Source organism: Vibrio sp. YT-19(2023), assembly GCF_033337395.1.
On sequence record NZ_JAWOQN010000006.1, the window covers coordinates 1 to 182327 of the forward strand.

A 182327-nucleotide genomic window follows, 5' to 3' on the forward strand; every position below is an offset into this window, starting at 1 on the left:
GCTCGACTTGCATGTGTTAGGCCTGCCGCCAGCGTTCAATCTGAGCCATGATCAAACTCTTCAATTTAAGATTTTGTCGGCTCAATGAATACTGAACATTCCTTTCGCTAATAAATAGCAGAAGTAATGTTTGAATTGACTGTGCTGAATCTTTCGATTCAATGGTCACTTCGTTTCATTGAAACCTAATTTGATACCGAAGTATCTAATTGGATTATCATCAACGAGTGCCCACACAGATTGATAGGTCTATATTTTTAAAGAGCACACTTCGAAGTTCTCTTCAAAGTGGACGGCTATTTTAGCTAGATAACTTATCGTGTCAAACACTTTTTTAAGTTATTTATCTGCGAGTTAATTTTAACTCACTAACCGTAGTTGTTTAGGTTCCGCTTCACTTGCTTTCCCGTGACAACGGAGGCGCATTATAGGGAGTTCATTAAAGAACACAAGTGCATTTTTTAAAAAAACTCACCTTTTTAGTTTATTCGTATAGAAAACAGACAAAAGACTCTAAAAAACTATAGAAAAGGGGCCAAACGGCCCCTTTAGTGTGATTTTTATCTCAATTTTACTGTATCCATACAATTATTGATGAGCACAAATTTGGTCATTAGTAACAATTAGCTGCACTGTCTTGTCTGGAACGATTTCACCAGAAAGAATTGATTTGGCTAACGGGTTCTCGACATTCTGCTGAATTGCACGTTTTAAAGGACGCGCACCATACACAGGATCGAAACCAACTTGAGCAATCAAATCGAGCGCTTTGTCGGAAACTTCTAGTTGATAGCCTTTCTCCTCTAGTCGTTTCGCCAAACGTTCCAATTGAATAGAAGCAATGGACTTAATGTGTTCTTGACCAAGTGGATGGAACACCACGATTTCGTCAACACGGTTCAAGAACTCTGGGCGGAAGTGTTTGCTAACCACATCCATCACTTCACTCTTGATACCTTGATAGTCTAATGTTGCGAAATTCTCTTGGATACGAGATGAACCCAAGTTAGATGTCATGATCACAACCGTATTACGGAAGTCAACAGTACGACCTTGACCATCCGTTAAACGCCCATCATCGAGAACTTGCAGCAGAATGTTAAATACATCCGGATGCGCTTTCTCTACTTCGTCTAACAAAATTACCGAATACGGCTTGCGACGAACCGCTTCAGTTAAGTAACCACCCTCTTCATACCCGACATAGCCTGGAGGTGCACCAACCAACCTTGCCACTGAGTGTTTCTCCATGAACTCAGACATATCGATACGGACCATCGCATCTTCACTGTCGAACATAAAGCTCGCAAGTGTCTTACAAAGCTCTGTTTTACCCACACCAGTTGGACCTAAGAATAAGAAGGAGCCAATTGGTCGGTTTGGATCAGAAAGCCCAGCTCGACTACGACGAATGGCATTCGATACAACAGAGACCGCTTCGCTTTGACCTACCACACGATTATGCAGCACGTCTTCCATGCGAAGTAGTTTCTCTTTTTCCGCTTCTAGCATCTTGGATACCGGAATACCGGTTTGCTTAGAAAGTACTTCTGCAATCTCGTTGTCGGTTACTTTATTACGCAATAGCGTCATTTCCTGCATTTCAGCTTGGGTTGCAAGATCTAACTGCTTCTCAAGTTCAGGAATACGACCATATTGAAGCTCCGACATGCGGTTTAGATCACCAGCTCGGCGAGCAAACTCCATGTCCATACGAGCTTGTTCAAGCTCAGACTTAATATGTTGAGTACCAGAAAGAGCTGCTTTTTCTGTATTCCAAACCTCTTCTAGTTCAGCGTACTCACGTTCTTTTTCATTGAGTTCTTCATTAAGCGCTTTCAAACGCTTTTCACTCGCTTCATCGTGCTCGTTACTTAGTGCTTGCTGCTCAATTTTGAGTTGGATGATTTTACGCTCAAGCTTATCCAAGGACTCCGGCTTAGAGTCAATTTGTAAACGAATGCTTGAAGCCGCTTCGTCGATTAAGTCGATCGCTTTATCCGGCAACTGACGGTCGGAGACATAGCGATGTGACAAACTCGCCGCAGCAACAATCGCTGGGTCGGTAATTTCGACGTGATGATGAAGCTCATAACGCTCCTTCAAGCCACGTAAAATCGCAACGGTATCCTCAACGGTCGGCTCATCCACCAGCACTTTTTGGAAACGACGTTCTAATGCTGCATCTTTTTCGATGTACTGACGATATTCATCCAATGTTGTTGCGCCAACACAGTGCAGCTCACCACGAGCTAATGCCGGTTTTAGCATGTTGCCCGCATCCATTGAGCCTTCACCTTTACCAGCACCGACCATAGTGTGTAGTTCATCAATGAAGAGGATGACATTGCCTTCTTCTTTAGCAAGTTCATTCAATACTGATTTTAAACGCTCTTCAAATTCCCCACGGTATTTCGCGCCAGCAACCAGTGCGCCCATATCCAGTGATAGCACACGGCGACCACGCAGACCTTCAGGTACTTCATTGTTAACTATGCGCTGCGCTAAGCCTTCAACAATTGCTGTCTTACCTACGCCTGGTTCACCGATAATCACAGGGTTGTTTTTAGTACGACGCTGCAATACCTGGATAGTACGACGGATTTCATCATCACGGCCGATAACCGGATCCAATTTACCTTGCTCTGCACGTTCGGTAAGGTCTATGGTGAACTTTTCCAATGCTTGACGAAGCTCTTCTGCATTCGGATCATTGACCTTTTGACCACCTCTGATCTTTTCGATTGCCTGGCTGACTTTTTGCTCTGTTAAGCCGATCTCTTTGAGCAATTGCCCCAATGGTCCGCGATCTTCTAAAGCGGCAAGCAGGAAGACTTCAGACGAGATATAGGAGTCTTGACGCTTTTGCGCCACTTTGTCACACAGGTTAAACAATGTGCCCATCGAGCTAGAGAGCTGAACATCCCCACCGATGCCACTGACTTTTGGTAATCGATCTAACATTTCACTCAATTTAGAGCGTAAATGCGTTACGTCCACATCCAGCATAGTAAGCAATGGACGAATTGGACTGCCATTTTGATCAAGCAAAGCCACCATGAGGTGAACTGGCTCGATATATTGATGATCGCGCCCTAACGCTAGTGATTGAGCATCAGAGATAGCGATTTGAAACTTACTTGTGAATCGATCAAGACGCATATCTACCTTCCTAACCTCAACTAAAGGAAATTCTTTTGACAGTTAGAAAGATGGATACTCGGGTGGGGAATTTCAAGGGAGTGAATGAATAAAGATAGCTTTGCAAAAATAGTAGTATGCATCTTAGCACTTTGGTGCTTATAGCTAGTCTTCGATCCAAATAAAGGTTGCTTGTCGACCAGTCTTACCATCACGGCGATAAGAGTAAAAAGAGGCTTTATCTTGGTAAGTACAAAGTCCAGAATCAAACACTTGTGTCACACCAGTCCGGTTTAGACGTTGCGTTGCCAGCACCGACATGTCAGCAAACCATTTACCGTCGATATCGCGTGGAGCAAATGCTTGATTCGCCTGTGAATCAAAATCAACAAAAGCTTGCAGAACATCTTCACCCACTTCGAAGGCTTGAGGGCCAATGGCGGGGCCAAGCCACGCTATCACTTCACCAGAAAACAACGCTAACGCATTTTCGACAATGCCATTTGCTAAGCCGCGCCAACCTGCGTGAACAGCGGCTACTTGCGTACCTTGTGTATTAGTCAATAATACAGGTAAACAATCGGCGGTCATCGCTGAACAAACAACATGGCTTGAAGAAGTAAATACACCATCCGCATCAAGCACCTGTGTTGTTGGTTCATTTGCTTGAGCCACAACGGTTGAATGCGTTTGGTTTAACCAGATTGGCGCATTTGGCATGCTTGCCTGTTGCGCCAACCAAGCTCGGTTCTTCTCTACTAAAGACAAATCATCCCCAACGTGAGTACCTAAATTTAGCCCTTGGTAAGGGCCTGTCGAAAATCCGCCTATGCGTGTTGAGGCGAAAGCTTTGACATTTTTAGGCGCTGGCCAGTTCGGAATGATCGTCTTCATATTAGAATTCTTCCGGTAAGCCGTGCTCTTCTGTATCTTGACGAAGCGCTTCAGTCATCACAACCATGTCATCAGGCACTGGAGCATGAAACTCAAGAACTTCGCCCGTAATTGGGTGCTCAAAGCGCAGCATTACTGCGTGCAATGCTTGGCGATCGAAGCCCCGGATCATTGCCGTTAGCTCTTCAGACGCACCTGTCGGGATGCGAGCACGTCCACCATATGCAATATCACCGAGCAGCGGATGCTGAAGATAAGACATGTGCACACGAATCTGGTGCGTACGACCCGTTTCTAGACGCAAACGAATACGCGTGTGTTCGCGGAAGCGTTCAGCAACACGGTAGTGCGTTACTGCTGGTTTGCCCATTGGTGCCACCGCCATAAGCGTGCGCTTAGTAGAGTGACGACCAATAGGTTGATCCACTTTACCGCCCGCAGTCATACGACCAATAGCGATCGCTTCGTACTCACGAGTAATATTACGTTTTTGCAGTGCGCGAACCAGACGAGTTTGTGCAGGAACGGTTTTCGCCACCACCATCAAACCCGTGGTGTCTTTATCCAAACGGTGCACGATACCTGCACGAGGTACTTCTGCAATATCAGGGTAATGATGCAACAACGCATTAAGCACAGTGCCATCAGGCGTACCAGCGCCCGGATGAACCACAAAGTCACGAGGTTTGTTGATAACGATAATATCTTCATCTTCATAGACGATATCTAGCGGGATATCTTGCGCTTCCCAGCGTTCTTCATCTTCTAACTCGGCTTGCAATGTAATTTCCTCGCCACCCATTACTTTGGTACGAGGTTTAGTGACAACTTCACCATCAACTTGAACTTTCCCATCAAGCAGCCACTCTTTTAGGCGCGAGCGAGAGAAGTCCGCGAATAATTCGGCGATAGCTTGGTCTAAACGTTGACCTAACTGGCTATCTTTTACGGTATTTGTTAATACAATCTGCTGAGCCATATCGAACTTTTTTAAAAACTGTGAGACTAATGCTCACGACTGTGAAAAAATAGACTATTACGTCATTGTATCTGTTACTGGAAAGAAAGTAACGACAGCTTAAGAAATATTTAGATTCAAGGAACAGACTCCTGATATGAAACGTCAGACTTTAACAGGCCTTTTAGCGGTATCCCTTCTGTTTGGATGTGCAAGCAAAGAAGAAATCGTTCCTGATGTGCCGCCTTCGGAACTGTATGCAGACGCACAGATTTCTCTTCAAAGTGGTAATTGGCTTTCTGCAATTGAGAAACTGGAAGCATTAGACTCACGTTACCCATTCGGTGCCTACTCAGAACAGGTGCAGCTTGACCTAATCTATGCGTACTACAAAAACGACGACCTTGCTTTGGGCTTGGCAACCATTTCTCGCTTTATGCGTTTAAACCCAACCCATGAAAAGATGGATTGGGTGCTGTACATGCGAGGTCTAAGCCACATGGCGCAAGATCGTAACTTTATGCATGATTTATTCAGCGTAGATCGAAGCGATCGCGATCCTGAACCGGTAAAAAAAGCGTTTGATGACTTCAAAAAACTGCTTCAACGCTACCCGAATAGCCCATATGCAGAAGATTCACAAAAACGTATGGTCGCGCTGAAAAACCGTCTAGCGAACTATGATTTAGCGACTGCTGACTTCTACCTTCGCCGTGAAGCTTGGGTCGCTGCTATTAATCGTAGCCAAGAGCTACAAAAAGCGTATCCAGACACAGAAGCTGCACGTAAGTCACTGACTATCCAGTTAGAGGCCTACAAGCAACTTGGTTTGGAAGACGCCGTAGCAAGAACTGAAAAGCTTATCGAGCTCAACCCTGTGAAGTAATTGAACTTGCTTTAAACTGAACCGCCACCGTTTTTACCGTGGCGGTTTTTTATTACTCTCAATAGTGTATTCAGCCCTTTCTTGATGATCTTCCTAGCTCCACATATGCTTAAAGTTCTCCTCCCCCCTTTATAAAAAGGATGTGAACGTGACGATATCTAAGCTTTGCGCAGTTATGCTGCTCCTATTGTCTGCTTCCGTTTGCGCACTGCAAATCTCGCCGCTCAAACAGCCTCCTTATACCGGAGACCTCGATGTCATCAAGGAGAAGAATGTACTGCGCGTCTTAGTTTCTGCTGATTTAGGCTTTTACTACATTGAGGGCGGCACACCAAAAGGCATAGGCGCGGAATTGCTGGCGCATTTCGAAAAAGACCTTCGTAAACTCAAACCAAAGCTTAACGTACAAATTATTCCTGTTGCCCGCGACCAGCTACTGCCAGCCTTAGAAAACGGTTCAGGTGACTTAGTTGTCGCCAACCTGACTATTACCGACACGCGCAAACAGAAAGTGGAGTTCAGTTCACCCATCCTCACTGGTATTCAAGAGTGGGTAGTGACAAACAAAAGCACACCAACGATGACGAAAATCGAACAACTGAGCGGCAAAGAGATTTGGGTGCGCGCCAGTTCTAGCTACTTTGAAAGCATTCAGACACTAAATAAGAAACTAAACAAAAAAGGCTTACCGCCTGTTATCGTGCACTTTATTGAAGAAACACTTCAAGATTATGAGCTGGTCGGAATGCTCAACAATGGTTACGTCAAAGCCATTGTTCTCGATAGCCATAAAGCCAAGCTTTGGCTGAAAGTGATGGATGATATTCGGGTTCACAAAAAAATCCCTATCCGCAAAAATGGCAAAATTGCTTGGGCAATGCGAGAAAATAGTCCCAAATTAAAAGCCGTCGTGAATAAGTTCATCCAGAAGTCTCGCTCTGGGACACTACTCGGTAACGTTATTTACGGTAAATACATCGATAATACGGGATGGTTGAACAGAGCTCTTAACCCTAAGAAAATTGCTCAACTAGAAAAACTCACGGCGCTATTTTCACGCTATGGTGAGAAATACGATATCGACTATTTACTGATCGCTGCAATCGCTTACAAGGAATCAGGATTTAATAACGACCTAGTTGGAAGTCGAGGTGCCGTTGGCATAATGCAAGTCCTACCTAGCACTGCTCAAGATCCGAATATCAATATCAAAAATGTTCGACAATTAGAAAACAACATTCATGCTGGAGTGAAATACTTAGCTTTTTTGCGTAAGCAGTACTTCAGTGATCCTGATATTACTGCACAAAATAAACTCTACTTTACATTGGCGGCTTACAATGCGGGCCCCGGCAATGTAGAGCGTATTCGTAAGCGTGCAGCCCAACAAGGTTACGATCCTAATGTTTGGTTTAATAACGTGGAAATCGTTATGCGGAAAAGTTTAAGCTCAACGGTTGGGTACGTCACAAGCATTAATCGCTACTACATAATATACAAACAACTAGAAAGCTTGGACCAAGTCAAAAGTCTAGAAAGGGTTTCACTAGCCCCAAAAGACCCCATTTTCATGATACCGCTACGAAAAGTCAGCCAAATGCCAGACAGTAAAAAGCCGCTTGTACAGTAAGCGGCTTTTTAAATGGATTCATTGGAAAGACTCAGTGATCGTCATCACACGTTACGTGCAGTTAAATTTTAACCACCTCAAATATTAGGCCGTAAAACTTCCCTAAAAACGAGGCCGTTTTCAGCTGAGTACTCTATCCAATCTACGGATTTACTAACCGATAACAAGCAATTTCACGATAAATCTCAGAAGTTCTTGAGTGAGATCACATTCATTTTTCATCATAAAAAACCCGAGCAAAATAATGATCTGAATCACATTTTTTTATGCTTAAAGCGGTAATCTGAACTCAACCCATGAGGGATGCAACAGAGGAAAAACACTTATGACAATGAATATCACTGGCAAAAACATCGAAATCACCTCTGCAATCCGAGCTCATATTGAGAGCAAATTTAAAAAACTGGAGAAATGGCAAGTAGACCTAATTGGTTGCCAAGCAACTTTCAGTGAGGAACCAAACAAACAGAAGAAATTCGAAGCGGTTATCAAAGTTCCTAAAGGCCAGCTCATTGCCTCAGCAACTCACGAAGATCTTTACGCAGCTATCAACGAAGTGGAGCAAAAACTAGAACGACAATTGAACAAGCTGACCCACAAACCTGAAGCTCGACGTGCAAGTAAGCCTGAGCTAGTGGAAGAAGAAGAGTAAACTGAACAGATTGAGGAAATAGCGCCGAAAGGCGCTATTTTTTTGCTTGACGCTCTCCCCAGCCTTGCTTATTGTGTTTAAACACTCATAAATTAAGCACTATTTATGCATTTAACCTCACTGTTTATTTTTGACTTCTTTTTCCTCCCATAGTTGGAGGGGCGAACTCGTTTGTGAAAGAAAAGTCAAAAACAAACAGAAAGCCTCCCAAATCGGGAGGCTTTTTTATAAGGAAAGAATTGATGACTGACCAACCTATTTCCCTCGAAGAAATTCGTTTACGCTTGAATGAGTTGGATGACCAACTTCTCAGCTTATTGTCTGAGCGCCGTAAACTCAGCATTGAAGTAGCCAAAAGCAAAGTACAAACCTCAAAGCCTGTTCGCGACGCCGTCCGTGAACAGCAATTATTGGTCAAGCTGATTTCTAATGGCCAAGATAAATACGAACTTGACGCGCAGTACATCACCAAACTTTTCCATACCATCATTGAAGACTCAGTTCTGCTTCAACAAAGTTATCTGCAAAATCTCGTTAACCCACAGCAAAGCCGTAAGCCACTTGCTCGCGTCGCTTTTTTAGGAGCCAAAGGCTCTTATTCGCACTTGGCAAGTCGCGAATACTTCAGTCGTAAAAATACGGAGCTTATCGAGCTCAACTGCGAGCACTTTAAAGAAGTGACTCAAACGGTTGAATCTGGCCATGCTGATTATGGCGTTCTGCCAATCGAAAACACCAGCTCAGGCTCTATTAATGAAGTGTATGACTTACTACAACACACGACGCTTTACATCGTTGGAGAGCTAACTCAACCAATCGAACACTGCTTGGTTGCGAAAAAAGACATTCGTCTGGAAGATATTAAAACGCTGTATTCTCACCCTCAGCCACACCAACAGTGCAGTGAGTTTTTAAGCCGTATGAAAGGGGTAAAGCTGGAGTCCTGCGCGAGCACAGCAGATGCAATGCAGAAAGTCCAAGAGATGGATCGTGATGATGTAGCTGCAATTGGTAATGCATCAAGCGGTAAGCTATATGGCTTGCAAGCAATTCAAGGCAACATCGCAAACCAAACCGAAAATCATACTCGCTTTATCGTGGTTGCTCGTAAACCGGTTGAAGTTTCTACTCAGATTCCAGCAAAAACCACATTGATCATGTCGACCTCCCAAGAGGCAGGCTCATTGGTTGAAACACTATTAGTGCTGCAACGTTACGGCATCAATATGACCAAGCTAGAATCACGCCCAATTATGGGGAACCCGTGGGAGGAGATGTTCTACGTAGACTTGACATCACATCTTGCTTCGACAGAAATGCAACAGGCACTTGAAGAGCTAACAAAAATCACTAAGCACTTGAAAGTATTAGGCTGTTACCCGAGTGAGAACGTAAAGCCTACGCAAGTAAAATTGAGTTAATAGACACCAGTGAGTAAAAAGATCATGGCAACCCAAAAAGTCGTAATCGCATCGCTAAACCCAGCCAAAATTAATGCAGTTCAAAGTGCATTTCGTAATGCATTTCCGCATCAAGAGTTCAACTTCGTTGGCATCAGTGTACCGAGTGAGGTCGCAGATCAGCCCATGACGAATGAAGAAACTCATCGTGGTGCGCTAAACCGCGTTAAAAACGCAAAAGTAGAGATGCCAAACGCGGATTACTATGTCGGTCTCGAAGCGGGAATTGAAGCAAACGTGACGTTTGCTTGGATGGTGGTTGAGTCAGAGACTCACCGCGGTGAATCTCGTTCTGCAAGCTTAATGTTGCCGCCAAAAGTCTTGGAAAAACTCAAGGATGCGAATGAGTTGGGAGATGTAATGGACAAAGTGTTTGGTACTGATAACATCAAACAGAAAGGTGGCGCTATTAGCCTACTAACCCAAAACCAGCTAACTCGAAGCTCGGTCTATCACCAAGCCTTGATTCTGGCTTTGATTCCATTCACAAACCCTGAGCACTTTCCTTCAAATTTATAACACTCAGCCTATTCTCTAGATACGCAAAAGGGCGGATATTTCCGCCCTTTGTAATACGTTATCTTAGTCAATTGTAACACCAAGGCCTAAAAGCAAATTGGATATACTGTCTACTTAGATACCGCAACTTGTTCTAACAAGACTTTCAACTTGTCTTTTTCTTCATCAGATTTCGACTTTAGTTCGTTAGAACCACGAGTAATGGTGGCAATGCCCACACCAAGCATCTGACTGATCTGACGTTGAGATAATTCTCCTTTAAGAAGTTCGTTAATTATATTAACGCGTGATATTAATGACTCTCTCTCATCACGTGACATCAGCATTGTTAACAGCATGTCATCTTGCTGGGTGCCCATACTTGTTCGAATTAGCTCAATAATCTGTTGCCAGTTTTTGTACTCGGGTTCGTGCGACATCAAGTTACCTCACTCAATACTTGGTATTGATCTCATGTTGATTCAAGAACGCGCCATCGATACCCAAAAGATCACGATAGTATGTTTCAAACATCAAGATGTTTTGTACATAACCGCGCGTCTCTTTAAATGGAATTGCCTCAATAAAGGCATAAGCATCCACTTTTCCTTGGGTACGCTCTCGCCACGTTTTTACTCTGTTAGGACCTGCATTATAAGCAGCAAGAGCAAAAATACGATTATTATCGTAATCCTCTAATAAACCTTGCAAATAATGGCTACCAATTTCGATATTTTTTCCTACATTGTAGAGATCCTGCGTACCTTGATAACTCAACTTATATTTACGTGCCGTGTACTTCGCCGTCGCAGGCATGATCTGCATAAGACCACGAGCGCCAACTGGAGAGCGGGCTTCAACATCTAACGCACTTTCCTGTCGAGCGAGAGACATCATCGTGACGGGATCAATGTTGTGCTTTTTCGCATAAAAGTTAAACCACCAGCGGTGTGCTATTGGGAACCTAAGTTCGATATTATCCCACATCTGCGCTTGAATACTCGCGGTCACCGTTAGGTGATGCCAACGTTTAAATGATGCATAAGCCGCCAACATCGCCTTTTCATCTTTCCCTACGCGGCGCAGTAAGTGTGCCCATTCACTCTTCGCTGCTGCGATTTTATCCGTCGCGATCAACTCTTCGATACGAGCTAGCGAGTCTTGATAGGGTTGAACAACTTTCTTGTCCAACTTAACCGTATGCGTTGGGTATTTGATTGATTGCCCGATTGCATTGGCGGCAGCCACACTGTAGAAGTTTCGTTGCCCAAGCAGAGTTGCTAAACGCTGTTTCCCCGCGATGTCATCACCTAACGCTATTTCACTTCTTCCAAGCCAATATTGCCAGCGTAGCGTGGCTTGTTCTTCTTTATTTAGAACAGCAATCCACTCTTGTACGCCTTTCCAATCTGCATTTTGAATCGCTAAGCGGATGCGCGTTTCAATCAACGGTAAGTACTGACTGGTTTTCGTTTTATCATCGCGCCATTTAGCTAATGACTCAGACTCCGTACGAGTCAATCGAAATGCAATATAGTCGGCAAGTTCTTGCGCTTTTTCTGGAGAAAACTTCTGTCCTTTAATGACGGCATCGTACGCACCTTGTGCTTGGCTAGTGTTCATGCGAGCCAACTTTTCTAACGCATATTCACTTTGCGCTCGATTAAAATCATTCGCAGGTTTTTTCTTCGCGAATTCCCCAACACTTGAAGGATTATCAAACAACGCTTTCATTTCTTTGGCTTGTTGCTTTGCCTGCGCTGATTTAGGCAGTTTGAGCAAGTAACTCATCAAACCGCCATTACGAGCATCAAACGCCAGTAACATACGCTGTAGAATCAGTTCATCGGTACGCTCACCCGCCTTGTCCCATGCTTCAAATAATGGGTCACACTCATCAGCAATGCTGATGCCACGTAACCACATATGTTCAGCCCCTTTAAACGCCGCGACTTTCTTGCCTTGCTTTAATTGAGCTACGTAGAAAATACATTGGTAACGCTCACCACTAGGAATGACTTTTTGAAACTCAGTAATGGTTTTCCAATCTTTTTGCTTATAAAGATGATTGAGGTATGGAGCGCGAACTCGACGAGAAAATGGAAAAGACTCGTGCTCAGAAATAAACTCGTTCACCTGTTGTGGTGACTTTTCCGGTAACTGTCTAATAAAAGTGCGGTAATCCACATAAGGCGTTAGTGGATAGTCAGAAATTTTAGGACGAATCGAAAGGTATCCGTCGATGTCATTTTTATCTAATAAATCTTGAGCTTGCTCATATACTTCGCGCTGCTTTTCCAAACTCAGCGCGGCATTAGCACTCAAACTCATAGCACACAACGCGGCGGCGCAGCATACGTTTTTAGCCAATTCAGATACGTTGAATCTCATTTGTGTCATTTTCCCCAGACATATACTGCCCTAAAGCCTAGTTTTGTTAGAGTTCATGTGATGTTAAGGCAATTTTCACACATGCATCTATTTACACAGAATGCAGATGTCCATGTAAAGCAACTTAGTGTATTAAAAATTGTACTCGTCAAACTTTTAAGACGATGGAGACAAAGCGTTTCTAACTCGCATAGAAAACACTTCGTCATTCTTAACGAATAACAAAAGTGTATACCCTAACCGTGTAAGTTTCCGGTCAGCTCAAAATAAGAAATCCATTCGTTAGGGAAATTCTTGCAATGCGGTAACAAAAACAAAGCACTTGGTATAAAATGATGGGTTTGAATGACAGTTAATTTAGGAACGATCGGCAATGGCTGAATACGTATATACCATGTCGCGGGTGAGCAAAATTGTGCCACCTAAGCGTCAAATTCTTAAAGACATCTCTCTGAGCTTCTTCCCTGGTGCGAAAATCGGTGTTTTAGGTCTGAACGGTGCAGGTAAATCCACACTGCTACGTATCATGGCAGGTATCGACACGGATATCGACGGTGAAGCGCGTCCACAACCTGGTCTAAACGTAGGTTACCTACCTCAGGAACCAGTATTAGACGAATCAAAAACCGTTCGTGAAGTTGTTGAAGAAGCGGTTGCTGACGTTGCTGACGCTCTGAAACGTTTGGACGCAGTCTACGCAGCATACGCTGAACCAGATGCAGACTTCGACGCACTTGCAAAAGAGCAAGGCGAGCTAGAAGCCCTTATCCAAGCGAAAGATGGTCATAACCTAGAAAATGCGCTTGAGCGTGCGGCAAACGCACTTCGTTTACCTGAATGGGACCAAAAAATTGCGCACCTATCAGGTGGTGAACGCCGCCGTGTGGCTATTTGTCGCTTGCTACTTTCTAAGCCAGACATGCTATTGCTTGATGAACCTACCAACCACCTAGATGCAGAATCAGTGGCTTGGCTAGAGCGCTTCTTAGTGGATTACACAGGTACCGTAGTAGCCATCACCCACGACCGTTACTTCCTAGATAACGCTGCGGGCTGGATCTTAGAACTGGACCGTGGTGAAGGTATCCCATGGGAAGGCAACTACACCTCATGGCTGGAGCAAAAAGACGCTCGTCTACAACAAGAAGCCTCCCAAGAGAGTGCTCGCCAAAAGACTATCGAGAAAGAGCTTGAGTGGGTACGTAAAAACCCTAAAGGTCGTCAAGCGAAGTCAAAAGCACGTATGGCTCGCTTTGAAGAACTGCAAAGCTCTGATCACCAAAAACGTAATGAAACCAATGAACTGTTTATCCCACCTGGTGAGCGTCTAGGTGATAAGGTTATTGAAGTGAAGAACCTGACTAAGTCATTTGACGGTCGTGTTCTGATTGATGACCTGTCATTCAGCATCCCTAAAGGTGCGATTGTTGGTATCATCGGTGCGAACGGCGCAGGTAAATCGACGCTATTCAAGATGTTAAGTGGTACTGAACAACCAGACTCGGGCACAATTGAGATGGGCGATACAGTAAAACTAGCATCTGTCGATCAGTTCCGTGACAGCATGGACGATTCTAAAACCGTATTCCAAGAGATCTCTGAAGGTGCTGATATCATTAAGATCAACAACTTCGAAATCCCAGCTCGTGCATACTGTTCACGCTTTAACTTTAAAGGCAGTGACCAACAAAAGATTATTGGTGAACTATCGGGTGGTGAGCGTAACCGAGTCCACCTTGCGAAGCTTCTTAAAGCGGGCGGCAACGTGTTGCTACTCGACGAACCAACCAACGACCTTGACGTTGAAACACTGCGTGCTCTAGAAGAAGCATTACTAGAGTTCCCTGGTTGTGCAATGGTTATCTCGCACGACCGTTGGTTCCTTGACCGTATCGCGACCCACATCATTGACTACCGTGACGAAGGCCAAGTTAACTTCTACGAAGGTAACTACACAGAGTACATGGATTGGTTGAAGAAAACATTGGGTCCTGAAGCCGCAGAACCACACCGTATCAAATACAAGCGTATTGCGAAGTAATCGCAACCCACAAAGTTTGATTGTAATTTGTACAAAGGCCGCTATCATAGCGGCCTTTGTTTTCTTTGTTATAAAAAGAGCTCATTAGCCCGTCTCGTTCGTTAAGAACATGACGTTGCACTTACGTCACTCTGTAGCGACCTCGACACTTTTCAAACAACAATCGAACACTTTTTGTTCGTATTGATATACTATTCAATTCTGTTTGACGACCTGACGAGAATATTCATATGACAGAGAGACGACGCTTTTCACGTATTCTCCATCAAGCTCCAGCTAAGATAGAACAACGTGATTTGGCAATTGAAGCTAGGATTCAAGATCTTTCCTTGCATGGTTTACTCATGAAAGTGGAAGAGACTGAGGCTTTGGATCCAACCCTTCCAGTCCATGTGACTTTTTCATTTGATCAATCCGAACAAGTGATTACGTTAAAAGCGCAAATTGTGAATGTTTCTAAGTGTGAGATTAGGTTGAAGATCGCTAAGGTAGACATCGAAAGCATTAGCCAACTAAAACGATTTATAGAATTGAATGTAGGCAATAACGACCTTCTGAATCGAGAGTTAGAGCACCTCTCTGGTTTTTAGGAGAAAAATAAATGAACGCCTATTTAAGTAACAATAACTATGTCTAAAAAAATCATCATGCAGATCCCGACGAAAGACGGCGATCAGCAGTTCTATTTGGGCCGCAGTTCGGTCCTAGCAGTATTTGCTTCAGTATTGGCATTACCCGCCGTCGTTGGTGGCGCGTGGTACCTTAATCAGCAGCAGATGCACAATAAAGACGAACTAACACAAATCATCGCCAAACTGGAAAGTGAAAAGGCCGAAGTGACGGCTCTTTACGAAGAACAGCTTGATACCAATCATTCGCTTTCCCAGTCTTTGACGGACAAAAACAATCAAATTCAGCTATTGGGCAAACGGGTATTCGACGTTGAATCGGTTTTAGGTCTCGCAGACGAAGAGTTGATGATCGATGAGAACAGCATGGGGTTAGAGGAGCGAATTGACGCAGCCGCTATCGATTCTGCTGTTCGAGCGACGATGTTCCGTTTGATACCAAATGACAGTCCAGTCACATACCAACGTATTTCTTCTTCTTACGGCAGTCGTATTAATCCGATTTCAGGTAAGAGGCATGTTCATACTGGTATCGATCTGACTTGTAAAAGAGGAGAAGAGATCCTGGCACCGGCTGACGGTGTGGTGGAAACCGTTCGCCCGAGCAATCGTGGTTATGGTAACTATGTCACCATTCGTCACTCATTTGGCTTTATGAGCTCCTTTGCTCATCTACAACGCTTCAAAGTGAAAAGCGGTCAGTTTGTTAGTAAAGGCGACATCATTGCTCAATGCGGTAACTCTGGCAACTCCACAGGGCCACACTTGCACTATGAAGTACGCTTCCTCGGACGAGCACTCAACCCTCAATACTTAATGGAGTGGACGCCAGAAAACTTCAATGACGTCTTTGAAAAAGAGAAAAAAGTGAAATGGGGACCTTTGGTTCAATTGATTGATAACGTTGTACGTCTACAAGTCAATTTAACCAATTCACCCTATCGCGATACCAGTATCAACACAGTATCAAGTGAAGATACGAGTAATACTGCGACGAACTGATTTGTCCATCAACACGAAAAAGAGCAGCTTACGCTGCTCTTTTTGTTTCGGACTCTGCACGGCTAAATGACCCGTGATTAGCCGCGATGAATATTATCATTCGCCTGTTTGAGTAAGTTTTGGCTCTCATTCATAAATTGTTGAGAATAAGTACCAAACCAATCACTCACCTGCTTAAAGCTTTCGATGAATCGCGCTTTGTCTCTGCTATCCAGAATCGCTACCGCATCACCTAAACGCTGATGGAATCGCTTGATCATATCGATATTCTCTTGAGAAGAGAAAATGATATCACCGTACAAGTTCGGATCCTGACCAAACAGTCGTCCCACCATCGCCAATTCAAGGCGGTAGATTGGCGAGCTTAACTTCAACAACTGATCGATGTTCGGATTCTCTTTGCTAAGGTGCATACCGTAAGCAAACGACGTGAAGTGGCGCAGCGCCTGAATCAACGTCATGCCATGATCGTGCTCTTGTGCATCGATTTGGCACAAGCTTGCGCCCCAAATCCCAAACTGTTGCAATAGCCATTGGTAATGCTCGTGACCACGGCCATCACAGTACACAATAACCTGCTTGGCAAGGCTCGGAACATCTGGGCCAAACATTGGGTGCAAACCAACCACAGGACCTTGGTGCACATTCAACATTGCTTGCAGAGGCTTCGACTTGATAGAAGTCAGGTCACACAGAATGCAGTCTTGCGGCAAGTTCCCCAGTTTTTCGATCACCCCTTCCGTTAGATGAATCGGCACCGTGACCACGACTAAACCCGCGTTGTCTAGAATCTCATCCGCATGATCCCAGTCTTTACTGCCGAGAACTTTGACCTGGTAGCCCGACAATTTGAACATACGCCCAAACAGGCCACCCAATTGACCATTACCACCAATAATAACAACTGAGCGTAAATCAGGGTTCAAACACTTAAAACCGGAATCTTTCTCGCTGGCATAAGACTCACGCATTGTTCGACGCAGAATATCTTCAATAAGCTGTGGAGGAATTCCCATTTTTTCAGCTTCAGCGCGACGAGAAGCTAACATCGCCGCTTCGCGGTCTGGAGCATAAATTGGCAAACCATGTTCGCTTTTTACTTCCCCAACTTTCTCTACGAGCGCTAAACGCTGAGCCAATAGCTCCAACATTTGCTTGTCGACTGCATCAATCTGATCGCGTAATGCGTTAAGTTCAACTGCCATTGATGTTCCTTAAATCCTGTATTAATTAGCCTTTAGACGATTTTCTAAGAAAGGCACTAGCTCTTCATGTGCATGACGTAATAGTGCCTCAGTTGAATCCCAATTGATACATGCGTCAGTGATAGATACACCGTATTTCATCTCTTCAAGAGCTAAGTCAGAAGATTGATTTCCTTCATTGATATGGCTTTCAATCATAAGACCGATAATAGATTTATTGCCTTCACGGATTTGATGAATCACATCCTCCGCGACTAATGGCTGGCGACGGTAATCTTTACGTGAGTTGGCGTGACTGCAATCCACCATTAATGAAGCATCAAGACCAGATTTCGCCATCTCTTGCTCACACTCAGTGACTGATACCGAATCGTAGTTAGTTTGCTTGCCGCCACGTAAGATCACATGTCCATTAGCATTGCCCTGGGTGGTCAACAGTGCGACTTGTCCCTCACGGTTAATTCCCATAAAACGGTGGCTAGAGGACGCAGCTTGCATCGCGTTAATTGCGGTTGCCAAACTGCCATCGGTGCCATTCTTAAAACCGATTGGCATAGACAGGCCGCTTGCCATTTCACGGTGAGTTTGTGACTCCGTCGTACGAGCACCGATGGCTGCCCAGCTAAAAGTATCCGCCAAGTATTGTGGGCTAATTGGGTCTAGAGCCTCAGTCGCGAGCGGGATTTCCATCTCTGCCAACTCCACCAGAAGTTCGCGTCCAACATGCAGACCGTGTTCAATATCGAAACTGCCGTCTAGGTGTGGGTCATTGATCAGGCCTTTCCAGCCGACCGTGGTGCGCGGCTTCTCAAAGTAAACACGCATAACAATATACAGTTGGTCACTTAGTTGCTCAGAGAGTGCTTTAAGTCGCTTTGCGTAATCCTTCGCCGCTTCTACGTCGTGGATAGAACATGGACCGCATACAACAAGCAGGCGGTGATCCTTCTTGTGAATAATATTAGCGATAGTTTGACGAGACTCTTGAATAAAGCGACGTGCTTTTTCACTCAAAGGAAGCTTGGTTTTTAGTTCCTCCGGAGTAATAAGAACCTGTTCTTCGATAATATTAATATTGCTCAACTCACTTTTCTGCATAACTCTAACCTGTATATTTATTTTTACACCCAACCAAACCTTTGGTGAGACAACTAAGCTTTAACGACAAGATAACAGGCTAAAAAAGAAAAACAAGCGTACAGAATAAAAAACATTTAGTGTAAACCTAGATTTACAGTTAAATAAAAAGCCAAAGTATAATTAACTTTGGCTTCTCATCGCTGTTTTGAATCTTTTACAAGAGGTTTAGCTAGTCAAGCGTTTCATCGCTTCACTCGCCGCTTTCCACTCTTGAGATAGCTTAAGTTCGCTTGGAGAAAATGACTGTTTTTTCAGTAATCCATCCGCGAGTGGCACGGTTGAAACCGGTAAGTTGTCTAATACCTCAACGTGCGCTTCTCGTTTATTACACATTAACAACATATCGCAACCAGCTCTCAATGCTTGAGCACCTCGCTCGGCTGGGCTGCCCATAATCGCAGCGCCTTCCATGGTCAAGTCATCCGAAAAAACCAAACCTTTAAAACCCAATTGCTGACGCAGGACCTGTTTTAACCAGTATTCAGAACCGCTGGCTGGTTGAGCATCATAATGTGGGAAAATCACGTGAGCAGGCATCATGGCATCTAAAATACCGGCATCAATTTGCGCTTTGAAGATCGCCATATCTTGTTCAAAAATATCACTGCGCTCATCGTATGGTGTTTCTAGATGTGAGTCTGCAATCACGCCACCATGTCCAGGGAAGTGCTTGCCTGTCGTTGCCATGCCAACACTCTTCATTCCCTGCATATATGCAGTGCTATAGCGAAGAATGGTATCGGCATCTTCACCGAATGCGCGGTTACCGATCGCTTTACATTGATGGCCTTGGTCAAGTACCGGGGCAAAGCTTAAATCAATATCATGGGCAATCAGCTCTGCTGCCATTAACCAACCGCCCATACGAGCAAGCTCTTCACCATTTTGATGTTTAGCGTACTCATCAGCAGCAGGAATTAATGAGAAACCTTCACGAAAGCGCTGCACTCGGCCGCCTTCTTGATCCACACCGATCAAAAACGGGCGCTTAGCCGCCTTTCGGATGGATTGAGTAAGTGCTTGAAGCTGTTCGCTATCATGATAGTTGCGAGCAAATAGAATTAAGCCACCAACCGTAGGATGCTCCAAGATTTCTTTGTCTTCAGCGGTCAGTTCATACCCCGCAACGTCAACCCATAACGGTCCCATGTTTTCTCCTCAAAATCGGCTGAATATCTCGTATTCGATGAGGTTATTCGCTTCAGATTTGCTTTACAATAAGTGAATGAAGAATTGACGAGATCGGCTATGAAATTTAACGAACTATACATTGGTGTGATGTCTGGAACGAGTATGGATGGTGTTGATACCGCTCTAGTTGAAATAAGCGATGAGCATGTTCGCCTGATTGCGCACGACGACTACCCAATGCCCGCAGCACTAAAAGACATGCTGTTATCTGTTTGTACCGGTCAAGCAACAAATTTAAAAGCCATAGGTGAACTTGACCATCAGCTCGGCCACCTATTTGCAGATGCTGTGTTACAGCTGCTCAATAAGTCTGGTTACGTCGCAGAGCAAATTCGTGCGATTGGTAATCACGGTCAAACAGTGTTCCATCAGCCTACCGGAAACTTGCCGTTTACCACTCAATTGGGCGATGCCAACATTATCGCGGTCAAGACAGGCATTGATACGGTAGCGGATTTTCGTCGTAAAGACATGGCGCTAGGTGGACAAGGTGCCCCACTCGTCCCTGCTTTCCATAAAAGCATTTTTGCGATGCAGGATTCCACAACTGTGGTGCTTAACATTGGAGGCATTGCCAATATCTCTGTACTGCATCCAGAACAACCAGTCATTGGCTATGACACAGGCCCGGGCAATATGTTGATGGACGCATGGTGTGCGCTGCATAAAGGGCAAAGCTTCGACGAAGATGCACAATTTGCACTTAAAGGAACGGTAAACGCTACTTTGTTGACTCAATTACTCAAAGAAGCTTACCTCACCATGCCAGCCCCTAAAAGTACCGGACGAGAACTGTTCAATATTGACTGGCTGCATCAACAAATGGTCCATCACAAGTTACCAATCGAAGACGTACAACGTACACTTTGCGAGTATTCTGCAATTACCATTGCCAACGAAGTCGACAAGTTTTCTCATGGCATCACACCTCAACTATTGGTCTGTGGCGGTGGAGCAAGAAACCCGCTTTTGATGCAACGACTGGCCAAGTTATTGCCACAATGGAGCGTTGCGACAACGGCAGAAAAAGGTGTTGATGGCGATTACATGGAAGCAATGGCGTTTGCTTGGCTTGCGCAGCGCCATATTCACGGCCTCCCCAGCAACTTACCGGAAGTTACGGGGGCAAGTCGTCTCGCTTCACTGGGTGTACTCTATTCAAAAAATTAAGGGCAATAGATCCTAAACAAAAAGGCTTAATTCATTATGACGAACGATGCACTTATCGCAGCTTTATCCCATCTGGTATCTGAAGGGCGAAATCCAGACACCATGGACATCGACTTGCTGCCTTCTCTCGATATTGTTCAACGCATCAACCAACAGGACAAACTCGTTCCTCTTGCCGTTGAAAAAGTATTGCCTGAGATCGCTGAAGCCGTTGATAAGATCACGGAAGCATTTAAGGTCGGAGGTCGGTTGTTTTACATCGGTGCGGGTACCAGTGGTCGACTTGGCGTTTTGGACGCTTCAGAATGCCCACCAACTTTTGGCACAGATCCAGAGATGGTCGTTGGTATTATTGCCGGTGGAAAAGAGGCAATGTTCCGTGCAAAAGAAGGGGCGGAGGACGACCCTACATTAGGCGAGCAAGATCTTAAAGAGAATACGCTAACACAACGCGATGTCGTCGTTGGTATTGCGGCAAGTGGACGAACACCTTACGTGATTGGTGGCTTAGAGTATGCGAACGAGCTTGGTGCCACCACTGTAGCACTATCTTGTAACCCTGACTCTCCGATTGCAGATATTGCCGATATTGCGATTAGCCCCGTTGTTGGACCTGAAGCGTTAACGGGGTCCACTCGCTTAAAATCAGGGACGGCACAAAAACTCGTACTAAACATGCTCACTACCGCAAGCATGATTCGCCTGGGCAAAAGTTATCAGAACTTAATGGTAGATGTGAAAGCGACGAATGCAAAGCTAGTTGCAAGAGCGGCTCGTATTGTTATGCAAGCAACAGATTGTACTAACCAAGAGGCTAAAACGGCTCTCAAAGAAACGGACTACGACGCCAAGTTAGCTATTTTGATGATTTTAACCGGGCTGGATAAAGAAAGCGCGACTGAGCAACTGAAAGCCAAACAAGGATATTTAAGAAAAGTCGTGATCGATCAAGCGAATCAATCTTAATCAATAAAGCGCCTCACTTATTTAAAAGTCAGGCGCCTTTTATGGCTTAATTTAGTAGTTCAATCGTTCAATGTGAGTAATACCGACTTTACCTTCAAGGTCGCTGAACATATGAACCATTGCTGGGTATGGTTGTGCTCCAGGGTAGACAACTTCTGCATTACAGAAAAACGCATAGTTTTGTCCGGCTACGACTTGAGTAGCCACAACCAAAGGGGAGTATTTGACACCGACAAACCCCTCGATACCTTTAGCAAATACTTCTTTATTCTCTGCTGTGAGTTCATGAAATGGACTCCAGCCACCAGCCATTTGCGTTGACATAATGTGATTCCTTTTTTTCTGTGCTCACTATCAAGCAATGTGAACATAGTTTAATAAGGAAGATTTTGCCACATTTATGTGATGCAGACAGTGTAACAACGGCTTTATTGACTATTAATTTGAGTATTCATTCCAACCACGTTGCCATTCCATGCGGAATTTTTGCGCTTGCTCAGTACCTTCACAAACCCCTTCGTAATACTGACCAGATAACCCCATTTGATACGCAAAAGCAGGATTACAGTACTCACGTAAACCTTCTAAATAACCTTGGTCGTAGTCACTTTGCTTAACACTACCCAACTCACGAAGCTCGCTCATCGTGCGCGATGTGTGTCCGGTTATGCCATCTTGATATCCGATCTGATGCCAATCTCCCGACTTGGCAAGATCTGCTGTCGTTGCTGTGCATCCTGCAAGTAAAGCCAGTGCCAGACCTACCGTTACCTTTTTCATGGTTCTTCCTTAAGTAATTGTTTTCAAAAATAAGCTTACCACTAATTATTGGCGCTTGCCGCTGAGCTTGCAGATTTAACCACTGATGACTCAAATCAGCCGCTCAAGACTGTCATCAACCTTTCGCCATTTTTAAAAACCGCTCAAGCAGCATATCGACCACTCAGTGCTCTATTCGACCACTCATCTACTAACCGAATGCATTTAACACAAGTGACGCATAACATGCATCCTGAGATTAAAAAATTACCCTACCCAACTAAGACCAAGGACAATTGCTATGATGTGGTTTCTAACCTGTGTCGCAGCCCTAATCGGCGGATACTTCATCTACGGCGCTTTCGTCGAGAAGATTTTCGGCATCAATGAAAAACGCCAAACGCCAGCTCACACCAAATCGGACGGTGTTGACTTCGTTCCAATGTCAACAAAGAAAGTTTACCTAGTTCAACTACTTAACATCGCAGGTGTTGGTCCAATTTTTGGCCCGATCATGGGGGCACTATACGGTCCTGCGGCGATGCTTTGGATTGTAGTCGGTTGTATTTTTGCTGGTGCAGTACACGATTACTTCTCAGGCATGCTTTCAGTGCGTAACGGCGGTGCATCTGTACCTACCATTACAGGTCGCTACCTAGGTAATGGCGCAAAACACTTTATGAATATTTTTGCCATTGTCCTATTGCTTCTAGTTGGCGTAGTGTTCGTTTCAGCCCCTGCTGGCATGATTACCAACCTCATCAATGATCAAACAAGCTTGAGTGTAAGCATGACAACGATGGTTATTGCTATCTTTGCTTACTACATCATTGCGACGATTGTTCCTGTCGATAAAATCATTGGTCGTTTCTACCCACTGTTTGGCGCCCTACTTATCTTTATGTCTGTTGGCCTAATGACAGCCGTTGCTTTCTCTAGCGAACACACAGTAATGGGTGACTTCCAAGTTTCGGACATGTTCTCTAACCTCAACCCAAATGACATGCCGTTATGGCCTGCATTGTTCATCACTATCGCATGTGGCGCTATCTCTGGCTTCCACGCAACTCAGTCTCCACTGATGGCGCGTTGTATGGAAAATGAGAAAAACGGTCGCTTCGTATTCTACGGTGCAATGATTGGTGAAGGTGTTATCGCTCTAATTTGGTGTGCTATCGCTCTGTCTTTCTTCGGCTCTCTAGACGCTCTATCAGAAGCTGTGAAAAACGGTGGCCCTGGTAACGTGGTATACAGCGCATCATTTGGTCTGCTAGGTGTGTTCGGTGGTATCCTTGCGTTCCTGGGTGTGGTTATCCTACCAATTACGTCTGGCGATACAGCGTTCCGTTCAAGCCGCTTGATCCTTGCTGAATACTTCAACATGGAACAAAAAACGCTACGTAACCGTCTACTGATGGCACTTCCACTGTTCGTTATCGGCGGTATCTTAACTCAAGTAGACTTCGGCATTATCTGGCGCTACTTCGGTTTTGCAAACCAAACAACAGCGGTAATGATGCTTTGGACTGCGTCCGCTTACCTACTGCGTCACAACAAGCTGCACTGGATTACCACTATCCCAGCTATCTTCATGACCACGGTATGTGTCACGTTCATCTTAAACAACAGCTCGCTAGGTTTTGGTCTGCCAATGCAACTATCAACTATCGTAGGTATTGTGTTTGCCCTAGCTGTGACAGGTTACGTTATCAAAACCTCTAAGGGTAAAGGTGAAACTGAACTGGCTGACGAAGAGAAACCACAAGCCGTATCAGAAACAGCGTAATACTCGTCACATCTGAGTGACTAAGATAGGAGCCTGCCAATTGCAGGCTCTTTTTGTTTTATACCCAAGTCACTTTAAGACTCAGAAAGCACAGCGCAGCATCATTTACTTAGCTGTTCTTATCTATCTGAGCCAAGCATCTTGAGGTTACTTAGGTATACAATAACAACATTGATTCTAGGTTAGGTTCACTATGGAACTGGTCATCTCCCTTTTACAACAGATGTGTGTGTACTTAGTTTTGGCTTACATGCTAAGTAAAACGCCAATCATCTTACCTTTGCTGAGTATTTCTTCGCGCTTAAGCCACCGCCTAATTTGTTACGTACTCTTCTCTGGCTTTTGTATTCTCGGCACCTATTTCGGTCTGCACATCAACGATGCTATTGCCAATACTCGTGCGATCGGCGCAGTTATGGGCGGGCTGTTTGGTGGACCTGTTGTAGGTTTCGCCGTCGGATTTACTGGTGGCATCCATCGATACTCTCTTGGTGGCTTTACTGACCTAGCCTGCGCAATTTCAACCACCGCCGAGGGCGTAATTGGTGGCTTGCTCCACGTTTACCTTATCAAGCGAAATAAAGGCGCATTGCTGTTTAATCCAAGCGTCGTATTCAGCGTCACGTTTGTTGCAGAAGTGGTGCAAATGATTTTGCTGCTCGCCGTCGCGAAACCTTTTGATCAAGCCTATGAACTGGTGTCCGCTATTGCAGCGCCTATGATCATCGCGAATTCATTTGGTGCGGCGTTGTTCATGAGTATCCTGCAAGACAGAAAAGCAATCTTTGAAAAGTTTTCTGCGACGTTTTCGCGTCGAGCGCTCACCATTGCTGATCGCTCAGTGGGAATTCTAAGCAACGGCTTCAACACCGAAAACGCAGAGAAAATCGCACGTATTATTTACGAAGAAACCAAAGTGGGCGCTGTCGCGATTACTGACCAAGAAAAGATCTTGGCGTTTGTGGGCATTGGCGATGATCACCATAAACCAAACACGCCGATTTCATCGCAAAGCACATTAGACTCCATGGAGAAAAACGACATCATTTATCTTGATGGTGCGGAGCGTCCATACCAATGCTCCATTGCAAAAGATTGCAAGCTCGGATCTGCGCTGATCATCCCACTGCGTGCAGGGAAAGAGGTCATTGGTACCATAAAGCTGTATGAACCGAAGCGTAAATTGTTCTCGACGGCCAACATGTCGATGGCGGAAGGAATAGCCCAGCTTCTATCTAGCCAAATCCTTTATGGCGATTACCAACAACAACAAGCCTTACTCGCCCAAGCAGAAATAAAATTGCTTCACGCTCAGGTGAATCCACACTTTTTGTTTAATGCACTCAATACTATTAGTGCGATTACTCGTCGTGACCCTGACAAAGCGCGCGAGCTAATCCAAAATCTATCGCACTTCTTCCGCAGCAATTTAAAGCAGAACATTAATACCGTGACGCTAAAGGAAGAGCTTGCACATGTGAACTCGTACTTGAGCATCGAAAAAGCGCGTTTTACGGACCGCTTAGAGGTTGAAATCGATATTCAACCTGAATTGCTGGACATCAAATTACCAAGCTTTACACTCCAGCCTTTGGTTGAGAATGCCATTAAGCATGGCATTTCAAACATGCTTGAAGGTGGTAAAGTTCATATATACAGCGAAGCACACCCACAAGGTCACTTGATTACCGTCGAAGACAACGCAGGCAGTTTTGAGCCGCCAAAAGAAAACCACTCAGGGCTAGGTTTAGAAATTGTCGACAAGCGTCTCACTAATCAATTTGGACGTGATGCAGCGCTAAAAATTACGTGCGAGCCACATCAATTTACTAAAATGAGCTTTATCATTCCCCCAAAATCATAAAAGCACGCTGAAGCAATAAAGGTAATGTTGGATGTTAACCGCACTCGTCATTGATGATGAACAGTTTGCTCGTGAAGAGCTAGCAGAGTTACTGGATGAAACAGGCCAAGTTGAGGTCGTGGGCGATGCCTCAAACGCAATCCTCGGCCTAAAAAAAATCAATGAACTTAAGCCTGATGTGGTGTTTCTCGATATCCAAATGCCTCAAGTCACGGGGATTGAACTACTTGGGATGCTTGATCCAGAAACCATGCCTTATGTGGTTTTTGTCACGGCTTATGATCAGTATGCGATTCAAGCATTTGAAGACAATGCCTTTGATTACTTGCTCAAACCTGTCGACCCATGCCGGCTAACTAAAACGGTAAAACGACTAAACAAAGTCATTAGCCAATCCGCCCTAACGCAACAACTGTCTGCTATTACACCTGACACGTTGGATCAGATACCGTGCATCGGACACAACCGCATCGTTATCATGGCCACCGACACGGTGGAATGTGCTTACAGTGATATCAGCGGCGTGCATGTACGCTCCACCAGCCAAACCGCGAGCACCCAACTGACATTAAAAACGTTGGAAGAGAAAACCCCTCTAGTCCGCTGCCATCGTCAATACTTAGTCAGTATTAAAGCGATTAGCGAAATCAAGTTACTGGAAAATGGGTTAGCGGAAATCATCACCAAAACAGGCTTTGAGATACCAGTAAGCCGCCGCTACTTAAAGGTGCTCAAAGAGATGCTCGGCATTAGCCACTAACACAAAAACTTCACACATCATCGCTGAGTTTCCGCTAGCGTATAAATAGGACGCTCTGAAAAGACGAGGCGATGATGTATAAAGTTTTATTCATATGTAAGCACAACGCTGGACGAAGCGTCCTCGCGGAGTCAATCGCAACCAATATCCTGTCAGCGGATTTTAGTGTCACCAGTGGAGGCTCACATCCCACAGGCAAGGTGCACCCAGTGGTGCAAAAATATTTAGATGACCACCAACTCCCCATTCCGCATATCCACACACATTCATGGGAGGAGCGAACTCAGTTTCTTCCCGACATCGTTATTATTCTCTGTGATTCTTTACATCAAGAAACCGCTCCTCAGTGGCTTGCGGGGGGCGTTCGAGTAAACTGGCAAGTTGATGCTTTTCCGACCTATGGTTCTGATGAAGACATGTACGCACATTGCGAAAAGGTTGCTCAATCGCTTGAGCGAAGAATCACGAAGATGTCTGATATGATTATCGATGGTTTAGGAAAAGACCAAATTCGTGATTACCTAAATGAGTTAAGAGAGATGTAAAAAAGGCGACCCACAGGTCGCCTTTTGAATATTCGATAAATGGAGACTAATCCACTTGCTTGATTTGCAATTCTTTAGGTACTTCAAAGAACATATTCTCTTCACGGCCAAGTACTTCATCAACCGCTTCGGCACCAACGAGTTCTTTGATTCGCTCTAGAATCTGATTAACGAGCTCTTCCGGAGCAGATGCTCCCGCAGTCACGCCGACCTTTGTTTTGCCTTCGAACCACTCAGGTTTGATATCTTCCGGACAGTCGGTTAAGTAGCCAGGTGTCCCTAGCTTTTCAGCTAGCTCTTTAAGACGTGTAGAGTTTGATGAGTTTTTAGAACCCACCACAACCATCACATCTACGTCACCAGCTAATTCACGCACGGCATCTTGGCGGTTTTGTGTCGCATAACAGATATCGTCTTTACGTGGACCTTGGATATCTGGGAACACGCGGCGTAGCTCTTCGATAACATCGGCAGTTTCATCGACAGAAAGCGTCGTTTGGCTTACGTAATGAAGATCGGATGGATCTTTCACAATCGCCTTCAGTTTCTCAACATCGGCTGGAGTTTCAACCAAGTACATACCACCGGTTTCACTGGCGTATTGCCCCATCGTACCTTCGACTTCAGGGTGACCTGCGTGACCAATCAGAACCACTTCCATATTACGACGGCTCGCACGCGCCACTTCCATATGCACTTTGGTTACCAAAGGACACGTTGCGTCAAATACGGTCAAATCACGCAGCTTGGCTTCCTGACGAACCGCCTGCGATACACCATGAGCAGAAAAAATCACAATGTTGTTGTCTGGCACTTCATGCAGCTCTTCAACGAAGATAGCACCACGTTGTTTTAGCCCTTCAACCACAAAACGGTTATGCACCACTTCATGACGCACATAAATCGGTGGCTGATACATCTCTAGCGCACGCTCTACGATGCTAATCGCACGGTCTACACCAGCACAAAAGCCGCGTGGGTTAGCTAATAGGATTTTCATTTCATTGCTCATGGAAATTATCTTTATTGGGTTCGCTATTCTACTGACAAAATTTCAACTTCGAAAGTCACGTCTTGTCCCGCTAGAGGATGGTTGAAGTCCACAGTGACTGAATCGCCTGCAATCTCTGTAATAATGCCCGGGATTTCCATGCCATCAGGGCCACTGAAGGCCATGATTGTACCAACTTCCACTTCTGCATCACCTACAAATTTAGTGCGATCCATATAGTGAATATGATCAGGGTTTGGCATACCAAACGCGTCTTCTGCCTTTAGCTCAATCGCTTTTTGTGCGCCTGTTTCGAGGCCGATCAAGCATTGCTCAAAGTTTTCACTCAAGCTTCCATCACCCATAACAAACTTCGCTGGTTTACCCATGTTATGAGTACTATCTGCAACCGATCCGTCTTTCATTTTAATCGTAAAGTGAAGGGTTACTACCGATTCATTGGTTATTGTTGTCACGTTACTGCTTCCTTGTTCTTGGGTTATTACGCTGTCAGCTTGGTCTTTTTATACATTGATATGATGATTGGCGCTCCAACATAATAAAAAGCGTCGCTCGAATCAACGGGCGACGCTTAGGGTTATTCAACTTTTCGCAATATACACTGCCACTACTTAGGCTTTCGCCTCGTCTTTCTTTCGAAAGCCGTCAAGAATAATCATCGCGGCACCAATACAGATCGCCATGTCAGCAAGGTTGAATGCTGGCCAGTGGTAGTTACCCCAGAAGAAGTCTAGGTAATCAACAACAAAGCCATGAACGACGCGGTCAAACACGTTGCCCACTGCACCACCAATAATCAGTGCATAAGCAATGTTGTTCCATTTTTCTTTTGCTGGAAGCTTGCTCATCCAGTAGGTCAAAAGACCCGTCACAACAAACGCGATACCTGTAAATAACCAACGCTGCCAACCAGCTTGATCGCTCAAGAAGCTGAAAGCGGCACCGTAGTTATGAACGTAAAGTAGGTTGAAGAATGGCAACACCTCAATTCGGTTTGCCCATCCGTAGCCCATGTTGTCCATCACCACCAATTTGATGCCAATATCTGCAATAAATACCAGAATTGCTAACCACAGCCAGCGAACTCCAGATTGCTTTAACGTCAGTGCTTTTTCACTCATTACTTTACCTACAAACAGCCCCAGTAAATACTGGGGCTGTTAATTTTAAAAAAAGTTCAGTCGTTCTAGGCAATTACGCGAATTTACGTACTTCACCTTCGCCGTCTACGTTAGACACACAACGACCACAGATCTTCTCGTGACCTTCGATTGTGCCTACGTCTGGCGTGTGGTGCCAACAACGGTCACACTTCTCGCCTTCAGCTGCAGCTACTTCAACAAACAAGCCTTCGATATCCGTCGCTTGTGCTGCATCAGTCTTCTCACCCAGAGGCTTAACTTTCGCCGCAGAGGTTAGTAGAACAAAGCGCAGTTCATCTTCAAGTTTGTTGATCTTCGCCGCTAGTGCGTCATCAGCAAATAGAGTCACTTCAGCTTGTAGTGCACCACCAATGGTTTTCTCTTTACGCGCATCTTCTAGAAGTTTGTTAACCGCACCACGAACCGCTTGGATCTCAGTCCAGAATTCGTTGTTCAGCTCTTCACCTTCAGCAAGACCGAATAGACCGTCAAACCACTCACCAGTGAATACGAACTTGTCGCGCTCGCCTGGCATTTCGTTCCAAATTTCATCTGCAGTGAACGACATGATAGGAGCCATCCAACGAACAAGCGCTTCAACAATGTAGTAAAGCGCAGTCTGACAGCTACGTTGAGCGTTGCCGCCACGTTTTGCTGTGTACTGACGGTCTTTAATTACGTCTAGGTAGAAAGAGCCCATTTCGATCGAACAGAATTGCATTAGACGCTGAGTCACACCGTGTGTGTTGTACTCTTCGTATGCTTTAACGATCTCTTCTTGTGCTGCTAGTGCACGACCAACCGCCCAGCGATCTAGCGCAACCATCTCTTCAACAGGAACGATGTCTGTTTCAGGGTTGAAGCCGCTCAAGTTAGCTAGGAAGAAACGCGCTGTGTTACGGATACGACGGTACGCATCTGCGCTGCGTTTTAGGATTTCATCAGAAACCGCAACTTCACCCGTGTAGTCTGTAGAAGCAACCCATAGACGAAGAATGTCAGCACCTAGCTTGTTGGTTACGTCTTTTGGCGCAACCACGTTACCGATAGATTTAGACATCTTACGACCCTGACCATCAACCACGAAACCGTGTGTCAGTACTTGTTTGTAAGGTGCTTCGTCTTTCATCGCAATAGATGAAATTAAAGAAGATTGGAACCAACCGCGGTGTTGGTCAGAACCTTCTAGGTATAGGTCTGCACTGTTGCCGTTGTACTCTTCACGAGCATCAACAACAGAGAAGTGAGTGACACCTGAATCGAACCATACGTCTAGCGTATCTAGCACTTTTTCGTATTGGTCAGCGTCAGCACCTAGTAGTTCAGCTGCATCGACATCCCACCATGCTTGGATGCCTTTCTCTTCAACCAGCTTAGCGACTTTCTCGATCAGCTCTAGCGTGTTTGGATGAAGTTCTGCTGTTTCTTTATGAACAAACAGAGCAATTGGCACACCCCAAGTACGTTGACGAGAGATACACCACTCAGGGCGACCTTCGATCATACCTTCGATGCGGCTTTGACCCCACTCAGGCATCCACTCTACATTCTTGATTGACTCTAATGCTTTAGCACGTAGGCCAGCTTGGTCCATAGAAACGAACCATTGAGGTGTAGCACGGAAGATGATTGGAGTCTTATGACGCCAACAGTGTGGGTAGCTGTGCTCGTAAGCGTGGTGGTGTAGTAGTGCACCTTTTTCTTTTAGTACTTCTACTACTGCATCGTTCGCTTTAAATACGTGCTGACCAGCAAATAGCTCTGTATCTGGTAGGTAAACACCGTTTGAGCCAACTGGGTTTGCTACTTCTAGGTTGTACTTATTACCAACCGCGAAGTCTTCTTGACCATGACCAGGTGCAGTGTGAACAACACCAGTACCTGAATCAGTTGTAACGTGATCACCAAGGATCGCCGGTACAGTGAAATCGTAGAATGGGTGTTGGAATTGAGAAAGCTCAAGATCCGCACCTTTCGCAAAACCTAGGTTGTGGAAGTGCTCGATACCAGCACGGTCCATTACGTCTTTCGCCAGCTCAGCAGCAACGATGATACGCTCAGCGTTGTCGCCTTCTGTTTGGATAAGCACGTACTCTAGATCATCACGTAGACATACTGCGCGGTTTGCAGGCAGTGTCCAAGGTGTTGTTGTCCAGATAACGATAGATACGTCACCGTGACCTTCATGACCTTCTGTCAGTTCAAATTTAGATAGCAGTGCCGCTTCGTCAGCCGCTTTAAAACGAACGTCGATAGATGGCGATACTTTATCTTTGTATTCTACTTCCGCTTCAGCAAGAGCAGAACCACAGTCTGTACACCAGTGAACAGGTTTGAAACCTTTTAGAAGGTGACCATTGCTTGCAATCTTACCAAGAGCACGAATAATGTTCGCTTCAGTTGCGAAATCCATAGTGCGGTATGGCTTGTCCCACTCACCCATGATACCAAGGCGTTTGAAGCTCTCTTTCTGACCTTCAACCTGACCTGCTGCGTACTCACGACATTTCTCGCGGAACTCAGCTGCTGTCACTTTTTGACCTGGTTTGCCAACTTTTTTCTCTACCATCAATTCGATTGGTAGACCGTGGCAGTCCCAGCCTGGGATGTAAGGTGCGTCAAAACCTGAAAGTGTTTTGGATTTAATAATAATGTCTTTAAGAATCTTGTTTAGTGCGTGACCAATGTGAATGTCACCGTTCGCATAAGGAGGGCCATCGTGCAATACAAATGACTTTTTGCCTTTTTTAGCTTTACGGATTTCACCGTAAAGATCTTCTTTGTACCAACGCTTAAGCATTTCTGGCTCACGATTAGCCAGGTTGCCGCGCATTGGAAACCCTGTTTCAGGTAAGTTCAGGGTATCTTTATACTCACTCATCGATTCTTAATTCCGTTATATTGGGCGAAAATTAGACATTATGTTGAACGGTGGAATAAACCGCTCAACGCTTAAGCTGACGCAGCCACACCCTTGCTGCTTCAGCATCCAATACGATTTGTTGTTTAAGTGCTTCAAACGACTCAAACTTTTGCTCATCTCGAAGTTTATGCAAAAGTTCCACTTCTAGTTGCTTGCCATATAAATTGGCATGAAAGTCGAATAAGTGCACTTCTAACTGTTGGCGAACACCATTGACGGTTGGTCTTTGACCAATATTAGCAACACCACCAACTGGCTTATTTCCTAAGCCAAGCGCTTGAACAACATAGACTCCGGAAACCGGAGAAACACAGCGTTTCAAAGGAATATTTGCAGTAGGGAACCCAATGGTTCGACCTAGCTTTCTTCCGTGAGAAACACGACCGCTGATGCTGTAGTTTCTTCCCAGCATCTGTTGCGCGGAATGCAAATCGTCACGCGCCAGCGCTTGACGGATAGCCGTACTGCTGACACGTAATTGTTGTAAACAAAAGCTCTGGGTACTTACGACATCAAAGCCGTATTTTTCCCCTGCTTCCTGCAGCATTGCAAAGTTACCTGTACGGCCTTTGCCAAAGCAGAAATCATCACCAACGACAAGAAACTTAACACCCAAACGCTCGACCAACAAGTCACGGATAAACTCTTCCGCGGTTAAACTTGCAAAATGGCGATTGAAATTGACACACAGTAAGCGGTCAATATCGAGCTTACTCAATTGCACGAACTTATCGCGTAATCGCGTCAACCTTGCAGGTGCCTTGTCTTTGGCAAACAGCTCCATCGGCTGAGGTTCAAAGGTCATCACAACAGAAGGCAAGGATAGCCTGTCCGCTTGCTCAGACACTTGCTGCAATACTTGTTGATGGCCTTTATGGACACCATCGAAATTGCCAATAGTCAGCACACAACCATGATGTCGCGGGTTGATATTGTGAATGCCTCTAATCAGTTCCATTGGATACTGCTTTCTGCCTCTGTTTTACTTTACACTGTGTGAAACTGACGGATTATATACTAATCACCCTCAGTCTGTCCCAGCTTTTAGGTCTTTTAAACGCGCACCAGTTAAAAATAGAACCACTAGGTAAACCACGGCTCCTAAACCGATCAACATCCCTAGCACCGCGCTTCGGTGAGCAAAGCTCCAGCCCAGCCATACTGACATATCTTCCAGTTGCCATAAGATTGCCGCAACCATCGCCGCGCCAGCAATAGCTAAACGTATAATAAAGAAGACGGTTCGCTTAGTGATTTGGTATACCTCTGCGATGTGCAGGCCACGATACAGCAGTGCCATATTCACAAATGCCGATAGTGCTGTCGCGATAGCCAAGCCAACGTAGCCATAGAAGTACGCAAAAATTGCATTAAATACCATGTTGGTCACCATCGCAATGATGCCGTATTTCACTGGCGTTTTGGTGTCTTGACGCGAGTAATACCCCGGAGCAAGCACTTTAATCAGCATAAAGTTCAACAAGCCTGAAGCGTAAGCAAAGAGTGACAATGATGCTTGATGTACGTCTTGTGGCGAAAACTCACCTCGCATGAATAACACCATCAACATAGGTTTTGCCAGTACCATCAAACCAAGCATTGCAGGAAGGCCAAGTAAGATCACCATGCGCACCCCCCAGTCCATGGTTTGTGCGAATCCTTCATTTTGTGCGTCAACATGTTTGCGTGATAATGCTGGTAAAATCACCGTTGCAATAGCAATACCAAACAGACCTAACGGGAATTCCAACAAGCGATCTGAATAGTACAACCAACTGATCGAACCGGTTTGCAGAAAGCTGGCAATAAAAGTATCAAACAACAAGTTGATTTGGCTTACCGACACACCGAACAAAGCAGGAATCATTAAGGTTCGGATCTTCACCACGCCCGGATCGCGCCAGCCCCATTTCGGCTTAACCATAACCCCCGCTTTAATAAGGAAAGGGATTTGAAATAAGAACTGAACCAAACCACCAAGGAAAACACCGATGGCAAGACCAATCTCTGGCTGTGACATCTGCGGCGAGATAAACCATGCTGCCAAAATGATCATTACGTTGAGGAAGACGGGAGTAAACGAAGAAACCGCAAACTTACCTAGTGTATTGAGAATGGCTCCCGATAGGGCAACAAAAGTGATGAACCATAAATAAGGAAAGGTAATCTTGAGCATCACGCTAGCAAGTTCGAACTTCTCAGCCGCGGGACCACCATGCATCCAGTCTAGGAACCAACCAAAACCAAACAGTGCAGTCACCACACCGGAACCTAGAACACCTAAGATGGTAACAATTGAGACTATCACCCCCAATGTGCCCGCTGCACGAGCAATGAGCTCCCGAGTTTTATCCATGTCGCCTTGAGCATGGCTTTCCGTTAAAACAGGTACAAACGCTTGGGAAAAAGCACCTTCAGCAAACAAACGTCGTAAAAAATTAGGAATTTTATTGGCGAAGAAAAAGACGTCTGCGCTTGCTCCTGCCCCCATTAAATTTGCCACTACAACATCACGAACTAGGCCAAGAACGCGGGAAATAAATGTCATAGCACTGACGATCATGCCAGACTTGAGTAGTCGTTTACTCACTGTAACCTCGGAATATCACCATAAGACAGCTAACCCTATACTGTTTCTCTGACAGGTGCTGTAAATAGACGTCAAAAATCTATCCGCGGGTTGTAAGGAATAAGTGTGCCTTTCGCGGATAATTATTAGCATTGGTATAAAAATGCTGTTAGAATCCCCGCCATCTTAACCGCGATAACCTCTCTTACCAAAATTTGTTTTGGCTTAGATCGGTTTTTGCACAAATCATTTGACATTTAAGCGCAAATGAGGGATATTCCTCGCCCTTAAATTGTCACAGAACTAAGTTTTTGGGAGTTAGACCCTTGGCAAATAGTAAATCTGCTAAGAAGCGCGCTATCCAAGCTGAGAAACGTCGTCAGCACAATGCTAGCCGTCGCTCAATGATGCGTACTTACATGAAGAAAACTGTTGCTGCTATCGAAGCAGGCGACAAAGAAGCTGCAACTGCTGCATTCGCTGTAGTTACACCTATCCTAGACCGCATGGCAACTAAAGGCCTTATTCACAAGAATAAAGCAGCTCGCCATAAGTCTCGTTTCGCTGCACAAATCAAAGCTCTTTAATAGAGTCCTGATTTTACAGTGAAGAAAAAACCGACCTTGTGTCGGTTTTTTTATATCTACAAAATTTTCTTAATAAAAAAAGCTGGCAATGCCAGCTTTTCTTTTTCTGAATGTCCCATTTAAAGACATCAGCTTATTCATTACCCATATAACGCTCATACTAGAAAGCACTAATAAAACACTTGAGAACAAAGCAAATTGGTCGATGAGTAGTACCCTATCATCAAAAGTTTAACGCCACTCTCAAATATTCCAACAAGTTAGATTCACACTCTAAGATGAGCAGTATATTAGGACTATTTAATTAATGTTGAGCACTCTCAGCACAATAAAGACTATGCAGTGTTTTTATTAACGCTTTCACTTCATCACTCTTTAATGTGTAGTACACCGTCTGTGCTTCTTTCCTTGTCGTGACTAACTCATCACGGCGAAGCCAAGCAAGATGCTGAGATAATGCCGACTGGCTTAGCTCTAACTTTGCACACAGCTCTCCCACGGACAGCTCTTGGTTATGCAGCATACAAAGGATTTGTAGGCGTCTCTCGTTTGCCATCGCTTTGAGCAACACGACGGCTTTTGCGGAGTTCTGCTCCATTTCTTGTAGATTCATGTGTTGGACCTCTAGCTACAACTTACTTATTCCAACCCTGGCCAGCTTGTTGTGTTGCACTGATTTATATATCTAAGAAAATCAAGATACACTTCCAGAGTCTTCATTATTAGAACCTCTAATTTAGTTGTTAGTGATACACCAATATTATCCACCAAGGATTTTAATTGGTGCGCCATCAATAATTAATAGTTTTGCTCACTAAAACAAGTATCTTGCTTACTTAGATATTATTTAGAATTATATTTTTATTGATAGTAATCTATTTATTTACGCAACGATACGGGTTTACTCAAACATTTGACTGAAATCAGCATCACAAACATTTTTTACCGCGGGGTGTTGGATCATTCGTTCCGCAAAAATCACGTAGTACTCTTCTTTTAGCCCATCGACATGGCCAATTAGCTGTAAATTTCGGTCGTCTTCAATCTCCGACATGTATACGGTCGGTGCCAAGAAAATCACATCGTCGTGGTACCGAGCAAAAGCTTTCATCAACGCAACATCATCAAACTCCCCTAGCACATTGGGTTGAAGGCCTTGACGATCAAACCATTGAATAACTTTACGCCCCATAGCCGTTCGGCTCGCGGGAATCAGAAGTTTTTTTTGTTCCAAGATCTCAGGGAATCGCACATTTTCAATTTCAGAAGAAGCAAAAAAGCTCATGCTACTTTCACCCAACTTTTTGCTATAAAGGCCAGGACTTTGAGTAGAATCAACGGGACAATCCGAAAGGATCATATCTAGCTTGTGCTGAGAAAGGCGTTCAAGTAGCAGTTCGTGGGTCGATTCATAACAGCGTAAATGAATACTGTTATCTTCCGGGACGGTCGTCATCAGTACTTTACTGACCAAGCGTTTAGATAATGCATCGGCTACACCAACTTCAAATAGAATGTTCGAGTGCTGGCTGTAATTGACGATATCTAACATCTCATAGCTCAAACCGAACATCCGGTCGGCGTACTTAAACACAAGCTGACCTAACTCAGTGGGCTCAACTGTACGACCATTGCGCTTGGTTAACTTTCCTTTCATGCGCTCTTCAAGCGCTTTAATCTGTCCTGTCACGGTTTGCGGTGTCAGGAAGAGCGCGTCAGCCGCCTTAGTTACAGAGCCCTGTTTGCACACCATCCAGAAATAATAGAGATGGTTGTAGTTTAGATGTGACATGATCGAGTCCCGAAAAGAAAGTGATACTTTTTATACCAAATGTGACAGAGACAAACAATAAACTCGACAAAACCATACAATACCTTACAAAAGCATAAGTTTTACCGAAAGTATAAAGTCAATACTGTCATAAAAGTTGAACTGAGGCGCATTTTCTCTACAAAAAAAACGCAAAAACCAAACAAAACGAAACCAAAATTTAACCATTAAAATCAACAAGTTAAAAATTAATTTTCTTCCTCTTTTACGCCATTATCAAAAAGAACAATAAAAATCTCTCACAGCAAGAAATCTGTAATATTACTGAAATATTTGTTCTCTAACATCGCCCGCAGATTCAACTACAGACCGAAAAATGAACTGAAAGGTCAACGGAGAAAATTATGATGAACCAAGCTACTTCAACAGTGGCACCAATTTCGAGCACAGCTCGTTGGTTACGCTGGGCTAACTTGGCATTCATGTTATATCTGCTTCTTCTAGCAGTATCTATGGTTGGTAGTGGCTTTAAATGGGCAACTGGCGATCAAGCTAAGGTGCTATTTGAATTTGCCGCACACCCAGTTGCAGGTCTAATGATCGGCTTGGTGGCAACAGCCTTAATTCAGTCTTCAAGTACTGTAACGTCTATTATTGTAGGCTTGGTTGCAGGTGGCTTACCTGTAGAAACCGCTATCCCTATGGTGATGGGTGCTAACATTGGTACCACAGTGACCAATACGCTTGTGTCTCTTGGCCACGTGCGCTGTAAAGAAGAGTTCAAACGTGCATTTGCAAGTGCAACCATTCACGACTTCTTCAACTTGCTTGCTGTCGCTATTTTCCTTCCGTTGGAAATGATGTTCGGCATTTTAGAGAAAGTTTCTCACTGGCTTGTTTCTCCACTGCTTGCTACTGGTGATATGAGCATTAAGGGCTTCAACTTTATTAAACCAATTACAAAGCCAGTCGTAGGCGCAATTAAAGAGCCACTTTCTACCTTCGGTGATACTGTTGGCGGCGTCATGCTTATTGCTTTGGGTATTGCGACTATCTTCGTTGCAATCACAGTGATGGGTAAATTAATGAAGAGCCTAATGGTTGGTCGCGCACGTGAAATTTTGAAAAACGCCATCGGTCGTGGTCCTATTCACGGCATCGTATCAGGCTCAATCGTGACCGTTCTAGTGCAATCTTCCTCAACCACGACAAGTTTAATGGTTCCGTTGGTTGGTACTGGCGTGTTGAAAGTACGAGATATCTACCCTTTCACACTGGGTGCTAACATAGGTACTTGTATTACGGCACTACTAGCAGCGACAGCGGTATCTGGAGAGTTCGCAGTATTCGCACTACAAATCGCTCTAGTCCACTTAGTATTTAACATCATGGCGACGCTGTTTATCTTTGGAATTCCATTCCTACGTGAGATTCCGGTTAAAGGCGCTGAGATGATTTCTGAAATGGCTATTAAGAATAAAGCAGTTGTTGGTGGTTACCTAATGTCAGTATTCGTTATTCTACCAGGTGCAATTCTAGCCCTAACAACGTAACAACAACGACATACCATCGCTTATTGTTTAGGCTCCACATCGTGGAGCCTTTTTTATGATAATTAAACTGTTCAAATCGATTGTCCGGTGATAATTTGAGCCACATCAGCATGCTTATGCTGAGCTATCTCATTTGGAGTCGACAACATGATGCAGCTTAATGACGCTATTTCTGATCAGCTACTCGCAATAGACGAAAACCTAACCCAACTGGTTGCTGATATTGATATCCTAAGTAGCGTGAATCCTCTTAATTATGCTCAAGAAAGAGAACGTTTCATTAAAAACAAATATTCTCAAGAGCCTAATTTTCAATATTCAATTACTAACGTAGATACCCACAGTGCAAAGCGACGTCTATATGAGCTACCTCTAGAAAACATTCAAGACACCCAATTGCAAAGGCTGTACGCGGACGTAATTCAGTCTTATGCAGATAAACTGGATCAAGTGAATACCATCGGCACGCAAGAGTTTCTTTATAACTCCTTACGCTATTATGGGGAACCGAGCGCCAAAGATATTGCCAACGCCCATTTCATATTGCACCTTCCTACAGAAGAAGAAAAAGAACCTCAGCACGATAGCCGTGCAATAGCACGTTTCATGCAAAATTTTGCTCAACGCAATGGGTATGCATGTGAAATACAGGTGTTGGACGGGATGTTAGCAAACGCACTAGTTTCAGGGTCTCGAGTCAAAATTAACCACGCGGCGTACATCACCACTGATGAGCTGGAGGCTCTTGCACATCATGAAATGGGAGTACATCTCCTGACTACGCTTAACGGTCGTCAACAACCGCTAAAAGTCCTGAGCTTAGGTTGTCCTGCCAATACCAACACTCAAGAAGGGCTGGCTATATTATGTGAGTATCTGTCAGGACATTTCAGTATCAAGCGCCTAAGAACCTTAGCCTTACGAGTTCTGGCAGTAGAGTCGATGATCAAGGATCGCGATTTCCGCCATACGTTCATGCTATTAAAAGAACAGTATAAAGCTTCTGATCTTCAAGCATTTACAACGACTGCCCGAGTGTATCGAGGTGGAGGTTTAACGAAGGATTACTTGTATCTTAGAGGATTCCGAGAGGTGCTCAATGCCTATGATAAATTGGGCGATGACTTTTCACTATTGTTGTGCGGGAAAACGGAGCTGAAGTACTTTGAGCTTATCCGTTCATTAGTGAGTAAAGAAATATTCACTCAACCTAAGTTTATTAGCCCCGCACTGTCCAAACCGATGCAGACCAACCCAATTCACCGTTATATTGTCAGTGCACTAAAATAATACCTTCTAAGTACAAAAAAGAAAAAAGCTCCATTCGGAGCTTTTTCTATATCTTGAAGAACGATACTCGTTACACTGAGAATGGGTAACGAATAGGATCGTGATGCTCGTACCCTTCAACCCAAAAGTCATCCAGTGTGACCCATGTTTCCAAATCTTCTAGAGATTTAATCTCTGGGTTGATATGGAACGTCGGCGCTTTTAATGGCTCACGCTTCAACTGAACATCGCGCATCAGTTCAAGCTGGTCTTCATAAATGTGAGCATTCACAATCTTATGAAATGCCTGACCAGGTTTCTTGCCCGTAATTTGCGCCATAATCGCCAAGAACACGTAAACTTGAACCATATTGAAGTTTAACCCAAGCGGTACATCACACGAACGCTGAGTACTATTCAGGTAAAGCGTATCATCCAGCAATGAAAAATGGTGACTGTACATACAAGGACGCAAGCACCCCATGTGGAACTCACCCGGGTTGTAGAAGTTCAAGATTTCACCGCGGTCATCAACACCACGCGTTAAGTCATCCACTATCTTACGTAGCTGGTCAACATGACCACCATCAGGTTTCGCCCAGGCGCGCCCTTGAACCCCATAGACACGGCCCATGTCGTCTTCACCTTTACGGTATGGGTTATTCAACCAGGCATCATTTAGGTTGGCATTGGCATCCCAGGTTTTCGTGCCCAGCTTACGAAAATCTTCCGCATTATCGTAACCGCGAATGTACCCTAATAGCTCTGCAACGGCCGCTTTCCAAAAACTTTTACGTGTGGTGACCAACGGAAATTGATTGTTCGCAACATCGTAGGTTAAATCCGCGTTGATTACGGTCAGGCAGCGCTTGCCTGTACGCTCATTTTCAACCCAAACACCTTGGTCAACGATGCGTTGACACAAATCTAAATACTGTTTCACACCAATACCTTACTTCGTCTTTTGTGGTAATTCGTCTTTGTAATGACCACGTTTGTATGCCCAAACCATCATGAGGACACCGATAACCACCATTGGCAGGGATAAAATCTGTCCCATGGAAATAAAGCCACCGAATAAACCCAAATGAGCGTCTGGTTCGCGCACGTACTCAACTAAGAAGCGGAATGTACCATATCCAGCTAAAAATAGCCCTGAAACAGAACCTAGAGGACGAGGTTTCTTGATGAACCAATTCAAGATGAAGAAAAGTACGATACCTTCAAGCGCCATTTCATAAAGCTGTGATGGATGACGTGGCAGTGGACCGCCATTTGGGAAAACGATCGCCCAAGGCACATCCGTTACTCGGCCCCACAACTCGCTGTTCATGAAGTTACCTAAACGCCCCATACCCAAACCAAATGGCACAAGCGGCGCGATAAAGTCAGCAACACCGAAGAAAGTTCGCCCGTTTTTGTGTGCATACCAGAACATCGCAGTAATCACACCCAGTAAGCCCCCGTGGAAAGACATACCACCGGTCCACACTTTAAATAGATACAAAGGGTCAGCCAGGAAGAGCTCAAAATTGTAGAAAAGCACGTAGCCTACACGGCCACCAATCACCACGCCAAGGAAGCCTGCGAACAACAAATCAGAAACCTGCTCTCGTGTCCAACCACTTCCAGGCTTATCTGCACGTTGGTTCGCTAACCATAGAGCAAACATAAAGCCCACAAGGTACATCAAACCGTACCAACGAACCGAAACAGGACCAATAGAGATTAAAACCGGATCAATATTGGGAAATTCAATATATCCCTGAGACATAAATCATTCTCTTCTTATCACAACAAAATAAATATACCCAAGTAACCTCTAGATGCTTGGTTCAGCGAGAATGACTTGGGTACAAACTTAGAGCAGCATGGTCGCTGCAACAAACATTAAGAACACCGCGAATATCTTTTTTAATACCGCAGTTGGAAGGCTAGTTGCGAGCTTCGCACCCACTTTTGTTGTGAGCATCGAGGCCATAGCAATCGCTAATAAAGCGGGAAGATAAACATAGCCAATACTGTATGAAGGTAAGCCTTCCACTTTATAGCCATGTAAGATGAAGCCGATCATACCAGAAATAGCAATCACGCAACCACAAACGGAGGATGAGCCCACCGCTTTACGCATCTCTATCCCATGTTTATTTAAAAATGGTACCGACAGTGAGCCACCACCAATACCAGCAAGGCTTGATACGACACCAATTCCCGTGCCGTAAACTACAGTCACAGGGCTGCTCGGCATAGGTTTACTGCTCGTAACTTTAATGGAACGAAACATTTGTACTGACAGGCAAAGAACAATGACACCAAACACTTTCGGCAAATAGTGTGTAGGGATCCACTCAGCAATATTGGCACCAACAAAGCCACCAATGACCACACCAGGCATCAACCATTTTACGACAAACATATCGACATTGCCGAGCTTAAGGTGATTCATCGCCGATGAGCCAGACGTGACAATAATACTCGCTAACGAAGTGGCTAAGGCCATGTGCATACTCATTTCTGGAGAGATCCCAGCAAGAGGAAGCAAATACAACAAGGCAGGAACAACAATCAAACCACCACCGATACCGAGTAACCCCGCCATCACACCCACAAAAGCGCCTAGCGCCAACAATAACAAAAATAAAGAGACGGTCACGATTTCCTACTTTTTACCTGCGCGGATAAAGCCCGCAAAGCCCTGTTGAATGAAGAAGTCATGCATCATTTGATGAATGTCCTCCCCATAGGACTTTGTCATTGCTTGCTCCGCTAATTTTTCTAATTCTTCTTGTTGACTATGACGAATCAAATATTTCACCTTAGCCACGTTGGAGGTGTTCATACTCAAACTGGTATACCCTAACCCAAGTAAGAGAAGAGCGCCAAATGGATCACCCGCTAGCTCACCACAAATACACACGGGCACCTGATATTTATCACACACCTCATGGATTTGCTTAAGCGCTAACAGTACCGCAGGATGCATAGATTCATAGACATCCGCTACGCGCGAATTGTTCCTATCTACCGCTAATAAATACTGAGTTAAATCGTTTGTCCCGACAGAAACAAAATCAACACGGTGAGCAATCGTTGGCAACAGATACACCATCGATGGTACTTCAATCATGACCCCAATTTGTGGGAATTGAATTCTATCATCAAGCAAAACGGCTTCGCTGTGAGCTTGATTAATCAAGCTAATGGCATCGTCTAGCTCTTTTACCCCTGACACCATTGGCAATAAGATACTTAAGTTTCCGCTTTCTGCACTCGCTCTTAACATTGCACGCAGCTGGATCAAGAAAATGTCTGGATGATCCAATGTAAAACGAATGCCACGCCAGCCTAGAAACGGATTATCTTCTTCGATGGGCAAATACGGCAAAGGTTTGTCACCACCAATATCCAAAGTACGCATCACTACTCGTTGATTCGGATAGCTGTTAAGTATTGCTTGGTATTGATGATACTGCTCATCTTCCGAAGGAAAGTGATGCTGAAGTAAAAATGCAATCTCAGTTCGGTACAACCCAACACCATCAACACCTGTGTTGATGGCAATATTACTGTCTGCACTGAGTCCCGCATTCAGCATAATTTCGATATGGTGATTATCTTGCGTAACCGCAGGGAGTGCGAGGTCCTTGTTTACCATGGCAAACAATTCAGACTCTTCGCTTACTAAGCTGCGATACTCTCGCAACAACTGGCGGTTTGGCTCTAAGAAGATCTCACCCGTATAGCCGTCGACTATCCCGAGTTTGCCATTCACCACATCCGGATTAATGTTGGCGCCCATGACTGCAGGGACCCCAAGAGCTCGAGATAAAATGGCAGCGTGAGAGTTTGCGCCTCCCTCTAATGATACGACGGCTAACAAGAACTCTTTAGGTACAGAAGCGAGCAAGGTGGCAGTGAGTTCATTCGCCACCAAAATAATGGGACGATCAATTGCAGAATTTTCTTGCTCGCTGTTGTGCAGAAAATAGAGCAGCCTTTGCCCTAACTCTCGGATATCTTGCGCTCTTTCACGCATGTATACATCCGACATTCTGGCAAATCGATTCGAGTATGACTCTACAACTTGGCGTAACGCCCAGTCTGCCCTGTCTCCTTTTTCAATCTGCTTCTTCAAATCACCGCGAAGCATCGGATCATTCAGTAAGTGAGTAAACAGATCGAAGATCGCCAGAGCATCTTTGTTGATTTCACTGTCCAGTTTTTTCCGCATACGGCGAAAGTCATTTAACGCTCGCTCTATGGCCACCAGTAGTGTCTCGTGCTCGCGTTCCTTATCTAACGTGGACGAAGGGAAAATATCCGATAAACTCGGCTGGGTATTGTCGAACCAAAACTCTCCAATCGCGACACCAGTAGACGCAGGCAAACCTTTTAATACCGTGGGTTTAGATGCTAACTGCCAATGCCCAAGATTCTGCGCATGTGCAATGAGCACCGCTAACTGAGCGGATAAAGTAACAAGAAACGATTCTTCCATTTCACTAAACAAGCGCGGCGTTTTTTGTTGGATCACCAACACACCTAAAACTTGTTTACGATGAATGATTGGAGTAGCTAAAAAAGAGTGGTAAATCTGTTCGCCGAGTTGAGGAAAGAATTTGAACTCGGGGTGTTTTGAGGCTTCGGCAAGGTTAAGGGGTTCAGCGCTTCGTTTTACCAACCCAACCAAGCCTTCATTGAAGTTGATATGAATACTATCACCTTCAAAAATAAGGCCTTGAGTTGCCATTAACTCAAGGCGCTGCATTTCTTCATTAGCAAGATAGATAGTACAGCACTCAGTACTAAGGGCAGCACAAGTCTCTTTCACCAATATATCGAGTGCCAGATGCACATCATCGACCCTGGAGACTTTCTCAACTATTTCCCTTAGCTGACTGAGCATGATTATCCTCTACGTTGCTTTTTTCTTTTCCCTTTCGCTTTTCTCTCTCGAAAAGGCATGGCTAAGGATGCAAATTCTTTCATCGCTCGTCGATAAACATCTCGCTTGAAAGAAACAACTTGCCTAACTGGATACCAGTAACTTACCCAGCGCCAACCATCAAATTCAGGGGATTTTCCGCGTTGCATATTAATGCGAGACTCATCGCATTCTAATCTCAGCAGAAACCATTTCTGTTTTTGGCCGATACAAACAGGCTTGGAGTCCCAACGCACCAATCGCTTTGGTAGCTTATATCTTAACCAATGACGACTTGTTGCAATGATCTTAACGTCTTTTTTCGTTAAACCGACTTCTTCGTATAACTCCCTGAACATGGCTTGTTCAGGGGTTTCACCTTCGTCAATCCCACCTTGTGGAAATTGCCATGAGTGTTGCCCGTATCGTTTAGCCCAGAAGACCTGACCATGGTTATTACATATCACAATACCAACATTAAGTCGGTAACCATCGCCATCTATCACTGGCTAACCTCTATGAATAAATTTTTTATTACCGTGATTTTTCCACATATCCCCATTACTAGCAAACTTACTGATGTGATATGAGCAAGATTTATTACCTTTTCACCATTTTTGGATATCTTTTAATCAAACCATACCTTATCAACACAAGAGTGAGACATTGCCCACATTTATTCACCTTTTCTGTGAATAACTTTGTGAAGAATTCAATTCAAATGAGTAATTCAGTTCAATCCCATCAAAAGCAAAACAAATGAAGAAACAAAAAAACAAACATAAAATATTGATAAAAAAGCATTTATTTTTAAAAATAACGATAATTCGATCTTCAGTTTCTTGATGATCTTTTCACCAAACTCAGATCGGTCAAAGATCCACCAACAGGCTATTTATCCACACTCACCTGCTATTCGTTTAGATGATTACAACAAAATCAACCCCAAAAATGCATTTTAACCCCTGTTTATTCATACAGACCTCGTCAGGATCTTATCAATACCTCCTCCACCTGTGGATAAGTTATGAATTGATCGTTCTTACACCGCCTCGGTGAAATCTTAAACAGTAGATTTGGTCGGAGTTTGATAAACTATATTTTTTGTAATACCACCTTGTAACTATGAAACCAGAACCACAAACAGAAGCAGAGCTATTGGAACGAGCGCATGATATGGCAGGACTCAGTTTTGCTGAGTTGGCCGCCGAGGCGAATATGATTGTTCCTGAAAACTTAAAACGTGATAAAGGTTGGGTGGGTCAATTACTCGAATGGCACTTGGGCGCTCCAGCTGGCAGTAAACCTCAACAAGATTTCGCAAAACTAGGGATCGAGTTGAAAAGTATTCCGATCAGTTACTCTGGCAAACCTTTAGAAACAACCTTTGTTTCTGTGGCGCCCCTCACTGGCGTTCATGGTCTTACATGGGAAACAAGTCATGTTCGAAACAAGCTATCTCGTGTCCTTTGGGTACCCGTAGAAGGAGAACGAGAAATCCCACTCCCTGAAAGACGTGTGGGCAGTCCACTCATTTGGTCACCAGATGAAGAAGAAGAGCGGATTTTGCGAAATGACTGGGAAGAGTTAATGGAGATGATCGTCTTGGGAAGATTTGATCAAATTTCCGCCAGACACGGAGAAGCGCTGCATCTTCGCCCTAAAGCCGCAAATGCAAAAGCGCTCACCGAAGCATACAACTCAAATGGTAAGCCGATGAAAACTCTGCCCCGAGGCTTTTACCTTAGAACACAGTTTACTGAACAGATCTTACTCAAGCACTACATTAACACTCAACCAGAATAAAACTATATCAGCTATTTAGTGCGTCACGAGCGATAACTCAATATCGCAGTATGAGGCTGCCTCTTCAGTGCCACATTCGTCATACGCATTGCGCAGCCTTAAATACGCTTTATCGACCCCTAGCCTCAATAGTTCTTCTTTTACTAAGTCTAGAGAGCCAAAATGTATCGGGTCTTCACCGTCTTTAATCGGCTCAAGTTGATGCTTGTACTCCACAGCTAAAAGATAGTCAGAGACATCAGAACACCCAATCACAAATACTTTGGGAGTTTTATAAGTATCTTTATGTGGACCATGTAGCCACATGTCCAATTGATGCTTCTGCATAACATACCTCCTTCACACGATCATTTAAGTGTAGTTAGGCTAACTGTAGCTTTCGAGTTTGCTCTTCCTTTATACGTAAATCATTTGCGATTGCGGCTACAAATCCCCTATATTGGAGTCACTTATTTAGTCGGTAACTCTTCAAGGACGTGATATGCAATACACAAAACTACCGCACTCATCACTTGAGATCAGTAAAATCTGCCTCGGCACTATGACGTTTGGCGAGCAAAACACAGAAAAGGACGCCTTTGAACAGCTCGACTTTGCCCTCGATCATGGGGTGAACTTCATCGATACCGCAGAGATGTACCCTGTACCGCCAAACTCGGAAACACAAGGGCTCACCGAGCAATACATCGGTAATTGGTTAGCAAAAAGCGGCAAAAGAGAGAAAGTAGTACTGGCAACAAAAGTGGCAGGCCCTCGCAATGTTCCTCACATTAGAGACAACATGAGCCTTAATCGTCGCCACATCCATACAGCAATTGATGACAGCCTTAATCGTCTACAAACCGATTATGTCGATTTGTACCAACTGCATTGGCCGCAGCGTCAAACCAACTGCTTTGGTCAACTCAACTACCCATACCCTGACAAACAAGAAGAAGTCACGTTAATTGAAACGTTGGAAGCGCTTACTGAATTAGTGAATGCAGGTAAAGTGCGCTATATCGGCGTATCCAACGAGACGCCGTGGGGTGTGATGTCGCTATTGCGTTTGGCAGAAAAACACGATTTGCCAAGAATTGTCTCCATTCAAAACCCATATAACTTATTGAACCGCAGCTTCGAAGTTGGCTTGTCTGAAATCAGCCATTACGAAGGCGTTCAGTTACTTGCCTACTCTCCTTTGGCATTTGGCTGCCTGAGTGGTAAATACCTAAACGGGGCAAAACCTGAAGGCGCTCGATGCACTAAGTGGGAGCGTTTTGCGCGCTACTTCACTCCGCAAGGTGTTAAAGCGACCGAAGCTTACGTCAATTTAGCTCAAGAGCATGGTCTAAACCCTGCACAAATGGCGCTCGCGTTTGTCAATCAGCGTCCATTTGTTGCTTCTAACATTATCGGAGCAACAAACCTAGACCAATTAAAAGCCAATATCGACAGTATTGATTTGCAACTTAGCGACGAACTACTTACTGAAATTCAAGCAATAGGTACAACTTACTCGAATCCTTGCCCTTAACAGTACCACCTTCAAACGAAAACAGCTGATCTTCAAGATCAGCTGTTTATCCAATGAAGTCATACTTCATATAAAAAGTTAAGCGTGTTGAATGACTCGTTAGCAACTCAGTCAGCCCAACACGCTAACGATTACGTCATTATTCGCGACGTTAAGACTCGACGAAGGTGACGAACTCGACGTTCAACTTTTACTGCATCCGGAACATTGGCACGTGTAGAACGACCATCGCGATCTAAACCAATATCCCTCAATAGATGAACATTCGTCCATGGAATATCATGAGCAGTTCGGCGTATGGTACGCTGCCATTGCTTTTCTTCGCGTTTAAGGTCTGCTTTCAATAGCAAAGTGGCCAATTGTAAGTAAATAGAGTGACGCATAATATTTTCTCCGATTATCGATGTATTCGACTGGGAAAAATAGTGCGTAAAATGAACAGAAATATTCTGTTGATACTAAGCCGCTACTTTCCCGCAGCCTAGTAATAAATATGATAGGTTACGGATTAATTTTTATCTTGTGAGCCAGTGGTATTGGTATCATCCGATTTAAGGGTTATCGGAGCGATAGGCATACGATCAGCGCAAGCAGTGGTGTTAACAACGTAATGTTTCATCTTGCGCCTCCTAGCTAAAAATTAATCCGTTTATGAAAGGTATAACTCATTGAGTTACGGTTAAATTGTAAGCTTTGATGAATATATATCAAACATTTTTTGCCTTTTTGATTAAAAACAAATCAACACACCGCAATTTAGTTTCATATACTTTTATGTATAACATATTCACCTGAGGAATATATAAATTTACGGATTTTATAAATCAAACCAAACAAAAAATAAAAAGAGCGGCTCTGTGGCCACTCTCTTTTATTGTATTTATTCGCCTATTTGACACAGGGAAAGGCCAACTACATGGCTTGTTCGGAAATCAAGTTATGTTTATTAAGTAGTCGATACATGGTTGCACGCGAAACTCCGAGCTCTTTCGCCGCATTTGAAACTTGACCAGAATGAGATTCCAAAACAACCAGCAACGCATCACGTTCACTCTTCTCTCGGATTGATTTCAAGCTGCGCTTTGAGTCATTACGTTGAGGTAAATCTAAGTGATGCTCTTCAATCATTACGCTGTCGGACATTAATACCGCTCGCTTCACTTGGTTCATCAGCTCACGCACATTTCCAGGCCAGAAATAACGTGTCAGTGCCTTGAATGCATCCTCAGAAAAGCTTTTTGCTTGCGAGTTGTACTCTTTTGAGAACTCTTGTAAGTAGAAACGAGCCAGCAATGCGATGTCACTCGCACGTTCTTTCAAGCTAGGGACATTGATGCGCAGAACGTTGATGTAATGGTAAAGTTCTTCATTGAAGTCACCGTCAATCAAAGCTTTTTCAACATCTGACGAGTTAGCAGCAAGAATGCGTACGTTAACCGCTTTTACGCCATCTTTGGTATCAATGGTGCCTTCTTGCAAGAATCTCAGCAGATTCATTTGCTGCTCTTTTGAAATGGTAAGAATGTCATTAAACAACACGGTGCCACCATCTGCTTGTTCAAGCAGGCATGCTTCCATATCTTCATCGGCGTTAATACCAAATACTTCAGCTTGGAAACGTTGTTCATTGAGTGCGCGACAGTTAATTGCCATAAACGGTTTATGAGAGCGTGAAGAGACTTTATGGATGGCCCTAGCAACCGCCTCTTTACCAGTCCCACTTTCCCCAGAAATCAGAATGCTGACGTCCGTTGGACCAATGCGCTTCACTTGATCGCGTAAACGTTTCATCGGGATAGATTCACCGATCAGACCCATATCTAAACTGCTACCAAAACTAGGCCAAACTTTTTTCTCCAACTTAAGCATGCCAAGCTGGTGACCTATTGTGCTTAATAACTGTGCATCTGGGATCGGCGCTGTGAAAAAATCGATACAAAAGTTAACAATGAACTGGCATATGGTGTCAGTGCCAAGCTGAGATTCACGAATAAACGCTAACCAACGTACGTGTTTGTGAGAGCTGACTAAGTTCGCCAAACCATTCAAGCTGAACTCGTCATGGCTGAGATCAACAATACCGATACATGGACCAATATCTTCTAACAGCGTATTAGCTTTGCGTAAGTCACCTACTTGATGACACTTCCAGCCCACTTGCTCCAGTACCGATAACCAAGGCTCATAAGTACCGCCAACTACCACAAGCGATCCCGGGATGGAATCCATCTTAAACTGCCCAGCCATTCTCTAACCCTTTTTCATTGTTAATAGAAATTTTGTGCCACAAACTTATCTTTGCGAGCGGGTAACATTATCGAGACTCCGCCCCCTCACGTCTGTCTCAGTATTAAGACTATGCAATAGATTGAGATTTGGCGAATGTTTATCTGCATATCCCATTAAAAGGCAAGTGCAACAACTTGAATTACCTTAACTAAAAGGCAAAAAAAAACCACCCGAAGGTGGTTTTTTTACTCATCCTATCGAATTACGCTTGCGGGCGCATTGCAGGGAATAAGATCACGTCACGGATAGTGTGCGTGTTAGTCAGTAGCATAACCAAACGGTCGATACCGATACCTTGGCCTGCTGTTGGCGGTAGGCCGTGCTCTAGAGCAGTGATGTAGTCTGCATCGTAGAACATTGCTTCGTCGTCACCAGACTCTTTCGCTTCAACCTGTGCTTTAAAGCGTGCATCTTGGTCTTCAGCATCGTTAAGCTCTGAGAAACCGTTCGCTACTTCACGGCCACCGATAAAGAACTCAAAGCGGTCTGTAAAGAACGGGTTATCATCGCTACGACGAGCCAACGGAGAAATATCTGCTGGGTAACCAGTGATGAACGTAGGCTGCATTAGCTTAGGTTCTGCTGTTTCACCAAAGATCTCTTCAAGAAGCTGACCGCATGTCCAGAAAGGTTCTACTTCAACGTGAACAGATTTCGCGATAGAAACCATTAGATCACGGTTTTGTAGGTCTTCTTCTGTTAGCGCTTGGATTTGCGCGTGGTCTGGGTTGTAGTGCTTGATTGCTTCGAACATGCTCATACGAGTGTAAGTACCACCAAACTCAACCGTTTCATCACCGTAAGGCATTGACGTTGAACCTAGGACTTCTTGCGCCACTGAGCTTAGTAGTTCTTCAGTTAGGTCCATCAGATCTTTGTAGTCTGCGTACGCCATGTAGAATTCCATCATTGTGAATTCTGGGTTGTGGCGTGGAGAAAGGCCTTCGTTACGGAAGTTACGGTTGATTTCGAATACGCGATCAAAACCACCAACAACTAGACGCTTCAGGTATAGCTCTGGCGCGATACGTAGGTACATTGGCATGTCTAGTGCGTTGTGGTGCGTGATGAATGGACGCGCACTCGCACCGCCAGGGATAACGTGCATCATTGGCGTTTCAACTTCCATGAACTGCTTAGAGATCATGAAGTTGCGGATTGCAGACATTACTTTAGAACGTACTACGAACGCTTGACGAGAGTCTTCGTTAACGATCAGGTCAACGTAACGTTGGCGGTAACGCATCTCTTGGTCAGTTAGACCGTGGAACTTTTCTGGAAGTGGACGTAGTGCTTTGGTTAGCAACTCGTACTCTTCCATGTTCACGTATAGGTCCCCCTTACCAGACTTATGAAGTGCACCTTTAACACCGATGATGTCACCGATATCTAGACCTTGGTATTTTTCTTTAAGTACTTTTTGAACCGCTTTGTCAGCATAAGCTTGGATACGGCCAGAAGTTTCTTGAATTACCAAGAATGGACCACGTTTAGCCATGATACGGCCAGCGATTGCTACTACGTGGTTAAGCTCTTCTAGCTCTTCCTTCGTCTTTTCACCGAACTCTTTCTGAAGGTCGCCCGCTAGTGCGTCACGACGGAAGTCGTTTGGATGGCCGTTCGCTTTGCAGCTCTTTCGGATTGCATCCAGTTTAGCGCGGCGTTCAGCAATCAGCTTATTTTCTTCTAGTACAGTTTCGTTTTGAACAGCATCAGTCATTTTCGATGTATCCTGTTTTTGTCGGTGAAAAGCTTTATAGACCTGATTTCAGGCTAGCTTCAATAAATTTGTCCAGATCGCCATCAAGAACCGCTTGAGTATTACGGTTTTCAATGCCCGTACGGAGGTCCTTAATACGTGAGTCATCCAATACGTAAGAACGGATCTGGCTACCCCAGCCAATGTCAGACTTAGCGTCTTCATTAGCTTGTTTTTCCGCATTTTGCTTTTGCAATTCAAGCTCAAATAGCTTCGCTCGAAGCTGTTTCATTGCCTGATCTTTGTTCTTATGTTGAGAACGGTCATTCTGACACTGAACCACTGTGTTCGTAGGTACGTGCGTAATACGTACCGCAGATTCTGTGGTGTTTACGTGCTGACCACCTGCGCCTGACGCACGGTAAACGTCAATACGTAGGTCGGAAGGATTAATGTCGATGTCGATGTTTTCATCAATCTCTGGATAGATGAACGCAGAAGCAAATGACGTATGGCGACGACCGCCTGAATCGAACGGAGATTTACGAACAAGACGATGGACGCCCGTTTCAGTGCGTAACCAACCGTACGCATACTCACCAGAGATGCGAACTGTTGCCGACTTAAGACCCGCGACTTCACCTTCAGAGACTTCAATCACTTCAGCTTTGAAGCCCTTCGCTTCTGCCCAACGTAGGTACATACGCAGCAGCATGTTAGTCCAGTCTTGTGCTTCTGTACCACCAGAACCTGCTTGCAAATCGATGTAACAATCAGAGCTATCGTGGTCGCCAGAGAACATACGACGGAATTCAAGCTTTTCTAGCTTCTCTTCCAACTCAGCAAGTTCTGGTTCAATTTCGTCAAATGTTTCTTGATCTTCTTCTTCTACAGCCAGCTCAAGAAGACCTTCTACATCTTCCACACCTTGCTCTAGTTGATCAATGGTTTCAACAACCGCTTCTAGTGATGCACGCTCTTTACCCAGTGCTTGCGCACGCTCAGGTTCGTTCCATACATCTGGTTGTTCAAGTTCTGCGTTGACTTCTTCTAGACGCTCTTTCTTCGCGTCATAGTCAAAGATACCCCCTCAGGACATTTGTGCGCTGAGACACGTCCTGCAGACGGTTTTTAATTGGATTGATTTCAAACATGTTTACTCAACATTTTAGAATAGAATTTAACCGAGAAATTCTACTGAAAAATGTGACCGAGATACAGGAAAATTTCGGATGAGAAATCAGATTGCGGTGAGAGAGAGCACGGTCATAAAATTTTACGCCCACTTAGGGGCAACCGTACTCTATAAGAAAGGTTAATCTAGGTATTACTTAGCTTCGATATGGTCGATCATCAATTGCAATGATTGATTACCACGAAATTCATTCACATCCAGCTTATACGCGAGACGTACTGTTTTAACCGATGCATCTGGCCATCGGCGTAGATCAACATTGAATGCAATGCCGTCGATCATCACATTGGTAGGGTGACCTTTATAAAGCGGCTCTAACATCAATTTAAGATGCTTCTCACCCACCAGCTTTTGATGCAGTACTTTAAACTCACCATCAAAGATTGGCTCTGGGAAAGCTTGTCCAAAAGGGCCACCCGATCGCAGCTGTTCAGCAACATGCATAGAGAACTCTTCCGGCTTAAGTTCACCATCTGACATGATCACGCCTTTTAGCGCCGCTTCATCGAGTTCCTTTTTTACCACTTCATCAAACAAACGACTGAAACGCTCAAAATCCTGCTCTTTAATCGTTAAGCCTGCTGCCATGGCGTGTCCACCAAACTTGATGATCAAACCCGGGTTTTGTGTGTCGATGAAATCCAACGCATCGCGCATGTGTAGCCCCGGAATAGAACGACACGAGCCTTTAATCGTCCCTTCTCCGCCATCAGCAAATGCAATGACTGGACGGTGAAACTTCTCTTTAATGCGCGAAGCCAAAATACCAATCACACCTTGGTGCCAATCACGCTGGAATAAGGCTAAGCCATAAGGAAGCTCATTGCCTTCACCAAACTGAAGGCGCTCACAGAAAGCCATCGCTTCTTGCTTCATGCCTTCTTCAATCTCTTTACGAGTTTGGTTCAAGCCATCCAATTCACTTGCCATGCGACGAGCAGCGTGGATGTTGTTACACATCAGCAGTTCAACACCGAAAGACATGTCATCAAGACGACCTGCAGCGTTAATACGTGGACCTAAAGCAAAGCCAAAGTCAGACGCAACTAAACGACGCGCATCGCGCTTCGCGACCTCAATTAATGCTTGGATGCCGGGACGCGCTTTGCCAGCACGAATACGTTGCAAGCCTTGGTGTACAAGAATGCGGTTGTTTTCATCCAATGGAACGACGTCGGCGACGGTACCCAGTGCAACAAGGTCAATCAGTTCCATCAATTTGGGCTCTTGCATCCCCTGTTCTGCAAACCAATTGTGTTTTCGCATATGAACGCATAGTGCCATCATGAGATAAAACGCGACCCCTACCCCCGCAAGCGCTTTAGATGGAAAGCTACAGCTCTCAAGGTTTGGGTTCACCATTGCATCCACATCAGGCAACACTTGTCCTGGCAAGTGGTGATCGGTAACAAGCACAGTAATGCCATTTTCTTTTGCGTAACGCACGCCTTCGATTGATGAGACGCCGTTATCCACCGTCATGATCATCTCAGCGCCAAGCTCTAAGGCTTGGTCAACGACTTCTGGGCTTAACCCATAACCGTCTTCAAAACGATTTGGCACTAGGTAATCCACATTGTGACTACCAAGCATACGCAGCGCGAGCACTGATAATGCTGAGCTTGTCGCGCCATCAGCGTCAAAATCACCGACAACGATGATGCGTTTTTGTTCTTTTATCGCCTGAAACAAAAGATCGACAGCTTGCTCAATCCCCCCGAGTTTTTGATATGAATGCAACCCACGGGCCGACGTTTCTAATTGTGAAAGATCCGTTATCCCACGGTTGATGTAGATACGTTTAAGAATCGGAGGAATGGAATCAGGAAGAAGGGAAAGATCAGGTTCAGGACGTCGTTGAATTTCTATCATGCTTAAAAGAGCCGACAACTTTGCCGGCTCTGCTCCTAATGGATTATAGTTGCTTTAAACGTTTCAATAGCTCTGCAGGTGGTAGGTAGCCACCAACCATTTCGCCATTCGGTAAGAAGATTGCTGGCGTACCAGAAATACCCAATTGGCGACCTAGATTGTAATGCGCCTGGATGGTTTCTTTACACTGTTTCAAGTCTTTCGCAGGGTTATCAAATGTACGATTCACTTTCGCGTTGTGCATTGCCGACGCCGGATCTTCAGCACACCAAATCGTTGCCATTTGCTCCGCTACAGGGCCAGTTGCACCTTGGCGAGGGTAAGCCATGTAACGCACTGTAATACCTAGATCATTATAGCCTTGCATTTGGCTATGCAGACGCACACAGTAACCACAGGTGATATCGGTGAATACGGTCACAACGTACTTTTCATCGTCGGCTTTGTATTCGATCATGCTATCGGAGAACTGCGCAATTTTCTCGGCGTTAAGCGGCGCTTGACGCTCTGCTATGACATCTTTGTAACTGCCATCATCATTAATGGCATAAAGCGTACCGGCGATAAAATGGCTACCATCATTTGAAGCAAACAGGATCCCGCCATTGGTTTGAATTTCCAATAAGCCAGCGACGTCTGATGGTTGAATATCAACGATAGATAAACCAAGCTTTGAGAACTTAGTTTTTAATGCTGCTTCATCAAAGCCGCTTTGTGCAGCTGGCGCCACTTGTTGCGCAGGAGTCTCCGTTTGAGCCTGACTTTCTTCTGCACCACAAGCGGTAACAAAAAATGGTAAAGTCAGCAGAGTTAGTCGGCGTAATACGCTCATGAAATTCACCTTAATGTAAAATCGTTTTTCCAAGAAGACATGGATGAATCTAACCATTGTTATGCTCTTGGGTGGTGTTGACTGTGGATCTGCTTCAATCGTTCAGTCGCCACGTGAGTATAAATTTGCGTGGTCGATAAGTCACTATGTCCTAAAAGCATCTGTACGACCCTGAGATCTGCGCCATAGTTCAATAAATGCGTGGCAAAGGCATGACGCAGTACGTGCGGCGACAGCTGATCCGTGTCAATCCCTGCTATCAAAGCATAGTACTTAATACGGTGCCAAAACGTCTGACGAGTCATTTGTCTTGCGCGTTTACTAGGAAAAACAATATCAGATGATGTATCACCAAGTAACGCAGGGCGCCCTTGTTGAATGAACGTCTCGATCCAATCGACCGCGTTTTCCCCCATAGGAACCAGGCGTTCTTTACCACCTTTACCAGTCACGCGCACCACCCCTTGGCGCAAGCTAACATTTTCCATGGTCAAACTGACGAGCTCTGTCACACGCAACCCTGTCGCGTAGAGTAGCTCTAGCATCGCTTTATCGCGCAATTCTATAGGGTCATTCGGGTCTGGCGCTTCGAGCAACGCGTCCACTTGCTCTTCACTAATATCTTTGGGTAAACGTTGTGGCAGTTTAGGGCTAACCAAGAGCGCACTCGGGTCATCAGCACGCACCTTCTCACGATGCAGGTATTGAAATAAACGACGAATAGCCGACAACATACGCGCACGGGACGTCTGTTTGTAATCTAAGTCTACAAGGTGGCTTTGATATTCTTGCAAGCCAGACAAACTGATAAAATCAAGACGGTATCGATGTTTTTCCATCCACACGAGCAGCTTCATTAAATCGTTTCGGTAGGAAGCCAACGTGTTCTCTGATAGACCACGCTCCATCCACATCGCATCTAAGAATTGCTCAACAAGCGAAAAATCTTGTTGATTGACAGGCTGTTGTGCCGTCATGAATGCTTCCTTATCTGTTTATATTTACAGTATTTAGATTAAAGCACCTGCCAATCCAATACCATAAAAAATCATCCCACATAGGATATTCGCTGCAATCTTCCTCAATTTATGGTTAGAATCTTCCACAACAGCAACACAAATAACGACGAATATAATGAAAATCGGACTCTTTTACGGCTCAACGACCTGCTACACCGAAATGGCAGCAGAGAAAATTCGTACCCTTATTGGTGAAGACCTTGTCGACATTCACAATGTGAAAGAGACACCGTTATCACTAATGGCGGACTACGACTTATTACTCCTTGGCATCTCAACTTGGGATTTTGGTGAAATTCAAGAAGATTGGAACGCGATTTGGCAAGACATCGCGACCACGCCACTGAAAGGCAAAGTTGTAGCGCTGTTTGGTCTGGGTGACCAAGAAGGTTACGGAGAGTGGTATTTAGATGCGATGGGCTTACTTCACGATGAATTACAAGCCACAGGCGCAACCTTTATCGGTTACTGGCCAAATGAAGGCTACGAATTTGAAGCATCGAAAGCATTGATCGAAGATGGCAGCAAGTTTGTTGGACTTGCGTTAGATGAAGACTCACAGTACGAACTGAGTGATGAACGCATCGAAAAATGGTGTGAACAAGTTCTTGTGGAATTCCACGACACGCTTTAATAGCGCAAACACGTCATCATTAAAAAGTAAAAAGCCCGATGAAGTAATTCATCGGGCTTTTTATTATCTTGATAACGCGAAGTGATTACGCGGTTTCTTGTGCTAGTTCTGGGCGAGGTTTCGCGATAAAGAACATGCACACGATAGCCGCAAATGTTGGAAGCACCCAACCCATGCCGACTTCGAATAGTGGCAACATGTTAAACGCAGAAACATCAATACCCGATACTTTTGCCGCATCAACTAACGCAAACAGCAGAGATACAAGCAGTACTGCACGGTAAGCAAAGCGTGGATTCGGCAGTTTGCTGCGCACAAATGTTAGTGCAACCAACGCAATCGCCACAGGGTACAGCGCAAACAATACTGGCACTGACAGAGAAATCAGCTGTGCAAGACCAACGTTTGCAACCAATGCACAAACAGAACCATTAATCAGTACCCATTGCTTGTATGACAGTGGTGTTTTCGAGCTGAAGAAATCTGAACACGCAGAAATCAAGCCAATCGCGGTTGTCAGACACGCTAGCAATACGATGACAGACAGAACGATTTGACCGTATGGACCAAACAACGCTTGAACGTATTGGCTAAGCACTAGGCCACCATTATCAGCACCAGCAGCAACCGTTGCACTCGTCGCACCTAAGTAAAATAGTGAGATGTAAACAAACGCAAGACCAGCAGCAGCAATACAACCTGCATAGATCAGATATTTAGTAGTTGCAGAGCGCTCAGTAATGCCTTTACCGCGCAGTGCATCAACCATCAGCATACCAAACATCAATGACGCGAACGTATCCATTGTGTTGTAGCCTTCTAAGAAGCCTTTGGTCAGAGGCTGCGTTAGGTATTCACCGTGCGCGCCAATCATATCGCCCTGAGGATCAAGGAAGACAGCGACAGCAAGAATGATCAAACCAACGAACAATGCTGGTGTCAGTACTTTACCGATAAGATCGATCAAACGGCCTTGGAACCATGAGAACATCATCGCTGCGATAAAGAAGATCACTGAGAACGCTGTCAGATGCGTTTGTGACGCCTCAAGGAAGAAAGGTTTCACCGCCATCTCGTAAGCCACTAGGCCAGTACGAGGCGCTGCAAACGCAGGACCAATGATGATGAAAATCAGTGCAGCCATAAGAACTGCCGCTTTTTTCGGAAGATCTTGCGTCAAGTGATCCCAAGAACCACCAGCAACAGCAATAGCAACGATAGTAATAAGAGGTAGACCTACCGCTGTTAGCAAGAAACCAAACATAGCTGGCATTAAGTTTTCACCCGCTAACTGACCCGCTAGAGGTGGAAAGATAATATTGCCCGCACCTAAAAAGAACGCAAATAGCATAAAGCCTACTGCGATAATATCTGTTAGTTTTAACGTCTGCTTCACAGATAACCCTTGTCTTTTAATTAATGAATGTTGTGTATGCTTAGACCACTTTTTGTATACCTAAAGTCAATAAGTACACGTGGTTCAATCTATAAAATTTTCGCCGCATAATGACGAAAGACTCATCATTTGGCAACCTTTAAGAAAAAAACACCATATTAATTTAGTTTTCAAACTTAAAAGCAGTGGATATAACCAGATCCAAATAACAGACCAGTTCTTTATCTCGATCAATTAACAATACAATTTAATAACCAACAAAACAACAATCTATACAATTAATAAACAATAGAGCAATCTACTTAATTATTGAGCAAATATAAAACAATCATGAAGAACAAAAAACTGAAAACTAAAGGCTTCAATTTTAAGCAATTTTGTATTGAGGGCGGCGAGAGTGGTATGCCAGTCAGCACAGATGGGGTAATGCTTGGTGCTTGGATTCAAAGCCCTAACGACGCTAAAATTCTCGATATTGGCACTGGCACTGGCCTGCTTGCCCTGATGTGTGCTCAACGCTTTACAGAAGCTCAAATAACCGCGGTCGATATCGAATTAACAGCCGTTGCTGCCGCGCAAAAAAATATGGCCCAGTCTCCTTGGTCAGATCGTGTAAGTGTGCATCACACCGACATACTGCACTTTACGCCGACACATTCATTCCAACGCATCATTTGTAACCCGCCCTACTTCAACAGCGGCGAGCAATCGAAACACAGTCAACGTGCAACCGCGAGGCACACTGATACGCTAGGCCATAACGCATTGCTACAGCGTTGCTATCATTTGCTTGATGACGAAGGGAGAGCTAGTTTTGTGTTGCCAATCACCGAAGGCGAGCAGTTCATTGAGCTAGCATTAAACCAAGGTTGGTATCTATCGAGGATCTGTCGTGTGCAACCATCAGAAAAGAAACCAGTACACCGATTGTTATTTGAACTGTCAAAACGACCTTGCGATTTGCAGACGTCACATTTAATTATCCGTTCAAATGACGGCTATAGTGATGATTTCATCCAGTTAACCCGCGAGTTTTATCTTAAGATGTGAAATAACATGTGATCCTTATCACCAATCACTTTATAATGTGCGACCTTTTTGTATTCTATGCTGTTGTGGCGAACCATTAACCAAGCTTTGCTTGTGGAGAACTCATTGTGATCAGAACCTTTGCTGAACTTGATCTAGACCAAAACCTACTTGAAGCCATTGAAGAGATGGGTTACGAACGCCCAACAAAAATTCAGGCAGAAGCGATTCCACAAGCGTTGGACGGTCGTGACATTCTAGCGTCAGCGCCAACAGGAACTGGTAAAACGGCCGCCTTCGTCCTGCCAGCATTGCAATACTTGCAAGACTTCCCTCGTCGTAAGCCTGGACCTGCGCGTATTTTGATCCTAACGCCTACTCGCGAACTGGCGATGCAAATTGCCGATCAAGCACGTGCTTTGGCAAAAAATACCAAACTCAACATTTTCACCATCACTGGTGGTGTTCAGTACCAAGAGCACGCCGACATCCTTGCAACAACGCAAGACATTGTGGTTGCGACACCTGGCCGTTTAAAAGAATACATTGATGCAGAACGTTTTGATTGTCGTGCAATCGAATGGTTAATCCTTGATGAAGCAGACCGTATGCTAGATATGGGTTTTGCTCCTACTGTCGATCGCCTATCTAACGAATGTCGCTGGCGTAAGCAAACCCTTCTGTTCTCAGCAACGTTAGAAGGGAAAGGCGTAGAAGGCTTTACCGCTGATCTGTTGAATGACCCAGCAGAGATCGATGCAAAATCGCCGCTGCGTGAGCGTAAGAAAATTGCTCAGTGGTACCACCGAGCTGATGATGCTGAACACAAACTGGAATTACTAAAACACATTATTACTCAGCAAGCTGAGCGCACTATCGTCTTTTTAAAGACTCGTGAGCGTTTGGCTGAGCTACGAGCGCAGCTTGAAAGTGCACAGATTCCATGTTCTTGGATTCAAGGTGAAATGCCGCAAGATCGTCGTAATAATGCGATTTCTCGCTTCCGCGATGGTACTGTGAACGTGCTGCTCGCGACGGACGTTGCTGCGCGCGGTATCGATCTTCCGGATGTATCACACGTTATCAACTACGACATGCCACGCACGGCTGATGTTTACCTTCATCGTATCGGCCGTACTGCTCGCGCAGGTAAGAAAGGTAACGCTATCTCAATCGTAGAAGCACACGACCAACCAATGATGGATCGCGTTGCACGTTACGTGAAAGAAGACATCAAAGAGCGTTTCGTGAAAGAGATGCGTCCTAAACACAAAAAGCCTGTGTTTAAGAAGAAAAAGAAAAAAGACGACAAGAAAAAAGTAGCGAAAAAGAAAACCGCTAAGAAGAAGTAATCTTGTTGGGACCAAGTAGCTCAAGCTAGAAAATAACAAAGGGTTGGCAATGCCAACCCTTTTTTCGTTTGTGCTGATAGAGATTAACGTAGACTACGTCTCAATCAGCTTTATTTTTGCTCTTCGCGTTTAAATACTAACTCTGTTGGCGTCGATTCATCTTCCACAAAGTAGTAACCCGCCGTATCAAACTTAGCCAGGTCTGCTACGCTCTCAACACGGTTTTCAATGATGTAACGCGCCATCATACCGCGCGCTTTCTTCGCGTAAAAACTGATGACCTTGTATTGACCATTCTTACAATCTTTGAATACTGGCGTGATCACTTGCGCATCTAAATTCTTTGGCTTAACCGCTTTAAAGTATTCATTTGATGCAAGGTTGATAAGGACATTATCACCTTGAGCAGAAATCGCTTCGTTAAGCTTGTCCGTAATAACGTTGCCCCAAAACTGGTACAAGTTCGTACCCTTGTCGTTTGCAAGCTTGGTACCCATTTCAAGACGGTATGGCTGCATCAAATCAAGTGGTTTTAGTAAACCATAAAGACCCGATAGCATACGCAGATGATCTTGAGCATATTCGAAGTCCGCTTCAGATAAACTTTCGGCGTCTAGCCCTGTGTAAACGTCACCTTTAAATGCAAGAATGGCTTGTCGTGAGTTTTCCGTGGTAAACGTTTCACTCCACTCTTGGAATCGGTCCACATTTAAATCGGCAATCTTGTCGCTCACTTTCATTAAAGAGGCAACATCAGCAGGAGTCAGTTTGCGGCAAACATCGATAAGCTCTTTTGAGTATTCGACCAACTCAGGTTGAGTAAATTTTTCTGTCGCTAACGGAGACTCGTAATCAAGAGTCTTCGCTGGAGAAACTACGATAAGCATGACTTTCCCTTCTCTAATTTTGTTTTTAATAGGGTACAAAAAAAGCCATGCATTGTCTGCATGGCTTTTTACATCGTACTAATAGCTTTCAACTATGAGTGATAGCTCACTTAGTCTTTTTTATCGTTGTACCAAATGCCTTCTTCAAGCTGAGATTTCAGCTCTGGGAAATCATTCGCATCAAATGTTGGCACTTTGCCTTCACCAAGCTGGCGATTGTAATCTTTGGCCAGTTTAATCACGATGCCAGATAGCAAGATGATCGCCACCAAGTTGACTATCGCCATCAGACCCATAGAGACATCAGCAAGCGACCATACGACTGGTAACGAAGCTAGTGCACCAAACATCACCATACCAAGAACAATAACGCGGAAAATGCTTAAGCCCGCTTTATGATTGTGCTCTAGGAAGATTAAGTTCGTTTCAGCATACGAGTAGTTTGCAATGATTGAAGTAAACGCAAAGAAGAAGATTGCCACAGCAACAAAGATGCCGCCCCAATCGCCAACTTGTGAGCTCAATGCACGCTGAGTTAGCTCGATACCCGTCACTTCTGTTGCTTGACCGACATACTCACCAGACATCAGGATGATAGCCACTGTTGCAGAACAGATAACGATCGTATCCATGAACACGCCTAGCATCTGTACGTAACCTTGAGACGCTGGGTGTGGTGGGTAAGGTGTTGCTGAAGCTGCCGCGTTAGGTGCAGAACCCATACCTGCTTCATTCGAGAATAGACCGCGCTTGATACCGTTAATCATTGCCTGTGCAATTGCGTAGCCAAGACCACCTGCTGCTGCTTCTTGCAGACCAAATGCACTCTTAAAGATAAGCATCAATACATCAGGTAATTTCTCTAGGTTAGAGAACATGATGAACAGCGCTAGGGCTAGATAAAGTAGTGCCATGATCGGAACGATCATCTCAGCAACTCTTGCGATACGCTTGATGCCACCGAAAATAACAATTGCAGACAGTAAAACAACGGCAATACCGACATACAGGTTATTCCAACCAAATGCGTTGCTCATTGCATTGGCAATTGAGTTAGCTTGTACGGCGTTGAATACCAAACCAAAAGCGATGATTAGGAAAACTGAGAACAACACGCCCATCCAACGCATGCCCAGGCCTTTTTCCATGTAGTAGGCAGGGCCACCACGGTAGTTGCCATCATCATCTTTGGTTTTGTATAGCTGCGCCAGTGTGCTCTCAGCAAACGATGTTGCCATACCAAGCATTGCAATCAGCCACATCCAGAAGATCGCACCAGGACCACCCGCAGTCAATGCAACTGCAACGCCCGCCATGTTACCTGTACCAACACGTGCAGCAAGACTAGTACAAAGCGCTTGGAAAGAGGAAATACCAGCTTTGTCTGCTTTACGGCTGTTCTTAAGAACAGAGAACATGTGGCCGAAATGGCGGAACTGAATGAACCCTAATCGAACGGTGAAGTAAATACCAACACCAACAAGAAGATAAACCAGAATCGAGCCCCAGAGGAGATCGTTCATCAAATTGATTAAGTCTGTCATGTGTACCTCAAAGTGAGTTGCGCCAGTCTATGCGTCCTAGCCATCCACCAAATTGCCTGCTAAGTGTCAAAGTGTGCTTAGCTTTTTAAGTAATGTTTATGGGCAATCTAGAATCGTAAACGTCGCTTCATGCATCCATTTTACGTACCAGCGTATTTTTTGACGGGCGGATAATGCAACCTAGGAGCGCAAAAATCAATATGCAACAACATGAATAACATTGTTATTTTTCACTATAAAGTCACCAAAAAATAACATAAATAGAAGACTTAACACTCAAACTGCGCAACATTTCAATTACCAAACACCAACATAAATAATTATTCTTCATTAAATGGAATGGTAAACCGTATAAACAAGAACAAGCTAGTATTCACAAGGTGTTACATAAATTTACGCTAGTGACTTACCATCTAATTGAACACTATTTCATCAAACTGATTTTATGCAACTTTAACCTTTGCGCAGTACACCCATTCATCAAATCGAATTAACATAGAAAATCTCTCTATTTAATCGTTTTCTTGAGATCGTTTGTGCATTTTTTATCCACATCGTTGCAATAAAAAGTGTGATTTTGAGAATATTTTTGCACGAAAATGTCATGCTACCGACACAAATGCGAAATATATCATGGTTATTCTCACGGCTATTGTGGTACTTAAAAAACTCCACAAGGACTGGTTACAACAGTTTAGCTTAAGAAAGGTAAAGGTGGCTTATGGAAGGCTTTCAACTAGATGACATTTTTAATCTGGATACTACCTCAACAACCAAATCTCGTGCCAAACCAGTAAAGCGAAAGTGGCGTGAAATAGAAGAGATGAACGACAGACGCAATTTGCTTAAAGAGCTGCGCGAACTTGATGTCTGTACCGATTATAACTTGGAAGACATTAAACTCTAATTCAAACAAAAGGCACCTTACGGGTGCCTTTTGTTTTTTGTTTACAGTGACCGTAAACACCGTGAGTTTATGTACCAAGGTTTAAGTATGAATACCATTATTACTCAATGAGAATCTTCCGTACTTTTTGCCGAAAAATATGCACACGAAATTTTCGGTTGATTCCCAATAAATAAGAAATGTATCTCACAAACCCGAGATACGACTTTCGCTCGCTCAGGTTTCATCATTCAGTCTTAAACATACTCAGTATCACTTTGACGAACACGTTCGGCCAACTGCTTATAACGATCAGCAATCGTGTCACCAAATACAGGGTCATCCTCACTGACGCTCCATAAGCTCTCGACATGCTGCCAATCTTCTGTGGTAAATAACTCTTCAATGAGAGGCAAAATTTTTCGCTCTTCTAGCTCCAAGTGGCGCCTTTGCGATTCAATGAAATCTTCTAGGTGAGCGACGAACATGTCTTGTGGCACAACAGCATCCTGAAGGATCATCTCTATCACGGATGAAAACTCTCTGGTTTTACTCGCTAACTCTAGATGTTCTTTCTCTAAATTTTCCATGGTTTGTTGCTTACCATAGTGTTCAAGAAAGTGGTGATAGAGGATATCTTCTTTCGGGTGGTGTACTTTCTCCGAATGATTAGAGAGGTAATCAACAATCTCGCTTACTAACGCATAGTTGATTACACGTTCTTTTTTTATCTCATTAAGCTTATGGCGCAGTATCGCCAACAGACGAACCATATAACCATGTTCGCGTCGAATTCTTTCGATCATCATAGCGTCTCTCCTTAACACCTACTTTTAGTAAGTGTACATGAGAAATTTACTATCAGCCTCGAGCGTGCTCAAAAAAACAGCGATCATAGCATCCATGATCGCTGTCTCTTCATTTATACAGTTAATGGCAAATGCCAGTTAATTGGTGCTTTTTCTTGTGATGTAAGCAACTGGTTTGCTTGAGAGAAATGCTTACAACCGAAAAAGCCTCGATGTGCAGAAAGTGGCGATGGGTGTGGGGCAGCTAACACATGGTGCTTGTTGCGATCGATAAAGCGCCCTTTCTTCTGCGCGTGTGACCCCCACAGCAAGAACACTACACCTTCTTGATGCTGATTAATGGCTTCAATCACTCGGTCAGTAAACGTTTCCCAACCTGTCTTTGAATGTGAATGCGCTTTACCTTGCTCCACCGTTAATACCGTATTGAGTAACAATACGCCTTGTTCAGCCCAGCTTTGCAAAAAACCATGCTGAGGGATTTGGAAACCTTCAATATCTTGCGCCAGCTCTTTATACATATTAACCAGTGACGGTGGCGTTTTAATGCCAGGAAGTACAGAGAAACACAGGCCATGCGCCTGATTTGGGCCGTGGTATGGGTCTTGTCCTAGAATCACGACCTTAACGTCTTTGAACTCGGTAAAACGAAACGCGTTAAAGACATCTTTTGCGGGAGGAAAAATAGCTTTGCCTGCGGCGCGTTCGGCTTCAACAAAATTCAAGGTGTCTACAAAGTAGCTCTGCTTTTTCTCTTCGCCGATCACATCGTGCCAAGTGGGTGACTGATTCATGGAAAGTTCCTGTCCTAAATTTTGCTTCTATTCTAACGAGCGAAACTCAAACAAACAAAAACTTACCACGAACTTGAGACAAGTAATAAAAGACTAATGCTTCTGTGGCGTTCGAAAATGCCCCTGTCCGGTAATGTGACGATTAGGCATCGGTAAGCGAAGCACACGACGAGTGTAAGTATAAGGAGTAAAAGAGAATGGTCGAGACATGTTGGCATCCTTCTTTGCTAATTCAGAGATTGATGTTCAATGACTAAGAAAGAAAGGTGCCAACTTTGTGGTTACGCCATTAACTGTCAATGGCCGCTAAATGGAATTGACGCAACGTGTTGATCTCTTGCTGCCAAATATCTGGATCAATTGTTTCCAAAATCAGAGGGATACCATCAAAACGAGGGTCTTTCGCGATGTACTCAAAGCAATCCCACCCGATCTCTCCTTTACCTAGAGAATGGTGGCGATCTACTTTGCTGGCAAACTCTACTTTTGAATCATTTAGATGCATTGCTCTTAAATAGTGCATACCTACGATACGGTCGAACTCTGCAAAGGTGCGCTCGCAATCTTCTTTTGTACGTAAGTCATAACCAGCCGTAAAGGTATGGCAGGTATCAATACAAACGCCGACACGATCTTTATCTTCCACTTGCTCGATGATTTCAGCTAGGTGCTCAAACTTCCAGCCTAAGTTAGTGCCTTGACCTGCCGTATTCTCGATAACAGCGATCACATTCGGCACCGCTTTATGCGCAAGATTGATCGACTCGGCGATCGTCGCGAGACACTCCTGTTCAGAGACTTTCTTTAGGTGACTGCCCGGATGGAAGTTAAGCAAAGTCAGCCCCAACTGATTACAACGCTCCATTTCATCAATAAATGCCGCGCGGGATTTATTCAGCTTTTCTTCTTCCGGCGCACCCAAGTTAATCAGATAAGAATCATGGGGAAGAATATGCTCTGCTCCGAAACCCAGCATTTTACAGTTCGCTTTAAACGCACTGATGGTTTTTGCTTCTAAAGGCTTCGCCACCCACTGGCGTTGGTTTTTTGTAAATAGTGCGAAGGCATTCGCGCCAATTTCACGAGCTCTCAACGGAGCTTGATCGACCCCACCAGCAGCAGAGACATGTGCACCAATGAGTTTATTCCCAAGCTTGTTTTTCATGTTTGTCATTTAATCACTTTAGACTTTCAGTATTGCTACCTAAATACAGATAGTTGCGTTAACCAGTTTAAACTTTAATCTCAATTTGTAGTAAATTTACAACAAAACCAGTTATTAAATATTTTTTATATTCTCAAATAAATTGTAATTAGTTTGTTTTCAAAGGTTTTATTGATTTAACTCAATAAAATCACCTTAATAAAAATAATGTTTTTGGTTGTTTTTTGACTTAAATCAATATTAAAATAGTGGATATTAGCTATATAATACTCAGCTCAACGAAAATTCGAAAATAATCACCACGTAAGTGGTCTAGGAGATAGTGATGATCCAAGGTATCCAAATTACAAAAGCGGCAAACGACGACCTACTAAACTCTATCTGGCTATTAGATAGCGAAAAAAATGAAGCTCGCTGTGTTGCTGCAACTGCTGGCTACGAAGCAGACCAAGTTATCGCAATCAGCGACCTAGGTGAATACGAAAGCCGTGAAGTTGCAATCGAAACTGCTCCTCGTATCGAAGGCGGCCAACACCTAAACGTGAACGTGCTTAAACGCGAAACACTAGAAGATGCAGTTGCACACCCAGAGAAATACCCACAACTAACTATTCGTGTTTCTGGTTACGCAGTACGTTTTAACTCGCTAACTCCAGAGCAACAACGTGATGTAATCGCTCGTACTTTTACTGAGACTCTATAATCTCTCAGTAAACTAGCTCGCTAGAATTTAAAAAGCTTGGTCTGCAATGACCAAGCTTTTTTTGTTTCAGAATCCTTCTAAACCCTTTCTATAATGGAAAGCAACTCGCCTCTAAGGTGCATTTCTTTGCGAAGGATCTTTCTGAAACGCTTGCGCTAAAGAGGTTGGATCACGCCTATCTCTTTGCAGTGACGCCCCTTCAGCCCACCAAATCAATTGATGCATAGTGCGATTCATATAGTTATCCCACTGCGTCTGCTCCGACTCATCCTCAGCAACGCCCTGTTCATCAAACACTTCTTGCGCTTTCGGAATGTGGATCATCGCAGAGACAGGTAGACATCCAAGTTCAGATAAGAAGGTACGCATAGAAACGGCAGCTCTAACACCACCCCATTGTCCGGCAGAATAGGTCACGATAGCACTCGGCTTGTAAGAAAACAGCGAACTGCCGAAATGGTTAAGCGTGTTCGCCAGAGCAGGACTCATCGAATGGTTATATTCCGGGCTAACCATCACATACCCATCCGCATGTTTGATTTTGTCTGCCAGCTCACTTAGGTTCTGCGGAACTTTAGAGCGGTGATAAGCAAACTCGGGCTTAAACACATCATCAAAGTCGTAATTCAAAGGGTCGATGATTTCGACCGTATGTTGCGAATGTTGACTCGCGATGAGTTTTTCACACGCTTTACTGACTCGCATTCCTAAACGGGCTGGTCGTGGTGGCGTGCTGTCTCTCACTGAGCCAAGAAAAATCAAAAAATGCATGCTTCTCTTTCCATCTCATTTAGTTAAGTTCGTTTCTCAATCATAAAGAGAGTCAAAACTTACCGACAATAAAAAAGGTGAATGATTACTCATTCACCTCTCGTTATTTCTGTTTTTGATACTTACTATACTTTGAAGCTTACTGCACGCGGCGCAGTACTTGTTTCAATGCGTCAAAGTCTGCGTCGAGCTCTTCCGATAGCAGCTCCATCGCAGCGTGCTTCGCTAGTGGCGCAGGAAGCTCGATATCGGATTCTAGAATATCATCCACGACTTCTTTGAACTTCGCAGGGTGAGCAGTACATAGGAACAGACCGGTTTCACCGTCTTGCAATTGTTCTTCAAGCACTCGGTAAGCAATCGCACCATGCGGTTCGCATAGGTAGCCTAGAGCATGTAAATCTTTCACTGACTGTGCGCTTTGCTCATCAGATACTGCGCCTTTACCTAACGTCTCCAAGCCCCACTCTTTCACGCGGCACAGCTCTTCAATACGAGGCCAGTTGTTTGGTTGGCTCACGTCCATCGCGTTCGATGTTGTTGCGACTGTTGGTTTTGGCTCCCACTTACCTGTTTCTAGGTAGCGAGGAACAGTGTCATTGGCATTAGTTGCCGCGATAAAGCGTTTGATAGGCAAGCCCAGCGCTTTTGCCAGTAGACCAGCAGTTAGGTTACCAAAGTTACCACTTGGTACTGATACCACTAGGTTTTCACGCTCTTGCTTGCTCATTTGCGCAGCTGCTTCAAAGTAGTAACAGATTTGCGCCATCAAACGGCTGATGTTGATTGAGTTTGCAGAGTTCAGACCGATCTCTTCACGCAGTGCTGAATCATCAAAAGCTTGCTTAACCAGTGCCTGACACGCATCGAAGTCGCCATCGATCGCGACAGTGTGAATGTTTTTACCAAGCGTACAGAATAACTTCTCTTGCAGTGGGCTGATTTTTCCTTTCGGGTAAAGAATCACAACATTGATGTCTTCCATACCGTAGAAAGCATGCGCAACGGCTGCGCCAGTATCGCCAGACGTTGCCGTCAGAATGGTGATCTTGCCGCCGTCCGAAACCGCAGCAAGAGATTGCGCCATAAAGCGACCACCAAAGTCTTTAAACGCAAGCGTTGGACCATGGAACAGTTCCAGTGCATAAACACCGTCTTTTACTTGGTTGATAGGCGCAGGGAATTGAAACGCAGCATCAACAAGGGCATTCACTTGCTCCTCTGTAAGTTCATCTCCAATTAACGCCGATAGAATCTTAGTGCTACGAGAGACAAAGTCTTCTGCAAGCAGCGCATCGATATCTTCAAATTTTGGTAATTCCGATGGAAAAAATAGACCTTGGTTACGGCCTAACCCTTGGCGAACGGCTTGGCCAAAGGAAACTTGTTCATCATTTTCTTTTATATTGTAAAGCTTCATAGCTCACTTCCTGTTACTTTCGAACCCTGCTTATCTAGACGACAAACGTGGACGAATCCTTCTTCGTTTTGTACGTAGTTTTGTTCTAACCAGCGAGCAACTCGCTCAGCGACATCTTTCTCTTTGCAAATACTGAACAGTGTCGGACCACTGCCAGAAATACCGGTTGCCAATGCACCCGCAGACGCTGCGTATTGACGTGCATTCGCAAAACCTGGAAGCAGTTTCTCACGATACGGTTCTGCGATCACGTCTTTGATCATTTTTGCAGCAAGTTCTGGCTGACCAGAATGACACGCATGAATAAAGCCCGCAAGGTGGCGACCATGAGCAATGATATCTTGTCGGCGGTATTGAGATGGTAGGATCTCACGCGCTTCCGCCGTTGATACCTTGATACCCGGATACGCCATCACCCAGTACCAATCATCAAAGCAAGGTACTTCTTGACTGATGATACCCAACTCTTCAAGCATCAGTTGCACACCACCAAGGTAACATGGCGCAACGTTGTCGTAGTGAATACCACCAGAGATCTTGCCTTCCATCTCTCCCATCAGCGCTAGTAATTCTGTCTCGTTAAGTGGCTGTCCATGGAATCGGTTCAATGCATCTAATGCAGCAACGATAGAACATGCACTTGAGCCTAAACCAGAGCCAATTGGCATGTTCTTTTCTAGCGTCATCTCAAGTGGTTTTAGCTCAACGCCTTTTTTGTCTAACTCACGAGCAAACACAAGCCAACAGTCGTAGACGATGTTCTCTTTTGGTTCAGTTGGCAATTTCTCAACAAAATCACCCGCCGTTTTAAGGCTGAACGGGTCAGCCCCAGATTTCACCAATACACGGTCACCCAATAGTGTGCCATCCACTGGAGACACGGCAGCCCCCAGCACATCAAAGCCAACGCTTACATTACCAATTGATGCTGGGGCATAAACCACTACATCCATATCACTTGAACTCATTATTGTTATACCCCTAGTTTCCAACCTAAAGTACGCATCACGTCAGAAAATACACCCGCAGCCGTTACTTCGGTGCCTGCACCATAGCCACGTAACACTAGTGGGATTGGCTGATAGTAACGGCTGTAAAATGCCAGTGCGTTTTCACCGTCCTTGATTTTATACATTGGATCGTTTTCATCCACCGCAGCGATGCTTACTGTGCACTTGCCCTCATTAATCTCACCAACGTAGCGCAGTACTTTGCCTTCTTCCGCTGCCTTTGCAGATAATTCTTTAAAGTAGGCGTCTGCTTCAGGTAAACGCGCCATAAATTCATCAACGCTACCAGAATCATCAAAACCTGGTGGCAGTGCTTGATCAACCACAACGTCTTCTAGTTCTAGAGACATGCCTGCTTCACGAGCTAGGATCAGAAGCTTACGCGCGACATCCATACCAGAAAGGTCATCACGAGGATCCGGTTCAGTAAAACCATTTTCTTTTGCGATATTAGTTGCTTCACTTAGGCTCATACCTTCATCTAACTTACCGAAGATGTATGACAGAGAGCCAGAAAGAATACCGCTGAAGCGCTCTAGCTCATCACCCGCTGAGATTAGGTTTTGCAGGTTTTCGATTACCGGTAGACCCGCCCCCACAGTTGTTTCGTACATCAGCTTGCGACGAGAGCTGCGCGCAACATCGCGAAGCTGATGGTAGTAAGCCATGCTTGCTGTATTTGCTTTTTTATTTGGTGTAACGACATGGAAACCAGCAGCTAGGAAATCAGCGTATTGATTCGCAATATCTTCACTTGATGTACAGTCAACCAATACTGGGTTGATGATGTGGTTACGTTGAACCAAAGAAATCAAACGCGCTAGGCTGAACTCTTCTGTCGCTGCCGACATACGATCACGCCAATGATCGAGTGGCAGACCTTCACTATCAAGCAGAAGACCTTTGCTGTTTGCCAAGCCACACACGCGAATAACGATGCCTTTTTCCGCAAGCTTCGCCTGTTGACGCTCGATCTGATCCACCAGCTCACCACCAACGCCACCAATACCAACCACGAATACGTCTAAGAAGTGCTTAGAGTTGAATAGGTTTTCGTGACACGCTTTGATCGCTTCAGAGATTTTATCTTCAGGAATCACGGCTGAGATAGCACGCTCAGATGAGCCCTGTGCGATGGCTACAATGTTTACGTTCACTTCAGCAAGAGATGAGAAGAAGCGAGATGCAACACCGCGCGATGTACGCATGCCGTCACCAACCAACGTTATGATTGAAACATTATCAATAAACTCGACCGGCTCTAATAAGCTATCTTTCAGTTCCAACTCAAACGCATCGGCCAGTACTTGTTGCGCTTTTGCTTTATCTTCTGCCTCAATACAGAAGCTAATGCTGTACTCAGAAGAAGACTGAGTAATAAGAACAATAGACACACCAGCGGAAGACATTGCGCCAAATACGCGGCTTGCCATGCCAACCATACCCTTCATACCTGGGCCGGAGACGTTAACCATAGTTAGGTCGTTTAGCGTCGTGATACCTTTGATCGCCAGATTGTCTTCACCAGTGTCTTGCCCAATCAAAGTTCCTGCACCTTGTGGGTTAAAGCTGTTTTTGATCAGACATGGGATGTGGAACTGTGCGATTGGGGCGATGGTTTTCGGGTGCAGAACGGAAGCACCGAAGTAAGAAAGCTCCATCGCTTCTTGATAGCTAAGAGATTTAAGTAGGCGAGCATCTTCGACTAAGCGAGGGTCACAGTTGTACACACCATCTACGTCTGTCCAGATCTCACAGCAATCTGCGCGCAGACACGCCGCAAGAACCGCCGCCGAATAATCAGAGCCATTGCGACCAAGTGTTACCAATTCACCTTTCTCGTTACCTGCGGTAAAGCCAGGCATGATGTTCACATGACCTTGAGGAAGAGGATTCTGGCGGAAGTTCTGAGTCGAAACTTCAACATCGACCATGGCTTCAAGGTGATCACCTTTTGCGTATAGGTATTCAACTGGGTCGATAAGATGTGCAGGCTGGCCTTTGGCTTCTAACACCGCTTTCATCAATTGAATCGAAACGCGTTCGCCTTTGCTAATAATACGTGCATTAACATTGTTTGGGCACATGCCAAGAAGATTGATGCCATGAACGAATTGGCGTAATTGAGAGAGAGAAGTTTTCACTTGGTTATCGAAAGCTGAACCATCGATATTGGGTAGTACTGCTTGGACTTGAGTGAAGAGCGTTTTAAACGACTCCTCCAACTCTTTGATTTGTAGTTCTGCTTCACCATTGCGCAATGCGCCTTCAATGACCGCAACCAATTTGTTTGTTGTTTTACCAGGAGCGGAAAGAACAACCGCCACTTCTTCTTGTTGAGCGTTATTGGCAATAATGTCTGCCGCTCTCAAAAAGCGATCTGCATCAGCTAGTGATGATCCGCCAAACTTCAATACTCGCATCCCTTCCTCCGGTATATCTTCTTAAATTTGTCTAAATTCTGGATAAAAAAGCATAAAAAAAGGCCTGTATCTTGTTGGATACAGGCCTTTTTTGTGAATTTCTTTCGCTCAGCAGCCTGCCCCAACATGTGTCGTGTCGGTAATAATAATGGTCGTGGTCATTACTACTAGGCTGTTAGATGGCATAAATAAATATTCAACGTTAATTGTGTTTGCTTAACTCTACGTTTACCGAGTTTCTGATACATAGTCAACAAAAAATTGTTTGTTTTTCCATCTTTCAGAGAATTCTGCTAAGCAATGTCATTGATATTTATAGTTAATTACACATTATTGATCATTTAAAAATCTACAGTTAGTTTTTGTAAAGGACTTAACCATCATCACCAGTTCGGTTTTTTATCTAATAACTAGTCTGATCTTTGCCATAAAACGTACGATCAAATAATTCGAGAGGGTTGTGACACATAACAACAACTTAACTGTGACTTATGTTCATAGGATCGAATTATTTAGAAAATAGGTGAGCTAGCTTTCATATTCTATGCTTTAATAGTCAGAAGCTTTGGGCGCATACTAATAAAAAAGTTGACACAAGGAGTGGTGAACATGAAAAGAGGGCTTTTTCTGTTGCTGTTTTTTGTGCCTGGTGTTTGTCTAGCAAACGAGCTTCCGCCGCTTCCAGGCAAAACATCCCCTTCTCCTCATAAACTATTCATTTCCAGCGACAGTTATCAGTCTGACAGTTTTGATGTTTGGAATATCGATACGGGTTACGCTTACGAACTTTTTGATTCGGTAGACGTTTATGTCGGTGCGCGAGTCAATAACTCTCCTACCAAAAATCAAAGTGGTTTTTTGAGTGGGATCAGCTATCACTTTAATGATCGTGTCACGCTGAAAAGTACAGTTCGCTCTTACAAGAACGAAACAGCGGAAGGTATTCGCCAAGACGACAGTAGCCTCGCGGCTGAAGTATCAAGTCGCGTAAAAATTACCGATAAACTGGATCTTCACGCGACTCTTGATTACCAAGATTGGCAACAAGGCTTTGAGGTTGGTTTAGGCTTTCGTTTTTAGAAGTCCAGCTTTTGCTTAGAAATCAACACACCGTTCCAGTCCGCGTAAACGTAGTGCTTAGGTTGAACGATTTGGCTTTGCATCGTTAAGGTTACGTTTACCTCTCCTATCCCGCGTTTCTCTGTTTTAAACGGGTTAGTTCCAAGAGCTTGAACGCCAATGTCCATTTGAGATATTTGTGCTACGTCGCGTATTGCACCATAGACAATGATACCTTCCCACCCATTTTCTATTCCGAGTATCGCTAATTGATCGCCGAGTAATGCTCTCTGACACGATCCATGTCCGTCAACAATCAATACTTTACCCGTTCCATCTTCGCCCAGTACTTCACGCACTTTCGAGTTATCGTGATAGCAGCGCACCGTAACGATTTCACCGTAAAAAGCGCTACGTTGACCAAAGTTCTGCAATGGTAAAGTAAGCAAGCTCACTTGGTCTTCAAATTGGTCACAAATATCGGGTGTAATGTCTCTCATATTTCCTCCGTGAATTTTCTCACCCAAGCGGTGCTTCAGTGAGCAGTATCCTTTTCTATACCTTCTATACGAGCCGAGGTTTAATGGAGCCTAACGTATGAAAAACTTTCGGCTGCGAGCACGCAATAAGATAAAGTTGGTCATTAATGACGTAATAAATCGCGTTTTGTTGAAAGTCACTCGCCAATTCAACGGCTACCTCTGGCGACAACTCGACGGCAAAGCTTTCCTCATACCATGTAAAAGCGCTATCACCTACCGTGACAGGCGCGTAATTAACGTGCTGTAGCTGTTTTTCTAACGCGTGATTGTTTATGCTGTTCTCTTCTTTGGACCTCAAGTTACTGTATGGGTTCCAAGCGGTTATCACAGCATAGTTTGAAACACGCCACTCGGCTTCGAATCTGAAAAAAGATTCTGAATAAGCATTCCATAACGATGCGTCTATGTTCTTATTACTTTTTTCTATCATAAGTCTTAAACGATTAATAACAGTTACATTTCATCAATTGATATAAATCAACAAACTGAATGGAATTAACATTTGAGCATTGTTAGCATGCTGTTAACAATATAAAATCCGCTCAATATCTTAGGGTGTTTACGTTTCAGGCCCCACTGAAAGCAGGAAATGAAAGGTAAACAAGCCCTTTAGAATAAACGTCGCCATTGGATACTGGTGAGTTGGCAAAATTCCATGGAGGGCGGATAACTGAAAGAAGTGTTTTTTTGATCAACTTGATTTATTATCAAAATCACATTACCTGTATGTTATATTTTTGCCTAGAATTTATTCTATTAGCACAATTTTGTCACAAATTTAGGTACCGCCAATGCAAACCCCGCAGATTCTTATCGTTGAAGATGAGCAAGTAACTCGTAACACTCTTAAGAGTATTTTTGAAGCAGAGGGATACGCTGTTTTTGAAGCCAGTGACGGTGAAGAGATGCACCAAGTGTTGTCTGATAACTCAGTCAACTTGGTTATTATGGACATTAATCTTCCAGGCAAGAATGGCCTTCTACTAGCGCGTGAATTACGCGAGCAAGCGAACATTGCTTTAATGTTCCTGACAGGCCGTGACAATGAAGTAGACAAGATCCTAGGTCTTGAGATTGGTGCAGATGACTACATCACTAAACCATTCAACCCACGTGAACTAACTATTCGTGCACGTAACCTACTTAGTCGCTCAATGAGCTCTAACGCGGTGCAAGAAGAGAAGCGCTCGGTAGAAAAGTATGAATTCAACGGTTGGGTACTAGACATCAACAGCCGCTCTCTAGTAAGCCCTGCTGGTGATAGCTACAAGCTACCTCGCTCTGAGTTCCGCGCATTACTGCACTTCTGTGAGAACCCGGGTAAGATTCAAACTCGTGCAGATCTTCTTAAGAAGATGACTGGTCGTGAACTTAAGCCACACGACCGTACTGTAGACGTAACGATTCGTCGTATCCGTAAGCACTTTGAGTCTGTTTCAGGTACGCCAGAAATCATCGCCACTATCCACGGCGAAGGTTACCGCTTCTGTGGCGATCTAGAAGACTAGATTTAACCGCTAATATGCAAAGGGCTTGCTCATTGAGCAAGCCCTTTTTGTTTTAGGTCTAACGACTAATGCAACATCATTGCGGTTAATAAACCTTGTTAATCTTCACGTACTTTTCGACTAACCAACGCTGTTTACCCGCATCGTCTAGAAGCACTGCGATATCAACCGATTTTTCTGTGTTCACATCAATGTGAGACGAGAACGCCACCTCCCATCGGCTTTCACTGTGCGTTCGAGTATCTAAAGACGCACTGTCCACCAACCACTCTTTTTGCCCCTGTTTAATAATAAGAGCTTCTGCCGTTAGATTTGCAGGAAGTAACTGATCTCCTTCGAGGTAAAGTGCACCTTGAATACTTTGCTCTTCCACGTCCCCAATATTCGGCATGAGGTTCACCCATAAATTACTTTTGAGCTCAACATTAACCTCATTAATCGTAATCTGACTGTTTTGTTGCCAATTCACATTTGGAACGGAACTACAGCCTGCCATCAATGCCATGACTAACGCCAATGGTGCGATTCTTTTCATGTTATTTCCTTTGTTCCAACCAACTTTTGAGGACTTGAATATCGTTTTGGTATTCATTTTTGATCTCTTCAACCCAGTCTGAAATGTTTTCCCACCATGCAGGCATATCGGGCGATTGCGCTTTTTGCGCCACACTTTGGATACGTTTCAGGCCAATTGAACCTGCAGCACCTTTGATTTTATGCGCTTCAGAAACAATCCCATCTTGATCTTTCGCTGTCATGTTCGAATCTAAGACATCGATATAGTCTGGCATCATATCTTCAAACATTTTTATGCTGTCGTAGACAGGTTTTGCACCAACAATGTCGACGTAAGACTCTAACATATCCATATCGAGCAAATGTGTCTCAATCACAGGAGAAGGCACTGGCTCTTCCACTGTTTCGGGACCGCTCACCACTTCCTTAGGTTGTTCTAACTGGTGAGCGAAGAATTTATCAATCACTGACTGAATAGCATTCACTGCCAGCGGCTTACTGATCGCATCATCCATGCCGTTATCTAAGTATTCACGACGATCTTTCATTACATTAGCAGTTAAGGCGACCAATGGAGGAAGATTGTTATAATGCTTGCGGTAATAATTGGCGACATCAAAGCCCGTCATATCAGGCAGTTGGATATCCAACAACGCTAAGTCGTATTTTTCTGGCACAAAGTTCACTAACGCTTCTTGGCCCGTCATTGCCACGGTGACAGAGTGCCCTAGGCTCTCAAGTAACGATTTAGCCACAGTTACGTTAAGCTCGATGTCTTCGACCATAAATATGTTGAGGCGCACATTGTCGCGTTTCGCATCAATGACTGGCTCAGCTAGTTCAACAATCGGAACGTGGATCGATACAGTAAAAGTGCTACCAAAGCCTTCCTCACTGGTAACCGTAATGTCACCATCCATCATATTGATCAGTTGCTTAGATACCGCCAAACCAATACCTGTACCGACCGCATGCAGGTTGTCCTTGCCTGATTTCACTTGGTAGTACATCGCAAAGATCTTATCTAGCTCTTCGTCTGGGATACCAATACCAGTGTCTTCCACTTCCATAATAATGGTCGCAAAATCGTCTTCGACATCCGCGCTCACTGTCATCACAACGCCACCTTCTTTGGTGAACTTCATTGCGTTGCTGACCAAGTTCCAAATCACCTGACGTAGACGGGTTGCATCCACTTCAATTGCTTTTGGCAAGTCGCTTAAACGTTCTAAGTCAAAGCGTAACCCTTTTTGTTCCGCCATCAGAGCAGAGATACTCTCAATCTCTGCGACGAAGTCTTCGAAGTTAAGTGGCGCAGGTAATAGTTCTAACTTACGGCGATCAAATTTATCCATATCGATAATATCGTTGAAGATGTTACCTAGAGTAATCGCACTCACATTGATGGTCTGCATGTGTTTACGCTGCTCTTCTGTCAACGGACTATCTAGAAGCATACGACTTAAGCCTACAATGCCATTCAGCGGCGTTCGCAGCTCATGACTGATGGTTGAGATGAAGGTAGTTTTGTCGCGGCTTGCTTTCTCTAACGACTCTTCATGGCGCTTACGTTCAGTGATATCACGACCGAACCCAACGAGACCAAGGTGGCGGCCATCTTTGCTGTAAAATGGCACTTTACGCAGCTCAAAGTAATGCTTGCGACCATCTGGGTATTCGAGCCATTGCTCGTAAGTAATTGCTTGATTATCGGCAAAAACCTTTTGGTCAGTATCAACGATATGCTCGGCGATTTCTTTGCTATACACATCCCAAGGGCTTAATCCGACTAACTGGTGCTCTTTCTTGCCCGTTAGCTCTTCCATCGCGCGGTTACAGCCAGAGAAAACACCATCCGCATTGCGGTAGTAAATTAAGTCTGGTGAGGCATCAATAAATGAACGCAGTAATGCGGTACGTTCTGCCAACTCTAATTGAGTACGTTCGCGTTGGAACACCTCATTTTCGAGGTCTTGCATCGCCTCTTCACGTGCTTCTTCCGCTTTAATACGCTCTTCAATTTCTTGGTTAAGCTTTTCAATGTTTTGTTGAAGTTGGTAATTCAGCTCTTGATCTCGCGAACGCATGTCCTTCAGTTTGGACACCAGCTTAGTTAAACGCTGGCGAGACTCTTCTAGTTGATCGACAACCACAGAGAGGAAGTAAACCGCCCAAGGGGTGATCAATAGACCAAAAAACACCGAACGGACAATGTCGATATCATCTACTCGCCCTTTGAGAGCTAAAGTAATCCCTACCTGCACCACAACAGCTAATGCCACCAGCGCAAGGGCTAGCAAAATAGAGAAGCGAACAATCCCCAGTTTGACTAGCAAGTCGACATAATACTGGGCGAGGTTTTTCATGGGTTTCATTAACTACTCCATGGTGGTGGCTAGATAGCGCCATTCGATGATGAAAAACAGGTAAATGCACTCGACCTAACGCAATTTAGGTCTGTTTGATTAGTGAAAAACACACGGTGCGATCTGCGCTTGTGACACGAGATAGAAAGATAAACCAACGAGCGCACAGGCTTCTGTAAGTTTAACGTGTTTAATACGGTGATTTAAACAATCAGCTATCAACTTAGAGCAAGCGGTCACAAAGCGTTAGCAAGAACTGGGGTGAATACAGGTGCGATTACGTCCATCAGCTTTAGCTTGGTATAACGCACTGTCAGCCATAGCGATGCCCATTTCGGGTTCATCACCATGCTGAGGAATGTAAGAGACCAGACCGATACTGACGGTAAGGCGTTCAGATGCTTCTGAACTGTCGTGTTCCATATCAAGCTGTAGAATTTTCTCATGAATACGCTGTGCTACGTTGCGCGCACCTTCCGTGGTGGTATTCGGCAAGATAAAACCAAACTCCTCGCCACCATAACGCGCAACACAATCCGAAGAACGATTGATGACTTGTGTAAACACGGTAGCGACACTGACTAACGCTTCATCACCTTGTTGGTGACCGTAACAGTCGTTGTAATCTTTGAAAAAGTCGATGTCACATAACATGATGGTGAGCGGCAGCTTTTCTCGAGCGTGGTGGTACCACAATACCTGCAGTTGTTCGTCGAAACGGCGTCGGTTCGATACTTGAGTTAAGCTATCCATAAAGCTCAATTTTTCTAACTCTAGGTTGGCTTTTTCCAACTTTTGTTCTGCAAGATAACGCTCAGAAATATCACGCGCCATGATCAGCACACCATTCGTTCCTGATGCTTTATCTTTAAAAGGCGATTTCACCACATCAAACCACGTACTTTTACCATCACTACTCACGACTTTATCTATGTATCGAACTGGCTCTAACTGGCGTAATGCTTCTAAGTCACTGTCTGCTAAGCGCGCGTACATCTCTTTAGGAATCACGTCTTGGAGGCGCTTACCTATCAAATCAGAAATTTTTGAAATGCCTAACGCCTTAACAAAAGGCTGATTACACGCTTGATAGACCATGTTCTCATTGAAAATACCAATAGAGTCCGGACTGGCATCCAGAATCGTTTGTAAGATAGTATCTCTTTGCGCTAGCGCCACCTCTGTATCTTTGCGACGCTCCATTTCATCTCGCAGATTCTGTTGCATCTTGTGCCATTCAGTCACGTCATGACTAATAGACAGCGTACCGATAAGCTCACCACTCGGCGAAACAAGAGAGTTTTGATTGACTTCCAGTAAGCAACTTCGACCTTGTGGATCCGTTGTCCATTTACGTTCGCTTTTTCTGGTCATCTCACCCAAGGCCTTGGATGCGCAAGCTTCTTCCCTTCGCCCTTGCCAGAATTGATCAAATGCTCGATTGGTCGTTAATAGATTGCCTTGGCGGTCTTGGGTACAAATCAGCTCTGAAAGTGAGTCTAATGCCGAACGTGCGATGATTAATTGGGCAAGTTCTTGTTGCTGCTCTTGGTGAGTGGCTTGATATGGCTGAGCATAAAGAATCCAAACTCGATGATTGCGCAATAAACTCTTTCTGCCTGACAGCTCCACTTTAATAGATTCACTATCAGATAGTCGCCAGTCAAAAGCCTGCTGACGAAAATGACGACTAGAGAAGCGATCGAGAAACTGCTCAAGCTCATGAATATCGAATAAAGCAGGATACAAATATCCCGTTCCCAAAGAGCGAATGCCTAATAACTGCATCGCAGCCCGGTTAGATAGCAAGAGCTGAGCATGGCTAGTGTCCACCACTATGACTGGATAGGGAGAATCCGTTACTAGTTGCTTAAGTGACGTCTGAAAGTGCAAATAGATCAGTGCTAACGCGCACACGCCTGCGATTAACAACAAGACGACATAGCCATAACCGCCTTGACCACCCCAAAGCCAATTGAGTAACTGATCCATCGTTTAAACCTTCAAAGAACACTGGTTAAAATATATCAGTTATTTATTGAGCGATCTGCTATTAATTCCGGTTTAGTATAGATAAAGGTATTCCCCGTAAGACTCCCTTGAGCACCATGAGCACTGAGATCTCGACCAATTTCCGTCATCGCTAGCCAACGGTTTTCACACCACAGAGGCGATAATAACGTGGGCCTCCTGGCTGCTGATGAAACGCGATGATAAATCACATCTGGTGGTGTCATACGAATCATTTCACTGGCGATCGCAACATATTCTTCTAATTCAGGGGCTTCTAGCTTTCCAGCACGCCAAGCTTTCGCCATGGTGCTACCTTCGACAATATGCAAGCCATGTAACTTGATGCCATCCGTTCCCACGGCCAACACTTTTTGCAGCGTTTCAATATTTTCGGCGCGGGTTTCTTTGGGTAAACCCACAATTAAGTGAGTACAAACCTTGATTCCGAGTGTTCGCGCACGCTTAGTGATTTCGGCATAACACTCAAAGTCATGACCACGATTGATACGTTTTAGGGTGTCATTGTTGGCGGTTTGAAGACCTAGTTCTAGCCAAATTTCATAACCTTGCTGTACATAGCCCGACAGTAAATCCAATACCGCATCAGGGACGCAATCAGGACGCGTCCCCACACAAAGACCAACCATGTCTGCAGCCTTTAGTGCTTCCTCATACATGTTTTTGAGAACTTGTACTTCGGCATAGGTACTGGTGTAGGCCTGAAAATAAGCGAGATACTTCTTCGCTCTGTGAATTTCACCTGCGCGATCTTTTAACTGTTCGTGAATGCTTTTTATCTGGACTTCTTCATCTGCAAACGAAGCAACATTGCAAAATGTACATCCTCCCCGACCAATCGTGCCATCGCGGTTAGGGCAACTAAATCCACCGTGCAATGTTAACTTATGAACCTTTTCACCGTATCGACGCTGAAGATCTTGGCCGATTGTATTGACCAACTCATGTAACTGCATAAATTCTCACCAACAATAAATCGTAATCAATCTCACTACGATCTGTGTAAATAAATTACATCCCTGCAAGAAAAAACACACAATATTAATCAATTCAAACACCCATCATGCGGGTCAAAATCAATAAACTTGCATAATTAAAGACAAAAATCGTTCATGTTGCGTAAATGTTAAACTAAAAATGCATAATTAAACGAAAAAATTGGGTCACAACGCCGAGTTTTTCATTGCATTCTGAAGTGACAAAATTGTAGGATACTTACACAACCCCGTTATTTTTGTGACTTTTATTACAAAGCACACTGCGGGATTTGTCGGTGTTATCCCACTCCTACCTATATAAATCACTAGATAGTGATAATAAATAAAGGGATACCACCAAGGATTGTTTTTCTCGCAAAACTTTTCCTGCGAGATACGGAAAGGAATCAAGACCGGTCAACCTAGATCGGTGGCGATAATAAATATAAAGGACAAGACGTAATCAATAGTCTAGGTAGTATTTGCTGCCCGGTACTTTTGCGTCGACATTGAACTGGAAGGATGTATCTATGGTAGATAGAGAGCAAAATCCACAGGGTCTGTACACTCCGGAACTGGAGCATGACGCTTGTGGTATCGGTTTTGTTGCTCACCTTAAAAACCGTAAATCTCATGAAGTAGTGACTCAAGCATTGGATATGCTGGCTCGCATGGAACACCGTGGTGGTCAAGGTTGTGACCCATGCAGCGGTGATGGTGCGGGTATCTTGCTACAAAAACCTCATGAATTCCTATTAGAAGAAGCCGTTAAGCTAGGCATTAAACTGCCTTCGTTTGAAAAGTATGGTGTTGGTGTCGTTCTTTTCCCGAAAGACGAATACAAACGCGAGCAATGCCGTGACATTCTAGAACGTAACGCACAACGTCTAGATCTTGAAGTTATCGGCTACCGCGTATTGCCAACCGATAACTCAATGATCGGTGCAGACCCACTAAGCACAGAGCCTCAGTTTGAGCATGTGTTTATCTCTGGTGGCCCGGGCATCACACCTGAAGAGCTAGAGCGCAAACTGTACGTACTTCGTAACTATACTGTACGTGTTTGCCTAGAAAGCGTTTCGAACATTGGTGACGACTTCTACATTAACTCCATGTCTTACAAGACATTGGTGTACAAAGGTCAGTTAACTACCGAGCAAGTACCTCAGTACTTCCTTGATCTACAAAACCCGACCATGGTGACTGCACTGGCACTGGTACACTCTCGTTTCTCTACCAATACCTTCCCGAAATGGCGTCTTGCACAGCCTTTCCGTTACATTGCCCACAACGGTGAAATCAATACAGTTCGCGGTAACTTGAACTGGATGAAAGCCCGTGAAGCAATCCTAGAATCAGACCTGTTTACTCAGGCTGAAATCGACATGCTTCTTCCCATCTGTCAGGAAGGCAGCTCGGATTCATCTAACTTCGATATGGCACTTGAGCTCCTAGTTCTTTCTGGTCGCAGCCTGCCACACGCATTGATGATGATGATCCCGGAAGCATGGCAAGAAAACAAAAACATGGATCCTAAACGTCGCGCGTTCTATCAGTACCACGCGAACATCATGGAACCATGGGATGGTCCTGCTTCAGTATGTTTTACTGATGGTGTTCAAGTTGGTGCGACACTAGACCGTAACGGTTTGCGCCCTTCTCGCTACACAGTGACCAAAGACAACTTCCTAGTGATGGCATCTGAATCTGGTGTTGTGGATATAGAACCAGAAAACGTTGAGTTCCGTGGTCGCCTACAACCGGGTCGTATCTTCGTTGCAGACCTAGAACAAGGTCGAATCATCTCTGATGAAGAAGTGAAAGACACCATCGCAACAGCGCAGCCTTACGAGAAGTGGGTAGAAGAAAACCTACTGAGCTTGAAGAAGCTGCCAGATGCGAGCAACCAGTTCAGCCAACCTAAGCCAGAACACCTTCTACACCGCCAACAAGCGTTTGGCGTAAGCACTGAAGAAGTGAACGAAATCATCGTTCCAATGGCGAATGACGCGAAAGAACCATTATCAGCTATGGGTGCCGACTGGCCTCTTGCGGTTCTATCTCATCAGTCTCAACATCTTTCTAACTACTTCAAGCAGCTGTTCGCACAGGTAACCAACCCACCGATCGACCCGATCCGTGAGCGCATGGTTATGTCGCTGAACACTTACTTGGGTAAAGACCAAAACCTTCTGACTGAAACACCACTTCACTGTCAGAAAGTCGAATTAGAATCGCCGGTTCTAGCCAACTCTGAGCTTGAAAAACTGCGTGCGATCGATAACGAGCACCTACAAGCGAAAACGTTGGATATCGTATTCCAAGCTAGTGAAGATCAAGGCAAGCTTGAGCGCGCACTAAAACGTATCTGCCAATACGCAGAAGACGCGGTTATCGATGGTTACTCAATCATCCTACTCACTGACCGCGCAGTGAATTCAAACCACGCGGCGATCCCAGCAATGCTGGCAGTTGGCGCAGTGCACCACCACTTGATCCGTAAAGGTCTACGTGCGAAGTGCGACATCGTGGTTGAAACTGGTGACGCGCGTGAAACGCACCACTTTGCAACGCTACTTGGTTACGGTGCGAATGCGGTTAACCCTTACCTAGTGATTGAAACCATCATTGAACTTCAACGTACGAAGAAGTTGGATCCAGAAGCGAACCCTCGTGATCTGTTCAACAACTACCGTAAAGCGATCAATGGCGGTCTTCTGAAGATCTTCTCGAAGATGGGTATCTCAACGCTACAGTCGTACCATGGTGCGCAAATCTTCGAAGCATTGGGTATCCACAAATCCGTGGTCGACAAATACTTCACAGGGACGGTTTCTCGTATCCAAGGTCTAACCCTTGATGATATCGCCAAAGAAGTACTTATCCGTCACCGCATCGGTTACCCACAACGCGAAATCCCAATTCAAATGCTGGATGTTGGTGGTGTTTACCAATGGAAACAGCGTGGTGAGAAGCACCTATTCAACCCAGAAACCATTTCTCTACTGCAAGAGTCTACGCGCAACAAGAACTACGATCAGTTCAAGCAGTACGCGACAGCCGTAGATAAACAAGGTGACAACGCAGTAACTCTGCGTAGCCAGCTAGAATTCATTAAGAACCCAGCAGGTTCTATCTCTATCGACGAAGTCGAACCAATTGAAGGCATCGTGAAACGCTTCGCGACCGGTGCAATGTCATTCGGTTCTATTTCTTACGAAGCACACTCCACACTAGCTGTTGCGATGAACCGTCTTGGCGCGAAATCGAACTCTGGTGAAGGTGGTGAAGATCCAATGCGTTTCGAGCGCAAAGAGAACGGCGATTGGGAACGCTCTGCAATCAAACAGGTGGCTTCTGGTCGTTTCGGCGTAACCTCTTACTACCTAACTAACGCTGAAGAACTGCAAATCAAAATGGCTCAAGGTGCGAAGCCAGGTGAAGGTGGTCAGCTACCAGGCGATAAAGTAGATGACTGGATCGGTGCAACGCGTCACTCGACTCCAGGCGTAGGCCTTATCTCGCCACCGCCACACCACGATATCTACTCAATCGAAGATTTGGCTCAGCTTATCTACGACTTGAAGAACGCGAACCGCGCGGGTCGCGTAAACGTGAAGCTGGTATCAGAAGCAGGCGTAGGTACGATCGCTTCTGGTGTAGCGAAAGCGAAAGCGGACGTTGTACTAATCGCAGGTTTCGACGGTGGTACTGGTGCATCACCAATGTCTTCAATCCGTCATACCGGTCTTCCTTGGGAACTTGGTTTGGCAGAAACGCACCAAACGCTACTGAAGAACGGTCTACGTAACCGTATCGTGGTTCAAGCAGATGGTCAGATGAAGACACCTCGTGACCTTGCAGTGGCAACACTACTTGGTGCAGAAGAATGGGGCGTGGCAACCGCAGCATTAGTGGTTGAAGGTTGTATCATGATGCGTAAGTGTCATAAGAACACTTGTCCTGTTGGTATCGCAACTCAAAACAAGACGCTTCGCGAGCGCTTTGATGGTCGCGTTGAAGACGTCGTAACCTTCTTCCAATACATGGCACAAGGTCTACGTGAAATCATGGCTGAACTTGGCTTCCGCACTATCGATGAAATGGTCGGTCAAGGTCAGAAGCTGAAGATTCGCCAAGACGTTTCTCACTGGAAATACAAGAACCTAGATCTGTCTCCTGTTCTCCACGTTGAGCAACCACGTGAAGCTGATGGTGTATTCAACCAAGCTCAGCAGAACCACAACCTAGAAGAAGTGCTAGACCGCAAGCTGATTCAAGCAGCGATTCCTGCACTCGAGAAAGGCGAAGCGGTGAATGCCGAGTTCCCTATCGTCAATACGGACCGCTCTGCAGGTACCATGCTGTCGAACGAAATCTCGAAAGTGTACAAAGATGCGGGTCTACCTCAGCCAATGAATGTGAAGTTCAAAGGTTCTGCGGGTCAGTCATTCGGTGCATTCCTCGCTAAGGGCGTGAAGTTCGAAGTAGAAGGCGACGCGAACGACTACTGGGGTAAAGGCTTATCTGGCGGTACGTTAGTACTTTACCCAGATGCGAAATCAAGCATTGTCGCGGAAGACAACATCGTGGTTGGTAACGTGTGTTTCTACGGTGCAACTTCGGGTGAGTCTTTCATTCGCGGTATGGCTGGTGAACGTTTCTGTGTTCGTAACTCAGGCGCGAAAGTAGTAGTAGAAGGCGTCGGTGACCACGGTTGTGAATACATGACTGGCGGTGCAGCAATTATCCTTGGTTCAACAGGTCGTAACTTTGCCGCAGGTATGAGTGGCGGCGTGGCTTACGTATGGGATAAATCAGGTGACTTTGAGTCAAAACTGAACCCAGAGCTAGTAGACCTAGATCCAATCGAGCAAGAAGACAGAGATCTATTACTCGACATGCTAACTAAGCATGTTCAATTCACAGGAAGTGAAGTCGCTCAGTCTTTCCTAGACAACTTTGAAGCAAGCCTAGCCTCTATGGTTAAGGTAATGCCGCGTGACTACAAAGCGGTTCTTCAAAAGCGTAAAGCTGAAGCACAGTCTCAAGGAAACGAAACTCAAGTGGAGGCCGTATAATGGGTAAGCCTACTGGATTTTTAGAGCATGGTCGTGAACTACCACAGAAGATCGACCCAGCTGAACGCATCAAGAACAACAAAGAGTTCGTCCTGAACGAGGAGTTTGGTGACAAAATCAATACTCAAGCTTCTCGTTGTATGGATTGTGGTGTGCCGTTTTGTCATAACGGCTGCCCTATCGGTAACATCATCCCAGAGTTTAACGACGCGGTTTATCGTGATAGCTGGGAAGAAGCATGGAACATTCTAAGCTCAACCAATAACTTCCCAGAGTTCACTGGTCGTGTTTGCCCTGCTCCGTGTGAAAGTGCTTGTGTACTTGGTATCAACCAAGATCCAATCACTATCTGTAATATCGAGAAAACCATCGTGGAAACGGCGTATCGTGAAGGGTACGCCAAACCAAAAACACCACGCTCTCGAACTGGCAAAACCGTTGCGATCATCGGTTCGGGCCCTGCTGGCCTTGCGGCAGCAGAGCAGCTAAACAGCGCTGGCCATACTGTGACGGTATTCGAGCGAGACGAGAAAGTAGGCGGTCTGCTACGTTTTGGTATCCCAGATTTCAAACTGGGTATGGATGTGATTGATCGTAAGATCAACCTAATGGCAGAAGCGGGTATTGAATTCAAAGTTAACCAACATGTTGGTGTTGATGTGAATGCTCAGCAGCTGCGTCAAGAGTTCGATGTGGTTCTACTAACCGGTGGCTCAACGGTTCCACGTGATTTGCCCGTTCCGGGTCGTGAACTAAAAGGCGTTCACTTCGCGATGGAATTCCTAGGTCAAAACAACCGTCGCGCCAATAACATGGACCTGAAAACGGAAGAAATTCACGCTGCGGGTAAACATGTTGTGGTTATCGGTGGTGGTGATACGGGTTCAGACTGTGTGGGAACATCAAACCGTCACGGCGCAGCAAGTGTAACTCAAGTGGAAATCATGCCGATTCCACCAGAAAAGCGTCCTGCCAATATGCCTTGGCCTCAATATCCAATGATCCTGCGTACTTCGACATCTCATGAGGAAGGTGTCGATCGTCACTGGAACATCCTCACCAAAGAGTTCATCGGCAATGACAAAGGTGAAGTTACTGGTCTTCGTTTGGCTGATATCGTTTGGCAAGATGCGAAACCAGGCGAGCGTCCAGGCTTCAAAGAAGTTGAAGGCAGCGAGCGAGTGATTCCGTGTGATATGGCATTTCTAGCGATGGGCTTCCTACACCCTGAACCAACAGGCGTACTTGCTCAACTGGATATCGCACTAGACGATCGCGGTAACGTAGCAACTCAAGATTTTGCTACTAACCAAGAAGGCGTATTTGCTGCTGGTGATATGCGAACAGGCCAATCTTTGGTGGTTCGTTGTATCAATGAAGGCCGCGAATGTGCCCGTGCTATCGATGATTACCTAATGGGTGGCACAAACCTAGAAGCAAAAGCAGATTCACTGATGCTTTCTGCTTAACGAAGCAGTCATGCTTCTCTCTTTCAATTGCCTAATAGCCATCAGCAATATCGATGGCTATCGGTGAAGAAAGAAAACAATTCCTTCCAATCTTTCTATTTTGACCAGCATTTTATGCTGGTCTTTTTTATCTCCCACAGAATCAAATGTTACTTTTTTGTAACAATCAATTTTCTATCTATTTGAAATTATTAAACTATTTTAGCTTATTAAATGGTAAATCGTATATTCACGTGATGATCCACTAATAACTTGACCTTTTTTACAATAAGCTATAGCTTGTGAAGTTGATGAAAATAAAACACTCAAAAAATGTTAAATATTTCACAACTTTTACTGAATAATTATACATAAAGCTATAAAGATGACGCATAGTTAGTCATCGATATCAACGTAAGCAGTGTTGATATATCTGTCGGGATGACGGATAAGCAAAGGGAGAATTGCAATGGCTCTTTATGATCCAAGTCTTGAGAAAGACAACTGTGGATTTGGCTTGATCGCGCATATGGAAGGCGAACAAAGCCACAAGCTGGTACGTACAGCAATTTCTGCACTTGACCGCATGACTCACCGTGGTGGTATCGCCGCCGATGGTAAAACTGGTGATGGTTGTGGTCTTCTATTACAAAAGCCCGATTCCTATTTACGTCTTATTGCCGAAGAAAATGGTTTCAACCTTGGCAAGCAATACGCCGTAGGGATGATTTTCTTCAACCAAGATCCAGTCAAAGCTCAACTCGCTAAAGACATCGTCAACAAAGAACTGGCGCAAGAGACGCTAACTGTGGCTGGTTGGCGTGAAGTACCAACTAATTCAGAAGTACTCGGTCCAATTGCGGCCAACTCGCTTCCAAATATTCAGCAAGTCTTTGTCTCTGCACCGGCAGGTTGGCGCGAACGCGACATTGAACGTCGTCTCTACATCGCACGCCGTCGCATCGAGAAACAAATCACCGAAGATCCGGATTTCTACATCTGTAGCTTATCGACTCAAGTTTTGGTGTACAAAGGCCTATGCATGCCTGCGGACTTACCGCGCTTTTATCTTGATCTTGCCGATCTACGTATGGAATCTGCTATCTGTCTGTTCCACCAGCGTTTTTCTACCAACACTCAACCGCGTTGGCCATTAGCTCAACCGTTCCGCTACCTTGCTCATAATGGTGAGATCAATACCATTGAAGGTAACCGACAATGGGCACGCGCTCGTGCTTATAAGTTCTCGTCACCACTGCTGCCTGACCTACAAACTGCAGCACCGTTTGTGAACGAGACAGGCTCAGACTCATCTAGCTTAGATAATATGCTAGATCTCTTCTTAGCTGGCGGCATGGATATCTTCCGTGCCATGCGTATGCTCGTACCGCCAGCATGGCAAAACCACCCGGATATGGATCCGGATTTGCGTGCGTTTTACGATTTCAACTCCAAACACATGGAACCATGGGATGGCCCAGCAGGTATCGTACTGTCCGATGGTCGTTATGCTGCTTGTAACCTAGACCGAAACGGTCTACGTCCTGCGCGTTATGTAATTACCAAAGACAAGCTGATCACTCTGGCATCTGAGGTAGGGATTTGGAATTACGCCCCAGATGAAGTTGCCAAAAAAGGTCGTGTAGGTCCGGGGGAATTGCTCGTCATCGACACTCGTAAAGGTAAGCTTTGGCAGTCTAGCGAGATCGATAATGACCTGAAATCTCGTCACCCTTATCGCGAATGGATGGAGAACAACGTTCGCAAACTAACACCGTTCTCTCAGCTGCCTGAAGATCAAGTAGGTGAGCGCAGCTTTGATGAAGACTTGCTTAAGACTTATCAAAAGCAGTTTGCCATGAGCAATGAAGAAGTCGATCAAGTATTGCGTGTCCTCGGTGATATGGGGCAAGAAGCCGTCGGTTCGATGGGTGATGACACCCCGATGGCGGTTCTTTCTTCGAAAGAGCGCTTGGTGACTGATTACTTCCGTCAGAAGTTCGCGCAGGTCACCAACCCACCAATCGATCCGCTGCGTGAGAAACACGTCATGTCGCTAGCGACCAGCATCGGCCAGGAGATGAACGTCTTCTGTGAAACCGATGGCCACGCGCATCGTGTAACCTTTGATTCTCCAGTACTGCTCTATTCAGACATGCAGCAACTACTAGGGCTGAGTGACGATCATTACCGTAATACCATTCTCGATATCAACTACGACCCACAACAAAAAGATCTTAAACAAGCCATTAATGATCTGTGTGAGCAAGCAGAGCAAGTCGTTCGTGAAGGCACGGTTTTAGTGGTTCTTTCGGACAGAGCCTTGGTCAAAGGTAAGTTACCAATTCCGGCAGCAATGGCAGTCGGCGCCGTTCAAACTCGTCTGATTGACGCGAACTTACGTTGCGATGCCAACATTGTTGTTGAGACCGCAACAGCCCGTGATCCACACCAATTTGCCGTCTTACTTGGTTTTGGTGCCACTGCGGTTTACCCATACCTTGCTTATGAAGCGTTAGGTAAACTGATTGATGATAAAGCACTAGAGAAAGACTACCGTGATGTGATGCAAAACTACCAATACGGCATCAACAAAGGCCTGTACAAGATCATGTCGAAAATGGGGATCTCAACCATCGCCTCTTACCGCTGCTCACAACTGTTTGAAGCAGTTGGCTTGAGCCAAGATGTGGTCGATCTGTGTTTTAAAGGCGTCACAACTCGAATTGAAGGCGCGAATTTTGACGACTTCCAACAAGATCTTACAAACTTATCTCGTAAAGCATGGGCGAAACGCAAATCGATTGATCATGGCGGCTTGTTAAAGTACGTCCATGGAGGTGAGTATCATGCTTACAACCCGGATGTTGTCGGCACGCTGCAACAGGCCGTTAAATCTGGCGAAAGTAAGGACTATCAGAGCTTTGCTAAGCAGGTAAACCAACGCCCTGTTGCCATGCTGCGTGACTTAATGTCGCTGAAAAAATCAGACTCACCGCTGCCACTTGAGCAAATAGAACCACGCACTGAACTGTTCAAACGCTTTGACTCAGCGGCAATGTCCATTGGCGCACTTAGCCCAGAAGCGCATGAAGCACTTGCAACGGCGATGAACCGTCTTGGTGGTTACTCTAACTCGGGTGAAGGCGGTGAAGATCCTCGCCGTTTCGGTACTGAGCGTAACTCACGTATCAAACAGATTGCTTCTGGCCGATTTGGTGTAACGCCGCATTACCTAACTAATGCGGATGTACTGCAAATCAAGGTGGCACAAGGTGCGAAACCGGGTGAAGGTGGACAGCTACCAGGACACAAAGTCACCGCTGAAATCGCAAAACTGCGTTATTCGGTACAAGGCGTGACTCTGATCTCCCCTCCTCCGCACCACGATATCTATTCGATTGAAGATTTGGCCCAGCTGATCTTCGACCTTAAACAAGTCAACCCGAATGCGCTGGTTTCAGTAAAACTCGTCTCCGAGCCAGGTGTCGGCACCATCGCAACGGGTGTAGCCAAGGCTTACGCTGATCTTATTACCATTTCGGGTTACGACGGTGGTACCGCAGCAAGCCCATTAACTTCGGTAAAATACGCTGGTAGTCCTTGGGAGTTGGGGTTGGCAGAGACACAACAAGCTCTGGTTGCTAATGGTCTGCGTCATAAGATCCGCCTACAGGTAGACGGTGGTCTAAAGACTGGTTTAGACGTAGTTAAAGCCGCAATTTTAGGTGCAGAAAGCTTCGGTTTTGGTACTGCGCCAATGGTCGCTATGGGTTGTAAGTTCCTACGAATTTGTCACCTCAACAACTGTGCAACTGGGGTTGCGACTCAAGACGAGACACTGCGTAAAGAATACTTCAAAGGTCTACCAGAAATGGTGATGAATTACTTCATCGGCCTGGCAGACGAAGTGCGCGGATTACTCGCCGAACTTGGCGTTGAAAAGCTGACGGACTTGATTGGTCGTACCGATTTACTTGAGGCAGTAGAGGGATTTACAGCGAAACAGACCAAGCTGGATCTATCCAATATTCTAGAAGCTCCAGTATCACCTGAGGGCCATCCGCTATTTTGGACAGAGCCAAACAAACCGTTTGATAAAGCTGAGCTCAACCAAAAGATCGTTGATGATGCCATGCATGCGGTCGAAAACAGTCAATCGGCAAGTTTCTTCTACAATGTCATCAACACTGATCGTTCTGTTGGTGCACGCTTATCTGGCGAAATAGCAAAACGCTATGGCAACCAAGGGTTGGCGGCTTCCCCTATCAAAATCTATCTTGACGGCACCGCAGGCCAGTCCTTTGGTGTTTGGAACGCAGGTGGTGTAGAGCTTTACCTCACGGGCGATGCGAACGACTACGTGGGCAAAGGCATGGCGGGTGGTAAAGTGGTTATCAAACCTCACCTTGGCACTGCATTTAAGTGTAATGAAGCAACCATCATTGGTAACACCTGTCTGTACGGCGCGACAGGCGGTAAACTATTTGCAGCCGGTAAAGCAGGTGAGCGTTTCGGCGTACGAAACTCAGGTACGATAGCCGTCATTGAAGGTGCTGGCGATAACGCTTGTGAGTACATGACTGGCGGTATTGTTGCCATTCTTGGTGCGACAGGTGTGAACTTTGGCGCGGGTATGACTGGAGGCTTTGCCTATGTTCTGGATGAGAACCAAAGCTTTGAAGGTCGAGTTAATACTGAGTCTGTCGAAGCCATCTCATTGTCCGATCTTTACATCCACCAAGAACATTTGCGTGGCCTAATTGCGGAACACCTTGAAGAAACAGGGTCGAGTCATGCTGAAAATATTTTGGCGAACTTTGATGAATGGATTCCAAAGTTCTATTTGGTGAAACCACAAGCGGCAGATCTCCGCACGCTACTTGGTCACCAGAGCCGCAGTGCCGCAGAGCTGCGTGTTCAAGCACAGTAATCATGGAGGATGTTTGAATCATGAGCCAGAACGTTTATCAATTTATCGATGTGCAGCGTGTAGATCCTGCGAAAAAGCCTATCAAAGTTCGTAAGATCGAGTTCGTTGAAATCTATGAACCGTTCACTAAACAACAGGCGACTGCACAAGCGGATCGCTGCTTAGATTGTGGCAACCCATATTGTGAATGGAAATGCCCAGTCCACAACTACATCCCTCAATGGTTAAAACTTGCCAATGAAGGTCGTATTCTTGAAGCGGTTGAACTATCGCATCAAACCAATAGCCTACCGGAAGTATGTGGGCGCGTTTGTCCTCAAGACCGCCTATGTGAAGGTTCATGCACGCTTAATGATGACTTTGGTGCCGTCACCATCGGTAACATAGAAAAGTACATTACCGACAAAGCGTTTGAAATGGGCTGGAAGCCAGATATGTCCAAGGTGGAGTGGACCGATAAAAAGGTTGCAATCATTGGAGCTGGCCCAGCTGGCTTGGCTGCCGCGGATATCCTAGTGCGCAATGGCGTTAAGCCAGTCGTGTTTGACCGCTACCCTGAAATTGGAGGCCTTCTGACCTTCGGTATTCCTTCCTTCAAGCTTGAAAAAGGCGTGATGGAAAACCGCCGCCGTGTGTTCACTGAAATGGGCGTCGAGTTCCGCATGAACATGGAAGTAGGCAAAGATGTCCAAATGCAAGAGCTGCTTGATGAATACGATGCTGTTTTCTTGGGCGTTGGCACCTATAAATACATGCGTGCAGGTCTAGATAATGAAGATGCGCCGGGTGTGTATGACGCGCTGCCATTTTTAGTTTCGAACACCTACAAAGTCATGGATCTTGAGAGTAACCAACCCTTTATCGATATGGCAGGAAAGAAAGTCGTCGTACTGGGTGGTGGTGATACAGCAATGGACTGCGTTCGTACCTCAATTCGCCAAGGTGCCTCCAACGTAGTTTGTGCTTATCGTCGTGATGAGGCCAACATGCCAGGCTCTCGTCGCGAGGTAAAAAACGCAAAGGAAGAAGGCGTGAAGTTCATGTTCAACCTTCAGCCTTTGGGAGTGGAAGTGGATGCGTCAGGCAAAGTCTCGGGGGTCAAAGTGGTGAAAACCGCACTTGGTGAACCTGATGAAGCAGGTCGCCGACGTCCAGAGCCCGTTGAAGGCAGCGAGCACGTTCTACCAGCAGACGTTGTTATCATGGCGTTTGGTTTCCAGCCGCACAAAATGGACTGGTTAGCACCGTTTGATGTCGATTTGGATCAATGGGGTCGTATCAAAGCCCCAGCGAAGCAAGAGTTCCAGTTCCAGACCAGCAATGAAAAGATCTTCGCGGGTGGCGATGCGGTACGAGGTTCTGATCTTGTCGTAACCGCAATTGATGAAGGACGAAAAGCGGCAGAAGGCATTCTCGATTACCTCGAAGTTTAATCACTGTTAACGTCTCAAAAAGGATCCTACTATTGGATCCTTTTTTCTTTTATTACATATAATTAAATTCCTATGATAAGGGATAAAACCAATGAAAAAAGCCGCTCTCCTTTCCATTACTTTGCTCGGCTTAACCGCTTGTAGCCAAGGAGTCAAAACCATGACGGATCGTTCTCAATCACCTTGTGGTGACAAACCAAACTGCGTCTCCACCCAAGACACGCGAGAAAAATACAACCTAACGCCATTCATCTTAGTGGATTCAGCGAACATCGACGCTATTGAGCAAGTTGCGCTTGAACTGCCAGGCGCGAAAACCGCGGTGAAAGAAAGCAACTACCTTCGTATCGAGTGCACATCTAAAATCATGCGCTTCGTGGATGACCTCGAACTAAAAATAGCAGGAGACCAACTGATTGTGCGCTCGGAATCTCGTGTGGGCTACTCTGACTTTGGCGTAAACAGAAAGCGCGCCGATCAATTACGACAAAAGCTCACTCAAGCTAAGCTCATCAAATAGAAAACTGCCAACGGGGAGTGCTATACTCTCGGCCAACTAAAATATTTACCTAAAGAGAGTGTTATGAAAGTTGGTATCATCGGTGCGATGGAACAAGAAGTGACCATCCTGAAGCAAGCAATTACAAACTGCAAAACTGTAAATAAAGCAGGTTGTACGTTTTTCTCTGGTCAAATTAACGATGTCGAAGTCGTCGTACTACAATCGGGCATCGGTAAAGTTGCAGCGGCAGTGGGCACGACAATCCTTCTTGATGAATACCAACCAGACGTTGTGATTAACACAGGCTCTGCTGGCGGTTTCGATTCAAGCTTAAACCTTGGCGATGTTGTTATCTCTACAGAAGTTCGTCATCACGATGCAGACGTAACCGCTTTTGGTTATGAAATTGGCCAAATGGCCGGTCAACCAGCTGCATTCAAAGCGGATGACAAGCTAATGGACTTAGCAGAAAAAGCCCTAGCACAAATGGAAAACACTCATGCGGTTCGCGGCCTAATTTGTACTGGCGATGCGTTTGTTTGTACTGCTGAGCGTCAAGAGTTTATTCGTAAACACTTTCCGTCTGTTATCGCTGTAGAAATGGAAGCATCTGCTATCGCTCAAACTTGTCACCAATTCAACACACCGTTTGTTGTTGTGCGTGCAATCTCTGATGTCGCTGATAAAGAATCACCAATGAGCTTTGATGAGTTTCTACCTCTAGCAGCAAAAAGCTCTTCCGAAATGGTATTCAAAATGCTGGAACTCATTAAGTAAACGACTCATTCATGGAAGAAGTTTTTCAGTCATTTTATGCCAACGGTGCGCTCCTTATAATGTGGGGCGCACTGCTCTTGCACCTTCTAGTGCCAATCCCCCATTCAGCGCACCCCATCACTTTATGGCGAAAGCTAGCAGAACAGCTAGCCAACAAAGTGAACAATAATCACAATTACTCACAGAGTGTAATCTCAGGCAGTCTTGCACTAGGCTTGATGCTGTTTCCTTGTTTGATATTACTGATTGCAGTAAAGCCATTTGTTTGGCAAATCCCTTTATATGAACTGGTTCTATTGATCCTTGCGCTAGACTGGCGCAACAGCGAAACGTTAACGAAACAGCTCGTAACTAGTATGTCTTCGGAAGACAAAGCTCAGTGTCGAGCATTACTGAGACCATACCTTAATCGCGATACTGGTAGCCTCTCGATCGTTGGCATAGGTAAAGCTGGCTCAGAAACCCTGATTATGGGATACAGCCGCAACGTGATCGGTGTGCTATTTTGGTACGCACTAACAGGTGGCATTGGTGCGTTAATGTATCGACTCACAACAGAATTAGCGCGAGTGTGGTCCCCTAGCCGACGCCAATATTTGCCGTTTGGTAAACCTGTGATTCAACTGGTTGCTACTCTGGATATTATTCCACTTCGTCTCTTTGCCATACTTTTAGCTGCCGGAAAGAATACAAGTAATGTGCTCTCTGGAATACAACAGCAAGCGAAGTCTTGGCCCTTACCAGGACCTAGCTGGGTGTTATGTACTATCGGACACAAACTACAACTGTCTTTATGCGGCCCTGCTATCTATCAAGGTGTGCGTGCAGAGCGCGCAAAAATCGGTGGGCGCATTGCGCCATCGGCTATTCACCTTTCACAAATACATACGCTCCTCGTTTGGCGCGTCTTGGCTTGGATCGCAATCCAAAGTTTGCTTTTAGGAATAATTTATCAAGGATTATGATGAATAAATTATGCTTCGCATTAACGCTGTTTGTTTCGACAGCGACCTTCGCTCAACCCGCTCAACGCATTATAAGTTTAGCTCCACATGCCACCGAAATTGCCTTTGCAGCAGGGCTAGGAGACCAGCTTGTTGCTGTCAGCGAAATGAGCGATTATCCAGAACAGGCAAAGCAGCTAGAAAGAGTCTCAAATTATCAAGGAATTAAATTAGAGCGCATTATTGCTCTTCAGCCGGACTTAGTGATTGCTTGGCCAGCCGGAAACCCCGCTAAAGAGTTGGAGAAAATTAAACAGTTCGGTATTCCTATCTATTACTCCACTACAGGTTCATTAGAAGATATCGCCAATAATATCGAGCAACTCAGCCAATACAGCGAAACTCCACAAGTAGGAAAAAAGGCCGCTGAAGATTTTAGAACGCAGCTGAGTACACTAAAAGAACAGTACAACACGAACGAGAAAGTTCGTTACTTTTATCAGTTGAGTGAAAAGCCTATCATCACTGTCGCTGGAAAGAACTGGCCAAGTGAAGTCTTTACTTTTTGCGGTGGTGAGAACATTTTCGCCGCATCTAGCGCGCCTTATCCTCAAGTTAGCATCGAGCAAGTCATTACTCGCCAGCCAGAGGTTATTTTTACTTCTCGTCACGCAATGAGTAACGATGGTATGTGGGCTGAGTGGAGTAATGAGCTTCTTGCTCTTAAAAACAAACACATCTGGTCCCTAAACTCTAATTGGATTAACCGTCCGACACCACGCACATTGAACGCGATCAAGGAAGTGTGTGAGCACTTTAAAAGCGTTCGTCAAAAACGCTAACGATTTCGTGGCAAATACCGTACAATTTCCGCCCATTTTTTCTCACACTATTTAAAGGTACTAAGTAACATGGACTCCATGCTGCTTTATATGATCGATTTGTTCGGTACCGCTGTTTTCGCTATCTCTGGCGTATTACTGGCGGGCCGTTTAAAAATGGATCCATTCGGCGTTATCGTGCTCGGCAGTGTGACTGCTATAGGTGGCGGAACAATCCGAGACATGGCGCTTGGTGCCACTCCCGTATTTTGGATAACAGATACGACTTACTTATGGGTGATATTTGTTACGTGTCTACTAACCATGCTTGTTATTCGAAGACCCAAGCGACTCTCATGGTGGGTATTACCCGTTTGTGATGCCATCGGTCTCGCTGTATTTGTAGGAATAGGAGTAGAAAAGGCACTCGCCTACAATGCTTCTGGGATGGTCGCGGTGATAATGGGGGTTATTACTGGCTGTGGCGGTGGCATTATACGAGACGTGCTGGCTCGCGAAGTTCCTATGGTATTAAGAAGTGAAGTCTATGCTACGGCATGTATTATTGGCGGCATCTTCCATACGATGGCGGTAAACATGGGTTATGACCACTCAACGGCTTTACTCGCTGGTGTAATCTCAACGCTCATTATACGTCTCGGTGCGATTCGTTGGCATCTATCCCTGCCAACTTTCGCCATTAACCGTTAAACACCAACAACATCACTCATCATGGAGTCGACCAAGTGTCGGCTCCTCTCATTTATGCTCATTTGATTCGCCAATTCTTGGGCAATTCGCTAAATTATCTCAACCATTCCTAACTTTCATTAATCATTATGTTGCTTGAAGGTATTGAAACGTTACTTGTCCTCAGTAAAGAAAAAACCATGAGCCGCACGGGCAGTCAACTCTATATTAGTCAATCTGCCGTGAGTAAACGTATTTCAAATCTAGAGAAGAAGTTAGGAAAAAAATTAATAGAGCCAAATGGTCGGCACATAAAGCTGACCTCCGATGGCCTTGCGCTCATCAACACGATCGAGCCAACGTTCAATGAGTTAAGAGGTCAGATCTATGATCAACAACAAATAGAAGATACTTCTTTGATCAAGATAGACTGCTCTGAAACCTTAGTCGCTGGATACCTCAGCATGATCATGGCAGAACACTTTGCCCATGATCAGTACATACGAATATCGACCAATCATACGCCACGCATTATTGAGAATGTGAAATCAGGCAAAGCAACATTGGGATTTTGCGCTGGCTATCTACCACCTCATCATGGATTAATGAGCCTTCACCTCGCCGATGAACCTTTCTCAATTGTCAGTCGACATTCACTTTCACAACTACCTAAAGCTATTTTGACCAATGACCTAACTAACCCTGCCAACACATATCAACAAGCTATTTTATCCAAACACGGAATCGAACCTTTGATGGAAATGGATTCGTATACTGCGGCAGCACAACTGGCTTTGGGAGGTATGGCTCCCGCTTTAATCCCTAAATCTATCCTAACGACACTTAATATCACATCTAAGTTCTGCTATGACTTTGAAGAGCTAGATCAGTTAGTTCGACCAATACATATCTGCTTACGTCACAGCACATATCGTAGCGAACGAGTTAAAGCACTGACAGAATCCATTGCTGATGTTGTTGCCAAAGAAGTTTCGTTGCCATAAGCATCGACATCACTATAACTAGAGGACGAATCCATTTTTGTCCTTTACTTACCACGACCTTCGCTCCTAACTGAGCACCAAGAAAACCGCCAACAGCCATGGTTAAGCCAAGCTTCCACACGGGCAACCCAGCGAAGATAAAAAAGAGTAGTGCCGCAATGTTTGACGTGAAATTGAGAATTTTGGTTCTAGCAGTGGCTTCGACCAAAGAAAAGTGACCTAGTGCAACAAAACAAACAGTAAAAATAGATCCAGTCCCAGGGCCAAAAAAGCCATCATAGAAACCGATCCCGCCACCAATGTATAGCGCAAACATCGCTTCAGATAACTTTGGTTCTCCATCGATTTTTCGCGTACTTGGCGCGAGTAAAAAATAGAGGGAAATGGCTATCAAAAGAACAGGGATCAAACTGGTGAGTACGCTAGCATCAATAAACTGAACAGCCTCGGCACCGATCGCTGCACCAATAAAAGTACAGAGTATCGCGAAACGCATTTCCTTTAGGCTGACAATACCGTTACGCACGAAATACCAGCTAGCAGAGAAACTGCCAAACGAACTTTGTAACTTATTGGTTGCTAGAGCTTGAGTCGGACTTAACCCCGCAGCCAAAAGCGCAGGGAGTGTAATGAGCCCTCCCCCACCAGCCATCGCATCAATAAAGCCTGCGGCAGTCGCAACCAAAAATAAGGCCAACAAAATCTCAACCGTGATTTCCACTACACTTCCTTTTTGAAGAGGTATCAAAGAGGAAGAAACGGTAGCACTTATTCACAAAACTACCAATGGAAAGTCAAGACACCAATCTATTCCTAATTTTCATCAATCAATGAATCTAGAAAATGATACATTAAAAATATCAATTACATCAAAATATAGAGCCTCACCTCAAGAGTATTTCATTTTTTTGATGGCCAAGAAAAACACTGGCTTAATCTGATAAATTCAACCTTATCAAGAGTGAAAATAATGGATGTTTTAAGGACTCGCCCCTCAATAAAAGAGCAACAGCTACGCTCTCGTATAGAACAAACCGTAAATCTAAAACAGCTCTTCAAAGTCATAGACTCTAGACCTGAAACTTCGGGGGCAGGGGTTATTTATATAGCAGGTGATTCAACAGTAATCTCTCTTCGAAAGTTCAACTCCAGTTGTCGCGTCAACCCTATCAGCATTATTTTAAAAGAGCCGACATCTCCTATGTCCGCCGATAGCTACGCCAAAGAACTTAAGTCTTCGAATAGAGAGTCTAAGTTAGCTTCTGAACTTATTGGAGCAGGCTTAAGCTGTGCTTCAGCAGCTTTAGGTTGGATGGTTGTTATTGGTAGTGTTGGTGCGATTCCAATTTCGGGAGGCACGAGTGCTGCCGTTACTTATTTGGGATACAGTGCGGCGGCTGCCTCTACAGTCCAATGTATGGTCGGCATAGGCAGGAGTGGAGCTGAGGGTTTTGCTCCTGATAAGCTAGATGAACTGGACTCGCAAGCTTGGTATCAAAATACGTCTAAAGCCCTCGATTACATATCTCTGGTAGGTGTTGGGGCATCAGGCACAGCCACAATAAAAGCCATAAGTAATCTACAGAAGAGCTCAGGAAAAAGCTTAAGTGAAGTTTTGAAGGGCTTAAATCGACACGAAAGAGCAAGGCTCACTAAAGAAATTTCGAAACAAAACATCCCAAACTTATCTTCAAAAGCCTATAAACAACTAGTACGTTCAGGAAGCGTAAAACGAAGGTTCTCTTCACAAGACATCAGCAATGCCATCCAACTTCAACTAAAAGATGCCATTGGTGCAACTATCAGTTTCGTGGGTAGTGCAACCTCCGGCAACGTCGGTGCTATTGCAGTGGGTGTATACGAGGAGTTTTCCATTGAATGGTAGAGAAAAAGAAGTCTTCGTTCTGTCCGCTAAAAGCATCGCTACAGCTTTAAGTGCAATAATACTGCTAACAATGGGGGGAGGATTAAATATTTTCTTTCTGGATCAACTAACCGACATTTCAAACACTTACGGTCCATTCTACTTGTGGGTAGTAATGATGGGTATTGGTGCACTTTTGGTAACGATTCCATTTGGGATGATCATTATTCATGGTTTAAAGTTTCTAAATCCAATCAATATTTTCAATGCCACGATACAAATTTTCATTGCGATATGTTTTGGGGTTTCAGAAGCGAAATTAGGAGACCTATTCTGGTTGATAGCCCTTGCTCTCCCCATTATTGCTCTTTATTTGATGAATACTCCTTCCTACAAATGCTTCATAACCTTTTACTATGAACTAGCTCAGAGTCGTAGAGAGCATCGAAGGCGAATGAAACATATCAACAAGTAGAACAAGTTGCTTAATAAAACAAAAAAGCCCGCTCAAATGAGCGGGCAATGAGGTTGTCATGTAAGCCCTGATTAATGAGCTTACTGATTTTTATCTGTTACGCGTCTAGACTCGCTTTCACTTTAGCGTGTAACTCTTGAACCGAAGTTACTGACGCTTTTGCGTCTGCAGTATGAGACATACATGTTGCGAACGCTGCATTCAGTGTCGTTGTGTAGTTCACTTTTTCTGCCAGTGCACCACGTCGTAGAACTTTCGAATCTTCAATCGCTTGACGACCAGCAGCCGTGTTTACGATGTAGGTGTATTCGTTGTTCTTGATGCGGTCAAGAATGTGTGGACGACCTTCGTGTACTTTGTTTACCAAACGTGGGTTAATACCCGCTTCGCCCAGAATTACAGCAGTACCGTGTGTCGCATCCAACTGGTAACCCAGTTTCACTAACTTAGAAGCTAGGTCAACAACACGCTCTTTATCACCTTCACGTACAGACAGTAGCGCACGACCACCTTCAGGATAAACCGCACCACAACCTAGCTCTGCTTTCGCGTAAGCTTCTGCGAACGTTGCACCCACACCCATTACTTCACCTGTTGAGCGCATTTCAGGGCCCAATAGAGGGTCAACCCCAGGGAATTTGTTGAACGGCAGAACCACTTCTTTCACTGAGTAGTAAGGAGGGATAATCTCTTTAGTAAAGCCTTGTGACTCTAGAGATTGACCCGCCATTACACGTGCAGCGATTTTCGCTAGAGGAGCGCCTGTCGCTTTCGATACGAATGGTACCGTACGAGCAGCACGAGGGTTCACTTCAATTAGATAAACGTCGTTATCTTTCACAGCAAACTGCGTGTTCATCAAACCGCGTACACCGAGTTCGAATGCTAACTTCTCAACTTGCTCACGCATCTTGTCTTGAATTTCCTGACTTAGCGTGTATGCAGGCAGTGAACATGCAGAGTCACCAGAGTGAACACCCGCTTGTTCGATGTGCTCCATGATACCGCCGATAACGACGCGTTCACCGTCACAGATAGCATCAATATCAACTTCGGTTGCATCATCCAAGAAACGGTCTAGCAGAACTGGAGACTCGTTCGATACGCTTACTGCTTCGTTGAAGTAGCGACGCAGGTCTTGCTCGTCGTATACGATTTCCATCGCACGACCACCGAGTACATAAGATGGACGAACAACTAATGGGAAGCCAATTTCTTTCGATTTCTCAACCGCTTGCTCCATCGTTGTTACTGTCGCGTTTTCTGGCTGAAGTAGACCTAAACGGTCAACAGCGGCTTGGAAGCGTTCGCGGTCTTCCGCACGGTCGATAGCATCTGGGCTAGTACCAATGATTGGCACACCAGCCGCTTCTAGAGCACGAGCCAGTTTAAGTGGCGTTTGACCACCGTACTGAACAATCACACCTTTTGGTTTTTCAACGCGAGCGATAGACAGTACATCTTCCAGAGTTACTGGCTCGAAGTACAGACGATCAGACGTATCGTAGTCAGTAGATACCGTTTCTGGGTTACAGTTAACCATAATGGTTTCGTAACCGTCTTCACGCAGCGCAAGTGATGCATGAACACAACAGTAATCGAATTCGATACCTTGGCCGATACGGTTTGGACCGCCACCAAGAACCATGATCTTATCTTTGTCTGTTGGGTTTGCTTCACATTCTTCATCGTAAGATGAGTACATGTAAGCCGTGTCAGAAGAAAACTCTGCTGCACATGTATCCACACGTTTGTAAACCGGATGAATATCAAACTGCTCACGAGCACGGCGAATTTCACTTTCAGCGACACCAAGCAATTTAGACAAGCGAGCATCAGAGAAGCCTTTGCGTTTCATCTGACGAAGCACTTCTTTGGTCAAACCTGCGTAGCCGCCCGCCTTGACTTGTTCTTCGAGTTTTACAATTTCTTCGATTTGAACCAGGAACCAGCGGTCGATTTGAGTCAAGTTGAACACACCGTCGACTGACATACCCGCTCGGAATGCATCGGCGATGTACCAGATACGCTCTGCACCTGCTTCTTTAAGTTCGTGACGAATCTTAGTCAGTGCGTCTGGCGCTTCCAGATCGACCATCTCATCAAAACCAGTTGCGCCAACTTCTAGGCCACGCAGTGCTTTGTGAAGAGATTCTTGTTGGTTACGACCAATCGCCATTACCTCACCAACCGATTTCATCTGAGTTGTCAGACGATCGTTTGCACCAGCAAATTTCTCGAAGTTAAAGCGAGGGATCTTAGTTACGACGTAGTCGATAGTTGGTTCAAATGACGCAGGTGTTGCACCACCTGTGATGTCGTTTTGTAGTTCGTCTAGCGTAAAGCCAACAGCCAGTTTCGCGGCAATTTTCGCAATTGGGAAGCCTGTTGCTTTTGATGCTAGCGCAGAAGAGCGAGATACACGCGGGTTCATCTCGATGATGACCATACGACCATCTTTCGGGTTGATACCAAACTGTACGTTTGAACCACCTGTTTCAACACCGATTTCACGCAGAACAGCTAGCGATGCATTACGCATAAGCTGGTATTCTTTGTCAGTCAGTGTTTGTGCTGGAGCAACCGTGATTGAGTCACCCGTATGGATGCCCATTGGGTCAAAGTTCTCGATTGAACATACGATGATACAGTTGTCCGCTTTGTCACGAACGACTTCCATTTCGTACTCTTTCCAACCGATTAGCGACTCATCGATAAGAAGTTCGTTGGTCGGAGATAAGTCCAGACCACGACGACAGATTTCTTCGAACTCTTCTTTGTTGTACGCGATACCACCACCAGTGCCACCCATGGTGAACGATGGACGGATGATACAAGGGAAGCCAACCATATCTAAAACTTTGTAAGCTTCTTCCATGCTCTTCGCTGTATCTGCGCGAGGACACTCAAGGCCGATAGACTTCATCGCTTTATCAAAACGAGAACGGTCTTCCGCTTTGTCGATTGCATCAGCCGTTGCACCAATCATCTCTACGCCAAACTCTGCGAGAACGCCGTGCTTCTCTAAATCTAACGCACAGTTAAGTGCTGTCTGACCACCCATAGTTGGCAGAACTGCATCAGGACGTTCTTTCTCGATGATCTTGCGTACAACTTCCCACTGAATCGGCTCGATGTAAGTCGCATCTGCCATCTCTGGGTCAGTCATAATCGTTGCTGGATTAGAGTTAACTAGGATAACTCGGTAGCCTTCTTCGCGAAGAGCTTTACACGCTTGTGCGCCAGAGTAGTCAAACTCACATGCCTGACCGATAACAATCGGACCAGCACCAAGAATTAGAATACTTTGAATGTCAGTACGTTTTGGCATTATCTACTACTCCGAATTAAGCGCTGTGTTTTTTGATTAGTTCGATAAAGTGGTCAAATAGCGGTGCCGCGTCATGTGGACCAGGGCTCGCTTCTGGGTGACCTTGGAAGCTAAATGCTGGCTTGTCTGTGCGGTGGATACCTTGCAAAGAGCCATCAAATAGCGATACGTGAGTAGCACGTAAGTTTTCCGGTAATGTTGCTTCATCTGCCGCAAAGCCGTGGTTTTGCGAGGTAATCATCACAACGTTACGCTCTAAATCTTTTACTGGGTGGTTTGCACCGTGGTGACCAAACTTCATTTTCACCGTTTGCGCACCTGATGCTAGCGCCAGAATTTGGTGACCTAGACAAATACCAAAAATTGGCAGGCCTTTTTCTAGGAACACTTTGGTTGCTTCAATCGCGTAAGTACATGGTTCTGGGTCACCAGGGCCGTTTGATAAGAATACGCCATCTGGATTTAGTGCCAGAACTTCTTCCGCTGACGTTTCTGCAGGTACAACCGTTAAGCGGCAGCCACGGTCAACCAACATTCGTAAGATGTTGCGTTTTGCGCCGAAGTCGTAAGCGACAACGTGGTATGGCAGCTCGCTGTCATCTTTCGCCTCTGGAAGTCCACCTTCAAGCGTCCACGAACCTTGCTTCCATTGATACGCTTCTTTTGTTGTAACTTCTTTCGCAAGGTCCATTCCTTTTAAGCCTGGGAATTCTTTTGCTTTCGCTAGTGCCAAAGCTTCGTCTAGGTTGTTGCCCGCAACAATACAGCCGTTTTGAGCACCTTTTTCACGCAGGATACGAGTGAGCTTACGAGTATCGATATCAGCGATGCCAACGATATTTTGAGACTTAAGATAATCAGAGAGGGATTGTTCGTTACGGAAGTTAGAAGCGATTAGAGGAAGATCGCGAATCACAAGGCCTTGTGCATGAATGGAAGAGGATTCTTCATCTTCGGAAGTGGTTCCGGTATTGCCAATGTGAGGATAAGTGAGAGTGACGATTTGCTGAGAATAGGAAGGATCAGTGAGGATTTCTTGATACCCCGTCATCGAGGTATTAAAAACGACTTCACCAACGGAAAGACCATCTGCCCCTATGGACACTCCGCGGAACACTGTCCCATCTTCTAGGACCAACAGTGCTAATTTACCCAAGACAACCTCCAGAATAAAAATGCAAAAAAAATAAATCAAACTGCAAACATGCCTTCCTTTACCTATAAAATCTACATAAATAGGTATTTCAGACAAATTGGCGGTATTCTAAAGTTGGACTCGAAACCTGTCAACCTACAATCAAAAATAAATGATTAATTTCTAGCGAGTAAGGTCATTTTGAATCAGTAAGGCCCAAAAAGATAACTTTTACATGCTATTACATAGAGAGGCATAGAGGTTTAATGAATTTTACAAATTTGAACTTTTTAGAGATCACAAAAAAGTATGAATTTTTCACGCAAACGTTCACTCGACAAAAAAGACATTAGTTTTTAGACATCAAAACCCAAAACACCCACAAAACAACCAAAACAACGACAAAAGTAAGCACCAAAATACTTTCTGTTAGAATCATTTCATTTACAAATAATTCTATAGATATAAAAAAGCCGGCTACCGCCGGCGAATAATTATGTATTTAGAGTTCATTCAATCCCAAAACATCTGTCATGGTATAAAAGCCCGCTGGTTTGGCACTCAACCAAACAGCGGCCTTGACGGCGCCATTAGCAAACGTCATACGATCGGTCGCTTTGTGCGTTATCTCCACTCGTTCCCCGATATCAGCAAACATGGCTGTGTGCTCACCGACGATATCGCCAGCGCGAATTGTAGCAAAGCCGATCTCATCTTTAGTACGTTCACCTGTGATACCTTCTCGCGCATAGACAGCTACATCATTCAGCTTGTTGCCCATCGCACCAGCAATGGCTTCGCCCATCCCGATAGCGGTACCAGAAGGAGCATCAACTTTATGACGATGATGTGCTTCGACAATCTCAACATCACAGTAGTCGCCCATCACTTTGGCTGCTTTCTCAAGAAGCTTAAATACTAGGTTCACACCAACAGAGTAGTTAGGAGCCATGACAACAGGCACTTGCTTAGCGGCTTCGTCAATCAGTTCACGCTCTGCATCACTGAAACCAGTCGTCCCAATCACAATACTCTTTCCATGCTTCTTACACAGTTCAAGATTCGCCAACGTACTTACTGGGGCAGTAAAATCGATGATTACATCAAAATTATCGACGTCTTTAGCAAGATCATCCGTTAAGAACACATCGAATTTGCCTTCACCACAAAGTTCACCGATATCGACACCGACAAGTGAGGACTCAGGTCGTTCTGATCCCGCGCTCACTGTCGCCTCTGGGTTAAGGTGTGAAGCTTTAACCAAATTACGGCCCATTCGGCCTGCTGCTCCTGCGATTGCAATACGAACCATTGCGCTTTCTCTCCTTCTCTGGATAACGAGGTTTGCTCTCGTTCTCTCGTTTCGCTTAATCTGTTTAAACTAACAACATACCGTGGTTACCACAAGCAAGTTCATCAGGCTTAAGCGAACTCTTTTACGACACGCTCCAAGATAGGCACGTTCGCTTCAGGAAAGGCATAGTTACCCAATTCTCTTATCTCAACCCAGCGACCTTCTTGACCTTCTCGGCCGTAAGGCTCATTACTGAACTTAGATACCGTAATAAAATCAAACTTAAGTGATTTGTCTGGATAGTCATATTCCAAATGCTCGAAAAGGGCTTGCTCAGTAACTTCAATTCCTACCTCTTCTTCAAGTTCTCTTGCTAGAGCATGTTCAATACTTTCTCCTGACTCGACTTTCCCGCCGGGAAACTCCCAAAACCCGCCTTTATGCTTGTCGTCTGGACGCTTTGTAATAAAAATTTTTGATTTGTCTTGGTTAAAAATAATAGCCGCGACTATGTGAATTCTTTTCATAGGGGTTCCTAACTCTCAAGCCGTTACACTTCAACGGTCTTTGCATCTCTAAAACTATCCGATGCTATCAAAACTTATGAAATTCGACAGCCACAGAATTTGCTTAAAAAAAGAGCCGCCTAGGCGACTCTTTAAAAAATTATCTGACTAATACGTTAGTCGATTTTGCCGTGGCACTGTTTATACTTCTTACCACTACCACAAGGGCAAGGCTCATTGCGACCTACTTTACGTTCATCACGTACCATTGGCTGACTTGAACCTTCTTCAGATTCTTCACCTTCAGAAAGAGGGTTTTGTGCTGCTGCGTGTTGCGCTTGAGCACGACGAGCGGCCTCTTCAGCTTGCGCACGACGTTGCTCTTCCATACGTTCAACTTCTTCTTGTTGCTGAACTCGAACGCGAGATAGAACAGTAATCACATCAGTTTTCAGCGCTTCTAGTAGACCTTCAAACAGTTCAAACGATTCACGCTTGTATTCCTGTTTCGGGTTCTTCTGCGCATAGCCGCGTAAGTGAATACCCTGACGCAAGTGATCCATTGCTGCCAAGTGCTCTTTCCAAAGCGTATCCAGAGTTTGAAGCATAACCGATTTCTCAAAGTTACGAAGCACTTGCGCACCCACCACTTCCTCTTTCTCTTTGTACACTTCAACGGCTAGATTGATGATCTTCTCGCGTAGCGCCTCTTCGTAAAGCTTATCGTCTTCTTCAAGCCATTGCTTCACTGGCGCATCAAGATCGAAGTCTGCTTTCAAGCGCTCTTGCAGACCTTCAACGTCCCACATATCTTCTAGTGATTGTGGCGGGATGTACTCATCAATAACCGCGGTTAGCACATCTTCACGGTTTTGCTCGATCATACCGCTGATGTCTTCAACGTTCATCAATTCGTCGCGCAGCTCGTAGACAACCTTACGCTGATCGTTCGCCACATCATCGTATTCTAGTAGCTGCTTACGGATATCAAAGTTACGGCCTTCCACTTTGCGCTGTGCTTTTTCAATTGAGCGAGAAAGCATTTTCGATTCAATAGCTTCACCTTCTTCCATACCACTTTGAATAAGGCTCGCCATACGATCAGAAGTGAAAATACGTAACAAAGAGTCTTCCATAGATAGGTAGAAGCGCGATGAACCCGCATCACCTTGACGACCAGAACGACCACGTAGCTGGTTATCAATACGGCGAGATTCGTGGCGCTCAGTACCAATGATGTGTAGACCACCAGCATCTAGTACTTGATCATGTACCACTTTCCACTCTGCTTTAATCGCATCGATTTGTTCTTGAGTTGGGTTCTCCAAAGCTTCCACTTTTGATTGCCAACTACCGCCAAGCACAATATCCGTACCACGACCGGCCATGTTGGTCGCGATAGTTACCGCACCCGGCATACCCGCTTCAGCAACAATTTCCGCTTCCTTCTCATGGAATTTCGCATTCAATACGTTGTGTTTGATCTTCGCTTTCTTCAAGGCGTTGGAGAGTAGTTCTGATTTTTCAATCGATACGGTACCAACCAATGTTGGCTGACCTTTCGCAACGCGCTCTTTGATATCTTCAATGATTGCAGCAAACTTCTCAGCTTCGGTACGGTACACCACATCCGGCATATCGTTACGAATCATTGGTTTGTTGGTTGGGATAACCACCGTTTCCAAGCCATAAATAGATTGGAACTCAAACGCTTCAGTATCCGCAGTACCTGTCATACCAGACAGTTTTTCGTATAAGCGGAAGTAGTTCTGGAAGGTAATCGAAGCCAAAGTTTGGTTTTCGTTTTGAATCTTAACGCCTTCTTTCGCTTCTACTGCTTGGTGAAGACCTTCAGACCAACGACGACCTGGCATTGTACGACCAGTATGTTCATCAACAATTACTACTTCACCTTCGTCAGTAACGATGTAATCAACGTTGCGCTCAAACAACACATGAGCACGCAAAGCGGCATTCACGTGATGTAACATGCTGATGTTAGTCGGAGAGTAAAGTGTGTCACCCTCTTCCATAAGACCATTTTTCACCAACAGTTCTTCAACGTACTCTTGGCCCGTTTCTGTGAGGTATACTTGCTTTGATTTCTCATCAACAGTGTAGTGACCATCACCACGATATTCTTCAGAGTCTTCTTTGTCTTGCTTTTTAAGATGCGGGATCAAAAGGTTGATTCGGGTGTATAGCTCAGAGCTATCTTCAGCAGGACCAGAAATGATTAAAGGGGTACGAGCTTCATCAATTAGGATTGAGTCCACCTCATCGACAACTGCAAAGAAGCGTTCACGTTGTACGCGATCTTCGCTACGGAAAGCCATATTGTCACGAAGGTAGTCAAAACCAAATTCATTGTTCGTTCCGTACAAGATGTCAGCTTGGTACGCTTCTTTTTTCTCTTGAGGAGGCATGTTTGGCACGTTTACGCCAACAGTCATACCTAAAAATTCAAATAGAGGGCGGTTTGTCTCTGCATCACGTTTAGCTAGATAATCGTTCACTGTTACAATGTGAACGCCTTTACCAGCCAGGGCATTTAGGTAAGCAGGAAGCGTTGCCGTCAGCGTTTTACCTTCACCCGTACGCATTTCAGCGATTTGACCCGCATTTAGAACCATACCGCCGATAAGCTGGACGTCGAAGTGGCGCATACCGTAGACACGCTTAGATGCTTCACGAACCGTAGCAAAAGCTTCTGGAAGTAGTTTATCAAGAGTTTCACCTTTCTCTAGGCGCTCACGGAATTCAACCGTCTTTGCTTTTAACTCTTCATCACTTAGAGCCTCGAATGTTGGCTCATAGTTATTAATTTCTTTTACAATTTTTCTAAGGCGGCGCAGTGTTCGGTCGTTGCGACTGCCAATCACTTTTGTCAGTAGCTTAGTTATCATTTTTCGTGAATCTCTCTTTATTCAGACCGTTCCCGATCTACTCATAATGCCTTCAGTCTCTGCCAGTTTGGAACTAAGAATACTGAGATAAATCATTTATCAAAGATATTGAGTTCAAACATCCATATTTCAAGGCTAAGTTTTGAAACAATGTGGCTTAGTGTAAGGATTTTTAATCGATACAACCATAAATAGACGTATTTGTTTGAAGCACTCTGAAGTTTTTACTTAAAGTGGTGACTGATTAGCCGATATTGCATACCGCAATATATGTAATCCATCCAGAGCAAACTTTGCTTTTTACCTTGCTACATTGTAAAACTGAAGCTAAAGACGTTAATGTAAACTATACCTTGATAGAAAGCTGCTCTAGAATAGCTATATCTCAACAAAATTAGATTTTACCTATGCGTGATCACCGTCCAACCTCGACTGAAGATGTTATTGCTGAGTCACAGTTCAAGCAGATTCAAGAACATGCTGGAGAAATCTTACAGCTTAACCAAGCTTTGCAAGAGGTCTTACCCATGGGGACGGCCGATCATTGCCGAGTAGCGAATGTTCGTAACGGCCATCTATTGATCGATGTCTCTAGTGCCGCGATCAAAATGAAGATCGATTACGATCGCCTCATGATCCTAAATAAACTTCGTACTCAAGGCTTTGCCAAGCTGATGAGCGTTGAAGTGAGGATCAATCCTTCACTATATAGAAACCGCTTTCAACAAGACGACAGACCTAAGCGTCCACCACTAACAGAATCTGCAGCAAAGTCATTAATGACGATTGCCGACATGGCGCCACCTAAAATTCAAGAGCGTTTAAAACGATTAGCCGATATGGCAGAAAAGGAAGATCGTAAGTGAACGTTATTTCAATATGCTGAAAGCTTGAATGTTATTGATAAGTCGAAGATTAAAGCCAAATAGCAAAAAACCAGGCATAAGCCTGGTTTTTTATTAATTCTAATGCCAAGTATTTACGCAAGCACCATATTTGGTTCTGCGAATGCTACTGGTGAGCCGACTTCTTCTTCGAATGTAGTCCACTCCCACGCTTCCTGATCTGCAAGAACAGCACGTAACAGTTGGTTATTTAAACCGTGGCCAGATTTAAAGGCACGGAATTCACCAATGATTGGGTGGCCACACATGTAAAGGTCACCAATCGCATCCAACACTTTGTGAGTCACAAACTCATTTTCAAAGCGTAGACCTTCTTCATTAAGAATACGGTAATCATCCAAAACGATAGCATTGTCAAAACTACCACCCAAAACTAGGTTTTGAGATTGTAGATATTCGATATCACGCATAAAGCCAAACGTACGTGCTCGAGAAATCTCACGAACAAAGCCTTTTGACGAGAAATCAAACAGCAAACGTTGCTCGTCTGATTCAATCGCTGGGTGATTAAACTCAATTTCGAAGTCCATACGGAAGCCGTTAAATGGTACAAATTCTGCCCATTTATCACCATCGTCAAAACGAACTGGCTTTTTGATACGGATGAAGCGTTTTGGCGCATTTTGCGTTTCGATACCTGCTTGTTGTAGCAAGTATACAAATGGGCTTGCACTACCATCCATGATCGGAATTTCAGGTGCGTCTACTTCGACAACAATGTTATCGATGCCCATACCAGCAAGTGCCGCATTCAAGTGCTCAACAGTTGAAATACGCACACCTTCATCGTTTACCAATGCAGTACAAAGCATGGTGTCACGAACCGAAGCTGGATCAGCTGGAAAATCTACAGGTGGATTTACATCTGTACGACGGTAAATGATACCTGTATTTGCAGCAGCCGGGCGCAGAGTAAGTGTGACTTTACGACCAGAGTGGAGACCCACACCAGTTGTTTTCACTATTTCTTTCAGAGTACGTTGTCTGATCATCTGCTTGCCTCTCAAAAATTTGCTACAAAACACGGCCGTCTGTAACGTCGACCGTGAATGCTACCATAATTTTGAGCCATGTCAAATTTATGGGTTAAAGATTAATCAGCCTGACGACGCAAAAATGCCGGTATATCTAAATAACCACTTTCCTTTTCTTGCTTTGGAGCCGCAGAACTTTGACTCGACGAAGCTGGAGAAGAAGAAGCAGTGTTTGTCGGCTGAGGAGTTACCTGTGGCTTCTCTTGCACTTGATTATTTTGCAAGGTCTGTGCCGGTTTTTCTTCAGCTTGCGTTGCCGCTGCTTGTTGCTGTGGTTGAGCTTGCGGCGTCGGTGCCACTTTCGCTTTACCACCCGCAACTAGCGTGATATCTGGCTTTTTCTCATTACCAATACCTGTCGCTACAACTGTTACGCGGATTTCGTCAGTCATATCAGGGTCTAGAGAAGTACCGATAACAACAGTCGCATTGTCAGAAGCGAATGCCTTCACTGTATTACCAACCGTCTCAAACTCGTCAAGACGCATATCCAGACCAGCAGTAATATTGACAAGAACACCACGAGCGCCCGCTAGATCGATGTCTTCCAGAAGTGGGCTAGAAATTGCCATTTCAGCCGCTTCTTCAGCTCGGTCTTCACCTTTGGCGATGCCGCTACCCATCATTGCGTGACCCATTTCAGACATTACAGTTCTTACGTCCGCAAAGTCGACGTTGATCATGCCAGGGCGAGTAATTAGCTCAGCAATACCTTGAACGGCATTCTTAAGAACATCGTTAGCGCTTGCAAAAGCTTCTAGTAGTGTTACACCACGACCAAGTACTTTAAGTAGCTTTTCGTTTGGAATCGTGATCAAAGAGTCAACATGCTTAGAGAGCTCATCGATACCTTGCTCAGCAAATGCCAAACGCTTTTTACCTTCAAAACTAAACGGTTTAGTTACTACCGCTACTGTTAGAATGCCAAGCTCTTTAGCCACTTCAGCAATAACAGGCGCTGCACCAGTACCGGTACCGCCACCCATACCAGCTGCGATAAACACCATATCGGCGCCAGTCAGGGAATCTTTAATTCGATCTCTGTCTTCGAGAGCTGCGTCACGGCCAACCTGTGGATTAGCACCTGCACCCAGACCTTTAGTGATATCACCACCGATCTGAATAACATTGCCAACGCTTGTCTTACGAAGTGCTTGCGCATCAGTGTTGACGCTGATGAATTCCACACCTTCGATGGATTCACGCACCATGTGTTCAACGGCGTTACCACCGCCGCCACCAACCCCAACGACCTTGATTACTGCATCGTCAGACATTTCCATCATCGGTTCAAACATGTGTTGTCTCCGTTTATCCTGCAACTCAGGTTAAAACTCTTTTTGTATCCAGTTACGCAATTTATCGAAAAAGCCAGTTACAGATGAGCGTTTAGGTTCATTATAATCGCTATCGTCGCTAGACTGCATGTCTCTTGCGTAATGAAGTAATCCAACTGCCGTAGAATGGTACGGCTCTTTTACATAGTCAGTTAATCCGCTGACTTCGAGCGGTTTGCCGACCCTTACTTGATTGCGGAATACGCGTTCCGCACATTCTACCACTCCGTCCATTTGCGCAGCACCGCCGGTGAGTACAACTCCCGCAGCCAGATGGTGCTTGATACCCTCTTCGCGCAATTTTGCTTGTACAGAGTCGATAGTTTGGTTAACCAGTCCCATAAGCTCAGAGTAGCGTGGCTCAATCACTTCTGACAACGTTTGACGTTGCAGGCTACGTGATGGTCGTCCACCTACGCTTGGTACATTAACCGTGTCATCCTTACTGACCAGTTCACTCAAAGCACAGCCATATTTGACTTTTATTTCTTCAGCATCGCTCACTGGCGTACCAAAAGCAAAAGCAATATCACTGGTTACAGCATTTCCTGCGTACGAAAATACTTCTGTGTGACGTAACGCACCGCCAGTCCAGATGGCCACATCCATCGTGCCGGCGCCAATATCAACCACACAAACTCCAAGCTCTCTTTCATCCTCGGTGATTACTGCATTACTAGCAGCAAGCCCAGAAAATACGAGTTGTTCTACTTTAAGGCCGCAGCGTTCTACCGCCTTAATAATATTGCGTGCCATGTCATTATGGCATGAGATAAGGTGGACACTCACTTCCATTCTTACCCCAGATAAACCAAGCGGATTTTTGATTCCTTCTTGGTAATCAATGGTGAACTCCTGCGGGATCACATGAAGAATTCGCTGTTCATCACCGATTTTAATCGATTTTGCGGTATGGATAGCGCGATCCATGTCTTCTTGAGACACCTCTTCATCAGAAATCGTGCCCATACCTTTTTCAATTCGGCTTGCGATATGCTTACCAGACAACGAAATGAAGACTCGGCTGATCTGGCACTCTGCCATTAATTCAGCTTGATCAATTGCACGTTGTACTGATTTTACAACCGACTCCAAATCATTCACGCCACCTTTATCCATGCCGCGTGAGGGGCTACTACCTGCGCCAATAATATTAATTTGACCGTCTGGTAAAACCTCACCCACTAGAGCCGATACGGTTGCAGTGCCTATATCAAGACCAACAATAATGTTGTCATCAGCGGCCTTAGTCATCTGTACTCTCTTCTAACTCTTGTTCAGGAAACCAACCAACTGCGGCTCCTGTATCGTACCTAAGATCGATATAACTGATTCTTTGCGTGTCACTGCCAAGCTTGTTATAGAGCTTAAAAAAGCGCTCTATACGCTCAAGAAGAGACTCTTTTCCGAGCTCTAATCGAATACCGTTATCAAGGATGATTTGCCAAGCTCGTCGCTCGTTTAATACCAGAGACGATATCGCTAAACCCAATTGCTGAAACTTAGGACTCAAATCACGGTAAGTCTGTAAGACTTCCGGTCCGCTATCTTTGGGTCCGTACAGCTTCACTTTTTCTTCTTGCAACAGAGCAACATCTCCATCAAAAACGAACCCGTTTTTATCTAACAGTTCGTTGCCATTCCAAATGGCTTCTGGTTGATGCTCCGTCAAAAAAACTTTTACTGTATCCGGCCACTGCTTTCGGATTGCGGCATGCGCTACCCATGGCAGAGCTTCGACACTTTGCTGTAATACATCAATATCCTGAGACATAAATGTACCGATGTGATCAATTCGACTAAATGCAGCCTGCACATCGTCAGCTTGGACATACTCCAGTTTCCCCTGAAGTACTATTTTGGAGAGAGGTAACCTTTGGTCATCCCACATCCAACTGATCGCCGCGTACAAAACAGAACTAATTAAAGTCACAACCACAACGAAAAATAACGCACCCAAGATTTTTTCTTGGCGACCACGGTTGTTACCCGTGTTTGGTCGCTCGTCATTCAGTGCAATATTCAACAACGTCTTCGTTTCCTGACTTTTGTCGTGTACTTTTTACCCATATAATTACGCAGAGGTAAAAGTCTTGACTTTAACCTTGGGATTATACTGAGCTCTTGTAAACTATCAAACACTGATAGCAATAAATCACAATGATATTGACGCAAAATCGAGATCTGAGTCTTTATCTGTCCTTCGCATCAACAATATGTGTCAGCCAAGCATCTTGTTTATATTCAATTTAAGACCTGCCAGCTGTTTCGCCACTTTACCAATATCACCCGCACCTTGCGTTAAGATTAGGTCGCCGTCTTGTATAACGTTAGCTAAAACTGAAGGTAATTGCTCGATTTCTGGAACAAAAATCGGATCTACCTTGCCTCGGCTGCGAATTGTGCGACATAAAGCGCGCCCATCAGCACCTGCAATCGGCTTTTCACCCGCTGCGTAAACATCCAGCATGATCAATACATCCACCTGTTCAAGCACATTCGCGAAATCATCGTATAAATCACGAGTACGGCTATAACGGTGCGGTTGGAAAATCATCACCAAACGCTTGTCTTGCCAACCACTGCGTGCTGCATTAATGGTTACATCCACTTCTGTTGGATGATGGCCGTAATCATCAACAAGCATTGCATGGCCGTTGCCAGTATCAAACTCGCCAAGGTGATCAAAACGTCTTCCCGTACCTTGCGTACCAGCCATTGCCTTTAGGATCGCATCGTCTTCAATGTCATCTTCAGTAGCAACCGCAATCGCAGCAGACGCATTCAATGCATTGTGACAACCTGGAATATTCAGCGTGATATCTAAGTTAGCTCGCCCTTTACGTACTACCGTAAATTTGCCTTGCTGCCCCTCTTGACGATAATCTTCAATACGTACGTCGGCATCTTCAGAAAAACCGTAAGTTATCACTTGACGACTAATACGTGGGATTAACTCTCGAACCACAGGATCATCAATGCAAACAATTGCTTGGCCGTAAAACGGTAGATTATGAAGGAAATCGATGAAGGTTTGCTTTAAGGTTTCAAAGTCACCACCATAGGTATCCATATGATCGGCTTCGATATTGGTAACAATGCTCACCATTGGTTGCAAGTGCAGGAATGACGCGTCACTTTCATCTGCCTCTGCAATTAGAATACGACTCGAGCCTAGACGCGCATTTGTACCTGCGCTTTTCACCAAACCGCCATTCACAAACGTTGGATCAAGACCGGCTTCAGAATAGATTTGAGTGACAAGAGCGGTCGTCGTGGTTTTACCGTGTGTACCCGCAACGGCAATACCGTGACGGAATCGCATCAATTCAGCCAACATCTCTGCGCGGCGTACAATAGGGATGCGTAATTCACGTGCCGCCATCACTTCTGGGTTTTCTTCGTTGATCGCCGTTGACACAACAACCACACTTGCTTTTTCTACATTACTGGCTTGATGACCAATAAATACCGTCGCACCTTTTGATACCAAACGCTCTGTCACAGCGTTCTCTGATAGATCAGAACCTGTGATTTGGTAGCCTTCGTTCAACAGCACTTCTGCAATGCCGCTCATGCCCGCACCACCAATACCGATGAAGTGGATGGATTTCACGCGGCGCATCTCTGGCACCATTGCGCGAATCTGAGCTAAGTCTTGTGTATGTTGGATTGTCATCAATTCTATTCTCAATAATTCGGTTAACGCTTTTCGGTCAAAGCGACAATGGCTTGTGCGACAACTCGGTCAGCATTCAATTTTGCAGCGCCACGCGCTTGCTCAGCCATTGTAAGTAAAGCTTGGCGATCCAATTGTTGGATCTGCTGAGTCAGAGACTCAACGGTTAAATCTGGTTGTTCAATCATTTTCGCCGCGCCGCAATCCACCAAGTGGTCTGCATTAAGTGCTTGCTGGCGGTCTTTGTGCATGAATGGAACAAAAATAGCGCCTACACCTGCCGCCGAGACTTCAGAAACGGTTAACGCTCCAGAGCGACAAACTAAAAGGTCAGCCCATGCGTAAGCTTCTGCAACGTCATCAATGAATTCCATTACTTCTGCATTTACCACACCATTAGCTTGGTATGCTGCATTCACTTCTTCGGCGGCACCTTTGCCCGCTTGATGACGAACATAGTAATCTTCGCCCAATTTCGACATCACTTCTGGCAGAGTTTGGTTAAGAATACGTGCGCCTTGGCTGCCACCCATCACCAAAATGCGAATTGGACCTTGGCGCTCTTGCATGCGCTCAATTGGCGCTGCTAATTGAGTCACATCTTCACGAACTGGGTTCCCAACCACTTCGGCATTTGGAAAAGCGCCTGGGAAAGCCTGAAAAACCTTCTTAGCGATTTTCGATAACCATTGGTTCGTTAAACCTGCTACTGCATTTTGTTCATGCAGAACAACAGGAATGCCACTCATCCAAGCGGCAATACCGCCCGGGCCGCTAACATAACCGCCCATACCAAGCACTGCATCTGGCTGCCAGCGTTTCATGTGAGCACGAGCCTGCATAATGGCATTGATAATTTGAAATGGTGCTGCAAGAAGACGTTTAACGCCTTGACCTCGTAACCCTTTCACTTTGATAAAGTCGATTTCAATGCCATGTTTTGGCACCAAATCCGCTTCCATTCGATCCGCCGTACCTAACCAACGGATCTCCCAACCTTGCTCTTGAAGCTGTTTTGCTACCGCCAAACCTGGGAATACGTGACCGCCAGTACCACCAGCCATCACCATCAAACGTTTATTTTGTTTCATTAGCTTGTTGTTCTGATTGTTGTTGCTCGCGTTTCAAGCGGCATTCGTAATCGATACGCAGTAGTATGGACACTGCGACGGACATAATTATTAGACTAGAACCACCATAACTGATGAGTGGAAGTGTTAAACCTTTAGTTGGAACAATACCGGCGGCAGCTCCAACATTAACCAAGGTTTGAAACGCAAACCAAATACCAATTCCGAAAGCCAGATAACCTCCGAACATTTCGCCTTCTTCAAATGCACGCTTGCCGATGTAAACCGCTTTTAGCACCAAGCTAAAAATCAGCATTAAGACCAGCACTACGCCTACGAAACCAAGCTCTTCAGCAAGTACGGCAAACACAAAGTCGGTATGCGCTTCCGGTAGATATTCCAGTTTTTGAATTGAATTACCGAGACCTTGTCCGAACCATTCACCACGACCAAACGCCATCAAAGACTGAGTCAACTGATAGCCACTGCCAAATGGATCTTCCCACGGGTCAAGGAAGGAGGTTACTCGTCGCATACGGTATGGCTCGACGAGAATCAAACCTACTACAGCGCCGATACCTGCCACCATCAAGGCGAGAAACTGGGTTAGTTTTGCACCTGCGATAAAAAGCATGCCAAACAGCGTGACCAGCATCACGACGACCGTCCCCAAGTCTGGCTGACCAAGTAGTAATACTGCGAAGAAGGCAAACACCATGATTGGCTTCATAAAGCCACCAAAGAACGTTTGTCGTACTTCGTCTTGCTTTCGAACTAAGTAACCAGACATGAAGATAAACAGCGATAGCTTCGCGACTTCCGCTGGCTGAAGGTTAAACAGCCCAAGGGGAATCCAACGAGACGCACCATTAACCGACTTACCCGCCAAGAGCACGATGATCAACAGTGCGAAAGAAGCCCAAAGTAAGTAATGGCTCTTCTTAAACCACTCTTGCAAAGGCACTTGCAAAATAACAGCGGAGGTCCCTAACGCCAGCACGAGAAACGTCGCATGACGAAACATAAAGTGGAACGGCTGTTCCGTTAATCGAGAGCTGATTGGAAATGATGCAGAGGTTACCATGACCAAACCAGTCAACATCAAACCCAGTGCAATCCACACTAACTGACGATCAAACATCGCCTCTGGGGCTGGATGCTTGAGCCAATTGCCAATACTGCGTTTAACGTTACCTAAACCCACGAAGTGTGTAACCTTTAATTATGCATATTTCTGAGCAAGAGCAGCGAAAGCATCACCTCTTGCCATAAAGTTGTCGAATTGATCAAAGCTAGCACATGCAGGAGACAGCATCACCATATCACCTGGTTTTAACTGCGAAGATACTTGTTGAATCACATCTTCCATAGTGTCGAAACGTATTGCAGATTCATGCAGTGGCATAAATTCATCGCCATCAGCGCCAAAGCAACACAGTTGCAAGTTAAGCGTCGCGAAGATCGGTTTTAATGGCGAGAAGTCAGCACCTTTGCCAACACCACCAACGAGTAAGTAGAGCTTGCCTGTCGATTCCAAACCAGATAGCGCAGCCATAGTGCTGGCAATATTAGTTGCTTTAGAGTCATTCACCCATTTGACGCCTTGATTATCCGCAACCACCTGGCATCGGTGTGTCAGTCCCGTGTAATTTTTAAGTGCATTCAATGCTTTGTGATAGTTTACGTCCGCAGCTTTTAATAGCGCTAAAGCAACCAGAGCGTTAGATAAGTTGTGCTTACCAACCAACTTAAGCTCATCACTTGCGACAACTCGTTGACCGTGATCGAGCAGCCAAGTACGGTTGCCATCCACCTCGAGACCAAAGTCCTGATTGTCGCTGCCAAATGTCACCAATGGCATCTCTGCGTCTGGGAAGGTTTCTTGATCATCACGGTTCACGACTGCAAGAGCAGCATGGTTAAAAATACGCAACTTAGCTTGTCGATAGTCAGACATGCCTTGATAACGATCCATATGATCTTCAGAAAGATTCAGAAACGCAGCGGCTTTGAGCTTTAAGCTTGACGTCGTTTCTAACTGGAAGCTCGAGAGTTCGAGTACATATAGGTCTGCGTCTTGTTCTAACAAATCCAGAGCAGGCACACCGATGTTACCACCAACGCCAACATCCAAACCTGCAGCCTTAGCCATCACACCTGTGAGGTCGGTTACTGTGCTCTTACCGTTTGAGCCCGTAATCGCAATTACGGGTTTCTGCACCGCCCAAGCGAATAACTCGATATCACCAACTACTGCCGTACCTTTTGCTAAGACGGCTTGGATCTCTGGTGTCGCTAGCGCAATACCAGGGTTGGTCACGATAAGATCCGCGTCAGAAAGCCAGTCCGTATTCCAACCACCACTATGCAGTTGAACACTTTCCGGCAAGCGCTCTGCACCTGGAGGGTTTACACGAGTATCAATGACTTTGACCACAAGTTGTGGCTGATTTTTTCTTAGGTGTTTAACGACAGAGAGCCCGGTAATACCGAGCCCTACGACGACAACACTATGTATGTTTTGCCAACGTTCCATATTTGATCACACTGTAAATCTTGTTCTTGGAAAGCGCGATTAACGCACTTTCAATGTCGCAAGACCAATCAGAACAAGAACCATAGAAATAATCCAGAAGCGCACGATTACGCGAGGTTCTGGCCAACCTTTCAATTCGTAGTGGTGGTGAATTGGTGCCATACGGAAAATACGCTGACCACGTAATTTGTAAGAACCTACCTGCAGGATGACTGATAGCGTTTCCATTACAAATACGCCACCCATGATCACTAACACCAACTCTTGACGAACTAGAACAGCAATGGTGCCCAATGCACCGCCAAGCGCTAGTGAACCTACATCGCCCATGAACACTTGTGCTGGGTAAGTGTTAAACCACAAGAAACCAAGGCCTGCACCTACGATTGCTGTACATACGACAACTAACTCAGATGCATGTGGTAAGTATGGTATATGAAGGTATTCAGAGAAGTTAACGTTACCGGTCGCCCATGCAATAACCGCGAAGCCTGCTGCAACAAGAACCGTTGGCATGATTGCCAAACCGTCTAGACCATCAGTCAGGTTAACCGCGTTACTTGTACCTACAATGACAAAGTAAGTCAGAATGATATACATCAAACCAAGTTGCGGCATGATGTCTTTAAAGAATGGCACCACTAGCTGAGTTGCTGCTGTGTCTTTACCGTAAGCATACAATGCGAAAGCGACGACAAACGCGATCAACGACTGCCAGAAGTACTTCCAACGCGCGATCAAGCCATCGGTATTTTTGCGTACCACTTTACGATAATCATCAACAAATCCGACCGCACCGTAGCCAAGTAAGACTGTCAGTACCGCCCATACGTAAGGGTTGGATAAGTCTGTCCATAGCAAAATCGTGATTGAGATGGCCGCTAAGATCATGATACCGCCCATTGTTGGGGTACCACGCTTACTAAAGTGAGATTCAGGACCTTCGTTACGCACTACCTGACCAATTTGCAGCATTTGCAAACGCTTGATCATGATTGGTCCCATCCATAATGACAGACCTAGAGCGGTTAATACGCTTAGGATTGCTCGAAAAGACAAGTATTCAAACAATCGGAAAAAAGACAGGTATGGCTGTAGCAGCTCGGCAAGCCAAATAATCATTAATAATACTCCTTCAAAGCAGCAGCGACTTCAAACATACGTGCACCATTCGCTCCTTTCACCAATATCGTATGGTTTTCAGGAACGGCTTGGTCTAGATGCTGCTTGATGTATTCAATCATCTCTTGGTGCGTCTCAAAATGAATGCCTTGGCAAAGATCACTGATCACCTTGGCGTCTGCACCATATGTGAGAACATGTTCAAATTTTTGTGGGGCAGCATGTTCCCCGACTTGACGATGAAGTGCAAGACTTTCCTCGCCCAATTCCGCCATATTACCTAAAATCAGCCAGCGTTGACCTGGGAAAGCGGCCAATAAATCAACTGCCGCTTTCATGGCTGGCACGCTCGCGTTGTAGCTGTCGTCAATCAATTTTATCTTTTCGCTCAGCGCTTCAACCTCGACGCGACCTTTCACTTTGTTCAAATGTTTAAGGCCAGCACGAACCTCTTCTAATGTGGCTCCCATTTGTAACGCAATAATAGAAGTAGCGATCGCATTCGCAACGTTGTGTTGACCTATAATACCCAGAGACAGTTCAATTTCTTGTGAGCTTGCTGCGATATGTAAGTCAAAGCTTGCTTCACCTGCGGCGTTCAATACGATGTTAGAAGCGAAGAAGTCTGCATCAGTATTACTTTGTGAAAAAGTAATGACTTTCTTATCTGCTAACACTTCATCCCACTTGGCTTCACCATTGCTGTCTAGGTTAACAATCGCAATACCACCAGCTGAAAGGCCTTGGTAGATTTCACCTTTGGCTTGTTTCACGCCATCGATAGAACCAAAGCCTTCAAGGTGAGCGGCGGCTACATTGTTCACTAACGCGATATCTGGTTTTACTAACTGAGTCGTGTAAGCAATTTCACCTATATGGTTAGCACCAAGCTCAATCACGGCATAATCATCATCCTGCTGTGAGCGCAATAATGTCAACGGAACACCAATATCATTATTGAAGTTACCCGCCGTGAATAACACTTTGCCTTTCAATTGCAGGATACTCGCAACCATTTCTTTTACGGTAGTTTTACCGCAACTTCCGGTGATGGCAACGGTAGGTGTTTTGCATGCTTGATGCACCCAAGAAGCAAACTCACCCAATGCAAGTTTGGTATCCGACACCACAATTTGCGGCACATTCACATCTAAGCGTTTTTCTACGAGTAAAGCACCGGCACCTGCATCTACCGCTTGTTGGCAAAAGTTGTGCGCGTCAAAGCGCTCCCCTACTAACGCGACAAATAGAGCCCCACGATCAATCGTTCGTGTATCAGTAGAAACCGCGTCGATAAGTAGATCGTCGCCGAATCGCTCGCCACGAGTGATGTCTGCAATTTGAGATAACGTTACTTTGATCATGAGGTCAATCCTAAAAGTTGCATTGCGGACTCGCGGTCGGAGTAATGAATCGTTTCGCCATTACGAATCTGATAATCTTCATGGCCCTTCCCTGCTAACAAGATAATGTCGTTTGGCGAAGCATTTTCAATGGCATAAGACAGTGCTTTGAAGCGGTCATGCTGAACAATCGCTTCAGCAGGTTTTGACAGCCCAGCTAACATGTCTTTCACAATCTGAACCGGATCTTCGCTGCGTGGGTTATCGTCAGTCAACACCACTCTGTCACCTAGACGCTCTGCAATTTCCGCCATCATTGGGCGCTTACCTGCATCGCGATCGCCACCGCAGCCAAAAATAGCCCACAGCTGGCCTTCACAATGAACTCGTAAAGCTTGCAGCGCTTTTTCTAAAGCATCAGGAGTATGGGCATAATCGACCACGACTTTGGCACGATCCTCAGTTTGGAACAACTCCATTCGGCCGAGTACAGGTTGCAGTTGACCTGCGGTTTCGAGTAACGCTTGTTTCTCTTTACCTAAGCTTAATAAGGTCGCAAAAGCGAGCATTAAGTTGGTTGCATTAAACTCACCAATCAAAGGCGCGTGCAATTCACCTGAGCCAAATTTACCATCGAACTTAATAGTAATCCCTGACTCCGCGTAACTGACTTCCGTCGCCCAAATTGCGCTTTCAAATTCAGTGTACGGCTTGAGCGAGACAGCGATCGCATTACTTAACTGCGACGCCCATTGATGACCGACTTCATCATCAACATTGATAATGGCACGTTCACATTGGTGTTGCGTGAACAACCCAAGCTTTGCATTGGCATACGCTTCCATCGTGCCATGATAATCTAAGTGGTCACGACTTAAGTTAGTAAACACGCCCGCCGCAAATGATAATGCTTTGACACGACCTTGCGTCAGGCCATGAGAAGATACTTCTAGCGCGGTGTATGTGGCTTGTTGATTTGCGAGAGAGGAGAGCGTTTTCTGAATTTCAACGGCATTCCCCGTTGTATTCGCAGCTTGTTGCAAGTTATTGAGGAAGCCATTTCCTGTTGTTCCCATTACCGCCGCTTTATGGTCAAGCAGTTCTAGCCATTGCGCTATTAACTGGGTAATAGTGGTTTTGCCGTTGGTGCCGGTGACACCAATCAAATCCATATCAGGGTAAGCATAAAGCTTTCCAGCAATCGCGGATAAACGTTGGTCCAACCTATCAATGTAAATGACGGGAACATCATCAATGATTTCCACCGTACCATGTGTTTTGACATCGCAGGCTTGCGCCAGGGCTGCATTTGCACCTTGCTCAATTGCAGAGGCAATGAATTTACGCCCATCCACAACATGGCCAATCACTGCTACAAACGTGGTTCCAGGTTGAACTCTTCGGCTGTCGAGCTCCAATTCAGAAACAAGAACGGACGATAAGCTAGGGCAATCCACCCAAGGGGAAAGCAGCACGTCCATACTGATGGCTTTAGTCATATTTGTTCTCCGAGCTTTGGCTCAGGTTTTCTTAATTTTGTTTGCTCAGTAAACCACAGGGCTTACTGTTGGAATTTGTTTTCGTCAGGTGCAACATTGAGTATTTGTAGCGCGCCTTTCATGATTTCAGAGAAGACAGGAGACGCTACCGAACCACCATAGTAGTCATCACCTTGAGGCTCGTTTACGATCACTACTAAAGCAATTCGCGGATCGCTAACCGGAGCAAGCCCAGCCGTGTAGGTGATGTACTCGTCGCTGTACCCACCGGCAGAAGCTTTACGTGATGTACCTGTTTTCGCTCCCACTCGATAACCAGGAACTGCCGCTCTGCGAGCCGAGCCCCCTTTTTGAGTTACGGTTTCCAACATGTCTAATACTTGACGCGCATACTTCGCACTCACCACTTGGCGTGACATGTCATGATCATTGCTTTCGATAATATGAATAGGCTCGTATTTGCCAAGGTTTCCAAGCGTCGCATAAGCATGGGCTAGCTGGATTGGTGTAATTGATAGACCATAACCAAACGCAATCGTGGCGCGCTCAATTGGCGACCAACGAGTTCGTGTAGGAAAAATACCCGTCACTTCCCCGACTAGGTTTAGGCCAGAAAGCTCACCAAAACCCACTGAACTGTACAGCCCAAGAAGCGCCTCTACCGGCATTTGCATTGCTAGCTTCGTCACACCGATATTACTCGACTTTTTAAGGATCGTGGTCAAGCTCGCTTTGCCTACGCGAGAGACATCTCTGACTCGACTACCACCTAAACGTAGGACACCATTACCGGTATCTACGATGGTATCTTTATCAGCTATCCCATTTTCTAAGGCGGCTAAAATAACGAAAGGCTTAATGGTCGAACCGGGCTCCATTGAGTCTGTGATCACTCGGTTACGCATTTGATAGCTTTGCCAATCGCTACGATTGTTAGGGTTGTAAGAAGGAGCATTAACCATGGCCAATACGGCGCCCGTTTTTACATCCAACATGACAACGGAACCTGAAGTGGCGCGGTGGTCCGCAACGGCTTGCTTAATCGCACGATACGCAATCGCCTGTAGGCGCTGATCGATGGTTAACTGAAGTGATTTACCTTCTTGCTTGTCTTGCCAAGCAATGTTTTCCACAACACGACCATAACGGTCTTTACGAATAGTTTTCTTACCCGCCGCGCCAGTGAGCCATTCATCGTAGCTACGCTCCACACCTTCTAGGCCATGCCCGTCAATGCCTGTTACACCGACTAAGTGAGCACTAACCTCACCTGCAGGATAATAACGACGAGATTCCGACTTAAGGCCAATACCTGGCAGCTTTAGCTCACGAATATAGTTCGCCATGGCCGGACTGACCTGGCGCTGCAAGTAGATAAAGCGGCGTTTTTCATTGCGCTTGATTTTGTCTATTAACCCTTGTCGGTCAATACCAAGAACATCCGCTAATGCATGCCAACTTTTGGTCTGGCTTAACGCGTTTTCTTTAAATATCGTGGCAGGATCTGCCCAAACCGCCTCAACCGGTACACTGACAGCAAGCGGCTCACCATTTCGATCCGAAATAATACCGCGAGCAGAAGGAATGGATTTAACACGAACCGAACGTAGGTCACCTTGTTTAATCAGGTTATCTGGCTCAATGATTTGGATGTAGGCTACGCGTGCCACCAAAAGGGCAAATGCACAAAAAACAAAAAACAGTAATAGATGGAAGCGCCAACGAATCAAGAAAGATTCTTCGACCGCCACTTTCACTGCTTTGTTATCGGTTTTCTTATCCCCCGTAGCCGCTTTCTCTTTTGCTACAGGTTTACGCTTATTGGCTTGTTTCGTGTTGGATTTTTTTCTAATCATTTGAGCGTGACAACCACTTCTTTATCGCCATCAGGTCGTTTCATTTCAAGTTCTTTTTTGGCAAGGTCTTGAACACGACTGTGTTCCGCGAGGGCAGTTTCTTCCAACATTAAGTTACGCCATTCGCTATCTAATCGTTCTCGTTCAACCAACGTATGGTCTTTCTCGGTGATCGCTTGACGCGCATGGTGGGTAGCAAATACCACTCCCATTGCCGATGCCACGATCAATAGCAACAACAGTAATGGCCAGCGACCAACAGTGAGGAGATCCGTTGCAATCAACTTAGCAAGATTAGGAGTGGATTTCGTCATAATAATTAAAGCTTTTCTGCAATTCTTAACACAGAGCTGCGCGAACGAGGGTTCATTTCAATTTCTTGTTTGCTTGGTTTAATCGCTTTGCTCACCGCTTTCATATTCGCACTACCAAGAGCACGAATTTGCTCTTCCGTCATTGGAATACCGTGTGGCACTTCAGGCCCTTTGCTCTCTTTACGGATAAAACGTTTGACCATACGGTCTTCCAGAGAGTGGAAGCTAATCACAGATAAACGGCCTTCAGGAGCAAGAATGCTCGCCGCGCCTTTAAGTGCCGTATCAATTTCTTCTAACTCACTGTTGATGTAAATACGAAAAGCCTGGAAAGCACGAGTCGCAGGGTGTTTTTTCTCTTTAAAACTTTTCGGTGCGGCATCTGAAATCAATTTTGCCAGCTGACCAGTGCGAACCATTGGCTCATTTTCTTCATCTTCACGGTAGGCAACAATCGCTTTTGCAATACGGCGCGCATGTTTATCTTCCCCGAACTCGCGAATGACCCAAGTGATATCATCGAGGTCTGCTTCCATCAACCATTGAGATACTGGAATACCTGATGTCGGGTCCATACGCATATCTAGCGGACCATCTTTCATAAAGCTAAAGCCACGCTCTGCGTCGTCTAACTGAGGAGAAGAAACGCCTAAATCCAGAAGAACACCATCCACTTTTCCAACTAGCCCATACTCTTCAGCATACTCAGCAATACCAGAAAATGGACCATGAATAATGGTGAAGCGAGGGTCATTGATTTTGCCTGCCTCAGCGATCGCTTGAGGGTCACGGTCGATACTGTACAGTCGGCCATTTTCACCGAGTTTAGATAGAATTGTCCGGCTGTGACCGCCACGGCCAAATGTTCCATCAATATAGACGCCGTCTGGTTTGATAGCTAAGCCATCAATGGATTCATTTAATAACACGGAAATATGTTGGAAGGTTTCGGTCATAGCTTTCTCGTTGAATGATCTTGAAGCGATTCTTTAGTGTACTGATTTCCTACATCATCGCCACCACAAGTCTAAAGTTAGACGTGATTTACGCCAAGTTTATTGGTAATGACATAGTTTGCGTCAATTAAATGCAAAAAACCCATCACTACCGAAGTAGAGATGGGTCTCGAATAGGTGGAGCCGACACATAAGCCGGGTTCTGTTCCGCTTGCGCGGCGGTAGCCATTCGTCTAGGCCAGCAATCACTCACTGGCTCGAGCAACCTACCCGCCTCCTTACGCGAGCAACGCAATGTGGAGGCCTATTTGGTCTTGCTTCAGGTGGAGTTTACCCTGCTACGAACTATTGCTAGTCGTCCGGTGCGCTCTTACCGCACCCTTTCACCCTTACCTGTACCCTTACGGGCCATCGGCGGTCTTCTCTCTGCTGCACTTGTCGTAGGCTTGCGCCCCCCAGGCGTTACCTGGCACCTTGCTCTATGAAGCCCGGACTTTCCTCCCCTTTGTCAGTCTCCCGAAGGACGTCAACGTCAGTCTCCCAAAGGGACTTCGACGTCAGTCTCCCGAAGGACATCAACAAAGCAGCGACTACCCAGTCAGCTCCGAGGGCGGATTGTATAGAGTTCTCACTTCAGAGTCTAGTTAGATCACAGATATGATGAAATGAATGCACTAAGTGATGACTTTTTAGTCAGCGCGCCAAAAATAGATAATAAAAAGGCCGATTCCTAAACATCAGCCCTCATTGACCATTTATCTCGCTAGCGGCACTTAGTCTAAGTTTTCTAAGCCCCATTTATATAGCGCATTCTTCTTCAAGTTATGTATTTCTGCCACCAAAGCAGCTGCTTTTTTCAAAGGCAGCTCTTTGGTCAAAATCCCTAACGTGCGTAAAGCATCTTCAGGTAGTGAGTCGTCTGTTGTTTCACGATGGCCATGTACCAACAATACCATTTCACCACGCTGTTGGTTATCGTCACTTTTCACCCATTTAATCAGCTCACCTAACGGCATGCCTTGAATGGTTTCAAAGGTTTTTGTTAGCTCTCTTGCCAACACAACTTCTCTATCTGGGCCAAGAACGTCTAACATGTCTTGTAGAGAGTCTAAAATACGGTGCGGTGACTCGTAAAAAATACACGTACGCTCTACCGAAGCAATCTCTAGGAATTTATCCTTACGACCTTTGCTTTTCGGTGGTAAAAAACCTTCGAAGCTAAAGCGATCAGATGGCAAGCCAGAGGCACTTAACGCCGTAATGACCGCACAGGCACCTGGAAGAGGCACAACTCTAACGCCCGCTTGACGACATTTTGTCACCAAATGGTATCCTGGGTCGCTGATAAGTGGCGTACCAGCGTCAGAAACTAATGCGATAGACTGACCGGAAAGCAGCTTTTCTACCAAAACTTGTGCTTTTTGCTGCTCATTGTGGTCATGTAGAGCAAAAGTTTTGGTTTGAATATTGAAGTGAGACAGTAATTTGCCCGTATGTCGAGTATCCTCAGCGGCAATGATGTCCACAGTCGACAGAATTTCGATAGCACGTTGGGTGATATCCGCTAAATTTCCGATTGGAGTCGGTACGATATAGAGAGTTGGCCCCTCATTCGGCAACTTATTTTTATCTGTCATTTGTTTACCATCACTTCAACGATTAATATAGAGACAATTTTGTACAAAATTATAGAGAACTCACGGCAATGATTAACCATAAGAGACTCAGTGTACCACGCATACTTACTCCTGTTGCACTAGCAATTACGCTCGCCGCCTGTTCTTCAGGTCCAAGACAGCCTGATGGCGTTGATGTAACACTTGAGCCTACTCAGTCTGTTCAGAACTATATGATCCAAGCTGATAGCACGGAAGGCAGTTTACAAAATGACTGGTTGATCATGGCAACCAAAGCCGCGATTCAAGCAAACCAGTTTGATCAAGCAGAAATGTTGATCAAGCGCCTGGCTCGTCAACAGTTAACCGAAGTTCAGCAAGCAGAGTGGCAACTAGCGCGTGCGACCATACAGCAAAAACAGGGTAATTACTCTCAGTTGCTGCAATTGTTGAATTTTAAACCTTGGTGGAAGTTACCAAATGAGCAATGGAAAGACTATTACTTGATGCGTGCCGACGCTTATCAAGGTCTTAACCAAGCGTTTGAGGCAAACCGCCAACTGGTTGCATTTGGCCAATATGCATCGTCCGCGGAGCAGAGAGAGATTTCTAGCCGTATTTGGATGAACTTTGGCAGCTATTCCGAGTACGAACTGACCTCATTAGAAACAGAGCCAAATGAAGATGTTTTGGATGGTTGGCTACAACTCGCTATTTATGCGAAAACGTTGTCGGGCAACTTATCTCAACTAAAAAATACCCTAGAACGCTGGTTAAACGAGAACCCATCGCACCCAGCCGCTATCTACACACCAGAAGAGATTCAAAACATTCTCTCTCTAGACATCGTTAAACCAAACAACACCGCTTTGTTACTGCCGCTTACTGGTAAATTCTCGCCACAAGCGCAATTAATTCGTGATGGTTTTGTGTTTGCGATGATGAATGATCGTAACCGTGATCCAAGCGCTACCCTCACGGTAATAGACACTAATGCGTATAACGCCGACCAAATTAAACAACGTTTGATCAATGAAAACATCGACTTTGTTGTTGGTCCCCTAGAAAAAGAAAACGTTGAGCTATTGCACACAACCATGGATGGCTCAGAAAATGGTCCTACGATTCCAGCCCTTGCGCTAAATATTCCCGAAGATGTGCAACCAGATAGCAATATTTGCTACTTGGCATTATCACCAGAACAAGAAGCCGCACAAGCAGCGAAACACTTGTTCAGCGAAGGCTATAACTTCCCTCTGATCCTGGCACCAAAGGGCAGCTTTGGTGAGCGCGTAACTGAAGCGTTCAACAAAGAATGGCGCAAGTACAGCTCTAATAAAGTCGCAGCAAGTTATTTTGGCGACAAGCGCCAACTTCAAAAAGACATCAATGAAGTATTTGGTCTGCAAGAAAGCAAACAACGTATTGCTCAGATGCAATCACTAATGCGTATCAAGCTTGAAACACAGCCACGTAGCCGTCGTGATGTCGATGCGGTTTATATTGTTGCTAGAAGCACGGAACTGACTTTGATCAAGCCATTTATTGAGGTAGCGATTAACCCAGACGCCAAAGCTCCTCAAATTTTCTCTAGCTCGCGTAGCAACAGTGGCGGCGCGACTTACGAAGATCTAACAGGCATCATCTACAGCGATATCCCATTACTGATTGACCCAGACCCTAGCGTGACCGCTGAAATGAACGAGCTGTGGTCAGAGCAATCTAACATGGAAAAACGTTTGAAAGCACTGGGTATGGATGCGTATAAATTGATTGGGGAGCTGCCACAAATGAAGGTCGTTCCGGGCTACTCAGTTGGCGGCCAAACCGGTATTTTAAGTATCGACAATAATTGTGTTGTACAGCGTGAGCTAAGCTGGGCTGAGCGTGGGGCTCTTTAGTAAGCGCCAAATCGGAAATCAATATGAAGCTCTGGCGAAGCAGTATTTACAACGCCAGGGCTTAAACTTTATTGAACAAAATTTTCTGACTAAGGTCGGTGAGATTGATTTAATCTTCCAACAAGGTGAAACTATTGTGTTTGTTGAAGTCAAATACCGTAAGAACAATCACTTTGGCTCGGCAGCAGAAATGGTGACGCACGCTAAAATGCGCAAGCTAGTCAAAACCGCACAAGTTTGGCTTAGCCAACAAAAGCGCTTAAAACACAATATCGATTATCGATTTGATGTCATCGCCATTCATGATAATGGGCGAGATATCAACTGGATAGAAAACGCAATCTCTGAAGGATAAGCGATGCTAGACAGCATTAAAGACAGCTTTACAGAAAGTATTCAAATTCAAATCGCAGCAGCAGAGGCGCTGCCTGATGCCATTACTCATGCAGCTCAAGCGATGGTGTCGAGCCTGCTTAATGGCAATAAAATTTTATGTTGTGGTAATGGCGGCAGTGCTTCAAACGCTCAACAATTTGTTTCTTGTCTTTTAAACCGTTTTGAAACTGAGCGCCCTAGCCTACCAGCAATGGCCTTAACCGCCGATAATACCACCCTAACCGCAGTGGCCAACGATTACCACTACCAGGAAATCTTCTCAAAACAGGTACGAGCGTTTGGTCAACCAGGCGACATTTTGCTTGCCATGTCGACTAGCGGTAACAGTAAAAATATTATCAAAGCGATGGAAGCAGCCGTAACTCGAGACATGACGATTATCGCGCTAACAGGAAAAGATGGCGGAGAGATGGCAGGACTGCTCGGTGAGAACGACGTCGAAATTCGTATTCCATCACACCGCACTGCACGTATTCACGAAGTACATATGGTAACACTCCATTGCCTTTGTGATCTTATTGACCAAGTGCTTTTCCCTGCTCACGAAGAGTAACCAAGACTGAGAGTCAGAATTATGATACGTAGCCTTGTTATCTTATTAACAGCATTGAGTTTAAGTGGTTGCGCAGGTTTGTTTATCGCAGGTGCAGCAACCACAGCGAATATTGTCACGGACACACGCACGACAAAACAAATCTGGCAGGACAATAACATCGAATTCGAAGTTGCGGCGATCGGCAATAAAGCACCGTTTAAAGGTGAAGTTCGTGTCGTTGCCAGTTCATATAATGGGACTGTAGTCCTTATGGGACAAGCTCCGACACAAGACCTTATCCTTACTTTAGAGCGAAGGGCTCGAGAAGTTAGTGGTGTAAAAGTCATACACAATCAAATCAAACAAAAAGAGCCACTCACTGTTACCCAGATTAGCAATGACAGCTGGATCACAACCAAAGTAAAGTCAGCTTTGCTTACTGATTCTGAGCTTAATGGTGTTAAGGTTAAAGTGATCACCGAAGATGGCGACGTTTTTCTGTTTGGTTATGTCACGCCAGAGCAAGGCGATCGAGCGACAGAAATCGCGCGTAATATCTCAGGCGTAAAACAAGTCATTAAAGGGTTCCAATACGGCGAAATGGAGCCTGTTGAAGTAGACTTACCGAGTGACGGTGTACAAACAATAGAAAGTGAGGCAAGTACAGAAAGTGAAAAGAACGTCGAAGTCTTTACGATTAGTGAGTAATTTCCAAAGTCTGGCTTGAAATCATCTTCAACAAGTTAAAAAGAAAAAAGCAGCGTAACGCTGCTTTTTTATTATTTAATCACTCTTAAGCTTGGTTTGCCTTTTGGTCGAGGAGCATCGTCCTCTTCGGCATCTGAATCAGAAACTAACTCAGAAGGCTCATCGCTAACCGTTGTGAACGATGGGGATGATTCTTCCTCGGTCATCGCTTCTTCTTCGATGTGAGTGTACGCTTCTTCTGGTTCAAACATAGTACCAGCACCATTCTCACGTGCATAAATAGCTTGAACAGCATACACAGGCACGATCACTGAGTGCGGACGACCGCTAAAGCGAGCATGGAAGGTAATCGCATCATTACCTAACTCAAGATTACCCACTGCACGTGGCGCAATATTCAAAATAATTTGACCATCTTGAATAAATTCAACCGGGACACGCACCCCTGGCATTGTTGCATCCACAACCAAGTGAGGAGTCAAGTCATTGTCTACTAACCAGTCGTAAAATGCGCGAAGCATATACGGGCGGCGAGCAGTCATTTTTGCAATATCCATAACGTGTTTTAAATCGCTTAGCGAACTAGGCGCATTTCACGTTCAGCTTCAGTCAAAGAAGCAAGGAACGAATCACGTTCAAATACGCGGTTCATGTATACCTTGATTTCTTTTGAACCAGGGCCAACAAGATCGATACCAAGTTGAGGCAAACGCCACAATAGTGGAGCTAGGTAACAATCGATCAAGCTGAATTCTTCGCTCATGAAGTACTCATATTCAGCAAAAATTGGCGCTAACGTCAGAAGATCATTACGCAGCTTTGTGCGTGCTTTTTCTGATTCTTCCGCATTACCTTTCATCACTTTTTCAGCGAGTGAATACCAGTTGCGTTCGATACGGTACATCATCAAGCGGCTGTTGCCACGAGCAACAGGGTAAACCGGCATTAGAGGTGGATGAGGGAAACGCTCGTCCAAGTACTCCATGATGATTTTTGAATCGTAAAGAGCTAGCTCACGGTCAACAAGAGTTGGCACTGATTTATATGGGTTTAGCTCAACAAGCTCAGCAGGAAGGTTTGCTTCGTCAACAAGCTCAACTTCAACACTTACGCCTTTTTCAGCTAGTACAATGCGAACCTGATGGCTATACAAATCTGATGCACTTGAGAAAAGAGTCATCACAGAACGTTTATTGGCAGCTACAGCCATGGAGCCCTCCAGTACACTTACAAATAAAAACAATGGAGGCTAAGCCTCCATTGTACATCAATTAAAATTAGGAATTAGCACGGTATTTTAGCACAATTAATGCACATCGCGCCAATACTCTTTCTTGAGCATCACAACAACGATGGTTAGAAGCACTAAGAAGCCCATTACCCACCAGCCTAAAGCATGACGCTCAAGCTGCACTGGGTCACCTGAATAAACTAAGAAGTTAACGAGATCGCCAACCGCTTTGTCATATTCGCCTTCACTCAGCTCACCCGTGCCATCGGTTTCAGTACCAACAACAACTTGTACTTCTTCGCCATCTACGATTTTCGTATCGTAAATCGGCGTCGGGATGCCCTGTAGCTCTTCAAGTACATGCGGCATACCAACACTCGGGAAGACGATGTTGTTCACGCCGAATGGACGAGATGGATCAACATAGAAAGAGCGTAAGTAAGTGTATAACCAATCAGCACCACGAACTCGTGCAACCAACGTAAGATCTGGTGGTGGAGCACCAAACCAGTTTGCCGCTTGCTTCGGTGGCATAGCATTGACCATTAGATCACCGATTTTCGCTTCAGGATTGAAAATCAGGTTTTCTTTCATTAAGTCTGTTGGAATTTCCAAGTCTGTTGCTACACGCTCGTAACGCTGGTATTGCGTAGAGTGACAAGCAAAACAGTAGTTCATGAACAACTTCGCGCCGTTTTGTAGCGAAGCTTTATCCGTAAGGTCAACATTCGCTTTATCCAGCGGAACATTGGCCCCAGCTGCCATCGCTAGTGATGGCAACATAGCAAATAGAATTACAATCCACTTCTTCATTTGAATGTCACCCTCTCTGGTAATGGTTTGGTTGCTTCATTTTTGCTGTAGAAGAACAGCAACACAAAGAACATGAAGTAACACAAGCTAAAGATCTGAGATAGTAGTGTGTACGTTGGTGTCGCAGGTAACGCACCTAAAATACCCAGAGCGATAAAGGCGATAGTGAACTGAACAATATTCAATAGATGAAGTTTGCTACGGTAACGGTATGAACGAACTTTACAACGATCCAACCAAGGTAGAACAAACAGCACTGCAATTGACGCGCCCATTAGGATAACACCTAATAGTTTGTCTGGAACCGCACGTAAGATTGCGTAGAACGGCGTGAAGTACCATACCGGAGCAATATGCTCTGGTGTCTTCAGTGGGTTTGCAGCTTCAAAGTTAGGCGGCTCAAGGAAGTACCCACCCATTTCTGGGTTAAAGAACAGCACGTAACAGAAGAAGAACAAGAAACCAGCGACACCGACCAAGTCCTTAACCGTGCCGTACGGATGGAAAGGAATCGAATCAATGATGTCATATTTCTTCGTATAGTAATCGTGGAACTTGAATTGCGTTTTGTAATCGTCGCCCATTGAGCCTTTTGGCAGCTTAGTTTCGATACCATCCGGGTTGTTTGAGCCTACTTCGTGCAGCGCCAATACGTGCAGAACAACAAGAAGAAGCAAAACAATAGGCAGGGCAATAACGTGTAGTGCGAAGAAACGGTTTAGCGTTGCACCAGAGATGATGTAGTCACCACGAATCCAAAGCGTTAGGTCATCACCGATAACAGGAATAGCACCAAACAGGGAAATGATTACCTGTGCACCCCAGTATGACATCTGACCCCATGGAAGTAGGTAACCCATGAACGCTTCAGCCATGAGAACAAGAAAGATCAACATACCGAAGATCCACAATAGTTCACGAGGTTTTTGGTATGAACCGTAGATCAAACCACGGAACATGTGAAGATACACAACAACGAAAAACGCTGACGCGCCAGTGGAATGCATGTAACGCAGAAGCCAACCGTACTCTACATCACGCATAATGTATTCGATAGACGCAAATGCACCGTCACCTGAAGGAACATAGTTCATCGTTAGCCAAATACCCGTTAGGATTTGGTTAACAAGAACCAGCATCGCCAGAGAACCGAAAAGGTACCAAAAGTTGAAGTTCTTAGGCATTGGGTATTCAGACAAATGCTTTTTATAAGCATTCATTGCAGGAATACGCTTTTCAACCCAATCTAACATTGCTTGCATTATGCATCTCCCTCATCAACACCCACAATGAGCTTGGTATCGCTCAAATACATGTGCTTAGGAACGACAAGGTTCAACGGAGCAGGTACTCCTTGGAACACTCGACCAGCCATGTCGAACTTAGAACCATGACAAGGACAGAAGAAGCCAGATCTTACGCCCTGCACCTGCTCTGAGAAAGAGTCAGGTAGATAGGTTGGTGAACAACCTAAGTGGGTACAGAAACCAACTGCGACGAAAAACTCTTCCTTAATCGAACGAAACTCATTCTGAGCGTACTCAGGCTGCTGCTCCATTTCAGATTGTGGATCGCGAAGCTTATCACCGATCGATTTTAAGTTATCCAGAACGCTTTGAGTGCGGCGAACAATCCATACAGGTTTTCCCTGCCACTCAACACGAACCAGCTGACCTGGTTCAATTTTACTTATATCCACTTCCACCGGTGCGCCCGCCGCTTTGGCTTTAGCACTCGGATTCCATGATTTGATAAAAGGCACGGCGACGGCGACTGCCCCTAACCCACCAACAACTGCCGTTGTAGCGGTTAGAAAACGCCTGCGACCGTTATTTAAAGGCGCGTTGCTCATCCAAACATTCTCCCATTTGCTCCCTTTGGATCGTTATTATTCCGCTTATAAGAGCATGGCTAACAAATAATGAATTTAGTTCTATTTATTGGAGGGAAATGATAAAGAAAACCCTACTTTTTGACAAGATAAAGCTACCTTTTTGTAACATTTGTGAGGCAAATCGCTCGCGTCGTCACAAAAGCGGCAGAATTATAAAAAATTGATGTGATTTGTAACAAGAAAGCACCACATAGAAGCCCCGCTGAAAGCAGATAAAACCTTTTATCTTGGTAGTTTTCAGTTAATTACACAGAGAAATATTTCGTATTACGCGTTCAGCTTACTGTGTTTATATTTTCAATTTTGTAGCACGCAGAATGCTCAAAAAGGAGCGTAAGTCATTTTAAAACATGTTACAGGAAGAATAAGATACAAAGACATTCTTGCTGATGAATACATCTATGCTGCATCGCAAGAGAAAGCGTGGTGAGTCGCGATTAAATAAGGCACAGATATAAAACGGCACTGGCAACCTTTCGACGAAGAGGACGAATAAGAAGGCCTGCTCGGAGTGTGATGATAAGTGAAGGCTGTTCGTTGCTTTAAATACAAAAAAGCCCGGCATAGAGCCGAGCTTTTGGTACACAGTTTCCAGAGTAACTCTGAAAGCATAATTCCCGATAAGAGGAAATTAACGCTTAGAAAACTGTGGACGACGACGTGCTTTACGTAGACCAACTTTCTTACGTTCAACGCAACGAGCGTCACGAGTAACGTAGCCAGCTGCGCGTAGAGCAGGACGTAGAGACTCATCGTATTCCATAAGCGCGCGAGTGATACCGTGACGGATAGCACCAGCTTGACCAGAAATACCGCCGCCTTTAACTGTTACGTAAAGGTCTAGCTTTTCAGTTAGTTCAACTAGCTCTAGAGGTTGTTGTACAACCATACGTGCTGTTGGACGACCGAAGTATTCGTCAAGGTTACGCTTGTTTACTACAATGTTACCGCTGCCTGGTTTAATGAAAACACGTGCAGCTGAGCTTTTGCGACGGCCAGTGCCGTAGTATTGATTCTCTGCCATTTTCGAAATCCCCAATTAGATGTCTAGTACTTGTGGTTGTTGAGCAACATGGTTGTGCTCAGCGCCCGCGTAAACTTTTAGCTTACGGTACATAGCACGGCCTAGAGGACCACGTGGAAGCATGCCTTTAACTGCAAGCTCAAGAGCCATCTCAGGTTTACGATCGATCAACTTTTCAAAAGTGATAGATTTTAGACCACCTGGGAATTCAGAGTGACGGTAGTACACTTTGTTCTTAGCTTTGTTACCAGTTACAGCAACTTTCTCAGCGTTGATAACGATGATGTAATCACCAGTGTCAACGTGAGGAGTGTATTCAGCTTTATGTTTGCCACGTAGGCGAGATGCAATTTCACTTGCTAGACGGCCAAGAGTTTTACCTTCAGCGTCTACAACGTACCAGTCGCGTTTTACAGTTTCTGGTTTAGCAACGAAAGTTTTCATGCTAACAATAACCCGTTAATTAAATTTTAAACTTTAAAGGAACACCCAATAGTGCTCCCACACTGTCTAAGAGCCCAGTCATCACCCCTTCGAGTCGTTGGTACTCTCGACCTTCAATTTCGAAATAACTTCGATAATCAGGTCTGCAGTAACGGTGGGTCGCAGGATTATAGAGAAGAGCGAAGAAAAAATCACCTTTTTTTGCGCCAAATCACTAATTTTTTCTTCACTTTTTTAAGAACCCATTGGATCTAGGCCAAATGTTCACGCGCGAGATACTCATGACTTTGCATCTCAGTAAGCCGAGACAAACAGCGCTTAAATTCGAACTCTAACTGCCCGTCAGTATATAAGTCGGCCATTGGCACTTCAGCAGAAATAATCAACTTAACATTGCGCTCGTAAAACTCATCGACCAGCGCGATAAAGCGTCTCGCCGCATCATCGATTTTTCGGTTCATTTGTTGAACATCTGCCAGTAATACCGTGTGGTAAATACGAGACAATTCAATGTAGTCATTTTGACTGCGAGCAGTTTGACACAACTGAGCAAACGACGCATGCAGCACCCCGTCGCTTGCTTCAATCACCGCTAGTTGACGGTGGTTAACTTCGATTTGATGAGCAACAAACTGACGCTCTCCAGTCAGCTGCTGATAATATTTGTTAAGGTTTATGCTAGCCTGCTCATCAAGCGGGTAATGGTATATTTCAGCCTGTTCTAACGTTCTTAAGCGATAATCAACGCCACTATCGACATTCAACACTTCACAACGTGCCAAAATCATATCGATCGCGGGCAAAAAGCGCGCTCTTTGCAAACCGTTACGATATAAGTTCTGCGGCTCGATGTTTGAAGTCGCGACTAGGATCATCTGCCGCTTGAACATTTCTTGAAGTAGCGTTGCAAGGATCATCGCATCAGTAATGTCGGAAACAAAAAATTCATCAAAGCAAACCACATCGGCTTCTTCTTTAAATTTATCCGCCACTTTTGATAGAGGATTTTCGACATCACCTAACAGCTTCAACTCATCATGTACTCGATACATAAATCGATGGAAGTGGACGCGCATTTTTCTTTGGGTCGGTAAAGCATCAAAAAATGCATCCATAAGGTAGGTTTTACCGCGACCTACCCCACCCCAAAAGTAAAGACCTTTTGGTGGTTCAGGCTTGTCGATTTTTTTCCCCATTAGCTTTTGCCATTTGGAAAGCTGAGGAACAGGCGCTGACTGAAATTCAACGATAGCATGGTAAAGCTTGTCTAATGCAACGACCGCTTGATACTGAGCTTCATCACGCTGAAACCCGTGTTCTGCTATGTCTTTTTGATATTGTTGTAGTGGTGTCATCGTATTAAGTCGTATAGAGGTATAGAGAAAAGGGTTACCTCGGGGTCAACTTTGAGAATAGAGAGAAGTAGTTATCAGTCCCCGAAGACATACTGCTATTTTTCTTTATCGGCTGTTCAAGCCATAGTAACATGGACGAGCACCGCGTGTAACTAAGTAGTAAAAGACTTGTTAAAACAACTATAAGGAGCAGTTATGCCTTGGATTTATGCCATTGTGGGTTTGCTGGTCGGTACAATCGTAGGCGTAGTCATTAGTAGACTAACCACCCCTGAATACAAGAAACAAAAGTCTGTGCAGAAAGAACTTGAAGCGGCCAAGTTTGAATTAGAGCAACAACGTCAAGAGCTCGTCGATCATTTTGCACAAACCGCAGAAATGTTGGACACCCTAGGTAAAGATTACACCAAGCTATACCAACATATGGCCAAGACCTCTTCTGAGCTTTTGCCAAACTTACCAGAACAAGACAACCCGTTTGATAAGAAAACGGCAATGTCGTCTGAAACCATTGCAGAAGATCAACCAGAGTTTAACGAACAACCAAAAGACTACGCTAATGGCGCCACCGGTCTTTTGAAGGATCAAGAGAAAGAAATCATTAATGCTCCCGAAGCGGTAACCGCAAAAGCATCATAATCTTCTCTTACTTCTATCTAGGGCCGATACATTTGTATCGGCCCTTTTTTGAACTTTTTCCCCTCACCTTCGCTCTAACTTGGATGTGCACTGCCTCCCCCTTTTGATTGTCCGAACTAGACCCTATATTAGTTATTAACAAAGTGAACTAACCGTTCGGATATTTCTTTTTGGCAGACATGTTTCAAGAGGAGTTATTGGATGAAAAAACCACTGCTTGCGCTCACCGTTCTATCTCTGAGTTTGGGTTCGATTATTGCACCAGTTCAAGCCACTGCCGCATTACCTTTGAATGTGGATGGCCAACAGTTACCTAGCTTGGCACCAATGCTTGAGAAGGTGACCCCAGCTGTTGTGAGTATTGCTGTAGAAGGTAAACAAGTACAAACCAGTCGCATTCCCGAGCAATTTCAATTTTTCTTTGGCCCAGACTTTCCTATGGAACAAAGGCGCGAGCGCCCGTTCAGAGGTTTAGGGTCTGGTGTCATTATTGATGCGAAGAAAGGCCATATTGTCACTAACTACCACGTGATCAAGGGGGCAGATGAGATTCGAGTTCGCCTCTTTGACGGGCGCGAGTATGACGCTACTCTCGTTGGCGGTGATGAAATGGCCGATGTTGCCTTACTTAAATTAGAGAAAGCGAAAAACTTAACGCAGATTAAAGTCGCGGATTCCGACAAACTGCGTGTCGGTGACTTTACGGTTGCGATTGGTAACCCATTTGGGCTCGGTCAAACCGTAACTTCGGGTATTGTTTCAGCCCTTGGCCGCAGTGGCTTAAACGTTGAAAACTTCGAAAACTTCATCCAAACCGATGCCGCAATTAACAGCGGTAACTCTGGTGGTGCATTGGTCAACCTTAATGGTGAGCTGATCGGTATTAATACTGCGATTTTAGGCCCTAACGGCGGTAATGTGGGTATTGGCTTTGCGATTCCATCAAACATGATGAAAAACCTCACTGATCAAATTCTAGAGTTTGGTGAAGTCAAACGCGGCATGTTGGGTGTGCAAGGTGGCGAAGTAACCTCTGAGCTAGCTGATGCATTGGGTTACGAGTCGAGTAAAGGGGCCTTTATTGGTCAAGTCGTACCGGACAGCGCAGCCGATAAAGCAGGGTTAAAAGCCGGTGACGTAATTGTATCGGTGAACGGCAAAGCGATTAATACTTTCTCAGAGCTCCGCGCAAAAGTGGCAACACTGGGCGCAGGTAAAGAAATCACATTAGGTGTGGTTCGAGATGGTAAGAATAAAACCTTTGATGTAACGCTTGGCGAATCTACGAATATGAAAGCTAAAGCGGAGACATTACATGAGGGACTCAAAGGTGCGGAGTTAAGCAATACAACACCAAGTGATGTAATTCAAGGTGTTAAAGTATCGAGCGTTGCAGATAACTCTCCAGCAGCTCAATATCAATTACAACAAGGTGACATTATTATCGGTGTGAACCGTCAACGAGTGAAAAACCTTGCCGAGCTTCGTACAATCGTAGAGAAACACAAAGGTGTACTGGCTCTTAATATTCAACGTGGTGAACGTACTATTTATCTTGTCATTCGTTAACCACTTTCAAAGTGATAGAAAATAAGGTTTTCGATGCATAATGCTGAGTGATAAGGCTCGATCACTTTTCCTTATCGCTCAATAACTAATGAAAAGGGCAGCGCGATGACGTGCTGCCCTTTTGTTATTTTTCAATGTAATGCTATTCTTCATCTTCGATGCCATTTTGGCGCTCACGCATGGAGAGGATATGCTCAGCTTTTTATTACGTTCTGTCTTTTTAGGCTTGGCTACTGCCGCAGTGGTATTACTGGCGGTTCCATCTTTGCGCAACAACGTAATTCCTGCCGCGCTTGATCCTCAACCTGTTAATATCGCATCAGTCGAGTTGACGTTTAATCAAGCGGTCCGAAGAGCAGCGCCTGCAGTGGTAAACATCTACAGTCGTAAGTATGTTGAGAATGATCGCAGTAAACTCTCGACTCAAGGCCTGGGGTCAGGTGTCATTGTTAGTGAGAAAGGCTACATCATTACTAACTATCATGTGGTTGCTCAAGCTGATCAAATTGTTGTGGCATTACAAGACGGCAGAGCCGCAGCGGCTCAGCTCGTAGGGACAGACAAACGTACTGATATAGCCGTGCTGCGTGTCGAAGGTTCGAATTTGCCCGTAATCCCTCTGAACTCTAATTACAAACCACAAGTGGGCGACGTAGTACTAGCCATCGGTAACCCATACAACCTTGGACAAACCACAACGTTCGGCATTATTTCTGCCACAGGTCGTTCATCTATTAGCGACGGTCGTCAAGCATTCATTCAAACCGATGCCGCCATCAATGAAGGTAACTCTGGTGGAGCCCTAGTGAACACACAAGGCGAGCTCGTCGGCATTAACACCGCCTCTTTTCAGCAAGCGACAGACTTAGAAACTTACGGTATTTCTTTTGCGATCCCTGCGCCGCTAGCGAGTAAGATCATGCAGAAAATCATCGCTGATGGCCGCGTGATTCGTGGTTATATTGGAATCGACGGCCAAGACATTAATGCGGTCACTGCTCGCCTACTTGGAAATGAACACATAGGTGGTATTGTCGTACTTGGTATTGATCCAAATGGTCCAGCCAATGCGGCAGGCTTCCAAAAGCAGGACATCATTATCAGTATTGATGGCAATAAAGTGCAAGGGCGTCAGAGCGTTATGGATATCGTCACCGATTTACGTCCTGGCACCACCGTGGACGTCGGTATCATTCGCAAAGGAAAAGAGATGACCTTGAAAGTCACCATTGCCGAAGACAAGCAAGAAGCATAAAAAATCCCAGCCATTGGCTGGGATTTTTATTTGTGCGTTACTCGCTATCGCTCGGTGTTTCCGTCGTATCGGAATCATCTAGCTCAACTTCAATGCGAGTGACTCGCTGCAAACCTCTCGGTAATAACCCACCTCGGCGACCACGTTCGCCACGGAAGTTATCAAGGTCAGACGGTTTAAGACCCAACTTTCGCTTACCCGCGTACAGCGTTAACGATGCACCTTTTGGTAAAGACATTAAGTGAGATAGTACTTCTTCTCGCTCTTTTGCTTTAGCAGCAGGAATGTTGATGATCTTATTCCCTTTACCTTTCGCCAGTTGTGGCAAGTCTTTGATTGGGAACAGCAGCATGCGACCTTGGTTAGTGATTGCTAAGATTTCATCAGAGTCTAAATCTTCAATCTCTTTTGGCGTCATGATCTCAGAGTTGGCAGGTAAAGTGACGAGCGCTTTACCACTGCGGTTTTTAGACAGCAAGTCCGCGCCTTTACATACAAAGCCGTAACCTGCATCTGAGCCCACCAGCCACAGCTGCTCTTCTTCACTCATGATGACTTGGCGAATACTGCTACCAGCCGTAATATTCAAGCGACCGGTAATCGGCTCACCTTGACTACGAGCAGAAGGCAGTGAGTGCGATTCCAGAGAGTAACTTCGACCGTCACTACCTAGGAATACCGCAGGCTGATTACTCTTACCTCGAGCATGCGCTAAATACTTATCACCCGACTTATAGTTTAAGCCTTCGGCATCCACGTCATGGCCTTTCGCGTGACGAATCCAACCTTTCTCAGAAAGCACAACCGTGATTGGCTCACTTGGTACGAGGTCACGTTCAGTCAGCGCTTTTGCTTCTGCACGCTCAACCATTGGAGAGCGACGGTCATCACCGTATTTCTCTGCGTCTGCTTTGATTTCTTTTTTCAGTAGTGTGTTCAGACGACGCTCAGAACCGAGTAGCTGTTCTAGCTTCTCACGCTCTTTCTCTAGCTCGTCTTGCTCACCACGGATCTTCATCTCTTCTAGTTTTGCTAGATGACGAAGTTTGGTATCTAAAATTGCATCCGCTTGGATATCGGTAATACCAAAGCGTTCCATCAGCACCGCTTTTGGATCGTCTTCAGTACGGATGATCTCAATCACTTCATCTAGGTTGAGGTAAGCAACCAACAAACCTTCCAAGATGTGTAGACGAGCCATGACTTTGTCTAGGCGGTGTTGTAGACGACGACGCACAGTCGTACGACGGAACTCGATCCACTCAGATAGAATTTGCACCAAACCTTTAACTTGAGGACGGTTATCCAAACCAATCATGTTCAAGTTAACGCGGTAACTGCGCTCAAGATCCGTTGATGCGAACAAGTGGTTCATCAACAAATCACAATCGACGCGGTTTGACTTAGGCACCACAACGATACGCGTTGGGTTCTCGTGATCCGATTCGTCACGAAGATCGTCAACCATTGGCAGCTTCTTCGCACGCATCTGGTTAGCGATTTGCTCAAGCAGTTTGGCACCCGATACTTGGTGAGGCAAAGAAGTGATAACAATATCAGAACCTTCTTTATGCCAAACCGCGCGCATTTTGATGCTGCCACGACCGTTGCGGTAAATCTTCTCGATATCCGCTTGCGGCGAGATAATTTCTGCTTCTGTTGGGTAATCTGGACCTTTGACATACTGCATCACGTCCGGCAGTTCTGCTTTCGGGTTGTCGATCAAATGAATAGTCGCATCTGCGATTTCACGAACGTTGTGCGGTGGGATGTCTGTTGCCATACCAACGGCAATGCCGGTTACACCGTTAAGCAGGATGTGAGGCAGACGTGCTGGCAACATTTGTGGCTCTTTCATTGTGCCATCAAAGTTAGGTTGCCATTCAACCGTGCCCTGGCCAAGTTCGCCAAGCAATACTTCAGCAAACTTAGACAGTTTTGCTTCGGTATAACGCATTGCCGCAAATGATTTCGGATCATCTGGCGCACCCCAGTTACCTTGACCATCCACTAATGGATAGCGGTAAGAGAATGGCTGAGCCATCAATACCATCGCTTCGTAACACGCTGAATCACCGTGCGGATGGTATTTACCTAGCACGTCACCAACGGTACGTGCAGATTTTTTGTATTTTGCTGATGCAGAGAGACCAAGCTCTGACATCGCATAAATGATGCGTCGTTGAACCGGCTTTAAGCCATCACCAATGTATGGCAAGGCGCGGTCCATGATTACGTACATCGAGTAGTTCAGATAAGCGTCTTCAGTGAACTTGCGCATTGGCAATTGTTCGACGCCATCGTAGGTAATTTCTGTAGACATCCGTTACACCTCTGCCAAGTCGCCGTTGTTTTGTAGCCAAGAACGACGGTCATCTGCACGCTTTTTACCTAGCAGCATGTCCATCATTTCCATGGTCGCCGTAGAGTCGTCAATGGTTAACTGCACTAAGCGACGCGTGTTCGGATCCATGGTGGTTTCACGCAACTGAAGTGGGTTCATCTCACCCAGACCTTTGAATCGTTGCACGTTGATTTTGGCTTTCTTCTTCGACAAGCGCTCTAAAATGCCATCTTTTTCATCGTCATCGAGGGCGTAGAACACTTCTTTCCCGCAGTCGATTCGATACAGAGGCGGCATCGCCACATAGATATGACCCGCTTCCACTAGTGCGCGGAAGTGACGAGTAAATAGAGCACAAAGCAGCGTTGCGATGTGAAGACCATCCGAGTCCGCATCGGCAAGGATACAGATCTTACCGTAACGAAGACTCTCGAGGTTGTCGCTATCTGGGTCAATACCCAAAGCAACAGAGATATCGTGTATTTCTTGAGACGCAAGAACTTGATCGGCAGAGACTTCCCACGTGTTCAAGATCTTACCACGCAGTGGCATCACAGCTTGGAATTCACGGTCACGTGCCTGTTTTGCCGAGCCACCCGCAGAGTCACCCTCCACAAAGAAGATTTCCGTGCGACTTAAGTCCTGTGCAGAACAGTCGGTCAACTTACCTGGCAGTGCCGGGCCGGACGCTACTTTCTTACGTACGACTTTTTTCGCCGCTCTCATACGACGGTGCGCGTTAGCGATACAGACTTCTGCCAATTGCTCTGCGAGCTGAGGCTTTTCGTTCAACCAAAGACTGAACGCATCTTTTACAACGCCAGAGACAAATGCCGCGCTTTGACGAGAAGAGAGACGTTCCTTGGTCTGGCCTGCAAATTGTGGATCTTGAATTTTAACCGACAGCACGTAAGAACAGCGGTCGAAAACGTCATCACCCGTTAGCTTCACACCACGAGGTAATAGATTACGGAACTCACAGAATTCGCGCATCGCTTCCAACAAGCCTTGGCGTAAACCATTAACGTGCGTACCACCTTGAGCGGTTGGGATCAGGTTAACGTAGCTTTCGGTGATCATCTCACCGCCTTCTGGCTGCCAAATTACCGCCCAGTTTGCCGCTTCAGTATCCGCCAAGAACTCACCAGTAAATGGTTCTTCAGGAATAACTGGATAGCCTTTTACACCTTCCGCAAGATAGTCTTTAAGACCGTCTTCGTAGTACCACTTATAGTCTTTGCCATTAACTTTGTCGGTTAATGTGATTTCTAAGCCCGGGCACAAAACCGCTTTTGCGCGCAGGTTGTTGACTAGGCGCGTCACAGAGAAGTTAGCCGAATCGAAGTACTTCGCATCAGGCCAGAAATGTACGCTGGTACCGCGATTGCGACGACCACATGTGCCAGTTACGGTCAGATCAGACACTTTCTCGCCGTGTTCAAATGCAATTTCATACACTTGACCATCACGACGAACTGTTACTTCAACGCGTTTTGACAACGCGTTTACTACAGATATACCTACCCCGTGCAAACCACCAGAGAATTGGTAGTTTTTGTTAGAGAACTTACCACCCGCATGTAGCTTACATAGAATTAGCTCTACGCCTGATACTTTCTCTTCTGGGTGGATATCAACAGGCATGCCTCGACCATCATCGATCACTTCGAGTGATTGGTCAGCATGTAGGATGACTTGTACTTTTGAGGCATGTCCGGCTAGCGCTTCATCGACACTGTTGTCGATAACTTCTTGGCCCAAATGGTTTGGGCGCGCTGTATCCGTATACATCCCTGGTCGGCGACGTACTGGTTCTAAGCCATTCAGTACTTCAATGGCACCAGCATTATATTGTTCAGTCATAATACGGAATTATTCTCAAAGTTTACTTGTTGCCTGAGTATCACCAATGGGCGTACCCATACTCAGGAAACGAAAAAGCCACCCTGTTCACATCACTAAGAGTTTGTAAACATGATGCATAACAAAGTAGCCAGGGTCCTCGACCCTTAAGATCTTTTGGCAAAACATAGTCGGAAAGCATACCGCCCATGTCAAGAAACGGTTGGATATATCAATAAAAACTATGAGCCTTTTCCAATCGCTTTCGAATTACAGTTCTAGAAATTCGATAATCTGTGCAGGATAACGCTCAAAGCCTACAAAACTGTGATCACCGCCTTGTTCTACTGTTTGCTTAGCGTCTGCAAACTTATCTACCGCTTGTCGATAGTCTAAAACCTCATCTTCTGTTTGTTGCAATAACCAAAAAGAATGTGGCGACGCGATGCTTTGTACATCAAGAGCTTTTAACTCGTCAATATGACAAGCTTCAAGTGTATAGGTTTCATGCGTATATGGGTTAGTTTGCTTACCCAAATAATCTACTAGCAACTCATAAGGCTTGACTGCGGGGTTGACCACTACCGCTTTAAACCCAAACTTGTCATTTAGCCACGTTGACATAAAACCGCCTAATGAACTGCCCACTAGACCAATTTTATAGTCGTCTTTATATTGCTCGATAATATCCAACAACATTTTCGCCGCTTGCTGAGGGTAACAAGGTAACTGGGGAACAATCACCTTGATATCAGACCTATGTTGCTCGCAGTAGGCTCTCATCACATTCGCTTTCATGGAGAGTGGAGAGCTATTAAAGCCATGGATATAGAGAAGAAGTGAAGGTTTACTCATAGATATCTCGCACAAAAAAGCGAGCCCGAACAGAGAGCTCGGGCGCGTTAGTAGCCGTTAGAAGAGAAGTCTGGTTGGAACTGGCCATCAGGAAGCCGACCTACTTGGGTCGTAATATCGCCACAAGCGTGTAGTTGCAGCTCCCGCCAACCAGGCGAAGTGGTATCAAGGGCAAAATCATCCGAGTTAGGCTTAAACTGAACACAAGTTGAGGGTGTTGCCATCACTCGAATGCCCTTGTGAAGCACATTCATATCTTGATGAACATGGCCACAGAGAATGCCTTTCACGTTATCAAAACGCTCGACAACCTGCCAAAACGCTTCGGCATCTTTTAAAGTATGTTGATCAAGCCACGCGCTTCCCACCAGTAACGGGTGATGATGCAACAAAACAAGTGTGTGTCTTTCTGGGTGTTCGGCTAGCTTTTCTTCGAGTAGCGTTAATTGCTGATCACTCAAGCGCCCATGAGGAACGCCAACCACTTGCGAGTCTAAAAGAATTAACTGCCAATACTCGCCAAGCAATACATGCTCTGCGGCTTTGATTTGTGGCGAAGGCAAAACACTGCCCATATTAGGCTTGTAATCATGATTACCAGGTAGCCAAAAACAGTCTTTCTCTAGCGGTTCAATGCCGTTGGCAAAGCGCTGATAAGATTCTGCACTATGGTCTTGGGAAATATCGCCCGTCGCCAAAATGTAATCAAACGCCACGTTGCGGCGTAAAACATCAGCAACAACAGCATTAAAGCTATCGACTGTTTTTACGCTTAGCAAACTTCCCTCATCGGCAGCAAACAGATGAGTATCCGTAATTTGTAAAAGTTTGATGCTGTCACTAGATGATTGCAAAATGAAAACCTGATTCGTCCACTATATCGATATTTGTTATTTTCCTTTAGTGACGTGACGATCAATTGAAGGCAAGTGGTGTTCTACTGATACCACTTCGTAAACAAAACGTCAGCCATTCACCGAGGAATGTGTTTAATTGATGCTTTTCATCTTTCTGCATCAGTTGGTCATTGGGATAATCATACTTAGCTTTTATGCGAGAGAACTCTCCGCTTGAGCATACTTCGGCTACTCTCGCATCATGATAAAGCCTGACAGACATCGTCGGTAAAGGAAACACTGGCGTTTCATCACTCTGACATATCTCAACAACTGTGGTGTATTTTGTGATTTCATTCACGGTCAATTGGTAAACCATGTTCGCCGCTTGGTAGCAACGTACATCCCCAACTTCGGCAGAAGCAGGCAATAAGGCGTTCAACTTAGCGTAGTTGGTCTCATAGGTTCTCATAAGACCAGCCAAATCAACATGATATTGTTGTTTTTCAGCCAATTGTGCCATTACTCACTCTCCACCGTTTGGGATAGTCCCCATTCTGACTTTAACTCTTGATGGTGTAATTGCAGCCATTGCAACGCAATAATCGACGCACCATTTTCAAATTTTCCGTCCTTCACCCATTGATACGCCGTTTCACGACTCATGACATGAACGCGGATATCTTCATTCTCATAGTCTAAACCATGAATGCCGTGCGCTTTAGACGCATCCACTTCACCAACAAAGACGTCTAGCTTTTCCGAGCAACCACCAGCCGAAGGATAATAGGACGTAACAGGTACAACGCGCCCCACCTGAATCCCCGCTTCTTCGACAGCCTCTCGACGAATTACGGCTTCAGCAGATTCATCGCGGTCAATCATACCGGCGACAATTTCTAGCTGCCAAGGGTGTTCATGTTCCAACGCGCCAATACGAATCTGTTCAATGATTACGACCTGGTCTGTCTTTGGATCATAAGGAAGCATCGCTGCTGCGTGACCACGCTCGAACATTTCTCGTTCGACAACTCCACTCCAACCACCAGCAAATAGCCTATGCTGAAAGCGGTATTTCACCATTTTGAAAAAACCTTCAAATAAGGTTTCTTTCGAGATGACTTTTACATCTCGCGAAGTAAAATCTTGTTGTTGTTTGTCACGCTGTTGCATTCAACACCTCTCTGAGTGAATCCTGTAGTTTACTCATTGTTATTCGCTTGCTCAAAGGACTTGGCTCAACTTTTTGTATAATAGTTACAAATTAATTTAAGTCTTTGCTAAAAATTTATTGCACAAGTGGATAATTACGTGTAAAAAAGTGCAAACTTTAGAGTAAATATCGTGCAAATTGAGTTAAACTACTGAGAATTAACCAATCTATGGACCGCGGGAATAGAAAATGAAAAAATTGCTTCCACTATTTATCAGTGCAGCGCTAGGTAGCATGAGTACGTCTGCGTTCGCAGACTCTTTGGCTGAAATCTACGACTTGGCAAAACAAAATGATCCACAATTGCTCAGTGTAGCAGCACAACGTGACCAAGCTTTCGAAGCAATCACCTCAAGCCGTAGTGCTCTATTACCACAGATCAACCTTACTGCGGGTTACAATTTAACTCGTGGTGATACTGAATACGATTCAAATCTAATTAGTGACGTATCAAACGATGGCAACGCGCTAACCGCTGGCGTTAGCTTTTCACAAGCACTTTACAACCGCGCATCTTGGATCTCTCTAGATACTGCTGAGAAAAGTGCTCGCCAAGCAGACGCAACTTACGCAGCGACGCAACAGGCACTGATTCTTCGCGTGTCACAAGCGTATTTTGAAGTTCTACGCGCACAAGATAATCTTGTTTTCGTACGTGCAGAAAAAGCCGCGGTTGGCCGTCAACTTGAGCAAACTAAACAACGTTTTGAAGTAGGTTTGTCTGCAATCACTGACGTGCATGACGCACAAGCTCAGTACGACCAAGTGCTAGCGGACGAAGTGTTGGCAGAAAACGCGCTAACTAATAGCTACGAGTCACTGCGTGAAATTACAGGCCAAGAGCACAAAGATCTCAACATTTTGGACACTGGCCGCTTCACTGCTAGCCCATCGACCGTACCAGCTGAATCGCTCATTGATGAAGCAAAAACCAAAAACCTGACCTTGCTATCTTCACGTATTCTTCAAGACATTGCGCGTGACAATATTTCACTAGCAAGCTCTGGCCACCTACCAACGCTCTCTCTAGACGGTGGTTACAACTACGGTGATACTTCTCATAGCTCTCGTGATAACACGACAGACAACTTCAATATTGGTGTGAACCTTGCAGTACCGCTATACACAGGTGGTAACGTAACCTCTCAAACCAAACAAGCTGAATACGCGTACGTGGCAGCAAGCGAAGATCTTGAAGCACAGTACCGTAGCGTAGTAAAAGATGTTCGCGCACAAAACAACAACATTAACGCCTCTATCGGCGCATTACGTGCGTATGAGCAAGCGGTTATTTCTGCACGCTCTGCACTAGAAGCAACAGAAGCTGGCTTTGATGTAGGTACTCGTACTATCGTTGATGTACTGGACGCGACTCGTCGTCTATACGATGCGAACAAAAACCTATCGAACGCTCGTTACGACTACATTTTAAGTGTTCTTCAGCTACGCCAAGCAGTTGGTACGCTAAGCGAACAAGACATCTTGGACGTTGATGCAGGTTTGAAAGCGGCAAAATAACCGCTAACTGAATACTTCAGGTCTTAATAAATAAAAAACGCCAGTTGAGTTATCAGCTGGCGTTTTTTATTACTTGTAGTTCAGAGCCTAAAAGTGTCTCTGAGCATCAAGTATCAAAAAGGCCGCACTTAGCGACCTTTATGAGCAAATAGCATTTCAATGCTAACAAACAGCAGGCTTAGCCCTTACCGCCTTTGATTGCATTAATGATTTCACTGGTCGAGCAGCCATCTTCAAAGTTCAATACACGAACTTCACCACCCGCCGCAATGACTTCTTTACCACCAGCAATCTCTTCTGGTTTGTAGTCACCGCCTTTTACTAGCAAGCTTGGTAGAACTTCTGAGATCAAACGCTGCGGCGTATCTTCACTAAATGGTACAACCCAATCCACAGCGCCCAAACCTGCCAACACCGCCATGCGGCGATCGGTTGGGTTTACCGGACGACCAGGGCCTTTAAGGCGTTTTACTGACTCATCGGTATTTACCGCAACGATTAGGCGATCGCCCAGTTCAGCAGCATGGTTTAAGTAAGACACATGCCCAGCGTGCAGAATATCAAAGCAGCCATTTGTCATAACGACTTTCTCGCCACGAGCACGTGCTTTTTTCACCGCTTCGATCAGTGCTTTTTCTGAAATCACACCGTAATCCGTGTCTTGGCTGCCATGTACCGCTTCTGCTAATTCAATCTCAGAAAGCGTTGACGTGCCTAGTTTACCAACCACAACACCTGCCGCTGCGTTTGCTAGTGCACACGCTTCTTCAAATGATTTGCCTGCGGCAACAGACGCTGCCAATACAGAGATAACCGTGTCGCCCGCACCTGTCACGTCGTACACTTCTTTCGCTTGAGTTGGAAGGTGGAACGGTTCCTGGCCACGACGAATCAAGGTCATTCCGTTTTCGCTGCGTGTCACTAAAAGCGCTTCAAATTCAAACTCTTCAACCAAAGCCAGTGCTTTCTCTACTAGCTCTTGGTCAGATTTCACTTTACCTACAACGTCTTCGAACTCTTTCATGTTTGGCGTAAGAAGTGTTGCGCCACGGTAGCGTTCAAAATCCGCACCTTTCGGGTCAATGAAAACCGGAATATTTGCTGCGCGCGCTTTTTGAATGTATGCCTGAACATGCTCTAACGAACCTTTTGCGTAGTCAGACATAATCACGGCTTTAACGTTTGGCAGTGCGGCATCCATACGTGATAGCACAGGTGCAGAATCTGTGTTTTCAAACTTGTCTTCGAAGTCGAGACGAATAAGCTGTTGTCCACGGCTCATTACGCGAAGCTTCGTAATCGTTGGGTAATCAGGCAGTGCAACGAAATCGCACTTCACATTGAGTGAGCTCAGCGTCTCCGTCAGCACTTTTGCAGGCTCATCTTCCCCAGTTAGACCAACAATGTGAGCATGGCCACCTAGTGATGCGATGTTCATCGCAACGTTCGCAGCACCACCAGGACGCTCTTCATTGTTTTCTACTTTTACAACAGGAACCGGCGCTTCAGGAGAAATGCGCCCGGTTGGGCCATACCAGTAACGATCTAGCATGACATCACCGATGATGAGCACACCAGCGCTGTTGTAATCAGGTAGAATTGGTTTCATTGTTGGTCTCCAAAAATTAAATCGAAGTGAGTTTATCACAGCCCTTATCGAGGCTAAATATATGGTCTTAACTGAACCACTGATTCCAAGCCTGTTTTACCCACTCCCTTTCGGCAACAAACTTATCTTCCACCACATCAGCGTCTAAATTGAGTAGATTTCGGCGGTGTATTTCGTTGCGCATTGTCGTGTAAGCACGTATCAACTGCATTGCTTGGTCTTCGTCCATAACATCTTGCGCAATGAGCGTTTCAAAGATGCGCACATTATCACACCAACGCGTCAATTTCGGCTTATCGTGACTATAGTTGAGCACTAGGTACTGAGCGAGAAATTCGATATCGGTAATCCCACCTACATCTTGCTTGAGCATAAAGCGGCCTGGCTTTTTCCCCCCAAGATGACCGCGCATTTTTTCTCTCATTTCGACAACGTCTTTTTTCAGTTCAGCTTGATCGCGTGCTTTGCACAGCACATCATGCCGCGTATTGTGAAATGCAATTGCCAGTGGTTCATCACCATAAATCATGCGCGCGCGGACAAGTGCTTGATGCTCCCATGTCCACGCGTCTTGATGTTGATAGTCGTCGAACGCGTCCGTTGGACTAACCAACAAACCCGATGCACCGGACGGACGCAATCGGGTATCGACCTCGTATAAAATACCGGAAGCGGTGCGAGTGGAGAAAATATGAATGATACGCTGTGCTAAACGAAGGTAGAACTGACGACCATCAATCTCTTTTTTGCCGTCAGTGTAGACATTGACTGGGCAGTCATGCATGAAGACAATATCCAAGTCGGAGTTATAGCCGAGCTCCCACCCTCCGACTTTACCATAGCCAATTACAGCAAAGCCTTTACCTTCACGATCTTTCACATGCGTTGGCTCGCCGTACTTTTCAGACACTTGCAACCAAGCCTGACTGATCACCGCATCAACGATAGCTTCCGCTAAATAAGTTAAATGGTCACTCACTTTCATCACTGGCAATGCGCCAGCAATATCTGCCGCTGCAATACGCAAAATACAAATTTGCTTAAACTGACGCAACGCTTCCATTTGCTGTTCCATATCATCTTCAGGAATACGCGCCAAATAATCACGTAGCTCTGTACGGTAACTGTCTAATGGAATGGGATTGTACAGCTGCGCAGGGTCGATCAACTCATCAAGCAAGATAGGATAACGAGACAGCTGCTCTGAAATCATTGGGCTTGCGGTACACAAACGTACGAGCTGCACCAGAGCCGCTGGATGCTCATCCAATAATTCCAAGTAAGTCGTGCGAGTGCAGATGTTGTGTAGCAAGTGAAGTACACGAGATAAACCAAACTGTGCATCAGGATGGGCAAAGACCGCATCAAACACTTTCGGCATCAAACGATTGAGCACTTCGCGTCCACGTGGGCCTAACGTTTTTTTGGCCAGATCGGTTTTAAAGTTGATGATGGTTTTCGCGCATGAAGCAAAGTCTTCAATCTGAATATCCTGCTGCAAGATATGCTCAAGAACATCTTGTTTGTCGGCCATATCCCATAGCTCATGAAAATGACGAGCAACGGTAGTCCCCTCGTCTTCTTCATCATCACCAATTAGTGATTCAAAAACTTGGTGAACATTTGCCATATGCTGCTGGGTTTGCTCAATCAATTGCTCCCAACAGCTCATTTTCATCGCGGTGGCGAGCTTTAAGCGTTCGGTTTCGCAATCAGGCAGCGTCTGGGTTTGCTTATCCGCCATTGCTTGCAACAAGTTTTCTAATTGACGCAAGTACTTGTATGCGGCTTCTAGATCGCTGACTTCTTGTGGAGTAAGCAATGCCAGTTCTTCAATGCCTTGCAGCGTTTCCAACAGCCCTCGATTACGTAAAGAAGGTTCTCGACCACCTCGAATCAATTGAAAAACTTGAGCGATAAATTCAATTTCTCGAATGCCACCCGCACCTAGCTTAATGTTGTTATTCAACCCTCGGCGGCGAACCTCGCTACTGATCATCGACTTCATTCGACGCAAAGATTGAATCGCACTGAAATCAATATAACGACGAAAAACAAAAGGGCGCAGCATTTGGCGTAGCTCTTGATACTGCGGGTACATCTCACATCCCATCACCCGAGCTTTGATCATCGCGTAACGTTCCCAATCTCGCCCCTGCTCTTGGTAATAATCTTCAAGTGCGGCATAGCTCATTACCAAGGGGCCACTTTCTCCAAATGGGCGAAGTCGCATGTCGACGCGGTAGCAAAAACCATCGAAGGTTTGTTGGTCGAGCGCTTTGATGATGCGTTGACCAAGACGAGTAAAGAACTGGGCATTGGCAATGCTGCGGCGTGCGCCTTGGGTTTCGCCATTCTCTGGATACGTGAAAATTAGATCAATATCGGAAGAAAAGTTTAGCTCGCCACCACCCAGTTTCCCCATGCCGATAATTAACATCGGCTGCACTTCACCGTCCTCACTTGTTGGCGTGCCCCACTCCTGACAACACACTTGATATTGCCATTGATAGGTTTCAAAAATCATCGCTTCTGCCAACTCAGATAAGTGGCTTAAAGACGTCTCTAGAGACCATGCATGCGTGAAATCCTTCCACGCAATGTACACCATTTCTCGATTGCGAAACTGACGCAATACGCGATGACCAGACATCTCATCAGGACATTGTTCCAACAGTTCAGCAAGGCGTGAGCGGTAAGACTCCTGACGACTTGGCTGCGCTAACATACTTGGCAACTCACGGGCTAGGACTTCATCGCGATGAATGGCTTCAGTTATAAACTGGCTTAAGCCCGCCACATAACGAAATTGCTGCGCAACCTCATCGGGCCAAAGGGGAAAATAACCTGCGTCTTGGGCGTTTTGTACGGCAGATTCAGCGATAGAAATCAGTGGCGAAGGCAGCTGCATTTTTCTTCCTTGTTTGAAAAGCACGGTAACTCATTCTTTATACCAGACTGAAAGCAAATAAAAACGCCCACAAAAGGTTTGTGGGCGTTTTATCAAAAGTTCGGGATCGAATATTAAACTTGGAAAGATTTGATCTTCTTGTCTAGCTCACCTGCATTATTTTGCATCATTTCAGAGGTTTCTAGCAGCTCGGTAACAACAACAACTGAGGCTTCAACCAACTCACGTACATTGGTGAGGTTTTGGCTCATCTCTTCTGCAACACTGCTTTGCTGACCAGACGCCGTCGCGATCTGGAAGTTCATGTCATTGATTTGCGTCACTTGCCCAACAATACCATCGAGCTCAGATCCAGCATTAGAAACTAGCTCGTTTCCATCTGCCGCTTCTACAACGCTTTTTTCCATGAGTTCTACCGCAGATTCAGCACTGGTTTGCAGCTGTGCGATCATCTCTTGAATTTCTACCGTCGCTTGTTGTGTACGTTGGGCAAGGTTACGAACTTCATCTGCAACCACAGCAAAACCCCGCCCAGCCTCGCCAGCTCGCGCCGCTTCAATCGCCGCATTCAGTGCAAGCAGGTTGGTTTGTTCAGAAATGCCTTGAATCGTCCCTACAACGCTACCAATGGCTTCAACACGTTCTTCAACTTGGTTAACCGCTTGTGCCGATGAAGCGATATCCGACGAAAGTTCACTCATTTTCGCCATTGTACTTTGCAAGAACTGCTGACCAGAAATTGCTTGTGCGGAAGCTTGCTCTGTTAGAGAAGATGCCGTCTGGGCATGTTCCGCAACCGTTTGGACCGTCGACGACATTTCACTCATCGCCGTAGCAAGTTGATCAATTTCGTTAAACTCTTCTTGCGCCGATTCCTTCGTTTCCGACATGCTCAGCGTCATGACTTCGGTGAGCGTTGATAATTCATCAGACGCATTAATTTGCATTTGAATAACATCGTGCAATTGTCGACGTGTCTTTTCTAATTCACGTGCCACGTCTCCGTATTCATCTTTACAATCCATACCAAATGGAACAGAGAGGTTCTTGCTCGCCATCAGTTTGATCGCGTCGCTCAGATACTGTGTTTGACGCAACATCACTCTAGCCGCCGCTAATAAGAGCACGACAAAAACCACAATCAATAAGGCGGTTTGCCAAGCAACTTGCGTTAAATATGCTTCATAATGCTGTTGGGCAACTTGCGCGTTTTGTGTCGCCGCTAAAAGTGAGTCGTAAAAAGTGTTTGCGTCCCACAGTTGTTTTGCCACGATCAGGACAGTACTGAAGACCATCAACATGACCATTTTAGGCACCAGTCGAATGTCGGATATGACCCTTTCCCATGGCTTAAATGCCAGCTTTTCCATTGTCAGTTCTCCACCGAGTCTTATATAGTCTTTATCTATAATCTTTATATTACTTATAGTTATGTTCGCGCTTTGCGTGGTTACGCGATTTATTTTGAGCTTCGTATGAAAAACAATGATATCAAAGACAGCACACGACCGATGGGCCTGTTGTCACTAATATTGTCTTTTATGGCACTATTTGTGATCTCTGGCTTGTTGTTTTTCCCGATCGATCACGAAACCCGTCAAGTTCTTATCGGTCTGGATTTCATAATCTGTAGTATTTTTCTACTACAGCTCACCATTGATTTGATCCGGTCCACAGATCGCTGGTTATTCCTTAAACGTCATTGGATAGATTTCGTGGCGAGCATCCCATTGATAGAGCCCCTGCGCTTTGCTCGTATTTTTCATATTATGCGAGTGGTATTAGTACTGCGTTCGTCAAAGTTCATTTTGCATCAGCTCAAAGAAAACCGCCGCGAAACCACGGTCGCCTCTATACTGCTATTGATGGTTATCCTCATAACACTCGGTTCTAGTGCAATGCTGTTTATCGAAGCGAAAAACCCAGAAGCGAATATTCGTACTGGCGCCGATGCTTTGTGGTGGGTATTTGTAACAATCTCAACGGTTGGTTACGGCGATCATTATCCAGTGACCTCCATAGGAAAGTTTTTGGCTGTCATCATCATTGTTTGCGGGGTGGGTATCTTTGGTATGATCTCGGGTCTTATCACCTCTATCCTTACTGCGCCAACGAAACAACAGACGCACAGTTCAATCAATAAAGAACGTATGCTCGAGCAGCTCCTAAGCCAACAAGCGCAAATACTAGAACGACTCGATTTCATGGAAAAAGAGCTACAACAACGTAAAACAGAGACAAAAAAATAGGACCATGCGGTCCTATTTTTTTGTTCTTATCACCAGAACGATCATTCACGCCAATAAGGCTGAACTTCCACACTGATCGCTCGGGTTTGATCCATTGCATGCAAAATTGAGCGCTCTTGACGGTGCAACCAGCGTTCTAACTGCTCTTTTTCTGCGTCTTCCAGCATATCAACCAACGGGAGTAAGTGGTTCAGCATTAGCAGATCATCGATACCATGCACTAGATCCGCCCATGGTAAACGGAAGCTGTTACGCTCATCCGAGTTATACAAACTCGCGAAACCAATACCAGTATAGAGGTTACGCAATAAGCGATAACGCTGATCAACGTACTCTTGCGCCGTCAAATCGCGCTCTGCTGGGAAAGCTTCCATTAGCTCAGCCCAAGTGCGATCGAGCTGAGTAACTGAAAACGGCATGATGTTACTTGCCATTTTTTCACGTGCTTTTTCATCAAGAAATGGCTGCCAACCGCGCGCTAAGATCCAGCGGCTTAGATCCAGCAGTAACCCTGTGTAACGCGCGGAATTGAGCAACCCTAGCACTTCTTCACGGCTTGGCAACTCTTGTAACTGCTGAGTCAACTCAGATACTAAGAACTTACGCGCATCCAACTTGCGCAGCACATTGCCTTTGTCATCTAAAAGCTCTTCAAGGTGTGCATGCTCATCCAACCAACTCAGTTCTTCTTCCAACCATTTAAGCTCTTGGCGCAGAATCGCGCTCGCGCGACGAGGGACAATCCCGCCAAAAATGGTCAATGTTTGACGAATGAAACGAATGGCATTACTGATTTCACGCAGTGCTTCCACGCTGTCACGCTCAGCATAAATTTGCTCGTGATAATGCCAATGAGACAAAGCGTGCTCTAAAGAGTTGATCAAGCAAAATTCAACGGTATCCGTCGGACTACTGTCCACAAGTGCCAATGATTTTACTTCATCACCCGCGTAACCGCTTGCAAGTCGATAACCTTTCGCCGCTTTGCTCAAGTTACCCAAGCGCATACCACCTTGCTCGCAAAAGCTGCGTGCCAGTGTGAATAAAGCTTCGGTTTGGCCAGACTTAAGTTCCAGTTCAACTTCGCAAATTGGCTCTTGCTTCTCTTCTTCGTCTTCACCTTTGGCTACAACTAAGCCTTGGTCAAAAGCAACTTCAATCTGACTGCCATCGGGCATGCCAATCAGCCATTGTTCACGTGTGAAGTTGGTCGAGAATAATGGCATAAGCTCGGATTGCAGCGTTTCTGCATCTTTACCTGGAGGCCAAATATCTAGAGGATGAAGCGACAGATTAGGCTCGTCGCTAGTGTGCTCAGCATTGTATTCTGGTCTTTGATGTAAGCCTGCGACGACGCGTCCTGCTGTCTTTACGGTTTGGACGAATACATCATCAAAACGGCGAATTCTTAAACCAATGTCGTGCTTTCGAAGCCATTTATCGGCAGTATCAAAATAGGTGTTACCCAAGTCACGACAACTATGCTGAAGTACTTTTGTCTCAGAAATTTTTTCTTTTAAAGTTTCTGAAAATTCAGGAGAAACAAAAAACTTCAGTTCTATTTCGGTTTCCATAGCTATACCTTTCAAAGCAGATAGAAACAGGATATTGCGTAATTTCTCACACGGCAAGAGAGAAATATCGCCGGAATGATGATCTAAAACAGTTTTAATGAGCGATTTAATGCGTTACCATGCGCGCCTTTATAGCCATCGTTCAACATTTCGCCAAGCACTCAGAAATGGTGTATGTTTTTTTAAGGTTATAGTTATTAGGTTGAATGACCATGCCAGTAAATACAATTATGGGGTTATTTGCAAAGTCCCCAATTAAGCCTTTGCAACGCCACGTTGTGTGTGTCAACGAATGTTGTTCACACTTGGTGAAATTCTTTGAAGTATCTTCAAAGGGTGATTGGGAAAAAGCAGCAGAAATCCGTGCACAAATTTCTCACCTAGAGAAAGAAGCGGATGTGCTGAAACGTGAAATCCGTCTAAAACTGCCTCGCGGTTTGTTCATGCCAGTCGACCGTACTGACATGCTTGAGCTTTTGACTCAACAGGACAAACTTGCAAACCTGGCAAAAGACATTGCTGGCCGTGTATATGGTCGTCAACTTGTCATCCCTGAGGCTCTCCAACCAAACTTCCTCGCTTACGTTCAACGTTGTCTTGATGCTGCCGATCAGGCGCAAAAGGTAATCAATGAACTTGATGAATTGCTAGAAACCGGCTTCAAAGGCCGTGAAGTGACGCTCGTCGCTGAAATGATTCATCAATTAGACGTTATCGAAGATGATACCGATGCCATGCAGATTGAACTTCGCCAACAGTTGATGGTGATTGAAGCTGACATGAACCCTATCGATGTCATGTTCCTATACAAGATTCTTGAATGGGTAGGTGGTATTGCCGACCAAGCGCAGCGCGTAGGTGCTCGTTTGGAAGTCATGCTATCTCGATCTTAAAACATAAAGTTAACGACATAACGAAGAGCATAATTAACACGTGTCATAGGGACGATGACTATTTTCATCGTCTTATGGTTTGGCGCGCGTAAAATTTTGTTCCGCTTGTTATAAAACAACTAGGTATTACGATGGATATCCTTGCGAACTACGGCACTGTCCTGATTATTGTTGCAGCGATTTTTGGTTTCATGATGGCGATTGGTATTGGCGCGAACGACGTTGCTAATGCGATGGGTACATCTGTAGGTTCAAAAGCGCTAACTGTAAAACAAGCTATCATCATTGCGATGATCTTCGAATTTGCAGGTGCTTACCTTGCAGGCGGTGAAGTAACCGACACTATCCGTAAAGGTGTAATCGAAACTTCTTTATTTGCTAGTCAACCAGATGTTCTTGTCTACGGAATGATGTCTGCGCTTTTGGCAGCAGGTACATGGCTGCTTCTTGCTTCTTACATGGGCTGGCCAGTATCAACGACTCACTCAATCATCGGTGCAATCATTGGTTTTGCATGCGTATCAGTAGGTACTGAAGCGGTTGACTGGGGCAGCGTTCAAGGCATTGTTGGTAGCTGGATTATTACGCCAGTGATTTCAGGTTTCTTTGCTTACGTTATCTTTGTCAGCGCACAACGCCTGATTTTTGATACAGAGAACCCTCTGTTTAATGCGAAACGTTTTGTACCTGTTTACATGTTCATCACAACAATGGTGATTGCACTTGTAACCATCAAAAAAGGTCTAAAACACGTTGGTCTTCACCTGACCAATGGTGAAGCCTGGATGTGGGCAGCAGCAGTTTCAGCACTTGTGATGATTGGCGGCTACGTATACATCCAGAAAAAATTCGCTAATCGCGAAGAAGACCGCAGCTTTTCTGGCGTGGAAGGTATCTTCAGCGTTCTGATGGTTATCACCGCTTGTGCGATGGCATTTGCACACGGTTCAAACGACGTTGCAAACGCCATTGGTCCGCTGTCTGCTGTCGTATCGACTGTTGAACACATGGGCGAAATCAGCACGAAAAGCACCATCGCTTGGTGGATTCTACCTCTTGGTGGTATTGGTATCGTGGTCGGTCTTGCAACACTAGGTCACAAAGTAATGGCAACTGTTGGTACAGGCATCACTGAGCTAACGCCTAGCCGCGGTTTTGCAGCACAGCTAGCAACAGCATGTACAGTAGTTCTAGCGTCTGGTACAGGCCTGCCAATTTCAACCACTCAAACATTGGTTGGTGCGGTTCTCGGTGTTGGCTTTGCTCGTGGTATCGCAGCACTGAACCTAGGCGTAGTTCGTAACATCGTGGCATCATGGATCGTTACACTACCAGCGGGTGCGTTATTGGCCGTAGTATTCTTCTACGGACTTCAAGCGATGTTCGCTTAAGACACTCGTCAATAGAATGTAAGCGCTTTGTCATTATTGACTCAAACGCACAGAAAGGGAGGCTTTGCCTCCCTTCTTTGTTGCACCGAGGTTTGAAACTGCATACTATTCGTCTATTTCCGGCTCCAATCATTCGGTGCCAACGCTGTCTCCAAGAAAAATCGTTAAGGGATTTACTGTGAAAAAACTAATCATCACGGTTTTGTTTACTTTGCTAGCAGCGCCAGCGGCCCTAGCAGCAGACCGTTATATTTCTGATGACCTCTTCACTTTTATGCACTCAGGTCCAAATAACACCTACCGTATTATTGGTAGTGTTAACGCCGGTTCTAAAGTACAACTGATTAAAACCAACCGAGATACTGGCTATACGCAAGTTCGTGATGACCGTGGTCGCACTGGTTGGGTACAAAGCAAGTTTGTGACAAACCAAGAGAGCATGGCAATTCGCCTTCCTCGCATTGAGAAAGAGCTAGCCGAAGTAAAAGAGCAGCTTGCTAATGCTCGTCAAACTTCTGATGCAGAGAAAGCCGGTCTTGTTACCTCTCTCGAAACACGTAACCAACAAATTTCAGATCTAGAAAATAAATACTCTGAGATCAGCGATCAGCTTACTTCTGTTGAAACAGAAAACCGCGAGCTACGCGCAAAACTGGATACACAAAAAGATGACATGCTGCTTAAGTACTTCACTTATGGCGGCGGTGTCGCAGGTTTAGGTTTACTATTTGGTTTGATTCTTCCGCATGTCATGCCTCGTAGAAAGCGCTCTCCTGCGGGTTGGGCATAAACCCTTACGCTTTTATCTTTAAAAAGAACGCAAAAGCCAGTCGATATTGACTGGCTTTTTAGTTTGCTTCGTTTGATAGAAGTGAGTACTACTCCCCCATTGAACTAGAGGCTCGACGACGATCCGTTGCGCCATAAAGCTTGCCATCTTTTAGCTCAATTGCATTCAAACCGCTTACCACTGGAATAACGTGCACTGGGTAGCCAAGCTCCATAAACTCAGGCACCAACATTTCTGCGAACGTTTTCTTTTCCACCAGCAAACCAGTCGGGTCATAAGACTTGGTGCGGTCTATCTTAGTGCCATACTGGATGTTTGGTAAGTCAATAGCCTCTTGCGCTGATAAGTTCCAATCCAGCACCCCAACCACGGTTTTGAGTACATACCCCGGGATTTGTGAACTACCTGGTGACCCAACCACCAAACGCAAATTATCATCACTGTCCATCACCATTAATGGCGTAATAGCCGAACGTGGACGCTTGCCCGCTTCAATTGAGTTTTGCGTAGGTTTGCCGTTAACCGTTGGCAGAGGTGAGAAGTTAGCCATCTGCGCGTTCAAGATAACGCCATCGACCATCACACCCGAGCCCATACCCGTTCCTACCGTACTAGTCATTGCTATTGCATTTCCATCTCTATCGACGATAGAAATATGCCCTGTATCTTTGCTCTCGAAGCCTTGATATTGCGCATACTGAGTTTGCGTTATCTGTCCTGCTTTTGGATCCTCTTTTGAAGTGCCATTATCGGGGATTAAATCACGTCTCTGATCTAGATAGGCTTTAGACAACAACTGTTCAACTGGCGCTTCCACATAATCCGGATCTCCGGCATACGCAATACGATCGGCTTTTGCAATTCGCATCGCTTCAGTCATGAGACGCCAAGGTTCCACATCCGTTTTCGCCATATGGGCAATGTCATAGGGTGCAAGCAGTTCAAGACTCTGAGCGACCATCACACCGCCCGAAGCTGGGTAACCAAAAGAGACGATTTTATTCCCACGGTAGTCGCTCTCAATGATGTCACGCTGCTTCACTTGGTAATGTTTAAAATCTTCTAAAGACAACTTCTCGTGTTGGTCGTCAATACGACTATTAACCGTCTCTACGATGTGCTGACCAAGCTCACCACCATAAAGGTAACTATCGCCTTGTTGCGCGATCTTCCTCAGCGTCTCAGCCATCTTAGGGTTCTTCATCAAGGTTCCCGTCGGCTTAATATCGTCCCCTTGCCAATACAAGGCTTTCACTTCCGGATCTTGCTCAAGTCGGCTTTGCTCTCTTACTACGATGTCGTAGGTGTAGCTGTTCATCGCGTACCCATTGCTCGCCAATGTAATCGCCGGCTTAATCAGCTCTGCCCATGGCAACTTGCCGTATTGTTCATGAGTGGTGTAAAGCAACCGCAACGTGCCCGGAACCGCAACAGAACGAGGGCCTAATATTTCGTTGCGACTGAGTACTTCCCCATTCTCAACAAACATTTCAGGGTTCGCGCTAGAGGGCGCTTCATCTCGACCATCAAGGGCCAGAAATTTTTTCTCGTCATGTTGATAAAACAGCGCGAAAGTCCCGCCGCCAATTCCGGTCATATCTGGCTCAACGACAGACATCACCATCTGCATCGCGACCATAGCATCAACAGCGTTACCGCCTTCTTTCAATATTGAGTAACCGGTACTGCTCACGTAAGGATTCGTCGCACTGACCATGAAATCTTGCCCGCGACTATCTGGTGTAACTGGGAATGGGTCTGGCTTTGCTGCATAGCTTGTCGATGCAACAATACTTAAAGAAAAAATCAGAATACGCATGTGTCTCTGTTTAGACTCCTATTATGTGATGGGGTCTAACGTGGACCAAGTCATTACTCCGAAGTTCGTGAAGATGGTGTCTTTTTACACAACGCTGACTGGAATCGCGCTATCAATAGATGAATGATATTGGTGCTATTTAAACGACTGAGAAAAGCTATATTTTGCTTGTTTGAGTATCTAAAAATCATCACCAGAATAGATGCAAAAGATGCTCTGAAAAATAAAAAGCCAGCGATATGATTTCGCTGGCTTGATGTGTTTCTACAAGAGTTAGCCTTTCCACTCATACAACGCTGGTATACGAATTTGCTCACCTTGGAACTCAACAATCACAGCTTGCGGTTGTATTTCTCTTAGAGTGACCTGATCATCAACGACATCCCCTTGATGATACTCAACATTGTTAATTTTCACCCAACGGCGATTTTCATCACTAGCGTACATATGGGTTTGCAAATTAAGCGCAGGTAGACGCCCTTGCCACTGGTGAGCGTTGCGCTCTAAATCGTTCACGCGTGCCGTTTGTGATGAAGAGTTGTCATCATCTCGGGATAAGGCATTTTCGACCTTCCTAGCTAAATCAGGAGATAATGAGGATAAATCCAGATCATCCAAAGACAACCCGAGGTCCTCTTCAGCAGGAGAAGTCGTTTGGGTTGATGCTGAGTTGCGTGTTTCATCTCTGCTTGGTGTATGGCTCGTGTATTCATCGGGGGTGGTAAATGTACCAAAATCACGCGATAGCTCTGCACTTGGCCACTCTCTTGGCAATTGGGCCAACTGGGTGTTCTCTGGATAGTCTAATACTTTGAAAGGTGATACCACTTCGACCTTTTCTATCGGGGACGTTGTATCTACTTCAACACTCGGTGCAAAGAGATCTAAGTACCAAGCGACTCCAATAGCAGAAGCAGTGATTGGCAGCAAGAACAGACCTATATGTTTCACAGCTGACATTATGCGTCCTCCTTCTCTATTCTCGCCAGTTGAGGCGCATCTGGCTGAACATTTTGCTGAAGTCGGTCTAGCGTTCGCTTACCTGCAATACCATCGACACCAATTCCTTGCCAGCGTTGAAATAACTCGACTCGCTCTTTCATCGCACCATCAAAAATAGACGTTTCAAGCAGTGGCTCACTCACCGCTTCTGCTAATAATCGGTCTAATACTTCAATCGCAGGGCCTTCCATGTCTAAACGTAATGTTTCATTCAGCGGAGCATGCCACAGTTCGATAATATTGCCCTGCCACAACGGCTTTAACCATGAAATTGGCAGACGGAGACGCTGCTTACCATTGAGCACTTCAGCTTGGTCATTACCGACGGCATATAGAATGACATACCCAACATCACCTTGATAATTCAACTCCAAGATCACAGGGCGATTTTGTTGCATCAACAGCGGCCAAGTCGCCATTTTACGCTCACAACGCATAGTCGACTGCGGTTCTGACAAACAAAGGTTATCGCGAACCGATGCTTGATACCCCCACAAACGATACAAATCATTTACAGCGAGGTTCGACTGTTTTTGTGTTAACAATAAAGCACGCTGCTCATCCGTTAACTGTTGGCTGACGACGGTTGGTGTTGGCTCTACTCTTGGCTCCGTCACTTGTGTCAACACTGACGTCGCTTGAGCTGGCATATAATTCACGACCGCCCACCCCGTACTTAATGCAGCAATAAGGCCTACCGTGACAGAGCCCCAAGCAGGCCAACGGAAAGTCCGGCGCTCTTTTTTATCTTGCTGATAAATATCTGCCTGAAACTGCATCACCTCTTCACAGGCCTGCTGAACGGTTTGCTTATCCACCACCACATTACCCTGGTGATAACTAATGTTGAGGGATTTGTCACAGATAAGGTTGATGAGCCGCGGTATACCGTGACTGTATTTGGCTATAAGTTTACAAGAAGCACGATTAAACAGTTGCTGGTCGCCACCTGCTGTATGTAGTCGAAATGCGATGTAATCTTCTGTCTCTTTTTCATCCAACGGCAACAGGTGATAACGCCCGGTAATACGCTGGGCAAGTTGGCGTAGTTGTGTTGTTTGTAATAACCGCTGCAATTCAGGCTGCCCGACCAACAACACTTTGAGCAATTTTCTGGTATCGGTTTCCAAGTTGGTCAACAAGCGCAACTGCTCTAGAACGTCGGCGGCAAGGTGTTGAGCCTCATCAATGACCAGCAATGTCTGCCAGCCTGAACGATAATTACGCAGCAAATATTGATGGATAACCTGGTTTAGCTGTTTGAGGTTTGCATCTGGCGGATAGGTGATTTTGAACTCATCGCAAATGGCTTCGAGCAAGTCTCTACTCGAAAACGTGGGATTGAGAATAAGACCCGCTTTGGTGTTATCACCCAAATTCGCCAGCATCGCTTTTGCGACGGTCGTTTTGCCTGTACCTACTTCGCCAGTAAGCATAGCAAAGCCACCGCCATCGCCTAGCCCAGCTTGGAGATGTGTGATTGCCTCTTTGTGACGTTGGCTTAAATACAAATAACGTGAGTTTGGAACAATCGAAAATGGTTGTTCGACAAACCCAAAAAAGTCCTTATACATTAGGCTCTCCAGCTAAAAAACCACCTGGGAATAGTCAGACATGGTATAAACGCTCTTCTTCTATTCTTAGGAGTAAAGAAAAGTACCATTGCTTGCTACAATGTCCAACGGCATATCCATAAATTAAGAGGTAATTCGTGCAAGTTTATTTAGTAGGTGGCGCAGTTCGAGATAAATTGCTCGGAATTGATAGTTATGACAACGACTGGGTGGTCGTAGGCGCGACGCCCGAGATGATGCTGTCCCAAGGATACACCGCCGTTGGTAAAGACTTTCCTGTATTTCTGCATCCCAAAAGTAAAGAAGAATATGCCCTTGCACGAACAGAGAGAAAGTCAGGTTCTGGTTACACTGGTTTTGAATGTTTCTTCGATCAAAACGTCACCTTAGAAGAAGATTTGATACGTCGTGATTTAACCATTAACGCGATGGCAATGGAGAGTGATGGCACGATCCATGACCCATATGGTGGCCAGCAAGATCTCAACGATAAACTGCTACGCCATGTATCAGACGCCTTTATTGAAGACCCTCTACGCGTTTTACGTGTCGCTCGCTTCGCAGCGAAGCTTGCTGATCTAAACTTTACGGTTGCCGACGAAACCATGCGGTTAATGCGTCACATGGCAGAGTCCGGAGAGCTGAGCACACTGACTCCCGAGCGTGTTTGGCAAGAATGGCATAAATCTCTCTCTACTCCTCGCCCTGATATTTTCTTATCGGTTCTACGAGACTGTGGTGCATTAACCGTGGTGTTACCTGAAATTGATGCACTATTTGGCGTACCTCAACCTGAGAAGTGGCATCCAGAAATCGATACTGGCATCCATACTTTGATGGTGGCAGAGCAAGCCGCAAAATTGAGTAACTCACTCCCCGTCAGGTTTGCCGCCCAAGTGCATGACTTGGGTAAGGGCGTGACGCCAGAGAGCGAATGGCCAAGCCACAAAATGCATTGCCATACAGGATTAAAACTGATCAAAAAGCTGTGCGAACGTGTCCGGGTACCAAATGAGTTTCGTGATTTAGCCTTGATGGTGTGCGAACAGCACTCCAATATTCATCGCGCGGCTGAACTTAAACCACAAACCATAATTAAAATACTCAATAAACTTGATGTGTGGCGTAAGTCCGAACGTCTGCAAGATATCTTGCTTTGCTGCCAAGCGGATCACGCTGGTCGTAAAGGACTGGAAACGCAACCATATCCACAGGCGGATATTTTTAGGCAAGCCTACCAAGCAGCAGCGGCAGTTGACGTTCAAGCCATTATCAAAGAGGGCTTTAAAGGCCCTGCGATTCGTGACGAGCAAGAAAAACGACGTATTGAAGCAGTGAAAGCAGCACTTAAGAAGTAACGAACAAACAAAAACGCCCGCGGATTTCGCGGGCGTTTTTCGTTAACATCAATTATGCACTTAATAGAAAAGCGAACAAACCGACGCCCAAAATGAGACGGTAAATCACAAACGGTGTCATGCCCATTCGTGAAATCATCTTCAAGAAGAAGTGGATACAGATGTACGCACTGATAAACGATGTGATAATGCCAGTCATTAAGAAACCAACATGGACAGGTTCACCACTGGTCACTAACTTCATGCCTAAGTAGCTACCAGCTAATGTAATGATTGGGATCGACATTAAAAACGAAAATCGGGCAGCCGCTTCTCGAGTAAAGCCAAGGTAAAGCGCTGCTGTGATGGTCGCCCCTGAACGTGAAGTTCCAGGAATCATCGCTAAGGCTTGAGCAATACCGATAAATACAGCTTTCTTCCAACCCGTTTGGTATTCATCGGCAACGAGTTTAGCGTTTTTGTCTACCCACCATAGCAACAGGCCAAATACGATCGTAGTAGTCGCGATGACGTAAGCGCTACGTAGATACACTTCAATGATGTCTTTCATCAATAAGCCGAACACACAAGCTGGAATCGTCGCAATCACGATCATCCAAGCCAATTTAGCTTCTTTACTGCGATCTCCTTTAAAGATCGAAGCAAATAACGCTTGAAACAAAGTGATTACTTCATGACGAAAATAGATCACGACAGCCATTAATGTACCGACGTGAACAGCAACATCAAAGGCTAGACCTTGGTCTTCCCATCCTAAAATAGCGGAAGGCAGGATCAAATGGGCAGAGCTTGAAATAGGCAAAAACTCTGTCAGCCCCTGAATCAGAGCCAAAATAAAGGCTTCAAAATAACTCATGTAAACAACTCAAATTAAAAATGAAAGGAAACGGGTTTGAGCGAATCGACTGGCTGCATAGCATGCCAAATGTCTGCGACTGTGCGTCCATCGCCTGGGATCACTAATTGCGGTTCGAGATCATACAGCGGCTTTGTGACAAAAGGATATTTGTAGATATCACTGCGAGGTAGCTCAGGTTTTTTCTTGGAGACGCGCTCACCGAACAACACTATATCGAGATCCAGTGTTCGATCCTGATACTTTTGCGCGTTTTCTTCGCGTCCCCACTTAAATTCAATCTCGCGTAGTTGATGGCTCAACTCTTCTAATGACAACTCGGTACGCATTGCAACGACAAAGTTGTAGAAATTCTTGCTGCTAAAACCAATAGGTTCGCATTCATATATCGGTGATACGAGGAGATTTTCTCCAAGCCGTTGCAGCTCCTGATACGCAGCAAGCACATGTTGCTCTCTTTCTACGTTCGTCCCAACACCGATATAGGTGGTGATCATGCTCGGCCTCGCTCAATCACCACACCAACAGCACGTGCTTGCGACACGGCGCCAGGCTTCGCTAGGCGGATTTTCACCCAAGGCACTGAGAAACGCAGCATGATAAGCTCTGCTACTTCTTCAGCCACGCGCTCGACCAGTAAGAAACGACCATTTTCAATGTGGTTAAGTACCGCCTCACTCACCTGCGAATAATCCAGTGCATCTTGCACATCATCACTTTTGCCCGCAGGTTTATTATCGTGTGCCATTTCAATATCTAGAACCAACTTTTGTTTGATTTGTTGTTCCCAGTCGTACACGCCAATTGTGGTGATTACTTCTAACTGTTCAATAAAAACTTTATCCAGAGCCATCTTATGTCCTTCTATTACAGAGGTCGGATACCCGTGAGGGGTAATTTGATCGTAGTATTCTATACCTAAGTAACATTTACTTTGGTCATCACAATGTTACTTAGGTATAAACTGCGAAAGCATCTTTATATACAAGAAATCACATAATGCAAGCTCTATCACAGTGAGGATTTCTGCATTATGTAAATTCGGGGTATGATAGCAACTACGCGGGAACCGAGCATTAAATTCCAATCCATCAAGGACTTCTATGGACGCACTGGCACTGATAATGACAATGGCCGCCTATTTATTAGGTTCGGTTTCCAGTGCGGTTTTGATCTGTCGACTCTTAAAACTGCCAGACCCACGCAGTGTGGGATCTAACAATCCTGGAGCAACGAACGTATTGCGTATTGGCGGACGAGGAGCCGCTGTTTCAGTCTTGTTGTGCGATATGCTCAAAGGCACTATCCCCGTGTGGGGCGGATACTTTCTTGGTATCGACCCTATCATTCTTGGCGTCATCGCCATTGCTGCCTGTCTTGGCCACATGTACCCCATCTTTTTCCACTTTAAAGGCGGAAAAGGTGTCGCAACCGCGCTTGGCGCTATCGCTCCGATTGGTTTGGACTTAACAGGATTGGTGATGTTAACTTGGCTGTCAGTAGCCGCGCTATTCCGCTATTCATCCTTAGCGGCTCTCGTCACGGTTTTGGTCACTCCGTTTTATACTTGGATGTTTAAACCGCAATACACGTTACCTGTTGCTATGCTGTGTTGCTTAATCGTATTTAAGCATCATCAAAATATTCGTCGGCTTTTGTCTGGCGACGAGCCAAAAATCGGCGAGAAGAAACTGACACAAAAAAACTCGGCTTAATGCCGAGTTTTTCGTTTAAAGAGGGATGCATTGGTTACGCATGAACTCGATTCAGGAAGTTCAACAACATTTGGTTGACGAACTCCGGCTGTTCTAAACAACTGATGTGTCCCGCTTGCGGAATTTCTACCAACTCACTGCCCGTGATACAGTCTTTCATTAAATACGATTCGAAAACCGGGCGAGGCTTATCTTCACAGCCCACCGCAATTAACGTCGGCAGAGCGAATTTTTCCGAATCTTCAATCACATCACGGCGACCAAACACCATGCGCCCCATGCGAGCTACTTCCACCGCACGCTCACCGTTCAGCTCTTCTAAACTGCGTTTGAATGAAGCGACAAGTTTAGGGTTATCCTGATTGACGTTGTTGGCAAAGAACAGCGGCACAACGGCTTCAATAATTGGCGCAGGCACTGCTTGGACTTGGCTGATGGTATCAAGCATTGCAAAATACTTTTTATACGTAACTTCTGGCTCCCAGCCAATGAAGGTATCCATCAATACCAGTGACTTAACACGTTGCGGCGCTTGAGCCGTTAGCTCCGCTCCCCACATGCCGCCAACAGATAAGCCCACTATCGAGAACTCTTCGATATCTAAATGATCCATCAATGCCAACATATGTTGTGCATAGTCGGCCAATGACTGTGTCGATGCAGGTGCAGCGTCCGATTCACCATGTGCCCAAAGATCTGGCACAATACAACGGAATGACTGGCTTAAAACCTCTACTTGCGGCGCCCACATTTGGCTATCCCAAAGGTAACTATGACCAAATAGAAGCACAGGGCCCTCACCTTTATCTAGATAAGCAAGTTGCTGACCTTCAATTTCAAACTTATTCATTGTTATATCCATTTCTTATTCTTCCACGTCATCCTAGCACTGAAACAATAGCGAACTGCTCGCATCAGTCAGAATGTAAAACGAGGCGGTTCATTGAATAATTAAAAATAAAGGCCTCTGAGGAGCAGAGACCTTTATTACACAGAACCGGTTTCAAACCTACCGCATAAATTTGACTAAGCGACAGGTGTTAGTTGATCAATTGGCCAACGTGGACGAGCCTCTACTGACATATCAGCCACTTCGCCATTCTTCAAGCGCTGCATGCCTGCGTAAGCGATCATCGCACCGTTATCTGTACAGAACTCAGTACGTGGGTAGTAAACTTCGCCGCCAACTTTCTTCGCTAACTTCTCTAACTCAGCTCGCAAACGACGGTTAGCACTCACACCACCAGCAATAACAATGCGTTTCATGCCTGTTTGCTCAAGCGCGCGCTTACATTTAATAGCCAACGTAGCACACACAGCCTCTTCAAATGCCAATGCGATGTCCGCGCGGGTTTGCTCGTCATCACCGTTTGCAGCAATCGTGTTAGCCGTAAAGGTTTTTAGACCAGAGAAACTCATGTCCAAACCGGGCACATTCGTCATTGGGCGCGGGAACTTAAAGCGGCCCGGTGTACCTTTTTCCGCCAGTTTAGATAATAGTGGACCGCCTGGGTAATCCAAACCCATTAGCTTCGCTGTTTTATCAAACGCTTCGCCCGCCGCATCATCAATCGACTCACCTAGAATTTTGTACTCACCGATGCCTCTCACTTCCACCATCATAGAGTGACCGCCCGATACTAATACCGCCACAAACGGGAACGGTGGAGGGTTATCTTCCAACATTGGGGCCAATAGGTGACCTTCCATATGATGAACAGGTACCGCTGGCACTCCCCAAGCATAAGCAATACTGCGACCGATAGTCGCACCCACTAATAGCGCCCCAACAAGACCAGGCCCCGCGGTATACGCGACACCATCGATGTCTTTTGAAGTTAAGTTCGCTTCTTTTAGTGCCTCTTTAATAAGAGGAATGGTTTTCTTTACGTGGTCACGTGAAGCCAACTCAGGCACCACACCGCCGTAATCTGCGTGCAGTTTTACTTGGCTGTATAGCTTGTGTGACAAGAGACCGTTTTCATCGTCATAAATTGCGATGCCAGTCTCGTCACAAGAGGTTTCAATACCAATAATGCGCATGGTTTTCTCAGTATGCTTTCTGTATAGAGGAAATTTGGGCGTCATATTACCTCGCCTTGGTGCTGCAAACAAATTTTGTACAGACAATAATCGACAAAAGGCTTTACAAAGTAGTTGTGATCGGATTAAAATTCCGCACCATTTTTGATCAAGCTGGTAAGAGACCTAACAATTGTGATTTGGTCTGTTGAATACCAGCGTTAACGAATAACCCCTGAGGTGAAAGGCATATGCCAGTAGTTAAAGTACGTGAAAACGAACCGTTCGACGTTGCTCTACGTCGTTTTAAGCGCTCTTGCGAAAAAGCAGGTATCCTTTCTGAAGTGCGTCGTCGTGAGCACTACGAAAAACCAACTACAGTTCGCAAACGCGCTAAAGCAGCAGCTCAAAAGCGTCACGCTAAGAAGCTAGCTCGCGAAAACGCTCGTCGCGTTCGCCTGTACTAATAACTGAGCTCCAAAAGGAATTTAGTTATGGCTCTGATTGATCAACTCAAAGAAGAGCAAAAATTAGCGATGAAAGCCAAGGACAAATTGCGCCTTGGTACTATTCGTTTAGCCCTATCAGCAATCAAGCAACGTGAAGTTGACGAACAGATTACTCTGAACGATGACGACATTCTTGCAGTATTGACCAAGATGGTTAAACAACGTCGCGACTCTGTAACGCAGTTTGAAGCAGCGGGTCGTCAAGATCTTGCTGATGCGGAACAAGCAGAAATTACCGTTCTTGAGGACTTTATGCCTCAACCACTGACAGACGAAGAAGTAGCGGCTCTCATCGAGAACGCGATTGCTGAATCTGGAGCAGCTGGCATGCAAGACATGGGCAAAGTAATGGGCGTTCTGAAACCGCAAATTCAAGGGCGTGCAGATATGGGTAAAGTAAGCGGTTTAGTTCGCGCTAAATTGGCTTAAGGTACCCCACCCAATTGCAGCAAGCCGTGCTATCCTTTGGAGCGCACGGCTTGTTTGTATCTGGATGGATGGAATGAAATCAATGGGCAATACGCTCATTCTTTTAAGGCATTCACTCCACTCATCATCTTCTTTTTTTGTTAGGTTTTATGGCTGGACACATCCCTCGCAGTTTTATCGATGACCTTCTAGCTCGACTTGATATTGTCGATATCATCGACGCACGTGTGAAACTTAAGAAAAAAGGCAAAAACTACGGCGCATGCTGCCCTTTCCACAACGAAAAGACACCCTCATTCAGTGTCAGTCAAGAAAAGCAGTTCTACCATTGTTTTGGTTGTGGCGCGCACGGAAATGCCATCGATTTTTTGATGGAATTCGACCGACTAGAATTCGTCGAAGCCATTGAAGAACTCGCTTCATACTTGGGTTTAGATGTTCCTCGCGAACAACGTAGCGGCGGTAATGGTTCGTTTCAATCAGGCCCACAAGCAAGCAGCAGTGAAAAACGTAACCTATACGACTTAATGGGCAGCATTGCTCAATTTTATCGTAACCAACTCAAACAGCCAGCAAGTAAGGTGGCGATTGAGTATCTAAAAGATCGCGGCCTGTCTGGTGAAATCGTCCAGAAGTTTGGCATCGGCTATGTGGCTGATGAATGGGATTTAGTTCGTAAGAACTTTGGCCAAAATAAAGAAAACCAAGACATGCTCGTCACAGGCGGCATGTTGATTGAAAACGATAAAGGCAACCGCTACGACCGATTCCGTGGTCGAGTGATGTTTCCTATTCGAGACAGACGCGGCCGAGTAATAGGCTTTGGTGGTAGAGTATTAGGTGATGGGACACCAAAATATCTCAACTCACCCGAAACCCCGATATTTCATAAAGGTAAAGAGTTGTATGGCCTTTATGAAGTACTACAAGCGTACCGTGAGCCACCACAAATTTTAGTGGTTGAAGGCTATATGGATGTTGTCGCGCTTGCTCAATATGGCGTAGATTATTCCGTTGCCTCATTAGGAACCTCGACAACGGGCGATCACTTGCAAGTGTTATTCAGGCAAACAAGCACCGTCGTGTGTTGTTATGACGGTGACCGCGCAGGCCGTGAAGCAGCGTGGCGTGCCATGGAAAATGCATTGCCTTACCTAACGGATGGTCGCCAGTTAAAATTCATGTTTTTGCCGGACGGAGAAGATCCCGACTCTTATATCCGACAAAACGGAAAACAAGCATTTGAGCAGCAAGTGTCTAATGCGATGCCCTTGTCTGAATTCATGTTCAGCTCATTGACTCAGCAGGTCGATATGAGCACGAAAGAAGGCATGGCAAAACTGAGTACTCTTGCGGTTCCTCTCATTGATAAAGTCCCTGGCGGCACTTTAAGACTATACTTGAGAGAATTGCTTGGCCGCCGTTTGGGTTTGGTTGATGAACGCCAACTACAGCAGCTAATTTCAAAACAAGGTAAAGAGGATAAAAGGCCTCAACCTCATAAAGAAATCAAGCGAACGCCGATGCGAGAAGTGATCGCGTTACTGATTCAAAACCCACAATACGTAAGTATGGTGCCAGATCTAACTAGCGTTAGAGATTTGCCCATTCCTGGTCTAAGTTTATTTGTTGATGTACTTGATAAATGCCAAGCGCATCCCCATATCAACACAGGCCAATTATTAGAGCATTGGCGAAACAGCCAAAATGAGACCCTTCTGTCTCGTCTCGCGAGTTGGGACATTCCACTCGATGAGGACAACCAAGAAGAAATCTTTTTAGACTCACTGGATAAAATTATTGCCCAGTGCGTAGAAAAACAAATTGAAAACCTGCAGGCCAAAGCAAGAAGTGTCGGTTTATCAGCCGAAGAGAAAAGGGAGCTGCTAGCACTTATGCTAGATTTAAAAGCGTAACCCTGTTTAATTAGTCAGCAACGATTTAATTTGTTATAGTAAGTGGTTTGCATTTCGCATACTGATTCCTTCACCAGATTACGAAGTTGGATACCGTCTATGGATCACAATCCGCAGTCACAGCTAAAGTCACTTGTTATTAAAGGCAAGGAACAAGGCTATCTGACCTACGCCGAAGTAAATGACCACCTACCTGCTGAAATCGTAGATTCAGAACAGGTAGAAGACATCATTCAGATGATCAACGACATGGGCATTAAGGTAGTAGAAACTGCTCCTGATGCTGATGATTTAGCACTGAACGATGACACAAATATTACCGATGAAGATGCAGCCGAAGCTGCAGCCGCTGCACTTTCTAGCGTAGAGAGTGAGATTGGTCGTACAACAGACCCAGTACGTATGTACATGCGTGAGATGGGTACTGTCGAACTTCTAACTCGCGAAGGCGAAATCGACATCGCAAAACGTATTGAAGAAGGTATTAACCAAGTTCAATCGTCTGTTGCTGAATACCCAGGCACAATTCCGTACATTCTTGAGCAATTTGACAAAGTTCAAGCTGAAGAACTACGTCTTACAGACCTAATTTCAGGTTTTGTAGATCCAGATGCTGACGACACCGCTGCACCAACGGCAACACACATCGGTTCTGAACTGACTGAATCTCAGTTAGAAGAAGAAGACGATGAAGACGTTGATGACGACGAAGATAGCGATGACGATTCAGATGATTCTGAAGAAGATGTAGGTATCGATCCAGAATTAGCGCTAGAGAAATTCAACCAACTACGCAGCACCTATCAAAATCTTCAATTAGCAATCAACGAGTACGGCTATAACAGCCCGAAAGCAACCGTTGCTAATGAAATGATGCTAGACGTATTCCGCGAGTTTCGTCTAACGCCTAAACAGTTTGATCACCTAGTGAATGAACTGCGTACTGCTATGGATCGCGTTCGTACACAAGAGCGTCTGATCATGAAGTCAGTGGTTGAATACGGCAAAATGCCGAAGAAATCATTCATCGCGCTGTTCACTGGTAATGAATCAAGTGAAGCTTGGCTGGATGAAGTTCTTGCTTCAGACAAGCCATACGCTGAAAAGATCAAACGTAACGAAGAAGAAATCCGTCGTTCAATCGCTAAGCTAAAAATGATTGAAGAAGAGACTTCTCTAAACGTACAGAACATTAAAGACATCAGCCGTCGTATGTCTATCGGTGAAGCAAAAGCTCGCCGTGCGAAGAAAGAGATGGTTGAAGCGAACTTGCGTCTTGTAATTTCTATCGCGAAGAAATACACCAACCGTGGCCTACAGTTCTTGGATCTGATCCAGGAAGGTAACATCGGTCTGATGAAAGCGGTAGATAAGTTCGAATATCGTCGTGGTTACAAGTTCTCGACTTACGCAACGTGGTGGATCCGTCAGGCAATCACTCGTTCAATCGCGGACCAAGCACGTACGATTCGTATCCCGGTACACATGATCGAAACGATCAACAAGCTAAACCGTATTTCTCGTCAAATGTTGCAAGAGATGGGTCGCGAGCCACTACCGGAAGAACTGGCAGAGCGCATGCAAATGCCAGAAGACAAGATTCGTAAAGTTCTAAAAATCGCTAAAGAGCCTATCTCAATGGAGACACCAATCGGTGACGACGAAGATTCGCATCTAGGTGATTTTATCGAAGATACAACGCTAGAACTTCCGCTAGATTCTGCAACTGCAACTAGCCTTAAGGTGGCAACAAAAGACGTGCTTGCAGGTCTAACGCCACGTGAAGCGAAAGTACTTCGTATGCGCTTTGGTATCGACATGAACACTGACCATACTCTAGAAGAAGTTGGTAAGCAGTTCGACGTTACTCGTGAGCGTATCCGTCAGATCGAAGCAAAAGCACTACGTAAACTTCGTCACCCAAGCCGCTCAGAGACTCTGCGCAGCTTCCTAGACGAATAATCGCAGCGCATACAAGCTTTTAGAAATCAAAAAAGGTGACTTTAGGTCACCTTTTTTATTATCTACTGTTCTAAGTGGATAAAAACTAAGCGCAATTGCCCTAGTTGGTATCTAGACACCTTGCAACGCTTCCCCTATAATCGTTGTCCTATTAAGGCCCCTTAGCTCAGTGGTTAGAGCAGTCGACTCATAATCGATTGGTCCCCAGTTCAAGTCTGGGAGGGGCCACCAAATTCAAGAAGGTTAGTAAGCGTAGTGTTTACTAACCTTTTTTTATACCTGCGATTTTTAGTCAAGTTGTTAGTCAAATAAGAGCTAACTACCCCAATGAACAAGCATTAGAAAAAATCAAACATCAATAAACTCGCTCATCAGTCAACAAGCAAAGTACACAATAGATTGCTTAGTTGTGACTAACTCTAAAAATATCAGAGCTTTCTTATTGTATATTTAATATGCAACGATTTGATTTAGAAAGACTCAAGCAAACATAAAGAAATAGAGTTCAATAGATTACGGCGAGGTTATATGAAAAAACTAATTCTAGCGACTGCTATAGTCGCTTCATTCTCTGCTCAATCAGCCCCCGAGATGGTTTATAAACAGAGCATTTTTACAGTTGTTAAGTTCTCAGATGAATTCACGGAAGAGGTTACATCATGCCAGCTTAACATCGGTGAGTTCGCTAGGGACAAACCTCGACTATCTCTTTTCTCAAAACCAACGAAAAGTTTCGAAGCTATTGGCTTAACAGGCAGTATTGGTAACTACAGTAGTTCTGGATATCAGTTAAAAATTGATGATGGTGAGATGATAAAGCAGGGTCGAACTAGAGCTGGTGGCGATCCAACTTATGGAGTCGCTGATACTTTATTGCTTAATAACATTGCTAATGGATCCAAACTCATTTTACGAGTTTATCCTGACAATCAATTCGTTGATAGCCAAACTGAAGTGTACAATCTAAAAGGTTCATCGACAGCAATCGAGAAGTTTAAATTTTGCTTAACCAACTCATAGAACTCTCATTTAAAACTACTTAATGACGAAAAAGGCTGTTTACGCGGCCTTTATACTCCCATTCCCCCCGCCCCTACAATTAGCATTTCCCTTAAACATAAGCCTATGCCTGTGTTTTATGGGTACACATCTTAATAAAGAAAAAACTTTCTGGTAGAACATACAAAACCACCCTTTCGGATAGTTCATAGTGATTTGTCAAATAGAAGTCAGTCCAATTGACAGTACAAGACCATACATTTCAACAACTTACAATCAAAAGTCAATTTTGTCAGTTTTGTCAGTGGGGTATGTGGTGAATATTGAAGATGAAGAAAAAGGGAAAGAAACAAGAAGATTAATATAACTAACTTTTTTGACACTTTACTCTCTAGCCCTTATGTATCAAGGCTTTCAGGCTGTCAATCAACTGACTTTGAATTGACACCAATGACAGTTACAACCTTTTCTGCTCTGGGAAATTCGCTTTAAAACAACCAACCACTACGCTGTAAATTACCACCTTCTAAAGAAGGTGGCTTTGTGTGAGCCCCCTAAAAGGGGGCCTTTGTTTAGTCCAGCGCCAATTGCTGCTGCT

Annotated in this window: 153 protein-coding genes, 1 tRNA gene, 1 rRNA gene, 1 other RNA gene and 2 other annotated features; of the genes, 59 read left to right on the plus strand and 97 right to left on the minus strand. The window is 45.1% G+C overall.

The features are described from left to right. From R7E78_RS05975 to rluD, 4 genes are all read right to left on the minus strand, one after another. Window positions 1-67: ribosomal RNA gene (locus tag R7E78_RS05975) — 16S ribosomal RNA — on the minus strand; the annotation flags it as partial. Window positions 68-588: 521 nt separating this feature from the next. After that, window positions 589-3162: an ATP-dependent chaperone ClpB gene (gene clpB / locus R7E78_RS05980; RefSeq protein WP_005381873.1), complete on the minus strand. Its 2574-nt coding sequence runs from the start codon at window positions 3160-3162 to the stop codon at window positions 589-591. 144 nt (window positions 3163-3306) lie between these two features. Beyond that, window positions 3307-4035 carry a peptidoglycan editing factor PgeF gene (gene pgeF / locus R7E78_RS05985; protein ID WP_104978810.1) on the minus strand — a complete coding sequence of 243 codons (729 nt, stop codon included), beginning with the start codon at window positions 4033-4035 and terminating at the stop codon, window positions 3307-3309. A 1-nt stretch (window position 4036) separates the two neighbouring features. After that, a complete protein-coding gene (gene rluD / locus R7E78_RS05990; protein WP_005381875.1) occupies window positions 4037-5014 on the minus strand; it encodes a 23S rRNA pseudouridine(1911/1915/1917) synthase RluD in 978 nt (325 codons plus the stop codon). Window positions 5015-5150: 136 nt separating this feature from the next. Here rluD and bamD point away from each other — a divergent pair, with 136 nt between their 5' ends. The 5 genes from bamD to yjjX all read left to right on the plus strand — a co-directional run bounded on the left by bamD (window position 5151) and on the right by yjjX (window position 10140). Next, a complete protein-coding gene (bamD, locus tag R7E78_RS05995; RefSeq protein WP_005381876.1) occupies window positions 5151-5879 on the plus strand; it encodes an outer membrane protein assembly factor BamD in 729 nt (242 codons plus the stop codon). 148 nt (window positions 5880-6027) lie between these two features. Continuing rightward, entirely contained in the window at window positions 6028-7509 is a 1482-nt protein-coding gene (locus R7E78_RS06000) for a lytic transglycosylase F (protein ID WP_318057760.1), read from the plus strand. A 325-nt stretch (window positions 7510-7834) separates the two neighbouring features. Further along, window positions 7835-8161, plus strand: a complete 327-nt coding sequence (hpf, locus tag R7E78_RS06005; protein ID WP_005381889.1) for a ribosome hibernation-promoting factor, HPF/YfiA family — start codon at window positions 7835-7837, stop codon at window positions 8159-8161. A gap of 108 nt (window positions 8162-8269) precedes the next feature. After that, window positions 8270-8391, plus strand: a sequence feature (Phe leader region). Window positions 8392-8403: 12 nt separating this feature from the next. Further along, entirely contained in the window at window positions 8404-9582 is a 1179-nt protein-coding gene (gene pheA, locus R7E78_RS06010; protein WP_017636154.1) for a prephenate dehydratase, read from the plus strand. Between the two features lie 24 nt (window positions 9583-9606). After that, window positions 9607-10140: an inosine/xanthosine triphosphatase gene (yjjX, locus tag R7E78_RS06015; RefSeq protein ID WP_025768441.1), complete on the plus strand. Its 534-nt coding sequence runs from the start codon at window positions 9607-9609 to the stop codon at window positions 10138-10140. A 110-nt stretch (window positions 10141-10250) separates the two neighbouring features. On the opposite strand, the gene trpR is transcribed toward yjjX, so the two are convergent. Both trpR and sltY read right to left on the minus strand, forming a co-directional pair. Further along, window positions 10251-10559, minus strand: a complete 309-nt coding sequence (trpR, locus tag R7E78_RS06020) for a trp operon repressor (RefSeq protein WP_318057761.1) — start codon at window positions 10557-10559, stop codon at window positions 10251-10253. 13 nt (window positions 10560-10572) lie between these two features. After that, a complete protein-coding gene (gene sltY, locus R7E78_RS06025) occupies window positions 10573-12519 on the minus strand; it encodes a murein transglycosylase (RefSeq protein ID WP_395219516.1) in 1947 nt (648 codons plus the stop codon). Between the two features lie 364 nt (window positions 12520-12883). Between sltY and ettA the strand changes: the two genes are divergently transcribed. The 3 genes from ettA to R7E78_RS06040 all read left to right on the plus strand — a co-directional run bounded on the left by ettA (window position 12884) and on the right by R7E78_RS06040 (window position 16182). Continuing rightward, entirely contained in the window at window positions 12884-14551 is a 1668-nt protein-coding gene (ettA, locus tag R7E78_RS06030; RefSeq protein WP_005381894.1) for an energy-dependent translational throttle protein EttA, read from the plus strand. A gap of 230 nt (window positions 14552-14781) precedes the next feature. After that, a complete protein-coding gene (locus R7E78_RS06035; protein WP_031781006.1) occupies window positions 14782-15141 on the plus strand; it encodes a PilZ domain-containing protein in 360 nt (119 codons plus the stop codon). A gap of 39 nt (window positions 15142-15180) precedes the next feature. Beyond that, window positions 15181-16182: a M23 family metallopeptidase gene (locus R7E78_RS06040; protein WP_005381900.1), complete on the plus strand. Its 1002-nt coding sequence runs from the start codon at window positions 15181-15183 to the stop codon at window positions 16180-16182. Between the two features lie 77 nt (window positions 16183-16259). Here the strand turns inward: R7E78_RS06040 and tyrA are convergent, their stop codons facing one another. The 3 genes from tyrA to nagZ all read right to left on the minus strand — a co-directional run bounded on the left by tyrA (window position 16260) and on the right by nagZ (window position 19676). Then, window positions 16260-17387: a bifunctional chorismate mutase/prephenate dehydrogenase gene (gene tyrA / locus R7E78_RS06045; protein ID WP_005381901.1), complete on the minus strand. Its 1128-nt coding sequence runs from the start codon at window positions 17385-17387 to the stop codon at window positions 16260-16262. 21 nt (window positions 17388-17408) lie between these two features. After that, the gene (locus tag R7E78_RS06050) at window positions 17409-18485 is read right to left on the minus strand and encodes a 3-deoxy-7-phosphoheptulonate synthase (protein WP_005381904.1); all 1077 of its coding nucleotides are present in this window, start codon (window positions 18483-18485) and stop codon (window positions 17409-17411) included. A gap of 207 nt (window positions 18486-18692) precedes the next feature. Beyond that, window positions 18693-19676: a beta-N-acetylhexosaminidase gene (nagZ, locus tag R7E78_RS06055; protein ID WP_005381905.1), complete on the minus strand. Its 984-nt coding sequence runs from the start codon at window positions 19674-19676 to the stop codon at window positions 18693-18695. Between the two features lie 99 nt (window positions 19677-19775). On the opposite strand from nagZ, the gene R7E78_RS06060 reads away from it, so the two are divergent. Both R7E78_RS06060 and murQ read left to right on the plus strand, forming a co-directional pair. Then, a complete protein-coding gene (locus tag R7E78_RS06060) occupies window positions 19776-20888 on the plus strand; it encodes an anhydro-N-acetylmuramic acid kinase (RefSeq protein ID WP_064377041.1) in 1113 nt (370 codons plus the stop codon). Window positions 20889-20924: 36 nt separating this feature from the next. Beyond that, a complete protein-coding gene (gene murQ, locus R7E78_RS06065; protein ID WP_054574290.1) occupies window positions 20925-21854 on the plus strand; it encodes an N-acetylmuramic acid 6-phosphate etherase in 930 nt (309 codons plus the stop codon). Between the two features lie 51 nt (window positions 21855-21905). Here the strand turns inward: murQ and R7E78_RS06070 are convergent, their stop codons facing one another. After that, window positions 21906-22178: a hypothetical protein gene (locus R7E78_RS06070; RefSeq protein WP_005381911.1), complete on the minus strand. Its 273-nt coding sequence runs from the start codon at window positions 22176-22178 to the stop codon at window positions 21906-21908. Window positions 22179-22292: 114 nt separating this feature from the next. Further along, window positions 22293-22634 carry a DUF2799 domain-containing protein gene (locus R7E78_RS06075; RefSeq protein WP_005381912.1) on the minus strand — a complete coding sequence of 114 codons (342 nt, stop codon included), beginning with the start codon at window positions 22632-22634 and terminating at the stop codon, window positions 22293-22295. Between the two features lie 280 nt (window positions 22635-22914). On the opposite strand from R7E78_RS06075, the gene R7E78_RS06080 reads away from it, so the two are divergent. The 4 genes from R7E78_RS06080 (at window position 22915) to R7E78_RS06095 (ending at window position 27568) form a co-directional block, all read left to right on the plus strand. Then, a complete protein-coding gene (locus R7E78_RS06080) occupies window positions 22915-24399 on the plus strand; it encodes a carbon starvation protein A (RefSeq protein ID WP_005381914.1) in 1485 nt (494 codons plus the stop codon). A 193-nt stretch (window positions 24400-24592) separates the two neighbouring features. Next, complete coding sequence (locus tag R7E78_RS06085) at window positions 24593-26263, plus strand: sensor histidine kinase (protein WP_005381915.1); 1671 nt, start codon at window positions 24593-24595, stop codon at window positions 26261-26263. A gap of 31 nt (window positions 26264-26294) precedes the next feature. After that, window positions 26295-27023, plus strand: coding sequence for a two-component system response regulator BtsR (gene btsR, locus R7E78_RS06090; protein ID WP_005381917.1), 729 nt, complete (start codon window positions 26295-26297; stop codon window positions 27021-27023). A 71-nt stretch (window positions 27024-27094) separates the two neighbouring features. Next, on the plus strand, window positions 27095-27568 hold the full coding sequence (locus tag R7E78_RS06095) for a low molecular weight phosphatase family protein (RefSeq protein ID WP_064377040.1): 474 nt from the start codon (window positions 27095-27097) through the stop codon (window positions 27566-27568). Between the two features lie 46 nt (window positions 27569-27614). Here R7E78_RS06095 and ispH read toward each other — a convergent pair whose 3' ends face one another. The 6 genes from ispH to murJ form a co-directional block, all read right to left on the minus strand. Beyond that, window positions 27615-28580: a 4-hydroxy-3-methylbut-2-enyl diphosphate reductase gene (ispH, locus tag R7E78_RS06100; RefSeq protein WP_017636164.1), complete on the minus strand. Its 966-nt coding sequence runs from the start codon at window positions 28578-28580 to the stop codon at window positions 27615-27617. A 23-nt stretch (window positions 28581-28603) separates the two neighbouring features. Further along, on the minus strand, window positions 28604-29035 hold the full coding sequence (gene fkpB / locus R7E78_RS06105) for an FKBP-type peptidyl-prolyl cis-trans isomerase (protein ID WP_005381922.1): 432 nt from the start codon (window positions 29033-29035) through the stop codon (window positions 28604-28606). 156 nt (window positions 29036-29191) lie between these two features. Then, window positions 29192-29701: a signal peptidase II gene (gene lspA / locus R7E78_RS06110; protein WP_025768433.1), complete on the minus strand. Its 510-nt coding sequence runs from the start codon at window positions 29699-29701 to the stop codon at window positions 29192-29194. A 73-nt stretch (window positions 29702-29774) separates the two neighbouring features. After that, window positions 29775-32603, minus strand: coding sequence for an isoleucine--tRNA ligase (ileS, locus tag R7E78_RS06115; protein ID WP_167415020.1), 2829 nt, complete (start codon window positions 32601-32603; stop codon window positions 29775-29777). A 64-nt stretch (window positions 32604-32667) separates the two neighbouring features. Beyond that, entirely contained in the window at window positions 32668-33603 is a 936-nt protein-coding gene (gene ribF, locus R7E78_RS06120) for a bifunctional riboflavin kinase/FAD synthetase (protein ID WP_213886943.1), read from the minus strand. Window positions 33604-33672: 69 nt separating this feature from the next. After that, the gene (gene murJ / locus R7E78_RS06125) at window positions 33673-35235 is read right to left on the minus strand and encodes a murein biosynthesis integral membrane protein MurJ (protein WP_005381936.1); all 1563 of its coding nucleotides are present in this window, start codon (window positions 35233-35235) and stop codon (window positions 33673-33675) included. 305 nt (window positions 35236-35540) lie between these two features. On the opposite strand from murJ, the gene rpsT reads away from it, so the two are divergent. Continuing rightward, entirely contained in the window at window positions 35541-35801 is a 261-nt protein-coding gene (rpsT, locus tag R7E78_RS06130; protein WP_005381938.1) for a 30S ribosomal protein S20, read from the plus strand. 304 nt (window positions 35802-36105) lie between these two features. Here rpsT and R7E78_RS06135 read toward each other — a convergent pair whose 3' ends face one another. Together R7E78_RS06135 and nhaR are read right to left on the minus strand one after the other, a co-directional pair. After that, window positions 36106-36414 (minus strand): ArsR/SmtB family transcription factor, encoded by a 309-nt coding sequence (locus R7E78_RS06135; protein ID WP_005381940.1) that lies wholly within the window; start codon window positions 36412-36414, stop codon window positions 36106-36108. 288 nt (window positions 36415-36702) lie between these two features. Beyond that, on the minus strand, window positions 36703-37593 hold the full coding sequence (gene nhaR / locus R7E78_RS06140; protein ID WP_005381942.1) for a transcriptional activator NhaR: 891 nt from the start codon (window positions 37591-37593) through the stop codon (window positions 36703-36705). 386 nt (window positions 37594-37979) lie between these two features. Here nhaR and R7E78_RS06145 point away from each other — a divergent pair, with 386 nt between their 5' ends. Then, window positions 37980-39125 carry a Na/Pi symporter gene (locus R7E78_RS06145; RefSeq protein ID WP_025768431.1) on the plus strand — a complete coding sequence of 382 codons (1146 nt, stop codon included), beginning with the start codon at window positions 37980-37982 and terminating at the stop codon, window positions 39123-39125. 147 nt (window positions 39126-39272) lie between these two features. After that, window positions 39273-40415, plus strand: coding sequence for a flavohemoglobin expression-modulating QEGLA motif protein (locus R7E78_RS06150; protein WP_151514422.1), 1143 nt, complete (start codon window positions 39273-39275; stop codon window positions 40413-40415). Between the two features lie 70 nt (window positions 40416-40485). Here the strand turns inward: R7E78_RS06150 and R7E78_RS06155 are convergent, their stop codons facing one another. From R7E78_RS06155 to rppH, 5 genes are all read right to left on the minus strand, one after another. Beyond that, window positions 40486-41337, minus strand: a complete 852-nt coding sequence (locus R7E78_RS06155) for a thymidylate synthase (protein ID WP_005381947.1) — start codon at window positions 41335-41337, stop codon at window positions 40486-40488. 9 nt (window positions 41338-41346) lie between these two features. Further along, the gene (gene lgt / locus R7E78_RS06160; RefSeq protein ID WP_318057762.1) at window positions 41347-42168 is read right to left on the minus strand and encodes a prolipoprotein diacylglyceryl transferase; all 822 of its coding nucleotides are present in this window, start codon (window positions 42166-42168) and stop codon (window positions 41347-41349) included. 87 nt (window positions 42169-42255) lie between these two features. Further along, a complete protein-coding gene (locus R7E78_RS06165; RefSeq protein WP_005381949.1) occupies window positions 42256-43047 on the minus strand; it encodes a sulfite exporter TauE/SafE family protein in 792 nt (263 codons plus the stop codon). 6 nt (window positions 43048-43053) lie between these two features. Next, entirely contained in the window at window positions 43054-45300 is a 2247-nt protein-coding gene (ptsP, locus tag R7E78_RS06170; protein ID WP_104975865.1) for a phosphoenolpyruvate--protein phosphotransferase, read from the minus strand. 2 nt (window positions 45301-45302) lie between these two features. Further along, the gene (gene rppH, locus R7E78_RS06175; RefSeq protein ID WP_005381953.1) at window positions 45303-45824 is read right to left on the minus strand and encodes an RNA pyrophosphohydrolase; all 522 of its coding nucleotides are present in this window, start codon (window positions 45822-45824) and stop codon (window positions 45303-45305) included. A 619-nt stretch (window positions 45825-46443) separates the two neighbouring features. On the opposite strand from rppH, the gene mutH reads away from it, so the two are divergent. Then, on the plus strand, window positions 46444-47124 hold the full coding sequence (gene mutH / locus R7E78_RS06180; protein ID WP_005381770.1) for a DNA mismatch repair endonuclease MutH: 681 nt from the start codon (window positions 46444-46446) through the stop codon (window positions 47122-47124). 15 nt (window positions 47125-47139) lie between these two features. Here mutH and R7E78_RS06185 read toward each other — a convergent pair whose 3' ends face one another. Beyond that, complete coding sequence (locus R7E78_RS06185; RefSeq protein ID WP_005381772.1) at window positions 47140-47451, minus strand: DUF6482 family protein; 312 nt, start codon at window positions 47449-47451, stop codon at window positions 47140-47142. A 154-nt stretch (window positions 47452-47605) separates the two neighbouring features. Here R7E78_RS06185 and R7E78_RS06190 point away from each other — a divergent pair, with 154 nt between their 5' ends. Continuing rightward, a complete protein-coding gene (locus R7E78_RS06190) occupies window positions 47606-48640 on the plus strand; it encodes an NADP(H)-dependent aldo-keto reductase (RefSeq protein ID WP_005381774.1) in 1035 nt (344 codons plus the stop codon). Between the two features lie 131 nt (window positions 48641-48771). Here the strand turns inward: R7E78_RS06190 and R7E78_RS06195 are convergent, their stop codons facing one another. The 7 genes from R7E78_RS06195 to xerD form a co-directional block, all read right to left on the minus strand. Further along, window positions 48772-49023 (minus strand): hypothetical protein, encoded by a 252-nt coding sequence (locus tag R7E78_RS06195; protein WP_005381776.1) that lies wholly within the window; start codon window positions 49021-49023, stop codon window positions 48772-48774. A gap of 529 nt (window positions 49024-49552) precedes the next feature. Further along, on the minus strand, window positions 49553-50887 hold the full coding sequence (gene vpsR, locus R7E78_RS06200) for a cyclic-di-GMP-binding transcriptional regulator VpsR (protein ID WP_017635067.1): 1335 nt from the start codon (window positions 50885-50887) through the stop codon (window positions 49553-49555). Window positions 50888-51131: 244 nt separating this feature from the next. Further along, the gene (lysS, locus tag R7E78_RS06205) at window positions 51132-52649 is read right to left on the minus strand and encodes a lysine--tRNA ligase (protein ID WP_005382861.1); all 1518 of its coding nucleotides are present in this window, start codon (window positions 52647-52649) and stop codon (window positions 51132-51134) included. Between the two features lie 34 nt (window positions 52650-52683). Continuing rightward, window positions 52684-53782 (minus strand): peptide chain release factor 2 gene (gene prfB, locus R7E78_RS06210; RefSeq protein WP_100068604.1). Its coding sequence is split into 2 segments (ribosomal slippage): window positions 52684-53706 and window positions 53708-53782, totalling 1098 coding nucleotides; the frame shifts between segments, so codons are not numbered across the junction. A 173-nt stretch (window positions 53783-53955) separates the two neighbouring features. Beyond that, complete coding sequence (recJ, locus tag R7E78_RS06215; protein ID WP_017821504.1) at window positions 53956-55695, minus strand: single-stranded-DNA-specific exonuclease RecJ; 1740 nt, start codon at window positions 55693-55695, stop codon at window positions 53956-53958. A gap of 43 nt (window positions 55696-55738) precedes the next feature. Continuing rightward, window positions 55739-56527 carry a bifunctional protein-disulfide isomerase/oxidoreductase DsbC gene (gene dsbC / locus R7E78_RS06220; RefSeq protein ID WP_005381786.1) on the minus strand — a complete coding sequence of 263 codons (789 nt, stop codon included), beginning with the start codon at window positions 56525-56527 and terminating at the stop codon, window positions 55739-55741. Window positions 56528-56586: 59 nt separating this feature from the next. Further along, window positions 56587-57504: a site-specific tyrosine recombinase XerD gene (gene xerD / locus R7E78_RS06225; RefSeq protein ID WP_005381788.1), complete on the minus strand. Its 918-nt coding sequence runs from the start codon at window positions 57502-57504 to the stop codon at window positions 56587-56589. Window positions 57505-57661: 157 nt separating this feature from the next. On the opposite strand from xerD, the gene fldB reads away from it, so the two are divergent. After that, complete coding sequence (fldB, locus tag R7E78_RS06230; protein WP_005381790.1) at window positions 57662-58180, plus strand: flavodoxin FldB; 519 nt, start codon at window positions 57662-57664, stop codon at window positions 58178-58180. Window positions 58181-58265: 85 nt separating this feature from the next. Here fldB and brnQ read toward each other — a convergent pair whose 3' ends face one another. After that, the gene (gene brnQ / locus R7E78_RS06235; RefSeq protein ID WP_005381792.1) at window positions 58266-59576 is read right to left on the minus strand and encodes a branched-chain amino acid transport system II carrier protein; all 1311 of its coding nucleotides are present in this window, start codon (window positions 59574-59576) and stop codon (window positions 58266-58268) included. A gap of 330 nt (window positions 59577-59906) precedes the next feature. Here brnQ and R7E78_RS06240 point away from each other — a divergent pair, with 330 nt between their 5' ends. Both R7E78_RS06240 and srmB read left to right on the plus strand, forming a co-directional pair. After that, window positions 59907-60626 (plus strand): tRNA1(Val) (adenine(37)-N6)-methyltransferase, encoded by a 720-nt coding sequence (locus tag R7E78_RS06240; RefSeq protein ID WP_104978805.1) that lies wholly within the window; start codon window positions 59907-59909, stop codon window positions 60624-60626. A 107-nt stretch (window positions 60627-60733) separates the two neighbouring features. Further along, window positions 60734-61957: an ATP-dependent RNA helicase SrmB gene (gene srmB / locus R7E78_RS06245; protein ID WP_005381797.1), complete on the plus strand. Its 1224-nt coding sequence runs from the start codon at window positions 60734-60736 to the stop codon at window positions 61955-61957. Window positions 61958-62067: 110 nt separating this feature from the next. Here srmB and yaaA read toward each other — a convergent pair whose 3' ends face one another. Further along, window positions 62068-62844: a peroxide stress protein YaaA gene (yaaA, locus tag R7E78_RS06250; protein ID WP_318057763.1), complete on the minus strand. Its 777-nt coding sequence runs from the start codon at window positions 62842-62844 to the stop codon at window positions 62068-62070. A gap of 110 nt (window positions 62845-62954) precedes the next feature. Continuing rightward, window positions 62955-64388, minus strand: coding sequence for an alanine/glycine:cation symporter family protein (locus tag R7E78_RS06255; protein WP_005381800.1), 1434 nt, complete (start codon window positions 64386-64388; stop codon window positions 62955-62957). Between the two features lie 721 nt (window positions 64389-65109). On the opposite strand from R7E78_RS06255, the gene R7E78_RS06260 reads away from it, so the two are divergent. Then, window positions 65110-65295, plus strand: coding sequence for a DUF3545 family protein (locus tag R7E78_RS06260; RefSeq protein ID WP_005381805.1), 186 nt, complete (start codon window positions 65110-65112; stop codon window positions 65293-65295). Window positions 65296-65531: 236 nt separating this feature from the next. On the opposite strand, the gene R7E78_RS06265 is transcribed toward R7E78_RS06260, so the two are convergent. From R7E78_RS06265 to nfo, 3 genes are all read right to left on the minus strand, one after another. Beyond that, window positions 65532-66083 (minus strand): hemerythrin domain-containing protein, encoded by a 552-nt coding sequence (locus R7E78_RS06265; RefSeq protein WP_017821507.1) that lies wholly within the window; start codon window positions 66081-66083, stop codon window positions 65532-65534. A 113-nt stretch (window positions 66084-66196) separates the two neighbouring features. After that, entirely contained in the window at window positions 66197-66877 is a 681-nt protein-coding gene (gene ung / locus R7E78_RS06270) for a uracil-DNA glycosylase (protein WP_005382846.1), read from the minus strand. A 289-nt stretch (window positions 66878-67166) separates the two neighbouring features. Continuing rightward, window positions 67167-68051 (minus strand): deoxyribonuclease IV, encoded by an 885-nt coding sequence (nfo, locus tag R7E78_RS06275; RefSeq protein WP_017821508.1) that lies wholly within the window; start codon window positions 68049-68051, stop codon window positions 67167-67169. A 316-nt stretch (window positions 68052-68367) separates the two neighbouring features. Here nfo and grcA point away from each other — a divergent pair, with 316 nt between their 5' ends. After that, a complete protein-coding gene (grcA, locus tag R7E78_RS06280) occupies window positions 68368-68745 on the plus strand; it encodes an autonomous glycyl radical cofactor GrcA (protein WP_005381814.1) in 378 nt (125 codons plus the stop codon). Window positions 68746-68856: 111 nt separating this feature from the next. Here grcA and R7E78_RS06285 read toward each other — a convergent pair whose 3' ends face one another. From R7E78_RS06285 to thrL, 5 genes are all read right to left on the minus strand, one after another. Then, the gene (locus R7E78_RS06285) at window positions 68857-69516 is read right to left on the minus strand and encodes an NADPH-dependent FMN reductase (protein ID WP_248524759.1); all 660 of its coding nucleotides are present in this window, start codon (window positions 69514-69516) and stop codon (window positions 68857-68859) included. 139 nt (window positions 69517-69655) lie between these two features. After that, window positions 69656-70936 (minus strand): threonine synthase, encoded by a 1281-nt coding sequence (gene thrC / locus R7E78_RS06290; protein WP_005381818.1) that lies wholly within the window; start codon window positions 70934-70936, stop codon window positions 69656-69658. Then, window positions 70933-71889 (minus strand): homoserine kinase, encoded by a 957-nt coding sequence (thrB, locus tag R7E78_RS06295; protein ID WP_017635074.1) that lies wholly within the window; start codon window positions 71887-71889, stop codon window positions 70933-70935. Before thrB ends, thrC begins: the two co-directional genes overlap by 4 nt. A 20-nt stretch (window positions 71890-71909) precedes the next feature. Next, a complete protein-coding gene (gene thrA / locus R7E78_RS06300) occupies window positions 71910-74369 on the minus strand; it encodes a bifunctional aspartate kinase/homoserine dehydrogenase I (RefSeq protein WP_017821509.1) in 2460 nt (819 codons plus the stop codon). Between the two features lie 53 nt (window positions 74370-74422). Further along, window positions 74423-74542: a sequence feature (Thr leader region), on the minus strand. Further along, window positions 74478-74555, minus strand: a complete 78-nt coding sequence (gene thrL / locus R7E78_RS06305) for a thr operon leader peptide (protein ID WP_074192076.1) — start codon at window positions 74553-74555, stop codon at window positions 74478-74480. (Overlaps the previous feature by 65 nt.) A gap of 423 nt (window positions 74556-74978) precedes the next feature. Between thrL and R7E78_RS06310 the strand changes: the two genes are divergently transcribed. After that, a complete protein-coding gene (locus R7E78_RS06310; RefSeq protein WP_005381821.1) occupies window positions 74979-75449 on the plus strand; it encodes a hypothetical protein in 471 nt (156 codons plus the stop codon). On the opposite strand, the gene R7E78_RS06315 is transcribed toward R7E78_RS06310, so the two are convergent. After that, complete coding sequence (locus R7E78_RS06315; RefSeq protein WP_318056285.1) at window positions 75446-75928, minus strand: putative 4-hydroxy-4-methyl-2-oxoglutarate aldolase; 483 nt, start codon at window positions 75926-75928, stop codon at window positions 75446-75448. The genes R7E78_RS06310 and R7E78_RS06315 overlap by 4 nt on opposite strands. Before the next feature lie 64 nt (window positions 75929-75992). Next, window positions 75993-76400, minus strand: a complete 408-nt coding sequence (locus tag R7E78_RS06320; protein ID WP_005381823.1) for a DUF3293 domain-containing protein — start codon at window positions 76398-76400, stop codon at window positions 75993-75995. Between the two features lie 361 nt (window positions 76401-76761). Between R7E78_RS06320 and arcA the strand changes: the two genes are divergently transcribed. Next, window positions 76762-77478, plus strand: coding sequence for a two-component system response regulator ArcA (gene arcA / locus R7E78_RS06325; RefSeq protein WP_005381824.1), 717 nt, complete (start codon window positions 76762-76764; stop codon window positions 77476-77478). Window positions 77479-77563: 85 nt separating this feature from the next. Here the strand turns inward: arcA and R7E78_RS06330 are convergent, their stop codons facing one another. The 4 genes from R7E78_RS06330 to R7E78_RS06345 form a co-directional block, all read right to left on the minus strand. Further along, a complete protein-coding gene (locus tag R7E78_RS06330) occupies window positions 77564-78013 on the minus strand; it encodes a hypothetical protein (protein ID WP_054574283.1) in 450 nt (149 codons plus the stop codon). Between the two features lies 1 nt (window position 78014). Next, on the minus strand, window positions 78015-80369 hold the full coding sequence (gene arcB, locus R7E78_RS06335) for an aerobic respiration two-component sensor histidine kinase ArcB (RefSeq protein ID WP_005381826.1): 2355 nt from the start codon (window positions 80367-80369) through the stop codon (window positions 78015-78017). Between the two features lie 237 nt (window positions 80370-80606). Further along, window positions 80607-82352, minus strand: a complete 1746-nt coding sequence (locus R7E78_RS06340; protein WP_213969655.1) for a GGDEF domain-containing protein — start codon at window positions 82350-82352, stop codon at window positions 80607-80609. Window positions 82353-82387: 35 nt separating this feature from the next. Next, the gene (locus tag R7E78_RS06345; protein WP_017633631.1) at window positions 82388-83347 is read right to left on the minus strand and encodes a TIGR01212 family radical SAM protein; all 960 of its coding nucleotides are present in this window, start codon (window positions 83345-83347) and stop codon (window positions 82388-82390) included. Between the two features lie 551 nt (window positions 83348-83898). Between R7E78_RS06345 and gltB (R7E78_RS06350) the strand changes: the two genes are divergently transcribed. The 10 genes from gltB (R7E78_RS06350) (at window position 83899) to R7E78_RS06395 (ending at window position 101001) form a co-directional block, all read left to right on the plus strand. Then, window positions 83899-88449 carry a glutamate synthase large subunit gene (gene gltB / locus R7E78_RS06350; protein ID WP_318057764.1) on the plus strand — a complete coding sequence of 1517 codons (4551 nt, stop codon included), beginning with the start codon at window positions 83899-83901 and terminating at the stop codon, window positions 88447-88449. After that, window positions 88449-89918, plus strand: coding sequence for a glutamate synthase subunit beta (locus R7E78_RS06355; RefSeq protein WP_005381831.1), 1470 nt, complete (start codon window positions 88449-88451; stop codon window positions 89916-89918). Before gltB (R7E78_RS06350) ends, R7E78_RS06355 begins: the two co-directional genes overlap by 1 nt. Window positions 89919-90366: 448 nt before the next feature. Further along, on the plus strand, window positions 90367-94830 hold the full coding sequence (gene gltB / locus R7E78_RS06360) for a glutamate synthase large subunit (protein WP_005381832.1): 4464 nt from the start codon (window positions 90367-90369) through the stop codon (window positions 94828-94830). Window positions 94831-94850: 20 nt separating this feature from the next. After that, window positions 94851-96263, plus strand: a complete 1413-nt coding sequence (locus R7E78_RS06365; RefSeq protein WP_005381833.1) for an FAD-dependent oxidoreductase — start codon at window positions 94851-94853, stop codon at window positions 96261-96263. 91 nt (window positions 96264-96354) lie between these two features. Continuing rightward, entirely contained in the window at window positions 96355-96783 is a 429-nt protein-coding gene (locus R7E78_RS06370) for a DUF1499 domain-containing protein (RefSeq protein WP_047102022.1), read from the plus strand. 63 nt (window positions 96784-96846) lie between these two features. Further along, the gene (gene mtnN, locus R7E78_RS06375) at window positions 96847-97542 is read left to right on the plus strand and encodes a 5'-methylthioadenosine/S-adenosylhomocysteine nucleosidase (protein ID WP_005381837.1); all 696 of its coding nucleotides are present in this window, start codon (window positions 96847-96849) and stop codon (window positions 97540-97542) included. 11 nt (window positions 97543-97553) lie between these two features. Then, the gene (locus tag R7E78_RS06380) at window positions 97554-98507 is read left to right on the plus strand and encodes a cobalamin biosynthesis family protein (protein ID WP_064368984.1); all 954 of its coding nucleotides are present in this window, start codon (window positions 97554-97556) and stop codon (window positions 98505-98507) included. Then, window positions 98507-99328 carry a vitamin B12 ABC transporter substrate-binding protein BtuF gene (gene btuF, locus R7E78_RS06385; protein WP_047102016.1) on the plus strand — a complete coding sequence of 274 codons (822 nt, stop codon included), beginning with the start codon at window positions 98507-98509 and terminating at the stop codon, window positions 99326-99328. The genes R7E78_RS06380 and btuF overlap by 1 nt, the downstream gene beginning before the upstream one ends. Before the next feature lie 69 nt (window positions 99329-99397). Continuing rightward, window positions 99398-100018, plus strand: coding sequence for a TRIC cation channel family protein (locus R7E78_RS06390; protein ID WP_005387377.1), 621 nt, complete (start codon window positions 99398-99400; stop codon window positions 100016-100018). 128 nt (window positions 100019-100146) lie between these two features. Continuing rightward, window positions 100147-101001 carry a LysR family transcriptional regulator gene (locus R7E78_RS06395; protein ID WP_017821479.1) on the plus strand — a complete coding sequence of 285 codons (855 nt, stop codon included), beginning with the start codon at window positions 100147-100149 and terminating at the stop codon, window positions 100999-101001. Here the strand turns inward: R7E78_RS06395 and R7E78_RS06400 are convergent. Then, a complete protein-coding gene (locus tag R7E78_RS06400) occupies window positions 100943-101722 on the minus strand; it encodes a TSUP family transporter (RefSeq protein ID WP_047102014.1) in 780 nt (259 codons plus the stop codon). The genes R7E78_RS06395 and R7E78_RS06400 overlap by 59 nt on opposite strands. A 249-nt stretch (window positions 101723-101971) precedes the next feature. On the opposite strand from R7E78_RS06400, the gene R7E78_RS06405 reads away from it, so the two are divergent. Together R7E78_RS06405 and R7E78_RS06410 are read left to right on the plus strand one after the other, a co-directional pair. Continuing rightward, on the plus strand, window positions 101972-102886 hold the full coding sequence (locus R7E78_RS06405) for a hypothetical protein (protein ID WP_005387382.1): 915 nt from the start codon (window positions 101972-101974) through the stop codon (window positions 102884-102886). Continuing rightward, window positions 102876-103340 (plus strand): hypothetical protein, encoded by a 465-nt coding sequence (locus tag R7E78_RS06410; RefSeq protein ID WP_047102012.1) that lies wholly within the window; start codon window positions 102876-102878, stop codon window positions 103338-103340. Before R7E78_RS06405 ends, R7E78_RS06410 begins: the two co-directional genes overlap by 11 nt. A gap of 97 nt (window positions 103341-103437) precedes the next feature. Here the strand turns inward: R7E78_RS06410 and carB are convergent, their stop codons facing one another. The 5 genes from carB to secA form a co-directional block, all read right to left on the minus strand. Beyond that, complete coding sequence (gene carB, locus R7E78_RS06415; protein WP_005381854.1) at window positions 103438-106671, minus strand: carbamoyl-phosphate synthase large subunit; 3234 nt, start codon at window positions 106669-106671, stop codon at window positions 103438-103440. A gap of 16 nt (window positions 106672-106687) precedes the next feature. Further along, the gene (carA, locus tag R7E78_RS06420; protein WP_017821483.1) at window positions 106688-107827 is read right to left on the minus strand and encodes a glutamine-hydrolyzing carbamoyl-phosphate synthase small subunit; all 1140 of its coding nucleotides are present in this window, start codon (window positions 107825-107827) and stop codon (window positions 106688-106690) included. A gap of 481 nt (window positions 107828-108308) precedes the next feature. Continuing rightward, window positions 108309-109118 carry a 4-hydroxy-tetrahydrodipicolinate reductase gene (gene dapB, locus R7E78_RS06425; protein WP_005381860.1) on the minus strand — a complete coding sequence of 270 codons (810 nt, stop codon included), beginning with the start codon at window positions 109116-109118 and terminating at the stop codon, window positions 108309-108311. 110 nt (window positions 109119-109228) lie between these two features. Further along, window positions 109229-109627: an 8-oxo-dGTP diphosphatase MutT gene (gene mutT / locus R7E78_RS06430; protein ID WP_005387387.1), complete on the minus strand. Its 399-nt coding sequence runs from the start codon at window positions 109625-109627 to the stop codon at window positions 109229-109231. Window positions 109628-109782: 155 nt separating this feature from the next. Continuing rightward, window positions 109783-112512: a preprotein translocase subunit SecA gene (secA, locus tag R7E78_RS06435; RefSeq protein WP_005387389.1), complete on the minus strand. Its 2730-nt coding sequence runs from the start codon at window positions 112510-112512 to the stop codon at window positions 109783-109785. A gap of 407 nt (window positions 112513-112919) precedes the next feature. Here secA and R7E78_RS06440 point away from each other — a divergent pair, with 407 nt between their 5' ends. Continuing rightward, complete coding sequence (locus R7E78_RS06440) at window positions 112920-113378, plus strand: DUF721 domain-containing protein (protein WP_005381869.1); 459 nt, start codon at window positions 112920-112922, stop codon at window positions 113376-113378. 113 nt (window positions 113379-113491) lie between these two features. Here R7E78_RS06440 and lpxC read toward each other — a convergent pair whose 3' ends face one another. The 16 genes from lpxC to rsmI all read right to left on the minus strand — a co-directional run bounded on the left by lpxC (window position 113492) and on the right by rsmI (window position 131800). Beyond that, on the minus strand, window positions 113492-114409 hold the full coding sequence (gene lpxC / locus R7E78_RS06445; protein WP_047102006.1) for a UDP-3-O-acyl-N-acetylglucosamine deacetylase: 918 nt from the start codon (window positions 114407-114409) through the stop codon (window positions 113492-113494). Between the two features lie 101 nt (window positions 114410-114510). After that, entirely contained in the window at window positions 114511-115749 is a 1239-nt protein-coding gene (gene ftsZ, locus R7E78_RS06450; protein WP_005387391.1) for a cell division protein FtsZ, read from the minus strand. Between the two features lie 30 nt (window positions 115750-115779). Next, on the minus strand, window positions 115780-117042 hold the full coding sequence (ftsA, locus tag R7E78_RS06455) for a cell division protein FtsA (RefSeq protein WP_005372946.1): 1263 nt from the start codon (window positions 117040-117042) through the stop codon (window positions 115780-115782). After that, window positions 117035-117817: a cell division protein FtsQ/DivIB gene (locus tag R7E78_RS06460; protein ID WP_005387393.1), complete on the minus strand. Its 783-nt coding sequence runs from the start codon at window positions 117815-117817 to the stop codon at window positions 117035-117037. Before R7E78_RS06460 ends, ftsA begins: the two co-directional genes overlap by 8 nt. A 192-nt stretch (window positions 117818-118009) precedes the next feature. Then, complete coding sequence (murC, locus tag R7E78_RS06465; RefSeq protein ID WP_318057765.1) at window positions 118010-119467, minus strand: UDP-N-acetylmuramate--L-alanine ligase; 1458 nt, start codon at window positions 119465-119467, stop codon at window positions 118010-118012. A 23-nt stretch (window positions 119468-119490) separates the two neighbouring features. Continuing rightward, complete coding sequence (gene murG / locus R7E78_RS06470; RefSeq protein ID WP_047102003.1) at window positions 119491-120558, minus strand: undecaprenyldiphospho-muramoylpentapeptide beta-N-acetylglucosaminyltransferase; 1068 nt, start codon at window positions 120556-120558, stop codon at window positions 119491-119493. Beyond that, entirely contained in the window at window positions 120545-121741 is a 1197-nt protein-coding gene (gene ftsW / locus R7E78_RS06475) for a cell division protein FtsW (protein ID WP_005372933.1), read from the minus strand. The genes murG and ftsW overlap by 14 nt, the downstream gene beginning before the upstream one ends. Window positions 121742-121759: 18 nt before the next feature. Then, window positions 121760-123073: a UDP-N-acetylmuramoyl-L-alanine--D-glutamate ligase gene (gene murD / locus R7E78_RS06480; protein WP_017821485.1), complete on the minus strand. Its 1314-nt coding sequence runs from the start codon at window positions 123071-123073 to the stop codon at window positions 121760-121762. 39 nt (window positions 123074-123112) lie between these two features. Next, window positions 123113-124195 (minus strand): phospho-N-acetylmuramoyl-pentapeptide-transferase, encoded by a 1083-nt coding sequence (gene mraY / locus R7E78_RS06485; protein ID WP_005372931.1) that lies wholly within the window; start codon window positions 124193-124195, stop codon window positions 123113-123115. Then, window positions 124195-125559, minus strand: a complete 1365-nt coding sequence (locus R7E78_RS06490) for a UDP-N-acetylmuramoyl-tripeptide--D-alanyl-D-alanine ligase (RefSeq protein WP_318057766.1) — start codon at window positions 125557-125559, stop codon at window positions 124195-124197. Before R7E78_RS06490 ends, mraY begins: the two co-directional genes overlap by 1 nt. Continuing rightward, on the minus strand, window positions 125556-127037 hold the full coding sequence (gene murE / locus R7E78_RS06495; RefSeq protein ID WP_047101996.1) for a UDP-N-acetylmuramoyl-L-alanyl-D-glutamate--2,6-diaminopimelate ligase: 1482 nt from the start codon (window positions 127035-127037) through the stop codon (window positions 125556-125558). Before murE ends, R7E78_RS06490 begins: the two co-directional genes overlap by 4 nt. A gap of 62 nt (window positions 127038-127099) precedes the next feature. After that, the gene (locus R7E78_RS06500; RefSeq protein ID WP_318057767.1) at window positions 127100-128893 is read right to left on the minus strand and encodes a penicillin-binding transpeptidase domain-containing protein; all 1794 of its coding nucleotides are present in this window, start codon (window positions 128891-128893) and stop codon (window positions 127100-127102) included. Further along, window positions 128890-129207, minus strand: coding sequence for a cell division protein FtsL (gene ftsL / locus R7E78_RS06505; protein ID WP_005372920.1), 318 nt, complete (start codon window positions 129205-129207; stop codon window positions 128890-128892). Before ftsL ends, R7E78_RS06500 begins: the two co-directional genes overlap by 4 nt. A 5-nt stretch (window positions 129208-129212) precedes the next feature. Then, window positions 129213-130163 (minus strand): 16S rRNA (cytosine(1402)-N(4))-methyltransferase RsmH, encoded by a 951-nt coding sequence (gene rsmH / locus R7E78_RS06510; RefSeq protein WP_017633610.1) that lies wholly within the window; start codon window positions 130161-130163, stop codon window positions 129213-129215. Between the two features lie 175 nt (window positions 130164-130338). After that, an RNA gene (rnpB, locus tag R7E78_RS06515) (RNase P RNA component class A) lies at window positions 130339-130769 on the minus strand. Between the two features lie 167 nt (window positions 130770-130936). Further along, complete coding sequence (gene rsmI, locus R7E78_RS06520; protein WP_047101994.1) at window positions 130937-131800, minus strand: 16S rRNA (cytidine(1402)-2'-O)-methyltransferase; 864 nt, start codon at window positions 131798-131800, stop codon at window positions 130937-130939. Window positions 131801-131868: 68 nt separating this feature from the next. Here rsmI and R7E78_RS06525 point away from each other — a divergent pair, with 68 nt between their 5' ends. The 4 genes from R7E78_RS06525 to R7E78_RS06540 are packed head-to-tail and all read left to right on the plus strand — an operon-like array spanning window position 131869 to window position 135319. Beyond that, window positions 131869-133680, plus strand: a complete 1812-nt coding sequence (locus R7E78_RS06525) for a penicillin-binding protein activator (protein ID WP_005372905.1) — start codon at window positions 131869-131871, stop codon at window positions 133678-133680. After that, window positions 133667-134035: a YraN family protein gene (locus R7E78_RS06530; RefSeq protein ID WP_005372903.1), complete on the plus strand. Its 369-nt coding sequence runs from the start codon at window positions 133667-133669 to the stop codon at window positions 134033-134035. Before R7E78_RS06525 ends, R7E78_RS06530 begins: the two co-directional genes overlap by 14 nt. Window positions 134036-134038: 3 nt before the next feature. Then, a complete protein-coding gene (locus tag R7E78_RS06535; RefSeq protein WP_005372901.1) occupies window positions 134039-134629 on the plus strand; it encodes a phosphoheptose isomerase in 591 nt (196 codons plus the stop codon). Between the two features lie 21 nt (window positions 134630-134650). Then, on the plus strand, window positions 134651-135319 hold the full coding sequence (locus tag R7E78_RS06540; RefSeq protein WP_047101992.1) for a BON domain-containing protein: 669 nt from the start codon (window positions 134651-134653) through the stop codon (window positions 135317-135319). A 71-nt stretch (window positions 135320-135390) separates the two neighbouring features. On the opposite strand, the gene sspB is transcribed toward R7E78_RS06540, so the two are convergent. The 8 genes from sspB to zapE form a co-directional block, all read right to left on the minus strand. Beyond that, window positions 135391-135876, minus strand: a complete 486-nt coding sequence (gene sspB, locus R7E78_RS06545) for a ClpXP protease specificity-enhancing factor (RefSeq protein ID WP_005387408.1) — start codon at window positions 135874-135876, stop codon at window positions 135391-135393. A 17-nt stretch (window positions 135877-135893) separates the two neighbouring features. Continuing rightward, window positions 135894-136529: a stringent starvation protein SspA gene (gene sspA / locus R7E78_RS06550; protein WP_005372897.1), complete on the minus strand. Its 636-nt coding sequence runs from the start codon at window positions 136527-136529 to the stop codon at window positions 135894-135896. A gap of 96 nt (window positions 136530-136625) precedes the next feature. Continuing rightward, window positions 136626-137363, minus strand: coding sequence for a cytochrome c1 (locus tag R7E78_RS06555; protein WP_005372881.1), 738 nt, complete (start codon window positions 137361-137363; stop codon window positions 136626-136628). After that, window positions 137360-138625, minus strand: a complete 1266-nt coding sequence (locus R7E78_RS06560; RefSeq protein ID WP_005372880.1) for a cytochrome b — start codon at window positions 138623-138625, stop codon at window positions 137360-137362. The genes R7E78_RS06555 and R7E78_RS06560 overlap by 4 nt, the downstream gene beginning before the upstream one ends. Next, complete coding sequence (gene petA / locus R7E78_RS06565; RefSeq protein WP_005372877.1) at window positions 138625-139215, minus strand: ubiquinol-cytochrome c reductase iron-sulfur subunit; 591 nt, start codon at window positions 139213-139215, stop codon at window positions 138625-138627. Before petA ends, R7E78_RS06560 begins: the two co-directional genes overlap by 1 nt. Window positions 139216-139888: 673 nt before the next feature. Further along, window positions 139889-140281: a 30S ribosomal protein S9 gene (rpsI, locus tag R7E78_RS06570; RefSeq protein ID WP_005372876.1), complete on the minus strand. Its 393-nt coding sequence runs from the start codon at window positions 140279-140281 to the stop codon at window positions 139889-139891. A 15-nt stretch (window positions 140282-140296) separates the two neighbouring features. Then, window positions 140297-140725: a 50S ribosomal protein L13 gene (gene rplM, locus R7E78_RS06575; RefSeq protein WP_005372872.1), complete on the minus strand. Its 429-nt coding sequence runs from the start codon at window positions 140723-140725 to the stop codon at window positions 140297-140299. Between the two features lie 251 nt (window positions 140726-140976). Continuing rightward, window positions 140977-142080: a cell division protein ZapE gene (gene zapE, locus R7E78_RS06580; RefSeq protein WP_005387411.1), complete on the minus strand. Its 1104-nt coding sequence runs from the start codon at window positions 142078-142080 to the stop codon at window positions 140977-140979. 195 nt (window positions 142081-142275) lie between these two features. On the opposite strand from zapE, the gene zapG reads away from it, so the two are divergent. The 3 genes from zapG to degS all read left to right on the plus strand — a co-directional run bounded on the left by zapG (window position 142276) and on the right by degS (window position 145543). Beyond that, window positions 142276-142719 (plus strand): Z-ring associated protein ZapG, encoded by a 444-nt coding sequence (gene zapG / locus R7E78_RS06585; protein WP_005379861.1) that lies wholly within the window; start codon window positions 142276-142278, stop codon window positions 142717-142719. 201 nt (window positions 142720-142920) lie between these two features. Then, window positions 142921-144288: a Do family serine endopeptidase gene (locus R7E78_RS06590; protein ID WP_025768400.1), complete on the plus strand. Its 1368-nt coding sequence runs from the start codon at window positions 142921-142923 to the stop codon at window positions 144286-144288. Window positions 144289-144478: 190 nt separating this feature from the next. Further along, on the plus strand, window positions 144479-145543 hold the full coding sequence (gene degS / locus R7E78_RS06595) for an outer membrane-stress sensor serine endopeptidase DegS (protein ID WP_017633606.1): 1065 nt from the start codon (window positions 144479-144481) through the stop codon (window positions 145541-145543). 37 nt (window positions 145544-145580) lie between these two features. Here degS and parC read toward each other — a convergent pair whose 3' ends face one another. The 6 genes from parC to nudF all read right to left on the minus strand — a co-directional run bounded on the left by parC (window position 145581) and on the right by nudF (window position 152593). Continuing rightward, window positions 145581-147866 (minus strand): DNA topoisomerase IV subunit A, encoded by a 2286-nt coding sequence (gene parC / locus R7E78_RS06600; RefSeq protein ID WP_005379870.1) that lies wholly within the window; start codon window positions 147864-147866, stop codon window positions 145581-145583. Between the two features lie 3 nt (window positions 147867-147869). After that, window positions 147870-149750: a DNA topoisomerase IV subunit B gene (gene parE / locus R7E78_RS06605; RefSeq protein ID WP_318057768.1), complete on the minus strand. Its 1881-nt coding sequence runs from the start codon at window positions 149748-149750 to the stop codon at window positions 147870-147872. A gap of 249 nt (window positions 149751-149999) precedes the next feature. After that, the gene (yqiA, locus tag R7E78_RS06610; RefSeq protein WP_005379875.1) at window positions 150000-150584 is read right to left on the minus strand and encodes an esterase YqiA; all 585 of its coding nucleotides are present in this window, start codon (window positions 150582-150584) and stop codon (window positions 150000-150002) included. A 47-nt stretch (window positions 150585-150631) separates the two neighbouring features. Continuing rightward, on the minus strand, window positions 150632-151438 hold the full coding sequence (gene cpdA, locus R7E78_RS06615; RefSeq protein WP_047101984.1) for a 3',5'-cyclic-AMP phosphodiesterase: 807 nt from the start codon (window positions 151436-151438) through the stop codon (window positions 150632-150634). A gap of 61 nt (window positions 151439-151499) precedes the next feature. Next, window positions 151500-151943: a DUF1249 family protein gene (locus R7E78_RS06620; RefSeq protein ID WP_017633603.1), complete on the minus strand. Its 444-nt coding sequence runs from the start codon at window positions 151941-151943 to the stop codon at window positions 151500-151502. Beyond that, complete coding sequence (gene nudF, locus R7E78_RS06625; RefSeq protein ID WP_017633602.1) at window positions 151943-152593, minus strand: ADP-ribose diphosphatase; 651 nt, start codon at window positions 152591-152593, stop codon at window positions 151943-151945. Before nudF ends, R7E78_RS06620 begins: the two co-directional genes overlap by 1 nt. Window positions 152594-152822: 229 nt before the next feature. On the opposite strand from nudF, the gene tolC reads away from it, so the two are divergent. Continuing rightward, window positions 152823-154151: an outer membrane channel protein TolC gene (gene tolC, locus R7E78_RS06630; protein ID WP_005379884.1), complete on the plus strand. Its 1329-nt coding sequence runs from the start codon at window positions 152823-152825 to the stop codon at window positions 154149-154151. Window positions 154152-154329: 178 nt separating this feature from the next. On the opposite strand, the gene hldE is transcribed toward tolC, so the two are convergent. The 3 genes from hldE to R7E78_RS06645 all read right to left on the minus strand — a co-directional run bounded on the left by hldE (window position 154330) and on the right by R7E78_RS06645 (window position 160041). Further along, window positions 154330-155760, minus strand: a complete 1431-nt coding sequence (gene hldE, locus R7E78_RS06635) for a bifunctional D-glycero-beta-D-manno-heptose-7-phosphate kinase/D-glycero-beta-D-manno-heptose 1-phosphate adenylyltransferase HldE (protein WP_017633601.1) — start codon at window positions 155758-155760, stop codon at window positions 154330-154332. A gap of 67 nt (window positions 155761-155827) precedes the next feature. Continuing rightward, a complete protein-coding gene (glnE, locus tag R7E78_RS06640) occupies window positions 155828-158671 on the minus strand; it encodes a bifunctional [glutamate--ammonia ligase]-adenylyl-L-tyrosine phosphorylase/[glutamate--ammonia-ligase] adenylyltransferase (protein ID WP_064368976.1) in 2844 nt (947 codons plus the stop codon). Window positions 158672-158784: 113 nt separating this feature from the next. Further along, window positions 158785-160041 carry a methyl-accepting chemotaxis protein gene (locus R7E78_RS06645; RefSeq protein ID WP_005379890.1) on the minus strand — a complete coding sequence of 419 codons (1257 nt, stop codon included), beginning with the start codon at window positions 160039-160041 and terminating at the stop codon, window positions 158785-158787. A 105-nt stretch (window positions 160042-160146) separates the two neighbouring features. Between R7E78_RS06645 and R7E78_RS06650 the strand changes: the two genes are divergently transcribed. Beyond that, window positions 160147-160920 carry a potassium channel family protein gene (locus R7E78_RS06650; protein ID WP_005387432.1) on the plus strand — a complete coding sequence of 258 codons (774 nt, stop codon included), beginning with the start codon at window positions 160147-160149 and terminating at the stop codon, window positions 160918-160920. 41 nt (window positions 160921-160961) lie between these two features. Here R7E78_RS06650 and R7E78_RS06655 read toward each other — a convergent pair whose 3' ends face one another. Further along, the gene (locus R7E78_RS06655; RefSeq protein WP_005379894.1) at window positions 160962-162494 is read right to left on the minus strand and encodes an inorganic triphosphatase; all 1533 of its coding nucleotides are present in this window, start codon (window positions 162492-162494) and stop codon (window positions 160962-160964) included. Between the two features lie 212 nt (window positions 162495-162706). Here R7E78_RS06655 and R7E78_RS06660 point away from each other — a divergent pair, with 212 nt between their 5' ends. The 3 genes from R7E78_RS06660 (at window position 162707) to R7E78_RS06670 (ending at window position 165568) form a co-directional block, all read left to right on the plus strand. Beyond that, on the plus strand, window positions 162707-163387 hold the full coding sequence (locus R7E78_RS06660) for a TIGR00153 family protein (protein WP_005379896.1): 681 nt from the start codon (window positions 162707-162709) through the stop codon (window positions 163385-163387). Window positions 163388-163518: 131 nt separating this feature from the next. Then, a complete protein-coding gene (locus R7E78_RS06665) occupies window positions 163519-164778 on the plus strand; it encodes an inorganic phosphate transporter (protein ID WP_005379898.1) in 1260 nt (419 codons plus the stop codon). A 178-nt stretch (window positions 164779-164956) separates the two neighbouring features. Continuing rightward, entirely contained in the window at window positions 164957-165568 is a 612-nt protein-coding gene (locus tag R7E78_RS06670) for a TIGR04211 family SH3 domain-containing protein (protein WP_005379900.1), read from the plus strand. 88 nt (window positions 165569-165656) lie between these two features. Here R7E78_RS06670 and ggt read toward each other — a convergent pair whose 3' ends face one another. From ggt to R7E78_RS06685, 3 genes are all read right to left on the minus strand, one after another. After that, entirely contained in the window at window positions 165657-167387 is a 1731-nt protein-coding gene (ggt, locus tag R7E78_RS06675; RefSeq protein WP_203345692.1) for a gamma-glutamyltransferase, read from the minus strand. Window positions 167388-167660: 273 nt separating this feature from the next. Continuing rightward, window positions 167661-168347: a general secretion pathway protein GspB gene (locus R7E78_RS06680; RefSeq protein ID WP_017820253.1), complete on the minus strand. Its 687-nt coding sequence runs from the start codon at window positions 168345-168347 to the stop codon at window positions 167661-167663. Further along, window positions 168347-169963 carry an ExeA family protein gene (locus R7E78_RS06685; RefSeq protein ID WP_017820254.1) on the minus strand — a complete coding sequence of 539 codons (1617 nt, stop codon included), beginning with the start codon at window positions 169961-169963 and terminating at the stop codon, window positions 168347-168349. Before R7E78_RS06685 ends, R7E78_RS06680 begins: the two co-directional genes overlap by 1 nt. A 137-nt stretch (window positions 169964-170100) precedes the next feature. Between R7E78_RS06685 and R7E78_RS06690 the strand changes: the two genes are divergently transcribed. Beyond that, a complete protein-coding gene (locus tag R7E78_RS06690; RefSeq protein ID WP_005379907.1) occupies window positions 170101-171321 on the plus strand; it encodes a multifunctional CCA addition/repair protein in 1221 nt (406 codons plus the stop codon). A 52-nt stretch (window positions 171322-171373) separates the two neighbouring features. Here the strand turns inward: R7E78_RS06690 and R7E78_RS06695 are convergent, their stop codons facing one another. The 3 genes from R7E78_RS06695 to folB are packed head-to-tail and all read right to left on the minus strand — an operon-like array spanning window position 171374 to window position 173030. After that, entirely contained in the window at window positions 171374-172177 is an 804-nt protein-coding gene (locus R7E78_RS06695) for an undecaprenyl-diphosphate phosphatase (protein ID WP_017820255.1), read from the minus strand. Between the two features lie 14 nt (window positions 172178-172191). Beyond that, on the minus strand, window positions 172192-172674 hold the full coding sequence (gene folK, locus R7E78_RS06700) for a 2-amino-4-hydroxy-6-hydroxymethyldihydropteridine diphosphokinase (protein WP_005387457.1): 483 nt from the start codon (window positions 172672-172674) through the stop codon (window positions 172192-172194). Then, entirely contained in the window at window positions 172671-173030 is a 360-nt protein-coding gene (gene folB / locus R7E78_RS06705) for a bifunctional dihydroneopterin aldolase/7,8-dihydroneopterin epimerase (protein WP_318057769.1), read from the minus strand. The genes folK and folB overlap by 4 nt, the downstream gene beginning before the upstream one ends. 250 nt (window positions 173031-173280) lie before the next feature. On the opposite strand from folB, the gene plsY reads away from it, so the two are divergent. Further along, window positions 173281-173892, plus strand: coding sequence for a glycerol-3-phosphate 1-O-acyltransferase PlsY (gene plsY / locus R7E78_RS06710; protein WP_005379857.1), 612 nt, complete (start codon window positions 173281-173283; stop codon window positions 173890-173892). Between the two features lie 34 nt (window positions 173893-173926). On the opposite strand, the gene R7E78_RS06715 is transcribed toward plsY, so the two are convergent. Together R7E78_RS06715 and tsaD are read right to left on the minus strand one after the other, a co-directional pair. Beyond that, entirely contained in the window at window positions 173927-174742 is an 816-nt protein-coding gene (locus R7E78_RS06715) for an alpha/beta fold hydrolase (RefSeq protein ID WP_005379855.1), read from the minus strand. Window positions 174743-174918: 176 nt separating this feature from the next. Next, on the minus strand, window positions 174919-175935 hold the full coding sequence (tsaD, locus tag R7E78_RS06720) for a tRNA (adenosine(37)-N6)-threonylcarbamoyltransferase complex transferase subunit TsaD (RefSeq protein ID WP_005379854.1): 1017 nt from the start codon (window positions 175933-175935) through the stop codon (window positions 174919-174921). Window positions 175936-176165: 230 nt separating this feature from the next. Here tsaD and rpsU point away from each other — a divergent pair, with 230 nt between their 5' ends. The 6 genes from rpsU (at window position 176166) to R7E78_RS06750 (ending at window position 181750) form a co-directional block, all read left to right on the plus strand. Further along, window positions 176166-176381: a 30S ribosomal protein S21 gene (gene rpsU, locus R7E78_RS06725; protein ID WP_001145625.1), complete on the plus strand. Its 216-nt coding sequence runs from the start codon at window positions 176166-176168 to the stop codon at window positions 176379-176381. Between the two features lie 27 nt (window positions 176382-176408). Then, entirely contained in the window at window positions 176409-176852 is a 444-nt protein-coding gene (locus R7E78_RS06730; protein WP_054574265.1) for a GatB/YqeY domain-containing protein, read from the plus strand. A 149-nt stretch (window positions 176853-177001) separates the two neighbouring features. After that, window positions 177002-178768 (plus strand): DNA primase, encoded by a 1767-nt coding sequence (gene dnaG, locus R7E78_RS06735; RefSeq protein WP_005379719.1) that lies wholly within the window; start codon window positions 177002-177004, stop codon window positions 178766-178768. A gap of 99 nt (window positions 178769-178867) precedes the next feature. Then, window positions 178868-180730, plus strand: a complete 1863-nt coding sequence (rpoD, locus tag R7E78_RS06740) for an RNA polymerase sigma factor RpoD (protein WP_005395986.1) — start codon at window positions 178868-178870, stop codon at window positions 180728-180730. Window positions 180731-180885: 155 nt separating this feature from the next. Continuing rightward, window positions 180886-180961, plus strand: a tRNA-Ile gene (locus tag R7E78_RS06745). Window positions 180962-181258: 297 nt separating this feature from the next. Beyond that, entirely contained in the window at window positions 181259-181750 is a 492-nt protein-coding gene (locus tag R7E78_RS06750; protein WP_213916422.1) for a hypothetical protein, read from the plus strand. Window positions 181751-182327 lie beyond the last annotated feature (577 nt).

Coding starts and splice junctions, on each gene's coding strand:
- clpB (WP_005381873.1), bottom strand. CDS start 3,162: ATGCGTCTTGATCGATTCACAAGTAAGTTTCAAATCGCTATCTCTGAT.
- pgeF (WP_104978810.1), bottom strand. CDS start 4,035: ATGAAGACGATCATTCCGAACTGGCCAGCGCCTAAAAATGTCAAAGCT.
- rluD (WP_005381875.1), bottom strand. CDS start 5,014: ATGGCTCAGCAGATTGTATTAACAAATACCGTAAAAGATAGCCAGTTA.
- bamD (WP_005381876.1), top strand. CDS start 5,151: ATGAAACGTCAGACTTTAACAGGCCTTTTAGCGGTATCCCTTCTGTTT.
- hpf (WP_005381889.1), top strand. CDS start 7,835: ATGACAATGAATATCACTGGCAAAAACATCGAAATCACCTCTGCAATC.
- pheA (WP_017636154.1), top strand. CDS start 8,404: ATGACTGACCAACCTATTTCCCTCGAAGAAATTCGTTTACGCTTGAAT.
- yjjX (WP_025768441.1), top strand. CDS start 9,607: ATGGCAACCCAAAAAGTCGTAATCGCATCGCTAAACCCAGCCAAAATT.
- trpR (WP_318057761.1), bottom strand. CDS start 10,559: ATGTCGCACGAACCCGAGTACAAAAACTGGCAACAGATTATTGAGCTA.
- sltY (WP_395219516.1), bottom strand. CDS start 12,519: ATGACACAAATGAGATTCAACGTATCTGAATTGGCTAAAAACGTATGC.
- ettA (WP_005381894.1), top strand. CDS start 12,884: ATGGCTGAATACGTATATACCATGTCGCGGGTGAGCAAAATTGTGCCA.
- R7E78_RS06035 (WP_031781006.1), top strand. CDS start 14,782: ATGACAGAGAGACGACGCTTTTCACGTATTCTCCATCAAGCTCCAGCT.
- R7E78_RS06040 (WP_005381900.1), top strand. CDS start 15,181: ATGTCTAAAAAAATCATCATGCAGATCCCGACGAAAGACGGCGATCAG.
- tyrA (WP_005381901.1), bottom strand. CDS start 17,387: ATGGCAGTTGAACTTAACGCATTACGCGATCAGATTGATGCAGTCGAC.
- R7E78_RS06050 (WP_005381904.1), bottom strand. CDS start 18,485: ATGCAGAAAAGTGAGTTGAGCAATATTAATATTATCGAAGAACAGGTT.
- nagZ (WP_005381905.1), bottom strand. CDS start 19,676: ATGGGACCGTTATGGGTTGACGTTGCGGGGTATGAACTGACCGCTGAA.
- R7E78_RS06060 (WP_064377041.1), top strand. CDS start 19,776: ATGAAATTTAACGAACTATACATTGGTGTGATGTCTGGAACGAGTATG.
- murQ (WP_054574290.1), top strand. CDS start 20,925: ATGACGAACGATGCACTTATCGCAGCTTTATCCCATCTGGTATCTGAA.
- R7E78_RS06070 (WP_005381911.1), bottom strand. CDS start 22,178: ATGTCAACGCAAATGGCTGGTGGCTGGAGTCCATTTCATGAACTCACA.
- R7E78_RS06075 (WP_005381912.1), bottom strand. CDS start 22,634: ATGAAAAAGGTAACGGTAGGTCTGGCACTGGCTTTACTTGCAGGATGC.
- R7E78_RS06080 (WP_005381914.1), top strand. CDS start 22,915: ATGATGTGGTTTCTAACCTGTGTCGCAGCCCTAATCGGCGGATACTTC.
- R7E78_RS06085 (WP_005381915.1), top strand. CDS start 24,593: ATGGAACTGGTCATCTCCCTTTTACAACAGATGTGTGTGTACTTAGTT.
- btsR (WP_005381917.1), top strand. CDS start 26,295: ATGTTAACCGCACTCGTCATTGATGATGAACAGTTTGCTCGTGAAGAG.
- R7E78_RS06095 (WP_064377040.1), top strand. CDS start 27,095: ATGATGTATAAAGTTTTATTCATATGTAAGCACAACGCTGGACGAAGC.
- ispH (WP_017636164.1), bottom strand. CDS start 28,580: ATGAGCAATGAAATGAAAATCCTATTAGCTAACCCACGCGGCTTTTGT.
- lspA (WP_025768433.1), bottom strand. CDS start 29,701: ATGAGTGAAAAAGCACTGACGTTAAAGCAATCTGGAGTTCGCTGGCTG.
- ileS (WP_167415020.1), bottom strand. CDS start 32,603: ATGAGTGAGTATAAAGATACCCTGAACTTACCTGAAACAGGGTTTCCA.
- ribF (WP_213886943.1), bottom strand. CDS start 33,603: ATGGAACTGATTAGAGGCATTCACAATATCAACCCGCGACATCATGGT.
- R7E78_RS06135 (WP_005381940.1), bottom strand. CDS start 36,414: ATGAATCTACAAGAAATGGAGCAGAACTCCGCAAAAGCCGTCGTGTTG.
- nhaR (WP_005381942.1), bottom strand. CDS start 37,593: ATGTCACATCTAAACTACAACCATCTCTATTATTTCTGGATGGTGTGC.
- R7E78_RS06145 (WP_025768431.1), top strand. CDS start 37,980: ATGAACCAAGCTACTTCAACAGTGGCACCAATTTCGAGCACAGCTCGT.
- R7E78_RS06150 (WP_151514422.1), top strand. CDS start 39,273: ATGATGCAGCTTAATGACGCTATTTCTGATCAGCTACTCGCAATAGAC.
- lgt (WP_318057762.1), bottom strand. CDS start 42,168: ATGTCTCAGGGATATATTGAATTTCCCAATATTGATCCGGTTTTAATC.
- ptsP (WP_104975865.1), bottom strand. CDS start 45,300: ATGCTCAGTCAGCTAAGGGAAATAGTTGAGAAAGTCTCCAGGGTCGAT.
- mutH (WP_005381770.1), top strand. CDS start 46,444: ATGAAACCAGAACCACAAACAGAAGCAGAGCTATTGGAACGAGCGCAT.
- R7E78_RS06185 (WP_005381772.1), bottom strand. CDS start 47,451: ATGCAGAAGCATCAATTGGACATGTGGCTACATGGTCCACATAAAGAT.
- R7E78_RS06190 (WP_005381774.1), top strand. CDS start 47,606: ATGCAATACACAAAACTACCGCACTCATCACTTGAGATCAGTAAAATC.
- R7E78_RS06195 (WP_005381776.1), bottom strand. CDS start 49,023: ATGCGTCACTCTATTTACTTACAATTGGCCACTTTGCTATTGAAAGCA.
- vpsR (WP_017635067.1), bottom strand. CDS start 50,887: ATGGCTGGGCAGTTTAAGATGGATTCCATCCCGGGATCGCTTGTGGTA.
- lysS (WP_005382861.1), bottom strand. CDS start 52,649: ATGACTGATGCTGTTCAAAACGAAACTGTACTAGAAGAAAATAAGCTG.
- recJ (WP_017821504.1), bottom strand. CDS start 55,695: ATGATAGAAATTCAACGACGTCCTGAACCTGATCTTTCCCTTCTTCCT.
- dsbC (WP_005381786.1), bottom strand. CDS start 56,527: ATGAGCGTATTACGCCGACTAACTCTGCTGACTTTACCATTTTTTGTT.
- xerD (WP_005381788.1), bottom strand. CDS start 57,504: ATGACGGCACAACAGCCTGTCAATCAACAAGATTTTTCGCTTGTTGAG.
- fldB (WP_005381790.1), top strand. CDS start 57,662: ATGAAAATCGGACTCTTTTACGGCTCAACGACCTGCTACACCGAAATG.
- R7E78_RS06240 (WP_104978805.1), top strand. CDS start 59,907: ATGAAGAACAAAAAACTGAAAACTAAAGGCTTCAATTTTAAGCAATTT.
- yaaA (WP_318057763.1), bottom strand. CDS start 62,844: ATGCTTATCGTAGTTTCTCCAGCGAAGACTCTTGATTACGAGTCTCCG.
- R7E78_RS06255 (WP_005381800.1), bottom strand. CDS start 64,388: ATGACAGACTTAATCAATTTGATGAACGATCTCCTCTGGGGCTCGATT.
- R7E78_RS06260 (WP_005381805.1), top strand. CDS start 65,110: ATGGAAGGCTTTCAACTAGATGACATTTTTAATCTGGATACTACCTCA.
- R7E78_RS06265 (WP_017821507.1), bottom strand. CDS start 66,083: ATGATGATCGAAAGAATTCGACGCGAACATGGTTATATGGTTCGTCTG.
- ung (WP_005382846.1), bottom strand. CDS start 66,877: ATGAATCAGTCACCCACTTGGCACGATGTGATCGGCGAAGAGAAAAAG.
- nfo (WP_017821508.1), bottom strand. CDS start 68,051: ATGACAAACATGAAAAACAAGCTTGGGAATAAACTCATTGGTGCACAT.
- grcA (WP_005381814.1), top strand. CDS start 68,368: ATGATCCAAGGTATCCAAATTACAAAAGCGGCAAACGACGACCTACTA.
- R7E78_RS06285 (WP_248524759.1), bottom strand. CDS start 69,516: ATGCATTTTTTGATTTTTCTTGGCTCAGTGAGAGACAGCACGCCACCA.
- thrC (WP_005381818.1), bottom strand. CDS start 70,936: ATGAAGCTTTACAATATAAAAGAAAATGATGAACAAGTTTCCTTTGGC.
- thrB (WP_017635074.1), bottom strand. CDS start 71,889: ATGGATGTAGTGGTTTATGCCCCAGCATCAATTGGTAATGTAAGCGTT.
- thrA (WP_017821509.1), bottom strand. CDS start 74,369: ATGCGAGTATTGAAGTTTGGCGGATCATCACTAGCTGATGCAGATCGC.
- thrL (WP_074192076.1), bottom strand. CDS start 74,555: ATGCCATCTAACAGCCTAGTAGTAATGACCACGACCATTATTATTACC.
- R7E78_RS06310 (WP_005381821.1), top strand. CDS start 74,979: ATGAAAAGAGGGCTTTTTCTGTTGCTGTTTTTTGTGCCTGGTGTTTGT.
- R7E78_RS06315 (WP_318056285.1), bottom strand. CDS start 75,928: ATGAGAGACATTACACCCGATATTTGTGACCAATTTGAAGACCAAGTG.
- R7E78_RS06320 (WP_005381823.1), bottom strand. CDS start 76,400: ATGATAGAAAAAAGTAATAAGAACATAGACGCATCGTTATGGAATGCT.
- arcA (WP_005381824.1), top strand. CDS start 76,762: ATGCAAACCCCGCAGATTCTTATCGTTGAAGATGAGCAAGTAACTCGT.
- R7E78_RS06330 (WP_054574283.1), bottom strand. CDS start 78,013: ATGAAAAGAATCGCACCATTGGCGTTAGTCATGGCATTGATGGCAGGC.
- arcB (WP_005381826.1), bottom strand. CDS start 80,369: ATGAAACCCATGAAAAACCTCGCCCAGTATTATGTCGACTTGCTAGTC.
- R7E78_RS06340 (WP_213969655.1), bottom strand. CDS start 82,352: ATGGATCAGTTACTCAATTGGCTTTGGGGTGGTCAAGGCGGTTATGGC.
- R7E78_RS06345 (WP_017633631.1), bottom strand. CDS start 83,347: ATGCAGTTACATGAGTTGGTCAATACAATCGGCCAAGATCTTCAGCGT.
- gltB (WP_318057764.1), top strand. CDS start 83,899: ATGGTAGATAGAGAGCAAAATCCACAGGGTCTGTACACTCCGGAACTG.
- R7E78_RS06355 (WP_005381831.1), top strand. CDS start 88,449: ATGGGTAAGCCTACTGGATTTTTAGAGCATGGTCGTGAACTACCACAG.
- gltB (WP_005381832.1), top strand. CDS start 90,367: ATGGCTCTTTATGATCCAAGTCTTGAGAAAGACAACTGTGGATTTGGC.
- R7E78_RS06365 (WP_005381833.1), top strand. CDS start 94,851: ATGAGCCAGAACGTTTATCAATTTATCGATGTGCAGCGTGTAGATCCT.
- R7E78_RS06370 (WP_047102022.1), top strand. CDS start 96,355: ATGAAAAAAGCCGCTCTCCTTTCCATTACTTTGCTCGGCTTAACCGCT.
- mtnN (WP_005381837.1), top strand. CDS start 96,847: ATGAAAGTTGGTATCATCGGTGCGATGGAACAAGAAGTGACCATCCTG.
- R7E78_RS06380 (WP_064368984.1), top strand. CDS start 97,554: ATGGAAGAAGTTTTTCAGTCATTTTATGCCAACGGTGCGCTCCTTATA.
- btuF (WP_047102016.1), top strand. CDS start 98,507: ATGAATAAATTATGCTTCGCATTAACGCTGTTTGTTTCGACAGCGACC.
- R7E78_RS06390 (WP_005387377.1), top strand. CDS start 99,398: ATGGACTCCATGCTGCTTTATATGATCGATTTGTTCGGTACCGCTGTT.
- R7E78_RS06395 (WP_017821479.1), top strand. CDS start 100,147: ATGTTGCTTGAAGGTATTGAAACGTTACTTGTCCTCAGTAAAGAAAAA.
- R7E78_RS06405 (WP_005387382.1), top strand. CDS start 101,972: ATGGATGTTTTAAGGACTCGCCCCTCAATAAAAGAGCAACAGCTACGC.
- carB (WP_005381854.1), bottom strand. CDS start 106,671: ATGCCAAAACGTACTGACATTCAAAGTATTCTAATTCTTGGTGCTGGT.
- dapB (WP_005381860.1), bottom strand. CDS start 109,118: ATGGTTCGTATTGCAATCGCAGGAGCAGCAGGCCGAATGGGCCGTAAT.
- mutT (WP_005387387.1), bottom strand. CDS start 109,627: ATGAAAAGAATTCACATAGTCGCGGCTATTATTTTTAACCAAGACAAA.
- secA (WP_005387389.1), bottom strand. CDS start 112,512: ATGATAACTAAGCTACTGACAAAAGTGATTGGCAGTCGCAACGACCGA.
- R7E78_RS06440 (WP_005381869.1), top strand. CDS start 112,920: ATGCGTGATCACCGTCCAACCTCGACTGAAGATGTTATTGCTGAGTCA.
- lpxC (WP_047102006.1), bottom strand. CDS start 114,409: ATGATCAGACAACGTACTCTGAAAGAAATAGTGAAAACAACTGGTGTG.
- ftsZ (WP_005387391.1), bottom strand. CDS start 115,749: ATGTTTGAACCGATGATGGAAATGTCTGACGATGCAGTAATCAAGGTC.
- ftsA (WP_005372946.1), bottom strand. CDS start 117,042: ATGACTAAGGCCGCTGATGACAACATTATTGTTGGTCTTGATATAGGC.
- murC (WP_318057765.1), bottom strand. CDS start 119,467: ATGACAATCCAACATACACAAGACTTAGCTCAGATTCGCGCAATGGTG.
- murG (WP_047102003.1), bottom strand. CDS start 120,558: ATGAAACAAAATAAACGTTTGATGGTGATGGCTGGTGGTACTGGCGGT.
- murD (WP_017821485.1), bottom strand. CDS start 123,073: ATGGAACGTTGGCAAAACATACATAGTGTTGTCGTCGTAGGGCTCGGT.
- mraY (WP_005372931.1), bottom strand. CDS start 124,195: ATGATTATTTGGCTTGCCGAGCTGCTACAGCCATACCTGTCTTTTTTC.
- R7E78_RS06490 (WP_318057766.1), bottom strand. CDS start 125,559: ATGATCAAAGTAACGTTATCTCAAATTGCAGACATCACTCGTGGCGAG.
- murE (WP_047101996.1), bottom strand. CDS start 127,037: ATGACTAAAGCCATCAGTATGGACGTGCTGCTTTCCCCTTGGGTGGAT.
- R7E78_RS06500 (WP_318057767.1), bottom strand. CDS start 128,893: ATGATTAGAAAAAAATCCAACACGAAACAAGCCAATAAGCGTAAACCT.
- ftsL (WP_005372920.1), bottom strand. CDS start 129,207: ATGACGAAATCCACTCCTAATCTTGCTAAGTTGATTGCAACGGATCTC.
- rsmH (WP_017633610.1), bottom strand. CDS start 130,163: ATGACCGAAACCTTCCAACATATTTCCGTGTTATTAAATGAATCCATT.
- rsmI (WP_047101994.1), bottom strand. CDS start 131,800: ATGACAGATAAAAATAAGTTGCCGAATGAGGGGCCAACTCTCTATATC.
- R7E78_RS06525 (WP_005372905.1), top strand. CDS start 131,869: ATGATTAACCATAAGAGACTCAGTGTACCACGCATACTTACTCCTGTT.
- R7E78_RS06535 (WP_005372901.1), top strand. CDS start 134,039: ATGCTAGACAGCATTAAAGACAGCTTTACAGAAAGTATTCAAATTCAA.
- R7E78_RS06540 (WP_047101992.1), top strand. CDS start 134,651: ATGATACGTAGCCTTGTTATCTTATTAACAGCATTGAGTTTAAGTGGT.
- sspB (WP_005387408.1), bottom strand. CDS start 135,876: ATGGATATTGCAAAAATGACTGCTCGCCGCCCGTATATGCTTCGCGCA.
- sspA (WP_005372897.1), bottom strand. CDS start 136,529: ATGGCTGTAGCTGCCAATAAACGTTCTGTGATGACTCTTTTCTCAAGT.
- R7E78_RS06555 (WP_005372881.1), bottom strand. CDS start 137,363: ATGAAGAAGTGGATTGTAATTCTATTTGCTATGTTGCCATCACTAGCG.
- R7E78_RS06560 (WP_005372880.1), bottom strand. CDS start 138,625: ATGCAAGCAATGTTAGATTGGGTTGAAAAGCGTATTCCTGCAATGAAT.
- petA (WP_005372877.1), bottom strand. CDS start 139,215: ATGAGCAACGCGCCTTTAAATAACGGTCGCAGGCGTTTTCTAACCGCT.
- rpsI (WP_005372876.1), bottom strand. CDS start 140,281: ATGGCAGAGAATCAATACTACGGCACTGGCCGTCGCAAAAGCTCAGCT.
- rplM (WP_005372872.1), bottom strand. CDS start 140,725: ATGAAAACTTTCGTTGCTAAACCAGAAACTGTAAAACGCGACTGGTAC.
- zapE (WP_005387411.1), bottom strand. CDS start 142,080: ATGACACCACTACAACAATATCAAAAAGACATAGCAGAACACGGGTTT.
- zapG (WP_005379861.1), top strand. CDS start 142,276: ATGCCTTGGATTTATGCCATTGTGGGTTTGCTGGTCGGTACAATCGTA.
- R7E78_RS06590 (WP_025768400.1), top strand. CDS start 142,921: ATGAAAAAACCACTGCTTGCGCTCACCGTTCTATCTCTGAGTTTGGGT.
- degS (WP_017633606.1), top strand. CDS start 144,479: ATGCTCAGCTTTTTATTACGTTCTGTCTTTTTAGGCTTGGCTACTGCC.
- parC (WP_005379870.1), bottom strand. CDS start 147,866: ATGTCTACAGAAATTACCTACGATGGCGTCGAACAATTGCCAATGCGC.
- parE (WP_318057768.1), bottom strand. CDS start 149,750: ATGACTGAACAATATAATGCTGGTGCCATTGAAGTACTGAATGGCTTA.
- yqiA (WP_005379875.1), bottom strand. CDS start 150,584: ATGAGTAAACCTTCACTTCTTCTCTATATCCATGGCTTTAATAGCTCT.
- R7E78_RS06620 (WP_017633603.1), bottom strand. CDS start 151,943: ATGGCACAATTGGCTGAAAAACAACAATATCATGTTGATTTGGCTGGT.
- nudF (WP_017633602.1), bottom strand. CDS start 152,593: ATGCAACAGCGTGACAAACAACAACAAGATTTTACTTCGCGAGATGTA.
- tolC (WP_005379884.1), top strand. CDS start 152,823: ATGAAAAAATTGCTTCCACTATTTATCAGTGCAGCGCTAGGTAGCATG.
- hldE (WP_017633601.1), bottom strand. CDS start 155,760: ATGAAACCAATTCTACCTGATTACAACAGCGCTGGTGTGCTCATCATC.
- glnE (WP_064368976.1), bottom strand. CDS start 158,671: ATGCAGCTGCCTTCGCCACTGATTTCTATCGCTGAATCTGCCGTACAA.
- R7E78_RS06645 (WP_005379890.1), bottom strand. CDS start 160,041: ATGGAAAAGCTGGCATTTAAGCCATGGGAAAGGGTCATATCCGACATT.
- R7E78_RS06650 (WP_005387432.1), top strand. CDS start 160,147: ATGAAAAACAATGATATCAAAGACAGCACACGACCGATGGGCCTGTTG.
- R7E78_RS06655 (WP_005379894.1), bottom strand. CDS start 162,494: ATGGAAACCGAAATAGAACTGAAGTTTTTTGTTTCTCCTGAATTTTCA.
- R7E78_RS06660 (WP_005379896.1), top strand. CDS start 162,707: ATGCCAGTAAATACAATTATGGGGTTATTTGCAAAGTCCCCAATTAAG.
- R7E78_RS06665 (WP_005379898.1), top strand. CDS start 163,519: ATGGATATCCTTGCGAACTACGGCACTGTCCTGATTATTGTTGCAGCG.
- ggt (WP_203345692.1), bottom strand. CDS start 167,387: ATGCGTATTCTGATTTTTTCTTTAAGTATTGTTGCATCGACAAGCTAT.
- R7E78_RS06680 (WP_017820253.1), bottom strand. CDS start 168,347: ATGTCAGCTGTGAAACATATAGGTCTGTTCTTGCTGCCAATCACTGCT.
- R7E78_RS06685 (WP_017820254.1), bottom strand. CDS start 169,963: ATGTATAAGGACTTTTTTGGGTTTGTCGAACAACCATTTTCGATTGTT.
- R7E78_RS06695 (WP_017820255.1), bottom strand. CDS start 172,177: ATGAGTTATTTTGAAGCCTTTATTTTGGCTCTGATTCAGGGGCTGACA.
- folK (WP_005387457.1), bottom strand. CDS start 172,674: ATGATCACCACCTATATCGGTGTTGGGACGAACGTAGAAAGAGAGCAA.
- folB (WP_318057769.1), bottom strand. CDS start 173,030: ATGGCTCTGGATAAAGTTTTTATTGAACAGTTAGAAGTAATCACCACA.
- plsY (WP_005379857.1), top strand. CDS start 173,281: ATGGACGCACTGGCACTGATAATGACAATGGCCGCCTATTTATTAGGT.
- R7E78_RS06715 (WP_005379855.1), bottom strand. CDS start 174,742: ATGAATAAGTTTGAAATTGAAGGTCAGCAACTTGCTTATCTAGATAAA.
- tsaD (WP_005379854.1), bottom strand. CDS start 175,935: ATGCGCATTATTGGTATTGAAACCTCTTGTGACGAGACTGGCATCGCA.
- rpsU (WP_001145625.1), top strand. CDS start 176,166: ATGCCAGTAGTTAAAGTACGTGAAAACGAACCGTTCGACGTTGCTCTA.
- R7E78_RS06730 (WP_054574265.1), top strand. CDS start 176,409: ATGGCTCTGATTGATCAACTCAAAGAAGAGCAAAAATTAGCGATGAAA.
- dnaG (WP_005379719.1), top strand. CDS start 177,002: ATGGCTGGACACATCCCTCGCAGTTTTATCGATGACCTTCTAGCTCGA.
- rpoD (WP_005395986.1), top strand. CDS start 178,868: ATGGATCACAATCCGCAGTCACAGCTAAAGTCACTTGTTATTAAAGGC.
- R7E78_RS06750 (WP_213916422.1), top strand. CDS start 181,259: ATGAAAAAACTAATTCTAGCGACTGCTATAGTCGCTTCATTCTCTGCT.